The 226,747-nt window shown below is 65.1% G+C and carries 219 protein-coding genes, 2 tRNA genes and 2 pseudogenes (2 of these 223 only partly in view); 130 read left to right on the plus strand and 93 right to left on the minus strand.

All coding sequences use genetic code 11. From position 1 onward, the window contains the following. On the minus strand, positions 1-183 hold the 5' portion of the coding sequence (locus DT069_RS08000; RefSeq protein WP_119459781.1) for a flagellar basal body-associated FliL family protein. The gene continues 333 nt to the left of window position 1, outside the view; only the first 183 of its 516 coding nucleotides appear in the window; its start codon is at positions 181-183; its stop codon lies off the left edge, out of view. Positions 184-486: 303 nt separating this feature from the next. On the opposite strand from DT069_RS08000, the gene DT069_RS08005 reads away from it, so the two are divergent. Together DT069_RS08005 and DT069_RS08010 are read left to right on the plus strand one after the other, a co-directional pair. Then, the gene (locus DT069_RS08005) at positions 487-1,041 is read left to right on the plus strand and encodes a hypothetical protein (protein ID WP_119459782.1); all 555 of its coding nucleotides are present in this window, start codon (positions 487-489) and stop codon (positions 1,039-1,041) included. Between the two features lie 24 nt (positions 1,042-1,065). Beyond that, entirely contained in the window at positions 1,066-1,689 is a 624-nt protein-coding gene (locus DT069_RS08010; RefSeq protein WP_119459783.1) for a hypothetical protein, read from the plus strand. A gap of 123 nt (positions 1,690-1,812) precedes the next feature. Here DT069_RS08010 and DT069_RS08015 read toward each other — a convergent pair whose 3' ends face one another. Together DT069_RS08015 and DT069_RS08020 are read right to left on the minus strand one after the other, a co-directional pair. Beyond that, positions 1,813-2,532: a DUF1428 domain-containing protein gene (locus tag DT069_RS08015; protein ID WP_119459784.1), complete on the minus strand. Its 720-nt coding sequence runs from the start codon at positions 2,530-2,532 to the stop codon at positions 1,813-1,815. Positions 2,533-2,561: 29 nt separating this feature from the next. Then, a complete protein-coding gene (locus tag DT069_RS08020) occupies positions 2,562-3,239 on the minus strand; it encodes a glutathione S-transferase family protein (RefSeq protein ID WP_119459785.1) in 678 nt (225 codons plus the stop codon). A gap of 63 nt (positions 3,240-3,302) precedes the next feature. On the opposite strand from DT069_RS08020, the gene DT069_RS08025 reads away from it, so the two are divergent. The 5 genes from DT069_RS08025 to flgH all read left to right on the plus strand — a co-directional run bounded on the left by DT069_RS08025 (position 3,303) and on the right by flgH (position 7,268). Further along, positions 3,303-3,749 carry a MarR family winged helix-turn-helix transcriptional regulator gene (locus DT069_RS08025; protein WP_119459786.1) on the plus strand — a complete coding sequence of 149 codons (447 nt, stop codon included), beginning with the start codon at positions 3,303-3,305 and terminating at the stop codon, positions 3,747-3,749. 242 nt (positions 3,750-3,991) lie between these two features. After that, the gene (gene flgF / locus DT069_RS08030) at positions 3,992-4,711 is read left to right on the plus strand and encodes a flagellar basal-body rod protein FlgF (RefSeq protein WP_119459787.1); all 720 of its coding nucleotides are present in this window, start codon (positions 3,992-3,994) and stop codon (positions 4,709-4,711) included. 17 nt (positions 4,712-4,728) lie between these two features. Next, positions 4,729-5,514 carry a flagellar basal-body rod protein FlgG gene (gene flgG / locus DT069_RS08035; protein WP_119459788.1) on the plus strand — a complete coding sequence of 262 codons (786 nt, stop codon included), beginning with the start codon at positions 4,729-4,731 and terminating at the stop codon, positions 5,512-5,514. A 13-nt stretch (positions 5,515-5,527) separates the two neighbouring features. Then, the gene (flgA, locus tag DT069_RS08040) at positions 5,528-6,502 is read left to right on the plus strand and encodes a flagellar basal body P-ring formation chaperone FlgA (RefSeq protein ID WP_119459789.1); all 975 of its coding nucleotides are present in this window, start codon (positions 5,528-5,530) and stop codon (positions 6,500-6,502) included. A gap of 10 nt (positions 6,503-6,512) precedes the next feature. Next, entirely contained in the window at positions 6,513-7,268 is a 756-nt protein-coding gene (gene flgH, locus DT069_RS08045) for a flagellar basal body L-ring protein FlgH (RefSeq protein WP_119459790.1), read from the plus strand. A gap of 76 nt (positions 7,269-7,344) precedes the next feature. Here flgH and dksA read toward each other — a convergent pair whose 3' ends face one another. From dksA to DT069_RS08060, 3 genes are all read right to left on the minus strand, one after another. Next, entirely contained in the window at positions 7,345-7,761 is a 417-nt protein-coding gene (gene dksA / locus DT069_RS08050; protein ID WP_119459791.1) for an RNA polymerase-binding protein DksA, read from the minus strand. 132 nt (positions 7,762-7,893) lie between these two features. After that, positions 7,894-8,304 (minus strand): flagellar assembly protein FliX, encoded by a 411-nt coding sequence (locus tag DT069_RS08055; RefSeq protein WP_119459792.1) that lies wholly within the window; start codon positions 8,302-8,304, stop codon positions 7,894-7,896. 148 nt (positions 8,305-8,452) lie between these two features. Next, positions 8,453-10,552 (minus strand): methyl-accepting chemotaxis protein, encoded by a 2,100-nt coding sequence (locus tag DT069_RS08060; protein WP_119459793.1) that lies wholly within the window; start codon positions 10,550-10,552, stop codon positions 8,453-8,455. 347 nt (positions 10,553-10,899) lie between these two features. On the opposite strand from DT069_RS08060, the gene DT069_RS08065 reads away from it, so the two are divergent. The 13 genes from DT069_RS08065 (at position 10,900) to DT069_RS08125 (ending at position 22,055) form a co-directional block, all read left to right on the plus strand. Next, complete coding sequence (locus DT069_RS08065) at positions 10,900-12,048, plus strand: flagellar basal body P-ring protein FlgI (RefSeq protein ID WP_119459794.1); 1,149 nt, start codon at positions 10,900-10,902, stop codon at positions 12,046-12,048. After that, positions 12,048-12,365, plus strand: coding sequence for a rod-binding protein (locus DT069_RS08070; RefSeq protein ID WP_119459795.1), 318 nt, complete (start codon positions 12,048-12,050; stop codon positions 12,363-12,365). Before DT069_RS08065 ends, DT069_RS08070 begins: the two co-directional genes overlap by 1 nt. An 11-nt stretch (positions 12,366-12,376) precedes the next feature. After that, positions 12,377-12,835: a hypothetical protein gene (locus DT069_RS08075; RefSeq protein WP_119459796.1), complete on the plus strand. Its 459-nt coding sequence runs from the start codon at positions 12,377-12,379 to the stop codon at positions 12,833-12,835. 33 nt (positions 12,836-12,868) lie between these two features. Next, positions 12,869-14,620 carry a flagellar hook-associated protein FlgK gene (gene flgK / locus DT069_RS08080; protein ID WP_119459797.1) on the plus strand — a complete coding sequence of 584 codons (1,752 nt, stop codon included), beginning with the start codon at positions 12,869-12,871 and terminating at the stop codon, positions 14,618-14,620. Between the two features lie 9 nt (positions 14,621-14,629). Continuing rightward, the gene (locus tag DT069_RS08085; RefSeq protein WP_119459798.1) at positions 14,630-15,595 is read left to right on the plus strand and encodes a flagellin; all 966 of its coding nucleotides are present in this window, start codon (positions 14,630-14,632) and stop codon (positions 15,593-15,595) included. A gap of 50 nt (positions 15,596-15,645) precedes the next feature. After that, complete coding sequence (gene fliW / locus DT069_RS08090) at positions 15,646-16,143, plus strand: flagellar assembly protein FliW (protein WP_119459799.1); 498 nt, start codon at positions 15,646-15,648, stop codon at positions 16,141-16,143. A gap of 64 nt (positions 16,144-16,207) precedes the next feature. Next, entirely contained in the window at positions 16,208-17,104 is an 897-nt protein-coding gene (gene rfbF, locus DT069_RS08095; RefSeq protein ID WP_425450098.1) for a glucose-1-phosphate cytidylyltransferase, read from the plus strand. Further along, complete coding sequence (gene rfbG, locus DT069_RS08100; protein ID WP_119459800.1) at positions 17,068-18,171, plus strand: CDP-glucose 4,6-dehydratase; 1,104 nt, start codon at positions 17,068-17,070, stop codon at positions 18,169-18,171. The genes rfbF and rfbG overlap by 37 nt, the downstream gene beginning before the upstream one ends. Further along, on the plus strand, positions 18,161-19,459 hold the full coding sequence (locus DT069_RS08105; RefSeq protein ID WP_119459801.1) for a methyltransferase domain-containing protein: 1,299 nt from the start codon (positions 18,161-18,163) through the stop codon (positions 19,457-19,459). The genes rfbG and DT069_RS08105 overlap by 11 nt, the downstream gene beginning before the upstream one ends. Then, positions 19,456-19,998 carry a dTDP-4-dehydrorhamnose 3,5-epimerase gene (gene rfbC, locus DT069_RS08110; protein ID WP_119459802.1) on the plus strand — a complete coding sequence of 181 codons (543 nt, stop codon included), beginning with the start codon at positions 19,456-19,458 and terminating at the stop codon, positions 19,996-19,998. The genes DT069_RS08105 and rfbC overlap by 4 nt, the downstream gene beginning before the upstream one ends. After that, positions 19,992-20,480, plus strand: a complete 489-nt coding sequence (locus DT069_RS08115; protein ID WP_119459803.1) for an acyltransferase — start codon at positions 19,992-19,994, stop codon at positions 20,478-20,480. The genes rfbC and DT069_RS08115 overlap by 7 nt, the downstream gene beginning before the upstream one ends. Then, complete coding sequence (locus tag DT069_RS08120; RefSeq protein ID WP_119459804.1) at positions 20,477-21,298, plus strand: NAD-dependent epimerase/dehydratase family protein; 822 nt, start codon at positions 20,477-20,479, stop codon at positions 21,296-21,298. The genes DT069_RS08115 and DT069_RS08120 overlap by 4 nt, the downstream gene beginning before the upstream one ends. Then, entirely contained in the window at positions 21,291-22,055 is a 765-nt protein-coding gene (locus tag DT069_RS08125; RefSeq protein WP_119459805.1) for a cephalosporin hydroxylase family protein, read from the plus strand. Before DT069_RS08120 ends, DT069_RS08125 begins: the two co-directional genes overlap by 8 nt. 44 nt (positions 22,056-22,099) lie before the next feature. Here the strand turns inward: DT069_RS08125 and DT069_RS08130 are convergent, their stop codons facing one another. The 6 genes from DT069_RS08130 to DT069_RS08160 form a co-directional block, all read right to left on the minus strand. Continuing rightward, complete coding sequence (locus tag DT069_RS08130) at positions 22,100-22,546, minus strand: DUF1801 domain-containing protein (RefSeq protein ID WP_119459806.1); 447 nt, start codon at positions 22,544-22,546, stop codon at positions 22,100-22,102. A gap of 187 nt (positions 22,547-22,733) precedes the next feature. After that, positions 22,734-22,964 carry a hypothetical protein gene (locus DT069_RS08140; protein WP_162913052.1) on the minus strand — a complete coding sequence of 77 codons (231 nt, stop codon included), beginning with the start codon at positions 22,962-22,964 and terminating at the stop codon, positions 22,734-22,736. 117 nt (positions 22,965-23,081) lie between these two features. After that, a complete protein-coding gene (locus DT069_RS08145) occupies positions 23,082-23,492 on the minus strand; it encodes an SRPBCC family protein (protein ID WP_119459808.1) in 411 nt (136 codons plus the stop codon). After that, positions 23,489-23,812, minus strand: a complete 324-nt coding sequence (locus DT069_RS08150; RefSeq protein ID WP_119459809.1) for an ArsR/SmtB family transcription factor — start codon at positions 23,810-23,812, stop codon at positions 23,489-23,491. Before DT069_RS08150 ends, DT069_RS08145 begins: the two co-directional genes overlap by 4 nt. A 336-nt stretch (positions 23,813-24,148) precedes the next feature. Beyond that, positions 24,149-24,889 (minus strand): class I SAM-dependent methyltransferase, encoded by a 741-nt coding sequence (locus tag DT069_RS08155; protein WP_119459810.1) that lies wholly within the window; start codon positions 24,887-24,889, stop codon positions 24,149-24,151. A 20-nt stretch (positions 24,890-24,909) separates the two neighbouring features. Beyond that, positions 24,910-27,483 (minus strand): tetratricopeptide repeat protein, encoded by a 2,574-nt coding sequence (locus DT069_RS08160; RefSeq protein WP_162913053.1) that lies wholly within the window; start codon positions 27,481-27,483, stop codon positions 24,910-24,912. Between the two features lie 352 nt (positions 27,484-27,835). Here DT069_RS08160 and DT069_RS08165 point away from each other — a divergent pair, with 352 nt between their 5' ends. From DT069_RS08165 to DT069_RS08260, 20 genes are all read left to right on the plus strand, one after another. Further along, a complete protein-coding gene (locus tag DT069_RS08165; RefSeq protein WP_119459812.1) occupies positions 27,836-29,020 on the plus strand; it encodes a flagellin N-terminal helical domain-containing protein in 1,185 nt (394 codons plus the stop codon). A gap of 148 nt (positions 29,021-29,168) precedes the next feature. Continuing rightward, positions 29,169-29,480, plus strand: a complete 312-nt coding sequence (locus tag DT069_RS08170) for a flagellar protein FlaG (protein WP_425450134.1) — start codon at positions 29,169-29,171, stop codon at positions 29,478-29,480. A gap of 23 nt (positions 29,481-29,503) precedes the next feature. Next, positions 29,504-31,609: a flagellar filament capping protein FliD gene (gene fliD, locus DT069_RS08175; protein WP_162913055.1), complete on the plus strand. Its 2,106-nt coding sequence runs from the start codon at positions 29,504-29,506 to the stop codon at positions 31,607-31,609. A 90-nt stretch (positions 31,610-31,699) separates the two neighbouring features. Next, the gene (fliS, locus tag DT069_RS08180; RefSeq protein WP_162913056.1) at positions 31,700-32,152 is read left to right on the plus strand and encodes a flagellar export chaperone FliS; all 453 of its coding nucleotides are present in this window, start codon (positions 31,700-31,702) and stop codon (positions 32,150-32,152) included. Positions 32,153-32,540: 388 nt separating this feature from the next. Continuing rightward, positions 32,541-33,728: a flagellin N-terminal helical domain-containing protein gene (locus DT069_RS08185; RefSeq protein WP_119459816.1), complete on the plus strand. Its 1,188-nt coding sequence runs from the start codon at positions 32,541-32,543 to the stop codon at positions 33,726-33,728. 16 nt (positions 33,729-33,744) lie between these two features. Beyond that, the gene (gene fliS / locus DT069_RS08190; RefSeq protein ID WP_119459817.1) at positions 33,745-34,209 is read left to right on the plus strand and encodes a flagellar export chaperone FliS; all 465 of its coding nucleotides are present in this window, start codon (positions 33,745-33,747) and stop codon (positions 34,207-34,209) included. Positions 34,210-34,251: 42 nt separating this feature from the next. Beyond that, positions 34,252-35,703, plus strand: coding sequence for a flagellar hook-length control protein FliK (locus DT069_RS08195; RefSeq protein ID WP_119459818.1), 1,452 nt, complete (start codon positions 34,252-34,254; stop codon positions 35,701-35,703). Positions 35,704-35,715: 12 nt separating this feature from the next. Further along, entirely contained in the window at positions 35,716-36,390 is a 675-nt protein-coding gene (locus DT069_RS08200) for a flagellar hook assembly protein FlgD (protein WP_119459819.1), read from the plus strand. Positions 36,391-36,470: 80 nt separating this feature from the next. Then, positions 36,471-37,814, plus strand: coding sequence for a flagellar hook protein FlgE (gene flgE / locus DT069_RS08205; protein WP_119459820.1), 1,344 nt, complete (start codon positions 36,471-36,473; stop codon positions 37,812-37,814). A gap of 170 nt (positions 37,815-37,984) precedes the next feature. Next, the gene (gene sciP / locus DT069_RS08210) at positions 37,985-38,293 is read left to right on the plus strand and encodes a CtrA inhibitor SciP (RefSeq protein WP_119459821.1); all 309 of its coding nucleotides are present in this window, start codon (positions 37,985-37,987) and stop codon (positions 38,291-38,293) included. Between the two features lie 269 nt (positions 38,294-38,562). Continuing rightward, a complete protein-coding gene (gene fliF, locus DT069_RS08215; RefSeq protein WP_119459822.1) occupies positions 38,563-40,224 on the plus strand; it encodes a flagellar basal-body MS-ring/collar protein FliF in 1,662 nt (553 codons plus the stop codon). A 54-nt stretch (positions 40,225-40,278) separates the two neighbouring features. Then, positions 40,279-41,295, plus strand: coding sequence for a flagellar motor switch protein FliG (fliG, locus tag DT069_RS08220; protein WP_119459823.1), 1,017 nt, complete (start codon positions 40,279-40,281; stop codon positions 41,293-41,295). 18 nt (positions 41,296-41,313) lie between these two features. Beyond that, entirely contained in the window at positions 41,314-42,051 is a 738-nt protein-coding gene (locus DT069_RS08225; RefSeq protein ID WP_162913057.1) for a FliH/SctL family protein, read from the plus strand. Positions 42,052-42,060: 9 nt separating this feature from the next. Beyond that, the gene (gene fliN / locus DT069_RS08230) at positions 42,061-42,414 is read left to right on the plus strand and encodes a flagellar motor switch protein FliN (RefSeq protein ID WP_119459825.1); all 354 of its coding nucleotides are present in this window, start codon (positions 42,061-42,063) and stop codon (positions 42,412-42,414) included. A gap of 23 nt (positions 42,415-42,437) precedes the next feature. Beyond that, on the plus strand, positions 42,438-43,286 hold the full coding sequence (locus DT069_RS08235; protein WP_119459826.1) for a motility protein A: 849 nt from the start codon (positions 42,438-42,440) through the stop codon (positions 43,284-43,286). Between the two features lie 39 nt (positions 43,287-43,325). Then, positions 43,326-44,732 (plus strand): sigma-54-dependent transcriptional regulator FlbD, encoded by a 1,407-nt coding sequence (flbD, locus tag DT069_RS08240; RefSeq protein ID WP_119459827.1) that lies wholly within the window; start codon positions 43,326-43,328, stop codon positions 44,730-44,732. 132 nt (positions 44,733-44,864) lie between these two features. Next, positions 44,865-46,985 carry a flagellar biosynthesis protein FlhA gene (flhA, locus tag DT069_RS08245; RefSeq protein WP_119459828.1) on the plus strand — a complete coding sequence of 707 codons (2,121 nt, stop codon included), beginning with the start codon at positions 44,865-44,867 and terminating at the stop codon, positions 46,983-46,985. Positions 46,986-46,995: 10 nt separating this feature from the next. Then, positions 46,996-47,991, plus strand: coding sequence for a flagellar biosynthesis protein FlhF (locus tag DT069_RS08250; protein ID WP_119459829.1), 996 nt, complete (start codon positions 46,996-46,998; stop codon positions 47,989-47,991). Further along, entirely contained in the window at positions 47,988-48,779 is a 792-nt protein-coding gene (locus tag DT069_RS08255) for a MinD/ParA family protein (protein ID WP_119459830.1), read from the plus strand. The genes DT069_RS08250 and DT069_RS08255 overlap by 4 nt, the downstream gene beginning before the upstream one ends. Continuing rightward, entirely contained in the window at positions 48,739-50,319 is a 1,581-nt protein-coding gene (locus DT069_RS08260; protein ID WP_119459831.1) for a hypothetical protein, read from the plus strand. Before DT069_RS08255 ends, DT069_RS08260 begins: the two co-directional genes overlap by 41 nt. 140 nt (positions 50,320-50,459) lie before the next feature. On the opposite strand, the gene DT069_RS08265 is transcribed toward DT069_RS08260, so the two are convergent. Both DT069_RS08265 and DT069_RS08270 read right to left on the minus strand, forming a co-directional pair. Beyond that, entirely contained in the window at positions 50,460-50,939 is a 480-nt protein-coding gene (locus DT069_RS08265; protein ID WP_425450099.1) for an SRPBCC family protein, read from the minus strand. An 8-nt stretch (positions 50,940-50,947) separates the two neighbouring features. Then, positions 50,948-51,328 carry an ArsR/SmtB family transcription factor gene (locus DT069_RS08270; RefSeq protein ID WP_119459833.1) on the minus strand — a complete coding sequence of 127 codons (381 nt, stop codon included), beginning with the start codon at positions 51,326-51,328 and terminating at the stop codon, positions 50,948-50,950. A 341-nt stretch (positions 51,329-51,669) separates the two neighbouring features. Between DT069_RS08270 and DT069_RS08275 the strand changes: the two genes are divergently transcribed. Further along, the gene (locus tag DT069_RS08275; protein ID WP_119459834.1) at positions 51,670-52,668 is read left to right on the plus strand and encodes a small ribosomal subunit Rsm22 family protein; all 999 of its coding nucleotides are present in this window, start codon (positions 51,670-51,672) and stop codon (positions 52,666-52,668) included. A gap of 70 nt (positions 52,669-52,738) precedes the next feature. Here the strand turns inward: DT069_RS08275 and DT069_RS08280 are convergent, their stop codons facing one another. Continuing rightward, positions 52,739-53,131 (minus strand): VOC family protein, encoded by a 393-nt coding sequence (locus DT069_RS08280; RefSeq protein ID WP_119459835.1) that lies wholly within the window; start codon positions 53,129-53,131, stop codon positions 52,739-52,741. A 251-nt stretch (positions 53,132-53,382) separates the two neighbouring features. Between DT069_RS08280 and DT069_RS08285 the strand changes: the two genes are divergently transcribed. Beyond that, entirely contained in the window at positions 53,383-53,853 is a 471-nt protein-coding gene (locus tag DT069_RS08285) for a GNAT family N-acetyltransferase (protein WP_119459836.1), read from the plus strand. Here the strand turns inward: DT069_RS08285 and DT069_RS08290 are convergent. The 3 genes from DT069_RS08290 to DT069_RS08300 form a co-directional block, all read right to left on the minus strand. Continuing rightward, positions 53,828-55,183 (minus strand): PepSY-associated TM helix domain-containing protein, encoded by a 1,356-nt coding sequence (locus DT069_RS08290; RefSeq protein ID WP_119459837.1) that lies wholly within the window; start codon positions 55,181-55,183, stop codon positions 53,828-53,830. The two genes, DT069_RS08285 and DT069_RS08290, sit on opposite strands and share 26 nt — an antisense overlap. 72 nt (positions 55,184-55,255) lie before the next feature. Continuing rightward, the gene (locus DT069_RS08295) at positions 55,256-55,669 is read right to left on the minus strand and encodes a DUF2946 family protein (RefSeq protein ID WP_119459838.1); all 414 of its coding nucleotides are present in this window, start codon (positions 55,667-55,669) and stop codon (positions 55,256-55,258) included. A gap of 109 nt (positions 55,670-55,778) precedes the next feature. Further along, positions 55,779-56,162 carry a cupin domain-containing protein gene (locus DT069_RS08300; RefSeq protein ID WP_119459839.1) on the minus strand — a complete coding sequence of 128 codons (384 nt, stop codon included), beginning with the start codon at positions 56,160-56,162 and terminating at the stop codon, positions 55,779-55,781. A gap of 163 nt (positions 56,163-56,325) precedes the next feature. Here DT069_RS08300 and DT069_RS08305 point away from each other — a divergent pair, with 163 nt between their 5' ends. Then, entirely contained in the window at positions 56,326-57,681 is a 1,356-nt protein-coding gene (locus tag DT069_RS08305; protein ID WP_119459840.1) for an FAD-dependent oxidoreductase, read from the plus strand. A gap of 224 nt (positions 57,682-57,905) precedes the next feature. Here the strand turns inward: DT069_RS08305 and DT069_RS08310 are convergent, their stop codons facing one another. The 6 genes from DT069_RS08310 to DT069_RS08335 form a co-directional block, all read right to left on the minus strand. Further along, positions 57,906-59,339 carry a sensor histidine kinase gene (locus tag DT069_RS08310; protein ID WP_162913058.1) on the minus strand — a complete coding sequence of 478 codons (1,434 nt, stop codon included), beginning with the start codon at positions 59,337-59,339 and terminating at the stop codon, positions 57,906-57,908. A gap of 47 nt (positions 59,340-59,386) precedes the next feature. Further along, positions 59,387-60,844, minus strand: a complete 1,458-nt coding sequence (locus DT069_RS08315; RefSeq protein ID WP_119459842.1) for a sensor histidine kinase — start codon at positions 60,842-60,844, stop codon at positions 59,387-59,389. After that, positions 60,841-62,196, minus strand: coding sequence for an aminotransferase class I/II-fold pyridoxal phosphate-dependent enzyme (locus tag DT069_RS08320; RefSeq protein WP_119459843.1), 1,356 nt, complete (start codon positions 62,194-62,196; stop codon positions 60,841-60,843). Before DT069_RS08320 ends, DT069_RS08315 begins: the two co-directional genes overlap by 4 nt. A 264-nt stretch (positions 62,197-62,460) precedes the next feature. Further along, entirely contained in the window at positions 62,461-63,990 is a 1,530-nt protein-coding gene (locus DT069_RS08325) for a response regulator (RefSeq protein ID WP_119459844.1), read from the minus strand. 4 nt (positions 63,991-63,994) lie between these two features. Further along, on the minus strand, positions 63,995-64,369 hold the full coding sequence (locus tag DT069_RS08330) for a response regulator (protein ID WP_119459845.1): 375 nt from the start codon (positions 64,367-64,369) through the stop codon (positions 63,995-63,997). A 149-nt stretch (positions 64,370-64,518) separates the two neighbouring features. Further along, positions 64,519-65,907 carry an OmpP1/FadL family transporter gene (locus tag DT069_RS08335; RefSeq protein ID WP_119459846.1) on the minus strand — a complete coding sequence of 463 codons (1,389 nt, stop codon included), beginning with the start codon at positions 65,905-65,907 and terminating at the stop codon, positions 64,519-64,521. Between the two features lie 247 nt (positions 65,908-66,154). On the opposite strand from DT069_RS08335, the pseudogene DT069_RS24925 reads away from it, so the two are divergent. After that, a pseudogene (locus tag DT069_RS24925) lies at positions 66,155-66,382 on the plus strand (transposase); the annotation flags it as partial. 49 nt (positions 66,383-66,431) lie between these two features. Here the strand turns inward: DT069_RS24925 and DT069_RS08340 are convergent. The 3 genes from DT069_RS08340 to fliI all read right to left on the minus strand — a co-directional run bounded on the left by DT069_RS08340 (position 66,432) and on the right by fliI (position 69,042). Beyond that, positions 66,432-67,061, minus strand: coding sequence for an outer membrane protein (locus tag DT069_RS08340; RefSeq protein WP_162913059.1), 630 nt, complete (start codon positions 67,059-67,061; stop codon positions 66,432-66,434). 206 nt (positions 67,062-67,267) lie between these two features. Continuing rightward, complete coding sequence (locus tag DT069_RS08345; protein ID WP_119459848.1) at positions 67,268-67,681, minus strand: flagellar FliJ family protein; 414 nt, start codon at positions 67,679-67,681, stop codon at positions 67,268-67,270. Then, on the minus strand, positions 67,678-69,042 hold the full coding sequence (fliI, locus tag DT069_RS08350) for a flagellar protein export ATPase FliI (protein WP_119459849.1): 1,365 nt from the start codon (positions 69,040-69,042) through the stop codon (positions 67,678-67,680). The genes DT069_RS08345 and fliI overlap by 4 nt, the downstream gene beginning before the upstream one ends. A 195-nt stretch (positions 69,043-69,237) precedes the next feature. On the opposite strand from fliI, the gene ctrA reads away from it, so the two are divergent. Further along, positions 69,238-69,957 carry a response regulator transcription factor CtrA gene (gene ctrA, locus DT069_RS08355; protein WP_119459850.1) on the plus strand — a complete coding sequence of 240 codons (720 nt, stop codon included), beginning with the start codon at positions 69,238-69,240 and terminating at the stop codon, positions 69,955-69,957. A gap of 119 nt (positions 69,958-70,076) precedes the next feature. Here the strand turns inward: ctrA and DT069_RS08360 are convergent, their stop codons facing one another. From DT069_RS08360 to DT069_RS08385, 6 genes are all read right to left on the minus strand, one after another. Next, positions 70,077-70,928 carry a CheR family methyltransferase gene (locus tag DT069_RS08360; RefSeq protein WP_119459851.1) on the minus strand — a complete coding sequence of 284 codons (852 nt, stop codon included), beginning with the start codon at positions 70,926-70,928 and terminating at the stop codon, positions 70,077-70,079. Next, entirely contained in the window at positions 70,925-72,013 is a 1,089-nt protein-coding gene (locus DT069_RS08365; RefSeq protein WP_119460120.1) for a protein-glutamate methylesterase/protein-glutamine glutaminase, read from the minus strand. The genes DT069_RS08360 and DT069_RS08365 overlap by 4 nt, the downstream gene beginning before the upstream one ends. Positions 72,014-72,102: 89 nt before the next feature. After that, on the minus strand, positions 72,103-72,468 hold the full coding sequence (locus tag DT069_RS08370; protein WP_119459852.1) for a response regulator: 366 nt from the start codon (positions 72,466-72,468) through the stop codon (positions 72,103-72,105). A gap of 43 nt (positions 72,469-72,511) precedes the next feature. Then, on the minus strand, positions 72,512-73,009 hold the full coding sequence (locus DT069_RS08375) for a chemotaxis protein CheW (RefSeq protein WP_119459853.1): 498 nt from the start codon (positions 73,007-73,009) through the stop codon (positions 72,512-72,514). After that, positions 73,006-75,984, minus strand: coding sequence for a chemotaxis protein CheW (locus tag DT069_RS08380; protein ID WP_119459854.1), 2,979 nt, complete (start codon positions 75,982-75,984; stop codon positions 73,006-73,008). Before DT069_RS08380 ends, DT069_RS08375 begins: the two co-directional genes overlap by 4 nt. Positions 75,985-76,119: 135 nt before the next feature. Beyond that, positions 76,120-76,770, minus strand: coding sequence for a histidine phosphotransferase family protein (locus DT069_RS08385; protein ID WP_119459855.1), 651 nt, complete (start codon positions 76,768-76,770; stop codon positions 76,120-76,122). A 137-nt stretch (positions 76,771-76,907) separates the two neighbouring features. Here DT069_RS08385 and DT069_RS08390 point away from each other — a divergent pair, with 137 nt between their 5' ends. The 4 genes from DT069_RS08390 to DT069_RS08405 all read left to right on the plus strand — a co-directional run bounded on the left by DT069_RS08390 (position 76,908) and on the right by DT069_RS08405 (position 79,555). Continuing rightward, the gene (locus DT069_RS08390; protein ID WP_119459856.1) at positions 76,908-77,120 is read left to right on the plus strand and encodes a DUF3553 domain-containing protein; all 213 of its coding nucleotides are present in this window, start codon (positions 76,908-76,910) and stop codon (positions 77,118-77,120) included. 128 nt (positions 77,121-77,248) lie between these two features. Further along, positions 77,249-77,335: a small membrane protein YohP gene (locus DT069_RS25155; RefSeq protein ID WP_119459857.1), complete on the plus strand. Its 87-nt coding sequence runs from the start codon at positions 77,249-77,251 to the stop codon at positions 77,333-77,335. A 58-nt stretch (positions 77,336-77,393) separates the two neighbouring features. Further along, complete coding sequence (locus tag DT069_RS08400) at positions 77,394-78,908, plus strand: phospholipase D-like domain-containing protein (protein WP_119459858.1); 1,515 nt, start codon at positions 77,394-77,396, stop codon at positions 78,906-78,908. Between the two features lie 74 nt (positions 78,909-78,982). Continuing rightward, positions 78,983-79,555, plus strand: coding sequence for a peroxiredoxin (locus DT069_RS08405; RefSeq protein ID WP_119459859.1), 573 nt, complete (start codon positions 78,983-78,985; stop codon positions 79,553-79,555). A 21-nt stretch (positions 79,556-79,576) separates the two neighbouring features. Here the strand turns inward: DT069_RS08405 and mobA are convergent, their stop codons facing one another. Both mobA and DT069_RS08415 read right to left on the minus strand, forming a co-directional pair. Then, entirely contained in the window at positions 79,577-80,206 is a 630-nt protein-coding gene (gene mobA / locus DT069_RS08410) for a molybdenum cofactor guanylyltransferase MobA (protein WP_119459860.1), read from the minus strand. Next, positions 80,196-81,077, minus strand: coding sequence for a formate dehydrogenase accessory sulfurtransferase FdhD (locus DT069_RS08415; RefSeq protein ID WP_119459861.1), 882 nt, complete (start codon positions 81,075-81,077; stop codon positions 80,196-80,198). Before DT069_RS08415 ends, mobA begins: the two co-directional genes overlap by 11 nt. Before the next feature lie 300 nt (positions 81,078-81,377). Between DT069_RS08415 and DT069_RS08420 the strand changes: the two genes are divergently transcribed. From DT069_RS08420 to DT069_RS08430, 3 genes are read left to right on the plus strand one after another with little or no spacing between them, the layout of a single operon-like run. Next, a complete protein-coding gene (locus DT069_RS08420; RefSeq protein WP_119459862.1) occupies positions 81,378-82,082 on the plus strand; it encodes an ABC transporter permease in 705 nt (234 codons plus the stop codon). Then, positions 82,079-82,801, plus strand: coding sequence for an ATP-binding cassette domain-containing protein (locus DT069_RS08425; RefSeq protein WP_119459863.1), 723 nt, complete (start codon positions 82,079-82,081; stop codon positions 82,799-82,801). The genes DT069_RS08420 and DT069_RS08425 overlap by 4 nt, the downstream gene beginning before the upstream one ends. A 33-nt stretch (positions 82,802-82,834) precedes the next feature. Beyond that, positions 82,835-83,668: an ABC transporter substrate-binding protein gene (locus DT069_RS08430; RefSeq protein ID WP_119459864.1), complete on the plus strand. Its 834-nt coding sequence runs from the start codon at positions 82,835-82,837 to the stop codon at positions 83,666-83,668. 4 nt (positions 83,669-83,672) lie between these two features. Here DT069_RS08430 and DT069_RS08435 read toward each other — a convergent pair whose 3' ends face one another. Beyond that, positions 83,673-84,566: a substrate-binding domain-containing protein gene (locus tag DT069_RS08435; RefSeq protein WP_425450100.1), complete on the minus strand. Its 894-nt coding sequence runs from the start codon at positions 84,564-84,566 to the stop codon at positions 83,673-83,675. A 272-nt stretch (positions 84,567-84,838) separates the two neighbouring features. Between DT069_RS08435 and DT069_RS08440 the strand changes: the two genes are divergently transcribed. The 3 genes from DT069_RS08440 to DT069_RS08450 all read left to right on the plus strand — a co-directional run bounded on the left by DT069_RS08440 (position 84,839) and on the right by DT069_RS08450 (position 87,640). Next, the gene (locus DT069_RS08440) at positions 84,839-85,828 is read left to right on the plus strand and encodes an ABC transporter substrate-binding protein (RefSeq protein ID WP_119459865.1); all 990 of its coding nucleotides are present in this window, start codon (positions 84,839-84,841) and stop codon (positions 85,826-85,828) included. A 94-nt stretch (positions 85,829-85,922) separates the two neighbouring features. Further along, positions 85,923-86,849, plus strand: coding sequence for an ABC transporter permease (locus tag DT069_RS08445; RefSeq protein ID WP_119459866.1), 927 nt, complete (start codon positions 85,923-85,925; stop codon positions 86,847-86,849). Next, positions 86,846-87,640 carry an ABC transporter ATP-binding protein gene (locus DT069_RS08450; RefSeq protein WP_119459867.1) on the plus strand — a complete coding sequence of 265 codons (795 nt, stop codon included), beginning with the start codon at positions 86,846-86,848 and terminating at the stop codon, positions 87,638-87,640. Before DT069_RS08445 ends, DT069_RS08450 begins: the two co-directional genes overlap by 4 nt. 15 nt (positions 87,641-87,655) lie before the next feature. On the opposite strand, the gene DT069_RS08455 is transcribed toward DT069_RS08450, so the two are convergent. The 3 genes from DT069_RS08455 to DT069_RS08465 all read right to left on the minus strand — a co-directional run bounded on the left by DT069_RS08455 (position 87,656) and on the right by DT069_RS08465 (position 90,059). After that, positions 87,656-88,036 (minus strand): VOC family protein, encoded by a 381-nt coding sequence (locus tag DT069_RS08455; protein WP_119459868.1) that lies wholly within the window; start codon positions 88,034-88,036, stop codon positions 87,656-87,658. A 107-nt stretch (positions 88,037-88,143) separates the two neighbouring features. After that, positions 88,144-89,205, minus strand: a complete 1,062-nt coding sequence (locus DT069_RS08460; protein ID WP_425450101.1) for a zinc-binding dehydrogenase — start codon at positions 89,203-89,205, stop codon at positions 88,144-88,146. Beyond that, positions 89,202-90,059 carry an alpha/beta fold hydrolase gene (locus DT069_RS08465; RefSeq protein WP_119459869.1) on the minus strand — a complete coding sequence of 286 codons (858 nt, stop codon included), beginning with the start codon at positions 90,057-90,059 and terminating at the stop codon, positions 89,202-89,204. The genes DT069_RS08460 and DT069_RS08465 overlap by 4 nt, the downstream gene beginning before the upstream one ends. Positions 90,060-90,167: 108 nt before the next feature. Here DT069_RS08465 and DT069_RS08470 point away from each other — a divergent pair, with 108 nt between their 5' ends. Beyond that, positions 90,168-91,085, plus strand: coding sequence for a LysR substrate-binding domain-containing protein (locus tag DT069_RS08470; RefSeq protein ID WP_119459870.1), 918 nt, complete (start codon positions 90,168-90,170; stop codon positions 91,083-91,085). 302 nt (positions 91,086-91,387) lie between these two features. Here the strand turns inward: DT069_RS08470 and DT069_RS08475 are convergent, their stop codons facing one another. Then, positions 91,388-92,032 carry a flavodoxin family protein gene (locus DT069_RS08475; protein ID WP_119459871.1) on the minus strand — a complete coding sequence of 215 codons (645 nt, stop codon included), beginning with the start codon at positions 92,030-92,032 and terminating at the stop codon, positions 91,388-91,390. A gap of 49 nt (positions 92,033-92,081) precedes the next feature. Continuing rightward, positions 92,082-92,405 (minus strand): DMT family transporter, encoded by a 324-nt coding sequence (locus tag DT069_RS08480; protein ID WP_119459872.1) that lies wholly within the window; start codon positions 92,403-92,405, stop codon positions 92,082-92,084. A 114-nt stretch (positions 92,406-92,519) separates the two neighbouring features. On the opposite strand from DT069_RS08480, the gene DT069_RS08485 reads away from it, so the two are divergent. Continuing rightward, complete coding sequence (locus DT069_RS08485) at positions 92,520-93,371, plus strand: helix-turn-helix transcriptional regulator (protein ID WP_119459873.1); 852 nt, start codon at positions 92,520-92,522, stop codon at positions 93,369-93,371. Between the two features lie 348 nt (positions 93,372-93,719). Here the strand turns inward: DT069_RS08485 and DT069_RS08490 are convergent, their stop codons facing one another. The 3 genes from DT069_RS08490 to DT069_RS08500 all read right to left on the minus strand — a co-directional run bounded on the left by DT069_RS08490 (position 93,720) and on the right by DT069_RS08500 (position 98,111). Then, a complete protein-coding gene (locus DT069_RS08490; protein WP_425450102.1) occupies positions 93,720-95,855 on the minus strand; it encodes a PAS domain S-box protein in 2,136 nt (711 codons plus the stop codon). Positions 95,856-96,205: 350 nt separating this feature from the next. Next, a complete protein-coding gene (locus tag DT069_RS08495) occupies positions 96,206-96,952 on the minus strand; it encodes an FRG domain-containing protein (protein WP_162913061.1) in 747 nt (248 codons plus the stop codon). Between the two features lie 166 nt (positions 96,953-97,118). Then, positions 97,119-98,111, minus strand: a complete 993-nt coding sequence (locus DT069_RS08500) for an aldo/keto reductase (protein ID WP_119459876.1) — start codon at positions 98,109-98,111, stop codon at positions 97,119-97,121. A 116-nt stretch (positions 98,112-98,227) separates the two neighbouring features. On the opposite strand from DT069_RS08500, the gene DT069_RS08505 reads away from it, so the two are divergent. Together DT069_RS08505 and DT069_RS08510 are read left to right on the plus strand one after the other, a co-directional pair. Beyond that, entirely contained in the window at positions 98,228-99,118 is an 891-nt protein-coding gene (locus DT069_RS08505; RefSeq protein WP_119460123.1) for a LysR family transcriptional regulator, read from the plus strand. 24 nt (positions 99,119-99,142) lie between these two features. After that, complete coding sequence (locus DT069_RS08510; RefSeq protein ID WP_162913062.1) at positions 99,143-100,012, plus strand: class I SAM-dependent methyltransferase; 870 nt, start codon at positions 99,143-99,145, stop codon at positions 100,010-100,012. A gap of 18 nt (positions 100,013-100,030) precedes the next feature. Here DT069_RS08510 and DT069_RS08515 read toward each other — a convergent pair whose 3' ends face one another. Beyond that, complete coding sequence (locus DT069_RS08515) at positions 100,031-101,179, minus strand: adenylate/guanylate cyclase domain-containing protein (protein ID WP_119459878.1); 1,149 nt, start codon at positions 101,177-101,179, stop codon at positions 100,031-100,033. Between the two features lie 293 nt (positions 101,180-101,472). Here DT069_RS08515 and moaA point away from each other — a divergent pair, with 293 nt between their 5' ends. Together moaA and DT069_RS08525 are read left to right on the plus strand one after the other, a co-directional pair. Continuing rightward, positions 101,473-102,465 carry a GTP 3',8-cyclase MoaA gene (moaA, locus tag DT069_RS08520; RefSeq protein ID WP_119459879.1) on the plus strand — a complete coding sequence of 331 codons (993 nt, stop codon included), beginning with the start codon at positions 101,473-101,475 and terminating at the stop codon, positions 102,463-102,465. A gap of 32 nt (positions 102,466-102,497) precedes the next feature. Then, entirely contained in the window at positions 102,498-102,944 is a 447-nt protein-coding gene (locus DT069_RS08525; protein WP_119459880.1) for a protein tyrosine phosphatase family protein, read from the plus strand. A 56-nt stretch (positions 102,945-103,000) separates the two neighbouring features. Here the strand turns inward: DT069_RS08525 and DT069_RS08530 are convergent, their stop codons facing one another. After that, complete coding sequence (locus tag DT069_RS08530; protein ID WP_119459881.1) at positions 103,001-103,651, minus strand: glycine zipper 2TM domain-containing protein; 651 nt, start codon at positions 103,649-103,651, stop codon at positions 103,001-103,003. Positions 103,652-103,841: 190 nt separating this feature from the next. On the opposite strand from DT069_RS08530, the gene DT069_RS08535 reads away from it, so the two are divergent. Further along, positions 103,842-104,609, plus strand: a complete 768-nt coding sequence (locus tag DT069_RS08535; RefSeq protein WP_119459882.1) for an NAD kinase — start codon at positions 103,842-103,844, stop codon at positions 104,607-104,609. A 12-nt stretch (positions 104,610-104,621) separates the two neighbouring features. Here the strand turns inward: DT069_RS08535 and DT069_RS08540 are convergent, their stop codons facing one another. Both DT069_RS08540 and DT069_RS08545 read right to left on the minus strand, forming a co-directional pair. Beyond that, entirely contained in the window at positions 104,622-105,119 is a 498-nt protein-coding gene (locus DT069_RS08540) for a response regulator (RefSeq protein WP_162913063.1), read from the minus strand. Between the two features lie 227 nt (positions 105,120-105,346). Beyond that, the gene (locus DT069_RS08545) at positions 105,347-106,231 is read right to left on the minus strand and encodes an N-formylglutamate amidohydrolase (RefSeq protein ID WP_425450103.1); all 885 of its coding nucleotides are present in this window, start codon (positions 106,229-106,231) and stop codon (positions 105,347-105,349) included. 146 nt (positions 106,232-106,377) lie between these two features. On the opposite strand from DT069_RS08545, the gene argE reads away from it, so the two are divergent. From argE to DT069_RS08570, 5 genes are all read left to right on the plus strand, one after another. After that, positions 106,378-107,547 carry an acetylornithine deacetylase gene (gene argE / locus DT069_RS08550; protein WP_425450104.1) on the plus strand — a complete coding sequence of 390 codons (1,170 nt, stop codon included), beginning with the start codon at positions 106,378-106,380 and terminating at the stop codon, positions 107,545-107,547. Positions 107,548-107,556: 9 nt separating this feature from the next. Continuing rightward, entirely contained in the window at positions 107,557-108,219 is a 663-nt protein-coding gene (locus DT069_RS08555) for an HAD family hydrolase (RefSeq protein WP_119459886.1), read from the plus strand. A 26-nt stretch (positions 108,220-108,245) separates the two neighbouring features. After that, entirely contained in the window at positions 108,246-109,226 is a 981-nt protein-coding gene (locus DT069_RS08560; protein WP_119459887.1) for a M14 family metallopeptidase, read from the plus strand. Further along, positions 109,223-110,308: an AbrB family transcriptional regulator gene (locus tag DT069_RS08565; RefSeq protein ID WP_425450105.1), complete on the plus strand. Its 1,086-nt coding sequence runs from the start codon at positions 109,223-109,225 to the stop codon at positions 110,306-110,308. The genes DT069_RS08560 and DT069_RS08565 overlap by 4 nt, the downstream gene beginning before the upstream one ends. Positions 110,309-110,386: 78 nt before the next feature. Beyond that, complete coding sequence (locus DT069_RS08570) at positions 110,387-111,205, plus strand: dienelactone hydrolase family protein (RefSeq protein ID WP_119459888.1); 819 nt, start codon at positions 110,387-110,389, stop codon at positions 111,203-111,205. Here DT069_RS08570 and DT069_RS08575 read toward each other — a convergent pair. The 5 genes from DT069_RS08575 to DT069_RS08595 form a co-directional block, all read right to left on the minus strand. Next, positions 111,202-112,185 carry a phosphotransferase family protein gene (locus DT069_RS08575; RefSeq protein WP_119459889.1) on the minus strand — a complete coding sequence of 328 codons (984 nt, stop codon included), beginning with the start codon at positions 112,183-112,185 and terminating at the stop codon, positions 111,202-111,204. The genes DT069_RS08570 and DT069_RS08575 overlap by 4 nt on opposite strands. 80 nt (positions 112,186-112,265) lie before the next feature. Beyond that, positions 112,266-112,742, minus strand: a complete 477-nt coding sequence (locus tag DT069_RS08580; protein WP_119460125.1) for an RT0821/Lpp0805 family surface protein — start codon at positions 112,740-112,742, stop codon at positions 112,266-112,268. A gap of 221 nt (positions 112,743-112,963) precedes the next feature. Then, complete coding sequence (locus tag DT069_RS08585) at positions 112,964-114,316, minus strand: ATP-binding protein (RefSeq protein WP_162913064.1); 1,353 nt, start codon at positions 114,314-114,316, stop codon at positions 112,964-112,966. A gap of 154 nt (positions 114,317-114,470) precedes the next feature. Continuing rightward, on the minus strand, positions 114,471-115,142 hold the full coding sequence (locus DT069_RS08590) for a response regulator transcription factor (protein WP_119459891.1): 672 nt from the start codon (positions 115,140-115,142) through the stop codon (positions 114,471-114,473). A gap of 29 nt (positions 115,143-115,171) precedes the next feature. Next, entirely contained in the window at positions 115,172-115,477 is a 306-nt protein-coding gene (locus DT069_RS08595) for a PepSY domain-containing protein (RefSeq protein WP_162913065.1), read from the minus strand. 599 nt (positions 115,478-116,076) lie between these two features. Here DT069_RS08595 and DT069_RS08600 point away from each other — a divergent pair. The 14 genes from DT069_RS08600 to prsT all read left to right on the plus strand — a co-directional run bounded on the left by DT069_RS08600 (position 116,077) and on the right by prsT (position 136,752). Then, positions 116,077-116,715: an XrtA/PEP-CTERM system exopolysaccharide export protein gene (locus DT069_RS08600; RefSeq protein ID WP_119459893.1), complete on the plus strand. Its 639-nt coding sequence runs from the start codon at positions 116,077-116,079 to the stop codon at positions 116,713-116,715. A 23-nt stretch (positions 116,716-116,738) separates the two neighbouring features. Beyond that, entirely contained in the window at positions 116,739-118,289 is a 1,551-nt protein-coding gene (locus DT069_RS08605) for an XrtA system polysaccharide chain length determinant (protein ID WP_119459894.1), read from the plus strand. A gap of 37 nt (positions 118,290-118,326) precedes the next feature. Further along, on the plus strand, positions 118,327-119,355 hold the full coding sequence (locus tag DT069_RS08610; RefSeq protein WP_119459895.1) for a P-loop NTPase: 1,029 nt from the start codon (positions 118,327-118,329) through the stop codon (positions 119,353-119,355). A gap of 7 nt (positions 119,356-119,362) precedes the next feature. Beyond that, positions 119,363-120,826, plus strand: a complete 1,464-nt coding sequence (locus DT069_RS08615) for a TIGR03016 family PEP-CTERM system-associated outer membrane protein (protein WP_162913066.1) — start codon at positions 119,363-119,365, stop codon at positions 120,824-120,826. Positions 120,827-120,828: 2 nt separating this feature from the next. After that, positions 120,829-121,950: an XrtA/PEP-CTERM system-associated ATPase gene (locus tag DT069_RS08620; RefSeq protein ID WP_119459897.1), complete on the plus strand. Its 1,122-nt coding sequence runs from the start codon at positions 120,829-120,831 to the stop codon at positions 121,948-121,950. Continuing rightward, positions 121,934-122,887: an XrtA system polysaccharide deacetylase gene (locus DT069_RS08625; protein WP_425450106.1), complete on the plus strand. Its 954-nt coding sequence runs from the start codon at positions 121,934-121,936 to the stop codon at positions 122,885-122,887. The genes DT069_RS08620 and DT069_RS08625 overlap by 17 nt, the downstream gene beginning before the upstream one ends. Further along, positions 122,888-123,922 (plus strand): FemAB family XrtA/PEP-CTERM system-associated protein, encoded by a 1,035-nt coding sequence (locus DT069_RS08630; RefSeq protein WP_119459899.1) that lies wholly within the window; start codon positions 122,888-122,890, stop codon positions 123,920-123,922. 3 nt (positions 123,923-123,925) lie between these two features. Continuing rightward, positions 123,926-125,248, plus strand: a complete 1,323-nt coding sequence (locus DT069_RS08635) for a TIGR03087 family PEP-CTERM/XrtA system glycosyltransferase (RefSeq protein WP_119459900.1) — start codon at positions 123,926-123,928, stop codon at positions 125,246-125,248. Between the two features lie 115 nt (positions 125,249-125,363). Then, positions 125,364-126,932 carry an exosortase A gene (gene xrtA / locus DT069_RS08640; RefSeq protein ID WP_119459901.1) on the plus strand — a complete coding sequence of 523 codons (1,569 nt, stop codon included), beginning with the start codon at positions 125,364-125,366 and terminating at the stop codon, positions 126,930-126,932. A gap of 22 nt (positions 126,933-126,954) precedes the next feature. After that, positions 126,955-128,889 carry an XrtA/PEP-CTERM system amidotransferase gene (locus DT069_RS08645; RefSeq protein WP_119459902.1) on the plus strand — a complete coding sequence of 645 codons (1,935 nt, stop codon included), beginning with the start codon at positions 126,955-126,957 and terminating at the stop codon, positions 128,887-128,889. Then, positions 128,886-130,076 (plus strand): GNAT family N-acetyltransferase, encoded by a 1,191-nt coding sequence (locus tag DT069_RS08650; RefSeq protein WP_119459903.1) that lies wholly within the window; start codon positions 128,886-128,888, stop codon positions 130,074-130,076. Before DT069_RS08645 ends, DT069_RS08650 begins: the two co-directional genes overlap by 4 nt. Positions 130,077-130,271: 195 nt before the next feature. Then, positions 130,272-132,437, plus strand: coding sequence for an XrtA/PEP-CTERM system histidine kinase PrsK (gene prsK / locus DT069_RS08655; RefSeq protein ID WP_119459904.1), 2,166 nt, complete (start codon positions 130,272-130,274; stop codon positions 132,435-132,437). After that, positions 132,434-133,786, plus strand: coding sequence for a PEP-CTERM-box response regulator transcription factor (prsR, locus tag DT069_RS08660; RefSeq protein ID WP_425450107.1), 1,353 nt, complete (start codon positions 132,434-132,436; stop codon positions 133,784-133,786). The genes prsK and prsR overlap by 4 nt, the downstream gene beginning before the upstream one ends. Positions 133,787-133,896: 110 nt before the next feature. After that, on the plus strand, positions 133,897-136,752 hold the full coding sequence (gene prsT, locus DT069_RS08665) for an XrtA/PEP-CTERM system TPR-repeat protein PrsT (protein ID WP_162913067.1): 2,856 nt from the start codon (positions 133,897-133,899) through the stop codon (positions 136,750-136,752). Between the two features lie 126 nt (positions 136,753-136,878). On the opposite strand, the gene DT069_RS08670 is transcribed toward prsT, so the two are convergent. Beyond that, the gene (locus DT069_RS08670; protein ID WP_162913068.1) at positions 136,879-137,946 is read right to left on the minus strand and encodes a polysaccharide deacetylase family protein; all 1,068 of its coding nucleotides are present in this window, start codon (positions 137,944-137,946) and stop codon (positions 136,879-136,881) included. A gap of 170 nt (positions 137,947-138,116) precedes the next feature. Between DT069_RS08670 and DT069_RS08675 the strand changes: the two genes are divergently transcribed. Next, entirely contained in the window at positions 138,117-139,022 is a 906-nt protein-coding gene (locus DT069_RS08675) for a S1 family peptidase (protein ID WP_119459907.1), read from the plus strand. 18 nt (positions 139,023-139,040) lie between these two features. Here DT069_RS08675 and DT069_RS08680 read toward each other — a convergent pair whose 3' ends face one another. After that, positions 139,041-140,210 carry a glycosyltransferase family 4 protein gene (locus tag DT069_RS08680; protein WP_162913069.1) on the minus strand — a complete coding sequence of 390 codons (1,170 nt, stop codon included), beginning with the start codon at positions 140,208-140,210 and terminating at the stop codon, positions 139,041-139,043. Between the two features lie 214 nt (positions 140,211-140,424). Between DT069_RS08680 and DT069_RS24580 the strand changes: the two genes are divergently transcribed. From DT069_RS24580 to DT069_RS08710, 7 genes are all read left to right on the plus strand, one after another. Further along, complete coding sequence (locus tag DT069_RS24580; RefSeq protein ID WP_162913070.1) at positions 140,425-140,589, plus strand: hypothetical protein; 165 nt, start codon at positions 140,425-140,427, stop codon at positions 140,587-140,589. Positions 140,590-141,113: 524 nt separating this feature from the next. Beyond that, positions 141,114-142,502: a TIGR03013 family XrtA/PEP-CTERM system glycosyltransferase gene (locus DT069_RS08685; protein WP_119459909.1), complete on the plus strand. Its 1,389-nt coding sequence runs from the start codon at positions 141,114-141,116 to the stop codon at positions 142,500-142,502. 178 nt (positions 142,503-142,680) lie between these two features. Then, entirely contained in the window at positions 142,681-142,869 is a 189-nt protein-coding gene (locus DT069_RS08690; protein ID WP_119459910.1) for a PLDc N-terminal domain-containing protein, read from the plus strand. A gap of 13 nt (positions 142,870-142,882) precedes the next feature. Next, complete coding sequence (locus DT069_RS08695) at positions 142,883-143,062, plus strand: hypothetical protein (protein WP_119459911.1); 180 nt, start codon at positions 142,883-142,885, stop codon at positions 143,060-143,062. Positions 143,063-143,243: 181 nt separating this feature from the next. Further along, on the plus strand, positions 143,244-143,522 hold the full coding sequence (locus tag DT069_RS08700; protein WP_119459912.1) for a hypothetical protein: 279 nt from the start codon (positions 143,244-143,246) through the stop codon (positions 143,520-143,522). Positions 143,523-143,573: 51 nt separating this feature from the next. Continuing rightward, the gene (locus DT069_RS08705; protein ID WP_119459913.1) at positions 143,574-143,837 is read left to right on the plus strand and encodes a hypothetical protein; all 264 of its coding nucleotides are present in this window, start codon (positions 143,574-143,576) and stop codon (positions 143,835-143,837) included. A gap of 163 nt (positions 143,838-144,000) precedes the next feature. Then, entirely contained in the window at positions 144,001-145,206 is a 1,206-nt protein-coding gene (locus tag DT069_RS08710) for a PQQ-dependent sugar dehydrogenase (RefSeq protein WP_119459914.1), read from the plus strand. Between the two features lie 479 nt (positions 145,207-145,685). Here the strand turns inward: DT069_RS08710 and DT069_RS08715 are convergent, their stop codons facing one another. Then, on the minus strand, positions 145,686-146,201 hold the full coding sequence (locus DT069_RS08715) for a Ros/MucR family transcriptional regulator (protein ID WP_425450108.1): 516 nt from the start codon (positions 146,199-146,201) through the stop codon (positions 145,686-145,688). 330 nt (positions 146,202-146,531) lie between these two features. Between DT069_RS08715 and DT069_RS08720 the strand changes: the two genes are divergently transcribed. The 5 genes from DT069_RS08720 (at position 146,532) to DT069_RS08735 (ending at position 152,061) form a co-directional block, all read left to right on the plus strand. Further along, entirely contained in the window at positions 146,532-147,263 is a 732-nt protein-coding gene (locus DT069_RS08720) for an aspartyl/asparaginyl beta-hydroxylase domain-containing protein (RefSeq protein ID WP_119459915.1), read from the plus strand. Between the two features lie 755 nt (positions 147,264-148,018). Then, positions 148,019-149,338, plus strand: a complete 1,320-nt coding sequence (locus DT069_RS08725; protein WP_119459916.1) for an ammonium transporter — start codon at positions 148,019-148,021, stop codon at positions 149,336-149,338. A 19-nt stretch (positions 149,339-149,357) separates the two neighbouring features. Then, positions 149,358-149,525, plus strand: coding sequence for a hypothetical protein (locus DT069_RS24585; RefSeq protein ID WP_162913046.1), 168 nt, complete (start codon positions 149,358-149,360; stop codon positions 149,523-149,525). Positions 149,526-150,641: 1,116 nt separating this feature from the next. Next, positions 150,642-150,836 carry a hypothetical protein gene (locus DT069_RS08730; RefSeq protein WP_119459917.1) on the plus strand — a complete coding sequence of 65 codons (195 nt, stop codon included), beginning with the start codon at positions 150,642-150,644 and terminating at the stop codon, positions 150,834-150,836. Positions 150,837-151,500: 664 nt separating this feature from the next. After that, positions 151,501-152,061, plus strand: coding sequence for a PepSY domain-containing protein (locus DT069_RS08735; protein WP_162913071.1), 561 nt, complete (start codon positions 151,501-151,503; stop codon positions 152,059-152,061). Positions 152,062-152,074: 13 nt separating this feature from the next. On the opposite strand, the gene DT069_RS08740 is transcribed toward DT069_RS08735, so the two are convergent. The 5 genes from DT069_RS08740 to DT069_RS08760 all read right to left on the minus strand — a co-directional run bounded on the left by DT069_RS08740 (position 152,075) and on the right by DT069_RS08760 (position 157,224). After that, positions 152,075-152,722, minus strand: coding sequence for a tetratricopeptide repeat protein (locus tag DT069_RS08740; protein ID WP_162913072.1), 648 nt, complete (start codon positions 152,720-152,722; stop codon positions 152,075-152,077). A gap of 163 nt (positions 152,723-152,885) precedes the next feature. Further along, entirely contained in the window at positions 152,886-154,859 is a 1,974-nt protein-coding gene (locus tag DT069_RS08745) for a CHASE2 domain-containing protein (protein ID WP_119459920.1), read from the minus strand. Between the two features lie 9 nt (positions 154,860-154,868). After that, a complete protein-coding gene (locus tag DT069_RS08750) occupies positions 154,869-155,474 on the minus strand; it encodes a FecR family protein (RefSeq protein WP_162913073.1) in 606 nt (201 codons plus the stop codon). Positions 155,475-155,534: 60 nt separating this feature from the next. Then, positions 155,535-156,074, minus strand: coding sequence for a GNAT family N-acetyltransferase (locus DT069_RS08755; protein ID WP_119459922.1), 540 nt, complete (start codon positions 156,072-156,074; stop codon positions 155,535-155,537). 91 nt (positions 156,075-156,165) lie between these two features. Next, complete coding sequence (locus DT069_RS08760) at positions 156,166-157,224, minus strand: class I SAM-dependent methyltransferase (protein WP_119459923.1); 1,059 nt, start codon at positions 157,222-157,224, stop codon at positions 156,166-156,168. Between the two features lie 119 nt (positions 157,225-157,343). Here DT069_RS08760 and DT069_RS08765 point away from each other — a divergent pair, with 119 nt between their 5' ends. Continuing rightward, positions 157,344-158,075 carry a Crp/Fnr family transcriptional regulator gene (locus DT069_RS08765; RefSeq protein ID WP_162913074.1) on the plus strand — a complete coding sequence of 244 codons (732 nt, stop codon included), beginning with the start codon at positions 157,344-157,346 and terminating at the stop codon, positions 158,073-158,075. Between the two features lie 9 nt (positions 158,076-158,084). On the opposite strand, the gene DT069_RS08770 is transcribed toward DT069_RS08765, so the two are convergent. Next, positions 158,085-159,131 carry an aldo/keto reductase gene (locus DT069_RS08770; protein WP_425450109.1) on the minus strand — a complete coding sequence of 349 codons (1,047 nt, stop codon included), beginning with the start codon at positions 159,129-159,131 and terminating at the stop codon, positions 158,085-158,087. A 283-nt stretch (positions 159,132-159,414) separates the two neighbouring features. On the opposite strand from DT069_RS08770, the gene DT069_RS08775 reads away from it, so the two are divergent. Both DT069_RS08775 and DT069_RS08780 read left to right on the plus strand, forming a co-directional pair. Continuing rightward, positions 159,415-160,674 carry a PepSY domain-containing protein gene (locus tag DT069_RS08775; protein WP_162913075.1) on the plus strand — a complete coding sequence of 420 codons (1,260 nt, stop codon included), beginning with the start codon at positions 159,415-159,417 and terminating at the stop codon, positions 160,672-160,674. A 376-nt stretch (positions 160,675-161,050) separates the two neighbouring features. Next, positions 161,051-161,683 (plus strand): outer membrane beta-barrel protein, encoded by a 633-nt coding sequence (locus tag DT069_RS08780; protein ID WP_119459926.1) that lies wholly within the window; start codon positions 161,051-161,053, stop codon positions 161,681-161,683. Between the two features lie 229 nt (positions 161,684-161,912). Here the strand turns inward: DT069_RS08780 and DT069_RS08785 are convergent, their stop codons facing one another. Further along, positions 161,913-162,839 carry a hypothetical protein gene (locus DT069_RS08785; RefSeq protein WP_119459927.1) on the minus strand — a complete coding sequence of 309 codons (927 nt, stop codon included), beginning with the start codon at positions 162,837-162,839 and terminating at the stop codon, positions 161,913-161,915. A gap of 127 nt (positions 162,840-162,966) precedes the next feature. On the opposite strand from DT069_RS08785, the gene DT069_RS08790 reads away from it, so the two are divergent. Beyond that, positions 162,967-163,467, plus strand: a complete 501-nt coding sequence (locus tag DT069_RS08790) for an Lrp/AsnC family transcriptional regulator (protein WP_119459928.1) — start codon at positions 162,967-162,969, stop codon at positions 163,465-163,467. Positions 163,468-163,555: 88 nt separating this feature from the next. Here DT069_RS08790 and DT069_RS08795 read toward each other — a convergent pair. Next, positions 163,556-163,644, minus strand: a tRNA-Leu gene (locus DT069_RS08795). A 64-nt stretch (positions 163,645-163,708) separates the two neighbouring features. On the opposite strand from DT069_RS08795, the gene DT069_RS08800 reads away from it, so the two are divergent. Further along, entirely contained in the window at positions 163,709-164,947 is a 1,239-nt protein-coding gene (locus DT069_RS08800; RefSeq protein WP_119459929.1) for an alpha/beta hydrolase family protein, read from the plus strand. Here the strand turns inward: DT069_RS08800 and DT069_RS08805 are convergent. Together DT069_RS08805 and DT069_RS08810 are read right to left on the minus strand one after the other, a co-directional pair. Beyond that, positions 164,944-165,717: a competence/damage-inducible protein A gene (locus tag DT069_RS08805; protein ID WP_119459930.1), complete on the minus strand. Its 774-nt coding sequence runs from the start codon at positions 165,715-165,717 to the stop codon at positions 164,944-164,946. The genes DT069_RS08800 and DT069_RS08805 overlap by 4 nt on opposite strands. A gap of 21 nt (positions 165,718-165,738) precedes the next feature. Then, positions 165,739-166,095 (minus strand): hypothetical protein, encoded by a 357-nt coding sequence (locus DT069_RS08810; RefSeq protein WP_119459931.1) that lies wholly within the window; start codon positions 166,093-166,095, stop codon positions 165,739-165,741. Positions 166,096-166,232: 137 nt separating this feature from the next. On the opposite strand from DT069_RS08810, the gene sfsA reads away from it, so the two are divergent. From sfsA to DT069_RS08830, 4 genes are all read left to right on the plus strand, one after another. After that, the gene (gene sfsA / locus DT069_RS08815) at positions 166,233-166,931 is read left to right on the plus strand and encodes a DNA/RNA nuclease SfsA (RefSeq protein WP_119459932.1); all 699 of its coding nucleotides are present in this window, start codon (positions 166,233-166,235) and stop codon (positions 166,929-166,931) included. 134 nt (positions 166,932-167,065) lie between these two features. Further along, positions 167,066-167,914, plus strand: coding sequence for a type I methionyl aminopeptidase (map, locus tag DT069_RS08820; protein WP_119459933.1), 849 nt, complete (start codon positions 167,066-167,068; stop codon positions 167,912-167,914). A gap of 47 nt (positions 167,915-167,961) precedes the next feature. Then, the gene (gene radC / locus DT069_RS08825; RefSeq protein ID WP_425450110.1) at positions 167,962-168,654 is read left to right on the plus strand and encodes a RadC family protein; all 693 of its coding nucleotides are present in this window, start codon (positions 167,962-167,964) and stop codon (positions 168,652-168,654) included. A gap of 40 nt (positions 168,655-168,694) precedes the next feature. Next, positions 168,695-168,922: a 2OG-Fe(II) oxygenase family protein gene (locus DT069_RS08830; RefSeq protein WP_119459935.1), complete on the plus strand. Its 228-nt coding sequence runs from the start codon at positions 168,695-168,697 to the stop codon at positions 168,920-168,922. Positions 168,923-169,019: 97 nt separating this feature from the next. Here the strand turns inward: DT069_RS08830 and DT069_RS08835 are convergent, their stop codons facing one another. Then, positions 169,020-170,123 (minus strand): aminoglycoside phosphotransferase family protein, encoded by a 1,104-nt coding sequence (locus tag DT069_RS08835; RefSeq protein WP_119459936.1) that lies wholly within the window; start codon positions 170,121-170,123, stop codon positions 169,020-169,022. A gap of 59 nt (positions 170,124-170,182) precedes the next feature. Here DT069_RS08835 and DT069_RS08840 point away from each other — a divergent pair, with 59 nt between their 5' ends. Together DT069_RS08840 and DT069_RS08845 are read left to right on the plus strand one after the other, a co-directional pair. Then, positions 170,183-170,884, plus strand: a complete 702-nt coding sequence (locus DT069_RS08840) for a TIGR04283 family arsenosugar biosynthesis glycosyltransferase (RefSeq protein WP_119459937.1) — start codon at positions 170,183-170,185, stop codon at positions 170,882-170,884. Further along, positions 170,881-171,483: a TIGR04282 family arsenosugar biosynthesis glycosyltransferase gene (locus DT069_RS08845; RefSeq protein ID WP_119459938.1), complete on the plus strand. Its 603-nt coding sequence runs from the start codon at positions 170,881-170,883 to the stop codon at positions 171,481-171,483. Before DT069_RS08840 ends, DT069_RS08845 begins: the two co-directional genes overlap by 4 nt. 12 nt (positions 171,484-171,495) lie before the next feature. On the opposite strand, the gene DT069_RS08850 is transcribed toward DT069_RS08845, so the two are convergent. Then, a complete protein-coding gene (locus DT069_RS08850) occupies positions 171,496-172,710 on the minus strand; it encodes an ABC transporter substrate-binding protein (RefSeq protein WP_119459939.1) in 1,215 nt (404 codons plus the stop codon). A gap of 185 nt (positions 172,711-172,895) precedes the next feature. Here DT069_RS08850 and DT069_RS08855 point away from each other — a divergent pair, with 185 nt between their 5' ends. From DT069_RS08855 to DT069_RS08865, 3 genes are all read left to right on the plus strand, one after another. After that, a complete protein-coding gene (locus DT069_RS08855; protein ID WP_425450111.1) occupies positions 172,896-175,082 on the plus strand; it encodes a TonB-dependent receptor in 2,187 nt (728 codons plus the stop codon). A gap of 23 nt (positions 175,083-175,105) precedes the next feature. Next, positions 175,106-176,218 carry a PepSY-associated TM helix domain-containing protein gene (locus DT069_RS08860; RefSeq protein WP_119459940.1) on the plus strand — a complete coding sequence of 371 codons (1,113 nt, stop codon included), beginning with the start codon at positions 175,106-175,108 and terminating at the stop codon, positions 176,216-176,218. A 143-nt stretch (positions 176,219-176,361) separates the two neighbouring features. Further along, the gene (locus tag DT069_RS08865) at positions 176,362-177,408 is read left to right on the plus strand and encodes a DUF6929 family protein (RefSeq protein ID WP_162913076.1); all 1,047 of its coding nucleotides are present in this window, start codon (positions 176,362-176,364) and stop codon (positions 177,406-177,408) included. Positions 177,409-177,412: 4 nt separating this feature from the next. Here DT069_RS08865 and DT069_RS08870 read toward each other — a convergent pair whose 3' ends face one another. Then, positions 177,413-178,240 (minus strand): enoyl-CoA hydratase/isomerase family protein, encoded by an 828-nt coding sequence (locus tag DT069_RS08870; protein WP_119459942.1) that lies wholly within the window; start codon positions 178,238-178,240, stop codon positions 177,413-177,415. 125 nt (positions 178,241-178,365) lie between these two features. On the opposite strand from DT069_RS08870, the gene DT069_RS08875 reads away from it, so the two are divergent. Continuing rightward, positions 178,366-178,719, plus strand: a complete 354-nt coding sequence (locus DT069_RS08875) for a cupin domain-containing protein (protein WP_119459943.1) — start codon at positions 178,366-178,368, stop codon at positions 178,717-178,719. A gap of 24 nt (positions 178,720-178,743) precedes the next feature. On the opposite strand, the gene DT069_RS08880 is transcribed toward DT069_RS08875, so the two are convergent. Further along, positions 178,744-180,711 carry an oxidoreductase gene (locus DT069_RS08880; RefSeq protein ID WP_119460130.1) on the minus strand — a complete coding sequence of 656 codons (1,968 nt, stop codon included), beginning with the start codon at positions 180,709-180,711 and terminating at the stop codon, positions 178,744-178,746. Positions 180,712-180,872: 161 nt separating this feature from the next. Here DT069_RS08880 and purB point away from each other — a divergent pair, with 161 nt between their 5' ends. Then, on the plus strand, positions 180,873-182,189 hold the full coding sequence (gene purB, locus DT069_RS08885; protein WP_119459944.1) for an adenylosuccinate lyase: 1,317 nt from the start codon (positions 180,873-180,875) through the stop codon (positions 182,187-182,189). A gap of 54 nt (positions 182,190-182,243) precedes the next feature. On the opposite strand, the gene DT069_RS08890 is transcribed toward purB, so the two are convergent. Next, positions 182,244-182,570, minus strand: a complete 327-nt coding sequence (locus DT069_RS08890) for a DUF1476 domain-containing protein (protein WP_119459945.1) — start codon at positions 182,568-182,570, stop codon at positions 182,244-182,246. Between the two features lie 125 nt (positions 182,571-182,695). Here DT069_RS08890 and DT069_RS08895 point away from each other — a divergent pair, with 125 nt between their 5' ends. The 7 genes from DT069_RS08895 to grxD all read left to right on the plus strand — a co-directional run bounded on the left by DT069_RS08895 (position 182,696) and on the right by grxD (position 188,277). Continuing rightward, positions 182,696-183,463 (plus strand): NRDE family protein, encoded by a 768-nt coding sequence (locus DT069_RS08895; protein ID WP_119459946.1) that lies wholly within the window; start codon positions 182,696-182,698, stop codon positions 183,461-183,463. Positions 183,464-183,601: 138 nt separating this feature from the next. Continuing rightward, positions 183,602-184,366 carry a phosphoribosylaminoimidazolesuccinocarboxamide synthase gene (purC, locus tag DT069_RS08900; protein ID WP_119459947.1) on the plus strand — a complete coding sequence of 255 codons (765 nt, stop codon included), beginning with the start codon at positions 183,602-183,604 and terminating at the stop codon, positions 184,364-184,366. A gap of 42 nt (positions 184,367-184,408) precedes the next feature. After that, positions 184,409-184,651: a phosphoribosylformylglycinamidine synthase subunit PurS gene (gene purS, locus DT069_RS08905; RefSeq protein WP_119459948.1), complete on the plus strand. Its 243-nt coding sequence runs from the start codon at positions 184,409-184,411 to the stop codon at positions 184,649-184,651. Between the two features lie 48 nt (positions 184,652-184,699). Next, positions 184,700-185,389 (plus strand): phosphoribosylformylglycinamidine synthase subunit PurQ, encoded by a 690-nt coding sequence (purQ, locus tag DT069_RS08910; RefSeq protein WP_119459949.1) that lies wholly within the window; start codon positions 184,700-184,702, stop codon positions 185,387-185,389. Beyond that, on the plus strand, positions 185,386-187,605 hold the full coding sequence (gene purL, locus DT069_RS08915; RefSeq protein ID WP_119459950.1) for a phosphoribosylformylglycinamidine synthase subunit PurL: 2,220 nt from the start codon (positions 185,386-185,388) through the stop codon (positions 187,603-187,605). The genes purQ and purL overlap by 4 nt, the downstream gene beginning before the upstream one ends. Positions 187,606-187,630: 25 nt before the next feature. After that, on the plus strand, positions 187,631-187,870 hold the full coding sequence (locus DT069_RS08920) for a BolA/IbaG family iron-sulfur metabolism protein (protein WP_119459951.1): 240 nt from the start codon (positions 187,631-187,633) through the stop codon (positions 187,868-187,870). Positions 187,871-187,938: 68 nt separating this feature from the next. Next, positions 187,939-188,277, plus strand: coding sequence for a Grx4 family monothiol glutaredoxin (gene grxD, locus DT069_RS08925; protein WP_119460131.1), 339 nt, complete (start codon positions 187,939-187,941; stop codon positions 188,275-188,277). Positions 188,278-188,355: 78 nt separating this feature from the next. Here grxD and DT069_RS08930 read toward each other — a convergent pair whose 3' ends face one another. Next, complete coding sequence (locus DT069_RS08930) at positions 188,356-189,159, minus strand: DODA-type extradiol aromatic ring-opening family dioxygenase (protein WP_425450112.1); 804 nt, start codon at positions 189,157-189,159, stop codon at positions 188,356-188,358. 325 nt (positions 189,160-189,484) lie between these two features. Here DT069_RS08930 and DT069_RS08935 point away from each other — a divergent pair, with 325 nt between their 5' ends. Further along, on the plus strand, positions 189,485-189,916 hold the full coding sequence (locus tag DT069_RS08935; RefSeq protein ID WP_119459952.1) for a DUF2231 domain-containing protein: 432 nt from the start codon (positions 189,485-189,487) through the stop codon (positions 189,914-189,916). After that, on the plus strand, positions 189,913-191,253 hold the full coding sequence (locus DT069_RS08940; RefSeq protein WP_425450113.1) for a PQQ-dependent sugar dehydrogenase: 1,341 nt from the start codon (positions 189,913-189,915) through the stop codon (positions 191,251-191,253). Before DT069_RS08935 ends, DT069_RS08940 begins: the two co-directional genes overlap by 4 nt. Positions 191,254-191,413: 160 nt before the next feature. On the opposite strand, the gene rpsD is transcribed toward DT069_RS08940, so the two are convergent. The 3 genes from rpsD to cimA all read right to left on the minus strand — a co-directional run bounded on the left by rpsD (position 191,414) and on the right by cimA (position 194,608). Continuing rightward, the gene (gene rpsD, locus DT069_RS08945) at positions 191,414-192,034 is read right to left on the minus strand and encodes a 30S ribosomal protein S4 (protein WP_119459953.1); all 621 of its coding nucleotides are present in this window, start codon (positions 192,032-192,034) and stop codon (positions 191,414-191,416) included. Positions 192,035-192,218: 184 nt separating this feature from the next. Further along, positions 192,219-193,004: an RNA methyltransferase gene (locus DT069_RS08950; RefSeq protein ID WP_119459954.1), complete on the minus strand. Its 786-nt coding sequence runs from the start codon at positions 193,002-193,004 to the stop codon at positions 192,219-192,221. Further along, positions 193,004-194,608 carry a citramalate synthase gene (gene cimA, locus DT069_RS08955; RefSeq protein ID WP_119460134.1) on the minus strand — a complete coding sequence of 535 codons (1,605 nt, stop codon included), beginning with the start codon at positions 194,606-194,608 and terminating at the stop codon, positions 193,004-193,006. Before cimA ends, DT069_RS08950 begins: the two co-directional genes overlap by 1 nt. Positions 194,609-194,822: 214 nt before the next feature. On the opposite strand from cimA, the gene DT069_RS08960 reads away from it, so the two are divergent. The 3 genes from DT069_RS08960 to DT069_RS08970 all read left to right on the plus strand — a co-directional run bounded on the left by DT069_RS08960 (position 194,823) and on the right by DT069_RS08970 (position 197,323). Beyond that, on the plus strand, positions 194,823-195,473 hold the full coding sequence (locus DT069_RS08960) for a LysE family translocator (RefSeq protein ID WP_119459955.1): 651 nt from the start codon (positions 194,823-194,825) through the stop codon (positions 195,471-195,473). A gap of 28 nt (positions 195,474-195,501) precedes the next feature. Next, positions 195,502-196,131, plus strand: coding sequence for a pyridoxamine 5'-phosphate oxidase family protein (locus tag DT069_RS08965; protein WP_119459956.1), 630 nt, complete (start codon positions 195,502-195,504; stop codon positions 196,129-196,131). A gap of 133 nt (positions 196,132-196,264) precedes the next feature. Continuing rightward, positions 196,265-197,323, plus strand: a complete 1,059-nt coding sequence (locus DT069_RS08970) for an alpha/beta fold hydrolase (protein ID WP_162913077.1) — start codon at positions 196,265-196,267, stop codon at positions 197,321-197,323. Positions 197,324-197,463: 140 nt separating this feature from the next. Here the strand turns inward: DT069_RS08970 and cysS are convergent, their stop codons facing one another. The 3 genes from cysS to DT069_RS08985 are packed head-to-tail and all read right to left on the minus strand — an operon-like array spanning position 197,464 to position 201,888. After that, positions 197,464-198,855, minus strand: a complete 1,392-nt coding sequence (gene cysS / locus DT069_RS08975; protein WP_119459958.1) for a cysteine--tRNA ligase — start codon at positions 198,853-198,855, stop codon at positions 197,464-197,466. Between the two features lie 7 nt (positions 198,856-198,862). Then, a complete protein-coding gene (gene gltX, locus DT069_RS08980) occupies positions 198,863-200,203 on the minus strand; it encodes a glutamate--tRNA ligase (protein ID WP_119459959.1) in 1,341 nt (446 codons plus the stop codon). Then, complete coding sequence (locus DT069_RS08985) at positions 200,200-201,888, minus strand: NAD+ synthase (protein ID WP_119459960.1); 1,689 nt, start codon at positions 201,886-201,888, stop codon at positions 200,200-200,202. Before DT069_RS08985 ends, gltX begins: the two co-directional genes overlap by 4 nt. A 534-nt stretch (positions 201,889-202,422) precedes the next feature. Between DT069_RS08985 and DT069_RS08990 the strand changes: the two genes are divergently transcribed. Then, positions 202,423-203,625 (plus strand): FIST signal transduction protein, encoded by a 1,203-nt coding sequence (locus DT069_RS08990; protein WP_119459961.1) that lies wholly within the window; start codon positions 202,423-202,425, stop codon positions 203,623-203,625. A gap of 20 nt (positions 203,626-203,645) precedes the next feature. After that, positions 203,646-204,977 (plus strand): sensor histidine kinase, encoded by a 1,332-nt coding sequence (locus tag DT069_RS08995; protein WP_162913078.1) that lies wholly within the window; start codon positions 203,646-203,648, stop codon positions 204,975-204,977. Positions 204,978-205,021: 44 nt separating this feature from the next. Here DT069_RS08995 and DT069_RS09000 read toward each other — a convergent pair whose 3' ends face one another. From DT069_RS09000 to gor, 7 genes and pseudogenes are all read right to left on the minus strand, one after another. Further along, positions 205,022-206,131: a fatty acid desaturase gene (locus tag DT069_RS09000; RefSeq protein ID WP_162913079.1), complete on the minus strand. Its 1,110-nt coding sequence runs from the start codon at positions 206,129-206,131 to the stop codon at positions 205,022-205,024. Between the two features lie 449 nt (positions 206,132-206,580). Next, positions 206,581-206,805: pseudogene (locus DT069_RS25160) on the minus strand (hypothetical protein); the annotation flags it as partial. 100 nt (positions 206,806-206,905) lie between these two features. Then, positions 206,906-207,652, minus strand: coding sequence for an OmpA family protein (locus DT069_RS09010; protein ID WP_119459964.1), 747 nt, complete (start codon positions 207,650-207,652; stop codon positions 206,906-206,908). Positions 207,653-207,714: 62 nt separating this feature from the next. Then, the gene (locus DT069_RS09015; RefSeq protein ID WP_119459965.1) at positions 207,715-208,134 is read right to left on the minus strand and encodes a DUF4398 domain-containing protein; all 420 of its coding nucleotides are present in this window, start codon (positions 208,132-208,134) and stop codon (positions 207,715-207,717) included. A 289-nt stretch (positions 208,135-208,423) separates the two neighbouring features. Then, positions 208,424-209,542 (minus strand): nicotinate phosphoribosyltransferase, encoded by a 1,119-nt coding sequence (locus DT069_RS09020; protein WP_119459966.1) that lies wholly within the window; start codon positions 209,540-209,542, stop codon positions 208,424-208,426. Between the two features lie 37 nt (positions 209,543-209,579). After that, complete coding sequence (locus tag DT069_RS09025) at positions 209,580-210,989, minus strand: class II 3-deoxy-7-phosphoheptulonate synthase (protein ID WP_119459967.1); 1,410 nt, start codon at positions 210,987-210,989, stop codon at positions 209,580-209,582. A gap of 148 nt (positions 210,990-211,137) precedes the next feature. Continuing rightward, positions 211,138-212,514: a glutathione-disulfide reductase gene (gor, locus tag DT069_RS09030; protein WP_119459968.1), complete on the minus strand. Its 1,377-nt coding sequence runs from the start codon at positions 212,512-212,514 to the stop codon at positions 211,138-211,140. A gap of 152 nt (positions 212,515-212,666) precedes the next feature. On the opposite strand from gor, the gene DT069_RS09035 reads away from it, so the two are divergent. Then, on the plus strand, positions 212,667-213,254 hold the full coding sequence (locus DT069_RS09035) for a chalcone isomerase family protein (RefSeq protein ID WP_119459969.1): 588 nt from the start codon (positions 212,667-212,669) through the stop codon (positions 213,252-213,254). Positions 213,255-213,342: 88 nt separating this feature from the next. On the opposite strand, the gene gabD is transcribed toward DT069_RS09035, so the two are convergent. The 3 genes from gabD to sorT form a co-directional block, all read right to left on the minus strand. Beyond that, positions 213,343-214,827, minus strand: coding sequence for an NADP-dependent succinate-semialdehyde dehydrogenase (gene gabD / locus DT069_RS09040; protein ID WP_119459970.1), 1,485 nt, complete (start codon positions 214,825-214,827; stop codon positions 213,343-213,345). A gap of 278 nt (positions 214,828-215,105) precedes the next feature. Then, positions 215,106-215,456, minus strand: a complete 351-nt coding sequence (gene sorU, locus DT069_RS09045) for a SorU family sulfite dehydrogenase c-type cytochrome subunit (protein ID WP_425450114.1) — start codon at positions 215,454-215,456, stop codon at positions 215,106-215,108. Between the two features lie 56 nt (positions 215,457-215,512). Then, positions 215,513-216,715: a SorT family sulfite dehydrogenase catalytic subunit gene (sorT, locus tag DT069_RS09050; RefSeq protein ID WP_119460136.1), complete on the minus strand. Its 1,203-nt coding sequence runs from the start codon at positions 216,713-216,715 to the stop codon at positions 215,513-215,515. A 285-nt stretch (positions 216,716-217,000) separates the two neighbouring features. On the opposite strand from sorT, the gene DT069_RS09055 reads away from it, so the two are divergent. Beyond that, the gene (locus DT069_RS09055) at positions 217,001-218,359 is read left to right on the plus strand and encodes an alanine/glycine:cation symporter family protein (protein WP_119459971.1); all 1,359 of its coding nucleotides are present in this window, start codon (positions 217,001-217,003) and stop codon (positions 218,357-218,359) included. Between the two features lie 24 nt (positions 218,360-218,383). Here the strand turns inward: DT069_RS09055 and DT069_RS09060 are convergent, their stop codons facing one another. Then, complete coding sequence (locus DT069_RS09060; protein ID WP_119459972.1) at positions 218,384-219,022, minus strand: cation efflux transmembrane domain-containing protein; 639 nt, start codon at positions 219,020-219,022, stop codon at positions 218,384-218,386. Positions 219,023-219,038: 16 nt separating this feature from the next. Further along, complete coding sequence (locus DT069_RS09065) at positions 219,039-219,362, minus strand: ArsR/SmtB family transcription factor (protein WP_119459973.1); 324 nt, start codon at positions 219,360-219,362, stop codon at positions 219,039-219,041. 156 nt (positions 219,363-219,518) lie between these two features. On the opposite strand from DT069_RS09065, the gene DT069_RS09070 reads away from it, so the two are divergent. Next, positions 219,519-220,376, plus strand: a complete 858-nt coding sequence (locus DT069_RS09070) for an alpha/beta fold hydrolase (protein WP_119459974.1) — start codon at positions 219,519-219,521, stop codon at positions 220,374-220,376. Between the two features lie 290 nt (positions 220,377-220,666). Further along, positions 220,667-221,530: an alpha/beta fold hydrolase gene (locus tag DT069_RS09075; protein WP_119459975.1), complete on the plus strand. Its 864-nt coding sequence runs from the start codon at positions 220,667-220,669 to the stop codon at positions 221,528-221,530. Positions 221,531-221,751: 221 nt separating this feature from the next. On the opposite strand, the gene glmS is transcribed toward DT069_RS09075, so the two are convergent. Both glmS and glmU read right to left on the minus strand, forming a co-directional pair. Continuing rightward, complete coding sequence (gene glmS, locus DT069_RS09080; protein WP_119459976.1) at positions 221,752-223,572, minus strand: glutamine--fructose-6-phosphate transaminase (isomerizing); 1,821 nt, start codon at positions 223,570-223,572, stop codon at positions 221,752-221,754. A gap of 5 nt (positions 223,573-223,577) precedes the next feature. Next, positions 223,578-224,948 (minus strand): bifunctional UDP-N-acetylglucosamine diphosphorylase/glucosamine-1-phosphate N-acetyltransferase GlmU, encoded by a 1,371-nt coding sequence (gene glmU, locus DT069_RS09085; RefSeq protein WP_119460137.1) that lies wholly within the window; start codon positions 224,946-224,948, stop codon positions 223,578-223,580. Between the two features lie 377 nt (positions 224,949-225,325). Between glmU and DT069_RS09090 the strand changes: the two genes are divergently transcribed. Further along, positions 225,326-225,400, plus strand: a tRNA-Val gene (locus DT069_RS09090). Positions 225,401-225,543: 143 nt separating this feature from the next. On the opposite strand, the gene DT069_RS09095 is transcribed toward DT069_RS09090, so the two are convergent. After that, positions 225,544-225,975 (minus strand): OsmC family protein, encoded by a 432-nt coding sequence (locus DT069_RS09095; protein WP_119459977.1) that lies wholly within the window; start codon positions 225,973-225,975, stop codon positions 225,544-225,546. 215 nt (positions 225,976-226,190) lie between these two features. On the opposite strand from DT069_RS09095, the gene DT069_RS09100 reads away from it, so the two are divergent. Continuing rightward, positions 226,191-226,747, plus strand: the 5' portion of a protein-coding gene (locus DT069_RS09100) for a pyridoxal-phosphate dependent enzyme (protein ID WP_119459978.1). It continues 940 nt past the right edge of the window; 557 of the gene's 1,497 nt are visible here — the first part of the coding sequence; its start codon is at positions 226,191-226,193; the stop codon falls past the right edge of the window.

The following is a 226,747-nucleotide window of genomic DNA, read 5'->3' on the forward strand; positions in this document are numbered from 1 at the left end:
GGCGCCGCCACGCAGCAGGTCGTCGGCCAGGCCGGTAACCTGCAGAGTGACGCCCCCGCCAATCAGGAGCAACAAGGGCAGCAGGATGAAAAGCACGAGTCGCTTGCCGGACAGGCCAGAGTCACGCGGCCTTGTTTCAATCTCGACATCCTCGCCAGCAGCGTCCGTCGCCTGCGTCGACATTTCTTGCCTTTTCCATGAGTAAGGGCGGTGTCGGCCGCCCCATTCCCTGAGGGAACACCGAGCCTAGCGAGCGTTGGTTAAGATCTCATTGAAGCAGCCGACAACTGCGCCGATCCGGAACCCTCGGCGTCGCCGGCCCATGATTCGCGCCGCAGACTGCCTGTCCGTGCCCCCAGTGTCCAGCGCCTGATCCGATCACAGCGAACCGATGTGATCAGACTAACCTGCACCGAATTAACAGAAGTTTTAGATCCTCCGCCTTAGATGCGACAGGTTAGCCAGCAAGGAGCCAGGGAGGCCCCCATGATTCGACGTTGCATCTCATCCATCGCCGCAACTTTGCTGCTTCTGCTCGTCACCGCCTGCGCGTCGGTCGAGCCCGTGGACCCGAACGACCCGAACCTGTCCTTGATCTATGGCTATCTGGACATGGAAGACGCGCCGACGAGCGCCGACTGGGTCTCCATAATGCACTATGACGGCAACAGCGAAAGCTATCAGGTTCCGGCCGAGGACGGGGTCTTCTATCACGTCGGTGTCGTTCCCGGCCCCTATCAGGTGGATACCTTCGGCGGCGACCATTTCTGGAACGGCCCGCACATCTACGATTTCGGCTCGAACGGCCGCAACGAGACCGCCATCAAAGTCGGCCCCCCCGGCGTCTACTTCTTGGGGGCGCACAGATATGTCGAGGTTCCGACCGGCTGGCTGGAGCAGTCGAAGTTCACGATGGAACCGACCGACACCCCGTCGGAGCGGGAGATCCTGACCAAGCTGCTGCAGCTCCTGCGGGAGAACAACCCCGAATATACCCGCCAGATCGCGCTGGTCGAACAGCGCCTTGAGCAGATCCAGTAGGCAACTTCAGTAGGGAGAGACGACATGGGCAATTTCACCGCGAAATTGGCGCCGGCCCTCCTGCTTGCCGCCGCCACCCTTGGCGGTTGCGCCGTCACCATGCCGGAGAAGGAGATCGCGACGCTCTCGGAAGTCGAGCCCGGCTCAGTCCTGGTCGTGGGCGCCGTGGAAGTCGTTCCGCCGCTTCGGCCGGGCGAAAAGCAGCTCGACATTCCCAACGACATCTTCGGCATGGAGGAGATGATCAGCAACCGCGCCTGGCTCACGATCGGCAGCTCGCCGGCCACGCCGATCGACAAAGGCGAGGTCACGATCAATCCGGAGCTCGGCCAGACCTACTTCTTCGCCGTCCCGAAGGACGCGCCCTATATGGTCGGCGGCTATGTGATGATCGACTACCAGCATATACAGAATACCATGGTGCGTGACAGGCGAATTTCGATCCCCGGCACATTGCGGCTCGATATCCGCCCCGACGACGAGGCAATCTATGTCGGCACCATCCGCGTGAAGCGCGACGATTTCAACGAGGTGATCGACGCCGCCCTGGTCGACGACTACCAGCACGCCGCCGCCGAGTTCAAGAAACGCTTCGGCACCGAAGCCCGGCTGCGCAAGGCCATGTTCCAGACGACGGCATCCCGCTAGAGCGCGAGCCGCTCAGGTTGGATCAACCTGAGCGGTGAATCGCCCTCTACTTCAAATGATTAGAGACCGATTCAGCTTCCGAGGTTCGGCACATTGCTTGTGCCGAACTTCGGATTCTTCACGCTAGGCGTCGAGGATCGGAGCGAAGCCGCCGTAGATCATCCGGCGGCCGTCGAACGGCATATTGTCCTTGTCCGGCTGCATGCGCGGGTCGGCCATCACCTTCTTCCACCCTTCGTCGCGGACTTCCTTCGATGGCCATTCGATCCAGGAATAGACGACCTTCTCTTCGCCCGTGGCCTTCACCGCGCCCTTGAAGTCGGTGACCTTGCCGTCGGGGACGTCGTCGCCCCATGCTTCGACGACGCGCGTGGCGCCGTACTCCTTGAACACCGCCGCGGCTTTGGTCGCCATGTCCTGGTAAGCGTCCTTGTTGCCGGCCGGAACCGGCAGCAGGAAGCCATCGGCATAGCCCATCTTGCCCCCGGTGCCCTCGTCGACAATGGAGGTGAATCCGCCGAAGATCATCCGCTGGCCGTCGAAGGGCATCGTCGCGCCCATCTCCTTCATGCGCGGGTCGCTCATGATCTTCTCGTTCGCCGCGTCGCGCGCCTCCTTGGTGGGATATTCAAACCAGGAGAAGATGACGACTTCATCTTGCTTCGCCTTCACCGCGCCCCTGAAGTCGGTAACCTTGCCCTCGGGCACGTCGTCGCCCCATGTTTCGACCATACGGGTCGCGCCGAACTCCCTGAACAGCGGCGCGGCGTCGGCGGCGTGCTTGCGATAGGCTTCCTTGTTCGCGGCGGGCACCGCGGCGACGAATCCTTCGATATAGGCCATTGCTTCTCTCCTGCCTGGTTTAATGCCGGTCAGACTGTTTCGGTGAGAGGTGTTTCCTCGAAAGCGGCGAGCTGGGCCTCCAACGCCCGCTGGAAGGCGGGCCTTGCCTCGCAACGCGCCTGATATTCGGCGAGATTGGGATATTCGGCGACGAGAGCGGTGTGGCGAAGGATGCGCAGAACCGTCGTCATCATCAGATCGCCGACAGTGAAGCGGTCTTCCAGATAATCCCGCTCTCCGAGCCATGCCGAAAGCCGACCGAGGCGCTCGCGCACATTCCTTTCCGCCTCCGGGCGGCGGGCGCGCGCCCAGTCGGCGCCGGCGTTGAAGATGTCGATATTGACGAGTTCCGCGATCATTGGCTCGATGCTGTTGAGCGCCGCGACGACCCACGACATCGCCCGCGCCCGCCCGGCCGGATCGCGCGGCATCAGCACCTCCGATCGCTCAGCGATGTGAAGGACGATCGCACCGGTCTCAAACATGTGGATGTCGCCCTCGTTGTAGATCGGCACCTGGCCAAAGGGCTGTTCGCGAAGATAGGCCTCGGGGCGTTCGTTCTTCGCATCGAGCAGCCGCTCGCGATAGGCGCACCCTGCTTCCTCCAGCGCCCAGCGGACGCGCAGGTCGCGGACCTGGCCCTTGGCGAAGGAAGGCACCCAGTTGAAAGCGCTGACTTCGATCTCGGCGTTGGGATCGACGGGCATGACGGTCTCCTCTCTCGGTCGCCGGGCCTTGACGGAATATGTTGATATCAACATTTATAAGGCATGTCAAATTCCAAAACCGTTCCATTCGAAACGACGCTGCACGTCCGCGATCACTGCTTGTGCTTGGCCGCCCAGCGGGCAGCCCGCGCCCTGGCGCGCCGCTTCGATGAGGCGCTGCGTCCGATCGGCCTGACAAGCGGGCAGTTTTCGCTGCTGATGTCGCTCAACCGCCCCAAACCGCCATCGATCGGCTCGGTCGCGGCGCTCCTAGCTATGGATCGCACCACCCTGACGGCCAACCTCAAGCCCCTCGAAAGACGCGGGTTGGTGGAGACCGCGGTCGATCCGGCCGACCGGCGCGGGCGGCTGCTGACGCTGACGGAGGCCGGTCGGATGCTGCTGCGATCCGCGGTGCCGATCTGGGAGCATACGCATGAGGAAACCGAACGGCTCTTGGCGCAAACCGATGTCGAAACCTTGCGCGCCGGCTTGCGCGCCCTGGCATGATGCGGTGTCGGACAAACTGACGACGGCAGACGCGGCACCGGCAAGAAGTGCCGGGTAAAGCCTGCACGACCGGGCCGCCATAGGTCCGAAGCACCTGCCGGAATCCCGGCATGATCCAGTAAATCGGCGGATAAGCCCGCTTGGCGGGAGTTGGCACGAAGGCTGCACGGGTATGGCTGTGACGGCGCCTGCGATCGCGTCGTCCGAGTGAACCGAACGGCGAGGAATAGGCCAGCCCGAAGATGGAAAACGCAACCTACATTGCCCTGTCGCGCCAGATGGTCCTGCGTCGCGAGATGGACATCATCGCACACAACATGGCGAACACCGAGACGCCGGCCTTCAAGGGCGAGGACATGCTGTTCGTCGAGTATCTGTCGCGGACCGACGACGGCGCGCGCCTCTCCTTCGTGCAGGATTTCGGCCTTGTCCGCGACCTCTCCGAGGGTCCGATGACGGCCACCGGCAACAACCTCGATTTCGCGATCCACGGCAACGGCTACTTCGTCGTCGACACGCCGCAGGGCGAGCGCTACACGCGGGTCGGCCGGTTCCAGATCGATGCGCAGGACCAGCTCGTCACCAGCCAGGGCCACGCCGTTCTCGACACGGGCGGCGCCCCGATCTTCGCCCCCGCCGAGAATGGAGAGATCGTCGTCGCGCGCGACGGCACCATTTCCGTCAACGGCGAGCCTCTCGGCCGGATCGCCGTGGTGCAGTTCGAGGACGAGCAGGCGATGCGCAAGCTCGCCGGCGGCCTCTATACCGGCGACGATCCGCAGCCCGCGCTCGACGCGGAGATCGTTCAAGGCATGGTCGAGGACTCCAACGTCGAGCCGGTGCTGGAGCTGACCCGCATGATCACCGTGCTGCGGAGCTATCAGTCGGCCCAGCGCATGATGGAGACCGAGCACGAACGGCAGCGCCGCGGCATCAGCACCCTCGTTTCTTCGAATTCATAAGCAAGGGAGCGAAGCACATGAGATCGCTCAATATCGCGGCGACCGGAATGCTGGCCCAGCAGCTCAATGTCGAGGTCATCTCCAACAACATCGCCAATATGAACACGACCGGCTTCAAGCGCCGGCGCGCCGAGTTCGCCGATCTGCTCTACCAGAATCTGCGGCGGGTCGGCTCCACCTCCTCCGACGCCGGCACCATCGTGCCGGCCGGGGTGCAGGTCGGCGTCGGCGTCAAGCCGACCGCGGTCTACCGCATCTCCGAGCAGGGCAACATGATCATCACCGACAACCAACTCGACGTCGCCATTCAAGGGCGCGGCTATTTCGAGATCGAGATGCCGAACGGCGAGATCGGCTATACCCGGGCCGGCGCATTGCAGCGCAGCGAAGACGGGATGATCGTGACCGCCGACGGCTATCCCGTCCTGCCGGGCATCACCGTTCCGGAAGATGCGACCTCCATTACGATCAACGGCACCGGTGAAGTGCTGATCACGCTCGAAGGCGCGGTCGCACCGCAAAATGTCGGCCAGTTCGAGCTGGCTACCTTCGCCAACGAGGACGGGCTGTCGGCGATCGGCGACAACCTCCTGCTCGAGACCCCGGCCTCCGGCCCGCCGATCGTGAGCACGCCCGGATCGGAGGGCTTCGGGACCCTGCAGCAGGGCTTCCTTGAAACCTCGAACGTCAATGTGGTGTCCGAGATCACCAACCTGATCACCGCACAGCGCGCCTACGAAATGAACTCGAAGGTCATCCAGACCTCCGACGAGATGATGGGCTCGCTTTCACAGATGCGTTAGGGCGCTGATTCGCATGAGCTATTCGCTTCGACGTCTCCTCCTCGCCGCGCTTCTTGCCGGCCTCTCCGGCACGGCTTCGGCTATGGAAGACATGCCGATGCCAGCGCCGCTCGCCTTGCGGTCGTCGGTGCTGGTGGAGGATTCGGTGATCCGCCTCGGCGACCTGTTCGACGGCGCCCTGAAGAACGGCGACACGGCAGTCGCCCGCGCTCCTGCCCCGGGCGCCAGCATCGTTCTGGATGCGCGCTGGCTCTCGGCCCTGGCGCGTACCTACAGCCTGCCCTGGCAACCGGACTCCCGCTTCGCGCAGGTGGCGGTCGGCCGGGCCAGCCAGAGGGTGGGCGCGTCGGAGATCAGGCAGGCCCTGGCCGCCGCCGCCGCCGCGCACGGGATCGAGGGACCGATCGAGGTCGCGCTCGACGCCAGCGGCATCGGCTTCCACCTGCCGGTCGATGTCGTGCCGACGGTGAAGATCCAGAAGCTGGCCCTCGATCGGGCGAGCGGACGCTTCGCGGCGTCCGTCGTCGCGCCGGCGGATGGGCCGGTGGCGGCGCGGGCCACGGTTTCCGGCCGGATCTTCGCCCTGGTCGAGGTACCGGTGCCGGTTCGCCGCCTTGCACCCGGCGAGGTCATCCGCGAGGCCGACCTCGAGTGGAGCCTGGTGCGCGCCGACCGCGTCACGTCCAGCACCCTGGTCGACCCCGAACGGCTGGCAGGTAAGTCGCCGCGTCGTCCGCTGCATCCCGGCCACCCCATTCGCAAGACCGAAGTGGAGCGCGTGATCCTGGTCGAGAAGGGCAGCATCGTAACGATGGTGCTGCAGAACCCGAACCTGTCACTGACGGTAAAGGCGCGTGCCATGCAGGACGGCGCCGAGGGCGACCTGATCCGCATGATGAACACCGATAGCAACCGGATCATCCACGCCATGGTGGTGGATTCCGACACCGCCGTCGTCACCAGCGGTGTGCCGACGGGCTCAAACTAGGAGAAGACCGATGTCTCCGTTCCGCAAGACCCGCTCTTTCGCCGCCCTGCTGCTGATCGGCTCGGCGCTCGCCGGCTGCAATGCCGCTTCCCGCCTGTCCCAAGTCGGCATGCAGCCGCCGCTGACGACGATCCAGAATCCCACGGCCCTGCCGAACTACCAGCCGGTGGCGTTGCCGATGCCGGCACCGATCACCGAGGAGCGCCAGGCGAACTCCCTCTGGCGTCAGGGCAGCCGGGCGTTCTTCAAGGATCAGCGGGCGAGCCAGATCGGCGACATCCTGACGGTCGTCATCAATATCGAGGACGAGGCGAAGCTGAACAATCGCACCAGCCGAAGCCGCGATGCGGCCGAAGGCGCCAGCCTGCCCGCGTTGCTCGGCCTCGAGTCGACGCTGGAGAAGGTCCTGCCGGGCGACGCCGACGCGTCGAACCTGGTCGAGGCCGAATCCGACAGCAGCTCGAGCGGCGCCGGCGCCGTCAACCGGGAAGAGGATATCAACCTGCGTGTCGCCGCCCTGATCACCCAGGTGCTGCCGAACGGCAATCTGGTTCTATCCGGCCGTCAGGAGGTACGGGTCAATTACGAGGTCCGCGAACTCTTCGTCGCCGGCGTCATCCGCCCGGCGGACATCACCTCGACGAACACCGTTCCCTACGACAAGATCGCCGAAGCGCGAATCTCCTATGGCGGTCGCGGCCACATCTCCGATGTCCAGCAGCCGCGCTATGGCCAACAGGTGTTCGACATCATCTTCCCGTTCTGATCGCACCCGAAACGAAAAGGAGCCGACCTTCATACGAAGGTCGGCTCCCTTGGACCGTTATCAAGCCCACCGCATCTCAGTCGTCGCGGTGGGTCCGTTCCAACCGTTCGTGACGCTCCTGCGCCTCGACGCTGAGCGTCGCGATCGGCCGTGCCTCGAGACGCCGTAGGCTGATGGGCTCGCTGGTTTCCTCGCAGAAGCCGTAGGAGCCGTCCTCAAGCCGCCGCAAGGCGTCATCGATCTTGGCAATCAGTTTGCGCTCCCGATCGCGCGTCCGCAGTTCCAGTGAGCGATCCGTCTCAAGGGAAGCGCGATCGGCGATGTCCGGCTCGGCCAGGCTCTCCTCCTGCAGATGGTGAAGCGTTTCGCTCGACTCCTGCAGCAGTTCGGCCCGCCACGCCAGGAGCTTCTGTCGAAAATACTCCTGTTGCATCGGGTTCATGAAAGGCTCGTCCTCGGAAGGACGGTAGTCAGGGGGAAGCAATGGCTTCATAGGGCGCTAACCACCACGCAAATCAAACCGCCGCGGAGTATATGAAATTTCTCCTCCACCGCAAGTCCGACAAAGCGCTGAGCACGCGCAACATCTGTTTGAAACAAAAAGAAAGTAGCGGCAGTGCCTGACCTATCGCGTGAGCTTTGCAAGCTCGACGGCGGCGCGGAGCTCAATCTCATCAAGAAGTTCCTCGAGACGGGGGTCGCCCATGGTGCCGCGCGCCGATTGCAGCAGGGTCCTGAGTTGATGCAATTGGCCCAGCGGAATGGCGCCGAGCAGCAGGCCGACCCGGATCTCCTCGAGATGGTCGAGAAGAGCCTCGCCACGCCGCCGCCCCCGGCGACGGCCCTCCGTCGCGTCCGGCACCTCCTGGGCGGCCAGCATGGCGCCGAGCGCGCCCGTAGGCGCGGTGCCGCTGATGCCTCCGGAGTCGGCGGTTTCCGCCAACGCCTTCGCGAATCCGCCAGACCGCGCCGGACCGGCGGTGCCCGTCCGGCGCACCGTCGCCGGACGCTGAGGAGCGGCGGGGTCGATCTTCATGTTCTGCCTCGACCAATCACAAAAAAGGCTTAGAAGGCGCGCAGTTAAGAAGTCCTTAACAGACGCTGCATTAACGGGGCTTGACAAGGTGAACGGCCCGACTGGCAAGGCCGCAACGGACCCTATGCCAGCCGAGTTGGGTTGGCGTTCAGCTGGCGCGGACGGCGGCGAGGAAGTTGTCGACCTCGCTCTGCAGGCTGGCGGACTGCTGGGCGAGCGCGCCGGCGGCGTCGAGCACCTCGGTGGCGGCGCGGCCGGTGGTGCCGGCGGTCTCGGTCACCCCGGCGATGTTGGCGGAGACTTGGGCGGCGCCGGTGGCGACCTGCTGGACGTTGTTCGAGATCTCGTGCGTCGCCGCACCCTGCTCCTCGATCGCCGCGGCGATCGAGGTCGCGATCTCGCTCATCCGCTCGACCGTCGCGGTGATCGCCTGGATCGCGCCGACCGCCTCGCTGGTCTCGGCCTGGATCGCGGCGATCTGGCTGGCGATCTCCTCGGTCGCCTTGGCGGTCTGGCTGGCCAGGCTCTTGACCTCGCCGGCGACCACCGCGAAGCCCTTGCCGGCGTCGCCGGCGCGCGCCGCCTCGATCGTCGCGTTGAGCGCCAGCAGGTTGGTCTGCGCCGCGATCTCCGAGATCAGGCTCAGCACCGCGCCGATCTTCTGCGCCGCCTCGGCTAGGCCCTGCATCTGCCGGTTGGTCGCCTGGCCCTGGGCCACCGCCTCGCCGGCGATCGTCGTCGACTGCGCCACCTGGCGGCCGATCTCGCCGATCGAGGCGGTCAGCTCCTCGGCCGCGCTCGCCACCGTCTGGACGCTGGCCGAGGCCTGCTCGGCGGCGGCCGCGACATTGGCCGCCTGCTGGCTGGTCGCGCCCGCGGTGGTCGACATCGACTGCGCCGTCGCCTGCATCCGCCCGGCCGCGCTCGAGACCCCGTCGACGATCGCCTTGACGCTCGTCTCGAAACCGCCAGCGAGCTGCGCCAGCGTCTGCCGCTTCTCCGCCGCGGCGCGGGTCGCGGCGTCAGCCTGCTCGGCCTCGAGCCGCGCCTTCGCGACCGCGTTGTCCTTGAACACCTGGACCGCGCGGGCCATCCGGCCGATCTCGTCGGCCCGCCCGGCGTCGGGCACCTCGGCCGCCAGGTCGCCGGCCGCGACCCGACCCATTGCCGCGGTCATCCGCTGGATCGGGCCGCTGATCCCGCCGCCGAGCCACCACGCCACCGCGCCGGCCCCGGCCAGGCAGACCGCGGCGATCGCCAGCGCGGTCCGCTGCAGCGCGTCCGCCGCGGCATAGACCCGGGTCAGCGGGATCGTCACCGCGAACGACCACGGCGTCCCCGTCGCCCCCAACTCGATCGGCACCAGCACCCGCAGCGCCTCCTCACCGCCCAGCGCCACCGCGTCCAGCCGCTGAAAGCCCTCGCCTCGCGCCACCGCCTGCTTCGCCGCCGGCGAGAAGCCGAACGCGGTCATGTCCTTGTTGAGGGCGGCGGCGTCCAGATGCGCGGCGATCAGCCCGGTGTTGCTGATCAGCGTGACATAGCCCTCCTCATAGGGCCGGATCGTCGACAGCCGCGCCTGCAGGTCATCCAACGCAAGATCGATGCCGGCCACGCCGATGACTCCATATTCGTCGGTGATCGGCGCAGCGATCGAGGTCATCAATACCCTTTTACCGTCGATCTCGTAGTCATAGATGTCGTGAATCACGGTCCGGCCAGCGTCGCGCGTGACGAGGTAGTAATCGCCGATTCCAGGCTGGTCGTAACCGACCAGCGGCTCCAGCTTGATCTCTCCGGATGCACGGTTCCAGTAGGGCACGAAGCGTCCGGTCTCATCATGGCCTTCGGTGTTCACGAAGGCGCTGTCAGCCCCGTCCAGGGCGTTCGGCTCCCAAGCGGTCCAGGTCCCCAGGAGGCCAGGATTCGCCTCAAGCTCGCGGCGGAGCATGGAATTATAGGCGTTCCGGTTCAGGATGCCCGCGCCCTTCAGTGAGGTGAAGGCGTTGACGAGATGCTCCGCCGTGCTCCGTGCGGCGTTCAGCTCGGCTCCAACCACGCTTCCATAATGGGCCGACAGCGCCTCCGCCGATTCGATGGCGTTTTGTTCGGCCATGCGGCCGGCGAACACCGCCGTCAACCCGGACACGGCCGCCAGCGCGGCGGCGGTCAGGCCGATCATCGCCACGAGAATCCTTGCCTTGATCCCGATCGTCAGAAGGCTGGAAAGGCGAAAGCGCTGGACCACCTATCACTCCCCGCAGCAATGAGAATTACGCAAAATAATAAAATGATGCAGAATAATGCTTTATTTTTAGTTAAGGGCCAACTCGAAATCATTCCAAACATTCATCCACAATACTTGTGCGCCTGCTTTTTACCGCGCTTATGATAAATGTCACCGGACCTCAATTAATCGGCAATTTCTGCCGCAAAGTCGGCAGTCTTTGCCCGAGAGGGCCCGGCAAGCCTGCCTTCACTCCTCCCAGCCCGGTCCGCATTCCGCGGTTTTCCGCCAGTTTAGGCCGAACTGCGTCCTGGCATGCCCTTCGCTAGACAACTGTCGAACAGATGCGATCGTTTTGGGACATACGGATGCCTTTCGGCTTTACCTCGCGACGTTTTCAAGCGGTGACCCGCCGGTTTCTGTCGGTGGCAGGGCTGATTCTCGGCCTGTGCCAGCCGATATCCGCCGAGGCAGCGTCGCGGATCAAGGACATCGCGGATTTCGAGGGGGTCCGGGAAAACCAGCTTGTCGGCTATGGCCTCGTGGTCGGGCTGAACGGCACCGGGGACAGCCTCGACAAGGCCGTCTTCACGCGCGAAAGCCTGATCGGCATGCTCGAGCGGCTGGGCGTCAATGCACGGGACGTCGACCTCGACACGGAGAACGTGGCGGCGGTCATGGTCACCGCCGCCCTTCCCCCCTTCGCCCGCCAGGGAGGCCGGATCGACGTGCGGATCTCGGCCCTCGGCGACGCCGACAGCCTGCTTGGCGGCACCCTGCTGGTGACGCCGATGCTGGGCGCGGACGGCGAGGTCTATGCCGTCGCCCAAGGGCCGATCGCGGTGAGCGGCTTCGACGCCAAGGGCTCCGCCCAGTCCGTGACCAAGGGCGTGCCGACGAGCGGTCGGATCGCGAACGGGGCGATCGTCGAGCGCGAACTCGCTTTCGAGATGGCGAGCATGCGCAGCGTCAAGATCTCGCTGCGCAATCCGGACCTGACGACGGCCCGGCGCATCGCCGAGGCGATCAATCGGGAGATCGGCCCGGGCACGGCCCAGCCCAGCGACCCCGGAACCGTGCAGGTCGAGATTCCGCCGACCTACCCGAACAGCATGGTCGCGCTGCTGACCGACATCGAGCAGCTTCCCGTCGAACCCGACCAGGTCGCGCGCGTCATCGTCGACGAGCAGTCCGGCGTGATCGTCATGGGCGACGATGTGCGGATCAGCACGGTCGCGATCGCCCAGGGCAACCTGACCATCCGAATCACCGAGACGCCCCAGGTTTCCCAGCCCGGTCCCTTCGCCGATGCGGGGGCGACGGTGGTGGTGCCGCGCACCGACGTGGAAGTCGACGAGGATGACGAGCGCAGGCTGGCCGTCCTGCCGTCCGGAGTCAGCCTGCAGGAGCTCGTCAACGGCCTGAACGCGCTCGGCGTGGGGCCGCGGGACATGATTTCGATCCTGCAGGCGATCAAGGCGGCGGGCGCCCTGCAAGCCGATATCGAGGTGCAATAATGGATACAGCCCTGCCGTTCGACACGAGCGTGATCCGCGGCGCCACGAAGGCGCCGGAGCCGCGCACGACCAGCAACCCCGAGGAGGCGCGGGAAACTGCCGAGAAATTCGAGGCATTCTTCCTGTCGCAGGTTGTCGAGCACATGTTCGCCGGCGTGGAGCCCGACCCGCTGTTCGGCGGCGGCCAGGCCGAGGGGGTCTACCGCTCGATGCTGTTCCAGGAATACGGGGCGGCGATCGCCCGAAGCGGCGGAATCGGCATCAGCGATATGGTCCAAAAGGAAATCCTGAGACTTCAGGAGGTTCAACAGCAATGACTTCAGGATCCATGACAAAGACCGATCGGGTCGGCGAACTGCTGGCCATCACCTCGCGGCTGATCGCCTGCATGGAGCGGGAGATCGAGCTTCTGCACGCCATGCGGCCGCAGGACATCGGTGCGCTGCAGCTCGACAAGACAGCGCTGGCGGATGCCTATGAGGCGCATCTACGGGCGCTGAACGCGGCAGCCGAGGGCGACGAGGTCGTCAGCCAGGCGCTTCGCGAGGAGCTGATCCAGGCGACCGAGAGATTCCAGAACGTGCTGACGGAGAACGCCCGCGCGCTCAAGGCGGTCAAGACCGCCCACGACCGCGTGCTGCGGGCGATCGTCGACGCCGTCGAGCAGAAGCGCGGCCGGTCGGCAGGCTACACAGCGACCGGAGCGGCAACGGGCGCACCCCCCGGCAGCCATCGCTCGGCCGGTGCAGCGCCACCGGTCTGCATGACCGTTAACCAGAAGCTTTAACGGCTTCGAAATCGGCACGACGGAAGGTCCGGCATGAGCCTCAACATCGCCCTTCTCAACGCGCTGACCGGCCTGCAGACGACGCAGGCCGGAATCCAGGTGACGTCGAACAACATCACCAATGCGAACACGCCTGGTTACACCCGGAAGATCGTCAGCCAGGAGGCCATGGTCATCGGTAATGTCGGCGCCGGCGTCCGATTGACCGACATCGAGCGCATCGTCGACGACCATCTGCTGCGCGAGGTGCGCAGCACGGCCGGGACGCTGGGCGGCCTGCAAGTGCAGGACTCCTACTTCGCGCGAATGCAGGACATGTTCGGCACTCCGGAGTCGAACAGCTCCATCAGCGCCTCCATCAGCCGGTTCTCCACGGCGCTTCAGGCGCTCGCCGCCAATCCCGAAAGCATGTCGCAGCGCCTTGGCGTGGTCGATGCCGGCAAGGCCGTCGCACGGCAGCTCAACACCATGTCGAGCGACATCCAGACGCTCCGCCTCGAAGCGGACAACGAGATCGCGAACGCCGTCGCGACGGTGAACGAGCAGCTCGAGATCATCGACGAGCTCAATGAGAAGATCACCCGCAGCACGATCCTGAACGAGCCGACGGCCGAGCTCGAGGACAAGCGCGACATCGCGCTGGACAAGATCTCGGAACAGATCGACATCAGCTACTTCACCCGCGACAACGGCGAGATGGTGATCTTCACCCGCAACGGCCGCGCCCTGCTCGACCGCGACGTGCAGCCGTTGAGCCATACCCCAGCATCGTCGATGACGGCCGGCTTCACCTACCCCGGGCCGATCACCGGGATCGATCTCGGCGGCGCCGACATCACCAACGAAATCCGATCCGGACGCATCGCCGCACTGATCGACATGCGGGATTCGACGCTGCCGGACATGACCGCCCAGATCAACAATCTCTCGGTGATGCTGCGCGACGAAGTCAATCGGATTCACAACGAGGGCACCGGCCTGCCCGCGGCGACCACGCTGACCAGCAGCCGGGCCCAGGCGGGAACCGCCGCATCCTTCACCGGACCGGTACAGATCGCATTGGTCAACCCTGACGGGACGCAGGCCTTCACCGCTACCATGCCCGCACCGGGCACACTCGACGCCGCGGGGTTCGCCGCCGCGATCAACGCGGCGCTCGGCGGATCCGGCGGCTCGGCGACCGAGGCCGGCGGCATCGTCACGGTCGACGGCGCCGGCTTCGGCGTAGTGATAAGCGGCGGCACCGTCGATCCCGGCGGCGGCGCGCCGACGACGAACCTTTCGGACTTTCTGCATCTCAACGACTTCTTCGTCGGCGACGACCCGGCCGGGATCGATCTCGCCAGCGTCCTTTCGGTGCGCAGCGACATCGTCGCCAATCCGCACCTCGTCTCCCGCGGGGCGTTGCAGCAGGACACAGTGACCCTCGAATATTACGTCTCCGCCGGCGATAACACCGTCGCCCAGCGGCTTGCCGACAAGTTCTCAGAACAGCTGACGTTCGCGGCGGCGGGCGGGCTTTCGCAGACCGGCACGACGCTCGGCGGGTATGCGACATCGATTCTGTCGACCAATTCCACGAACTACGCGAACGTCACCGATCAGCTGAGCTTCCAGCAGTCGCTGCACACCGAGCTCAACTTCAAGGCGGATTCGCTGAGCGGCGTCAACATGGACGAGGAACTCTCGAACCTCATCGTGCTGCAGAACGCCTATGCGGCGTCCGCGCGGATGATCAGCACCGCCGCTGAGATGTTCGACGTTCTGACCAACATGGGCCGATAGGAGCCACTGATGACCCGGATCGCCTCCTTCGCACATTATCAATTGACGCTCGGGCAGACCCTGAACACCCAGCGCCAGGTGCTCGATCTGTCGATCCAGATCTCGAGCGGCCAGAAATCGCGCGACTATCACGGCATCGCCGCGGACGCGCAGCGCCTCGTCAACCTCGAAACCGCGCATGCCCGCGCGGCGCAGTTCACCGCCAACAACAACCAGATCGACCGGCGGCTGGAGACGATGGAGACCAACCTTGCGCAGATCTTCGACGCCACGTCGCAGTTTCGCACCCTGCTCGTGAACGCGCTCAACAGCAACAACAACGAGGACATGGCGATCGCCAACCAAGCCGCGAACTTCAAGCAGGAGATCGCCGGCCTGCTGAACGTCGAGCAGGACGGGCGGTATCTGTTCGCCGGGTCGCGAACCGACACCCAACCGGTCGAGCTCACGGGCTGGACACCCCCGGTCCTGCCCCTGACCCCGCCGCTCACTCAATATGCCGAGGAGTACTACAAGGGCGACCAGGTGAAGCTGAGCACGGAAGCCGATGAGGCCTTGACGGTTACCTATGGCATCACCGCCGACGAGGACGCCTTCGAATATATCCTGCGCGCGATGCATTACGTGGAGCTGTCGGGCACGCCGGCCGACCAAGAAACCCTTGAAACGGCGCTGGCGCTGGTCAACACCGCGCTGGGTACCGAGCAGCCGAACACCGCGCTCGGCGCCGACCCGATCACGCATGACCTCGCCGACCTTCGCACCCTGATCGGCTCCTCGCGCCGGTCGATCGAGTCGGCGAACAAGCGTCTCGAGGAGTTCACCCTCTTCACCGAGCAGACCATCGGCGACCTCGAGCTTGTCGACCCGGCTGAGGCGCTCACGCGGCTCAGCGCCAGCGAAACACAGCTGGAGGCGTCGTACATGACGCTGTCGCGGCTCAGTCAGCTCTCGCTCGCGCAGTTCCTCAGGTAACCGCCGTCCAGCCCCTCTCCCACTGGTCGGAACAACCAGGAGATCTCTTCATGAATGCTTCTGAAGCAATGATGCCCAATCCCGCGCCACGCCACGGCGTGGCCCCGCCGCAGGCCTCCGAAGAGGTCACGGTGGAAACCCGCTTCGGCCCCATTACCTGCAGCCCCCAGGCGCTGATCGAGATGCCGCAGGGTCCGCTCGGCTTCGCCGAGCATCGCAGTTTCGCGCTCCTCGACCTGCCGAACCCGCGCCTGGCGCAGTTCCGGCTGCTGCAGAGCATGGCGGACCCGGCGGTTTCCTTCGTGGTCGTGCCGACAGGCCGCGACAGCAGCCTGATCGAGCAGCCGGATATCGATGAGGCCTGCGGCGCGGCCGGTATTCCGCCGGCCGACCTTCTCGTCCTGCTGATCGTCACCGTCCGTCAGACGCCGGACGGCAGCGCCATGACCGTGAACCTCCGCGCGCCGGTCATGCTCGACGTGCGGCGGCGGATGGCACGCCAGATCGTCCTGCCCAACCCCGCCTATTCGGTCCGGCATCCGCTCTGACCGGAGGCGGCATCACGCATCATGGTTAGCGAGCTTAAACCGTTGTTAAGCGGCGGAGGGGATCATGTCGGCCATGCGACCGAGCGATGAGACCACCACGACGGCTGCGGACGGCCTTCCCGACCGCCGCGAGCCGGGAGACCGGCAGATCGTTCGGCTGCACGAGATGACGGCGGTCATCCTGTGCGGCGGCATGGGCACGCGGCTGCGCGAGGAGACCGAGTTCAAGCCGAAGCCGATGGTCGAGATCGGCGGCCGCCCGATCCTGTGGCACATCATGAAGCATTACAGCCATTTCGGCGTGCGCAACTTCGTGCTGTGCCTCGGCTATCGGGGCGACGCGATCCGCGACTACTTCCTCAACTATCAGATCCGGAGCAGCGACTTCGCCGTCGATCTGCGAACCGGCGGCATCGAGACCCTGTCCAACGGCGCCGCCGAGGACTGGCGGGTGGTGCTGGCCGAGACGGGGGCCGACACGCTGACCGGGTCGCGCCTGCGCCAGGTGCTGCCCTATCTCCGCACGAGCAGCTTCTTCGCCACCTATGGCGACGGCCTGTCGGATGTCGATCTCGACGCCCTGCTGACGCATCACCGGCGGTCCGGCCGGGCGGCGACCGTGACCGCGGTCCACCCCTCCTCCCGCTATGGCGAGCTCTCGATCCGGGGCGGCCTCGTGAAGTCGTTCAACGAGAAGCCCCAGGTCACCGAAGGCTGGATCAATGGCGGCTTCATGGTCTTCGAACGCCGCGCCTTCGACGGCCTCTCGGCCGCGGACAACATCTCCCTCGAGGTCGGCGTGCTGGAGGATCTGGCGCGGCGCGACGAGCTCGCGGTCTATCAGCATGACGGCTTCTGGCAGTCGATGGACACCTATCGCGAGATGTGCCTGCTGAACGAACTCTGGACCAGCGGCCAAGCACCATGGCGGATTTGGGAACGGCACCGGCTGTCGGCATAGACCGGGCATTCGGGGACCGGACGTTCTGGCGCGGTCGCCGTGTCTTCGTCACCGGTCACACCGGGTTCAAGGGCGGCTGGCTCAGCCTTTGGCTCGCGCGGCTGGGCGCGCAGGTCTCTGGCTATGCGTTGGAGCCGCCGTCCGCCGGCGTCTTTCAGGCGGTCGGGCTCGACCGGGAGATCGGCTCCACCATCGCCGACATCCGCGACGCCGCACGCCTGGCGGACGCGATGGCGGCGGCGCGCCCGGAGGTGGTGTTCCATCTCGCCGCCCAACCCCTGGTCCTGCAGGCCCATGCGGAACCCGTCGAAACCTTTTCGACCAACGTCATGGGAACAGTTCATCTCCTCGAGGCGGTCCGGCGGCTCGACGGCGTGCGCAGCGTCGTCGTCGTCACCTCGGATAAGGTCTATGACAATCGCGAATGGGTCTGGGGCTACCGCGAGCAGGATTGCCTCGGCGGCCATGAGCCCTACGGCGCCAGCAAGGCCTGCGCCGAGCTGGTGACCAATGCCTATCGCTGCGCCTTCTTCGAGGCCGGCCGCGCGACCGGCATCGCGACGGCGCGGGCCGGAAACGTGATCGGCGGCGGCGATTGGGCGGAAGATCGGCTCGTGCCGGACGCGGTGCGGGCCTTCGACTCCGGCCAGCCGCTCCGGCTGCGCAACCCGCGCGCCACACGGCCCTGGCAGCATGTGCTGGAGCCGGTCGCCGGCTATCTGACGCTGGCCGAACGGTTGGCGGCGGCGCCCGACGCGATGTCCGGCGCCTGGAACTTCGGGCCAGCCTCGGCCGACACGCGGTCTGTCGAATGGGTTGCAGACGAGCTGGTCCGGCTTTGGGGCGACGGCGCGCGCTGGCATCTCGACAACCGCGCGACGCCGCGCGAGGCGCGGCTGCTCGCCGTCGACTCGACGAAGGCCGTCAGCCTGCTCGGCTGGCAACCCGTCTGGACCGTCGAGCGGGCGCTCGACCGTTCGATTTCCTGGTATCGGACACAGCGCCGCAACGGCGATGTCCGCGCCCTCACCTTTCAGCAGATTGAAGAGTTCTCAGATGCAGCCTAGCTCGTCTACCGCCGCAGCGCCGGATATTGTAACCGCCAGCGCCGCGTCCCCCAGCCCCGAAAGGCCGGCCTGCCGGTTCTGCCGGGCGCCGCTGGTGGAGAGCTTCGCCGACCTCGGCATGATGCCGTTGGCCAACGCCTATCGGCGCCCGGCCGATCTGCGCCGGATGGAGCCGTTCTATCCGTTGCACGCCTATGTCTGCAGCCAATGCTTCCTGGTCCAGCTCGAGGCGCTCTGCACGCCCGAGGAGATCTTCGAGGACTATGCCTATTTCTCCTCCTTCTCCGAAAGCTGGCTGCGTCACGCCGGGCGCTTCGCGGCACAGGCAATCGAGCAGTTCGACCTCGACGGCCAGAGCCAGGTCGTCGAGATCGCCAGCAACGACGGCTATCTGCTGCAGTACTTCCAGCAGCGCGGGATCCCGGTTCTCGGAATCGAGCCGGCCGCCAACGTGGCCGCGGTCGCCTCGGCCAAGGGCATTCAGACGCTGACGCGGTTCTTCGGCGTCGAAACGGCACGGACCCTCGCGGCGAACGGGCAGCAGGCGGACCTGCTGGTCGCCAACAACGTCCTGGCGCATGTCCCCGACATAAACGATTTCGTCGCCGGCCTGGCGATCACGCTGCGCCCGTCGGGCGTGCTAAGCGTCGAGTTCCCGCATCTTCTGAACCTGATCCAACAGGGTCAGTTCGACACGATCTATCACGAGCATTTCTCCTATCTCTCGTTTGTCGCGGTCGAGCGGATCTTCGCCGCGCATGGGCTGGCGCTGTTCGATGTCGAGGAGCTTCCGACCCATGGCGGCTCGCTGCGCATCTTCGCGCGGCACCGCGACTCTTCGGGGGCGATCAGCCGCCGTGTCGGCGAGATGCGCGCGCGCGAGCGCGGCGCCGGGCTCGACCAGATCGCGACCTACGGCGCCTTCGCCGAGCGGATCAAGACAATCAAGCGCGGGCTGCTCGGCTTCCTGGTCGAAGCGAAGTTCTCCGGCAAGCGCGTCGTCGGCTATGGCGCGGCGGCAAAGGGCAATACGCTGCTGAACTATTGCGGCGTGCGCACCGACTTTCTCGACTATGTGGTCGATATCAGCCCCCACAAGCAGGGACTTCACCTGCCCGGTACGCAGATTCCGATCCACCATCCGGACCGGGTCGGCGAAACGCGGCCGGACTATCTCCTGGTCCTGCCCTGGAACCTGAAGGACGAGATCATGGAGCAGATGAGCTTCATTCGCGACTGGGGCGGACGCTTCGTCTTTCCCATCCCGGCACTGCGGGTGATGGCATGATTTTCCGGGAGACGGGACTGCGCGGCGCCTTTCTCGTGGTGCCGGAGCGGCTGGAGGACGAGCGGGGCTATTTCGCGCGCACCTGGTGCGCGCGGGAGTTCGCGGAACTCGGCCTCGACACTAATCTGAGCCAGTGCAACACCTCGTTCAATCCGCACCGCGACACGCTGCGGGGGCTTCACTACCAGACCGGCGACGGCGCCGAGGCGAAGCTGATCCGTTGCGTCCGAGGCCGCATCTTCGACGTGATCGTCGATCTGCGCCCCGCCTCCCCGACCTACCGGAGCTGGTTCGCGACCGAGCTGAACGCCGAGAACGGCGTGATGCTGTACGCGCCGGGCGGCTTCGCCCACGGCTTCCAGACGCTGGAGGACGAGTCAGAGGTCTTCTATCAGATCTCGGCGCCCTATCGCCCCGAGCTCGCTCGCGGCATCCGCTGGGACGACCCGGAACTCGCCATCGCCTGGCCGCAGGCCGACAGGCGAATTATCTCGGAGCGCGACCAGGCTCTGCCGCTGCTCGAGGCGGAGCTGTGCTGATCGTCGCGGACAGCGCGCGGATATCGCATCTGGCCGATATCGAAGACTCTGTCCGCGGCAGCAGGATCGTCCTGGAGGACGGCGTCGTCATCGACTCCTTCGTCAAGGTCAAGCCGGCCGGCGGCAGCGGCGATCTCCGCATCGGCCGTAACAGCGTGATCAATTCCGGCACGGTCATCTATCTCGGCAATGGCGTGACCATCGGCTGCGGTGTCGCCATCGCCGCCAATTGCACGCTGGCGCCGGTGAATCACGCCTATCGCGACCGCAGCCGGCCGATCCGCGAGCAGGGCTTCCTGCCGAGCCGCGGCGGCATCCTCATCGAGGACGACGTCTGGATCGGCGCCAATGCCGTACTGCTCGACGGGGCCTGCCTGCGGCACGGCTGCGTCGTCGGCGCCGGCGCGCTGGTCCGGGGCGAGCTCCCCCCCTACTCCATCAATGTCGGCAGCCCGGCACGCACGATTGGATATCGAACATGAGCTTCACTGTCTTCGGCGCCGGCGGCTTCATCGGATCGCATCTGGTCCGCCATCTCCAGGAAAACGGCGCCGAGTGCTTCGCGCCCGAGCGCGGCGACCGATCGATCTTCACGCAGCCGCTCGGCCATGTGATCTACTGCATCGGCCTGACCGCAGATTTTCGCAAGCGCCCCTTCGACACGATCGAGGCGCATGTCTGCCTACTGAAGGAGGTCCTTCGCCGGGCACGGTTCGACTCGTTCCTCTATCTCTCCTCCACGCGCGTCTATCGCGGCTTGCCGTCGGGGGATGAAGAGGCTTCGATCGCGGTCAATCCGCAGGATCCGGACGACCTCTATAATCTGTCGAAGCTCGCGGGCGAGGCGCTGTGCTTCGCCGCAGGCCGGGCCGGCACCCGCGTCGTCCGCATGTCGAACGTCTATGGCTCGGGCATGCCCGAGGACAACTTCCTCGCCGCTGTCATGCGCGAGGCGGTCGGCCGCGGCGCCGTCCGGCTCCGCACCGGGCGCGATGCAGCGAAGGATTATGTCGATATCGCCGACGTCGTGCCTGTGCTGACACGCATCGCCGAGGCCGGGCAGGAGCGCCTCTACAATCTCGCCAGCGGCGCCAATATCAGCAACGGCACGCTCATCGACCGGCTGCAGCAGCTCACAAGCTGCCAGCTGTCGGTGGCGCCCGACGCACCGGCCCCGGTCTTCCCGCCGATCCGCATCGACCGGGTTCGCCGCGAGTTCGATTTCGCCCCGGGCAGCCTGATGGAGGCACTCGACCGGCTGGTGCAGAACGTCAAAGAGGAGCTGATCGCCTGTGATTAAGATCGATCTCGAGGCCGGCACAGTCGCCGTGGCGGATGGCGACGGCGAGACCGTCGTGCCGCTTGCATCCCGCGAGGCCTTCTCGATCGTCTCGGAAGCCTGGCTGCGCTGCGGCTGGGACAACAAATATGTCTACGGCTTCTCCTGGATGGGTCGGCCGATCATCCAGCTTCCGGAGGACATGATCCGGCTGCAGGAGGTGCTGTATCGGCTGAAACCGGACGTCATCATCGAAACGGGCGTCGCCCATGGCGGGTCGCTGATCTTCTATGCCGGCCTGTGCAAGGCGATGGAGCATGGTCGCATCATCGGCATCGACATCGAGATCCGGCCGCACAACCGACAGGCGATCGAGAGCCACGAGCTGGCCGACTTCATTACGCTGATCGAGGGGAGTTCGACCGCGCCGGAAACCGTGCGCCAGGTGAAATCCCTCGTCGCGCCGGGCGAGACCGCGATCGTCATTCTGGATTCCAACCATAGCAAGCAGCATGTGCTGGACGAGCTGGAGGCCTATAGCGGCCTGGTTTCGGTTGGCTCCTACATCGTCGCCTGCGACGGCATCATGCAGCTCGTCGCCGGCGGGCCGCGGACGGAGCCGGACTGGAGTTGGAACAACCCGACCCAGGCGGCGGCCGACTTCGCCGCCCGCCGCGACGACTTCGTCATCGAGCCGCCGGCCTTCCCGTTCAACGAGGGAAACGTCACCGAGATGGTGACCTACTGGCCGGGCGCCTGGCTGAAGCGAGTCCGGTAGCCACCCAGGTCGAGGGGGGTGCGCCGGCTCCATGGATTGCCGGGTCAAGCGCTCTTTGGTCTCTTCTGAGAGCGGACGGGGCGAGCGGTAGCTCGCACCGACGTGTTCAGCGCCACGGCGGCGCGAATGAGCGCCTTCAACGCCTTTTCATCAATCTTGTCGCCCTCATGGAAATCGATGGCGCGCCTGGTGTTGCCTTCGAGGCTGGAGTTGAAGAGGCCTGAAGGGTCCTCCAACGAGGCGCCCTTGGCGAAGGTCATCTTCACGGCACTCTTGTATGTCTCACCGGTGCAGATGATTCCGGCGTGCGACCACACCGGAACCCCTCTCCACTTCCACTCCTCGACCACTTCGGAGTCGGCCTGCTTGATGAGACTTCGGATCCGAGCGAGCGTCTCGCCCCGCCAATCACTCAGCTCCTTGATTCTCGCATCTATCAGCTGAGAGGGAGAGGCTGCTCCTTCTTCTTCCTCCGCGCCGCTCTTCTTCATGGTTGTTGTCGCTTTCTTCCTGGTTGTTGTCGCTCGCCGCTCACAATCGTTCGCCGGGCAATTGGCTGGCTTGCTTCACCCAAGCGGCGAACTGCGCTTCGTCGAGCCCGTTCTCGTGGATATCGAGGTAGCGCACGTCCTTGTGCTTGGACTCCCGACTTCTCGGGCGTCTTGCCGGACATTGTGTTCACGCCTCTCCGCCGATGCGTCGCGCGCCGCGCCACCTGGTGGCATATGGCAGCGCGAACAAGTACAGACCGCTGATCGTGAGCAAGGCGAGCGGGAGCAGCGGCAGGAAATACACCCACTCTGCGGGCTCCTCCCCGACGCCCAAGGCAATGAAGATGGCCGCGACGACCGCCGTAAAGATGATCGACAGCCAGCGGTGGATCTGCCGAATCCACTTGCTCCAATTCAATTGAACCTCCTCTGAAGACAAGCCGAATTGGTCTTCATTGTATCTCCTCCGTTTTTCACCTTCGCGATATGTGCCGCTCTGTCGACGGGGCCCAGCTTTGAGTTGTGCCGGCAGGCTTCAGTCCATCCGCGCCAAGACCTGCTCCAGGGCCGTAAAGAACCGCGGCCACCCGACCTTGGCGCCCCCGTAGTACGGCTGCTGATCCGGCCGGAAGCCCGATTGCTCCATGCGCAGATGGGTCCCCGTGCTGGTAGGGGTGAGCGTCCAGGTGACGACACTCCTGAGATCCTTGGTATCCCATGTGTAAGTCAGCGTTTTGTTCTGCTCGACTGTCTGCACCTGACAGTCCACCGCGCCCCAGTCTGCGCTAAGATTGAAGCGGTGACCCTCGTCTGGCTTGAAGTCGTTCTTCATCAGCCATTCCTCGATCAGGTGCGATTGCGTGAGCGCGCGCCAGATCTTTTCCGGCGGATAGGGTATCTCTCGTTCGACAACGACGGAGAGCGTTTCGGTGGACGTTTCGTTCATTGATCCATCCTTTTCAGTAGGTCTTCGAGGTCGTCGAACCGGCTCTCCCAGAAACCCGCCATTTGGCTTGTCCAGTCGATCAGCGGGGCCAAGGCGCCGAGCTGCGCGCTATAATGCGTTTGGCGACCTTCGTGGCGGTCGCGCACCAGCCCGGCCCGCTTCAGGACCCCGAGATGCTTTGAGACGGCCGGTTGCGAGACTCCGGCCTGAGCCGTCAGGGCGCGGACCGTCTGGTCTCCGTCGCGACACAGCCGCTCGAAGATGGCCCGTCGCGTCGGATCGGCGAGCGTTCTGAAAAGGATATCGTGGGGCTGTGGCATCGCAATCGATAACTCGTCGGTTATTGATTACACCAATAACCGACGAGTTATGTGTGAGTCAAGCAGGAACGTGGAGCGGCACAGTGATCCTCGTCACGGGAGCCCCGGCGATGTGGGGCGCACCGTCAGACCGCGGTCGATGAAGGCGGTCGATGCGCGGGAGCTGTCGCGGGTGATCCGTGGACACGACGGTACAGGAGGTGGACGCCATGGCGAGCGAACTCAACGAGCGGCCGGGCAAAGTGTTGAACTGCCTGACCCCCGCGGAAGTATTCCAGCGGAATATTTTTCAATCGGCATTAAGCGTTGCGCTTCAAAGTTGACACCGCCCAGGCTTTACTTGATGACGAGGCCCTGCCCCGTCGGCAGTTCGAGCACCTGGTAGCCGCGCGCGGCGAAGAAGGCGTCCTCTCTCACCTTCTGGTCGCGGTAGAAGGCCCAACCATAATCGTCCAGAACGATCGACGCGCCGGGCGAGACGCGGTCGAACAAGGTTTCGAGCGCTCCCAGTTCCGCCGTGGCGCTGTTCATATCCACATGCAGGAAAGCGATCTTCTCGGGCGATTTCTCCACAAGGACCTCCGGAACCGATCCCTTCGTCACATGAACGTTGGGCAGGTCGACAAACCGCGCGACGACCTGTTCGTACAGTCCAGCCCCATGTTCCGGCATGGCGCCATGGTCCATGTCCGAGGAATGTTCGAACAGGTCATACAGGTAGAACGCCTTGCCGGTCGCCTGCAGGTCGAGATAGTCGGCCAGGATGCGCGCGGAAACGCCCTTGTAGCAGCCGCACTCGACGAAATCGCCGTCGATATTAACTCCACGCCTTGCAGCCCAGGCCAGAACATAGGTCCGCCAGATCACGGCCTGCTCGATGTCTGTCCGCGCACTCTTGCGAAATGCGTCCATGAAGGCGTCGTCATCGAGGAAGCTCAGATTCCGGCTGAAGGTGAACAGGTTGTCGCCGGCGAAGATGCCTGTTCCGGGCAGCTCGTTGAGCGACCGCTGTATCCCCTCGCAGAACGACAGATGGTTGCGGACGCCAAAGAAAACCGACGTAACGTAGTTCTTCATCGCCTGATCCCCAATCGTTTCTACGCCTCTCGCAACCCGTGCCGCCGGACGAGCGCCTCCATGGCGTCCTGGAAGGCGGGGACGAAACGATCCCGGCGGAACATGTCGGAGTCCAGCAAGGTCTGACGCAGCGTGCGCCGGAGCTCTCCGAGACGGTTGGGATCGCGTGCCAGCGCGACCGCCGTCTCGACATAGTCGTCGATCGTGGTGCGGCTGAGGTCGCCCAGCCCGGCGTGATTGAGGACGGCGTGGCTGATGCGCTGGTGGAATCCCTCCCCCGCCAGGCTGACGACGGGGACTCCCATCCAAAGGGCGTCGCAGGTCGTCGTCCCGCCGGTGAGCGGGAAGGTGTCCAGCGAGATGTCGATTTCGTTGTAGCACTGCAGATGCATGCCCGCCGGGTTCTGCATGAAGAACAGCCGGTCGCTCGACACGCCGTGCTTGGCGAACTCCGCCACCAGGTGATGGCACATCAGGGTCGAGCCGTCGCGCCACCGGACGAGCAGGAAACGGGACTCCGGGACCGCGTTCATCACCTTCGCCCAGGCCGCGACCGCGGCCCGCGTATATTTATACGGATTGTTCAAGGTGCCGAAGGTGACTTGGCCCGTCCTCAGGCAGGGCGGCGTCGGATCGATATCGACCTGCCCCATGTCGTTGAAGCAGATCCAGGCGCCCGGCAGCTCGAGCGGCGTCTCCACCAGAAGCTCGTCGCGCGTCGGGCGGATGAACCGGTCGGCGATCATGTAGTCGATCTGCGAAATGCCGCAGGTGAAGGGATAGCCGAGCCATCCGACCTGGACCGGCGCCGGGCGATAGGCCATTACCCCCGTGCGGCTGTGCTGGGTAATACCGTTCAGGTCGAACAGAATATCGATATCGTCGGCCCGGATCGTCGCGGCGACGCTTGGGTCCGGCTCGTTCTCGACGAATTTGAAGTCGGTAACCAGCCCCGCGATCTTCTGTTCGATCGCATCGCCGACCTTGCGCGGCGAATAGCAGCGAATCTCGAACCGCTCCCGGTCATAGGACTCGAAGAGCGGCATCATGCACTTCGCCACCGAATGGCTGTTGAGATCGGAGGAGAGGAACCCGATCCGGATTCGGCCGCCGGGCCGCTGTGCCGGCAAGTGCGGCAGCGGGGTCAGCTCCGCGCGCTCCTCGAGCATCGCGCCCCATCGACGATGAAGCCGAACCAGATGATCGTTCCGTTCCGGCGTGTCGGCCATGACCAGCATGTGGAGAAATGCCTGCGGCAGCATTCGGGGCGGAACGCTGTCGGCCGTCGCCCAGATATCGCCCAGATCGTCGATCCCGTCGAAATCGCAGCTATGCCGGAAGGCCTTCAGCGGATAGGCGAAGTTCTGCGGCTGGTAGGATTCGAGCATCACGGCCGCGTGGGCCCGGATGTTCGCCTCGTCCGGCCGCCCCATCCGCTGAAGGCACTCGCACAGAACGAGATGCGCCTCGAGATGGCGCGGGCGCAGCTCCAGGACCTTGCGCAAGGCCGCGTACGCGCCGGCCGGATCGCCGGTGGAGAAGAAGCAGCCGCTGAGGGCGTGGTAGAAGCTCGGATCGTCGGGGTCGAGCTCGATGGCCTTCAGGAAAGCCTCCTGGGCGGCCTTCATTTCGCCCGCCATCGCCAGCGCCAGCCCGAATTTGTACCACAACCCCGGCTCGGCCGATTGCGTGCCCAACTGTTCGCGCAGGATCGAGACCGCCTCATCGCCCTGTCCGAGATCGAGGCAGACACTTGCGAGGTTGGCGGCGATTTTCCACCGGTCCGGGGCCAGCGCGCAGGCCTTCCGGAACAGCGCGAGCGCCTCGTCGCGACGGTTCCGCGCCCGGCGCATCAGCGCCACGTTGTTGAGGTAATCGGGGTCCTCCGGCTCCAGTGCCAGCGCTCGGCCGTAGCAGGCTTCCGCGGCCTCCAGGTTCCCCAGCTTCTCCTCGGCATGGCCGAGATTGTTATGGGCCTTGTGCGCCTTGGGATCGTCCGCGGCCTGCGCCAGATAGGCCTGATAACTGTCCCGCGCCTCCGCGTAGAGTTGCTCGCCGAGATAGAGTTCGCCGATGGTCTCGTGGAGATGGACGGCGGTCGGGTTCAGGCGGACTGCCGCTTCGTAGCTGTCGATGGCGGCCCGCGGCTGACCCAGCCGACGCAGCGCCACCGCCAGATTGCTGTGAAAGCCGGCATTATCCGGATTGAGCCGCAGCGCGGTCCGGCATTCCTCGGCGGCCGCTTCGGCCTGCCCGTCATGCAGGAGCGCCGCCGAGAGGTTGCCGTGATAGTCGGCATTGTCGGGGGACTCCGCGATGGCCCGGCGGATCATATCGACGGCCTGGCCCGGCTGCCCGCCCTGCAATTTGGTGACACCCAGCAGATGGAGCGCGTCCGCATGTCGCGGCTCCGCCGACAGAACCTCCCGATAGGCGGCTTCCGCGGCGGCGAGATCGCCCGCCATCTGCCGGCGCAAGCCGGCCTGCAGTTGCTGTTTCACGTCGAGCTTTGCGCGAGACTTGCCGCGGCCCTGCCCTGACGCTTCGGCCTTGTTCTTTCGCTTCATCTTCCGATCGACCAAGGGTGCCGCCATTACCGCGCTCCGTAGCCCTGAGAGTGACGGCGAACCGACCAAGGCCACCGCCGCTCCCCGTCGACACTGCCAAAACATCGTTAGCAAACCATTGACGCAGGAGGGCGGCAGGTTTTGCCGGCAGAACTTGCCGGATCAGCCCGCCGGACCGGGAAGAATTTTCCCGGTCGGCAAGAATGACCCCATGGCAGGCCAAGCCTAAGACTTTGATATCGCTCATATGGCAAGGCAGGCGGGGATGGCACGCCGCTTGCGTGTCTGCGGGCGGGATCGTGCGCTTTCGATTCCCACGGGGCAGGTAGCCTCGGTTAGCAGGACGCTACATCAATCATCCAAGTAGGAGACTTTCAAAATGGCTCTCAACGTTATCTCCAACTACGCGGCGAACGTCGCCCATCGTTACCTGACGGCGTCGGACGCGCAGGCCACCGCTTCCCTGGCCAAGCTGTCCGCCGGTACCCGCGTCATCAGCGCAAAGGACGACGCCGCGTCGCTCGCGATCGGCTCGCGCCTGAATCTCGAGGTCAACGCGCTTAAGCAGGCCAGCGTGAACGCCGGCCAGGCGGTCTCGATGCTGCAGATCGCCGACGGCGCGATGGGCAAGGTGTCGGACATCCTGACCCGGATGAAGACGCTCGCCGTGCAGGCCAGTTCCGGCCAGCTCTCGGCGACCGAGCGCGGCATGCTCGATGGCGAATATCAGGCGCTGCTGGGCGAGGTCGACCGCATCGCCGAGGATACCGAGTTCAACGGCAACCAGCTCGTGAACGGTTACACCGATGTCGTCGCCAACTTCGAGGGGTCGGCCGGCGTGATCAATGTGAGCGTCAATGGCCTCGAGGTCGCCCCAGGTACAGCGGGCAATGAGGGCTCGCTGTCCTACGCTAACGGCGCCGATGGTGGCACCTTCACCCTGACCGCCACCGACGCGGCCAGTGGAAGCACGGCGACCTACACCGCCTCGCTGTCCTCCGATGCCTATGACGCCACCACCGGCCTCCTGGATACCGGCACGTCTCTCAAGCTGACCTCGGACGATACCGATAACAAAGGGGCGATGACGATCACGTTGAACGACTCGTTCGACGCGACCACCGGGTTCACCGACGACCCGCTCGACCTCACGGCGGTGAACGCGAACTCCTACAGCTTCAAGATCGGCTCGGGCACGGCGGACCACGACAATATCGTCGTCTCGCTCAACGGTACCGGCGCGACCACCTTGGGTCTCGACAACACCGACATCACCAACACTGCGAACGCCGATGCGGCGTCGCAGGCTATCTCGAACGCCGTCGACACGCTCAACACGTCGCGCGCGAATGTCGGCGCCTCTCAGAACCGTCTCGAGTTCGCCGCGGCGAACCTCTCGACGGCGACGGAGAACGCCGAAGCGGCACGGTCGAGTCTGTTGGACCTGGATATCGCCTCCGAGATGACGAAGTTCACCTCGAAGCAGATCCTGGTGCAGGCCGGCGTCTCGATGCTGGCGCAAGCCAACCAGATGCCGCAGAACCTGATGCGTCTGTTCCAATAAGGTTGGTCATCGGAACCGGAGAGGGGATTTTCCCCTCTCCGGCACTCCGGCCGGATAACCGGTTCTTAGGGGATGATGTGCCATGGACATTTCGGTCGTATCGCAGCTTCCCCCGGGCGCTTTGGCCCTGGACGCTGCGCGCGCGCCGATGGCCAGAGGCCCGCAGTCTCAGTCAAGGGCCCAGGTCGACGGCGCCGGAAATCTGGCCATGCAGAAGGCGATTGAAACTGTCGCGCGGGAAATGGTGAAAGCCGTTATGGCCCTGCAAGGCAGCGAAATGCCGCGCGACATGATGGTCCGCGCGGAACTGGGTGTCGACGAGGCGAGCCGCCGTGTCTTCGCGCGGATCTTCGACCGCGAGACGGGTGAGCTCGTGGTTCAGTTTCCAGCCGAGGAGGCACTGCGCCTCTGGGGCATATCGCGAGAGCAGTTCGGCCGAATCCTCGATGCCGATGTTTGAGGCCGACGGCGGGAGTCATCGATATGGCGGACGGCATTAACTTCAGCAATCTTACGGTCGACAGCAGCGGTCGTGTCCGGTTCTCGGGCATCGGCTCCGGCATCGACTACCAGGCCGCCATCGACGGCATCATCGCGGCGCGCCGCATTCCCGTCGACACGCTCGAAGACCGTATTACCGCGAACCAGGACAAGATCACCGCCTACAAGGACCTGCAACTGCTGCTCAGCGCCCTCAAGGATTCGCTGAACACCCTGCGCGGCGCGGTCACCTTCGGAGGCGCCGGCAATGTCTTCGAGGCGAAGCAGGCCTTCGCCTCGGTCAGCCGCAGCGACGGCACGACCCCGAGCGACGCCGCCAACCTGATCGGCGTGACCGTCACCAATGCCGCCGATACGGGCGCCCATACCATCGAGGTTTTGCGCACCGCCACCGCTCACAAGATCGGCAGCGGCGCCTTCACCAGCCAGACCGACAATATCGGGGTCGCCCGGGGCGGCGCGAGCGGCTCGATCTCCGGCAGCTTCAACATCAACGGCGTCACGATCGACGTGATGGGAACGGACTCGCTGCAGGATCTGCGCGACCGGATCAACAACGCCAACACCGGCGACAATGCGACAGGCGTCTCCGCCAGCATCGTCTCCGCCGGAACCAACCAGAACTATCTCGTCCTAACGGCCGATGAGGCGGGAACCGCCATCACCCTCGACAACGAGACCGGCGGCGTGCTGTCGGACCTCGGGATCTCGGACGACGGCGGAACCACCCTCCTCAACGAGCTTCAGGCACCGCAAACGGCCCAGTTCTATGCCGACGGCCTGCTCGACGCTTCGAAATACGCGTCCATCGGGGTCGCAAGCGACACGGCCGCGCTGAGCGGCTACACCTCCGTCGCCGGCGGCCCGCACAGCTTCGAGATTCGCGACGCGAGCGGTGCACTTCTGAAGACGGTGTCCTACAGCGACACCGACACGCTGCAGACATTGGCCGCGAACATCACCGATGCCGGCGCGGGCATCACCGCGACGGTGGTCGAGAGCGACGGTCAGTACCGCCTGAACATCGTGAAGGACGACGGCGGGGCGATCACGCTGGCGAACGACAGCAGCAGCCTGCTGTCGGACCTGGGCGTCGCCAAGCAGCCGCTGCTGATCGAGCGCTCGACAAACACCATCGACGACCTGTTCGACGGGGTCACGCTGAACCTGTTCCAAGCCGAGCCCGGCACGACGATCCGTATCGAGGTGGAGCAGGACCTGTCGGCGGTGAAGACCGCTGTCGCCAGCTTCGTCGAGGCCTATAACACGGTCAAAGCCTATATCAACGCCCAGAGCCAACCCAGCACCTCGACCGACGAGACGGACGAAGAGGCGACCAGCGTCCTGTTCGGCTCGAACGTGGTGGCGGGCGTCGAGGCCGGGCTGAGCCGGATCCTCGGCGGCGGAACCCCGGGCGTCGATCCGGACTATTCGGTGCTGGCGCAGATCGGAATCACCTTCGTCGACAACAATGCCGTCGCCGATCCGCTGCTCGCCGACACGCTCGAAATCGACGAGGCCGCGCTCGATGAGGCCCTGCTGAACGACCCCGACGCCGTACGCCAGCTATTCGGCTTCGAGATGACCTCCTCCGACTCCCGCGTGACGCTCCTCGGCTTCAGCGGCGAGACGACCTACAATAGGGATGGCTATACCCTGAACGTGACACATGACGGGACCAAGATCACCAGCGCCAACATCAACGGCGTCCCTGGATCGGTCACCATCGAGGGTAACGTCCTCAAGGCAACGGACGCCACCGGCGCCGCCGGCCTAACGCTCTTCTATTCCGGCACCGGCGACGCCTCGATCGAGCTCGACTACACCGTCGGCATCGGGGCGCGGATGTTCCATGAGATCGACAGCTTCATCGACAGCCAGACCGGTTCGGTCCAAAGCGAGATCGACGGGCTGACCGATCAGAACACGGTATCGCAGGAGCGGATCGGCGCGATGCTGGAACGGCTCGACTACCAGCGCGCGCAGCTGACCAGCCGGTTCATCGCCATGGAGACGTCGCTCGCCACGATGAACCGCATTCTCGACAGCATCAAGCAGACGGTGGATGCCTGGTACGCCGAGTCGTAAGAGTGACTAACGGAACCTGTCCACTCCCCCCGATCATCCAAGAACAAAAGTCAAAAGATTAAGAAAGGGCCGGACGCCATGAACCCATCGATGGCTTATCTGTCGCAAGAGCTGGCCAGCGCCTCTCCCGCCAAGCGGGTGCTGATGCTGTACACCCGCGCGATCGGCGCGCTTCACGACGCGATCCGAGCCATCGAGGCCGGCGACATCCAGCGCCGCTGGAGCGCCAACAGCCAGGCGGTGAAGGTCATCGAGGCGCTGTGGATCACCCTCGACATGGACCGAGGCGGCGAGATCGCCGCGAACCTCGACCGGCTTTACGGCTTCATGCTGAACCATCTGCTGGCCGTCGATATTCATAACGATCCGAAGCCGGCCAAGGACGTCATCGCCCTGCTCGAACCGCTGCGGCAATCCTGGCAGGAGCTCGCCGATCGCGAAGGCGATACGGCCGCAGCGACTTCGCCCGACTCTGCGCCTTCCGCTTCCGGGACGCCCGATAGCGCGGATGCACCCCCGACGAGGATCATCGTCTCCGCCTGACCTTCCGCTATTCTCGATCCTGAAATCGCCCGGGCCGCTTGCCCGGGCGATTTTTCTTTCGGCGACCTCGCCCCGCCATTCCTGCCGCCCCCCAGGCAGAAACTTCCGAACCTGCCAAGAAGATTTTGCCTCGACTTTTCGCGACCGGCGGTCGACGCATCGAGCTTTTCGCAATTTCTTCTGGCTTATCAAAGGCTTACGTAATCTGGCGCGAGTTGGCCCGCGGCTTGCCTAGTGCTTGGGTGATGGAGAAGACCATCCGCGATCGCCCGGTGGCGGTTGCATGAGCCGCCGATGGCTTGAACCGGTTGGTCGGAAAGAGGTTAGCAGCGCCGAATGACGGAGCGGCCGTTAGACAGGTCGACCGGCGCGAACAGGAGATGACACGATGGCTCTTAATGCGATCTCCAATTATGCGGCAAACGTCGCCCACCGCTATTTGCAGATGTCCGACACGCAGGCGACTAACTCGCTGGCCAAGCTCTCCTCGGGCACGCGGGTGCTGTCGGCCCGTGACGATGCCGCATCGCTCGCGATCGGCTCGCGCCTGAACGCCGAGGTCGCGGCGCTTCGCCAGGCCAGTGTCAACGCCGGCCAGGCGGTCTCGATGCTGCAGATCGCCGACGGCGCCATGGGCAGGGTGCAGGACATCCTGATCCGGATGAAGACGCTGGCGGTGCAGGCCGGCTCCGGCCAGCTCTCGGCGACCGAGCGCGGCATGCTCGACGGCGAATACCAGGCGCTTCTGGCCGAGGTCGACCGCATCGCCGCGGACACCGAGTTCAACGGCATTCAGCTGCTTAACAGCGAGATCCTGCTCAGCGGTCAGGACCCCGGCTTCCAAGCGGCCGATGGCGTGATCAATATGAGCGTCCACGGCGTCCTGACCGGGACGGCAGGCAATGAAGGCTCGCTGGCTTTCGACGGTGACCCTGCCGGCGGCACCTTCACCCTGACCGCCAGCGACGCCGTCAGCGGAACTACCGCGACCTACACCGCCTCGCTGTCCTCGGAAGCCTTCGACGACGTCACCGGCCTCCTAACGACCGGCACGGCCGTCAAGCTGGCCTCGGACAATACCGATGTCGGCGGCTTCATGACCATTACGCTGAATACCTCGTTCAACGCCCTCGCCGACGTTCCGGCCGACGCGCTCAACTTCGTGGCCGACGGCTTGACCAGCTACAGCTACAAGGTCGGGTCGGGCACCAGACTGCATGACCAGATCACCGTCTCCCTTGACGGCGTGAGCACGAGCTCACTTGGGTTGGTGAACACCGACATCACCGACGCCCAGAACGCCGACGCGGCGTCGGAAGCGATCTCGCTCGCGATCGACACGCTGAACACAGGCCGCGCCGACATCGGCGCCTCCCAGAACCGTCTCGAGTTCGCCGCGGCGAACATTTCCACGGCGGTCGAGAATGCCGAGGCGGCGCGATCAAGCCTAATGGACCTCGATATTGCCGCCGAGATGACGACGTTCACCTCGAAGCAGATCCTGGTGCAGGCCGGCGTCTCGATGCTCGCGCAGGCCAATCAGATGCCGCAGAACCTGCTGCGTCTATTCCAGTAAGCGAAGGAACCGATCCATGACCATCATCACCAGCTATCGTCTCGAAGACATGATGGCCGCCGCGCCGAGCCGGATCGTCGTCATGCTGTATGACGAGGCGATCGGCGCCCTGCGCACCGCGATCGAGGCCTGCAAGGCGGACGACATCGAACAGCGCTGCGGTGCCGTCACCGCGGCCACCGAGATCGTCGGGCACCTCTATATGCATCTCGACCTCGAGCGCGGCGGCGAGGTGGCCCTGGGTCTCGGGGCGATCTACGGCCAGATCATCGGTCGGCTGCCGCGGGTCAACCTCTACAACGATTTCGAAACGGCCGAGGAAGCGATCGCCATGCTCGAGCCGCTGCGCGAGTCGTGGGAGCAGCTCGACCGCATGATCGCGCAGGCCGGCAACGCCGATGGCGTCGATCCGATGATCGCCGCGAGCGCGGCAACCTCCCAGGGCGCTATGGCCGGCGGGGCCGGCGAGGCCGTCGACTGACGCCAGTCGCCAGTCAGGCCAGCCAGGAAGGCACCCCCCGCAATGGATGCGCTCGCTTTCGAACCAGCTTTCGTCGGCGGAAGAACCACGCCGCCACGCACGTCCCCGGGTACGCCGCCCAGTGGCGCGCGCCCCTTCGAGGACTTCCTTCCGCGGGACGATGTCTCGTCCCCTGCCCCGGCCGACAAGCCGCGGCGCAGCGACACGGAGCGGCCGCCCGCAACGGCCGAGCGCCCAGACACCGGTCCGCGAACTGACCGGCCGGACGACCGATCGGAAGATCGGGACGACGCGCGCTCCGCCGATGCCGCCGACGCAGCCGCGCCGGCCGTCGCCGCGCCACCGCCGGCTAAGGGACCGGCTGACTTGTCCGGCACGGCCGCGGGGAACTCCGAGGAAGCAACGACGGCGAAACCGGCTTTGCCGCACACCGGCGCAGCACCGTCCGGTCAGGCGGCAACCGCCCCGACTGCCGCAGCCCAGGCTGCCGCAACCCCGACTGCCGAGCGGGCGCCGAATCCGAACATGCCGGGCGAGACAGCGGCCGCGACGCAGGCGGCCGCGACCCTCGCCAAGCCGACACCGGGCTCCGGCAAGACAACGGCGCAGCCGCAGATCAGCCCGACCCCGGCTGACGGCGCCGACCCGACGTCGCCGGCCCTTCCGTCAGATGCGGCGGAGTCGGGCGCAGATGCGTTGGCTTCGGCATCGAACAAGACTGGTCCGGCCACCGGCGCAGCGACCCGCGTTGCGGCGCAGCAGATCGGCGATGCCACCCGATCGACCACCGGCGACTCCGGCTCCAACCTCCATGCGGGGGCGCGGAACGGTCTCTCCGCTCAGTCAGCGCAAGGCGGCGCTCAGGAACCGCCCGCTCTCGCAGGCCCAGCCGTTGCACAGGCGATGGACTCCTCCGGCGAGCCGGGCGGTTCTCCGGACGCCCTCTCCTTCGCCGCTATCGGCGACGGCGATCTCTCTTCCGCCTCGACGGGCCAGTCTCTTGCCGGCACACCCTCGACCCCGACGCAGGCCGCACATGGCGCGACGGCCGCCGCCGGCCATCGACCGGTACCGACGCCGCCGATGCTGGCGGAACAGATCGCCGTCCATATTCAGAGGGGCATCGAGCAAGGCACCGACCGCATCGACATCCGCCTGACGCCGGCGGAACTCGGGCGGATCGAGGTCCGGCTGGAGCTCGGGCATGACGGCCGGGTCCATGCCTCCATCGCGGTCGACCGGGCGGAGACGCTCGATCTGCTGCAGCGCGACTCGCGCAGCCTCGAGCGGGCATTGCAGGATGCCGGGCTGAAGACCGACAGCGGCGGCCTGACCTTCAATCTGCGCGGCGACGGGCGGCAACACTCCAATACCGGCTTCGCGGCCAATGAAGCGCTTGCCGACAGCGGGCCCGAGCGAAGCGAGCCGGACATCGTCGCCGACACCAGCGAGCGGCGGATTCACCTCGACGGCGTCGTCGATATTCGCGTGTAGGAGGATAGGACAATGGAAGTCAACGGAACCGGTCAGCCGTCGCCGACCTCGAGCGGCCAGGAGAAGACCTCGCTCTCGTCCCTGACGGAGAACTTCGACAATTTCCTGCTGCTGCTGACCCAGCAGCTCAAGCACCAGGACCCGCTCTCGCCGCTCGACACGAACCAGTTCACGGAGCAGCTCGTGCAGTTCGCCGGCGTCGAGCAGTCCATCAGCACCAACAACAAGCTCGATCAGCTGATCGCGTTCAACTCGAACAACCAGGCGATCAGCGCGCTGGCATTCCTCAACACCACGGTCGAAGTCGACAGCGACCAGATCTGGCTCGCCGAAGGAGGCGAGAGCGAGATCCTCTATGGGCTGCCTCAAGACGCGGCGGAGACGACGATCACGATCCTCGACGCCTCTGGCAAGCCGGTTCGCGTCGAGAGCGGGTCCACGACAGTGGGCGAGCACAGCTTCGTCTGGGACGGGACGGACAATGACGGCGTCGCCCTGCCCGAAGGCGTCTACAGCATTCAGATCACCGCCGTCGACAGCAAGGGCGAGAGCGTCGAGGTCGGGACAGGCACGGTTGGAACAGTGGAGGGCGTGCAGATGCGCAATGGCCAGCTGATGCTCACCATCGGCGATCTCGAAGTGCCCGCGAACAGCGTCCTCGGCGTCCGCAACAAATCGGACGCATGACCTGACGGCAAACGACAAGCGATGCGAAACGGCGGCGGGTCCCCGCCCCCATCACCGCCCAATGGCAAAGGAGTGAGACGATGAGCATTTACGGTGCAATGTTTTCGGGTGTTTCGGGCCTGGCGGCACAAAGCCAGGCGCTGGGCATGATCTCCGACAACATCGCGAACGTGAATACGGTCGGTTACAAGGGCACCGTTGCGCGCTTCCATACCCTGGTCACCCAGGCGGCGAACGAGACGCATTACTCGCCCGGCGGCGTCCGCTCCACGCCGTTCCAGAAGATCGACCGGCAAGGGCTTCTCCAGGGATCGGCCTCGGCCACCGACGTCGCCATCATCGGCAACGGCTTCTTCGTCGTGAATGAGGAGGCAAGCCCGGGGTTCGGCGACAATTATCTTTTCACGCGCGCCGGAAACTTCAACAAGGACGAGAGCGGCAATCTGGTCTCGCCCTCCGGCTATTATCTCCAAGGCTGGCGGCTCGACGCCACCGGCAATCTTCCGCCGAACACCAATCTGCTGACCAGCCTGGAGACGGTCAACATCGCCAACCTGACCGGCTCCGCACGGGCGACCTCCCTGATCGATTTCGACGCGAACCTTCCCGCTGCCACCGCCGTCGGCGATACTCATTCCAGTGCGGTCCCGCTCTTCGACAAGCAAGGATTGACGCAGAATCTGGAGGTGGTCTGGGAGAAGACCGGAACCAACACCTGGAGCCTCACGGGGGTCCTCCCCGGCACCGGCTCCTTCGCCGATGACGACACGGTGGGAAGCGCTCTCGATAACGGTCAGGTGACCCCGGTCGCGCTCGCGACGGTGACCTTCAACGCGGACGGAACGCTCCAAAGCATCACCGCCGCTTCGGCCTTCACCCAGGTCAATGCGGACAATCAGCTCGAGTTCCACGTCGACTATGACGGCAACGCCGCGACAAACTCGACCCAGGATCGTCAACTGGTCACACTCGACCTCGGCGTTCCGAACATCGCCGGTGGGCTCACCCAGTATAATGGCGAGGATGACGGTTACACACCGCTGATCGACCAGAACGGCCTGCAATACGGCGCCTTCGTCGGCGTCACGATCAGCGACCAGGGCATCGTCACCGCGGTCTTCGACAACGGACAGCAGCGCGACATCTTCAAGCTGCCGCTCGCCACCTTCCGGAACCCGAACGGCCTGGAGGCCGTGAACGGCAACGCCTACCTGCCGACGAACCGGTCCGGCGACGCCCTGCTGCTCGAAGCGAACACCGCCGGTGCCGGAGAAATCGCCCCGAACTCGCTCGAATCCTCGACCGTCGATCTCGCCGAAGAGTTCAGCAACATGATCATCACCCAGCGCGCCTACTCGGCCAACGCCAAGATCATTACCACGGCCGACGAGATGCTGGCGGAGCTGCTTCAGATCCGCCGGTAGCCGCGCCGGGCCGATAAACCGGCACCCGCCGGCTACCCGGCGGGTGCCTCTTTCAGGTCTAAATCAGAGAGGAATGGTTAACCCTCTGATTTAGGCCTTTTTTAAAGCCGTTCTACTACTCTGGCTAAAGCTAAAAGATGGTATTTTCCTATGAATCGACGGAGAGAGTAATGACGTCCGACCGTCCAGGTAGGTCAACGTCCGCGATCGGACCGGAAGGCTTTCCCATTACTTTGGAAGACCTGCCGCCGCCGGGGACAAAGCGCTGGGTCATCCGCCGGAAGGCAGAGGTTGTCGCCGGAGTGCGCGCCGGGCTGATTACGCTCGAGGAAGCCTGCGAACGCTACACTCTTTCCGTCGAGGAGTTCCTGTCCTGGCAGCGGCTGATCGATCGCCATGGACTGCGCGGGCTGCGCGTCACCCGACTGCAGGACTACCGCGGGAACGAGCACCGGCCTGAGGATTTTCAGCAGAACTGAGCGAAGGGCAACAGGATTGCGCCTATCCGCCAGACATCGATACGAGTTTCAGAAACCGGCGAATTTCCTGCCTTTCGGAGTAATGATTAAGCATTTAAACATCGTATTAAGTTTTATCAAATAACCGCTTCAGCGGCTTTCTAGGAAACTATTGCCTATCAGTAGGAAAAACTTTCCCACCGTTAACGGCTTTTTCACCGACAATTTATAGCCTGGGCTCGAGATCGCGAGCGGCAACATCGCTCCACAAGCCCAAGCAGGTTATTCCGGTGAATGCCTTTTTTCAGACCCTGCGCAACCTCGGCCCGCTGCGCCTCTCCGCCTTGGGCGGCATCGGGCTCGTCCTTGCCGCGTTCTTCATCTATCTGACGGCGCGGCTGAGCAGCCCGGACATGGCGCTGCTCTATGGGGAACTGCAAGTCGCGGACAGCAGCCAGATCGTCTCCCGCCTCGAAGCCATGGGCGTCCCCTACGAGCTCCGGCGCGAGGGCACCGAAATTCTGGTGCCGACCGAGAAGGCGCTGCGGCTGCGCATGACGATGGCCGAGGAGGGCCTGCCGAGCGGCGGCTCCGTCGGATATGAGATCTTCGATCGCGCCGATAGCCTCGGCACGACGAGCTTCGTCCAGGAGGTCAACCGCCTTCGCGCGCTCGAAGGCGAGCTGGCCCGCACCATCCGCACGATCTCCCAGGTAAAGTCGGCGCGGGTGCATCTGGTCATCCCGGAGCGCGAGCTGTTCTCGCGCGACAAGCCGGAGCCGAGCGCATCGATCATTCTGGTGCTCGACAGGCGCGCCACTCTCGAGAAGCCGCAGGTCCTCGCCATTCAGCATCTCGTCGCGGCGGCGGTGCCGGGGCTGAAGCCCGCCTCCATATCCATCGTCGACAACAACGGCACATTGCTCGCGCGCGGCACCGAGAACATGAACGGCCTGATCGCCGGCTCGACCGCCGACGAAATGCGGATCGCCTATGAGAACCGGACGACGCGGATGATCGAGGAGCTGGTGCAGCGCTCTCTCGGCTATGGCAACGTCCGCGCCGAAGTGTCCGCCGAGATGGACTTCGACCGCATCACCACCAACTCCGAGACCTATGATCCCGAAGGTCAGGTCGTTCGCTCGACCCAGTATGTCGAGGAGCAGGCATCCTCGACCGACGGCGACGGCCAGGCGCCTGTCACCGTCGGCAACAACCTTCCCGACCCCAATCTGGGCCTGCCCGGCGGCTCGCAGAGCACGAGCCAAGAGTCGCGCATCGAAGAGACGACCAACTACGAGATCTCGAAGACGGTCCAGACGCATGTGCGCGAAGCAGGGCTGGTCCGCCGTCTGTCGGTGGCCGTCCTCGTCGACGGCACCTACGAGACGACCGAGGACGGTTCCACCACCTATGTACCACGCGGCGCCGAGGAGCTGCAGAAGATCGAGACGCTTGTCCGCTCCGCCGTCGGCTATAACGCCGAGCGCGGCGACACCGTCGAGATCGTAAACATGCGCTTCTCCGAGGCGGCCGACAACCTCCTGGCGGCGGAGGATACGCTGTTCTTCGGCCTCGGACGCGACGACCTGATGCAGATGCTCGAGCTGGGCGTCGTCGGCGTGATCGCCGCGCTGTTCCTGCTGCTCGTCGTGCGGCCGATGCTCATGCGCCTGTTCGACGCCGAGGCAGAGAACCGTTCGGAGGTGCAGGGCCTGCTGACCGACGAAAGCGAGCTCCCGCCGGCGCTGGCCCCGCCAGCGGCCTCTGCGGTCCCGGCCGTCGCGGACCCGGACGAGGACCTGGCCCGCGAGATCGACCAGATGATCGACATCAACCAGATCGAGGGCCGGGTCAGAGCCTCCTCGCTGCGCAAGATCAGCGAGATCGTGGAGAAGCATCCCGAGGAGGCGGTGAACATCATGCGCGGCTGGATGTACCAGCAGAGCTGACGAAGCCGAGACGCACCACCGGCAGATCACCAGGCGCGGCACCGAGGATGATGAATGCGACTACGTGACGATTACCGCACGCTGAGCGGCGCCGAGAAGGCGGCATTGATGCTGCTGTCGGTCGGCGAGGACAACGCCGCGAAGCTCTTCGCCCTGATGGATGACGAGGAGATCCGCGAGATCTCGCAGACGATGGCGAACCTCGGCACGGTGAGCTCGTCGCTGGTCGAGCGGCTGTTCATCGAGTTCGCCGACCAGATCTCGTCGACGGGCTCCCTGGTCGGCACTTATGAGAGCACCGAGCGGCTTCTCATGAAGGTGATGGACAAGAGCCGCGTCGACGCGATCATGGAGGAGATCCGCGGACCGGCCGGGCGAACCATGTGGGACAAGCTCGGCAACGTCAACGAGCAGGTCCTCGCGAACTATTTGAAGAACGAATATCCGCAGACCGTCGCCGTCGTTCTGTCGAAGATCAAGTCGGAGCACGCCGCGCGGGTGTTGAGCTTGCTGCCGGAGGCCTTCGCCATGGAAGTCATCATGCGCATGCTGCGCATGGAGGCGGTGCAGAAGGACATTCTCGACGACGTCGAACGGACGCTGCGCAGCGAGTTCATGACCAACCTCGCCCGGACCAGCCGCCGCGACGCGCACGAGATGATGGCGGACATCTTCAACAATCTCGACCGCAGCACCGAAAGCCGGTTCATCACCGCGCTGGAGGAGCGCAACCGCGACGGCGCGGAGCGGATCAAGGCCCTGATGTTCACCTTCGAGGATCTGGGAAAGCTCGACCCGGGCGCGATCCAGACCCTGCTGCGGGTGATCGACAAGGGCAAGCTGCCGCTGGCGCTCAAAGGCGCCTCCGACGATCTCCGCGATCTGTTCTTCTCCAACCTGTCCGAGCGCGCCGGAAAGATGCTGCGCGAGGACATCGCGGCGATGGGGCCGGTTCGGCTGCGCGACGTCGACGAGGCTCAGATGGCGATGGTGGCGCTGGCCAAGGATCTGGCGGCCCGTGGGGAGATCGTGATCGCCGACAAGCGTGGCGAAGACGAGCTGGTCTATTAGCAAGGCATGATGCAGGCAATGGCACCGGTGCACAAATTCCTCTTCGACACCTCCTTCGACCAGGTACGGCCGCCGGAGCCGAAGCCCGAGGCATCCTCGGCGCCGGTGGAGCCGCCGGAACCCTCCTTCACGGAATCCGACCTGGCCGCCGCCCGCGAGGAGGGGGTCGCAGCGGGCCGGGCCGCGGCAGCCGCGGAGGCGCAGGCGACGATCGAGCGCGCCACCGCTACCGCGCTGGAGGATATCGGCCGCGGGCTCGACACGCTTATCCGCGCGCAGACGGAGGCCGGCGAGTCCTTCCTCCGCACCGCTCTGGAAACCGCGGTCGCGATCACCCGAAAGCTGCACCCGGAACTGGCCCGGCGACATGGGCTGGTGGAGGTGGAGGGCGTTCTCGGCCATTGCCTCGAGACGCTGCGCGACGAGCCCCGCCTCGTCATTCGCGTGGAGGATGGCCTACTCGATCCGCTCGGTGCGCAAATCGAGACGCTGACCCGTTCGGCCGGCTTCGAGGGCCGCGTCGTTCTCCTCGCGGACGAGACGATCGCCCCCGGCGATTGCCGCGTCGAGTGGGCCGACGGCGGGGCCGAACGGAACAGCGCCGCGCTCTGGGAGGACATCGAGACGGCCATTCGCCGCGCGCTCGCCGATCCGCCCGGCGCCGATGAGGGGCCGCAGGAAGTGCCGGCTGGAGGCGATACGCCGGCAGAAGATACGACGGACTCACCCGCAGAACGGCACATCGAACAGGCCTAGGAGAGCGCCATGAGTACGACAGAGAACCTCGAGTTCAATGAGCTGGAAGGCAACGCCGCCCAGGCCGACGGGGTGCCGCGCGAGGAGGTCGCCGAGACCCCTCGCCCGCCGAGCAATGCCAAGGAGCTCGAAGCCGTCTACGACATTCCGGTCCAGGTTTCGGCCGTTCTCGGCAAGGCGACGATGCAGGTGAGCCAGCTCTTGAAGCTGGGCCGCGGTGCGGTCGTCGAACTCGACCGCAAGGTCGGCGAGGCGATCGACATCTATGTGAACAACCGGTTGGTCGCGCGCGGCGAGGTGGTGGTGGTCGACGACCGTCTCGGCGTCACCATGACCGAGATCATCAAGATGGACCGGTCCTGAAACCGCAGACGCTGGAGCGCGACATGGTCAACCTCACCAGCAATCGAGCCCGGCGCTACCGTCCGCCGACCGCACCGGTCGCAGCCGGACCCGAGCCGCGCGGCTTCGACGTGGCGACACTGCTTGGACTCGCCGGCGCCGCCTGCCTGGTCGCGCTGGCGATCGGACTGGGGGGCACGCCGGGCGCCTTCGTCGATCTGCCCGCGATCCTGATCGTGCTCGGTGGCACCGCGGCGGTGACCTTGATGTCTTTCTCGCTCGAGGACGTCGCCCGCGCGCAGCCGATGATGATCAGGGCCCTCGTCACCAGAATCCAGGACCCGGCGACGGCGGCACGCGAGATGCTGCTCCTCGCCGAGACCGCCCGCCAGAACACACCGCTGGCGCTTCAGGCGGCATTGCCGAAGCTGCGGCACGACCCGTTCCAGCACCGGGCGGTGTCCCTGGTCGTCGACGGCGCCCCGGTCGAGGAGATCGAGCGGGTCATGACATACGAGATGCAGGCAACGATGGCGCGCCAGGCCAAGAGCGCCGGCGTCCTGCATCGCGCCGCCGAAATCGCCCCGGCGATGGGCCTGATCGGGACGCTGGTCGGCTTGGTTCAGATGCTCGGCGGCCTGGATGATCCGGCGACGATCGGGCCCAGCATGTCGGTCGCGCTGCTGACCACGCTCTACGGTGCGCTCCTCGCCAACATGGTCTTCGCCCCGCTCGCCTCGAAGCTGGAGCGGATTGCCGAGGTGGAGGCGCTGATCAACCAGATCTACGTGCTCGGCGCGCTGTCGATCGGGCGGCAGGAGAATCCGCGCCGCCTTCAGATGCTGCTGAACACCGTTCTGCCGCCGGAAAATCGCATAAGGCATTTCGACTAGTCGGGTTGTCGGCGGTCGATCGTCACCAGGAGAAGTATCATGCGACTGCTCATCGTGGGCTCCCTCAACGGGCATATCGTCACCGCCGGAAAGATCGCGCTGGCGCGCGGAGCCAAGATCGCCCACGTCGACGACATCGACGCCGCCCTCGCCGCGCTGCGCGCAGGCCAGGGCGCCGATCTTCTGATGTTCGACATCAACCTCGACATCGAGCGCATGATCCGGAGCCTGCGGTCGGAGCGGATCAATCTGCCGGTCGTCGCCTGCGGCATCGGCAGCAACGCAGAAATCGCCGTACGCGCGATCAAGGCGGGCGCCAAGGAATACATCCCGCTGCCGCCCGACGCGGAGCTGATCGCCGCCGTGCTCGCCGCCGTGGCCGAGGAAAGCTCGGCCATGATCTACCGCGATCCGGTGGTCAAGGAGCTGCTGACCCTGGCCGACCAGGTCGCCCCTTCCTCCGCCAGCGTACTGATCACCGGCGAGTCGGGCACCGGCAAGGAGGTGATGGCCCGCTATCTGCACAGCCACAGCAAGCGGGCGCAGAAGAGCTTCATCTCGGTGAACTGCGCGGCGATTCCGGAGAACCTTCTGGAATCGGAGCTGTTCGGCCATGAAAAGGGCGCCTTCACCGGCGCCGTCGCGCGGCGCATCGGCAAGTTCGAGGAAGCGAGCGGCGGCACGCTGCTGCTCGACGAGATCAGCGAGATGCATCCGCGCCTGCAGGCGAAGCTGCTTCGCGCGGTCCAGGAACGCGAGATCGACCGCGTCGGTGGCACCCAGCCGGTCAAGGTGGACTTCCGCTTGATCGCCACCTCGAATCGGGACCTCGAGGAGGAGGTTCGTCGCGGCAATTTCCGCGAGGACCTCTATTTCCGTCTCAATGTGGTGAGCCTGCATCTGCCGCCGCTGCGCGCGCGACCCCAAGACATTCCCGCCCTGGCGGAGCATTTCGTGGCGAAGTATGCCGATGCGAATGGCGTGCCGACGCCGCGCCTGTCCGACGAGGCGCTGAGGGTGCTGCGGGCGCACCACTGGCGGGGCAATGTCCGCGAGCTCGAGAACACGATGCATCGCGCCGTCCTGCTGCAGCGCGGCTCGGAGATCGGCCCGGAGGCGATCCAACTCATCGGCGGGCGCGGTTTTCAGGCGGACGCCGCGGAGGAGGCGCGGCGCCTGCCGCCGACCGTCGACGCGGACGAATCACCGGACGGCGACCCGTCGGACGGCGCGGGGAGCACGGTGCACCTCGTCGGCCGGACCGTGGCCGAGGTCGAGCGGGAGCTAATCATCGACACGCTGAATCACTGCCTCGGCAACCGCACCCACGCGGCCAACATCCTCGGCATCTCCATCCGGACGCTGCGGAACAAGCTGAAGCAATATAACGAGGAAGGCCTCGCCGTTCCCGCCAGGGCGATGGCCGATCATCAGCCGACGCTGTGAGCAAGACCACGGGGCGGTTCGAGATGATGATGGCTAAAATTTCCCCCTTCCCTTGCGGGCTTCACCCGCCGCTCTTTGAGTCTGCCGGCGAAGCCGGCGGGAGGGGGTATCTGACGGGGAGCGCGCGTAGCGATGGCTGAAGCCGCGCCGGACGCGCAGGCTCCGGCTAGTCTGGGAACGGCGGCCATGTTCGGCCGCCTGCAGGAGGTGCTGCGCCGCGGCGAGATCGCGCTGGCGCTTGGCGTCATCAGCATTCTGATCGTGCTGATCCTGCCGATGCCGCCTTGGCTGCTCGACGTCTGCCTCGCGCTCTCGATCACCCTGTCGGTCCTGGTCCTGATGACCGTTCTGTTCATCGAGCGGCCGCTGGACTTCAGCACCTTCCCGACTGTTCTGCTGATCGCGACGATGCTGCGCCTCGCGCTCAATCTCGCCTCGACACGCCTCATCCTCGCCAACGGGCATGAGGGCACCGCCGCCGCCGGCCACGTCATCGAAGCGTTCGGCAATTTCGTGATGGACGGCAATTTCGTCATCGGCATCATCGTTTTCGGCATCCTGGTCCTGGTGAACTTCGTCGTCATCACCAAGGGGTCGGGGCGCATCGCCGAGGTTTCGGCCCGCTTCAGCCTCGACGCGATGCCCGGCAAGCAGATGGCGATCGACGCCGACCTCTCCGCCGGCCTGATCGAGGAGGGCGACGCGCGGGCGAGGCGCAAGGCGCTGGAGGATGAAAGCACCTTCTTCGGCGCCATGGACGGCGCCGCGAAGTTCGTGCGCGGCGACGCGATCGCCGGCCTGATCATCACCTTCATCAACGTGATCGGCGGCATTATCATCGGCGTCGCGCAGCAGGACATGTCGTTCGGCGACGCTTCGCAGGCCTATACGCTGCTGACGGTCGGCGATGGCCTGGTCTCGCAGATTCCTGCGCTCATCATCTCGACGGGCGCCGGAATCCTGGTCTCCAAGGCCGGCGTCACCGGATCGGCGGACAAGGCGCTGTTCGCCCAGCTCGGCGGCTATCCGAGCGCGCTCGGCCTCTCGTCCTTCCTGATGATCGCGCTCGCGCTGCTGCCGGGAATTCCGATGGTGCCGTTCCTCGCGCTCGGCGGCATGACCGGCGCGGCGGCCTGGATGCTGAGCAAGCGGCAGGTCCAGGCGGACAACGCGGCCGCCGCGGTCAAGGCCGACGAAGCCGCCAAGGCGCCGGTGCTCGAGGAGCCGATCTCGACGGCGCTGCAGATCGACAATATCCGCCTCGAGCTGGGATATGGCCTGCTGCCGCTGATCAACAACGAGCGCGGCCAGCGCGTCACCGACCAGATCAAGTCGCTGCGCCGGCAGCTTGCCGCGGAGCTCGGCTTCGTCCTGCCGTCCGTGCGCATCCAGGACAATCTGCAGCTGCCGGCCAATACCTACGTCGTGCGCGTCAAGGAGATCGAGGCCGGACGCGGCGATCTGCGGCCGAACATGATCCTGGTCATGGACCCGCGCGGCGAGAAGATCGGCCTTCCGGGCGAAGAGACGACCGAGCCGACCTTCGGGCTGCCGGCCATGTGGGTCGACCAGAGCGCGCGCGAGGAGGCGCTTTTCCGCGGCTATACGGTGGTCGATCCGCCCACCATCATCACCACGCACCTGACCGAGCTGGTCAAGGACCATATGGCGGAGCTGCTGTCCCATGCGGAGACGCAGAAGCTGCTCGACGACCTGCCGAAGGATCATCAGAAGCTTATCGCCGACATGGTTCCGGCGCAGATCTCGGTCGGCGGAATCCAGCGCGTGCTGCAGAGCCTGCTGGGCGAGCGCGTCTCGATCCGCGATCTGCCGGGCATCCTCGAAGGCATCTCGGAAGCCTGCGGCTATACCCGCAACATCACCTCGATCACCGAGCATGTGCGTGCCCGCCTCGCCCGGCAGATCAGCGACTCCGTCGCCGATTCGGCCGGCGTCGTTCCGCTGATCACCCTGTCGCCCGAATGGGAACAGTCCTTCGCCGAGGCGATCCACGGCGAAGGCGAGGAGCGCCAGCTGGCGATGGCGCCCAGCCGCCTGCAGCAGTTCATTACCAGCGTGCGGCAGACCTTCGAGCGCTACGCGATGATGGGCGAGACGCCGGTCCTGCTGACCAGCCCCGCGATCCGCCCGTTCGTCCGCTCGATCGTCGAGCGGTTCCGTCCGACGACGGTGGTGATGTCGCAGAACGAGATCCACGCGCGGGCGCGGATCAAGACGCTGGGACAGATCTGAGGGGCCTGCCATGCGTCTCCGCTCCTTCTCCGCCGCCACCGTCGCCGACGCCATGCAGCTCGTCCGCGACGCGCTGGGCCCCGAGGCGATCATCCTGTCGACGCAGCGGACCGGCCGCGACGGCGTCACCGTCATGGCCGGCGTCGAGTCGGCGAACGGGACCGGCGCGCCGCTTGCCGATGGCGCGGAATCGGCGATCGACACGATCGATGCGGTCGGCGCGGCGCTCGAATTTCACGGCCTGCCGCCCACGATAGCCGATCAGCTTCTGGCCGCCGCCGCCGATCTCCTGGTCGACGACCCGGTCATGGCGCTCGCCGGGGCGCTGGACGCGCGCTTCTCCTTCATGCCCGTCGTCGAGGCGCGCACGGCCCGGCCGATCATGCTGGTCGGGCCGCCGGGCGCCGGGAAAACGGTGACCATCGCGAAGCTGGCGACGCGCGCGCGGCTGTCGGACCGCCCGGTCACGGCCGTGACCTGCGACACCCTGCGTGCCGGCGCGGTGGAGCAGCTGGCGACCTATGCGCGCCTGTTGAAGATTCCGGCCTATCGGGCCAAGGATCCGACGGTGCTCGAACGGGCTATCGCGAACGCGCCGAAGGACGGGCTGCTGCTGGTGGATACGATCGGAACGAACCCCTTCGACAAGCGCGAGATGGATGCGCTCGGCGAGTTCATCGAGGTCGCGAAACCCGACCTGCTGCTCGTCCTCCCCGCCGGGAGCGACGTCGCGGAAGCGCGGGACTATGCCGCAGCATACCGCGCGCTCGGCGCGACCCGGCTGATCGCCACCCGGGTCGACGCGGCCCGGCGACTTGGCGGTGTCGTTGCCGCGGCGGAGGCCGGTAAGCTTCATTTCGCCGAGATCGGCATGTCACCACAGATCGCGGACGGGCTGCAGCCGGTCAATCCGGTCTCCCTCGCCCGGCTGATCCTGCAGTCCGCAGGCAGCGCCGACGCAGGCGCGGCCGCCGGAGCCCATGGGGCAACGAGGAGTCATCGATGACGGAGAGACGATCGCCGACCACCGCCACGGCGAGCCGCGCCATCGCCCCGAATGCCATCGCAGTCGCGTCCGGAAAAGGCGGCGTCGGCAAGACCTGGCTGTCGATCACGCTCGCCCACGCACTGGCCAAGAACGGACGGCGTGTGCTGCTGTTCGACGGCGATCTCGGCCTCGCCAATGTCGATATTCAGCTCGGCCTGACGCCGGCGGTCGACCTTGGCGCGGTGCTCGAGCAGAACCTGCCCGTAGAGAGAGCAGTGACCCGCCACGAGACCGGCGGCTTCGACGTGATCGCCGGCCGATCGGGATCGGCCAGCCTGGTCTCGCTGACGGGCGGTCGGCTGAAGACGCTGGCCGACGACCTGTTCGCGCTCGCGGCGCGCTATGATCACCTGATCCTGGATCTCGGCGCCGGCGTCGAGCGGACGGTCCGGCATCTCGCCTCGCGCTGCGGCCTTTGCCTGGTCGTCACCACCGACGAGCCGACCGCGCTCACGGACGCCTACGCCTTCATCAAGCTTTCGGCATCGCAGGACGGGCCAACCAACGTCCGGCTCGTGGTCAATCTCGCCAACTCCGCCACGGAGGGCGAGCGCACCTACGGAACCCTGCTCAAGGCCTGCCAGTCCTTCCTGAAGATCGCGCCGCCGCTGGCCGGCATCGTCCGGCGCGACAGCCGCGTGAAGGACAGCATCCGGGCGCAGACGCCGATCCTGACGCGTTATCCCGGCGCCGCGGCGGCGGACGATGTCGCCGCGATCGCGCGGCGTCTCCTCGAAGCGCCATGAACAGCGGATGAGCGGCGTCTCGCTGCCGCCGGGCACTCCGACGCCGACGCAGGTGCCAGGCGCGCAGGGTATTGCGCCGGGCATTGCAACGGGCACGCTCGTCGATCCGTCCGCCGCGCTCCTCCGCTTGGCGACCGGCACGATCCTCGCCGGCACCGTCATCGGCCGCGATGAGGCCGGCCGGGTCGCGATCAAGACGGACCTCGGGATCCTGTCGCTGGCGATCAACGCGCATCTGCCTCCCGACAGCAAGGTGTCGCTCGAGATCCGCCTTGCGGGAAGCCGCTTGCACGCCATCCTGCTCGCCGTCGAGATCCAGCCGGAAGCGGCGAAGGCCGTTACAGGCAACGCGCCCCCGATTCGTGGTGCGCCCACGCCCCCCGTCGAAGCGACATCCGCGATCGCCGGCGGCCGTATCGTGACGGCGATCGTCATCCAGCCAGCGACCCTGCCGCAGCCGCAGATGCCAAGCCCGCCTCCGAGCAACGCCCCTGTCCCGCAACCGGCGATCCCGCCGCAGGGAACGCCGCTCATCGCCCCCCCTCCGGGAGCCGCGGGAGGGGCCCCGCCCTTTACGGTCGGCGCTGAAATCAAGTTGCGGATCGTCGAGATCGTCCCGCCGACGGCCGGTCCGAAACCGCCGCTCCTGCCCGGCCAAGTTCCCATCGCACCGGAAACAAGCCCCCCGGTGCCGATCATCGCCGGAACGGTCAAGGCGGTCACGCCGGCCGGCAATCCCGTGGTGCAGACGGCGCAAGGAGCGCTCGTGCTCGGGATCAAGACGCCGGCGCCGATCGGCAGCCGGATCATGATGGAGGTCATCGCCGGGCCACCACCGCCGGCCGGCACCGCCATCCTTTCCGTCGATGCCCTTCGCGCACTCGCCTTGTCGCAGGATTGGTCCGCGCTCGCCGAAACCGCTGCGCTGCTGACCCGGCATGAGCCCGGCCAGGCGGCTCCGTCACCGCTGTCTCTGCCGCAGGTCGGGCCGCGACTGGCCGCGGGGCTGCTGAACTTCCTCGCCGCCTTCGGCAGCGGCGACTTCGCGGCCTGGTTCGGCGCCGGGGCCCAGGAACGGCTGGAGCGCGCCGGCCATGGCGACCTCGTCGGCCGCGCACGGCAGGAGCTGGGCCAGATCGCGCAGCTCGCAACGGACCGGGCGGGCGACGAATGGCGGCTCCTGCTGCTGCCGCTGATGGACGAGGCCGGCCTGCAGAAGGTCAAGCTCTATTTGCGCCACCGCTCGCGCGGCGGGGATTCGGCGGACCGCGAAGAAGCCGGCACGCGCTTCATCCTCGAAGTCGATCTGACCCGCCTCGGCGCGCTTCAGCTCGACGGGCTGATGCAGGCGCGCCGGTTCGACCTGATGCTGCGGAGCCGGAGACCGCTGACGGCGCAGATGCGGCGCGACATCACCGACATATTCGACCAGGCACGCGCCATCGGCGGCTTCGCCGGCACGATGGCATTCGCGACCACGCCGGCCTTTCCGGTGGTCCCGCTCGACCGCGGGCGGCGCGACGGGGGCGTGCTGGTCTGACATCACCCGGGTCGTGGGACAAGCCGGAAGTGTTTCAGTACCGACGCACTGGGGTCGTCCCTCTCCCGACAGATTGCCGACATTCCCAAAGCGTACCCAATGTGGACGCTCTGGTAGCGGCTAGATTCCCCCGAAACCCGTCAGAGCCGGATGCGATCAGCCTTGATGTACTCCACCATCTGGTCGATCACCGTGCCCCAGCCGTCGTAGAATCCCATTTCCTCATGTTTCTTCCGCGCGGCATCGTCACCGTGTATGGCGATGGCCGTATATCGCGTGCCGGACCCCTTCTTGGCGAGATCCAGCACGGCGGTGAAGAAGGGGTTCGCCGACGGCCGATATCCGGCCTGGAGGGTGTCCGTGAAGATCAATCGCTCGTTCGGTGTCACTTCAAGATAACAGCCGGTATTGGGGAATTCCTGACCATCCGGCGAGCGCATGATGGTGTTGAACTTGCCGCCGGGGCGCAGGTCCAGTTCGCAGGAGGCGATTGTCCAAGGCTTCGGCACGAACCATTCGCGTAGATGCTCGGGTGTCGTCCACGCTTTCCAGACGAGTTCGACTGGAACGTCGATGTCGCGCTCGAGCACGAGATCGAGTTTTGGATCGATCTTGATCACGGATGACGTCATTCGGAATCCTCCTGCTTCATCTTCATGAGATAACTGTCGAGTTGGTCAAGGCGGCGCTCCCAAAGTCTGCGCTGCCGCCCAAGCCAGTCCTCCGCCACCTTCAGCTGCTCGGGCGCGAGCTGGTAGGTGCGTACGCGACCGACCTTGTGCGAGCGCACCAAGCCGCTTCGTTCGAGCACTTTGAGGTGCTCGACGAAGGAAGGCAGAGCCATATCGTAGGGAGCCGCGAGCTCGCTCACCGAGGCCGGACGTGAACCAAGCCGCTCCACGACATTGCGCCGCGTCGGGTCGGACAAGGCGCGAAAGATGCCGTCCACGGTCGCTGCCGTCGGAGACTGTCGGCCCTGCCGTCTGTTGCTGCCTGTCTGCGGTGTCACTGCATTTGCCTTCGGAACCGTTCCGCGCTTCCGTCCCCGCTGGGCAGTTTTATAGCGATCCAATACTTAGGTCAATGCCTAAGCATCAGAGCTTAAGCCATGTCCGTACAGCTCAGTTCAGCAGCGCAGCGTGCAATTGAATGCCTGTCCAAAACCGGCCGGCTTACGGGCTCGGAGGTCCTGGATGTCGAGTTTCGGGGAGGTCAGCTCAGGGGCGCATCTGCGTCGTAGCCTTCTCGGGCCGGAACTTCAGGAACGGGCGAGACCCGAAATTCAAACTGAGACACAACCGTGCTCTACGCTTGAAAGCGCGGGCGCAGAGTCCTACAGGAGACACCGCCATGCCCAACGATCTTCCCGACGCGCTTCGGAGCCGGGCCGAGAGTCTCCTGGAAGGGGTTTCCCGCAAGGACCTCGCGCAGCGCTCCGCCCAGCTTTCCGATCATTATCGAGCCGGCGGCGCTTCACGGGCTGTCGTGTCGAGCAAAGCGGACGTCACGGCCTATCTGGTCTCGCGCCTGCCGGCGACATTCGCCGCCGTTGCGGCGGTTTTCGACGAAGTCCGCCGCCGCAGCGAGGCTTTCGCGCCGAGGAGCGTTCTGGACGTCGGCGCCGGGCCCGGCACAGCGAGCTGGGCCGCCGTCGAGGCATGGCCCGAGATCGAGACCCTGTCCATGATGGACAGCAATCGGGAGTTTCTAGATATCGCAGCCGAGCTGGCGTCGGGCAGCGCGCATGCCGCCCTGTCGAACAGTACCCGGATATTGGGCGACCTCACGCATCCGGACACGCAACTGCCGGCCGCCGATCTGGTGATCGTCGGTTTCGCCCTGGCGGAGCTCCCTGAACAGCAGGTGGCCGCGATCGTTTCGGCGCTTTGGAATCGCTGCGGCGGCGTTCTGGTCCTGGTGGAACCCGGGACGCCGGCGGGCTTCGCGCGAATCCGATCGGCCCGGGCGGCGCTGATCGAGGCCGGGGCGACCGTCCTCGCGCCCTGCCCGCATGCCGCGGCCTGTCCGATCGAAGCGCCGGACTGGTGCCACTTCGTTCAGCGTCTGGCCCGGTCGCGCGACCATATGATCGCCAAGTCGGCGACCGTGCCGTTCGAGGACGAGAAGTTTTCCTATGTCGCCGTCGGCCGCGACGCCCTGCCCGCCTCCGCCATAGATGCGCGCATCCTGGCGCCGCCGAAGGTCACGAAGGCCGAACTCCGCTTCAAGCTCTGCACAGCGGAGGGCATCGCCGAGAAGACGATTCCGCGCCGCGACCGACAAGCCTATGCGCGCCTGCGCAAGGCGCGATGGGGAGAGTCCCTGCCAACCAAGGGAAAGCCCGACTAAGAATCAGCGTATCATCGCGCGCTGTCGCGCCGCTTTTCATAGTCTTCGACTCGTTGCTGAAAATTGGTGATCACTCTGAGACATAGCAGACCGCCTGCAGTTTGTTCCCGTCGGGATCACGCACATAAGCGGCGTAGTAGTTTGGACCGTAGTGCGGCCGCGGCCCTGGCTCTCCCTCGTTCTTGCCTCCCAATTCGAGAGCTTGTTCATGAAAGGAATGAACCTGAGCTTTGGTGTCGGCGATGAAGGCAACGTGCGTTCCATTTCCCCATGTTGCAGGACGGCCGTCCTCGGGTGTGTGAATGTAGATTGTCGGCATCTGGCCATCGCGTTCATAGGCCAAGGGCTTTTCCGGCGGCTTGGGCAACCTGGAAAAACCTATTGCTCCCAGCACAGCGTCATAGAATTTAGTTGAACGATCCCTATCGTTCGATCCCAACGTGATGTGGCTAATAATGGACACTGAAAGCCCCCTTTTTTGTATAGCTTGGCGAACTCTACATTATTGCTGCTGACAGCGGTGTGTCAGTAGCGAATGGTTTGCTCGGCCAGGATCCGCGGCAATCCGGCCCGCTTCATCGACGCTTTTGTCGACGAACTGGATCCGGCGAAAGCCGGGTTCGAGCGCGCCATGACCGACAGGCCTATGCGCGCCTGCGCAAGGCGCGATGGGGCGAGTCTCTAGCGCCCGAGCCATAAGAGGAAGCGGCGAACATGCGCGCCATCCGTGCCGAAGATCGAGACCGTATCGCCGCCTTCCTCGTGGAGCGATGGTATGACCGCGTCGTCATGCTCGACGGGCGTGCCATCGACGCCGCATCCCTGCCCGGCTTTGTGGAGCTCGGCGACGGCGGCATTCTCGGGCTCGTCACACTTCTCGACGGTGTAAGCGAGTCCGAAATTGTGACGCTCGATGCCGTCAACGCTTTCACCGGCCTCGGAACCCGGCTGGTCGAGAAGGCCGCAGAGCGCGCGGCGGATCTCCGGCTCTCCCGGCTCGTCGTACGGACGACGAACGACAATCTCGACGCCCTCCGCTTCTATCAACGTCGCGGCTTTCGGCTTCACCGACTTGTCCCGGGTGCGATCGACGAGGAGCGTCGGACCAAGCCATCGATCCCTCTCATCGGCCGCTACGGCATTCCCGTCCGGGACGAACTCACGCTCGTGCGAGACGTCGGTTAAGCAGCCAGTCCAAGACGAGCATGACGAGGAGCGATGCCCCGACGAGCGGGAAGATCACGCCGCCGATCGCCAGAATGGCGATTACGCCGCGAAATCTGCGCCGATCCGACGGCATGGGCGGCACGCCAAGCGATCCGCTCGGCCGCCGCTTCCACCACATCACCGCCGCGGATATCGACAGCGTGACGATCCCGGCACAGACGCCGAGCATCAGAAGCTGGTTCGCGAGGCCGAACTCCTGGCCCATATGGACGTTGATGCCCCATTCCAGGCTCCTGCCGAGCGGACCGTAATCGGCATAGCTCATATCGATCAGCGGCTGGCCGGAATATTGGTCGAGATGCACGACACGCTGTTGCGAAAGGTCGTCCGGATAGACGGAGCCGGTATAGACGTCGGCCGGCGTGCTCGGGATGTTGACTGCGTAGCCGGCATGAAGACCAAGGCGATCGAACACCGCCACCGCCTGATCCAGGGTGATCGGAATCGCACCCTGGGGAACCGATTCCGGCAGTCGCGCCTGCTCGAGAGACCATGGAGTCGGCGACGCGTGATGCAGATGCTCGTCCGACATCGGAACCGCGACGCGCACGCCGGCGGGATAGCCGAAATTGTTGCCGTTCGCCCATTCGTTCACCTTGGCGCCCCAGACGATCGACCAGGGCATGCCGGTGACGGCGAGAAAGGTAATGAAGAAACCGACGAAGAGTCCGGTAACAGCGTGGAGGTCGCGCCAGAACATGCGCCGCTTGGGCGTCCCCCGCACGGTCACGACGCCCCCGGTCCGCTTGCGCGGCCACCAGAGATAGATGCCGGTTCCGACGAGCAGGATCGCCCAGCCCCCGGCAATCTCGATCGCACCGTTCGCGATGGGGCCGAAATAGTCGAGACCGTGAATCCGGCGCACGATCCACATGACCGTGCCCTTGTCGGAAAGTTCGCCGAGGACCTGCCCGTCATACGGGTTCACGAAGACAGAGATTTTCTGGCCGGCATCGGCCTTGATACCGACTTCCGCCGAGGCGGCGGGAGAGGCCGGCGGCAGATATTTGAGGGCCGTTCCGGGATAGGCCGCGAGGGCGGCATCAACGATCGCCGCCGGCGGCAGCTGCTGAACGGCCTGTGCCTCGACCCGTTTCAGGTCGGCGTGAACAAGGGCGTCGATCTCGTCGCGAAAGAGATAAAGCGCCCCAGTAGCGGCCAGAACGACAAGGAAGGGCAGAACGAAAAGGCCCGCGTAGAAGTGCCAGCGCCAGACGGCACGATAGAGATCGGAAGATTCGACCGGGCGCGCCATGTTGCGCGTCGGCTCGAGGGTAGCGTCGGACATAGCAGCTCTCCGTATGCGCGTAGGTGCAACCGCTCGCGCCAGGACGCGGGACGGTGTTTGCAAGTTCAGGCGTCAGACGGAAAGAGCAGGCGGTGCGCGCGCTTCGGAGATCAGGCCGCTGTTGCGAGAATCGGCAAGACGATGATGCTCAAACGGCGGAACAGCCGCCGCCGCCCGCATGAAAGCCGACCCGGTCAGCCCATCGACCGGCAGCAGTGCGGCGACGGAGCCCCCGAACTGGCAGAACAGGATGCACGGGCAATCATGCTGCCGATCCGGCCCCGATGGACCATCGGATCGCGTATGACCGGCGCTTGCCGTTCCGGACGGCGAGCAGATGACGGATGCGGGGTCGAGCCCGGCCCCGATCGTCATGCCGCAGGCCAGGCTTCCAACGACGGCCTGAAGCAGCAGCATCAAGGCTGTCGAGGCGGCGATGATGCCGCCCGACAATCGATCCGCCAGGATGAGCCGCATGGTCTTCATGCCTTGCTCATCCCACAACTCGGAGCGTTTGTCACTGCGACAGGATATGCCGGCGCAGGCAGGGAAGGCTTTCTGGGCGTGGCGAAACGCGCAGGACCAGCCTATCGGTTCAAATCCAGACGTCGTTTCGTGCCGTTCGCTCCCCGCCCGCATGGCCGGTGTTCAGAACACCGCGCGGCTCGATCAGCAGCAGCTTGACCTCCTTTTCGGCAAACGGCTTGTGCTCGACGCCTTTGGGAACGACGAACATTTCGCCTGCCTTCAGCAGGACGGCGCCGTCCCGGAAATCGATGCGCAGCTCACCGTCGAGGACGATGAATGCTTCATCGGTTTCCGGATGATCATGCCAGACGAAGTCGCCTTCGATCCGGACGATCTTGAACTGGTAATCGTTCAACTCGGCAACGACTTTCGGAAGCCATTTTTCCGAAAACAGCTCGAACTTCTCGGCAAGGTTGATGGCGCTGTATGGCTTTGCCGTGTCTGCTTGCAAGGTCGACCTCGTGCGGCTGCAACGGACGGCATCATCGCCCGATCAGCGACCCCGGTCTTGAACGATCATGCGGGCCCTCCTGATCGCAGGTCGATTGCGACCGTGTGATATGTCAGATATATGCTAGCCTGGAAGTAGCCAGAGCAGAGGGAGGGCGTCGGCGATGACGTGGAAGGCCAGCGCGGCTTTTGGAGCGGATCACGGTCTTCCGATCGTCGCGGAGGTCGATGTCGCCGTGGTCGGCGGCGGCGCGGCCGGCGTCGCCGCGGCCGAGACGGCGGCGCGGCAAGGCCTGTCCGTGCTGCTGGTCGAGCGCTATGGCTTCTGCGGCGGAAACGCGGTCGCCGGCCTTTCGGGAACGATCTGCGGGCTCTACGCCGCCAGCGACCGGAACCGGAACCAGCCCGAGCAGCTCGTCTTCGGCTTCGCCGACCGGTTCCTTCAGGCGATGCGCTCCTGCGACGGCGTCACGGCGCCGGTGCGCTACGGCAAGACCTGGACCGTAACACATGATCCGCTGCGCTGGCGCGAAACCGCCGATGCGTTTCTCGAGGAACCAGGCGTCCGGGTTCTCTATCACTGCCTTGTCGTTGGCACGGTCATCGAAGGCGAAGACGTTCTCGGGATCGTCGTCGAATCGAAGGCCGGGCGCGGCGCGGTCAGCGCAAGGATCGTCATCGACGCCAGCGGCGATGCCGACGTGATCCATCGGGCGGGGCTGGACTTCACGATCGGCCAGGACGGGACCGTTCAGAACCCGACGATGATCTTCCGCCTTGGCAATGTCGATGTCGACCGGTTCCTCGGATACTGGGGTCCCGACACCATCTGCTCCCCGGAAGTGACGGAGATGCTGATCGCCGCGCATGCAGCCGGCGAGTACCACTTGCCGCGCGCCAAGATCTGGATCTTCACGACACCGCGGAAAGGCGAGCTCCTCGTCAACGCGACGCGGCTCGTCGGCCGCGACGGGCGGGACCTCTATCCCGGTTCGCCGGAAGACCTCACGGAGGCGGAGTTCGTCGGCCGGCGGCAGGTTCGCGATTATGCGCGGTTCCTGCGCGACCATATCCCCGGCTGCGAGGAGAGCTTTGTCAATGACACCGGCGTGCAGGCCGGCATACGCCAGAGCCGCTCCGTCGCCGGCGCCGAAACTTTGACGAACGAGGATGTCCTCGCACACCGCAAGCGTCCCGACGGCGTCGTCCGCTCACCCTGGCCGATCGAACTGCATGTCGGCGACAAGCCGAAGCTCGAATGGCTGATCGAGGACTATTACGAAGTGCCCTACGCGGCCCTTCTGCCGCGCCGCGGCGAAAACCTGATCGTCGCCGGCCGCTGCCTCAGCGCCGAGCATGAGGCCCTCGCCTCCGCCCGCGTGACCGCCCAGTGCTTCGGCTACGGCCATGCGGCGGGGCTGGCGGCGGCTGCGGCGCTTCGCTCGAAGCGCCGCCTGAGGGATGTTCCGGGGGCGGAGATCCGCGATCTGCTGAACGCCGACGGCGCTAGGCTGGATTAAGGAGTGCCTGAATGTGCGATAGTCTGCGACAAGCGTGCCGCTCTTTTCCGCTCATCGAGCGCATCTTCGGCGATGCCGACTATCAGGGACCAAAGGCCGCAAGGGTCGTCGCCGACACGGGGCGCCGGACGTTCGAGATCGTCAAGCGCACCGATGTCCGACGCGCGACGTCGAGCGCTACGCCCGCACCTCCGCAACCTTCGTGCACCCGGCCATGATTCGACTCAAGCTCCGACGTTTGACCCGACCAAGTCGTTCGGCCTGAATCCCTTCTTCTTGGATCGGCTCCCAGGCCTCACAAGCGGCTGTGGTTCCGGCTCTCTACACGGCACCACTTGCCTGTCGACATGTGAAGGAAGGCGGACTGTGAAACTGGTTCCGCCTCCAACCGTGCTGTCCACAGTCAGTGTGCCCCCAAGTAACCCGCACAGGCGGTAGCACAGGGGCAACCCGAGGCTCGGCTCACGGTATCCGCTCGTCGTTTCATCCTTGCGTATACTGAAGCTTTCGAAAAGGCCTTCCAATTCGTCGGAATGTATTCCCACGCCCGTGTCACGCACGGCAATGGTGACATCATCCGCCTGCCTTGCCGCAAAAACCGTTATAGTTCCGTTCTCGGTGAATTTTGTGGCGTTCTCCAGAAGGCGCCATAAAATTTGCCGCAGCTTGGCGCGATCGCTGACAAAGACACCAAATGCGTCTGGTCGTGTGACCTGGAGCAGAACGCCTTTTTCGCTAATCGGGCCATGCCATTGATCGACCACCTCGTCAATCAGAGCGTCCAGTTCGAATTGCTCCGCGGACAATTCCATTCTACCGGCCTCCAGCTTTGCGAGGTCCAGAAGATCGTTGATACCACGAAGAAGACTCTTTCCGGCGTCTCTTATCGCCAGCAGGTCCTGCGCCTGCTGGCCTCCTGGCGCCGTTTCCTCGATCAGAATCTCGCTATATCCGATGATAACGTTCAGCGGCGCTCTGAGTTCGTGACTCATGTTCGCGAGAAACTCCGTCTTTGCCAAGACCGCACGGTTCGCCTGCTCCGTCGCCTGTCGGAGCTGGCGTGCCGTGTCGCGATGGAGCCGCACCTCCTGTTCCAATTCACCCTGCGATGAAACGATGTTGCGATAGTAGAGCGCCATCATCGAAACATATATTCCAGCGCAAAACGTCGAAACGAAACCCATGCTGGCCAAGTCTCTGACGGACACCTCGGCCCGAAAGCCGTACCAACTGTAAATGGCGTCGAAGGCGACCAAATTCGCAACAATGATGAGCAAGACGATTATTCTCAGCCGGGGTTGCGGAAGATAGAAAAATGCCAGCAACGGCACGGTGACCATCCACGGCAAGATTGGCGAGCTTATGCCACCGTAATGATAGCACCCCCATAGAATGACGAAGATCAGGTTCTGAATGGAAACAAGGGCGAGCGGGACGTAGTGGCGGGTTACCTTGAGCAAGGCACCAAGGGGCCAGAACGCCGTGATCGAGAGAAAAAGCACCCACCATGCACCATCCGCGGTGCCCATCTCGAACACGATGTAAAAGGAAATCGTATGCCCGAGAAATGGGCCGAAGAGGTGGCTGAACACGAACATCCGAACGGCCTGCACGATGTCCAGGTCGCGCCTGAGTCTGTCCGGAATGAACGAATCCACGGCCACACTTATGCGGCCGAGAGTTTTGTTTATATGCTGCGGCATTGCTATGCTGGCTGCACACGCCCAGGCATCGCGTCGTCCTGCTCGACGCTCAGTCCTGTTTCTGAATGGCGCCAGATCGGAATCTGAACCGTAAAGGTCGACCCTCGACCGATCTCGCTTTCCATGGTGATTTGGCCCTGCATCAGCAAGCAGAGTCTCCTGCTGAGAGCGAGCCCCAATCCGGTTCCGCCATATTTGGAAGCGGTGGCCGGCTCAGCCTGATTGTAGGAGGCGAATACTTTTTCGATGTTCTCCGGCGCAATCCCGATCCCCGTGTCCCGCACCGAAATTTTAATCACATCCGACAACGGGCCAGGATGCCTCGCCACTTCAAAAAATACACTCCCATTGCTCGTGAATTTCCCTGCGTTGCTCAGTAGATTTATAATGACCTGCCGCAGGCGCGTCTGATCGCACATTGCCTGGCCGAGAGCGTTCTTCTTTTCTACTATGAATCTGTTTCCGTTTGCCTCCACCAGTCCGGAACAGGTTGAGGCGATATCATCGATGAAGGCATCCATACTGAATTCTTGATCCAGAATCTCCACTTCATCCGAAGAGACTTTCGCGAAATCCAGAACGTCGGCCACCAGAGATAGCAGGTGTCGGCCGGAAATTTTTATCTTGTTCAGTACTTCGACCTTCTCTTGCTCGTCATCTGCGTCCGCCTCCTCAAGAAGGAGTTCGCTGTATCCGATCACGGCATTGAGCGGCGTTCGAAAATGGTGGTTCATTTTGGCAAGAAAAATAGACCGGTTTTCACTGGCTCGTTCCGCCTCCTCCTTTGCCTGACGCATCCGGGCGGACGTGACGAGGTGCCGGGCTATCTCCTTGCGAAGTTCCGATTGCGCGGAAATGACGTAGGCATATGAAACCGCCATCATCGACATGTAGGCCGTTGCCGCGCAAACGGACACCACCCCGACGCCTGCAAGCATTTCAACCGGAACGATTTCAGGAAAGGAACCTCTGAACAGGTAGGCGAGGGCGAGCCCCAGCAGATTGACGATAAAGATCCCCAGGACAAGAAACGCTCGATCTCCCAAGTAGAAGAAACCGATAAGCAGCGCCGTTAGAAACCACGGCAGGAACGGGGAGCTCAGGCCGCCATAGAAGAAGGAGCCGAACACGCACAGGAACGTGAGATTGCAAAGAGAAAAGAGCGCGACCGGTGTCAATCTGCCAAAGGCCTTGATGACCACCGGCAGAGGCAGGAAAAGCGATGCCAGAAGGAACAGGCCCCAAAAGGGAAGATGAGGATCGGGGTCTGCAATATAAAGATAGTAGATAATTCCGGCCGCGAAGAACGGGCTGAGCAGATGGCTGATGACAAAGATCCGCGTCTGCCAGAATAAGCCGGTGTCGACGCGCAACTCGCCGGGAATGAACCAGTCAGCGAAACGCAGAAGCCAACTGCGCGCCGTGGCCGCCGCCGAGGGTTGCGCGTCGCCCGAGATCATGCGGTGCGGACCATCACTTGCGGATCATTGGCCGCCATGCGAAACCGATAGCGATCGTACTCCGGCCTGGCATCCCTTACCGCACGTGCAAAGCGCTCGACCGCCAGCTGAATGTGCTGGTCCGTATGGGTCGGCATCACTTGGAAGCGAAACCGTGCGTTGCCCTTCGCGACCGCCGGGAACTCCACCAGGTTGGCCACGACACCGAGACCCGGCAGGCGCCGACTGACCAAGCGTGCAAGAGCCTCGTCGCCCACGACGACCGGTACGATGGCCGAGGGGTCGCCGAGCACCTCGAGGCCGGCGTTGTCGAACGCGGCACGCAGCCGGCAGATGCGATCCATCAATTGGCGGCGGAGCGCCCCGCCGCGATCCGACCGGACAATCTCGAAGGCCTTGGTTACGGTGGCAGCCTGCACCGGAGACAACGCGTTGGAGAACGTCGCTGTAGAGCCGTAATACTTGAGATACTGCCTAACGGCCGGGGAGTTGCACGCCACGAACCCACCGTTCGAAGCGAATGTCTTCGAAAAGCTCCCCATGACGATGTCAACCTTCCCGAGCATGTTCTGCAGACCGATGAAGCCTCGACCATCCTCGCCGATGCACCCGAGGTCGTGGGCTACGTCAACCAGCAGCGTCGCTCCGAACTCGTCACACAGGTCCTGCAGCGCAGCGATGTCCGGTGTGTCGGAATCCATGGAGAACAGGCTCTCGGTGATAACGAGAATCCCGTTGTTCCTATCCCGATCCCGAATTCGTTTCAGGCGACGACGGACGGACGCGGTATTCAGATGTCCGTGAAGGTGCACGTTCGACGTGGCCGAGCCGGCGCCTTCCTGCAGGCATGCATGGGCAAGGCCATCCATGATAATGTGGTCGTCTGGCCCAACGAGAGCCTTGATCACCCCGTAGCCGGCTGCCCAGCCGGTGGGATACAGGACGGTATGGTCAAGTTGGAGGAACTCCGAAATCGTCCTCTCCAACTTCAATGAGTATTTGGTGTTTCCCGCGAGCGCCGATGAACCGGCACTGTGGACTCCGTATTCCTCGATGACCGCCTTTGCGGTTTCCTTCATCTCCGGATCGGAGGAAAGGCCGAGATAATCTTGCGACGCAAAGTTGACGCCCTGGAAGCTTACGCCAGAGTCGTCCTTTGCCACGCAAACCGCGCGAGGTGCCTCTTCGGTCGATTTCGAATAGGGCCACAGCCCGTGGCGCCGACGCACATCCTGCCATCGGTAGAATTCGTCGACACGCCCTAGAAGATCCACCCCTTTCAATTCGCGGTAATCACGCACGCTTCCAGTAAACGCTTCAAGCGGATCCATATTTTGGTTCGAAATTGCCATCCTGGCCTCCTTGTCGTTTGCTTAATACTTGTAGGCTAAACCCTATCTACGCGCGGAACTGCAAATCCGTGGAAAGGCTCGACGGCGCTCAAGCCTTCCTGGCACCGCAGCCGCCCAGTCATTCCCAAAGCTCACTGGGTTGCCCCAACCGATGCCGTGCGGCACACCGGGCTCCCCAGCTGAAACCCGCGCTTCCGTGCTCTGCAGGTCCCGACAGCGCCACGGAACAAAACCAACATCCCGAAATGCTGCCCCCTGCACATCTTAGGAAACCAAACTTCGATCTGCGTGGATGGCCCGCTCAGCGGGAAGCGTAACCGTTATGCAGGTGCCGCCGCCGGGCACACTCTCTATAGCGAAACGACCCCCATGCAGCTCGGTCAGCTTTTTGCTGATTGGCAATCCCAGGCCGGTTCCCTGATACTTGCGGCTCAACCTGCTGTCGATCTGACGAAACGGCTCAAGCGCGACGGAAACCTCCGCATTCGTCATTCCAATACCGGTGTCCCGAACCTCGAGGACGGCACAGCCGTCGACATTCCGTGCCGTGAGATCGACTTGGCCGCCCGGGTTCGTGAACTTTATGGCGTTCGACAGCAGGTTCAGGAGAACCTGCGTTATCCGGCGCTGATCTCCCATGACCAGCGGCATCGCACTGTCAACCGCCACCGACAATTGGACACCAGCATCCTGCGCCGCCCGGGATACCGTCTGCCGACAGTATTCAATCATGCTGGCAATATCGATCGTGTCTTCTATCAGTTCGAGGCGTCCCGCATCCTGCTTGGCAAGATCGAGGACATCATTGATGACCGCCAAGAGATGCCGTCCGCTATCCCCGATATCCTTCGCGTATATTTTGTAGTTCGTATAGCCGTCCCGCCCCAAGGTATCGGCCGCCATAATGTCCGCGAACCCGATGATGGCGTTCAGCGGGGTTCGCAGCTCATGGCTCATCGCAGCGAGAAACTCGCTCTTCGCCCGGTTCCCAGCCTCGGCAGCGTCCCGTGCGGCGACCAACTCACGCTCCGCGCGCCACCGCTCCGTCACGTCGAACAACGAGGTACCAATGCCGACAGAGGAGCCCGAACCGCGTATTGGAAAGCTTGTCGCGAGGAACACGCGGCGATCTTCGCCCTCCCCCACCATGATTTGGGCGTGGGTCGGCGCCTCGGCAGCGAGCGCGGCTTCGTCCAGGCGAACGACCTCTGCTGACGCGGCATCCTGAAAGAAGTCCTGAGTCCGCCCGACCGCGTCTTCCGAATCGAATCCCAAGAATGCACCGTACTGGGTGTTTACGGTCAGGAACTCACCATTCCGATTCTTCAGCGCCAAGCCGGCAGGCAATTGATCGACAAGCGATCGCAGACGCTGATCCGCCATGTCGAGTTCGCCCTCGAGCCGTGATTGATCCTGCTTGTGCGCGAGCTGGCTTTCGATCCGTGCCAATGCCACCTGAAAATCGACCGGCTTCGTCACATAGTCATTGGCACCGAGCCTGAGCGCGGCCGCCGTTTGGCTGCTCTCGCCGTGCGCCGTGACCATGATTACCGGCAGATTCAACGGTGAGTGCTTCTGACGAACTCTCTTCAGAACCTCGATCCCGTCCAAATCGGGCATCGCAATATCGAGCAGCACCAGATCGAAGTGTTCACGCCCGATCAAACTCAGAGCCGAGCGTCCACCATCCGCCTCTGCAACGTCGAAGTCAGAGCGCGCCAAGCGACGCAGGAGGATTGCTCTGTTGTCCTTGATGTCGTCAACGACAAGTATACGTGGCTTACTTGCTTGCATGGCGCTATGCTTTCACAAGAACATCGCTGATCTTCGAAAGAAGGCGGTCAAAATCCACTGGCTTCGTATCGAACGCCTCGCAACCCGCCTCGAAGCTCCTCGCGCGGTCCTCTGTCGTGGCATGGGCCGTCAGCGCGATGATGGGAATCGCCGCGGTCGCCACATCAGCCTTGATCTGCCGGGCCGCTTCCCAGCCATCCATCTCGCCCAGCCCCAGGCCTATATCCATCAGGATGACGTTTGGATGCTCTCGTTTGGCCGCTGTGATACCGGAAAGGCCGTCCGCGGCCGTACACACCTCGAAGCCGCTCCGAACCAACCGACGCCCAAGCATATCTCGGTTCATTTCGTTGTCCTCGATCAACAGCACTTTGGTCATTTTCCTTCCCCAAGTACCGTTCTTCGCGACCCCTACCCGCTGACGCAAACGAAGGCGCCGCCAAATTCGATTCGCTCGACTGACACCGTCGCCCCAACTGGCCGGCTTACCCGCATGGCGCCGGTTCCAACGAATGACCTGCCCCTCATCTAGAAGCTCCACACTCCCTTGACCGCAACGACGTCGAAACCGCCCTCGTAGGTGGCGCTGGTCGTGACCGATGTATCGAGCCCAGTGCCATCGAAGTAGGTATCGGTACGGTCGATCCTACCGTCCTTCACGAACACGTGGGCGTAGGCGAAATCGACCGAAAAGTTATCGGAAAACGCGTAGCTCGCACCGGCCGTGACGTAGTAGCGGTCCCCATCGGGTACGCGGGTGCTGCGAAACGACGGATCGGTAGTCGGCGTCTCTTCGTATTGAAAGCCGCCGCGGAGGGTCCAGCGCTGATCCAGGTCGAATTCGGCGCCCACAGCGACCGAAATGCTGTCGTCGTAATTCTGCTCACGGACCACGTCGGGCGAACCGTCATCGTAGCGGATTCGCACCTCCTCATATTCACTCCAAGTGAAATAATTGAACTGACCGAGCAGCGTCAGTCGGGACGTGAGTTCGTGGGCAACGCCGACGCCGATCACGGCAGGCAGGTCGAGATCCGCCTTCATGTCCGACCGGCCGTTTGCGCCCGCAAGGGGCCCGGTCAAGCCGGATGTCGTTGTATCGCCCTCGAGCTCGTGGCTGGTGCCGTGGCGGTAATGCACGCCGAAACGCGTGCTCGGCACCGGCGTGAAGGTGAGGCCGACATTGAATCCAAGCGCAAAGGAATCACCCTTGGCGCGGAAGTTCCCGTCTGTCGCCGCTGTCGGCCCGCCCGGATTCATCGGGTCCGGGATTCGATTCTCCAATGTCGCGTTGGCGTACTGAATATCGAGGCCGCCGCCGATAGACAGACTATCGCTTACCCGATAGGCGACCGATGGCCCGAAGTCGATGACTTGCAGGTCGGTGTACGTCGATTCGTACCGGCCGAACCAGTCATCGTCATACTCCAGCTTCATACCGAAAGGGGCCGTTACACTGAAGCCGAGCCAAAGGTCACGACCGGCAACCGGAGATACGACGTACAAATTCGGGATCGTCGTCACGCCGAACGGATTGCCACCGTCGCCTCCCGAGATGGGAGCAGGAGCACCGCTGTTGCCTGGCGTCGTCGCGGTCGAACCCTCGTTCGAGAAGTCCGCCCTCGGCATCAAAAAGGTTGTGCTTAACGCTAGCGAAGCGCCATCGAGATTGGTCATGCCGGCGGGATTGAAGAAAATAGTGCTTTCATCATCAGCCGCCGCAGCGGACCCGGCGTTCGCGCGCCCGATCCCAACTGCACCCTGCTCTTGAAAGTAAAGACCCGCCGCCTGTGCGTTGACGGTGAAAAATGTCGTCGTCGCCCAAACCACGCCGCCGACGCCAACCATTCCGCAACGCCGAAGAAACTGCAGGCGTGAACCGACGGGATTCCGAAGGATGATGTCCAGACTATGCATTGCGATCTGCCTTACACGAGAACAGGGAGCTTACGACGAACGCCAACCAAAACTTTTGCCAATTGGTCAAATGGTATTCGACTTACGCCGAAAATTGTATAACAGCTCAAATGCTATGCCAAGTATTTTTAAGACGTATGCTTCATATTTATTTAGCTATTATTCTATCTTTATTTTGTACCTTTAATGATTACATAATATTATGAACTTTCTATTAACTCTCCTGCAGAAACCATGTTCGCGCTAGGTTCGCGAGGTTCTGAACGCCATTTGCTCGGTGCTTTCGTCGGGTTGCCAATGAGAGGCGCTGCCGAAGGACCTGCCGCCGAAGAGCACGGCGCATCATCAGTTCATGCTGTGGGATTGGGACGGCAGGTTGGAGCGTATCCGCCACGCGCCCCATGTCGCGGTGCGCGAGCACGAGGGACACGTGGCAAGCCCAACGGCCGCAATCATCGGCAGCCAGAGCGCCAAGGCGTTCCTCTATGCCGCCTCCGTTATTCTCCTCGCACACTGGCTCCGAGTCAGAAGGCGAAGCGCGCCCCGACCTTGAGGATATGCGCTGTCGTGTCCTCGTAGCCTTCATAGTCCGCCGTGTTTATCCAGAGAAAGCGATAGGCGGGCACGATATCGAGCGTTTCCGTTACCGGCAGGCTGAGGCCAACCTCGCCAAAGGCGGCGAGGTCCGTCTCGGTGCCGCCGTAGAAGGTCCAGCCGGCCACGGTGAAGCCATCCACCGACAGCTGAGCGAACCCGAGGCCGCCGCCGACATAGGGCGAAACCAGGCCTTTCGTCTTGATGTCGTAGAAGAGATTGGCCGTGGTGAGCAGCGTCGATACCTCGTAGTCGCTGAGATCGTAACTGGAGGAATTGACGCCATCGCTGAGCTTTATCCGGTCGCCCTCGATGCTGGCATATCCGACCTCGAGCTCGGTCCGGAAACCGTTCCCGACGGCATAGCCGATCGCACCGGACACCATGGTGGCGCTCTGGTAGGAGAGTTCGGCACGGACGCCGCCGTCATTGGCCTCTTCATCCATAGGGGACACGAAACCAAGCGTTCCGGCAAAGTAACGCCCCTTCGACTGCGCAAGAGCCGCATCGGCATAGAACAGCGCAGCAAAATAAATAAAAATGCCGAATAACTTTTTCACGACTCTCTTTTCCGCATAAATAATCAACAGGACAATTGATTATATTCAGTGCATTACTTTGTCAATTTCCTCATTTTCACGAGAAAACAGCGGGCTTAATTTAATAATATCCGATAAATAGCAGCACAGGTTGCTAGCTTTGCCCTCATCGCTCCGGGTGCGGCGCCCTTGCCCTTCGGCGAAACACCGGAGACGGCTCGCGGCCTCTACTGCCGCCGCCGATAGATCGACAGCCCGATCTCGTCGCTGGCGATCTGCTCGCGACGGCGCAGCACGGCCTGTCGCCGCGCCTCCCTGCTGCTCAGTGCCTGCTCGTACCGCTTCATCTCCCGATAGGCTTCGGCAATCTCTTCCCGCACCTCCTCAAGCTCGCTTTCCACTTCCCGCGCTGAGGTTTCGAGCCTGGCGCAGCGGTTCCGGATCGCGCTGGCATAGCCGGGCAAGGACCGTTGAAGCTCGATGGAGCTGGCGGCCGCTTCCTGCTCCCGACGCAGTTCGGCTTTCAGCTGCTCCATGTCCCGCCGAAAGCGGTCCGCCAGCCGTTCGAGGTCCGCGCCCCTCCGGCGCTTCTCATCGAGTTTCCAGCGATGCAGCCGAATCAGCTGCTCGATGGCGCTCATTGCGCCAATGCCCCGCTAGAAGCATCCCCGGCAGCATCAAGGATCGCGGCCAGCTTGGCGTAACCGCTCAACAGGTCGTCCCGCTCCGCCTTGTCCTGGGCAAGGAACGCCTCGAGCGCGGGGTAGTGGTCGATCGCCGCGTCCACCGCCGCGTCGCTGCCGCGACGATAGGCTCCGAGGCGGATCAGCTCGGCCATGTCCTCATAGGTCGCGAGAAGGCCCCGGGCGCGGCGGATCAGGGCGTTCTCTTCGTCCGAGTTACAGCCCGGCAGGGTCCGCGAGACGCTTCGCAAGAGATTGATCGCCGGATAGCGCCCCCGTTCGGCGATCGCGCGGTCGAGCAGGATATGACCATCCAGAATCCCGCGCACCGCATCGGCGATCGGCTCATTGTGGTCGTCGCCCTCGACGAGCACGGTGAACAAGCCGGTGACGCTGCCCTTCCCGCAGCCCGGACCGGCCCGCTCCAGCAGGCGCGGCAGCTCGGCGAAGACCGACGGGGTGTAGCCTTTGCTGGCGGGCGGCTCGCCGGCGGACAGACCGATTTCCCTCAACGCCATGGCGAAGCGGGTCACGCTGTCCATCAGGCAGAGCACCTGGTCGTCCTGATCACGAAAGAATTCGGCGAGGGCGAGCGTGAGATGGGCGGCCTGTCGGCGCATCAGCGGCGATTCGTCCGACGTGGCCACGACCACGATGCTGCGGGCGAGACCCTCCGGCCCGAGCTCGTCGGCGATGAACTCCTGCACCTCGCGACCCCGCTCGCCGATCAGGCCGATGATATTGACGTCGGCGGCGGTATAGCGCGCCAGCATCGAGAGCAGCAGCGACTTGCCGACGCCCGAACCGGCGAAGATGCCCATCCGCTGTCCCCGGCAGCAGGTCAGGAAGGTATTGATCGCGCGGACGCCGACGTCGAGCTTGCCGGCGACGCGCTGGCGCGCATGGGCGGGAGGCGGCGGGTTACGAAGCCGGCAGGCGATCAGCCCGCCGGGGAGCGGCCCCTTCCCGTCGATCGGCTCGCCCAGCGCGTTGACGACCCGCCCGAGCCAGGCGCGCGAGGGGCGAACTACCGGCTCGACATCGACCGCCTCGGCCTTGCAGCCGAGCCCGACTCCTTCGAGAGCGCCATAGGGCATGGCCAGGGCCCGCCCATTGCGCAGGCCCACAACCTCACAGGGAATCCGGCGTCCACTCCTGTCGACGAGGTTGCAGCGCGCGCCGATGGACAGCGCGCGCTCCGCCCCCGCAACCTCAACCATCATGCCAAGAACGGCCGTTACACGGCCGTAGAATCGAGTCTCGGGAATTCGTTCGAGGTCGCTAAGAAGGGTCTCGACAGGTCGGATGCTGCTAATCATTGGGTTGTGTGCAGGAATAAAAAGGCTATCAGATGGTTGACTGGATCATCTCAGGCTGTATTTAAGCATCGGTAAATTCGGTTAATGAGGGCATAGCTCGGTTGGGACTGCGCCGGGTAAAGGTTTATTAACCTGCTTCCCGGAAAGTGGTTAAGGGGCTAATCTTAAGAAGTACTAGGGAATAGGGACTCACCGATGCGCGTTCTTTTGGTGGAAGACGACTCGAATACGGCGCAGAGCATCGAATTGATGCTGAAGTCCGAAAGCTTCATCGTCGACTCGACGGACCTCGGAGAGGACGGGCTGGAGATCGGGAAGCTCTACGATTACGACATCATCCTGCTCGACTTGATGCTGCCGGACATCGATGGCTATGAGGTACTGCGGCGGCTTCGGGCGGCGCGGGTAAACACGCCGATCCTGATCCTGTCGGGGCTCAACGAGTTGGACAACAAGCTCAAGGGCCTCGGCTTCGGCGCCGACGACTATCTCACGAAACCGTTCGACAAGCGCGAGCTGATCGCCCGTATTCAGGCAATCGTCCGCCGCTCGAAGGGGCATTCGGACTCGGTGATCCGGACCGGCAAGCTGGCCGTCAATCTGGACGCCCGCACGGTCGAGGTCGAGGGCCAGCCGCTGCATCTCACCGGCAAGGAGTACGGCATCCTCGAACTCCTGTCGCTGCGCAAGGGCACGACGCTGACCAAGGAGATGTTCCTCAACCATCTCTATGGCGGGATCGACGAGCCAGAGCTGAAGATCATCGACGTGTTCGTTTGCAAGCTGCGCAAGAAGCTGGGCAATGCCACCGGCGGAGACAGCTATATCGAAACCGTCTGGGGCCGCGGCTACGTTCTGCGCGACCCGGTCGAGGAGATCCCGGCGCAGCCGAAGCGCGACGCCGCCGTCGTTTGACGGCCGGCCGCGCCGACAAGGCGCAAACGCCCTGAATCACGGAAACGCCGAGGCGCGGAGATTCTCGCAAGAGCATCTCCGCGCCTCGGTGTCCCTATGGGGCGCCCCGTGATCAGTATTCAGACAGCAGCGACGATCATGGGGTTGGGCATGGCGCCCGGCGGTACGAGGCCGTAGATGCCCCGCTGCCCGTCGACGACCTGGAACCGGTCGGACACCCCAAGGACGGTTTCGGCGCCGCCAAGATAGAGAAAGCCATCGTTTGGCATCTGCTTGGCGATCCGGGCGAGCACGGTCGACTTGGTCTGCTGATCAAAATAGATCAGGACGTTGCGGCAGAAAACCACGTCGAAACTGCCGAGCGGCGTCAGATCGTTCAGCAGATTGAACGAGCGGAAGGTAACCATGTCGCGGATCTTGGCATTGATCTGCCAGCGGTCGCCAACCTGCTGGAAATACTTCACCAGCATGCTGATCGGCAGACCGCGCTGGACCTCGAACTGCGAATAGGTGCCCTCTCGCGCCCGGTCGATGATCTCGTTCGAAAGATCGGTGGCCAGGATCTCCACCCGCCAGCCGGCCAGCTTGTTCGCCTCCGCGTCCAAGATCATGGCCAACGAATAAGGCTCCTGCCCGGTCGAGCAGGCGGCGCTCCAGATCCGGATCGTCCGTTTGTGCGCGCGGGCCTCGAGGAGCCGCGGCAGCACTAGAGACTGGAACTGCTCGAACGGCTTGGCGTCACGGAAGAAGAACGACTCGTTGGTCGTCATCGCTTCGGTAATCGCGCACAGCAGTGTTTCGTCCGGCTGGCCGCGGACCAGCCTCGCAAGCTCGTCGAAGCTCGTCAGCTTCCATCGGCGGGCAACGGGCAGCAACCGGCTTTCCAGCAGGTAAGCCTTGTCCTTCGAGAGCGTCAGGCCCGACCGATCCTTCAGGATCCGACAGATGAGATCGAAGTCGTTCACGTTCATGCCGCCGACCTGAGAATCAGCTTGCGGAGATAGGGCGCGATGTCTGGCAGGGGCAGCACGGCGCTGCACAGTCCCGCGGTCGCGACCGCGCCGGGCATTCCCCAGACGACGCTGGTCGCCTCGTCCTGCGCGACTACGGCGCCACCGGCGGCGATGACCGCCTCGGCCCCGCGCAGGCCGTCATGCCCCATACCCGTTAGGATCAGGGCGAAAACGCCGCTGCCATAGGCCCGGGCGAGACTGCGCAGCATCGGATCCACGGACGGGCGGCAATAGTTCTCCGGCGGCTCCTTCGACAGCCGAACGACTTTCCGATCGCGCTCGGGGATCACCGTCATGTGAAAGTCACCCGGGGCGATGTAGATACGCCCACCCGTCACCGGCTCGCCGTCGCGCGCCTCAGCCGCCGGGGTTCGACTGGCCTGCGCGATATGCTCGGCCAGGATCGTGGTGAAGGTGGCCGGCATATGCTGGGTGACGAAGATCGGCAGGCTGACGGCGCCGGCAATGCTCGACAGCACCGTGAACAGCGCCTGGGGGCCGCCCGTCGAGCTGCCGATCGCGAGAACGGCCGGGGCGGCGATCGGAATGGTCCGAAGACGGACGGGCCGACCGGCATTGGCGTGCGGGCGCACCGGCGGGCCGGCGGCCGGGTCCCGCGGCCGCGGCATCGGGAGTCCGCTGCTCTCCCGGGCTGCGATCGCCAGTGCCTTCACCTTGGCGATCAGGTCGCGCTTGAAGTCGTCGGCGGATCCGACGTCCCGGTTCGAGCTCGGCTTCGCGATGCACTCGGCGGCACCGGCGGCAAGCGCCTGCAGGGTAATATGGGCGTTCTGCCGCGTCAGGGCCGAGGCCATGATGACCTGAAGGCCCGGCCGTGCCGCGATCAGCTTCGGCAGCGCCGTCAGCCCGTCCATGACCGGCATTTCGATGTCGAGGACCACCACCTCGATCGCCGCCGCGCGGCCCAAGGCCGCAAGCGCCATGCTGCCGTTGCCCACGGAGGCGACGACCCTGATCAACGGATCGCTTTCGAGTGTCCGGGTTAGCAGCCCGCGGACCACGGCGGAATCATCCACCACCATGACCTGGATCTGCGCGTGTTCTGAACTGTCCGACTGCGTCGTCACTTGGGTGTTCCTGGCACTTGGTCCGCGCGGGCGTCCCGGATTTTCTACAGCAGGCCCGCCTGCGCGAACTTGGACTCGATGATCTCGCTGTCGAACGGCTTCATGATGTATTCGTTGGCGCCCGCACCGATCGCCTCCTGGATATGCCGCATGTCGTTCTCCGTCGTGCAGAAAACGACGACGGGCGCCTCACCGCCGGCGGTGCGCCGCAATTCCTGGAGGAACTCGATACCGGTCATCACCGGCATGTTCCAGTCGAGCAGGATCGCGTCGGGCATCTCCTGCAGGCAGGCGCGGAGCGCGTCCTGCCCGTTCTCCGCCTCCTCGATGCGGAAATTCAACGCCTCGAGGATCTTCCGCGCGACCATGCGCACGACCTTAGAGTCGTCAACGATCAGACAGGACTTCATCGCCACGCTCCCGTGTTCCGGCCGAACCTGCAGCTAGACACTCTCACGCGGCCTCCGCGCGGCCGATCTGGAGCAGACGCGCCACATCAAGGACCACGAGAAGACTCTGCTTGAGACGGTGAATGCCCTCCGAAAAGTCGCGCCAGCGCGGATCTAGGTTCGGCGGGTTCCGCTCGAAGTCCCGCACCCGCAAGGAGAGAACCTCGCCGACGGAATCGACCAGCAGGCTGTAGAGCTCGCCGCCCTGATCGATCACCACGCTCATCGCCGTTTCCGACTCCGGCCGCGGCGGAAGACCGAGCCGCAGCCGCACGTCGATCGCCGTGACGATCCGTCCGCGCAGGTTCAGCGACCCCGCGACCTCGGGCGGCGCCAGCGGAATTCGGGTGATGCGCTGCGTCCCGAGGACGTCCTGCACCTTCAGCACCGGCACGCCGAACAGCTGACCGCCGATCGTCATCGAGACATAGTCCTGCATTTCGCCAGCGGCTTCGACCTCCGCCCCGGCGGTCGTCCTCGCCTTCGGTTCATCCGCCGTCATGCGGCACCTCGCACATCCATCAGGCTTTCGGAAAGCGTCTGCAGCAGCGCGTCGCGATCGAACTTCGCGACATAGTCGTTGAAGCCCACCGCCCGTCCGCGGTCGATGTCGCGCGGCGACGAGTGCGAGGACAGCGCGACCATCGGCGTGTTCTGCCAGCGCGTCCCCTTCTTCACCGTCTGGGCGAATTCGAAGCCGTTCATGCCTGGCATCTCGATGTCGCTGATGATGACGTCGAAATCCTCGCCGGCCTCATGGAGCATCAGCGCCTTGGCCGCGCTCTCGGCCGTCGTCACGTCATAGCCGGCGACCGACAGGAGCGGCGCCAGCAGGTTTCTGAAGAAGGGGCTGTCGTCGATCAGCAGGACGCGCTTGCCATCGCCGCCATCGCCCTCCGCCGTCCCGAACCAATCGCGGAAGGCCTGCGTCAGATAGTAGCCCGCGTCGATGATGTCGGTCGCGTGACCGGCGATGATCGCGCTGCCAATCCGCCCCGGCTCATCGGTAGACAGCTCCACCGCAAGCCGGTCCTCGACGATGTCGAGGATGGCGTCAACGGCGAGGCCCATCGATCGGTCACGGTCGGAGAAGACGAGAATCGGCTGCTTCCCGGTCTCCCCGATCTGGTGGTCGGCGCTGATCGAGATCAGCGGCATGAGCTGGCCGCGATATTGCACGACGCAGACGCCGTTGGACCGCTCGACCGTCGCTAGGTCGATCTCCTCCAGGCGGGCGACAAGCGCCAGCGGTACCGCCTTCGGCGCGCCGTCGCCGGCGCGGAACAGCAGGAGTGGCACGCGCTCCTCGCCGCGGTGGTCGCGGTGGGTGGCGACATCCGCAACGACCGCCTCGGCGAGGTTCATCTGGCCGCTCGAGATGGCGATCCCGTTCGGATCGAGGATCATGATCACGCTGCCGTCGCCGAGGATCGTGTTGCCGGAGAAGATCTCGATATGGCGCAGGATCGGCGCTACCGGCTTGACCACGATCTCCTCGGTGTCGAAGACCCTGTCGACGATCATGCCGAAGCTGTGCGTTCCGACCTGGGTCACGACGATGAAGCTGTCCTCCGCGTCGTCGCCCTCGCCGATATGCAGCATCTCGCGCAGCGACACGAGCGGCAGAAGACGATTGCGCAACCGCAGAACAGGCGTGTCCTTGATCCGCTCGACGCTGTTGTCGGAGTTGGCGGAGATGCGAACCAGCTCGACGACGCTGATCTGCGGGATCGCGAAGCGCTCGCCGGCGCATTCGACGATCAGCGCCGAGACGATGGCGAGCGTCAGCGGAATCTTGATGACGAAGGTGGAGCCGCGGCCCTCGGTCGAGCGCAGCTCGATGGTCCCGCCGATCTTCTCGATGTTCGTCTTGACGACGTCCATGCCGACGCCGCGCCCGGAGACGCTGGTAACCTTGTCGGCGGTCGAGAAGCCGGGCCTGAAGACCAGCTGCTGAACCTGCTGGACGGTGAAGTCGTCCAGCTCCGCCTGGGTGGCGATGCCGTTCTGCAGCGCCTTGGCCTTGATTTTTTCGAGCGCCAGACCCCGGCCATCGTCGGAGATCTCGATGATGATGTGACCGCCTTCGTGATAGGCGTTCAGCGTGATCTTGCCGGTATCGGGCTTCTTCCGCCTGCGTCGCTCCTCCGGCGTTTCCAGCCCGTGGTCCGCCGAGTTTCGCACCATATGCGTCAGCGGGTCCTTGATCATCTCGAGGACCTGGCGATCGAGCTCGGTATCCGCCCCGATCATCTGCAGGTCGATCTTCTTGCCCAGATCGTGGGCGAGATCCCGGACCAGGCGCGGCAGCTTCGCCCAGGCGTTCCCGATCGGCTGCATGCGCGTCTTCATCACCCCCTCCTGCAACTCGGAGGTGACGTGATTGAGCCGCTGCAATGGCGCCGCGAACTCGCTGTCCTTCTGCGTACGCAGGATCTGCAGAACCTGATTGCGGGTCAGCACCAGCTCGCTGACCATGGTCATCAGGTTCTCGAGCAGGTCGACATTGACCCGGATCGATTGGTTGGCGACGGCCGAGTCCTTCGTGCCCTCCTCCGCTTCGCCCGGCTTACCGGCGGTCGATGCCGCGGGCTTGGCCGCCTCCCGCTCGCGCTCCGGCGCTTCCCCCGGCGCTTCCGCGGTTGCCGGCATGTCGATTGTCGGGCTGGAGGTCGAAGGCGCTTCGGCCTGCACTGCCGAACCGGCTGCATCCGGGCGGGATGCGGCGATCAGCCCCATGACCGTTTCGGCCGCATCCGCCGGCACTTCGAGCGCGGCCAGGGCGGCGCGCAGATACTCGTCGACGGCCGCGACATCCTGCGGCTCCATCGCCGCCGTCACGAAGCCGCGATGGGCGCTGGCCTGTGCGGCCTCCCGTTCCGATGCCGGCCCGCCAATCAGACCGCCAAGGAAGGCACGTTGCCCCGCCTGCAGAATGTCGAGGTTGATGTCCGCGACGTAGCCCTTCAGCTGCTCGTCCGCGACCACGCTGCCGTAGAAGACCTCGACGATGGCGTCGATCGCCGCCAGACCGCCGACCCGGTCGTACAGGCTGCTGGCGGCGGGTGGCGCGGAAGTCGCGGCCGGCTCCGCCGCGCCGACACCGTCGGCCAGGGCGTTCAGCCGATTGATCAGGGCCGAATCCTCGCCGGCCGGCTCCGCTTCGGTCTGCTCCAGCGTCCCCATCAGCGAGCGGACCCGATCGAGGCATTCCAGGATCAGCGAGACGGCTTCGGGCGTTACCTCGAGCTCGCCGTCGCGGACCTTGCCGAGCACATTCTCTCCGGCATGGGCGACCGCCTCCAGCCGCGGCAGCCCGAGAAAGCCGCAGGTTCCCTTAATGGTATGGACGAGACGAAAGATATTGCCGAGCAAAGCCGGATCGTTTGGATTCTGCTCCAATTTTACGAGTTCGACGTCCAATACCGCGAGGCTCTCCGCAGTCTCGGTGAGAAATTCACTCAGCAGATCGTCCATCAGATTTCCTATGACTTGTCCCGAATATCGGGGAAGACAGGATCTACGACAGGGCTCGGAGTCCCGCCGCGAAGATGGCGATTAGAGTGTCATTGCAACCTTAAGAAGCGGTGAAAACAGTGTCTTGGCAGCCGATCACCGCGCCGCCAGGGCCAGCCGGAGACGCACCGGCCCGGGAGCCGGGGCCGAAACCTCGACATGGCCGCCGAACGCTTCCGCGAGGCGGATCAGGAAATAGCCCTGCACGGTCTTCGCCGTCAGCGCCTCGACATCCGCATCCACGGCGAGCGCCGAGCGGATCTCGTCGGCGAGCCGGGCATCCTGACCGGTCGCGGTCACGGTGGCGACGGCTCCCTGGCCCCCTCCCTCTTGAGACGCCGCCAGATCGACGGCCAGTTCGCCGCCGCGCGGCAGCGCCTCGATGGCCAGGAGCAGCATGTTCAGGATGAGCTTCGCCATGCCCTGCGGCATGCCGGCTTCCGGCAGGCTGGAGGACCAGCCGAGCGTGATCTTGCCACCTTCCAGGATTCCCGACGCGAGGGACCGCGCCTCGCCCTCCCCGACCGCGGCCGTGCTGCCCGCGGCGCCATAGGCGATCCGGTAGAACTGCAACAGGGCGGACGCCCGCCGCACACTCTTGATCGAGAGCGCGAGCGCATCGGCGGCCATCCCCGCCTCCTCCTCTTCCAGCAGCTCGAGCCCGTTGCCGACGGCGCCGACCGGACTGATCAGCTCGTGACAGAGTCGCGACGAAAGCAGTTCGGTGATGCGCAGATCGATCTTCATGGTATTTCTCTTCCCCCTCGGTCCTCTCGGTGCGCCTCGACACGGCGGAGTTGCGGTGCCTTGTATTCCTTCGCCGCACCCCTCTATTAACCGATAATCGACTCTATCGGAATCCCAAGCTTTGGAGATCGCCCGCGATGGTTGAACGTCTCCCTCCCGGCGCCCCTCTGCCCGGCTCCCCGCTGCCCGGCGCGCTCGTGCGTCATCCCGACCGCCCGGACTGGGGGATCGGTCAGGTCCAGTCGGTGATCGGCAACCGGATCACGGTGAATTTCGAGAACGCCGGCAAGCTGCTGATCAAGGGTGATGTGGTCAGCCTGGAGACGGTCGGCCCGGACGAGGACGTCTGACCGACGGCGAGACGAGTCGCGGACCAAGCCTCCCGGCGAACCAAATCGCGCTTGATGGCGTTAACACAAGACCCGGCGCAGAGCATGGACAGGTTCTGTTAGGCGCCTCAAGAAGGAGGGAGATCAACATGCTGAAGTTCCTCGGCGGCACGATTGGGATCATCTTCCTCATTGGCCTGCTGGTCGTGATCGGGATTCTGGCCCTGATCTTCTGAGCTCCCCGTCCCAACCGACCTGCCGAGACATGCCGGTAACATGAAAGGGCCGTCTTCCATGCCCGGTAGCGCTCCGGGAGAGGAGCCTCCCCCTCTCGCCGCAGGCGAGCGCGAGCGCTTGCTGCAGCCGGGGCGGAACTGCTGGCGCATCGAGCGGGCGCACCGGTTCGCGCCGATCGTCGACGCGGCCGACTATTTCGCCGTTCTCAAGGCGGCGATCCTCGAGGCGCGGCACACGGTAATGCTGATCAGCTGGGACTTTGATACGCGCATCCTGCTGGAGCCCGACGATCCGAAGTCGGGCGTCCCGAACAAGCTTGGCGCGTTCATCTCCGAGGTGGTGAAGCGCCGCCCCAAGCTCTGCGCCTATGTCCTCAAATGGGATTTCAGCATCGTCCAGTCGCTCGGGCGGGGCGCAACCCCGCTCTTTATCCTCGATTGGATCACGGATCGGCGCATCCGGTTCAAACTCGACAGCGAGCATCCCCTGGGCGCATGCCATCACCAGAAAGTCGTCGTGATCGACGACGCGCTCGCCTTCTGCGGCGGCATCGACATGACGGTCGGCCGCTGGGACACGCGCGGGCATCTGGACGATGACCGACGCCGGCGCAGCCCCTGGCATCGCTCGCTCGGCCCCTGGCACGACATCACGACGGCCGTGGACGGTGCGGCCGCCAAGGCGCTCGGCGAGCTCGCCCGCGAGCGGTGGCACCGGGCGACCGGCGAGCGCCTCGAGCCGCCGCCGCCTGAGCACGACCCTTGGCCGACACGGCTCGATCCAATGCTCCGCGACATCGATGTCGCGATCGCGCGGACGGCGCCGGCGCATGGCGGCCGCCCCGAGATCCGCGAGATCGAGGCGCTCTATCTGACCGGCATCGCCGCCGCGCGGCGGACGATCTATCTGGAAAGCCAGTATTTCGCCTCGCGCCGGATCGCCGAGGCGCTCGCCGCACGGCTGCGCGAGGTGAACGGCCCCGAGATCGTGATCGTCAACCCGGAGTCGGCCGCGGGCTGGCTCGAGGAGGAGGCGATGGGCTCCGCCCGCGCCCGCCTGATCGCGGAGCTCCGCAAGGCGGATCGGCACGATCGTTTCCGAATCTATACGCCGGTTACCGCCGGCGGGACCCCGATCTATGTGCATGCCAAGGTGATGGCGGTCGACAATCGCCTGCTGCGCGTCGGATCGTCAAATCTCAACAACCGCTCCATGGGCTTCGACACCGAGTGCGATATCGCCATCGAGGCCGTGCCCGGGACGCCCGACGAGACGCGGATCGGCACTGCCATCGCCGCCGTCCGGAATGGGCTCGTCGCCGAGCATCTCGGCGTCACGCCCGACGAAGTGGCCGCCGCCCATGCGGAGACCGGATCCTTCATCCGCGCGATCGAGACGCTGCGACGGCCCGGCCGCACTCTCGTGCCGTTCGAGGCCGAGCTGCCGAACGAGGCCGAGACCTTCATCGCCGAGCATGAGCTCCTCGACCCCGAACGGCCGCAAGGACTGTGGACGGCGCTGACCCGGCGCGTCTGGAGGGGCGGCTCGGCGCTTCGGCCCGCGACGCGGTAAGAGTACTCACCTCGTACGCGTCCGTGCTGCTAAACTGCTCCGCGAGGCACGGCAGAACGGACGGAGCGCATCGAATGTCGGACCCACTTAACCTGAACCGCCTTCCGGATGACCTGCCGCGGCCCGAGGATGACGGCGCGTGCGACCATCTGCCGGGCATGACCATCCCGCCGATCTCGCTGCCGTCGACCGCGGGCCGCGATGTGAGGCTCGCCGACTCCGATGCGCCGCGGACGGTCGTCTACGCCTATCCGATGACGGGTGTTCCGGGCCAGCCGCTCCCCGACGGATGGGACATGATACCAGGCGCCCGCGGCTGTACGCCCGAGGCTTGTTCCTTCCGCGATCACAGCCGGGAACTCGCCGAGCTCGGGGCCGGACTGTTCGGGCTGAGCACGCAGACGACCGCCTATCAGCAGGAGATGGTTCAGCGCCTCCATCTACCTTTCGAGGTGCTGAGCGATCACGAGCTGCGCCTTACCAAGGCTCTTGGGCTGCCGGTCTTGGAAGTGGCGGGTATGGTGCTGATGAAGCGGCTGACCCTGGTACTTCGGGCCGGCCGGATCGAACGGGTGTTCTATCCGGTCTTCCCGCCCGACCGGCATGCCGAGGAGGTCGTCGCCTGGCTCGGCAGCCATCCGCTCTGACACCGGAGCATCAGCGGCGCATCAGCCCAACAACCGCTCCGCCGCTTCGAGATCCTCGGGCCGGTTGGTGTTGAAGAAGGGATCGACCGGATCGGTCGGGAACTCGACGACCGCGAGCTTGTAGCGGCCGGTCCAGACATCGACCTTGCGGATGTCCTCCACGGTCATCGCGCGGCGCAGGTCCTCGCGTAGATCGACGGGCCAGAGCCCGGCCACCGGATGATGGCGCCCGCCGCTGGCGACGCAGGCCATGTCGGCGCCCTCGGCCTCCAATCCGGCCATCAGCCGCTGGACGAGATCGGCCGGCAGGAACGGCGCATCGGTCGGAACGCTCGCGACGAAGCGGCAGTCGGGCGCCTCCGCCGCCGCCCAATCGAGGCCGGTCAGCACGCCGGCGAGTGGGCCGGCATAGCCCGCCACGCTGTCGGCCGCGACCGGCAACCCGAAATCGCGGAAGCGTGCAGGATCGCCGTTGGCGTTCAGCAGCAGGTGGCGCACCTGGGGGCCGACGCGATCGACAATATGAGACAGGATCGGCCTGCCGCCCAGCGGCCGCAGGCATTTGTCGCCGCCGCCCATGCGACGCGACTGGCCGCCGGCCAGCAGCAGCCCAAGGACGGGCGGCCGGACGTCTGCTCGTTCAGGCGACATCGTTCTCGAGGCTCGCCTTGCGCTGATGGCGCGGGCTCTCCTCGCCGACCGAGGCGGGATCGCCGTCGAAGCGGATGCGGTTCTCGCCGGACAGCGCGACGAACCGCTTTCCCTTGGCGCGGCCGATCAATGTCAGCCCGGCCCGGCGGGCCAGCTCGACGCCCCAGGCGGTGAAGCCCGAGCGCGAGATCAGGATCGGGATCCGCATCTGCACCGTCTTGATCACCATCTCGCTGGTGAGCCGCCCGGTGGTGTAGAAGATCTTGCCCTCGGGGCCGATGCCCTTCAGATGCATGTAGCCGGCGATCTTATCGATCGCGTTGTGCCGGCCGACATCCTCCATATAGATCAGCGGCCGGTCCTCCTCGCAGAGCACGCAGCCATGGATCGCCCCGGCGGCGAGATAGAGGCTGGGGCTGGTGTTGATCTTCTTGCTGAGCGCATAGAGCCACGAGGTCCGCAACTCGGCCTCAGGGTCCAGCACGACCTCGTCGAACCTCTCCATCAGATCGCCGAACACCGTGCCCTGGGCGCAGCCCGAGGTCAGCGTCTTCTTCTGCAGCTTCTGCTCGAAATCGGTATGGCGCTCGGTGCGGACGACGACGACCTCGAGCTCGTCGTCATACTCGATATCCGTCACCCGATCATCGGGGCGCAGCATGTTCTGGTTCAGGAGATAGCCGACGGCGAGGTAGTCGGGAAAATCGCCGATCGTCATCATCGTGACGATCTCCTGCCCGTTGAGGAACAGGGTCAGCGGCCGCTCGACGACGACGGCCGTGTCGATCCGCTTGCCCTCCTGGTCGATGCCAGTGACGTGGCGGGTCAGGCGCGGATCGTCAGGGTTCGGACGCAACAGGAATTCGCTCATGGTTGGAAATATGCGGTCTGCTCCCCGTCTGCACAAGCGATGGACGCTCCACGCTCCAAGTAAGGCCGGCAACGATCCGGTTCAGTTGTGGGACAAGCACGATCAGTGCGAGCACCACTGCGCTTGTCATTGCCGGACCCTGTCCTCGGACTTGATCCGGCAATGACAATGAGAGGTGTTTGGTCTGATTTTTTCTTGCATGAAATCACCATCTCGGCGGTAATATGGAGCGAATGCACAATTTTGCGCAATTTTGCATGATTCCTTCGAGACAGACTCGAGGCGAAAGGATCGTCACGGATGTTCGAGTTCGCCGCAGCCTTCGAGCGTGCCGCGGCACTGATCCTGACCTGGGACGCGGATCTCGCCGAGATCGTCGCGCTGTCGCTGCAGGTCAGCCTCACGGCGGTCGCCATTGCGGCGCTGCTGGGGCTGCCGCTCGGCGCGGCCGTCGCCCTGGTCCGCTTTCCCGGCCGCCGCGCGGCCGCCGTCCTGCTGAGCGCCCTGATGGGACTGCCGCCGGTCGTCGTCGGGCTCGTGGTCTATCTGATGCTGTCGCGGGCGGGGCCGCTCGGCGTCCTGGGCCTTCTCTTCACGCCGACCGCCATGGTGATCGCGCAGGTCGTGCTGGTGACGCCGATCATCGCCGCGATCGCCCGGCAGGTGGTCGAGGACCTGTGGGCCGAATATGAGGAGCAGCTCCGCTCGCTCGGCACCACGCCCGCCCGCGCGATCGGGACCCTGCTGTGGGACGGCCGGTTCAGCCTGGTGACGGCGATTCTCGCCGGCTTCGGCCGGGCGAGCGCCGAGGTCGGCGCCGTGATGATCGTCGGCGGCAACATCGATCACGTCACCCGGGTAATGACGACGACGATCGCGCTGGAGACCAGCAAGGGCGACCTGCCGCTCGCCCTCGGCCTCGGGATCATTCTGATCGCCCTGTCCCTGACCATCAATGCCGCGGCCTTCCTGGCGCAGGATCTGGCGCGGCGGAGTCAGCAATGAAGGGCGCCACCATCCTGCCGCTCCGGCTCGACAGCGTCTGCTATGACGCGGCGGGGAAGCGCCTGCTCGATTCGATTTCGACGGCCCTGACCGCCGGACCGCGCACGCTGATTCTCGGCCCGAACGGCGCCGGGAAGAGCCTGCTTCTGCGGATCTGCCATGGCCTGCTGCAGCCGAGCGCCGGCCGGGTCGAGTGGCAAGGCCCCGCCGCGACGGCAGCGCGCCGCCGGCAGGCGATGGTGTTCCAGCGGCCGGTCATGCTGCGGCGCTCGGCGGCGGCGAACATCGACTATGCGCTCAAGCTCCGGCGGCTGCCGCGCGGCGACCGCGCGGAGCGGGTCGCGCAGGCCTTGGAGAGGACCGGTCTCACGGCCCTCGCCCACCAGCCGGCGCGCGCGCTCTCCGGCGGCGAGCAGCAGCGGCTGGCGCTCGCCCGCGCCTGGGCGACACGGCCCGAGGTCCTGTTCCTCGACGAGCCGACCGCCAGCCTCGACCCGGCGGCGACCCGCGCGGTGGAAGAGATCGTCGACGCCATCCATCGGGCGGGGACCAAGATCGTCATGACGACCCACGATCTGGGGCAGGCCCGGCGTCTGGGCGACGAGGTCCTGTTCCTGCATCAAGGCCGCCTGATCGAGCAGGACTCCGCCAAGCGGTTCTTCGCCGGGCCACGCAGCGAGCCGGCCGCCGCCTTCGTCGAAGGCCGGCTGCTGTGGTGAACGACAAGGAAAGCGTCAGCTAAGGAGAAGGGAATGCTCAAAGGACCCCTGAGAACACTGGCCGGGCTCACAGTCGCCGCAATGCTCGCGGCGCCGCCGGTGCTGGCGGCCGATGAGTTCATCACCGTCGCCTCGACCACCTCGACCGAGAACTCGGGATTGTTCGACAACCTCCTGCCGAAGTTCGAGGAGGAGACCGGCGTCGACGTCCGGGTGGTCGCGGTCGGCACCGGGCAGGCGATCGACCTGGCCAAGCGCGGCGACGCCGACGTCCTGTTCGTTCACCACAAGCCCTCGGAAGAGAAGTTCGTCGCCGAGGGCTTCGGCGTCGAGCGGTACGACGTCATGTACAATGATTTCGTGATCGTCGGGCCACGGAGCGATCCGGCCCGAATCGCCGGAATGAGCGATGCCGTCGCAGCGCTGGACAAGATCGCCGAATCGCGAGCACCCTTCGCCTCGCGCGGCGACGACAGCGGTACGCACAAGAAGGAACTGGGCCTGTGGAAGCAGGCCGGCACCGATGTCGCAGCCGCCAGCGGAAGCTGGTATCGGGAGACCGGCTCCGGCATGGGGGCCACGCTCAACACCGCCGCCGGGATGGAGGCCTACGCCCTCACCGATCGCGCCACCTGGATCAGCTTCGAGAACAAGGGCGACCTCGAAATCCTCGTCGAGGGCGACAAGCGCTTGTTCAACCCCTACGGCGTGATTCTCGTCAATCCGGAGAAGCATCCGCATGTGAAGGCCGAGGCAGGACAGAAATTCATCGACTGGATCATTTCGCCGGAGGGCCAGGAGGCGATCGCCGACTATAAGCTCAACGGCCAGCAGCTCTTCTTCCCGGATTATCGGGCAGGATCGTAGTCGTTCACGGCCCGTTGAACCGGACGCGGCCAAGTTCCGAGACGTCGTAGCCGCCCATCGCCGCGGCCCGCGCTTCGAAGGCGGCGCCGCGGCAGAAGGCAAGCAGCGTCTGGAACGGCGGCTCGAAGAAGTCGCGCCGGTGCAGCAGCAGGTCGAACCGCTCCGTGATCAGGGGCAGGAAATCGAGCTTGAGCTGGCGCGCCACCGCGCGCAGCCCAAGCCCCACCGCAGCCCGGCCCTCGAGGATCGCGAGGCCCAATTCGTTGCCCGTATGGGCAACCTCGTCGATGAAGGCGAGGTCATCAGGGCCGAGACCCGCCTTGGCGACGAAATGGTCGAGCAAGAGCTGGGCTCCCGCCGTCGGCTGCCGGCGAATCACCGGCAGCCGATGCATCGCCAGATCCTCGACGCCGCGCACGCCGTGCGGGTTCCCGGCGGCCAGGATCAGCCCCTGGTCGCGCCGTGCCCATTCGATCAGAACGATGTCGCGGGCAGGAACGCCCCCAGGCACACCATCACGCACCGCCCGCAGGTTGAAGTCGCCGCTCTCCGGGTCATAGACGTGCAGCCCGGCGACGAGCGCGTCGCCGGCGACGAACCGCGTGAGACCATCCAGGCTGCCGCCGGCGATCAGCGCCAGGCCGCACCCGGATTCCCGCGCTGCCCAATCGAGCAGCGGATCGCGGCTGCCGGCGATGACGGGCGGCGCCTTGGCGGGACTCTCGCCCGGAACGTCGGAGTTCTCCGCCACCCAGGTATCGATCAGCGCCTTCGGGAACAGCCATTTCCCGGTCAGCCGGGTACAGGGAATCTGCCGGGTCCGCACCAGTTCATAGATCGTCCGTTCCTTGATGCGGAGGTAATCGGCCACCTCCCGGGTCGTCATCAGCTCGGTCAAGCGAACCTGCTCCTCTCCCTGTCCGAGCGGTAGTATAACGGAGACGGCGGCGGCAAACGAAGAGCCGCGAGCCGGCTTGACCGGACGACGGCCCATCGGCATGGTGGCGCCCCTTAGAGCCTGATCCGATCACATCCAACCGATGTGATCGGTGAATCAGTCTCTAATCATTTGAAGCAGAGGGCGATTCATCGATCAGGTTGGGTCAACCTGATCGGATCGCACTCTAGAAAAACACAGCTTTGCTGGCGATGAACGCCGGGGAGGATCGAATGACCATTTCAGTGAAGGCCGCGCTGGCCGGTGTCGCAATCGCGGCCGGCGCACTGATTACCGGCGTCGCCCCGGGCGTAACCCCCGCCGCAGCCGCCGACGCCTTCGTGGCCGTGACCGCGATCGTCGAGCATCCCGCGCTCGACGCCGCCCGCGACGGCGTTCGCGACGAGCTTGCCGCCAACGGCTACAAGCCCGGCGAGAACCTGCGCTTCGAGTATGAGAGCGCGCAGGGCAACCCGACCACCGCGGCGCAGATCGCCCGCAAGTTCGTCGGCGAGAGCCCGGACGTGATCGTCCCGATCGCCACGCCCTCGGCGCAGGCGGTCGTGGCGACGACCAAGGACATCCCGGTCGTCTTCACCGCGGTGACCGACCCGGTCGGCGCCAAGCTGGTCGAAGATGCCGAGCATCCCGGCGGCAACGTCACTGGGGTGACGGACCTGTCGCCGATCGGCAAGCATCTCGACCTGATCCGGGAGATCACGCCGGATGCGACGCGAATCGGCGTGCCCTACAACCCCGGCGAGGCGAACTCGATCACCTTGCTGGAGCTCCTGAAGTCCGAGGCCGCCGAGCGGGACATGGAAATCGTCGAGGCGGCGGCGACGCGCTCGTCGGACGTCCTCGCCGCGGCGCAGAGTCTGGTCGGCAATGTGGACGCCATCTATGTGCCGACCGACAACACGATCGTGTCGGCGCTGGAGGCCGTGGTCCGCATCGGCGTTCAGAACCAGATCCCGATTTATGCCGGCGATACCGCCTCGGTTCCGCGGGGCGCGATGGCCGCGCTGGGCTTCGACTATTACGACGTCGGCCGGCAGACCGGGAAGATCGTGCTGCGCGTCCTGAACGGCGAGGATCCGGGCGAGATCCCGGTGGAGGGCATCGCGACCACCGAGCTCCACGTCAATCCGGAAATGGCCGAGAAGATGGGCGTGACAATTCCCGAGAGCGTGATGGAACGCGCGAAGGAAGTCGTCGAATAACTAGGGAAAGCAAGCCGGCCCTCATGCCTCGGCAAGCTCGGCATGAGGGCCTCACCCTGAGCTTGTCGAAGGGTGAGGTTAAAACGGAGCAATCATGAGTCTCGTCGCCTTCCTCGGCGCGATCGAGATCGGGCTGGTATTCGGGCTGGTCGGGCTCGGCGTGTTCCTGTCGTTCCGAGTGCTGGACTTTCCGGACCTGACGGTCGACGGCAGCTTCCCGCTGGGCGCCGCGGTCTGCGCGACGCTGATCGTCGGCGGCGTCGACCCGTTCCTCGCGACGGCCGCCGCCGTCCTCGCCGGCGGGCTGGCCGGGCTGGTGACCGCCTTCCTCAATATCCGCTTCAACATCCTGCATCTGCTGGCCAGCATCCTCACGATGATCGCGCTCTATTCGATCAATCTGCGGATCATGGGACGGCCCAACGTCGCGATCATCACCGAGCCGACGGTGCTGACGGCGTTCGAGGGGCTGAGCCTGCCCTATCTCTATCTGAAGCCCGTGATCGCGGCGGTCGTGGTGATCGCGGCGGTCCTGCTGGTTGCGCGGTTTCTCGCCTCGGACTACGGGCTGGCGATGCGGGCGACGGGCGCCAACCCGCGCATGGCCCGCGCGCAGGGCGTCGAGACCAAGCAGACGACCTATGTCGGCATGGCGATCAGCAATGCGCTGGTCGGGCTGGCCGGCGCGCTGTTCGCCCAGATGAACGGCTTCGCCGACGTGACGCTGGGCACCGGCACCATCGTCGTCGGGCTGGCTGCGGTGATCGTCGGCGAGGCGGTCTTCGGCGCGCGGACCGTGCTCGGCTGGTGCCTGGCCTGCGTCGCCGGATCGATCCTCTACCGCCTGGCCGTGGCCTTCGCCCTCAATGCCGACTTCCTCGGCCTGCAGGCCTCCGACCTCAATCTGGTGACGGCGGTGCTGGTAACGATCGCGCTGGTGCTGCCGGGCGCGCGCAATCCGTTCAAGAACCTCCTCACGGGACGCGCCAACCGGCGTAGCCCGGGAGGCGCACAGCAATGATCCGGGTTCGCGATCTGACCGTCACCTTTCACCGCGGCACGCCGATGGAGACGCCGGCGCTGCGCGGGCTCGATCTCGACATGCCGGCGGGCCAGTTCCTCACGGTGATCGGCTCCAACGGCGCCGGCAAGTCGACGCTGCTGAACGCGGTCGCCGGAGATGTCGTACCGCTCGCGGGCAACATCGTGATCGACGACGCCGACGTCACCCGCTGGCCGGCACCGCGGCGCAGCGGCCTCGTCGCCCGCGTCTTCCAGGACCCGATGGTCGGCACCTGCGAGACGCTGACGATCGAGGAGAACCTGGCGCTGGCGGCGGCGCGCGGCCGGTCGCGGGGGCTACGGCGCGCGCTCGACCGCGAGCTCCGCGAGGAGTTCCGGGCGCGGCTGCGGGAACTCGGGCTCGGGCTGGAGAACCGGCTCGGTGACCGGCTGGGGCTGCTCTCCGGCGGACAGCGGCAGGCGGTCAGCCTGCTGATGGCGACGCTGCGGCCGATGAAGGTGCTGCTGCTCGACGAGCATACGGCGGCGCTCGACCCGAAGACGGCGGACTTCGTGCTGGAGCTGACGAACCGGATCGTCGCCGAGCATCGGCTGACGACGCTGATGGTCACCCACTCGATGCGTCAGGCGCTCGATTTCGGCGAGCGCACGGTGATGCTGCATGAGGGCCGGGTCGTGTTCGACGTCGCCGGCAATGAACGCCTCGGCCTCGACGTCCCCGACCTGCTGGCCGAGTTCGCCCGCCTGCGCGGCCAAGCCCTCACCGACGACGCCCTGCTGCTGGGCTGACGCACCGGCGTCCGATCACTCCCAGCGGTTGGCCTCGGCCGCGAAGTTCACGGTCTGAACCGTCACGACGCAGAAGCGATGTCCGGTGGGCGCCTCCATCACCCACCAGTCGCGGATCTGCGCCACGCGCTTCGCGCCGAGCGCCTCCAGCCGGCGAACCTCCGCGTCTATATCGTCCGTTTCGATGTCGATGTGCACGCGGCTGGGGTGATCCACCTTCTGCAGCTCGACATCGAGATCGTTCGGCGCCGTTTCGAAGCGCACATAATTCACATCCTCGGGGCTGTCCGACGGCCGGGTCGGAAGCCCGAGAGCCCGGCTCCAGAACGCCGCCGCGCCCTCGAGATCCTCTGTCTGGCAATCGATGATCACCCCGCCGAGCCGGCTTCGGTGCATGGCTTCCTCCGTTTTGAAACCTGGTCGTCGGCAGCTCTTCGTCCGCCCTTCCAGGCGCGCACATCCTATCACCTTCCCTGCCGTCCGGAACCCCGCCGGTCCAACCGTCAAGGCGTGACGACGATGTTGCCGAAGTGCCGTTTCTCGAGGAACGCCGCCTGTGCCTCTGCAAGCCGTTCCAGAGGGTACGTCACGGCGCGCAGCGGTGCCAGGCCGCCCGCCTCGATGTGCGCAACTAACTCCGTAAATTCGGACATCGTGCCGTAGGAGGAGCCGATAATCTCCAGATGCTTCAGGTAGACGGTGCGCAGATCGAGCGGGACGACCGGACCGGCGATGGCCCCGCAGGTGACGTACCGCCCGCCGGGCCGCAATGCGGCGAGAAGCTTGCCGAACGCCGGACCGCCCGCCACATCGGCAACAACGTCCACCGCGCCGCCTGCGGCCGCGCGGAGCGCCGCATCAAGGTCGTCGGCGTCCCGAACGACGGCTGCCGCCGCACCGAGCTCCAGCGCCGGCCGCTCCTTGCCCGGCCCGACGACCGCGACGGCTTTCGCGCCGCGCAGCCGCGCAAGTTGAAGCATCGCCGAGCCGACGCCACCGGAGGCGCCGGTGACCACGAGACGCTCGCCAGCCGCAAGGCGCGCCCGGTTCAGCATATGCAGCGCGGTCAGATAGGCGATCGGAAATGTCGCCAAATCCTCGAAGGACAACCCGCTTGCGACGGTGACGGCACTGCCGGCAGGCACGGCGCAGTATTCGGCATAGCCGCCATCCCGTTCCGAGCCGAGATAATCCACCGCAGTCGGATCTTCCGGGTCGTTCAGATAGAGGGTGGGATTGACCAGGACGCGGTGTCCGATCCGCGCCTCGTCTATACCCGACCCGACGGCAACGATAATGCCGGCAATGTCGGAGCCCTGGATTCGCGGGAAGCTTGGCGCCTCTCGCTTCCAGCCGGTCGAAGCGTCGGGATCGTCTTCCCGGCCATAGCCACCGATCCGCAGCATGACATCCGAGTTGTTCAACCCACAGGCGCCGACCTTGACGAGAACCTCACCGGGGCCGGGATGAGGCACGGGGACCTCGACGACCTGAAGCTGATCCAATCCGCCGACACCCTTCAGAATGACCGCGCGCATGGTCTTCGGCAAGCGCTGCGGACTCATGGCTTCACCGTCTGCAGGAACGTCACGAGATGCTCGACAACGGCGTCCGGTGCGTCTTCCATGAGGAAATGCCCCGCCTCGGGCACGATATCGAGGCGCGCGCCGGGAATATCCTTCGCCAGCCGTTTCGCCCAGTGCAGCGGCTGCCAACGGTCCTCTGCGCCCCAGATGATCTGAACGGGGCATGCGATCTCGGCCAGCCTGTGGCTGATCTCCTCCGTATAGCGGCTGTCATAATGCCGAACTTGGTGATGGAAGAAGCTGAGTCGCCCGACCGGGCCGCTGATCGGCGCGAGATAGGCCTCCAGAACCTCACCCTCCATCCGGCTCTCATCATGCACCGTCATTCGCAGTTGGCGCGTGAGCAGGTCGCGGAACGCCGCCGCAGGCATCGAGGCATAGCTGTCCATATGGCTGGCGATGATCGACTTCCAGGTTTCGGACGGCCAGGAATCGTAGCTGCAGATATCGATTACCGTCAGGCTCGCGAGTGGGTCAGGCTCAAGAATCGCATGGCGCAAGCCGATAGCCCCGCCAATGTCGTGCGCGATGATGTGGGGGCGGTCGAGACCCCAATGGCGAAGCATGGCCGACAGGATCGGCCCTTGCGCGGCAACCGACGTGTCCGCCCCCACCGGCCGTTCCGAGCGCCCGAAGCCGAGGAGGTCATAGAGATACAGGTTGAAACCGGATGCGACGAGCCGAGGGGCAATCTCGCGCCAGATGAAGGAATGCGAGGGCGTTCCGTGGAGCAGCACGAGATCCGCTTTCGCACCCCCTTCCGCCGGATGCCGTCCTGCCGCAATCCGGTGCCCGTCGATGATGACGCGCTCCGTCAACAACTCCCGTTCCACAACCCCACCTCCTCGCTTGATGATCGGACCCAGACTGTGCGACTACTCCATTAATGACGCAAATGACATTGTTTGCGCCAATGCATCAAGTTTTGTCATGGAGATATCATGCGGCTCGAGATAGAAGCTCTGCGCACCTTCGTCACGATCGTGGATGCCGGGAGCCATACGAGGGCCGGAGAGCGCCTCAACCTCAGCCAGTCGGCCGTCAGTTGGAAGCTCAAGCGCCTTGAAGACCGCATCGGACGTCCCCTGCTCGCAAAGGACGGACGGACCCTCCGCCTGACCGACGAGGGCGATGTTCTGCTCGGCCATGCGCGGGAGGTCCTTGCGGCGCACGATTCGGCCATTGCCGCGCTGGCCGCCAGGGACCTGCGCGGGGAGATCCGGCTCGGCGTCACCGAGGAACTGGTCACACGCGGTCTTGCCCGACTGGCAGGCGGCTTCGCCCGGTCTTATCCCAAGGTCCGCCTATCGCTGCGTGTCGATCAGAGCCGCGTGCTCGATGCGGCCCTGAATGCCGGTGAGATCGACCTCGCCATCCTGCAGACCTGTGCCGATGACGTCTTGGACGAGGACGTGGTGCTGAACCGCGAACCGCTCGCCTGGGTCGCGGCCCGGCCGGCCGTTGCCGCGCAGGATCCGCTGCCCCTGGTGGTCTTCGGCCCCGACTGCTTCTATCGGCCCATCGCCCTCACCGCCCTCGCGGGTGTCGGACGTAACACGCATATCGCCGTAAGCGCGCCAACGCTCGCCGGCGTTCGCGCCGCTATCGAGGCCGGCCTGGGAATCGGCATCCTCGTTCGCACCGCCGTGCCGCATGCGCATTGGATCACCGCCATGGGAGCCGATTTTCCCGCCCTGCCCGATGTTGCTCATGTTCTTCGCGGCGACCGCTGCCGCTCATCCGCGATCCGAGGATTGGTCGACGCCATTCTGAAGGAACCGCTCACCGGACCTCATGCGCACGGGGCCACCGCCCGAATGGAGGGCGGCGAGCCAGTTTTGACATATGCCCTGACATGACCGGAGGACGGCATTGCTAAGCGCCACACCGACTGGCGGCTAGAGTCTGCTTTCAAAGCCAAAGCCTGATCGAGGCGAGCTGGACGAAGGCGAGCTAGCTGGCCGTCAGCTTGCCGTGGCGGCCATCGAATCCGCCGCGACTACGGCCCAGGGCTTGGCTGTACTGACCGTTGATGGCATCTGCGGCACGTGGTGAGCGCGGATGTTGGTGCGATCGACCATATGTACGTCCCAGAAGTGCTGCACGCCTTCGTGCAGACCGGCACTATTCCCTGAAAACAGACCCTAAAGGCCAAACGGAGTCACGGCGTGCTCGCGTCTTCCCAAACCCGGCTGGGCCGCGGGGTGTCGATCTGATAGTCGGTGTAGCAGGTGGTGAAGAAGTCGCGTCCGAACTGCCGGGCCTGCGCGATCGGATCGCGCGGGTCACGCTCGACCTCACCCCTGGCGTTGCCCTGTCCGTGGACGACGCCGACGAAGGTCGAATGAGTATAGCGGCTATACTCCTGGAGCTGGTGCACGATCCCCGTGAATAGGGTCGGATAGGTTTCTTCCGAACTGAGCAGGAGGCCGATCCGCTTGCCCTGCATCCGGCGTTTGACCTCCTCCGACTGCGGGTAGGATGCCGCGACATAGCAGAACATCCTGTCGAAGAACGCCTTGAGCTGGGCGGCCATTCCGTACCAGTAGACCGGGGTTGCCGCGACGATTCCATCCGCGGCCAGGAACCGGTCGAGGAACAGGGACCGGTAGCCGTCATCGATCGAGCAGGTACCGTCCTCCCTGCGGCATTGTCGGCAGTCCTTGAGGAAGGCGCCGACGACATCGGTTAGATAGACCGTCTCGGCCTCATGGCCGTTCGCGGTGAGACCGATGGCGACAGCGTTGGCCAGGCGCGCCGAATTCCCGTCGCGTCTGGGGCTGGAACTCAGGACAAGAGCCTTCATGATGGATCCTCGCTGAAAATAGTCGGAGAGAGAATTGGGCGGGCGCCCGTCAATGTTCGCCGCCGAGTTCCAGGGACAGCACCCCGGCAATGACCAGAACGACGCCGGCTACCTGAATCCCGCTGAGCTTATCGCCGAGGAAAACCGCCCCGATAACCGCCACCAAAGCGACCCCGAGGGCAGCCCAGATCCCGTAGGCAACCCCGATGCCTATGCCGCGGGCCAGAACTAGCGACAGGAGGTAATAGGCGCCAACGACGCCGACGACCGCGATCACCGTTGGAACAGGCCTGGTGAAACCCGCCGAAAATCGTGTCGCGATCGCTCCGACGACCTCGGACAGGATCGCGCCGAACAGAAACAGATACGCCACGCTCTTTCCTCTCGTGCTGCGGACCGGAAGGGCCGATACCCGAGAGGTATTTATGGCCTCTGTTTATGGTGATACAATTTGACTTGTTATGCTGTTGCTAGAGGTAATAGTCTCGTGCCACCGCGCAGTCTCGATCGAAGCCGCCGCGAGCTTTCCGACTTCGTTCGCCATCGGCGCGAACGGCTCACGCCCGCCGATGTCGGCCTGCCGTCAGGGGGGCGGCGCAGGACGAAGGGGCTGCGGCGCGAGGAGGTCGCAGCGCTCGCCGGTGTCGGCATCACCTGGTACACATGGTTCGAACAGGGCCGCGAGATCAGCGTTTCGGCCAGCTTCCTCGACAGTATCGCCCGCGTCCTCAAGTTCGACGCCGCGGACCGCTGTCACCTCTTCCTGCTGGCGCATCAACGGCCGCCGGCCCCAAATGGCGGCCAATGGTGCACGATCTCTCCGCTGACGCAGAAGATCATCGACGACCTCGTCTTGCGGCCGGCCTATGTCATCAACCTGCGCTGGGATGTCATCGCCTGGAATCGCGCCGCGGATCTCTTGTTCGGGTTCAGCGCCAAAGCCGAGCCGAACCTGCTCTGGATGATCTTCGCCGATCCGGAGTTCAGACGATGCGCCATCGACTGGACAAGGGACGCGCCGCGGCTGCTGGCAAGCTTCCGACGGGATTTTGCCGTCGCACCCAATGACGAGGCGCTGGGCGATTTCATTCTCGGGCTGGAGCGTCTTTCGCCGGACTTTCGGGCATGCTGGCGCAGTCAGGACGTCGACGGGTGCGCGCAGGGCCTGGGACGGCTGAATGTCGCCGGCGCCGGGCCCGTCAGTTTCGAGCATGAGACGCTGACGGTCGACGAGGACCGGCATCTCCGCCTCGTCGTCTATGCGGCGCTGCCGGCGGATCCCAACACCCCGGCATTCGAGGCGATGGTGGGAAACGGCGAAACGTCCATCGCTTCCTGAACGGCCGGGGTTGACAGGGGGCCATCAAGCTAATCTGCGGAGACGGCGTGAGGACAGCCTGTCAGCCCCTTCCATGGATGAAGGCACAGCCTTGATGATCTCATCAAAGCGAACGCCGCGCCGGCTCGCAGATGCCGTTAAGCGCATTTCTGCCGCAATTTAGCGCGCCCGAACGAAGGCGTTCCGCCCGCAACGCTGGATGCGAGCATGGCGTCGCTACGTCTGTTTTCCACCTGACAGAAGATGCCGACCCGATCGCGTCGTGGCTGCTTCCGCTTCGTGCTATAAGCAGACCTCCGTCGCATCCGGGTGCCGCTCCGCAGGGCGGTCATGTCACGCTTGCACGTGCTACTCTGCGGCCGTCCTGGCCGAATGCGCGATCGCATTCGCCGGAAGCTCGATCTCGCATATCAGCCCTTCTGTGCGCCAGGCGAACTGCACTGCGCCCTCCAACTGGTCGCGGACCATGCGCTCGATCACGTCCATACCAAAGCCGCGACGAGACGGCTTTTGAACCGGCGGACCACCCGTCTCGGTCCAGCGTAAGACCAATCGCCCATCTGCGCGCCGGGACCACTGGATGGAGACATGGCCGCCGGGAGAAGTGAAGGCGCCATACTTGACCGCGTTCGTCGCAAGCTCGTGAAGCGCCATCGCGATCGACTGTGCGGCCACCGGCACGAGCGTCAGGTTCGGACCATCAACGCGCACGCGCGGATCCTCCGGGCGGCAATAGGGCGCCAGCTCTTCCTCGGCCAAGGACGTCAGGTCCGCTCCCTCCCAGTGACTCTGCGACAGCAGCGAATGTGCGTGGGCCAACGCCCCGATGCGACCGTTGATTGCGCTCACGAAATCGGCGATCGTGCCGGCACGGGTCAAGTGCACCATCGATTGGATCACGGCCAGCATGTTCTTCGCCCGATGATCGACCTCGCGCGCGAGCAGCTGAAGACGCTCCTCAGCCCGCTTGCGCTCGGTGATGTCGCGGGCGATTTTTGATGCGCCGGTAACCCGGCCGTCGGTACCCCTGACGGGCGACACGGTCAGCGAGATCTCGATCAAACTGCCGTCCTTGCGTCGGCGAACGGTCTCGTAATGATCGAGGCGCTCACCGCGCCGGATACGGTTGAGAATTTCGGGTTCCTCGTCATGGCGGTCAGGTGGAATCAGGATCGTGATCGGCTTGCCGATGACTTCGTCCGCCGTATAGCCGAAGAGTCGCTCGGCGCCCGCGTTCCAAGTGGCGATGATCCCGTTGAGATCTTTGCTTATGATCGCGTCATCGGAGGACTCGACGATCGCTGCAAGCTGTTGCGCAGATTGCTCGGCCCGCTTGCGCTCGGTGATATCCACCAGCATGTTGACCGCGCCCACGAGCTTGCCTGCAGTATCGTGCAGTGGCATCGGATATGCGGCGAAGGGCACATGGCTGCCATCGGGCCTTTCGGCCACGGCCTCCGCACCATAGATCGGCCGATCCTCCTTCAGCGCAATAGCCATAGGGCATTGGTCGTGCGGCATCGGCGTGCCGTCGGGCCAATACAGGCGCCAGGATCCACACCACTTGCCGCTGCCCAATTCCGGCCGATGTCCCCAGAGGTGGACGGCCCCTTCGTTGTAGTCGGTGATGCGTCCGGCCTTATCTGTGGTGTAGATGGCCGCCGGGAGTGCTTCGATCAGCATCCTCAGCCGCGCCTCGCTTTCACGCAGCGCCGCCTCGGCTTGCCGGCGCTCGGTCACGTCCACAGTGAAGCAGCGGGTATTCACGAACTGGCCATTCTGAAATCGCACGTTCGAGCTGATTAGGACGTGCCGGATCGACCCATCCTTCGCCCGTAGGCGCGCTGGATACTTGTCGAGCCTCTCGCCGCGGGACAGCCGCGCCAGGATGTCATCGATGGTGGCGCGGTCGGCGTGAACCTCCGCGATGGGGAGGCCGATATATTCGTCCAGGGTATAGCCGAGCAGATCGAGCTCGGCCTGGTTCGCGCGCAGGATGGTTCCGTCGGAGCCCACCCAATGCAGCGCGACTGTTCCGTTCTCGAAGAAGTCTTCGAGATCCTGCCGACTGCGCCGCAGATCGTCTTCGGTCCGCTTGCGCTCGGTGATGTCCTGGAAGCAATTTACGGCGCCAACGATGTCGCCCTGCGCGTCGCGCAGCGGTGTGATGTTCACCAGCGCCAGAAAGCGGCTGCCGTCGGGCCGCTCGAACACGACCTCGCCATCCTTCGTCACTGTGCCGGATACGAGTGCATCCCGCATCGGCGTCTGGTCGTGCGGCAGAGGCCGGCCATCGGGCCAGTAGAGCCGGTGCGACCCGCAGAAGCGCAGCGCGGGGTCACCGAGTTTCGGGCGTCGGCCCCAGAGTTCGGCGGCCCGATCGTTGTAACCGACGATGAAACCCTCGGCGTCGCAGACGTAGACTGCGGCGGGAAGCACCTTCAGGAGCTGGGCGGCATACTCCTGTGCGTCGAGGTGCCACATGACAGCGCCCGCGGCGTCTGAACGGTTATCCAACATAGTCACGGGCCTCCTATCGGCGTTCCCGATGCTTCCGCAGAAGAGAGAGCACACATGGGCGACCGGCTCCGCCGGAACCTGGGTTAATGTTGCATTGTGAGCATGATATACGCAATGGCCGGCGGAAGCGGCTCGTATTGGTGAGCTACATCTAGTTGCGGAGTATCCTGGCGGCAAGTTCGCGTAATATGGCTCCCTGGACGGCTTGCGCAGGAACACGTCGTAACCATCGCCGCTCCCGGACCACCGGCTAAGGCGACAAGGCGAACATGCGGTGATGACGGGACTGCTGCGCCAAACAAGCCGGCCGCGGATTAGTTCCCGGAGAACCGCGGGATGTAGGTCTCCAGCAGCCAGCGCTGGCTCTCCGCGAGCCCCTGCAGATCGCGGAACAGCGAGGCCGCGTTGACGCCGAGGCGGTAGAGGTCGGCCCGGATATCGTCGCGCTCGCAGGATTCGATCGCGTGCCAGGTCAGACGGGCGCCGGCGACCTCGTGGATGTCGCGAAGCGGATTGCCCTGGATCGTGAAGACACCTTCCTGCGCCGCCATGCGCGACGTGATCACCGGCAAAGCGACGCGCGCGATTTCGGCCTCGAATGCCAGGGGTGGTTGGCCGTCTTGTGCTGCCGAATCGAGAAACAAGCCGGTTTCCGTGCCGAGCGGCCCCCCGTCATAGGCATAGATCCGCACCGCGCCCTCACGTCTCCCGGACACGGCAAAGTACAGGGCCACAAGCGGACTCCGCGACCAATCGAGCAGTCGCGTCGGAAGGCCGTAATGCTGCGCCAGGCCCAACCACTGCCAGTCGTCGCGCGGAACGGCCTCGGTCAACAGCACGGCTTCACGCTTGAAGCCTTCGAACATCCGGGCCTCGTAGCCGCGGAACGCGGTGAGCGTCTCTGGGTCGGCAGTGCCGATCGGCCGCCCCTGCGAACGGAAGAACGAGCGGACCGCCGCCGGCCACATCTGGTGCGGCACGCTGACGCCGCGGAACAGAGCGCTGCGGCCTTTGAACCCGACCGTCCAGTCAAGGAAGCGTTGAAACGGCGTTTCGGCCATGGCAGATGAGTTCGCGCGGAGTGACCGTGCTAGCGGGCGGCAACCGTCGGACAAGGAAAACGTCCGGTTCGGGCGGCGCGTTCCATCGCCGCCGGTGCGAATGTCGGGCGCCAGACAAGGGCCAACGACAAACCGTCGGCATCGGCAGCCTGCGGGCGGTTCAAACCTACCGCTCGCTGTCGAGCATCGCCATCTGCGCCGGCGCGTAGCGCTCGCCCGCGACGGCGTCATGCGGGGCGGCGCGCTCGATGGCGGCCAGATCGTCCGGGCCGAGGTCCAGCGCGAGCGCGCCCAACGCCTCTTCCAGCCTGTCGCGTCGGCGGGCGCCGATCACGGGAACGATGTCCCGGCCTTGCGCCAGGACCCAAGCGATCGCGAGCTGTGCCGCGGTGACGCCGCGGGACTCGGCGACGGCGCGCAGGGCGTCGACGAGTGCGAGGTTCTGCTCCACGTTACCGGGCTGGAAACGCGGGCTGTGGCTGCGGAAATCGCCGGGACCGCTCGTGCCCGTCCTCCAGTGGCCGCTGATCAGGCCGCGGGACAGCACGCCATAGGCCGTGATGCCGATGCCGAGTTCCCGACAGGTCGCGAGAATCCCGTCCTCGATCCCGCGCGAGATCAGGGAATACTCGATCTGGAGGTCCACGATCGGATGGACGGCGTGGGCGCGCCGGATCGTCTCCGCGCCGACTTCGGAAAGGCCGATATGGCGGACATAGCCGGCCTGGACCAGCTCGGCGATCGCGCCCACCGTCTCCTCGATCGGCACCGCCGGATCGAGGCGGGACAGCCGGTAGATGTCGATATGGTCGACGCCCAGCCGCTTGAGGCTGTAGGCGGCCGACGCCTTCACCGCCTGTGGGCGGGCGTCAAAGCCCAGCCAGTCTCCGGCGGGCCCGCGCTGGGCGCCGAACTTGACGCTGAGGATGACCGCGTCGCGGGCTCGGCCCTTCAGCGCCTCGCCGATCAGCATCTCGTTGTGGCCCATCCCATAGAAGTCGCCGGTGTCCAGCAGCGTTATCCCCGCCTCCATCGCAGCGTGGAGGGTGGCCAAGCTCTCGGACCGGTCGGCGGGCCCGTAGAGGTCGGACATCCCCATGCAGCCGAGACCCAGCGCGGAAACCTCGGGGCCGGTGCGGCCGAGCGAACGGGTGATCATGGCGTGGCTCCTTTGCGTTGATTGCTGATGCGTTGATTACTGAACGCAAAGCTATGAAACGGGCCGCCATGCGATAAGATGGATAATTCCGCATGGGCTGTTCGGAATTTCGCACAATGCCGGTCATTGATCTTGGGGATCTGGACGCGTTCGCCGCCGTTGCGCGGCATCGCAGTTTCCGGCGGGCAGCCGCGGCACGCGGGGTTTCGCCCTCGACCCTCAGCCAGACCATCAGGGATCTGGAAGCGCATCTCGGGGTTCGTCTCCTGAATCGCACGACGCGCAGCGTCGCGCCGACGGAGGCCGGGGCGAAGCTGCTGGAACGGCTGTCCCCGTCCCTGGCCGACATCGCGGCAGCGGTCGGCGAAATTCAGGGAGAGGACGGCGCCCCGGCGGGAGCGGTAAGGATCAACGCCCCGGCGCCGGCGGTCGAGCTGGTCCTCGCGCCGATCGTCGCCGATTTCCTGAAGGCATATCCGAAGGTGCGACTCGAGATCGTCGCCGAAACGAGCCTTATCGACATCGTCAAGGAAGGCTATGACGCGGGCGTGCGATGGGGCGAGCATCTCGCCCAAGACATGATCGCCGTCCCGCTGGGCCCGCCGCAGCGCTTCGTCGTGACGGCCGCCCCGGAGCTGCTGGCCGCCCATGGCGTGCCCGCCACGCCCCATGACCTGATGCGCTATCCCTGCATCCGCCAACGCTTCCCGAGCGGAGTCACCCCGGCCTGGGAGTTCGAGCGCGGCGATGAAATCGTCCGGCTCGACCCTCCCGCGCGGTTGACATCCACCAACATCGTCCTCCAGAAGCGCGCCGTCATCGCCGGTGTCGGCGTCTGGGCGACATTCGAAGACTATGTGGCCGACGAACTCGCGGATGGACGGCTATGTAGACTGCTCGGCGAGTGGTGCCCGAGCTTCCCGGGACCGTTCCTCTACCATCCGAGCCGTCGCCACGTCCCCGCCGCCCTGCGCGCCTTCATCGATTTCACCCGTAAGAGCGTCTAACGACACCTGACCATGAGCCGAGACATGATCGAAAGGCGCCGTAGGTTGCGCACTGACGTCGTCTCCGTCAAAATCCGGAACCATCGGACGGAGCAGCACATGCAGCGCGACGACTATACGGCCGCAAACCGACAGGCTTGGGACGAGGCGGCGCCGATTCACCGGGAACGCAAATTCGCCGAGCTCATCGCACAATTCAGCGAGCCCGGCCATTCCTGCCTCGACCCGATCGAGACGGCGATCCTTCGGCGCATCGGCATCGACGGCAAGGATGTCGCGCAGCTCTGCTGCAACAATGGCCGCGAGCTCTTGTCGGTGAAGAACCTTGGCGCCGGCCGCTGCGTCGGCTTCGACATCTCCGAGGGGTTCATCGAGCAGGCGCGCGAACTGGCGGCGGCGGGCGGCATCGATTGCAGCTTCGTCGCCACCGACATCTACGCGATCCCGCACGACTATGACGAAAGCTTCGATCTCGTCACCATCACCATCGGCGCGCTCGGCTGGATGCCGGACCTGACGGAGTTCCTCGCCGTCGCCGCGCATCTGCTGAAGCCCGGCGGATGGCTCTTCATCTATGAGCAGCACCCCATTCTCGATATGTTCGAGCCGGGCGACACGGCCGATCCGCTGGCGCTCCGCTACTCCTATTTCCAGACGGAGCCGTTTCGGAACGAGTACGGCCTGGATTACTGGGGCAAGGCGCGCTACCCGTCGAAGCCGATGTACTGGTTCCACCATAAGCTGTCGGACGTGATCGCCGGCTGTCTGGCGAATGGCTTGGCGCTGGAGGCCTTCGAGGAATATCCGCACGACATCTCGGTCTTCACGCCGATCGCCGAGTCCCCCATTCGGCCGCCGATGAGCTACAGCTTGGTGGCGTGGAAGGAAGGCTGAAACAAGTCCGCCCCACTGTTATGGGCGCGAATCGTGCAGTTCGGCCACGCTGTAGGTTTCGACCGGGTTGCCGACGCCCTTCAGTGAGCGTGCGCCGCACGCTCTCGCCTCAATCTGGCCCTCAACGTCGAGATAAGCGTGCTGGTCGATCAAGGTCTCGCCGTCCTTGGCCTGATCGCAGAGCCGGGACGCAATATTGACGACATTTCCGATGGCCGTGTAATCGGCACGGCCCTGATTGCCGACCAATCCGAGCGTCGCGTATCCGCTCGCGATGCCGATGCCGATGCCGATCGAATGTCCCAGACGCCGCCAGTGCTCGCGCAGGTCCTGCAAAACCTCCTGGATCTCAAGTGCGAGTTCGACAGCATCGAGGACCGGTTGTTCGCAGGGGATGGGATCGTTGAAGAAGACCATCAACCCATCACCGGCTCGGTAGCCGATGGTACCGTGCCGTTTGGAAACCAGGCTGCCTATCCGCTCGTGGTAGGCCCGCAGCAGAAGAATGATCTCCTCCGGCTCGACATTTTCCGAGAGTGACGTGAAGTTGCGAATGTCACAAAACAGGCAGGCGATGTACCGGCGGTGGCTGTCAAGGAGCGCCTCCTTGCCCTCGGCGATGACCAGCTCCGCGACCTGCGGCGCCAGAAAACCCTTCAGTCGGCCGAGGCGTTCGATCTCGCGGACCTGGCGCTGGACCTTGTCCTCCAGGTTCTGATTGAAGTCGCGGATCTGCAGCGCCTGCCGCTGAACCGTGCGGTAGAGCGAGCCCACCATGGCGTTCTGGTTCAACAGCGCGGAGCCGACGAGCAGGACGTACGCCAGGGCCTCGAGATCGAAGTCGTAATGCACATACATTGCGAAGATCAGGACCGCCACGCCGGTCGCGCCGACTGCCAGGGGCAGAAGCCGTTCATGTTCCTTGCGGTCGCGCCACAGGGCATAGACGGCGAACAGACCGAGGCCGCACATGACGGCCGCCTGAAGGTGGGGATTGACCGTGAACGACTGAGGGCCCGATAACGTTTCGGCGAGGAGAACGCCGTAACAGGCCACAAGCGAGCCGAGTGCACCGATGAAGGCAAGCGCGCCGAACGGGAGGACGAGTTTGAAGCCGCGATCCTCGCTCGTCTCGGCCGGCAGCCGTGCGGTGTCCCGTTCGGTCATGAAATGGCCTCTCGGCCAAGCGATCCAAGCCGATATTTCTCAGATGGCAGTTTGTTACATCTGATCAACCCTTCCGTCTCGAACCGGCCCATCCGACTCGCGGATGCGGCGCCACGGACATGGCGGATGAGATGAATGGTAGCGGTTCGCCCGGCTTGATATTCAGGACGGACCGGCCGAAAAAATCCCTATTCCCAATAGGGAAGAAATTTTCCTTCAAGCCCCGTATAGTAAGCCCTACCTAAAGAACGGGGCCGGAGGCCTCGACGGCGAAAAGACGAGGACGGGGAGCGATGATCGATCCATTCGGCCGAACAATCAGTTATCTGCGGGTGTCGGTGACGGACCGGTGCGATTTCCGGTGCGTCTATTGCATGGCCGAGGACATGACCTTCCTGCCGAAGGCGGAGCTCTTGACCCTGGAGGAGCTCGACCGGGTCTGCAGCGCCTTCGTTCGCCTGGGCGTCAAGAAGCTGAGGCTGACCGGCGGCGAGCCGCTGGTGCGCCGCAATGTGATGAGCCTTGTCCGTGGCCTGTCGCGGCATCTCGACAGCGGCGCGCTCGAGGAGCTGACGCTGACCACCAACGGCAGCCAACTCGCCAAGCACGCGGCCGAGCTGGCCGAATGCGGAGTGCGGCGACTGAACGTCTCGATCGACACGCTCGACCCGCATAAGTTCGCGGCGATCACCCGCTGGGGCAAGCTGGACAAGGTGCTCGACGGGCTGGCGGCGGCGAAGGCGGCCGGGCTGCAGATCAAAATCAACACGGTCGCGCTCAAGGGCGTCAATGATGACGAGTTCGACCATCTCATCACCTGGTGCGGCGAGCAGGGCTTCGATCTCACCGTCATCGAGGTGATGCCGATGGGCGACATCGGCGGCGAGACGCGCGTCGATCAGTATCTGCCTCTTTCGGTGCTACGCGGCCGGTTGGCCCAGAAATGGACGCTCGACGAGATCGACTACCGCACGGGCGGCCCGGCGCGTTACGTCCGCATCAAGGAAACCGGCGGACGGCTCGGCTTCATCACGCCACTGACCCACAATTTCTGCGAGAGCTGCAACCGGGTGCGGCTGACCTGCACCGGCACGCTCTATATGTGCCTCGGCCAGGAGGACGCCGCCGACCTGCGTGCGCCCTTGCGCCAAAGCGAGAGCGACGAATTGCTGGAGACAGCGATTCACGAGGCGATCGCGCGCAAGCCGAAGGGCCATGATTTCATCATCGACCGCCGACACAACCGTCCCGCCGTCGGCCGCCATATGAGCGTCACCGGCGGGTAAGCTTCGCCCCTTCGAGTCGGAGGACCTGCATCATGAAACCGCCCACGGACGTCGCGCCGGGCTTCGCGGTGACCGCCCAACTTGACAAGACCGACGTCGCCGCCCTGGCGCAACGCGGATATCGGACGATCGTAAACAACCGGCCGGACGACGAAGAACCCGGCCAGCCGACCGCGGCCGAGATCCGCGCCGATGCGGAGCGACTCGGCCTGACCTACATTTATATTCCGGTGACGACCGGCACGATCACGGCGCAGGACGTGGCGGCCGTCACGCGGGCCGTGCGGGAAAGCCCGCAGCCGGTCGTCGCGCATTGCCGAAGCGGCACCCGCTCCTACCTGCTCTGGGCCGCCGGACGGGCGCTCGACGGCGACGCCGATCCGTCGGCGCTGGTCGCCGAAGCGGCGAAACGCGGCTATGACCTGCAATCTCTGCCGGACTTGGTCGCCCGGCTGCGGCGGGAGCGGGCCGGAGGATAGAGACGCCTACAGCGCGCGCTTCCCCTTGCGGGAGGGAGATTTTCAACAAGCTCTGCTTAGCTCACCAGTTCCCAGGCGCCGTCGGGTTGGCGGCAGGCGGTGCCGTAGATCCGCTCGGTGCGGCCGCCGATCGTGGCTGTGGTGGTGTATTCGCGGCAATAGCGGCCGAAGCGGTTCTCGTAGGTTCCGTGGGGGACCACCTGATACTGAACGCCGCCGGGATTGCGCCAGATCACCGGCCGACTGTCGGGCGCGTGCTCCAGCGTCTGGCCGAGACAGCCGAAATCGACCCGGTCCATGGACCGGCCGATGCCGCCGCCGATCAGGGCGCCGATGATCGTGCCGCCGATCATCGCGGCCGTGCGGCCCGAACCCTTGCCGATCTGCGATCCTACGACTCCGCCCGCCGCGCCGCCGAGAACGCTGCCCAGCAGTTCGCGGTTGCAAAGGCCGAGATCGATGCCAAAGGGCAGACGGTCATGGTTCGAATAGCGGTCGTGATCATAATGATAATGATGGTGGCGGTGGTGCTCGTATTCGTGCCGGTGCCGATGCTTATGCTTATGCTTGTGCTTGTGCTTCGCCCGATAGCCGTGCGCGGACGCCCAGGGCGGCGGATCGGCAAGGGCTGACCCGGAGTCGGCCGCGGTCGCGACCAGCGTCGCCGCGACCAGCAGTGCGATGAAGCGGTATCCTGCGATCTTCATGATGTCGCCCTGTCCCCTGGAAGGTCCGCACGAATTCCGATCGATCCTGGCAAGGCCCAGCTGAATCCAAGCTGAGCGATCCGTTCATCCGCCGTTCATCGGAGATGTCGCCTTGCGCTGGCATGCCGCTGCCGCTGCGCTATACTCCGGCCGCATCTCGGGGCAGCAACTACCAGGGGAGCGGACGAGGGTGACGACCCAGAACATCGCGTTCGTCGCCGCCGATACGGAGGAGGCGCAGGCCGCGCGACAGCGGCTCGCGGCGCGCTATCCGTCGACGGACCCGGAGAACGCCGACGTGATCGTCGCGCTGGGCGGCGACGGATTCATGATCGAGACCCTGCACCGCTCCATCAAGCGGGGCGTGCCGATCTATGGGATGAACTGCGGCACCGTCGGCTTCCTGATGAACCAGTATGACGAATCGGATTTGCCGGCGCGTCTCGCCGTCGCGCAGGTCGCGCGGCTGCACCCGCTGGCGATGACGGCGCGCACCATCGAGGGCAAAACGGTCCGGGCACTCGCCCTCAACGAGGTGTCGCTGCTGCGCGAGACCCGTCAGGCGGCGAAGATCGGCATCCGGATCGATGGGGTGGTGCGAATGCCGGAACTGGTCTGCGACGGCGTACTGGTCGCGACCCCGGCCGGCAGCTCGGCTTATAATCTGTCGGCGCACGGGCCGATTTTGCCGATCGGCTCGAACGTGCTGGCACTGACCCCGATCAGCGCCTTCCGACCGCGGCGGTGGCGTGGCGCCCTGCTGCCGCACAGCGCGGAGATCACCTTCGTGATCCACGAATCGGCCAAGCGGCCGGTCAGCGCCGTCGCCGACTATACCGAGGTGCGGAACATCGCCGAGGTCCGGGTTCGTGAGGACCGGGGCACGGTGCTGAACCTGCTGTTCGACCCGGCGCACAATCTCGAAGAACGAATCCTGATGGAGCAGTTCCAGGCATAGCCGCTCGCCGGGCTAGCAGTTCGCCTCGACCCGATTCGCCCCCTGAACCGTCAGCGCCGCCGCTACGGCCTGTTCGAGCTGCTGGCCGTAGAAGGGCTTGCGCAGATAGCCGGCCGGCCCGGTCGCCTGCGCCCGGTCCATGATGGCACCTTCGGAATAAGCCGTGACATAGAGGATCGGCACCGTCGCGATCGCCCGGAGCGCCTGCGCCGTCTCGATACCGTCCATCGGCCCGCGCAGGGTGATGTCCATCAATATGAGGTCGGGCACCTGCTTCGCCACGGCCTCCAGCGCGGCCCTGCCCGAAGCGACCGTGCCGAGAACCTCATAGCCGGCGGCGGTGAGCATCTCGGCCATCGAGAGGGCGACCAGCGCCTCGTCCTCGACGATCAGAAGACTCGCCCGCTCCCGCCCTTCCGAACGCACAAGGGACCGGAGGTCGCCGGACTGCTCGGCTGTCAGCCGGTCGACGGCGTCACGCGTTACGATTGGTGCCGATTGGAAAGCCATGAGAGTTCCAGATTTCGCTCGGGCTGTTTTCATCGGGACGTAACATTTGTTTCTAGTAACGTGACAAAGCTGACAAAGTTCCAGGCCGACCACAGGAAAATTGGTCGCTCGCGACGACTCGTTGAGCGATCGAGCTACAGCGCTGCATGAACTTTAAGATTTTTTTGCGGAGAACGATAGGAGAGCCGGCTAACCTGCTATCAGCGTTTGCTTTTCCGTGATTCCGCTCAGCGGCATCCGGTCTCGTCCCGCGCATAATCGACGATGGCGGCGACGAGCCGATCGATGTCGGCCTTGAGCGCGTCGAAGCCTGCCGTCTTCTCGACCCGCGCCTCGTCCATATAGAGGCGACGATTCACCTCGATCTGCAGGCTGTGGCGGCTCGCCGCCGGATCGCCGTGCCGCGTGACCAGCTCGGCGCCCTTGAACGGATGGTTCACGGCGACGCTGTAGCCGAGCTCCATCAGCGTTTCGCGGACCATTTCCGTGAAGCGCGCGCTGCAGGTCGTGCCGTCCCGGTCGCCGAGCACGAAATCGTCCCGCGCCTTGCCCTTCAACGCCGCCTTGCCCCGTCCGGTCCGCTTTCCGAGCGCGCGCATCGAGTGGCAGTTGACGTGCCAGACCGCGCCGAACGATTCGTGGGCACGGTCGAGCATGGCTTGAAGCTCGGCATGATAGGGCCGATGAAAGCGGGCGATCCGTGCCTCGACCTCGGCGACGGTGAGCCGGCGGTCATAGACCGGCGTCCTCGCCCGGATCAGCCGCCGGACCAGTCCCAACCCGCGCTCGCAGCGTTCGCTCGGCAGCACGGGATAGGGCCAGGGCTCGTCGAACAGATTGAGGTCGATCTCCGCCTCATGGCGGTTGGGATCGATATAGCTGCGCGGGAACAGAGCCGTGAGCAGCGAGGCGCCGCGGCGCGGCGCGTCGGCGAACAACTCGTCGACGAACGCGTCCTCGGCCCGCCGCAGAATATCGAACGGGGCGGCGAAGGCGAAGTCCGCCGGATAGACCGTCCCGCTATGCGGCGAGTCGAAGACGACCGGCGCGGCCGGGCATTCGGGCGGCGGGTCATGACGCGCCAGCACCTCGGGAATCATGTAGCAGGACAATGATCTGCACCTCTCCTCTCGGCGGTGGCCCGACGTCTCGTGATCCCCGACTTCTGATGATGCAGGGCTGGCGCGACCGCCGAGGCTCGGCCATAATTGCGACCTTCGAAAATAGGCTATCAATGCCAACGATCGGAAGAGTCCAAGTGCCCCAACTCGTCACGAGTCTCGACATGATCCGACGGCTGGTGTCGTTCGACACTACCAGCCGCAACTCCAATCTCGAATTGATCGAGTTCGTCCGCGGCTATCTCGGCGAGCTCGGGATCGAGTGCCGCCTCGTCTTCGACGAAGGAGGCGGCAAGGCGAATCTCTATGCGACGCTGGGCCCGACCGACCGGCCGGGCATTGCGCTCTCCGGCCATACCGACGTGGTGCCGGTCGACGGGCAGGAGTGGCACACCGATCCCTGGCAGGTCGCGGAGAAGGACGGGCGACTTTACGGCCGCGGCACGAGCGACATGAAGAGCTTCCTCGCCGTCGCCCTGGCGATGGCGCCGGACTTCCTGAAGCGGGACCTGAAGACGCCGCTCCATCTCGTCATGTCCTATGACGAGGAGGTCGGCTGCGTCGGCATCCGCCGGCTGCTGGAGGTGCTGCGCGACATGCCGATCCGGCCGGCGGCCTGCATCGTCGGCGAACCGACGGATATGAAGGTGATCGTCGCCCACAAGGGAAAGAAGAGCGTGCGCTGTCGGGTGCGAGGCTTCGAGTGCCATTCGTCGCTGGCCCCGCGCGGCGTCAATGCAGTGGAGTTCGCCGCCGAGGTGATCGCCTATCTGCGGCGCATGGGACACCGGATCGCGACCGAAGGCGCCAGGGACAAGGAGTTCGATATTCCCCACACGACGGTCCATACCGGGCTGGTCCATGGCGGCACGGCCCTGAACATCGTGCCCAAGGACTGCAGCTTCGATTTCGAGTTCCGCTACCTGCCCGGCGACGATCCAGAGGCAATGCTGGCCGAGGTGCAGCGCTTCGCCGAGCAGGAGCTGCTGCCGGCGATGCACGCGGTCGCGGTGGACACCGGCTTCAGCTGGGAGGAGATCTCCGCCTTCCCCGGCCTCGACACGCCGGAAGAGGCGGAGGTCGTCGCGCTAGCCAAGGCGCTGAGCGGCGGCAACGACGTCGGCAAGGTTGCCTTCGGCACCGAGGGCGGGCTGTTCCAGAATATCGGCATCCCGACGATCATCTGCGGTCCGGGCAGCATCGACCAGGCGCACAAGCCCGACGAGTTCGTCAGCCTCGAGCAGATCGCGCTCTGCGAGCGGTTCATGCATCGGCTGATGGACCGCGTTTGCGAACCGGCGGCCTGAGCGTCCCGCATGGCATCAAACATTCGCGCGGCGGTGTTCGACCTCGGCGGCGTGCTGATCGACTGGAATCCCCGCTATCTCTATCGAAAGCTGTTCGACGGCGACGAGGCCGGCATGGAGGCGTTCCTCACCGAAGTCTGCACCCCGGCCTGGAACGAGGAGCAGGATGGCGGACGCCCCTTCGCCGACGCCGTCGCCCTCCTCGTCGCCCAGCATCCGACCCATGCCGCGCTGATCGAGGCCTATGATGCACGGTGGGAGGAGATGCTGGCCGGGCCGATCGCCGGATCGGTCGAGATCCTGGCGGCGCTCAAGGCGCAGCGGATGCCGCTCTATGCGCTCACCAACTGGTCGGCGGAGAAATTCCCGATCGCCCGCCGCCGCTTCGACTTCCTGCAATGGTTCGACGGCATCGTCGTCTCCGGCGAGATCCGCCTGAAGAAGCCGGATCCGGAGATCTTCCGGCACCTGCTCGACGGCTTCGGCCTGACCGCCGGCGAGACGCTGTTCATCGACGATTCCGAGCCGAACGTGGCGGCGGCACAGGCCGCGGGCATGACGGCCCTCCGCTTCCGCTCGCCGCAGGCGCTGCGCCGGGACTTGACGGCGCTCGGGCTGCTCGACGGCCCGGAGCGACCATTGGAGGCTCAGGGCATCCCGACGAATCCGTGAAGGCTGTCGATTTGGTTTTGCGTTCCATGATCTCTCCCGGGATCTCTCCTGACCCGACCATCGAACCCTGCCCGATCGAGCTGCAGGCGCCGGACATCTCGCCTTACCGCGACGGCAACACTGGCGTGCCGTTCGTGACGCGCTTGGACAGCGGCCGGCCCGGCCCGCATGCGCTGGTGACGGCGCTGGTCCACGGCAACGAGCTTTGCGGCGCGGTCGCTCTCGATTTTCTGTTGCGGAACGAGATCCGCCCGATTGCCGGCACACTCACCCTCGCCTTCGCCAATACCGATGCCTTCGCCCGGTTCGACCCCGGCAGGCCGACCCAGTCGCGCTATGTCGACGAGGACTTCAACCGCCTCTGGTCGCCGGCCGTGCTGGACGGCCGACGCCACAGCAGCGAGCTGCGCCGCGCGCGGAGCCTGCGACCGGTCGTCGACCAAGCCGATTTCCTGCTGGATCTTCACTCGATGCAGCATAAGACGGAGCCGCTGGCTCTGGCGGGTCCGCTGGAGAAGGGCCGGCGCCTGGCCCGGGCGATCGGCTTCCCGGCCGTCGTGGTCTGCGACCCGGGCCATGCGTCGGGCCGACGGCTGCGCGACTATGGCGCGTTCGCCGACCCCGCCAGCCCGCGCAACGCCCTGCTGGTCGAATGCGGCCAGCATTGGGAGCGTAGCAGCGCCGGCGTCGCGATCGACATGGCGCTGCGCTTCCTCCTGCATCTCGGCACGATCGATCCCGCGATCGCCGCGCGCCATCTGAGCGGGACCGTCCCGGCGCAACAACGAATCGTCGAGGTGACCGAGGCGGTCATCGCCCGATCCGACCGGTTCCGCTTCGCCGCGCCCTATCGCGGCCTCGAAGTGATCGCGGAAGCCGGCACGGTGATCGCCGAGGATGACGGCCGCCCGGTCGTCACGCCCTACGACTCCTGTGTGCTGGTGATGCCGACGCGCTGCCTCGTCCGCGGGCAGACCGCCGTTCGCCTGGGGCGATTCATCGCGTGAGACTGCAGGAGTCCCTCTCCGCGGCGGCTAATCGCCGCCGTCTGCCCGCAATCCTGCTGGCGCTCTCGATCGGCACCGCCGGCGGAGCGCTCTTCCAGTGGCTGGGCCTGCCGCTGGCCTGGATGCTGGGGGCAATGACGGCCACGACGATCGCGGCGGTGAGCGGCCTGCCGATCGCGCTGCCGATGCGGCTGCGCAACCTGATGGTGGTCGTGCTCGGGGTCATGCTTGGCAGCGCCTTCACCCCCGACCTGCTGGAGCGGCTGCCGCAATGGACCGGCAGCCTGGCGGCGCTGTTCCTCTATGTCGCCGTGGCGACGGCGTTGTGCCAAGTCTATTACCGGCGGTTCGGCGGCTATGATCGCACCACCGCCTATTTCGCGGCAGCGCCCGGCGGCATCACCGAAATGATCCTGGCCGGCAGCGCCTTGGGCGGGGACGAGCGCGCGATCTCGCTCAGCCACGCCGCGCGCATCCTGCTGATCGTGCTCGTCCTGCCCATCGGATTCCAGCTCTTCGGCGGCTACGAGCCGGCCGACCGGCCGCCGCTCGGCGACGCCGCGTCGACGATTCCGCTGCAGGACGTGGCGATCCTGCTTCTGTGCGGTGTCGTCGGCTTCTTCGCGGCGCGCCGCGCCCGCCTGCCGGCCGGCGCCCTGGTGGGGCCGATGGTGCTGAGCGCTGCCGTTCATCTCAGCGGCCTTACGGACTCGCGGCCTCCGGGAGGGCTAGTCGCCGCCGCCCAGCTGGTGGTCGGGGCGAGCATCGGCACCCGCTTCGTCGGCATCCTGCTTGCCACGATCCTGCGAGCGCTGGCGCTGGCCGTCGGTGCGACGGTCCTGCTTCTGGTCATCACCGCCGCCTTCGGCCTGGCCTTGCATGCCCTGACGGGTCTGCCGACCCAGGCGGTGCTGCTGGCCTTCGCGCCGGGCGGCGTCGCCGAGATGAGCCTGATCGCCCTCGCGCTCGGGATCGACGCGGCCTACGTCGCGACCCATCACGTCATCCGGATCTTCATCATCGTCGTGGCGGCGCCGTTCACCTTCCGGCTGCTGCGGTGGCACCGACCGAGACGCGAATAGGACAGCGGCCTTCCGAGGCCGCGACCGAATCCTTAAACTGCCTCCACCGGCGTTCGCGCATGACGGAGCGATCATCCGATGAGTTGCCTATGGGTCTTCGGCCTGCTTGCCCTTGCCCTCCTCGCCGCTCCGGCGCGCGCCGCCTCGCCCGCCGGCGATGTCCCACGGACCTGGGATGGCGCGTCGGCGTTCGTGCGGATCGAGGACGAGGATTATCGCTGGGTCGTGATCGGCGGGCTGGCCCGGGCGGCCTATATGGGTCGCATTCTCAAGTCGCTGACCGCCGCGGAGCCGCGCGGCGTGATCATCCACCTGCATGACTGCGGCGATCCGGGCCGCCAGCTCGACCTGCGAAGCCAAGCGCGGTTCATGGCGTCGCTGGGCTATGTCGTCTTCGTGCCCGACAGCCAGAGGCGCAAGAATCGGCCGATCACCTGCGACCTGGAACGCCGGCTGCGGTTCGCCGACGCACCGGTCCGGGCGGTGCAGGAGATGCGTGAGCAGGAGCTTGAATACGCTCTCGCGCGCGTGCTGGCCTTTCCGTGGGTCGATCCGGAGCAAATCTTCATCTCGGGATATGGCGAGGGCGGCGACGCGGTCCTCGATTACGCGCCGGACACGACGCGTCCGGCGATCCGCGGCCGCATCGCCATCGGCGCGACCTGCCGGCTGGGCGTCAGCCTGCGGGACACCACCCCGACCCTGATCCTGATCTCGCGAAACGACCGGTGGCACCGCCACAGCGGATGGCCGACGGCCGGCGGCCTCTGCCGCCACCGAAGCGGCGGCAGCCGCTATGTCGAGATCTTCGAGCCGGACGGCACCCTGCACGACGCCCTGATCTATGGCGAATCACGTGTCGCCCTCTGGAACTTCCTCGTGCGGGCGAGTTTCTAATCCCGCTCTCGAAGACTCCCGATTGCCGCACGGGCGCTCTCGATCAGCGGCGCCGTCGTTTCCGGTCGGTTGAGGAAATCCGCCCAGGCGAAGAGGTCGGCAATCCGGGCGATGCGCCGCCATTCCTGCGGAAGCACGCCTCCCGCCCGGCAATAGCCCTCCGTCACCTCCGCGAAGAACGTCTCGACTTCCTGGAGCGGCGGCCGCAGGAGATTGCCGAAATCGAACGCCGGCGATCCGCTGAACGCAAACTCCCAGTCGAGCACCGCTGCCACCTCCCAATCGTCCGACTCCGCGCTTTGCCGGATCAGGATGTTCGAGCCGTTGAAGTCCGCGTGGACAAGGCACGGCTGGTGCAGCCACTCGTCGAGCAGGTGCCCTTCGCGTTCCGCGACGGCGAAGGCATCGGCGGTGAGCTCCGGGCCGAGCCGCCGGCCACCACGCCCCTCGATCAGGCAGTGCCGGAGATAGGTGAGCAGGCCGCCCGCATCGATGTCGATCCGTTCGGGCACGCGCAGATCGGCATCGAAGAAGCCCGGCTTGTCGAAGGTGAAACTGTGGATGGCCGCCAGCGTGCGGCCGACGGACGCGCCGAGCGTCGTCAGGGCGCTGTCGTCGAGCGTCGGCACGACCGTTTCGAGATGCTTGCCGTCGATCCACTCCATAAGAGCGTAGGGGCGCCCGGTGACGGGATTGTCATGGGCAAAATGGATGAACCGCGCGACCGGCACCCGCGAGGCGATCTCCCGGCCGAGCCGCATCTCCTTGAGGGCCAGTGCCGGGTCGCGCTGGTAAAGCCGGAGCAGAACCGGTTCGGCGCGGCCGGAAAGCTCGACCCGGATGTTGGTATTCATGAGGCCGCCCTTGGTGCGCTCGATCCCGGCAACCTCTGCATCCGGGAAGACCGGTCGGAGCAACAGGCCCACCGCGGCATGATCAAGCCGCAGCTCCGGCGTGCTCCGTGTCCAGCGCTCCCTCACAGGCCCACTCTAAAGCCAATGCCTCGCACGCATCCATAAGATTGGAGACTGTCGGTGCCGTCCGGGGGCCTTGCGGCAATTCAGCTCTCGACCTGCCAGCTTCCGTCCGGCTGCCGGCAGGCGGTGCCGTACCCGGTCTCGGTGCGGCCGCCGACGACGATCGACGTCTGGTATTCCCGGCAGTAGCGTCCCGGAGCGGCTTCATAGGTGCGCGTCGGCACGACATAACCGGAATTGCCGCTGTTCGGGTTCTGCCAGCGAACGGAGCGTCCGTCCGGATAACTCTCGAACGCCGTCGACGCGGCCTGAGTCGCATAGATCCGGTCAGCGCGGTCGAGCGACCGGCCGACCTCGTTGCCGATGAAGGCGCCGAGCAGCGTGCCGACGCCCGTCGCGATCAGCTTTCCCCGGCCGCCGCCGATCTGCGAGCCGGCAAGCCCGCCGGCCACCGCGCCGAGAAGCGTCCCGCCGGATTCCTTCGATCCGTAGTGGGAGGTGGAACAGCCGCCGAGGGCAATCACCAGAACGGCAACGAGCGCGGAATGGATCAGTCTCATGAGGGAGTCCTTTGCGTCGAAAGGTTGCAAACGCGCGCAAAGTGACATCGGCGGACTGAACCGGACATGAGCGGCCCGTTCATCCACCATTCATGTTCGGAGAAAAGTTAAAACGCCGCTAGAGTACGATCCGATCAGGTTGGCCCAACCTGATCGATGAATCGTCCTCTAATTCAAATAATTAGAGCCTGATCCGATCACATCGATCCGATGTGATCGGATCAGGCTCTAGCGGCGGGCGCGGATTCCGCCGGGGGAAGAACGAGAAGCGCGCAGAGCCCGCCCATCGGCGCTCGCTCGAGCGCAACCTCGCCGTTATAGAGTTCCGCGATCTCGCGGACGATCGCGAGACCCAGGCCGTTTCCGGGAACCGTCTCGTCCAATCGCTTGCCGCGGCGGAACACGGCGGCGCGCTGATCATCGGCGAGGCCAGGTCCATCGTCCTCGATCTTGAAGACGAGATAGCCGCTCTTGAGAAAGACGGTGAGCCGCACCTGTGATTTAGCCCATTTGCAGGCATTATCGAGCAGATTGCCGAGCATCTCCTCCAGATCCTGCCGCTCGCCCCGGAACTGCAAGGCGCGCCTTTCCGACAGATCGACCTGGATGTTGCGCCCAGGATACATCCGCCCCAGCGTCCGGCAGAGATCGTTGACCACCGGCGGCACCGCCGTCCGGGCACCGAGCAGTTCGCTCGTCGCCGCGGTGCGCGCCCGAGCGAGATAATGATCCACCTGCCGGCGCATCACCCCGACCTGGCGCTGCACCGTATCGGCGAACGGCCCCGTCGCCCTATCGGCGTCGTTCGTCAGGATTGAAAGCGGCGTCTTGAGCGCATGGGCGAGATTGCTGACATGGGCACGAGCGCGTTCGACCACAGCGGCGTTATGCTCAAGCAAAACATTAATTTCATCAGACAGGGGGTTTATTTCGCTTGGGAAACTTCCTTCGAGCCGGGTCGCCTGGCCAGAGCGTATCGCAGCGATCCCGGCGCCGACGCGGCGCAACGGCCGCAGGCCGTACCGCACCTGAATGAAGACGGCCGCAAGCAACCCGAAGCCGAGCGCGCTCAGGGACCATGTCAGCGCCTCGTTAAAGGCCCGCATCTCGTCGCCGATCTCGCGATCGTCCGCAGCGACCTGGTAGCGGAACCGATCGGCCGACCCCGGCAGGCTGATCGTGCGCGCGACGGCCCGGAGCGACAGACCCTCGGGCCCACGGATATCGGACCGGCTGACCGGGCCATCGAACTCCCCGTCGGGGGACAAGCCTCGGGGCAGCGTCTGGTCCCAGAGCGAGCGAGATTGAAGCAGAATCTCGTTTCCAGCCGATATCTGCCAGTACCAGCCCGAATAAACTTGATCGAACCGCGGCTCGCCGATCGGGCGGGTCAGGACCAGCCTGCCCTCCTCGTCGATCTCGGTCACCGCGATCAGACTTTCGAGCAGGACGGTCAGATGCGCGTCGAAGCTGCGCACGACATAGTCCCGGAAAAGCGCCGACAGCAGGAGCCCGCCGACCACGAGCGCCGCCGCGATCCATAGGCCGGCCCCGGCAATGAGTCGCAGGGCCAAGGAACCGGCCGGATGCCAGGGCGGTCGCCAAGATCGCTGCTGGGAGCGCCCCTGGGACCGCCCCTGGGAGCGCTGCTGGGATTGCCGAACGGATGGCTTCATTCGGCGGCCCCGGCGATCGGGAGGGCCGCAGCCCGAAAGATCGAGGTTCCGGTCATGACTCGGCGCCCGGCGACGTCATCCGATAGCCGAGGCCGCGGGCAGTACTGATCAGGTTGACGCCAAGCTTCTTCCGCAGGCGACCGACAAAGACCTCGATGGTATTGGAATCCCGGTCGAAATCCTGATCGTAGATATGCTCGGTCAGCTCGGTGCGGGAGACGATCCGGCCCTGGTGGTGCATCAGGTAGGACAGCAGCCGATATTCCTGGGCCGTCAATCTGATCGCGGCACCATCGACGGTTACCCGCGCGCTGCGCGTGTCGATGGCGAGCGGCCCGCAGACGAGCTCGGCCGAGGCATGTCCAGCGGCGCGGCGAATCAGCGCCCGAACCCTGGCCAGAACTTCCTCCATTCGGAACGGCTTGGCCACGTAGTCGTCGGCCCCGGCGTCGAATCCGGCCACCTTCTCGCTCCAGCGGTCGCGGGCAGTCAGGACCAGGACGGGCATGGCGCGGCCGGCCCGCCGCCATCGGTCGAGGACGGTGAGGCCATCGATGACCGGCAGGCCAAGATCGAGGACGACGGCATCATAGGGCTCCGTCTCCCCGAGAAAGAGCCCCTCCTCCCCATCCGACGCCAGATCGACCGCATAGCCGGCCTCCTGCAGGGCGCGCATCAGCTGGCCCGCGAGGCTGGAATCATCCTCTACGACGAGCAAACGCATATCCTTCTCCGCAGAGTCTAATCCCCCGTCTAATTCCGCCGGCCCTTCACCCGCAGGACCTCCGCCGTCCGCGCATCCACCGCCAGGGCCAGAACCTCGCCGTCGCCGGTCAGGATCTTGATCTGGTAAACCCAGCGGTCGCGACCGGATTCATCGAGCTCGGCATCGAGAACGCGGCCGTCGAATTGGCGCCGCACCCGCTCAAGGATGTCCTGCAAGGGCCGGATCTCCCCCGCCTTGACCGCCGCCCGCGCCCGCTCCTGCGCACTTTCGGCGCAGGCCGGCGCGGCCGTCAAGCCGACCAACAATGCCAAAAGCAAGCTAAGACTACGCATAGGGAGAGCCTTACGGCTGCGTCGCTGAACAGCGGGTGAACAAAGCGCGGGCACATCCGGCGACTGTAGCAGCTTGTACCCCCACGCCCCAACCTGTGGCATAATTGTCACAGAAGCAGGCCGCGATAACGTGATAGGTGGATCGCCTTGAACCAATTCTGCCGTTACGCGTTCACTCCACCTTGAGATGAGCGTTAATCATCATGTTCTTCCCTATTGGCCAAAATTCGGATCGGCGCGACCGGCACGAATCCGGCGATCGCCGTCTTGTCGTCAGCCGGGGCTGTTGTTCGGTGGGCGACGAGTCTATACTCCGGCTTCGACCGTATCCGGTTTAAACGCCGCCTGGGGCAATGTGGTTTTCGCGTTTTTCTTGCAAGCTTTTATGGATTACTATGAACAGGTAAGTTTATCGAATCGGTTGAATGTAAGTCCAAGTTTAACCGGTTTGATCGAAAATCCGCCCCTCCGGTCAGTCAACACACATGCGAGGAAGGCGGTGCCGCAGGTAGAGGCAGATCAGGTGCCGGAACGGCCCCACATGATTCCGGCCAAGATAGCGGCAGTGCAACAAACCTGGTTTGCGGAGGTACAATAAGGTGTCCGGAGAATCCTTCAGAGCTATCGCGAAGTTCCTATGGGTTGGTATCGCTGCAGTCGTCCTCGCGGCATGCAGCGCGAGCACGGGCCTACCGCCGGCGCCGGAGACGATTCAGTCGTCCGCCACCGGGGCCGCCGACTATCGCGTCGGCCCGCTCGATACCGTGCAGGTCTTTGTCTGGAACGCACCGGAATTCTCGGTCACGGTGCCGGTACGACCCGACGGCAAGATCTCGACGCCGCTGATCCAGGATCTGCAGGCGGCCGGCAAGACGCCGTCCCAGCTCGGCGACGAGATCGAGCAGCGGCTCCGCCAATATATGCAGGACCCGGTCGTGACGGTGATCGTCAGCAACTTCTCCGGGCCGTTCGATCAGCAGATTCGCGTGGTCGGTGAGGCGACGGAGCCGCGCGCCATCCCCTATCGCGCCAATATGACGCTCCTTGACGTCATGATCGAGGTCGGCGGCCTGACCGACTTCGCGGCGGGCAACCGCGCCGTTATCGTCCGCCGCGCGGGCGAGCAGCAGCAGACCTATAACGCCCGCCTCGACGATCTGCTGAAGGAGGGCGACATCTCCGCCAACGTCCCGGTCATGCCCGGCGACGTGGTGATCATTCCACAAAGCTGGTTCTAGCAACGCGCTAGGGTGCCGAGGCGATGCTGCCAGATACGATCAACCCGAAAGTTCTGATCCAGTACTATCTGTCCGAGCTGTGGGCGCGCCGATGGCTGGTCGTCGGCGTCGCCTGGCTGGTCAGCATCATCGGCTGGACCATCGTGGCGATGATGCCGGATCGCTACACGGCGACCGCGCGCATCTATGTCGACACGCAGAGTCTGCTCAACCCGCTGATGAAAGGCCTGGCCGTCAGCCCGAACATCTCGGAGCAGATCGAGATCATGCGGCGTACGCTCCTGACGCGGCCGAACCTGGAAGAGCTGCTTCGCATGACCGATCAGGATCTCGGCATCGACAGCCCGGAGGCGGCGGAGGCCAAGATCCGGGCGCTGCAAATTCAGCTGCAGCTGATTCCGCAGCGGGACCAGCTTTTCGAGGTGATTTATGAGAACAACGATCCGGAGCTGGCGCAGCGGGTCGTCCAATCGCTGCTGACGATCTTCGTCGAGCAGAACCTCGGCACCAGTCGCCAGGACATGGCGAGGGCCCGCCGCTTCATCGACGCCCAGATCGCCGAATATGAAGGTCGGCTCCGCGAGGCCGAGGCCAGCGTCGCGGAGTTCAAGCGGGACAACGCCAGCGAACTGAACTATCAGGAGCGATATAGCGGGCGGCTGCAGCAGGGCGAGTTCGAGATCCAGCGGCTGGAAACGGCGTTGCAGTCGGCGATCTGGCAGCGCGACGAGCTGCGGGCCGAACTTGCGCGGACGCCGGAGACGGTCGCCAGCACGGCGACCGCGACATCGCCCGCGCAGCAACGCCTGGAAGAGCTGCAGCAGCAGATGACGGACCTGCGCCTCCGTTATACGGCGGAGCATCCGACCGTGATCAACCTGCAGCGCATGATCGATTCGACCGAGCAGCAGGTTGCCAACGAGCGCTCCGGCGCGCTCCAGTTGCCCAATCCGGCCTATCTGCAACTCGAGGGGGAAATCGACCGGATGGAGCGCGAGATTCGGCTCACCGAACGTCGCCTGGAGACACAGAGGGCCGAGGTGCAGATGCTGCGCCAGCGCATCCAAGAGGTCCCGCCGGTCGCCCTCCAGTTGGCTCAGATGACGCGCGATTACGACGTTCTGCGGCAAAACTACGACCGGCTCATCGAGCGCCGTGAATCCGCACGACTGGCACAGAATCTCGATGATCAGACGACGAACGTGGAGTTCCGGATCGTTGAGCCGCCGGTCGTTCCGCTACGGCCGAGCGGACCGAACCGCCCGCTGTTCTTCACGGGTGTCCTGTTCGCCGGGCTCGCCGCGGGCGTCGGCATCGCGCTGGTCCAGATTCAGCTCAAGGACTCGTTCTCCACCATCGCGCAGTTGCGCGACGCCTTCAGCGTCCCGGTGCTCGGCAGCCTGTCGCTGGTGCAGAGCACGGTTCGTGACCGGCTATACCTCGTAGACGTCTCGGCGCTCGCCTTGAGTCTGGTGGCGCTCGTCGGCGTCTTCGGCGCCCTTGTGCTCCTCTTCCCCGATCTGGTTGGTCTGTCGAATAGCGTCTACGGTCAACTCCAGACGCTGTGGTCATAGCCACGCGCCCGCAGCAGGAAAGGGAGCTGAAACCAACATGAGTCTGATCGACAAGGCCGCGCAGCGCATGGGTCGATCCCGGACGGACTCCCTGCTCGAGCGTGCCGCGGCCCGGGGCTTTGCCTCGGGACAATCCGCCCGCGAGCAGCAGGAACCGCAACCCTCGCCTCAATCGCCGCCGCCCCAGGGTGCTCCCCAAGGTGCTCCCCAGGGCACTCCCCGGGTTTTCCCGGAAGCCCCCGAAGCCCCGATCGGTGCTCCGGCACAGCGCCGGAGCACCGAGATCAAGATCGATCTGGCCCGGCTGAAGGCGCGAGGCTTCATCTCACCGGACGGCCGGCGGTCCCGGCTTTCCGAGGAGGTCCGCCTGATCAAGCGACGCCTGATGCAGCGCATGACGCTGTTCGCGCGCGAGAAGGTGGGCGACGCCGACGAAACGCTCGGCCACGTCATCATGGTGACGAGCGCCCGCCCCGAGGAGGGGAAGAGCTTCCTCTCGCTCAACCTGGCGCTCAGCTTCATCGTCGATGAAGGCTACAACGTGCTGCTGATCGACGCCGACATCCTGCGGCCGACGGTCTTGAGCACCCTCGGCCTCAAAGCGAACAAGGGACTGGTTGACGTCCTGCGGGACCCGACGCTCGAGATGGCCGACGTCCTGTTGCGCGACCACTCGCTGCGGTTGACCTTGCTGCCGTCCGGCGAGCCCGTCGCCTCGGCGACTGAACTGTTCGGCGGCCCCCAGATGCGGGAGTTCGTGGAGAAGATCGCGCGACGCTATCCCGACCGTGTCATCATCTTCGATGCGCCACCCGTGTTGGCGAGCACCGAGCCGCTTGCCATTGCCCAGCATGTCGGGCAAGTGCTGTTCGTCGTGGAAGCGAACCAGACGTCACAGCGCGCCGTGCAATCCGCCCTCGAACTGCTGGAGCCTTGCGATAATGTCAGCTTCGTCCTTAACAAGGCTACCACCCCAGGTAGCGCCGAAGAGTTCGGAACCTACTATGACGCCTATCAGGAGAAGAAGGTTGACACTACCGAACCGAACTCGACGCCTTCGACCTGACCTCGGGATGGCGAGCGGATTCGATCGCGTGCCGACGCGGATCGCATTCCTGAGCGCCTGCGCCTCGGCGGTCGTCGTTTGGATGACAGCGCCTGCAGCCTGGTCGGCCGAGGTCACGGTGTCGAACTCGGCGTCGACCTCGGTGACCTATACCGACAACGTCGACCTCGATCCCGATGACGAGGCCGACGAAGCGATCATCTGGACCAACACGGGCGCGACGAGCATTCGCGCGCTTGGCGCGCGCTCCGACGTCGCCGTGGATGCCGGCCTCAGCCTCGACACGATTTTCGAGGACGACACCGATGTCGAACTGCGCCCCGACATCCGCGCCCTCGGCACGTTCGAGTTGCTGGAGGAGCGTTTCTTCGTCGATGCGCGCGGATCGGCCAGCACCGAACTCGAGAACCCGTTCAGCGCGATATCCGCATCGCCGGGATCCGGGCGTGAAAACGAGACCACCGTCTACACGGTCGGCATCAGCCCCTATCTGGTTCAGCGGTTCGGCAACTGGGCCACTTCAGAGCTGCGTTATCGCCACGACCGCGTCTATATCGAAGAAGACGACCTCGACAACACGATCACTAATGCCGCCAGCCTGCGGACCGAGACCGGCAGCCGCTTCAACCGCCTGCTTCTGACCAACGACCTCGAATATGAGGACGTCAATGCCGACGACGAAGAGGACGACCTGACGCGCGAGACGGCGCTCCTGTCCGGCCAGTACCTGCTGGTCCGGGAGTTTTCGCTCCTCGGCACCGTCGGCTATGAGAAGATCGAGTCTGACGATCTGCGCGACGACATCGACGGCATCGTCTGGAACGCCGGCTTTCTCGCCCGCCCCGGCCCACGGACCGAGTTCCAGTTCACCTATGGCCGTCGCTATGATCAAACGGACATTGCCGCGTCGGCGCTTTATCTGATCACACCGCGCCTGACCTTTCGGGCGAACTACGCGGAAAGCCTGGTCATCGGCGCAACCAGTGTCGGGACGGACGATTTCGGCTTCATCGTCGACGAGAACGGTGTGATCATCGACCCGCGCACCGGCTTGCCGGCCAACCTTTCCGAAGATCTGGGCCTCGAGGACGACACCTATCTGGCCGAGCGCCTGCAGGCCTCCCTCGCCGGCGTGTACGGGCGCAGCGACTGGGTCCTGCTGGCGACGCACGAAAGCCGCAAGTTCGACTTCCAGTCGGACGAGACGCTGATCACCACGTCGGCCCAGTGGAACTATGCCCTCACGGAGAGCACCCGCGTCGGCACCTACTTGGCCTATCGCCTTGCCGAGGTGGATTCCCCGGCCTCGAACGACACCGATACGGCCTTGGCGCGGATCCAGCTTTCGCACGATCTGGCCGATAATATCGCCACATTCGCCGCGTACAGCCGATCCCAACGTTGGGCCGATAACGAGAGCAGCGAATACACCGAAAATGCCGTGACCTTGGGGCTACGGGTGGCGTTCTAAGCATGTATGAAGAGTTTTACCGCCTGTCCGGACCGCCGTTCAAGCTGAGCCCGGACCACCGCTTCTTCTATCGAAGCCACAGCCACAGGAAGGCGATGTCCTACCTGAAGTTCGGGCTTCACCAGGGCGAAGGCTTCATCGTCATCACGGGCGCTGTCGGAACCGGGAAATCGACGCTGGCGAGCCAGCTGTTTTCGGAACTCGATTCGACCGAGGTGATCGCCGCACAGATCGTCACCACCCAGATCGAGGCAGACGATGCGGTGCGGATGATCCTGTCGGCCTTCGAGATTCCGGCTTCGACCCCCGACAAGGCGGCGCTGCTGCGCGCTCTCGAGTCCTTTCTGGTGCAGCAGCACAAGCTCAACCGGCGCGTGCTGCTGGTGGTCGACGAGGCGCAGAACCTGCCGATGCGGACGATCGAGGAGCTGCGCATGCTCTCCAACTTCAGCGTCGGCGGTCAGTCGCTGTTTCAAAGCTTCCTCCTCGGCCAGCCGCAGTTCAATGCGCTGCTGGCAAATCCGAACCTCGAACAGTTGCGTCAGCGGGTGATCGCCTCCTACCACCTGGAGCCGATGACGACCGAGGAGACACGCGAATACATCAGGCATCGCCTGACGATGGTGGGCTGGCAGGACGACCCGGCGATCACCGACGGCGCGTTCGAGCGGATCTTCACCGAGACCGAGGGCATCCCACGCCGGATCAACACGCTGTGCAACCGCCTCCTGCTGTTCGGCGCGCTGGAGGAGACGCATCTGCTCGACGAGCATGCGGTCGAGGAGGTGATCGACGATCTGCGCAAGGAAGTCGCGGAGGGTGTGGTCCGACGCCCGCAGAAAACGAGCGAACCGATCGCGGAGCCGGTTGCCGAGCCGATTCGGCCGAGCCGCCCCTTCACCCGCACGAACGGCCATGCCGGCGAGATCGGGAGCGGCGCGATATCCGGTGGCGAGATTCCGCCCGAGCTGAACGCGCGCCTCGATCGGCTGGAGCATATCGTGTCCCGCCACGAGCAAGTCATGCGAGAGGTCCTGGAGACCGCCGTCAGTTTTCTTTCCATGCCGTTCCTGCCGGGCCGCCGGCCCGGCCAACCCCCGGACGACGATGATCAGATCGACTGAGCAGTATGCTGCACCGGTGGTGGACCGCCCTGCCGCGGGGGGCCGGTCCGTCAGTGCCCGGCCCGCGAATGCCCGACTTGTCAACGCGATGTCGGTCGACGTCGAGGATTATTACCAGGTCTCGGCGTTCGCCGGCACGATCGGGCGGGCGGATTGGCCGAGCTATCCGTCGCGCGTCGAGCAGAACACGCGGCGCATTCTCGACCTTTTCGCTGAAACGAACGTACGCGCCACCTTCTTCATGCTCGGCTGCCTCGCCGAGCGCCATCCGCACCTCGTCCGGGAAATCGTCGAGCAGGGTCACGAGCTGGCGAGCCACGGCTATTCGCATTATCGGGTGTTCGAGCAGACCCCGGCCCAGTTCCGCGACGACGTGTCGACGACGAAGAAGATCCTCGAGGACACCGGCGGTGTCGCCGTGAACGGCTATCGCGCCGCCAGCTTCTCGATCAATCGCGATACTTGGTGGGCCTTCGAGGTGCTGGCGGAGGCCGGCCACACCTACAGCTCGAGCGTCAATCCGATCCAGCACGACCATTACGGCGTCCCCGACGCCGATCGCTTTTCCTTCCGCCCCAACGGCTCGGCCTTCACCGAGATTCCGATCACGACCGTAGAGGTGCTCGGGCGACGCCTTCCTTGCGGCGGGGGTGGCTATTTCCGCCTGTTCCCCTACCAGTGCTGGCGCTGGGGCCTGCGTCAGGTCAACGGGTCCGATGGACGCGCCGCGGTCTTCTATTTCCACCCCTGGGAGATCGACCCCGAGCAGCCGCGCATCGCCGGCGCCTCGCGCCGGTCGCAACTGCGCCATTACACAAATCTCAAGATCATGGAAGCCAAGTTGCGCCGGGCGCTGACGGATTTCTCCTGGTCCCGAATCGATGAGGTCTTCCTCGGCGACGGCAGGGGCGACGGCAGGATCGGCGCCGTCAGCTGAATGTCGGTCACCATTCATGAGCTGAGCGACGCGGAGGAGACGCTCTGGGAGGCATTCGTGCAAGCCTGTCCCGGAACGACCTTCTTCCATCGCGCCGGCTGGCGTCGCGTCGTGGCGCAGAGCTACGGCTACCGGAGCTATTTCCGCTTTGCCCGGCGTGACGGCGCTATCGTCGGCATTCTGCCGCTGGTCCATGTCAAGACGCCGTTGTTCGGCAATGCGCTGATCTCGACGGGGTTCGGGACCTATGGCGGCATTGCCGCGCTGGACGAAGCCGCGTCCGTGGCGCTCGCGACCGATGCGGCCGATCTGGGCCAGACGCTAGGCGTCGATTATGTCGAGCTTCGGCACCACGCACCGGTCTCGGCGCTCGACTGGCCAGTCAAGGCCGACGTCTACGCCACCTTTCGCCGGGAGATCCTCGAGGATGAAGCCGCCGGCCTCAAAGCGGTGCCCTCCAAGCGGCGTTACGACCTCAGAAAGAGCCTCAAGAACGGGCTGTCCGTCGAGGTCGACGCCCCGATCGACAGCTTTTACCGCATCTATGCGGAGAGCCTACGCAATCTCGGCACGCCGGTCTTCCCGAAGCGGTTCTTCGTCAATCTGAAGCGAGAGTTCGGGGATGCGACCGAGGTAGCCGTGGTGCACGGCCCGGACGGACCCGTCGCCGCGGCGACCAGCCTGTTCTTCAAGAACGAGGTCACACCCTATTACTCCAGCGCGCGACCGGCCGCGCGCCGGCTGCACGCCTATGACTTCATGTACTGGAGCCTGATGCGCCGGGCCGTCGCGCGGGGCGCGTCGGTCTTCGATTTCGGCCGCAGCAAGTTCGGTACCGGATCGTTCGACTACAAGGTGTTCTGGGGCTTCAAGCCGGAGCCGCTGCACTACCAGTACCGCCTGATCCGGAGCGGGGACATCCCGAACGTCAACCCGCTCAACCCGAAATACCGCCTCTTCGTATCGGCGTGGCAGCGGCTGCCGCTGCCGGTCGCGAATCTCGTCGGCCCGCATATCGCGCGACAGCTCGGGTGAGCAATGCGAAACCTCCTGTTTCTCGCGCACCGCATTCCCTATCCGCCGAACAAGGGCGACAAGATCCGCTCGTGGCATCTGCTCCGCCATCTCGCGGACTCGTTCGCCGTTCATCTCGGCTGCTTCGTCGACGACGAGGACGATTGGCGGCATGTCGGATTCCTCGAAGAGATCTGCGCGAGCTGCCGGTTCGCCCGGCTCGATCCGCGCTGGGCCCGCCTGCGAAGCCTGCGCGGCCTTGCGACCGGCGCGCCGCTGACCTTCCCCTATTTCTGGGACGCCGGGCTCGCCGGCTGGGTAGAGGCGCTACATCGCAGCCACGATATCGCCGTGGAATTCGTGTTCTCCTCGTCGATGGCACCCTATCTCGAGCGCCGCGGCCGCTCGGCGGCAAGGCGTATCGTCGACTTCATCGATGTCGATTCGGAGAAATGGGCGCAGTATGCGGAATCGCAGGCTTGGCCGATGCGCTTCATTTACGGGCGCGAAGGGCGATTGTTGGCCGATGCCGAGCGACGGATCGCCGCCGATGCCGATGCCAGCTTCTTCGTCTCCGAGGCGGAGGCCGCGCTGTTCCGGCGGCGGCCCGGCGTCCCGTCCGAGCGCGTCCATGCGCTGGGCAATGGCGTCGACCTCGCCTTCTTCGCCCCGCACCGCGATCTGCCCTCCCCTTACCCGGCCGGCGGTCCGGTTCTGGTCTTCACGGGCGCCATGGACTATCGGGCCAATGTCGATGCGGTCTGCTGGTTCGCCCGCGAGGCGTTCCCGCTGATCCGGGAGATGGACGCGACGGCGCGCTTCTTCATCGTGGGCGCGCGGCCCGCGCCGGAGGTTCAGCGGCTTGCCGGCGATCCGTCGATCACCGTGACGGGACGGGTCGAGGATGTTCGGCCCTATGTCACCCACGCCGCCGTCGCCGTGGCGCCGCTGCGCATCGCGCGCGGCATTCAGAACAAGGTCCTCGAAGCGATGGCGATGGCCGTCCCGGTGGTAGCGACCCCGCAGGCCTTCGAGGGGATCGATGCCGATCCGCAGGCCGACCTGGTGGTCGCCGGAGAAGCGCCGGCCTTCGCCCGGGCGGCCGGCGAGTTGCTCGCCGATCCGGCCCGACGCCGCCGGATCGGCGAGCAGGCGCGTCGGCGAGTCGAGGAAAACTACGGCTGGGATCGCGCGCTAGCGACGTTGGACGGGGTTTTGCGCTATAGTCGCGCCGACACACCCTCCCGCCCGGCGCCGGCAGCAGCTCCCGGAGGGACGGCGGACCTGCGGCTCGGAACGGGCCGGCTAGAGCCTGATCCGATCACATCGGTTCGACGTGATCGGTGAATCAGTCTCTAATTATTTGAATTAGAGGGCGATTGACCGAACAGGTTGGATCAACCTGATCGCATCGCACTCTAGGATAACGAAGAGGGGGCATGGCGCTTCTCATGAGTGCGGCATGATCGACCACGCGGACTCGCAAGCGGAATCCCGCCTGCCCGAGCGGATGCGTATCCAGGCCTGGACGCGCGCCATCGGCTGGTTCGGCGTTCTGGTCGCGCTGCTGCTCGCCCTTCTCACCGACGTCGTCCTCGCCATGGCGACGACCTGGTGGAACACGACGACCTACAATCACGGCTTCCTGATCCTTCCCATCAGCCTGTTCCTGATCTGGCTCCGCCGCGCGGAACTGAGGACGATGATTCCGGAGCAAGAACCGTTGGCGCTCCTGCTCGTGCTCGGAGCCGGCCTCGTATGGCTGGTCGGCCGGGCGGCCGACGTCATGCTGGTCCAGTATTTCGGCCTGATCGGCATGATCGTCTCGCTGTTCCTCTTCGCCTTCGGCCGATGGATCTCGTTGAAGCTGGCTTTTCCGCTCCTCTTCCTGTTCTTCATGGTGCCGATCGGCAACGCCCTGATTCCGCCGCTGCAGCAATTCACGGCGGCATTCTCGGTTGGCCTGCTCCGGATTGTCGGGATTCCGGTCTTTCAGGACGGCATCTTCATCCAGATCCCGAACGGACTCTTCGAGGTGGCCGAGGCCTGCGCCGGCGTGCGCTTCCTCATCGCCAACATCGTGGTGGTGACGCTGTTCGCCTATCTGGCCTACACCAAATGGTGGAAGTGGGTCGTCTTCCTCGCGCTCGGATTCGTCGTACCGATCATCGCCAACGGCCTTCGCGCCTTCGGAATCATCATCGTCGCTCATCTCACCGACAACAGCGTGGCGGCCGGCGTCGACCACATCATCTATGGCTGGGGCTTCTTCGCCGCGGTCATGCTCGTGCTTCTGCTGATCGGCAATCTCTTCGCCGACCGGCCGGTCGGCCAGTTCGTCGCTTCGTCGTCGGGCCGGACCCGCGCAGCGGGGCGGCAGACCCGCCACTGGCGAACCGGCACGGCCATCGTCGCCCTGCTGGTCACGCTGGCGGCGCCGGTCTATGCCTTGACGATGATGCGGCCGCCGGCAACCACGACAATCGCCGGCGGCACGCCGCTGGCGATCAACCCAAGCTGGACGCGGCTGGAAACTCAAGCCCCGGTCTGGCTGCCTCAGTTCGACGGCGCCGACCGCCTCGTGCTCGAAAGCTACCGTTCGGACGACGCGACCATCGACTTCTTCGTTGCCTATTACATCTATCAGCGCCAAGGCGCCGAGGCCGTGTACTATGCCAACAGCTTCCACGACGGCGAGGTCTGGCGGCGCGCCGAGACCGGATCGGCCCGCCTGCAACATCCCTCCCTTCCGGACGAGGTCAACCGTGACCGGATCGTTTCCGGAAGCACGCAGCGGCTGGTGCTCTCCTGGTATTGGGTCGGTGGCGAGTTTACCGCGGATCCGATCACGGCCAAGCTCCTTCAGGTGCGCGCGCGCCTCCTGGGCTCTGACCCGTCGGCCGCGGTGATTGCGGTCGCCGCGGACTTCCACCAGAATCCGCAAGACGCGAAGGCGGCAATCGAAAGCTTCCTCTCGGGCATGGCACCGCTTGCTCCCTATCTGGAGAGTCTGGGTGCGACCGAGAAATAGCGGCGAGAGGTAGAAGAGCGGTATGTGCGGCATCAGCGGCATCGTCGACCTGGAGGGCAGGCGCCCGATTGATCGCGAGCGCCTGTCGCGGATGAACGGGCTGCTGGCGCATCGCGGCCCCGACGGCGACGGCTTCTTCGAGGCGCCGGGCGTCGGCCTCGGCCACCGGAGGCTCGCGATCATCGATGTCGGCGGCGGCCGGCAACCGCTGTTCAACGAAACCGGCAGCGTCGTCATCGTCTATAATGGCGAGATCTACAATTTCGCGGAGTTGGCCGAGGAGTTGACGCGGCGCGGCCACCGGTTCCGCACGCGGTGCGACACTGAGGTGGTGGTCCATGCCTGGGAAGAATGGGGTGAGGCCTGCCTCGAACGGTTCCGCGGCCTCTATGCCTTCGCCCTGTGGGACAGCGACCGGCAGACGCTCTTCCTGGCCCGCGATCGTTTGGGCAAGAAGCCGCTTTATTATTCGATGAGCAACGGCCGGCTCGTCTTCGCCTCCGAGCTTCAGGCCGTCGTCGCCGGCCTGCCGGAAGTTCCATCGGTCGATCCGCAGGCGGTCGAGGACTATTTCGCCTTCGGCTATGTCCCCGATCCGAAGACCATCTTCCAGGGCGTGTTCAAGTTGCCGCCGGCGCATTCCCTCCTCCTCACCCGCGGCGAAGGCGCCAAGAGGCCGAAACCCTACTGGGACGTCCAGTTTTCCGAAGCCGAGTCCCGGCCGGAGGCGGAACTCGCCGAGGAGTTGGCGGATCGCCTGCGCGACAGCGTCCAGATGCGGCTCGTCTCCGACGTGCCGCTCGGCGCGTTCCTGTCCGGCGGCGTCGATTCGAGCGCCATCGTCGCGTTCATGGCAAAGGCGTCGGCGCAGCCAATCCAGACCTGCTCGATCGGATTCACCGATCCGCGCCACGACGAATCGCGTTATGCGGCGATGATCGCGGAGCGCTATGGAACCGACCATTTCACCCGGCGGGTCGATGTCGACGCCTATAGCCTCATAGACCGGCTGGCGGTCGCCTATTGCGAGCCGTTCGCCGACAGCTCGGCCCTGCCGACATTCCTACTGAGCGCGCTGGCCCGCGAGAAGGTCACGGTCGCGCTCTCCGGCGACGGCGGCGACGAGGTGTTCGCCGGCTACCGTCGCTATGCCTTTCACCGGCGCGAGGAGCAGGCCAAGCGGCTGCTGCCGGCGGGCCTGCGCCGACCGCTGTTCGGCGCCCTCGCCGCCGGCTATCCGAAGCTGGACTGGGCGCCCCGGTTCCTACGCGGCAAGGCTACCTTCGAGGCGCTGTCGCAGGACGCGATCGGCGGCTATTTCCGGGCGGTCACTCTGCTTCCGACGCCGCTCCGGCAACGGCTCTACAGCGGCGACTTCCGCCGCCAGCTCGACGGCTACAGCGCCATCGAGGTTCTGCGCGAGCATGGCGCGCGCGTGGAGACCCGCGACCCCGTGTCCCGCGCGCAATATATCGACCTCAAGACCTGGCTGCCCGGCGGCATGCTGACGAAAGTCGACCGGGCGAGCATGGCCAACTCGCTGGAAGTGCGCACGCCGCTGCTCGATCACCCCCTGGTCGAGTGGGCGGCGCGGCTGCGGCCCGAGATGAAGATCCGTGGCATGGAAGGGAAATATATCCTGAAGAAGGCGGTCGAGCCGCTGCTGCCGCATGACCTGCTCTACCGCCCGAAACAGGGATTCTCTCTCCCTCTGAAGTCCTGGCTTCGAACCGACCTCGCCGGTCATGTCGAAGATCTCGTCACCGACTCGACGCTGACCGACAGCGGCCTGTTCGACGGCGCCTTCCTGCGCCGCCTGGCCACGGAGCATCGGAGCGGCCGGTCCGACCACAGCCGCGCCCTTTGGTCCCTCATCATGTTCGATGCCTTTCTGCGGCGCCCGTGGCTGGATCAGCCCGCCGCGGGAGATCGCCCGGCCACGGAAGCCGCGGAATGACCATGCCGGACCGGCGGTCCGGCATCCCGCAGCGCGGCGCACTTCCTGTGGGGCCCGTGATCACCGCACCTGCTGTCGCGCACAGCAGGATCGAAGCGCTCTCGCGCGAAGGACAATCCGCGGCGGCGATCGAGGAGGCGGACAGCTATTACAGCTCGCTGCCCTGGTACGCGAATTTCGCCGCGACTTGCCTCGATCCTGGCGAGCGGCTCCGCCTCTATGAGCTTTCCAGCGGAACCGACCAGCCGATCGTGCTTTTCCTGCGCGAGCGAGCCGACCGCTTCGGCCCCCTTCCGGCGCGGACCCTTGCCAGCCTGACGAATTACTATAGCTGCGGCTTCTCGATCACCGGGCTCGATAGCGCGGCAGATGGCTCGACCGACGGCGCAGGGCGCATCGCGAACTGGGCTCGGGAGCTGCGTCGCGGCAAGAACCGGCCAGACCGGATCGCGTTCGATGCCCTGGATGCTCCGTCGCCGTCGTTCGATGCCCTCGTCGCGGGGCTGCGGGACGCCGGGTATTTGGTCGAAACCTATCCCCAGTTCGGCAACTGGTACCTGACGGTCCACGCCCCGGACTTCGACGCCTACTGGGCGGGCCGAGACGCGCGCCTGCGCAACACCGTGGAACGGAAGGAGCGAAAGCTGCGCCGCGAACATCAGATGACGATGGAGATCGTGGACGCGCCGAACGACGCCGAACGCGCCATCGCCGCCTATGAGGAGGTCTATGCCCAAAGCTGGAAGACGCCGGAGCCCTATGGCACCTTCATTCCCGGCCTGATCCGGACCGGCTTCGCGACCGCGGTCGCCACGGTCGGCCTGCTGCGGCTCGAGGATCGCCCGGTGGCGGCGCAGCTTTGGATCCGCCACCGCCACCGGCAACAGCATCGGGCGACGATCTTCAAGCTGGCCCACACCGAGTCGGCGAAGCAGTTCTCCGTCGGCTCGATCCTCACCCGGCACATGATGCGTCACGCGTTCGAGAACGGACGGGGAACCAGCCTCCGGGAAATCGATTTCGGCCGCGGCGACGACCCTTACAAGCGGCTTTGGCTGCCCGAACGGCGACAGCGCTGGGGCGTGATCGCCTATGAGCCGGCAACGCTGGCGGGCCTCGCCTATGCGGTGCGCAATCTCGGGCCGAAGGCGGTGCGCCGCCTCGCCCGCCGCCTGCTCCGCCGGTGAAGGATGTGGCCTGAAGTATGTGGCCCCGGGCGGACAGGACTGGTACTAATTGGTCGTTGGCGGGGGCAATTCAGATTGGCTCAACGGCTCATCGACATTCCTGAAATTCAAGCAAGTAGTTTCCATGATTTCAGGCCATTATATGTTGCTCCGGTGATTTGACATGATCGGGATTCGCGGCTGTTGGACAGTGGGATGACAAGCATTATCACCCACGGCATAGCGGCCGGCGCCTATCTTCTCCTAACGGTCTTTCTCTTGACCGGATGGCGCCGCCGGGGCATCGGGCTCGCCCTGATCGCCACCACGGCCCTGACGGCGCTGTGGGCCGGCATCGTGGCCATCGGCGGAGTCTACCCTCTTCCCACAGCCCTCGGTCCGCTGAGCGAACTGGCGCGGACCGGCGCCTGGATCGTCTTCCTTCTGCTGATTCGCGGTCTCCTCGCCCGAGGCGATGCCGCCGCCCATATCTGGCGCGATCCGCTGGCGGCGGTCGGCCTCGCGCTGATCTGCGTCGAGCTGATCGATGTGACCGCCGGGGCCGTGGCGAGTGGCTGGAGTCCACCCGTCGATGTCGGCCTGTTCACGCGGCTTGGTCTCGCCGTGCTGGGGCTGCTGCTGGTCGAGAATCTTTTCATGCAGACCCGGGAAGGCGCGCGCTGGGCCTTCAAGCACCTGCTGATCGGCGTCGGCGCGCTGTTCGCCTTCGACCTGTTCCTCTATTCGCAGGCCCTGCTCTTCAAGAAGGCCGATCCGGTCATCGTCGATGCCCGTCCCCTGGTGAATACGGCGATCGTTCCGTTCATCCTCGTCGCGGCGGTGCGCATCCGCAATCTGGCGTTTAATGTCGCGGTGTCGCGGACCGCCGTGCTGCAGACCACGGCCCTGATCGGCAGCGGCCTTTACCTTCTAGCCGTCGCGGGGATCGGCTTCCTGATGCGCGAAATGAACCTGACCTGGGGGCCCGTTCTTCAGATCCTGTTCTTCTCCGGCGCCGCCATGGTTCTGGTCGTGCTGCTCCTGTCCGGGGAGCTCCGCGCCCGCGTGAAGATGTTCATCGCGCAGAATTTCTTCACCTTCGCCTACGATTATCGTCAGGAATGGCTACGCTTCATCCGCACCATGTCGTCGGACGACATCCGCATCACGTCATCGTCGGACGACGGCGGAACGCTCTACAACCGCGCGATCCAGGCTGTCGCCGACGTCTTCGAGTGCAGCGCCGGCGCCTTGTACTTGCGCGGCCGCGGTGACATCTATGCGCTGGCGGGCCGTCGCGACTGGGGCAGCGCAGCGTCCTGCGTCGCCTTGCCGACGGCACTCGCCGAGCAGATGGAGCGCCGTGACGCGGTGCTCGATCTCCGCGGCGGCGTCGCCGTTGAGAGCGACGACGCGAAGGCCGACGCGGTGATGGCCTGGGTGCGCGCACTCGAGGACCCCTGGCTGCTGATCCCCTTGCGGGCGCGCGGCCAGATCGTCGGCGCAATCGTGCTGGGCCAGCCCCGCGCGCCGCGGAAGCTCAATTGGGAGGACGAGGATCTTCTCGACATCCTCGCCGTCCAGATCGGCAGCTATATCGCCGAGGAGCAAGCCATCCGGGCGCTGATCGAGGCGCAACGCTTCGAGCGGCTGAGCAAGAGGTTCAGCTTCGTCGCGCACGACCTGAAGAACCTGGTGAGCCAATTGTCACTGGTCCTCCACCACGCCGAGCGCCACGGCAATAACCCGGAGTTCCAGCAGGACGTGTTGGAGACGGTTCGCGGCTCGGTGGCAAAGATGCAGACGATGCTGACCCGGCTGCGCGAAGGCGCCGACAGCGAGCCGACCGGGGAAACGGTGGAGATCGGCGCCCTGCTGAGCGAGCTGTTGGAGCGCAAGAAGGTCCTTCGCGACGTGGCATGGGGCGGCACGATCGAGGACGGCGCTCGGGTCACGGCCGATCGGATGGCGCTGTCCGGCGTGCTGGACAATCTGATCCAAAACGCGATCGAGGCCGTAGGAACCGGCGGGCGCGTCGAAATCGACTGCCGCGCCCGGCGGGGGGACGCGGTGATCGAGATCCGCGATAACGGGCCCGGCATGACCCAGGCTTTCATCGAGCAGAACCTTTTCACCCCCTTCACCTCGACCAAGAGCAGCGGATTTGGTATCGGCATGTACCAGACGCGCGAACTGGCCGAAAGCTGGGGCGGCCGAGTCGAGATCGAGAGTCAGGTGGGTGTCGGCACGACGATCCGGCTTATCCTGCCGCTGGCGGCCGCTCACCCCATATCGGTATCAGTCGAGACGGACACCCAACGGGAGAGGACCCAGCGGGAGAAGGCCCCGCGGGAGAAAGCATTGGGCAGGACGGAGCAGTGAACACGCACAACCTTCTGCTAGTCGACGACGATCCGGCGATTCTGCGCATGCTGCGCTGGTCGTTCGAGAATTATCAGGTCCATACGGCGTCCAACAGGGCCGAGGCGCTTCGGCAGGTTGCCGAAACCCAGCCGCCCGTCGTAACCCTCGATCTCGGGCTTCCGCCGATGCCGGACGACGCGATCGAAGGGTTGGCGACGCTCGAGCAGATCCTGTCGACGGCGCCCGACACGAAGGTGATCGTCGTCACCGGCAACGAGGACCGCACCAACGCCGTCAAGGCGATCGGCCTCGGCGCCTACGATTTCTACCAGAAGCCGATCGACGCCGAGATTCTCTCGCTGATCGTCGATCGCGCCTTCAAGCTGTGGGAGCTCGAGGCCGAGAACCGTCGTTTGAAGGGGACCGGCGACGAGGCCTTCTTTGGAATTACGACGGCCAGCGAGCCGATGCAGCGTGTCTGCCGGAGCATCGAAAAGGTGGCGCCGACGGATGCGAGCGTACTGCTGCTCGGGGAAAGCGGGACCGGGAAGGAACTCCTCGCCCACGCGCTGCATAATCTGAGCGATCGCAAGAACGCCCCGTTCATCGCGATCAATTGCGGCGCCATCCCGGAGGCCCTCCTGGAAAGCGAATTGTTCGGCCACGAGAAGGGCGCCTTCACGGGGGCCATCCGGCAGGTCAAGGGCAAGATCGAGCTTGCGCAGCGGGGCACGCTGTTCCTCGACGAGATCGGCGATATGCCGATGTCTCTGCAGGTCAAGCTGCTGCGTTTCCTGCAGGAGCGGGTGATCGAGCGCATCGGCGGACGGGACCAGATCCCGGTCGACGTTCGAATCGTCTGCGCCACCAACCGCAACCTCCACGAACGGATCGCCGGGGGGCAGTTTCGCGAGGACCTGTTCTACCGCATCAGCGAGATTTCGATCGATATCCCGCCCCTGCGTGCCCGCGGCGACGACAGCGTGGTGCTGGCCTGCCATTTCATCGAGAAGTACGGCCGCAACGACAGCAAGCGGAAGCTGAAGCTCTCAGCCGAGGCGCTGGCCGCACTTCGCGAATATCACTGGCCGGGCAATGTGCGCGAGTTGGAGAACCGCGTCAAACGGGCGGTCATCCTCGCCGAGACCAGCATCATCGGCGCTGCCGACCTTGATCTCCGGTCGACGGAAGCGGCGAACACGATGCCCACTCTTCGCGAGGCGCGCGAGAAGGCGGAGCGCTCCATCCTGCTCGATGCGTTGAACAGCGCCGAAGGCAACCTCTCGGTCGCCGCCAAGATGCTAGGGGTGAGCCGGCCGACGATCTACAGCCTACTGAAGCAGCTTAACATTAAATGGCCGCCCTGACGACGGACTGCCGCCCGCGGAAGCATCTTCGCGTGCCGGCAGAAAGCCTTTATCATGGGGGCGTGACACCGCGTCCCGCAAACTCACAGTCTGTGGACAGAAGGAGCATCATGCGCGAACGACGACTCTTCCGCCCCCTTCTGATCGGTTCGGCCCTGACGGCGCTCCTTGCCCTGACGGCCCCGTTCGACGCATCGGCGGTGACGGTCGACCAGGAGCGGTCGGCGTCCTACTACCAGGATGCGCTGCAACAGCTCGAGGACGGCGATGCCGCGGCCGCGATCATTCAGCTGCGCAACGCCCTGCAACAGGATCCGGGCAACGTCGAGGCCCGCCAGCTGCTCGGCCGGCTCTATCTCAGCGCAGGGGACGGCCCGTCCGCGGAGAAGGAACTGGGGCGGGCCCTGGAGGCGCAACCGAGCGACGAGACCGAAATCCTGCTCGGCAACGCGCTGCTGATGCAGCAGAAATACGAGGAAGTCCTTTCGACGGTGTCGCGTGAGGCTTCGACGCCGGAGCAGCGCCAGGAAAAGCTGCTGATCCTCGGAAACGCGCATTTCGGTCTCGACGAGGTGGAAGAAGCTGAAGCGATCTATCGCGAGATCCTGTCGAGCGCTCCGGCCTCCGTCGGCGCGAACTTCGCGCTCGCCCGCCTGAAGGGGGCCGTCGGCGATCTGGACGCCGCGAGCGACTACCTGTCGACGGCGCTCGAAACCGATCCGGAATTTTTCGAAGGCTGGCTTCTCAAGGCGGAGATCGCCCTTCGCCACCAGCAGTACGACGCCGCCTTCGAAGCGCTCGACAAGGCCGATCGAATCCGGCCGGGCAATACCGGCGCCATGCTGGCGCGCGCGCAGGCGCTGCTGCAGACGGGAAAGGTCGACGAAGGCGAAGAGCAGGTCAAGGCCATCCTCGAGCGCCAGCCCAACCAGACCTTCGCGAAGTATCTGCAGGCCGGCATCTATTTCGCGCGCGGCGATTACGAGGAGGCCGACCGGGTCTTCTTCACGATTCAGGATGAATTGCGCAACTTCACGCCGGCGCTGCTGCTGGGTGGCCTGATCAAGTTCGGCACCGAGCAATATGCCCAGGCGGAGCAGTTCCTGTCGCGCTATGTCGCCGCGCAACCGCAGAATGTCGCCGCCAAGCGCGTGCTGGCGCTCGTCAATTTGCGGCTGGGGAATCCCCATGCCACGGTCCGGATTCTCGAATCGGTGGTCGCCGCGAATCCCGACGATCTGGCGGCAATGCAGCTCTTGGCCAGCGGCTATATGCGGACCGAGAATTACGACCAAGCGGCGGAGGCCTTCGAGAAGGTTGCGCGATCGGACAATCCGGCCTTCGCCCAGCAGGCCCGCACGTCGCTCGCCTTGCTCGGCACGTCGCTCGGCATCAGCGGCGCGCCGGTAGCCGACGCCGAGGAGCAAGCGGCAGCCCAGCCGAGTGGCGAGCCAGGCGCCGAGCCGGCCCCTGCCGGAACGTTGATGCCGGCCGACGAGCTGTCGCGGGGCATCGTCCTGGTGTTGGATTATCTCAAGACCCGCGACTTCGAGGCCGCGCTTGACGAAGTCGAGTCCCTGAAGTCAACCCATCCGGACAATCCCGTCGTCCTCAATATCGAAGGCGGAATCCATCTCGCCCGTGGCGACGAGGAGTCGGCCCGGGAGAGCTTCGAGAAGGCGCTGGAGCTCAATCCGGACTTCATATCCGCGCTCAACAATCTCGACCGCCTCGACCTGCGCGCCGGCAATCCGGAGGCGGTGGAGGGCAGGATGCGCGACCGCCTGGAGCGGGACCCGACGGACGAGCAGATGCTCCTGCGTCTGGCCCAGTTCCTGACGAGCCAGGAACGTCCGGACGAGGCTCAGGCGCTTCTGGACTCCGCCCGCGGGTCAATGCCGGAAAGCATCGCCGTTCGCGAAGCCCTTGTCGTCTCCTACCTCACCGAAGGCACGCCCGAGCGGGCCGTGCCGATCGCCAAGGAGATGGCCGACATCGCGCCCGAGAACCCGGCCGTGCTGACCTTCGCCGGGCGCACGCTGCTCCAGGCAGAGATGCCGGCTGAGGCTGTCGGCATGTTCGAGAGGCTGAGGGTGGTGCAGCCGGACTCCCCCGCCGCTCAGCTTCTGCTCGCCGACGCGCTGTTCGCGGCCGAGAGGAAAGACGAGGCCCGCGCGATGCTCGTCGATCTGCGCGAGCGGAATCCGGAGAACGTTCCGGCCGCCGCCGGTCTCATCAATTTCGCCCTTTCGGACGATCAGGCCGAGGAAGCGTTGCGGATCGCGACCGACCTGGCGGCGCAGGATGCGGTCGCGTCCGCGCAGCTTCAGGCCGACGTGCTGCGACGGACGGGTCGCGCCGATAAGGCCGTTGCGGTGCTTTCCGACGCGTTCCAGGAGAACCCGGTGTCGCCGCTTGCGCTCGATCTGTTTCTCGCTCAGCGGTCGGTCGGACAGGTCGAGGAGGGAATCAAGGGTCTGACCGCGTGGGTGGAGGCGCACCCGGACGATCGGCCGGCACGGCTGGCGCTGGCCTCGGCGCTGATCGAGACCGGTGATTACGAGACCGCGTCGGCTCAGTACGAGACGCTGGTGACGTCCGATCCGAACGACGCTGCGGCGCTGAATAATCTGGCCTGGCTCAAGAACGAGTTGGGCGAGCCGAACGCGCTGGACTATGCGCGACGGGCCCATGACCTCGCCCCCGAATCCCCCGAGATCGCCGATACGCTAGGCTGGATGCTGGTCCAATCGGAGGACACGGCCGAGGAGGGATTGGCGCTGCTTCGCGAGGCCGCCACCGCGGCGCCGGCCAATGCGGATATCCAGTATCATCTGGCCTATGCGCTTCGCGCGAGCGGCGATCAGGATGAGGCGCAGGCGATCCTGGAGAAGCTGCTGGCGACCGATCAGCCCTTCACGGAACGTGACGCGGCGCAGTCCCTCCTTACGGAACTGCGTGGTTAGAGCCTGATCCGATCAGGTTGGGTCAACCTGATCGGATCGTGCTCTCATGTGATGGCCCCGAAGTTCGGCACATTATTTGTGCCGATTCACGCGAAATTCGAATGATCGAACTTCGCGATCAGGACATTAGAGGCCGGCGGCTCCGGCGATGGGAGGCTTGACGGGTTTCCGTGCGCTGTTCAACAGCATCTCCCGAACCGTCAGCGGGTCGCTGGGCACGCCGCCGAACTCGCCCGTGAAGATGGCGCAGAACTGTTCGACCGACTCGATAAAGCGCCGGAGGTCCGCATCGGATCGCACATAGGGGGTGTTGCCCGGGACGAGCGACGGGCTGTGATAGGTCAGGCTAAAGATCCGGACGCCCTGTCGCAGCAGCGCGCGCAGCAGGCGCACATGCTGCCGATGGGACTCCCCTTCCGGGCTCAGGGTGATCCGCTCGAGGAGATGCAGCTGCGCGAGAATTCCCCCGAGATGCAGCCCGCGACCGAATCGCGAGTACAGAAAAGGGTCGAGCTGCGGCCCGGCCGGCGCGAAAAGACCGGTGTACCCCCGCGTCATCGGAATCTCGAGAATCTCCCCCACGCCGCCGACCCAATAGGGTACCGGCCGCACGCGACGAAAATCAGGCCCGAACTTCCAGCGGAAGTCGACGCCCGGCACGGCACTCAGATCGATCGTGTAGCCGGCCTCCGCCAGGGTCCGGAAGGTGCTCGGGCCGAGCCCATATCGGCCGGCCTTGTAGATTTGAGGCACGAGGCCGAGCACATCCTCGATCTTGCGGGACAATGTCTCGAGCTTGCGCCGCTCCAGATCGGGCGGAAGATTTCCGGGATAGGAGTTCCGGTCCGAAATCTGTTCCTGGAAGGGCGGATTGACCCAGGGCTGAAGATGCGTGCCGATGATGCAGGCGTCGGCATCCAACAGCTCGCGCAGCGGCGCCGCGCCCTCAGCTTGGCTGATGACCGGGTAGTCGATGACGTAGGTCGGCTTGATGCCGAACTTCTCGAAGATGCGGTGCATCTGGTACTGCGCCGCCATCGAGCGGACATTCACCTCGGTCCGCGAGAACGGCTTCGCCCAGTCGAATTCCTCTTCGGTATCGACGATGACCAGCAACATCGGGCGGGCGTCCCTGGACAGCTCTATGAGCTGCCAGTCGTCCTTGAACAGGACTCCGGAATGACTTGTTATCACATCACTGCGCGTTCTTCGCTCGACACATTCTTACACGTCATGGAGCTGCAAAAAGCTTCCGAACCATCAATTGCCTTAAACCAGCGACTATGAAGGCTGCGTAAAGACCCTATCATGGGGCTCGGAACAAGAGCAACAAACCCGCCCCAACGGCGGCCCAGGGAAGAGATATGACGGTGTCCAGGCAATTCCTGCCCCTCGGACTGCTCGCCTCCCTTCTAGCGGCCGGCTGCGCGCTGCCGCCGACGGTCGGAAACGGTCCATCGGCCCCGGATTCGGTCGTCGCCTGCTACGATACCGCTCGCGAGCTCGTCATCCGCACCCCGGCCGCACTCTGCCAGGGCGAAATCGTCGACGCGCGGAAGGCGGCGAAGATCGAGGCGGCACGAAGCCGGCGAACGCAGACGGCGGCCCGCAAGCTGCGCCCGGAGACGGTGCCCGCCGACCGCCGGCTGGCCGGAAACGGCACCGGGCTGCTGGTCGGAGACGGCGAGATTCTGACCAATTTCCATGTCGTTCAGAATTGCCCGATCGTGACCGTGACATCGGTGGATGGTACGAATGCCCCCTCCACCGTTCGGACGGCGGACGCCGCCAAGGATCTCGCAATCCTCTCGAGCGATCTGGAGACCTCCGGGGTCGCCGTCTTCAATTCCGACCCCGCATCGGCCAGCCCTTACCGCCTCGCTGTCGTCGGCTATCCGAAACAGGGGCAGACGACCGTCGCTTCAAGCCTAACCCCCGCAATCGCCCGCCCCCAGGACCTGAGCGCGCAAGACCCGATGTTCCTCGTCGGCGGATCGGTTTGGCCGGGTCACAGCGGCAGCCCGCTCGTCGATCAGAGCGGGAACGTCGTCGGAGTCGTACGGGCAAAGCTCGATGCCGTCAAACTGTACCAGAAAACGGGGGAGCTGGCCGACAATGTCGGCCTGGCAATTTCCAACGCCGTCATCCTCGAGTTCCTCGAGTCCAGCGGCGTCGCCGTCCGCCTGAGCCCGTCCACCGCGACGCTGACTGACGAGGAGATTCTCGCGAAATCCCAAGGTTTCGTGGTGCGCGTCAACTGCTGGCGCTGAGTTAGGCGCTCTTATGCCTCACGCCGCCGATCGCAGGGCAGCCGATGGCCCGGCGCCGATCATGCCGGAGAAAAGCTCGTCATAGGTCGCGATCATCGCCTTCTGATCAAAGGTCGAGCGCGCACGCTGCCGGTTCGCCGTGCCGATCTGACGGCGCAGATCGGGATTAAGCAGCAGATCCTCAAGCGCTTGGACGTACTGCTCCTCGTCATCCCGGCGAACGATCAGCGGCTGGTTCTCCGCGGCGACCATCGACTTGATGTCGCCAACATCGGTGGCGACGATCGGCAAGCCGGCGGCCATTGCCTCAAGGACCGTGTAGGGCATCTGCTCGGTGTCGGACGACAGCGCAAACAAGTCGAACAGGCCGATGACGCCCTCCGGCCGGTCGATCGGCCCGGCGAAGAGAACCCGGTCGGCGATCGCGCAGTCGCGCGCCACCGCCTCCAACGCCTGCCGCTCCGGGCCGCCGCCGACCATGACGAGCCGGATCCGGTGCCTCGACGACAGCGCCGCGACGGCGCGGATCAGCCGGCCGAAATTCTTCTCCGGCCGGAGTGCGCCAATCGTGCCGATAACGAATTCGTCGGCCTGCAGATCCAGGCGCGCGGCGGCGGCCGAATCTGGCAGCCGCGCGAAACGGTCGCAATCGATCCCGTTCGGGATGTAGCTGACCCGGGACGGAGCCAGCCGCCAGACATCGAGCGCGATCCGGCGCAATGTCTGCGACGGCACGACAACACGCGTGGGCCCGGTCAGCGCCAGACGCCGGAACAGGACTCGCCGGCGGAGCTGCCGCCCGTTCGCCTCGTCCGGCCCGAAGCCGTCCTCGAAATGGAGATGCGGACAAAGCGGCCGCCAGCGGTTCGCCAATCCCCACTCGACCGTCCCCCAATTGTAGGTCACCAGAAGGTCCGGGTGCAGCCGCGCCAGCATCCGGCGGAACCGCAGAAGGTTATCGAGGCTTAGGCCGCGCGTCTTCGGTGCGTTCAGCGGGACGGACCGGCAATCGACCGCTGGATCCAACAAGTCGCGGCAGGCGAGATTGCGGTCCATCGCCAACACGGTATGGCGATAGGCATCGGCCCGCGCATTCGCCAGCGTCACGAAGCGAATCTGCTGCCCGCCGACCGAGAAGCTGGGAAAAACATGGACGAGGTGAGGAATGGATCCGCGATCTGAAGGCATGAAACGCACCGGCGAGAATGTTCCCTTTCTTAGAACCCCTAACATCACCTGTCCATGGTCTGCGGCGTCCCTCCGGCGGGCCATCGGACGGAACGCGATGCAGGCGCATCGCACAGACCGGCCGTGGGGCCGGCCATGGTTAACCATTCTTTAAAAAATTTGCGATGAATTGGTGACAGTTATTGGACCATATTGGTGAATCCTGGAGAATAGAATGGCGGACATTCTTGCTGTTGCCTCCGAACGAACCGATCGGCCAGTCGACCGCCGCGGCAGCGGGAAATGGTCACGTCAGTTATGCACCCTCACGATTATCGGCCTCAGCCTTCTCGGCTGGGCCATCCTCGGCAGCGTATGGCAACAACTGCCTATATTCTGACAAGCGGCCGGCCGCAGGTCGTCTATGCAGCCTCGGCGCCATGACATAGCCGCACGGCATGCTCCGGGTCTGTCGCGCGGCACATCTCGACCCTACCCGATCGACACGAGCGCCATGTCCCTTTTCGGCCGAGGCCCCTGTTTCCCAAGGGCCGAACAGCCGGATTCGGAGGAACTACTCTGCAGCATCAGCGTTAGTTGTTCCTCGAATCCTTCTATTTCCTGAGCCAGAAATTCGATCAACAAGGCCGCCAGCGGGATGGTGTTCATGCTGCAAGTCGATGATTGCCCGGTTACCCGCCGATCGATCATTAATCGGCCCCCTGGCCGATCCCCTGGCGTGGCGAAGATCTGTCATTTATCAAAGTTTTCTCAGACTTCTCCTAAAGATAATGCAATCTTAAATTCACTCACTTATATTCTCGCCGGTCAGACGTCGAAATGATCCGCAGTGCGAAATTATTGGCCTCGTAAATCGCCCCGTAGCAGAGAAACGGGAATGAAAGACCGCATACATCTCCAGCCATGATTCGCATTTTTAACATATATGTTCCAGGAGCCTTCTTCGTCCTCGGTATTGTCGACATAATACTTCTTTTTGCGTCAATATCCATTGGATTTGTTTTAAGTTATGCAGGAATTCAAACGGTATTAGAGGAATCTCCGGAGTCTTTTATACAGAAGGCTAATTTTGTTTTCGTGTCGGTAATATGCCTTTTCACAATGGGGCTTTATCATCGGCAGTTTATCTTCGATATAAAAGAAGCTGCGCTGCGGGTTATCGTCAGTTTTGTATTCAGCTTTATCGTTCTGTCGATATTGTTTTATATTTTTCAGCCGACGCGAATTTGGGTCAGCGCTCTTCTTCCAGGCATTTTCATCGCGATCTGCTCCATTTTCGCAGCCCGGCTGATTTTTCTTCGCGTCGCCGACCTAAACGCTTTCAAGCGCCGCGTGCTGGTCATGGGGGCCGGACCGCAGGCCCAGCGTGTCGAGGACGTCGAGCGGAAATTCAGGCCGGCGCGGTTCGCCTGCGTCGGCTTTGTCCAGACCGACCTTTGCGCCGTTTGCGTGGATGAAAAGAAAGTTTTCAAGAAGATCAATGATCTTGCCGCGCTCTGCGAACGGCTGAGCGTCGAGGAAATCGTCCTGGCGCTGGAGGAGCGACGCGGCAATTTGCCGATGGACACGCTGCTCGCCTGTCGGCTCAAAGGCATACGGGTTCTCAATCTGTCGACCTTTTGCGAGCGCGAGCTCGGCCAAGTGGAACTGGAGGCGCTCTATCCGAGCTGGTTGATCTTCTCGGACGGTGGCATGCGAGGACGGATCGAACGCGGCGCGAAGCGTCTGTTCGACATTATCGTCAGCCTCAGCCTGCTGCTGTTCACCCTTCCGGTGACGGCGCTGGCGATCCTCGCCATACTGATCGAGGACGGCCGCCCTATCTTCTATCGGCAGGAGCGGGTCGGCCTGAATGGCCAGGGCTTCTTCGCGTTGAAATTCCGGAGCATGCGGGTCGACGCGGAAAAGGACGGGATCCCGCGCTGGGCGGCGATCAACGACTCACGTGTGACAAGGGTCGGCGCAATCATCCGCAAGATGCGGGTCGATGAGATTCCCCAGATCTACAACGTGCTGCGGGGCGAGATGAGCTTTGTGGGCCCGCGCCCGGAACGCCCGTCGATCGTCGCCGACCTGACGCGGGAGATTCCGTTTTATCAGTATCGTCATGTCGTGAAGCCGGGCATCACAGGCTGGGCCCAAATCAATTATCCTTACGGCGCATCGATCAAGGACGCCCAGGAAAAGCTGAAGTTCGATCTTTATTACGTCAAGAACTACAGCCTCGTCATCGACCTGCTGATCCTAATCCAGACGATTCGCGTCATTCTATGGCCACAGGGCGCTCGCTGACGGACTCGCGGCGCGGAACTTTCCTCTCGACGGTATCGTTGGTGACCGGTAGATGGCGTTGGCGAACTCGCCACGCCGGGTTCTTCCGTTCTGGAATATCCGCGGTCGCGTCTTCAGGAAGGAGATGTCGAACCCGCTCCCGCCGGGATGATATCGGTGGCATGGAGAGGTGCAAGGCATGGATTTCGAAGTCGGCGGCCTCTTCGGCCTTCTAATCCTGATCGCGGACATCTGGGCAATTGTAAACATCGTGAGGAGCAGCGCCTCGACCGGATCGAAGATCCTGTGGACGATCATCATCCTGATCCTGCCGGTTCTCGGCCTGATCATCTGGTTCTTCGCCGGACCGCGCTCGGCGCCGGCCTGAGAAGCCGGCTGGCATGGGTTTCTTCGGCGGCGGACTTTATGGCCTGATCGGCCTTGTCACCTTCGTAGTCCTTGTCCTCCGCGACTGGAATGTCTGCGTCGGCATCGGCGGCTGCGCCCTCGCCCTGGTGCTCGATTGGCTCGCCGGCGTCTTTTGGCCGTTCTATTGGGTCTATGTCCTCTTGGCGGGCTAGGGCCTGATCCGATTTGCTTAAATGAGACGACGATTCACCGATCAGGTTGGCCCAATTTGATCGGATCGTGCTCTAGCCATGCGGACGTGACTACTGGCCGACCGGTCACCATATAGGAGCCGTGCCGTCAGTCGGCTTTGCAGAGTCTTTCCCGGTTCGTCAGATGTATAGACGCTTGATAATGCTTCTGCCCGCCCTCCTCGGTCTCGCCTGCGCCGGATCCGCGCTCGCCGACACGGCAGATTTCCGCAACGGTCTCGCACCCTATCGCTTCAACCCGCCGCCGGAGACACTGTCACCCGCCGAGGAAGGAGCGGCGCAGGCTTATCAGTCGCGTCTGGAGAGCCGGCTGAACCGGCTTGAACGCCAGCAGTTCGGCGCCGACGCTCTCGAACGGGAGCAGTTGCGCGACACGCGTCGCGAACTCGGACGCGTGGAGCGCCTGCTGAATCAGCGTTAGCTTATCTTCAAGGTTAAGCGTTTCTTAAGTCTCGGCGGTCACCTTCGGCCCATGCGCAGCCCGCCCCGCCCTTCGACGATCGCGACCGCTCACCAGCGGACGGCCGCCCGCTATTGGGAACTGGCGGAGATCGCCGAGAAGACGGGGCATATCGCCCGCGCCCGGGAGTTCGTTGCGCTTGCGCTGAAGTTCGATCAACGAGCCGCCGCTGTTGCCGGCCGCCTGTCGGACGATCATTCGGGCCTTCGCCGGCCGCTCAAAGCGGCGCGGACGCCGCTGGTCGAGCCAACGGCCGACATCGGGAAGCCTCTGTAGAGGGTCGACTCCGCAACCTCACCCCAGCTCCTGAAGAAAGAAGGGGCCGGGTTGCCCCGTCGCGCCCGCCCCCTATCTTGACGCACAGGGCCTGATCCGATCACATCGGCTCGATGTGATCGGATCGTGCTCTAGGGGCGACAGAAGACGAGGAGAACAGCGAATGCGGACAGCCCTCCCCGCCTTGGCCACCACGGCTCTGACAACTGCCGCTCTGGCGACCACCGCTCTGATCGGCATTGATGAGGCCCGCGCCGTGGATAAGACCTTCGAGACCGACAAGGCGACAATTCGTGTCCAGACCTTCGCCAAAGGCCTAAGCCATCCGTGGGGCCTCGCCTTCCTGCCGGACGGAGGAATGCTGGTGACGGAGCGCGGGGGCAATCTGCGCATCGTTTCGCCGGAAGGCGAGCTCTCCGATCCGCTCGACGGGGTGCCCGAAGTCGACGCGCGAAACCAGGGCGGACTGCTCGACGTCGCGCTCGATCCGAACTTCGAGGAGAACCGGCTGGTCTATCTGAGCTACGCGGAGCCCGGCGAGGGCGGCAACAGCACGGCCGTCGCCCGCGGCGAGCTCGCCGAGGGTGACCCCTCGCGTCTTGCCAATGTCGAAGTCATCTTTTCCCAGGAACCGAAGCTCCCAAGCACGGCGCATTTCGGCTCGTGCCTCGTCTTCGATAATGACGGCCATCTCTTCGTCACGCTCGGCGAGCGTTACGACGAGGAATTCCGGACCCAGGCGCAGGACCTCGACTCCCATCTCGGCAAGGTGGTCCGCATCCATCCGGACGGATCGGTGCCGGACGACAATCCCTTCGTCGGGCAGGAGGGCGCACTTCCCGAGATCTGGTCCTATGGCCACCGCAACTCGCAAGGCGCCGCCCTCCATCCCGAGACCGGCGTCTTCTGGATGCATGAGCATGGCCCGAAGGGCGGCGACGAGATCAACATTCCCGAGGCCGGAAAGAACTATGGCTGGCCGGTGGTCTCCTATGGAGTCAATTATGACGGCACGCCGGTCGGCACCGGCGAGCAGACGGCCCAGGGCATGGAGGAGCCGATCTATTACTGGACGCCCTCGATCGGCCCGTCGGGCATGGCCTTCTACACAGCCGACGCGATTCCCGGCTGGCAGGGCGATCTCTTCATCGGCGGCCTGGCGATCCCGAAGCTCGTCCGGCTCGAGATCGACGGTCAGCGAGTGACGGCAGAGGAGGACCTGATTGCCGCCCTGGGTCTCCGCATCCGCGATGTCGTCCAGGGTCCCGACGGCGCCCTGTATCTTTTGACGGACGAGCCGGATGGCGAGATCCTGCGCATCACGTCCGCCGTCGAGGAGCCGGCGACCGCGACGGGGCAGACAGACTAGAGCCAGATTCTAGGGTCCTGTCTCGCGGTCCGAATCGCCGTGGCGCCGCCTGATACAGGTGAGACCGCTTATGTTCACCCTGCCTGTTGACAGCGACGCCGAGGGCGAGTAGATCGTCGCGGCTCCCCACACTCAAGCCCGAGATGCCGGCGCGATCCGCCGGCTTGACATCAAAAGGCCGATCATGAACAGCGCCCGAATTCGGGGTAGGACGGCTTCAAGACGACCCACGGCAGGCTTGGCCACGGCAGGCTTGGCCACGACGGACCCAGACCAGCCGTCGGATGCCGTCGTGCCACTACCGGATTGGCAGTGGAAGCCCAGCTTCTGGACCATCGGATTCGAAGACTTGACGGGCAGTCTCCACCAACCGGGTTGACCACGCAAAGATCCGCCCGAGCGGTCCATCCGAGGGAACCCGCCCGAGGAAAATTAACCGAGGGAACGGCCCGTTGCGCCTGCCCGACTCCAGAGCCGGTCTACGCGGCCTTCGTCACGTTCGTCGGCGTCTTTCGCCCCGCAGATCCTCCGGCTTTCGTCCGGCCGGCGGAGGCTTCGGACCGCGATGACGGCGCATTGCCCTTGCGCCCAAGCCCGTATTCATGCGCGAGCTGGGACCGCCGCTTGGCATATTCCGGCGCAACCAGCGGATAATCGCTTCGCAGATTGAACATCTCGCGATATTCGCGCGGCGTCACATGATGCGTCGTCGTCAGGTGCCGCTTGAGCATCTTGTGCTTCTCGCCACACAGCAGGCAGATGACATGGTTCCGGCTCACCGACTTCTGGATCGGCACGGCCGGCGTCACGGGTGACGTCGCCGCCTCGGCCCGGCCCTCGGCGGCGCGAAGCCCGCTCGCGACAGAGCTGATCACCTGCGGAAGCTCGCCCGCCGAGACGGCATTGTGTGCGAGATAGGAGGTGACGATCCGCGTCGTCATTTCCGCGATCCGGATATCTTCGCTCCCAATCTTCTCGTGGTCTTGTTCTGTCATGTCTATTCGACTCATCTGTTAGGGTGTTTGATCCCTAAGATAAGAACCCGGTTGCTGGATTCTAACCCTCCCGGGCCAGGAGACTGCAGAAACACCAATAAAGACCACGAAGAACCCGCTTCCCTTACCGGCCACGGTGTCGCGCAAATGGAAGATGTCACTCGCGGTCCGATCGCAACGCTTGAATACCAAGCATTGGAACCATCGCACTGGACCTAGAGATAGCGTTGTCATCAAGACGACCGGATCGAACCAAGTGTCACAACGACATCTGGTCGAGCCCCTGAATCTGTCATGAACGAGCCGACCGTGAGACCGACAGCAGGATCGATGGCGCAGGGACGCGGACGGGCCGCCATCATCTGGCTCGGGTTCCATCTTCACCCTTGGATCGACAGATTGCTCTCACGCTACTCGCGCGTCGGCGATCCGCCGGTCTTCGACACGGCGTTGTTTCCATGGGCGGCGACGCTGGAGGCTAATTGGGAGGTCATTCGCGCCGAGGCCGACCGCATTCTGCAGGCCAGAGGGGCCGCGCCGCCGCTGCGCCGAATCTCGCCGGATCACCACCGCATCACCACGGACGACAATTGGCGCGCTTTCTTCCTGTGGGGATATGGCGTGCGATCCGCCAACAACTGCCGGCGCTGCCCGGAAACGGCCCGCCTGGTGGAGGCGATCCCCGGCCTGCAGACCGCCCTGTTCTCGATCCTGCTACCCGGCACGCACATTCCCCGGCACACAGGCGTGACGAAGGCGATCCTGACTTGCCATCTCGGCCTGCGCATTCCGAAGAACCGCGAACGCTGTCGCATCCGGGTGGCGGAGCGCGACTATAACTGGCGCGAAGGAGAGCTGTTCGTCTTCGACGATATCTACGATCACGAGGTCTGGAACGATACCGAGGAGGAGCGGGTCGTTCTGATCATTCATGTCAAGCGCCCGCTGCGCTTTCCGGGATCGCTGGTCCGCGACGGCCTCCTGACCGCAATTCGGAAGAGCCCGTTCATTCAGGACGCGCGCCGGGCGATCGAGCAGTGGGAGAGCAAGCCGGCCGAATGAGAGGCGCATCGGTCAGGAGCAAGCGTCACCTGTCTGGCGACTCTCGACTCCAACCAATGCGAACAGGTCGGCGACAGCTCAAATCTCGGAAATGTTCCAGTGTTGCCCGATGTCTATCGCGTCGGTGATGCCAGCACTTCGATTGTAAGTCTGCGATGTCATCGTAACCGAGGGCAAGCGCGCATAGGGCGACACCGCGAGCTGTGTGAGCACCGTGGGACCTGCTTATCACGGCAAAAAGGAGGCCACGTCGCCCGCAGGCGTCGTGGCCCAGGTCTGGGAACGAAACGTTAGCGGCGGCCAAGCGGTGGCGCAGCATGGCCTGGACCGCCGTTAACGGATTACATCATGACATGCTGCGTTGCAATAAAACAAACTCTTTCAAGACTGCCGCTTCTTCTCACTACTCTTCCTCTGTATCTTGAAATGCACAAGAGTTGGGCGCTTTGCCTAAATAAGAGAACTAGGCATAGGATCAGGCCCGAGCGTTTCGTTGACGCTGCAGCGCACAAATCCTGCGCACCCACGCGGTGATCGCCTAGCTGTCGTCGACGCCAGTTCGTGAAAGCGCCCGGCGGCAGATGGCTGGCACGCCGCTTGCGTCGGACCTCCTGCACCCGGAACAATTTCGGCAGAGGAGGAGAACATGCACATCGGAAGGACTCCTGAAGAAGCGCCCCGGCGTTGTATCACCCGACTCATCGCAGTCACGGGGCGCTGGGCTGGCGGCAGTCTCAACCGGGGAGGTCCTCATCATGGATAATGAGACTCTCGCTGCGGTCGAGGAGTTGCGACGGCTCGTCGCGATGTCCGGCACCATCAATATGGAAATCTTCTATTGGTGGTGCACGGCGTTGATGGTGATCATCCACGCCGGCTTCCTTGCCTACGAAATGGGCGCCTCGCGCGTGAAGAACGCGCTGGCCTCCGGCGTCAAGAATATCCTGGCCTTCGCCTTCGTCGTCCCGACCTTCTTTCTCTTTGGCTGGTGGATCTATGTGGCCTTCCCCAGCGGGATCGTTCCCAGCGCAGCGGGCAACAGCGCGCTGCCCTGGAGCAACACGATGGGCCCCAACCTGGCCGATAACGCCACCGGCGTCTTCTGGGCGGCGTTCACCCTCTTTGCCGCCACGACGGCCTCGATCTTCTCCGGCGCGGTGATCGAGCGGATTCGACTGAGCGCCTTCTGCCTGCTGGCGATCCTGCTGGGATCCGTGCTGTGGATCCTCGGCGCCTCCTGGGGATGGCATCCCGAAGGCTGGCTGCATACGGCGTTCGGCTATCACGACGTCGGCGCGGCCGGCGTCGTGCACATGGTCGCCGGCTTCTTCGCTCTCGGCGTTCTCATCAACCTCGGTCCCCGCATCGGACGGTTCGCCGCCAATGGCCGGCCGCAGGAGCTCTTCGGGCATTCCGTGCCGATGACGATCATCGGACTGATGATGATTATCGTCGGGTTCTTCGGCTTCCTGGGCGGCTGCATCATCTATATGACCGGCGAGCAGTGGATAAACATCTACGGACAGCCAGCAACCCTTTCCGCCTTTGCATTCAACACGCTCATGAGCTTTGCCGGCGGCATAATCGGCAGCTTTCTCATGACCCGGGATCCCTTCTGGATGATGTCGGGCGCGCTTGCCGGGATCATCTCAGCCGCCGCCGGACTGGACGTGTACCACCCGGCGCTCGCCTTTCTGATCGGCTTCGTCGGCGGTTGCCTCATTCCGAAGGTCCAGGATCTTCTGATCAAGCTGAAGATCGACGATGCCGTAGGAGCCTTTCCTGTACATGGCGCGACGGGCCTGTGGAGCCTGATCGCCTGCGGGCTTTTCGCGAGCGGCTATCCCAGTCCCAACGGGCCGGAATCGACCCTCTCCGGGCAGCTCGTCGGCGCGGTCACGATGGCGGCGCTCGGGCTCCTGCCCGGCTATCTGGGATCGCTGCTGCTCAAGGCCTTCGGCCTGCTACGCATCACTCCAGGAGCGGAGAAGGCCGGCCTCGACCTCGTCGAGATTCCGATCCGACCCTATCCCGAAGGACATACACCCACCAGCCATCCGGTTGCCGCCGAGTAGAACGAGGAGAACCACAGCTATGAATGGAAGCCCACTCTCCGCCTGGGACGGCGTGGAAGCCTACTTCACCTTCGCGGACTCGCCCGTGCTCGTCTCACTGTTTCTTCTGCTGACCCTCTTGGTGATCGGCGGCGTAATCGCCCACTCCGTCAAGCACGAGAACGAAGCTTTCAAACGCTTCTCCTAGGAAAGATAGCCGTCTTACTCCCGGACGCCGCCTCGCTTAGGGTGGAGCGGCGGCGTCCGGGTGACCAAATCGCGAGCCCTCGCTAAGTTCACTGGCAAGGGCTCTCATCATTTGAAGTAGAGGGCGATTCACCGCTCAGGTTGGATCAACCTGAGCGGTGAATCGCCCTCTAGGGTGCCTAATAGAGCTTGGTGACGAAAGAATCTGCGGTCGGATGCCGCCTTGCGCGCTATCGGCGGTGCGAAGGTTGCATGCGCAGGATTAGTCCGAATATCTGACAGCCGCTGCAGCGGCGCGGCGATGCCAGCCGCCCTTGACTCCGGGCGCTTCTCCGGGCGCCTCGAATAACACCGGACTTGGTCGGACCGGGCGGCAGCACGACATAAACCCGTCTGTCGCCCGGCCCGTAGTGGCCTGCAGCGCGTTACCTCACACCGCAGGACTCTCCTTCTGCCAGCTTTTTTGTCTGGCCATGGCTTGCGTCCCTGTCAACTTGCCTGAGGACGCCTTATCACCAGCCAACGCATGCGGGCTTCCGCGCGTCCTCGTCATCTCCCTTTTCAAGATGCGTGCCAATGTTGATCCGGCGCAAAGCGCCTAGCAAGGCGCGGAAAATCAGTCACATGAGGCGAATAGCATACTGCGGCGCGGCAAGATAAATCAGTCGCCTGCCCAGGAAATAAGCAGCAGCTTAGACATTCCGTCTGTTCTTTCGGCAGTCCGCGCCGACAAGAAGACGCAATCGAGAATGAGATAATATCCTTGGAGAACTTCTTGCACTGCGGTGCAACAGCATAAGAGATCGCTTTCCGCTAGCGGCACCGGCGGCGGCCCGGCTCACCGAACTCTGGATGGAAAGGTGGTTTCTAGGAACATCTAGGCGCCAGCAATGCATCTCCAAGACCACCATGTCAGTTTCTTGTGCAGTGCACTATTTTTTAGCCATGCGATCTCGACCGTTCTCGAGGGCAAACGGCAACAAGTTATATTTTTCAAATAACTAAAAATCTTCGCCTGATGGCACGCGCCTTGCAAGCCATGCGTGCAATGCACAATCGCGGCGCCATCGAATGAACTGCGATTGTGCTGGCTTCGCTTATCAAACGAGGACTCGTCATGTTCAAACCCATGTTCCCAACCGATGTCGATATCTGGAAGCTGGCAAGCTTTGAGGAGACCTGTTCACCGCGCGCCACCCAGCTCGGTGAACGGTGGGGCGCCATTCTCAAGCGGGTGCTTCGATCATACGCAACCGCGACACAGGAGCAGCCGCCTCTAGGCTCCGAACTCGACGGGGTGCCGTCCGTCTAGAGCACGATCGGATGATCAGCTCCAGCAGTCGCATCGTACGGCGCATGCGCCGTACGGATTTCAGAGTAAGACGACGGCACATTCGGAAAATCTGACAAATGGTTCACGCGTTACATCTTGCAGGCGCGCAGAGCCTGAGACCGGGGAGGAAGATTGTTGTCACAACGGAGGTCTTCCATGTTGCCCTATACGGAAGAAGAAGGTCTTTGGCTCGCCTCGAAGAAGCGTGAGCGGTCTCTTCCAGTCCCGGCGGAGGTTACGCCGGAGATCGTCGCGTATTACAGGCGTCGCGGGGAGCAGCTACGCTCGGAGTTTTTGCGCCAGTTGCTACGGCACATGATGACGGCACTATGCCGACCATTCGGACGCCATCCGAAAACATCCTGGCACTGGGCGCCAGCGGCCAGCGGAGACCGCTGACAGCATTCTCGCTCGGCGGAGCCAGACCAGGCTGATTTAGGCGACAGTCCCGGGGGGCGTCCCCCGGGGCGTCGTTGACAGGTCCCCCAAGGGAAACTACCTACAAGGAACGCCGTCCCAGGTAGCGGGGCAGTGAGGTTGAGCTTGTGCTTGTACTGTGCCCGCTTCAGAGATAGGGATATTCGGGCCGATGATCTGTTGCCTTCGAATGACAGGAACTCCATTCAGAAACGCAAGTTTGTTGATGGGGTTGTTCTTGCTCCTCGCGGTCATGGCGGGCAGCGTCGAACGGCTCGCGATGGATAATACGGTAATGGGCCATGTTGTCTCTCAGGCACGGGCCCAGGCTGTCGGCCAGGATATGGAGGAGAACCCCGCACGCGCCTTCGAGTCGCCCGTTCTTCCGATGCCCGAGACCGTCGAGCCGCCAACGGCAGAAACCAATCCGGATCTCAGCCCGATGAGCGAAGTCGGATTAAAGGCCCTTCTAGAGGTCCAGGGCTATGCGAACCTGCGGAACCTGACCCTTCAGGACGAGAAAAAGAAGGTCTATGAGGCGGAGGCCGAGCAATATGGCGAAACGATCGCCCTGCGCATCGATGCCGTCAGCGGAGAGGTTCTGGAGCCGCGGGAACTGACGGAAGCCCAGATCCGGAATAAGCTTACAAGTGAAGGGTATGACGCAGTGGACGACTTCCGCCGCGAGGGGAATGTCTATCGGGCGACCGCTCGGCAGAGCGGCCAGGACATCGCTCTGAAGGTCAACCCCCAGACCGGGGACGTATTGCCGGAACGCGGCGAGTAGAGAATGACCGGCGTCAGCCGGCCGGCTCCGGAGATTGGGCCGGCTGCTCGACCATCCCCTTCGGGTCGACCGGCCCCCGCTTCGGCGTCCAATCGCGCACCAGGGCCTCGGCCTTCTGGATCTGTTCCGGCGTCATTCGCGCCGCCAGCTCGCGCAACTTGGACTCGGCGAGGAATCCGTCGACGTTATTGCCTCGCCTCGCCGCAATAGCGAGCCACTTGTGAGCCGTCACCAAGTCCGGCTTGACGCCTTCGCCGGACGCATATCGCTCGCCGAGGCTGCGCATCGCCTCGACCTTGCCGCGCGCTGCGGCGGCGGCAAACCATCGCACAGCCTGCGCAATGTCCTGTCGCTCCACGCCGCGGCCAGTCTCATACATCTTGGCGAGCCAGAACTGCGCCTCGGGATGCCCCTGCTCCGCGGCGCCATGATACCAGCGGACCGCCTCGGCCGCGTCGCGCCGGACGCCGCGGCCCTGCCGATACATGTCGCCGAGGCGGAACTGCGCGGCAGGATCGCCCTGCTCGGCAAGCGGACGCCACTCCTCGAGCGCGGCAGCGTAGTCGTAACGCTCGAAAGCAACCATCCCCTCCTCGAAGCCCGCCCAAGCCGGACCGGACATTCCGACCATGATGAGAGCGGCGACAAATCGGCAGATCATCGGATACTTCTCCATAAGCAGCCAAGGCTGCTCGCCAAGCACCTCGGGACGTATTGTCGACGATCACATGAGAGTAGGGATTGCCGCGGCAATGGTCCACTCCGTTATCGGCGCTGCCGCCATTCCTGGGGATGGGCGGGGAATGCAGGGGCGCATACGCCCCTCAAACGGAAGAGCCGGCCATTGCGTGGGCTTGGGCGACCCAGACCGGGATCCTCTCCTCCCGCCCTCGGATCGGCTGGGCGGGCAGTTCGGTAAAGCCGGCGAGCAGGTCCTCGCGGCCGGCAGACCGGACGGCGGCGGCGGCGGCGGCCGAGAGGGCAATGGCCGCATCATGGTGGCGGGTCAGCGCCTCCAGCCGGCTCGCCACATTCACCGTGTCGCCGGCGGCGGTGAGCTGCCGCTGCGTATCGCCACCCAGGCGCGCAATGACGACCGGCCCGTAATGGACGCCGATGCCGATCCGCAGCGGCGCCCGCCCCGCCCTCGTCAGCTCCTCGGTCCATCGCCGCACCGTGCCGACGAGATGGCGCGCGCAAGCGAGTGCCGCGACCGCATCCTGGTCGCTTGGTGTGGGCACGCCGAAGATCACCATCGCCCCGTCGCCCATGAACTGCTCGACCACGCCGCCATGGGCGAGAACCGCGCGTTCGATTAGGCGGTGGAAATCGCGCAGGAAATGCACGGTCTCGGCGGGCGCCATCTGTTCGCTGCGGCCGGTGAAGCCGGCGATGTCGACGAACAGGATGGCGGCATGCTGCTCGCGCTGATCGAAGCTCAGCGTCTCGCTCTCGGCCAGCAGGTCGGCGATCATCGGCGAGTGGTAGCGTGAGAGATTGCGGCGCTGACGCTCGGCGTCGCGACGCAGGCGACGCTCCGCGACCGTGCGGCTGACCGCGACGAAGCCGCCGTTCAGAAGGATGACCGTGGTGGGAAAGGTCATGTCGAGCCACAGCTGGCTCTGCTGGAAAGCGAGCTGGGCGACCGACGCCCAACCGGCAAGCACCGCCAGCGTCGCTACCACGGCCAGGACCGGCGACGGCAGGTGCGCGCAAGCGAAAGCGGCCAAGCCGAGGAAGAGAATGGCGGCGAGATCCCAGCCCATGCTCGTCGCGGTGCGGGCAAGCGCCTGACCGTCGACGAGATTGCCGACGACCGTAGCGAGCGCCTCCACGCCGGGCAGCGTGCGGCTGAACGGAGTGACGAAACTGTCGCCCGCGCCCAATGCCGTCGCACCGATCAGCACGGCGCGACCGGCAAGGCTCTCCGCCGGAACGCGGCCGTCCAGCAGATCGATCATGGCATAGGTTCGCACCGTTCCGGCCGCGCCATAGTAGTTGATCGCCAGCCGCAGAAGCGGATCGGCGGCGATCTCGCGCTGCCCGAGACGCAAGCCGCGACCCACCATCAGAACCGTTTCGTCCCGGCCGAGGCCGAGGAACCGGCGCGCGATCTCCACCGAGAACGCGGGAACGTAGCGATCGGCGAAGGGAACCGCGAGAAACAGGTGGCGCAGCGCGCCGTCCTGATCCGCCAGAACATTGACATGCCCGAGGCCAGCGGCGTCGCGGAACGGCGCGATCGGAATCAGCGCCCCAGTGGCCTGCCGATCGGGCGCCAGCGCAATCCCGCCGTCACGGTGGACGACACGAAACGCCGCTTCGCGCACGGCGGACAAGACCTCCTCGTCCGCCGGTCCTGCGGGACCAAAAGTAAAGGCCAGCCCGAGAACTGCCTGATCGGTGGCCTGCAAGGCTTCGCGAAGGTGGCGGTCGCCGGGTGCCAGGGCAATGCCATCGGACGCCTGCTCGCGGTCCAGCAGCAGAAGGTCCAGCCCGATCACCGCGGCGCCGGCGGCATCGAGCGTTGCGACCGCCTCGGCAAGGGCGCCCCGCGGCAGCGGCCAGCGCTGCAGCCCGTCGACCGTCCGGTCGTCGATAGCGATGACCACGATTTCGGGCGGTGGCGTCAGCGGCCCGCGTAGTTGAAACCGCCAGTTCACGGTCTGGCCCTCGATCGCCTCGACGAGCGGCGCGTCCCAGAACGCGGCATAGGCAGCCGCGGTCCCGAGGGTTATCACCGCAGCCACCGCCGCGCGCCACCGTGGAAACCTCGCCCGGCTAGCCTGGCGGGTCATCACGTCCTGCTATGGCAGGCTTGTGCGGGAGAGGGCGGAATCGACGCGCGGCTGTCCCCATCGCTTAGGTTCCGTCGGCGCCGCACCGCGCGGCACGTCGGTCCCGAAGCCGGGTTGGAGCAGAACCTGTCCCGCGACGGCGCGGCTTCGGACGGCCACCGTACCGTCGATCACGAAGACGGCGGTGTTATCGGCGGCCGTCTCGGTTATCCATTCGGTCGAGCGGACGGCGGCGATCGCCGTCGGCGTCTTCACCTCGAAACGCTCCCGGCGGCTTTCCGGCGAGAGCGCGAGCCGCAAGATTCCCTCCAGGAGATCGAGCACGACGTTTCCACCGGTCTGCTCGGCCAGGGCGGCAAAGGTCGACAGCGACAGGTTGCTGCTTTCGCCGATCACGAGAGTCGAACCGTCGAGGCAGGCGATCCCAAGACGGGCGTTCCTGCCCGTCACCACCTGATCGTCGTCGTGCAGCGGCGTTCCCGGCGCCAGCGGCAGGCTCGCTCCATCGCGCAGCAGAATCGCCGAGCCGACGAGATGCGTCACTTGGCAAGCCGCCGCTTGCTGGGCCGCCGCCGGGTGCCCGCTTTCCGTCGCGCAGAGGAGAAGCAAGGCCAAGGCGCCCGACCCCACACCCGGCGGTCTTCTTGTGAAGAAACAGCGCATCTTCGACAATCTCTATACGGTATTGGCGCAATCTAAAGACCGATCCGGCTCGCCACAACCCCGGACTAGGCGCTTCCACATCTTGCGACAGCCTATCCATACCCCTTTTTCGACCTCGATACTTACCGTTTTCGCCGCCTCATAGCCGAGCTTCTCGTAGAATCCGATGGAGGTCAGGGCGGCCGACACGAGGATGTCGGAGAATCCGGCGGTCACGGCGGCGTCCTCGGCGCTGTGGACCAGGCGGCGGCCCAGACCGCACGCGCCATGGTCCGGATGGACGAAGACGGCGCGAATCATCGCCGCGTCAGGCAATCCCGTGCAGGGCGACCAGCCGGCGCCGGCGACCGGACGCCCGTCCGACTCGGCAACGAAATAGCGCCCTCCGGCGAGGATCTCGTCGAACCCGACTGCCGGCGTCCGCCACCACGCCTCCTTCGTCGGTTGGGCATAGATATCGTCGGGGATTCTTGAAATCGCCGCGCGCTGGAACGACAGGATGGCCGCGCCGTCGCGCGGCGCCGCGGGGCGGATGAGACAAGGCTGAGTCATGGAGATCTCCGTTTCGATACGAAGAGCCCTCCTTCCGTCGCCATCGGCGGACCGATGGCGACGGAAGCGCGGGCGGATGCGAGAATTCGGATCAGGGGCGTGCCTCGAGCACCAGATTGAACGGTGTCTCGGTCGCACGGCGGCAGCGGGTGAATCCGGCTTCCTCTATGATCTCGCGAAGTCGCGCCTCGCCGGCCTGGGCGCCGAGGCCGAGGCCGACCTCCTGGGACAAAGAGTTCGGCGTGCAGACCGCGGTGGAGGCGGCGTAGAACATCCGCCCGACCACATTCAGATTGTCCTCGACGGCATCGCCGGCGAACGGCTCGACCATCATCACCGCGCCATCCGCGGCCAGCGCCTGGCGCGCATGCTTCGCGGCGCCCAGCGGATCGCCTAGATCATGGAAGCAGTCCATGAAGCAGACAAGGTCGTAGCCAGTGCCGGAAAAGTCCTTCGCGCTCGCCACTTCGAACCGGATGCGGTCCGCGACGCCGGCCTCCTCGGCGCGCTGCCGGGCGGTTTCGATCGACTCCCCATGATAGTCCGAGGCCACGAAGGTCGTGTTCGGATAGGCCTGGGCCATGACGATGGTCGAGGCGCCGTGCCCACAACCGACATCGGCGACCTTGCCGCCGACCTTGAGCTTCGCCTCGATGCCATCCAGGGCGGGAATCCAGGAATCGACCAGGTTGGCGCGATAGCCGGGTCGGAAGAAGGCCTCGGTGCCGCAGAACAGCCGGTGGTGATGCTCGTGCCAGCCGATCCCCTTGCCGGTCCGCAGCGCGTCGGCGACCTTGTCCTCGTCGAGCCAGAGGCTGGACACCGTGTCGAAGCCCGGCGCCATGAAGACGGGGCTGCCGGCGTTCGCCAGGACCATCGCATGCTCCTCGGGGAGCCGATAGGTCCGGGCCTTCGGGTCATACTCGACATAGCCCCCGGCCGCCTGGTTGTTCAGCCATTCCAGCACATATCGCTCATGCGTGTTCGTCTTGCGGGCCAGCTCCGCCGGCGTCATCGGCCCGGCGCCGGCCATCGCCCTGTAGAGACCGAGCTTGTGCCCCAGGTTCGCCATCACACCGGACATACCGGCCGACATGTCGGCGACGACCTGTCCCATAAAGGCCTCGATCTTTGCAGCATCAACAGGCATCTTGTTCGTCCTTCCGTTTCCGTATCTCGTTTCCGTGGCCGCCGATCTAGCCGCCGCCGCAAAGGCACGCTATGAATGAGATCACAAGGGGGCGTCGGAAGACGATGTTGGAGGGAGCGATGCAGCGGACTGCTGGATCGGGCATCACTATTGGCGGCGCGGACAAGGAGCGGCTGATCCGGAGCAGCTTTCTGTTCCATGACGCCGATCCGGATTTGCTGCAGCGGCTCGTCCGCCTCAGCCGCGTCCAGCAGATCGGCAAGGGTGCCCTGCTGTTTCAGCAAGGCGACGAGGGCAACGCCCTGTTCGGCGTGATCACGGGCCTGATCCGGATCTGGGTCGCCGGCCGAGGCGGCAAGGAACTCACCCTCGGCCTGATGGAGCCGGGCGACGTGTTCGGCGAGATCGCGCTACTCGACGGCCTGCCTCGAACCGCGACGGCCGAGGCCGCGGAGAACAGCGCGCTTCTGGTGGTCGATCGCGCGCTGTTCCTCGAACTCCTCGATCAGGAAGGCCGGTTCGCCCGGCATATCATCGAGCTGCTCTGCGAGCGGCTGCGGCTGAACACCGACCGCCTGAGCGAGAACGCCTTCCTCAATCTGCGCGCGCGCCTGGCCAAGCGGCTGCAGGCCCTGGCGATCGCGCATGGCCGGCACGGCGCCGACGGGCTGCGCATAGACCACAAATTCACCCAGACCGAGCTCGCCCAGATGATCGGCGTGACGCGGGAGGCGATCAACAAGCAGCTCAGGGCCTGGTGCGAGGAAGGCGTCCTGCGGTTCGACCGTGGCATCATCACCGTGGTCGACCAGGCCCGGCTCTCCGCCCCGAACGAACTCGACCCGGACTGACGGCGAACTCTATCCCAGGGCCGGCATGCTCGGTCCGCTGCCGGCCCCTGTCTCGTCGATCGCCTCGGCGATCCGGCGCATATCCGCATCGGTGAGTTCCAGCGTGGCCGCATCGAGCCAGCCATCGACCTGCGCCGGATTGCGGGCGCCGACGATGGCACCCGTCACGGCGGGCCAGGCGAGCGTCCAGGCCACGGCGACAGCCGCCACGCTGGTGCCATGGCGGGCCGCGACCGGCTCCAGCGCTTCCGCGAGCTTCAGGTTGCGGATGAGCTTGTCGCCCGCATATTCGGCACTGCGCGAGCGCCAGTCATCCTCGGGGAGCGTCTTAGCGCGCTCCAGGCTGAAGCGGCCGGTGAGCAGGCCGGACTGCATGGGGCTGTAGACGATGACGCCGGTCTCGTGGGCCTGGCACCAGGGCAGCTCGGCCGCCGCCACCTCGCGGCGGATCGCCGAGAACGGCGGCTGCAGCGTATCGACGTGACCGAGGCGCTCGGCGGCCTCGAGTTCCGCGGCATCATGGTTCGACAGCCCCACGGCGCGGACCTTGCCTTCCGTGCTCAGGTCCAGGAGCGTCTGCCAGTAGTCCTCCAGCGGCGTGCCGTCGCCGGCCGGCCAGTGCATCTGGTAGAGATCGATGCGCTCGACCCCGAGACGGCGCAGCGACTCCTCCACTTCGCGGCGGATGCTGGCCGAGGCGCCGACCCGGCGGGGAGCGGCCTTGCGGTCGGCTTCATCCCAGACAAGGCCGCATTTGGTGAACACATAAGGACGCCGATCAGCCGGAATCGCCTCGAGGGCTTGCCGCACGATCTCCTCGGAATGGCCGAGCCCGTAAATCGCCGCCGTGTCGATCCAGTTGATGCCCCGATCGACGGCATGCCGGATGGCGGCGACGGATTCGGAATCGTCCTGCGCGCCCCAGCCCACCGCCCAGTCCGGGCCGCCAATCGCCCAGGCGCCGAATCCGACGCGGGTAATGGACATATCGGTGCGGCCGAGACGGCGGGTCGGAAGCTCGGCGATCTTGGATTGGGATTGGGTGCGTGTAGCCATGTGACGTCTCCTTCTGCTGCGTTGCCAAAATGGGAGACGGAAACCGATCTTTCCAATGGAATGTCGCGAGGAAAGAACCGGAGACCTGCTGGGAGCTCGTCTGAAACAATTCCGTGTCCTGGCTGTTAACCCGGCATGGACAGCGCTCGCTGCTTGCTTCGACGAGAAGAAGAGCTCCAACGTCGATCTCTGCCGCAAGCGGGCCGCGCGCTTATGCCTGAAGCTCTCTGGCGATCCCTTTGTCGGGCCTGTGCATGAGGGCGAACCATCAAGGAGGCATTTCATGGCAACGGTCAAACGGTCCGCACTGACTTCTCTGCTTCTCGCCGGCGTCGCCGTCATCGCCCTCGCCCCAGACGGTGCAAGCGCGCAGCAGTGGTCGGGTCAGGATCAGCAGTATCGCCAGGATGGCGGGTTCCAGCAGTTTGGGCAGGGCTATCCGTACCAGCAGCAATACGGCCAGTATGGGCAGGGCGATCCGCAGCAGTTCGGCCAGCAGAACCAGCCGTCCGGCATGAACTCGTATGAACAACCGACGGCATCGGCATTCGGCGAGGCCGATCGCGGCCGGCAGTACGGCTCGGACGCGGAGATCCGCATGATTCAGGAGGCCGACCGCAACCGCGACGGCGCGGTCGACACGCGGGAGTACATCCAATACAGGTGGGACGTGCTGCGACAGGCGAACCGCGGCGATTACGCATCCTATTACGACGATGCGTTCCATGCCTATCCCCGCTTCCAGGGCAGCCTGCGGGACGACCAATTCTCGATGGCGCTGCAGGAGGGTCAGGCCGGACGGCCGCCGAGCTACGACCCGAGCGCCGGCGGCGGCTATGGCCAGGATCAGGGGCGGATGGAGCCGTTCGCTCATCGAGACCTGAACAACGATGGCGAGGTCGACGCGGAGGACTACCTTCGCTGGCACCGGCAGGCGATGCGGCAGGGCTACCGCGAATACCGGCAGGATCTCCGTGCCCAGCCCAAGATGGGCCTCCCCTACGCGATGTACGGAGACGATCAGGGCAACCGGTCCCCCATCCCGCAGGACATGACCGCCGAAGCCCGCCAGAGAGCCTATCTCTGGAGCGGCGAGGACCGGATGCAGGGCCAATATAGCAACAGGCCCGGCTATGGGCAGAGCTACGGCCAGGGGAACTACGGCCAGGGGAACTACGGCCAGGGTGAATTCGACCGCTTCGGACGGGACTATCCGCAGGGCGGTCCGCCGCCCTACCCGCAATTCGGCCAAGCCGAGGGTCCGGGGCAGTATGGCTCAAGCAATTACGGTCAACCGCAATATGGCGCGAATGGCCGGAGCGCCTCGCAGTTCGGCCAAGATAACCAAGGCTTTGGCAACCCCATGGATCGGTTGAGCGAGCGTGAGCTCCGTCAAAGTCTCCGCGCCCAAGGCTATTCCGAGATCAGCGACGTAACGGACAAGGGGTACACCTATGCCGTCGAGGCGAACCGCGACGGCCAGAACCTGTCCCTGGAAGTCGATGCCCGAACGGGATATGTGCTGAACGCCTGGCGCGGGTGAACTTGCGCAAGGGGGAGGCTAGCGAGTCGCCTTCCTCTTTCCAACCGACCAAGCCCAGGCCGCCGTTCGTTCGATTCATAACGATCGGCTTTGCCTGTCCGTTCGCCTGATTACCAGTCGAGAATCGATCCGCCTCGCCGGTTACATGGGTCGCGCGGCAACATCGCGGTACGCAAGGCCGGGCGATCCCAACTTTATTCGCGCGGGCGAATATGGCCATCCGCGGGCGAGCGCGGCGCCCGTTTCCAGCGCTCCACAGCCCACGCCCGTAGTCTGAGCGCCATAAAATATATTTTTGGAAATCCCCCGTTGAATTAACTATAACGCCTCAATAACAAGTAAGCCTTCTACATGAATTCTGAGTATTGGAGTAATTATGAAGGCGAAGTTTTGGTGGGTGGCTGCGGCGCTTGCTGTTGGCTTTGGGGCAACTTCAACACTGGCGGCAGAGCAAGGCCTATACCTCGCGGGCAACCTGGGCTTGTTCCAGCACATGGACAAGGAAACGTCCATTTACGATCCTTGGTATGACGAAATCTATGACATCGACCTGTCGTTCAAGCCGGGCCTGTTCCTGTCCGGCGCGGTCGGCGTTGACTTCGGCAACGGCGCACGCGGCGAACTCGAAATCGGAGGCGCATCGGCGAACGCCGACGAAGTGACGGCCAGCGACCAATACGGTAACTCGGCTTCGGTTGACGCGAGCGATGTGGAAATCTCGGCAACCATCATCACGCTCGGTGGCTACTATGACTTCACGACGGCCGGCAAGGTTGCGCCCTATGTCGGCGGCGGGCTTGGCTTCGCAATGTGGGAAGCTGACGACGGCTATGAAACCGTCGAGGAAACGGACCTTGCCGGCTTCGGTGAAGTTGGTCTTGGCATTGCCTTGAATGAGACGGTGACGTTCGCGCCGTCCTATCGCCTGTTGTGGATCAACAACGGCAGCAGCTACGTCAACGACAGCACGGCTCACGTCTTCAAAATCGGAGCCCGCTTCGCCCTCTGACACGCGAAGCCCCCACGACACGGGCGGGGAGCGATCCCCGCCTTTTTTTGCGCCTGTTTAAGCAACGCGTCTTCTGGATCGTCGGTGCAGGACTGGTTTCATACTTCACCTTCCTGCACGCGGAACAACGCAGCTTTGGAGGGGGCGACTTTGACGATTTCATCAAAAGAGCGCTCCGGTCCCCGGACACGGATGCGGCCCAGCCCTGCGGCGACAAGCGCGGCATCTATCAGCTCAGCCGCGCCGCATGCGCGCTTCCTATCGCGGCAGTCAGGGCTCCGATGAAGTAGATCCCGAGACCGAACAGCGTCGCTTGCGCGTACTCCACGCGGCCCTCCATTATCTGGAAACCGAACACGAACAACGGCCCAAGAGCGGTGACCGCGCCGATCGTGAGCGATGAGACCAGCGTAACGGCCATTTGCATCGCGTAGATCGGAAAGGCCATGACGAGCAGGCCGAAAACGACGGCAAACGCAATCTCGCGGATCGGCGCCTCTCCCTTGGTGTCGAGACCAAGCGCCACTCCGCCCAGCGAAAGCGCGATGTAGACGAGGAAGCGCAGCCCCAATTGGGCAACGGGACCGACACCGGCGCGATCCAGCCTGCGACAGTAGAACAGCATCCACGTAATGAGTGCGCCGGAGAGCGTGGCCAGCGCAATCCCGGTCGCCGCCACCGGAACACCGCCGCGGACAAAACCTGACTGCCCTGCGAGAGTGATTGCGATGAGCACGACCAGGCCGAATGCAAGCACGACATTGCCGAGCATCTCGAGCCGATTGCGCACGGAAGATGCCTCCGGCACCCCAAAACGCGCGGCGAGAAGCGCGGTAAGTGGCACCGTTCCGGAGAAAATCGTGAACGCGACGGCGGGCTCGATGAGTTGGATCGCGACGAGGTAGGCTATCCAGCCACCTGCCGCACTCATGTTGATACCGATCAATGCGTCCCGGTTCGCGAACGCCTGCACGATTTGCTTTGGATCGCGCAAGTACGTCCAGGTAGCCGCTCCGGCCGCCGTCAAACCGAAGACCATCGAGCCGATCAAGAAGGAATCCATGCGCTGGAACAGGCCGCCGAAGAAGACGGCCTGGGCAGCCTCCAAAATGACGAAGGTGAAGCACCACACCAATCCCCACGCACCCGCGCTCAACTCAACCTCCACGACCTGCCCGCCCGATCGGTGCAGGTTAGCCGGACGCGCTTGACGAGGGTGGTCGAATTCTCCGAGTCTGTGGAGTTATTCGTCATGTCCGGCAGTTTGCCCGAGGATTTTCGCCATGGACCGCCTCGACATCAGAATCCTGGATGCCCTGCAGCAAGAAGGCGACCTTACTCAGGCACAGTTGGCCGAGCGGGTCGGCTCTTCACCCTCGACCTGTCTGCGTCGTGTTCAGCGGCTGAAGGACAGCGGCCATTTGCGGCGCTGCGTTTACCTCGTCGACCCGGGAAAGCTGGAGCGCGGCCTGAGGGCGATCATAACCGTGGTGACGACCGGCCATGGACGGGAACTGCGGGAAGCGTTCGCGGAGAAGATCCGGCACGAGGCCGCAATCGGCTTGGCCTATGGCGTGACCGGCGAGGTGGATGCGGTTCTCTACGGGAACTTCGCCGACATGGAAGAGTACCAGGAGGTCTGCGACCGCCTCTTCGATCACGATCCGCACGTCGTGCGGTACACCACCTTCTTCGCGGTCGAACGCTACAAGGAAGAAACGGCGATCCCGAGCGACGCGCTGGCCGCGAAGCTGGGAGAGATGACAGCCGATAAGAGGAGTTAACAAGCTCCGCCCGGCCTGCATCCACAAACTAGCTTAATGGCCCCAGGAGCCCCTGCCCTTTTCGTGCCGGTCTATCCGTCCGCCAATTTGGTGCCCGCTGCCGGACTCGAACCGGCACAGCCCTTTCGGGCCGAGGGATTTTAAGTCCCTTGTGTCTACCAATTCCACCAAGCGGGCGATGGAACGAGGTGCTTGCGCACAAGCTATCCGCAAGCCGTCGGCCGGCGCAACAGATGTGGGCATGGCCCTACCATGGCGCGCGACCCTGGCGCCGGAGGCCCGCGATCGTCATATCGTCATTATGAGCCCGACCGGAAACGGCGTGCGGACGCGGCGCATGAGTCTCGCGGCTGTTCTGCCTGTCCTGCTCCTCGTCGCCGGCTGCTCGCCGACGCGCTTCGCCGAAGCCGGCCGAGTGCTGGCGGACATGGCGGCGGGCGACGCGCCCAGCGCCCTGAAGGAGGCAACGCCGGCGCCGCAGCGGCGCGGCCTGTCCTATGAAGTCGACGGGCGCCGCTATCGTGCCGACCTCCATCTGCCGGCGGATGCCCCGCCCGCGGCGACGCTGCTGCTGGTGCCGGGCCTGGCGCCCGCCGGCAAGGACGATCCGCGGCTCGTCGCCTTCGCGACGACGCTGGCGCGGGCCCGCTTCGCCGTTCTGGTTCCCGATCTCGCCAGCCTGCGGGCGCTGCGGGTGAGCGCCGCCAACCGGCGGGAGATCGCCGATGCGATCGCCTTTCTGCAGAACTCCCAAGCCGGCATCGCTCCCGAGCCGATCGGGGTGGCGGCCATCTCCTATGCCGTCGGTCCTGCCCTGCTGGCGACCCTGGATACTGCTCCGGGCGAACCTGTCGACTTCTTCGTGGGGATCGGCGGCTACTATCATATCGAGGCGGCGATTACCTTCTTCACGACCGGCTATTATCGCGAGTCGCCCGGCGGCCCGTGGCGCTATCGCCGGCCGAACGCCTATGGCAAATGGGTGTTCGTCGGCAGCAATGCCGCCCGGCTCGACAGTCCGCGCGACCGCAGACTCCTGACGGCCATGGCCCGGCGGCGCCAAGCCGATCTGGACTCCGACATCGCCGATCTCGCAGCCCGGCTGGGGCCCGAGGGCCGAGCGGTCTATCGCCTGATCACCAATCGGGATCCGGACAGGGTCCCCGCGCTGATCGCCGCTTTGCCCGCCGGGCTTCGCGCCGATCTGGAGGCACTGGATCTGTCGGGTCGCGCGCTGTCGGATGGTCCGCGGCGGCTGATCCTGTTGCATGGCCGCGACGACCGGATCATCCCGGCCAGCGAAAGCGCCGCGCTCGCCGACGCATTCCCGCAGGACCGGGCGGAGCTTTACCTCGTCGACAATCTGGCCCATGCGGAGCTGGGGCCCGGCGACTGGCTGGACGGCGTCACGCTGCTGCGGGCGGTCTATGCGCTGCTGGAGCTGCGCGACGCGGAGGCGACAGCCGAACTATCCTCTTAGGCCGGCTCCGTCTCCAGCGGCTCGGCGTCGAGGCTTCGGATGAGGGCGCGCAGCTCGTCGGCGGCGGCCGCGAGGGTTGCCGACTCGGTGCCGCGGAGCACTAGGCTGGTGCCGAACTTCCCTTGCCGGAAGAAAGGGTAGCTGCCGATCTCCAGGCCCGGATAACGATCCTGCAACGCGCCCAGCCCCTTGGCGATGGCGCCTTCGGGAAGGAAGGCGGCGACGGTCCGGGACAGCACCGGCGCGCCGCCCGCCAGACGGTGCTTCAGCCCCTCGAACATGGCCTGCATGATCGAAGGGACACCGGCCAGGACGAAGACATTGCCGATCTGGAACCCGGGCGCGATGCTGACCGGGTTGTCGATCAGGGTGGCGCCCTCCGGCGTATGCGCCATCCGGAGCCGTGCCTCGTTCAGCGTGCCCGGCTCGTAATGCGCCTCCAGCCGCGCCACCGCCTCCGGATTGAGGACCAGTGGCAGGCCGAACGCCTTGGCTACCGACGCGGCGGTGATGTCGTCGTGAGTCGGGCCGATTCCGCCGGTGGTGAAGACATAGTCGTAGCGGGCGCGACACTGGTCGACGGCGTCGACGATCTCCTGCTCGACATCGGGAACGACCCGAGCCTCGCGCAGCCGAACGCCGATCTCGTTCAGCTGCACGGCCAGATAGGGCAGATTCACGTCGCGGGTGCGGCCGGACAGAATCTCATTGCCGATCACCAGGACGGCGGCGGTAATAATAGACCCATCCGTGGCGGGATGCTCCGTCATAGCCATGATCTTCGACAGCGATTATTCGGCTGGCGTTTCGGCCGATGGCGTACCATAGCCGCGCTGGCGCATGCAGTCGGCGACGATCCGGTCGAAGCGCTGGGTGGTCTCGAACTCGTCCATATTGCGCATCAGCGCGAGGTCGGCGTCATCATCCCGGATCATCCCGGAGGCCCCGATATCCCGGTCGATCAGGGCATCGCGCTGGATCATGGCGCGCGCCTGCTGCTTGCAGCTCTCGAGCTCGGCCACCGCCTGCTCGTCGTCCGCGGCAATACCGTTCCATTGCGATGACGGGGGAGACTCGGGCTGACCGAACCAGGAGTAATCGGCGCAACCGGCGAGAAGAAAGGCCGATAGCAGGACAGCCTGTTTCATGGGACGCACTTTTCCTCTGCGAGCGGAGTTTCAGATTGCCCCCGCCGCCAAGGATTTGCAACCGGCGAGTGAGAGGTTAAGGAAGGCGCTCCGCAGACGTTGAACGCGACCCCGGAAATGCCTACCCTGCCCCCGCGATGATTTTCCCCACGCCGCTGATCGAAGGCCGTCTCGTCCGCCGCTATAAGCGGTTCCTCAGTGACGTCGAACTCGCGGACGGCAGCGTCGTCACCGCGCATTGCGCCAATCCCGGATCGATGCTCGGCCTGACGACACCGGGATCGGAGGTCTGGCTGTCGCCGGCCGCCAATCCGGCGCGGCGGCTGCGCTATAGCTGGGAGCTGATCCGGGTCGGCGATCATCTCGTCGGAATCAATACCGGCCATCCCAACCGGCTGGTCGCCGAGGCGATCGCCGCCGGCGCGATCGCGCCGCTGTCCGGCTATCGGACGCTGCGCCGAGAGGTGAAGTATGGGCGCAACTCGCGGATCGACATGCTGCTCGAGGACGAGGGCCGGCCACCCTGCTATGTCGAGGTCAAGAACGTCCATCTTCGCCGAACGGACGCGGCCGAATTCCCGGACTCGGTGACTGCGCGTGGCACCAAGCATCTCGCGGAGATGGCGGAGATGGTCGCCACCGGCGCCCGCGCCGTGATGGTCTATCTCGTGCAGCGGGGCGATTGCGAGAGCTTCAGGATCGCCGACGACATCGATCCGACCTATGCCGCGGCGCTGATGCGGGCGCGGGCCGCCGGGGTCGAAACCCTATGCTATCGCTGTGAGATCCGGCATGATGGAATCGACGTCGCCGGCCCGCTGGCGCTGGCATTGTAGCCGGTTCTTCGACATCGGGGCGGTAGTCCCATCCCACTTGCATTATCGGTCCCGAAACCATTTATTGAACGTCAAACGCACAGAATTGGAGGTGGCGTCAGGGGCCGCCGCGCAGGATAAGGACCGTTTCACCGATGAAGAGTACCGAACCGGCCCGGGACCTGAACCAGGACCAGGCCTATGACTGGAGCGCCGAAGACCGCCGCATCAAGACCCATGACGCGGCGGCGTTCGAGGCCATGCGCCGGGCGGGCCGGCTGGCGGCCGAGACACTGGATTTCATCACCCCGCATGTCCGCCCGGGCGTCACGACAGGCGATCTCGACCGGATGTGCCACGGCTTCATCGTCGGCCACGGGGCCGTGCCCGCGCCGCTGAACTATCGCGGCTTTCCCAAGTCGATCTGCACCTCGATCAACCATGTCGTCTGCCACGGCATTCCCGGCGACAAGAAGCTGCAGGACGGCGATGTCATGAACATCGACGTGACGGTGATCCTCGACGGCTGGCACGGCGACACCAGCCGCATGTTCTTCGTCGGCAAGCCCGGGGTGAAGGCGCAGCGCCTGATCGACGTCACCTACCAGGCGATGATGCGCGGCATCGAGGCGGTGCGGCCCGGCGCCACGGTGGGCGATATCGGCCATGCGATTCAGAGCTTCGCCGAGGGCCACCGCTTCTCGGTGGTGCGCGACTTCTGCGGCCATGGTATCGGCCGCGTGTTCCATGACGCGCCGAGCATCCTGCATTACGGCCGCCCCGGCACCGGACCGGTCCTGCGCGAAGGCATGTTCTTCACGGTCGAGCCGATGATCAATGCCGGGCGATACGACGTGAAGATCCTCGACGACGGCTGGACGGCGGTGACGCGCGACCGGTCGCTGTCGGCGCAGTTCGAGCATACGGTCGGCGTGACCGCCGACGGCTATGAGATCTTCACCCGCTCTCCGACCGGACTGGATCGACCGCCCTATCCGGTCTGAAGCGTTCGAACTTATGCGAGCCAAGTATGCGAGATGGGGGGCCTCGCTTGACCGACACGCCAGGCGAGAAGCCTCACTATCTCGGTCACAGGCAGCGGCTGCGTGACCGCTTCCTGAGCGGCGGGCCTGCGGCGCTGGCGGATTATGAGCTGCTGGAGCTTCTGCTCTACCAGGCACAGCCGCGCGGCGACGTGAAGCCGCTCGCGAAGACCCTGATCAAGCGCTTCGGCAGCTTCGGCGGGGTGCTGGCGGCCGCACCCGGGGAACTCCGCGAGGTCAAGGGCGTCAAGGATGCCAGCGTCGTCGCCCTCAAGGCGGTGGAAGCCGCCGCGCTGCTGATGGCGCGGCAGGAGCTGATCGACCGGCCGGTCATCGGCTCGTGGAAGAAGCTGCTCGACTACTGCCACGCGGCGATGGCGCATCAGAAGGTGGAGCAGTTTCGCCTGCTGTTCCTCGACGGCAAGAACGCGCTGATCGCCGACGAGGTACAGCAGCGGGGCACCGTCAACCACACGCCCGTCTATCCGCGCGAAGTCGTGAAGCGTGCGCTGGAGCTGGGCGCCTCGGCGATCATCATGTGCCACAATCACCCGTCCGGCGACCCGACACCGTCGGAAGAGGATATCGCCATGACGCGGGAGATCGCGGAGGCGGCCGAGCGGCTCGGCATCACGCTGCATGACCATGTCGTCGTCGGCCGGAAGGGCCATCGCAGCTTCCGCAGCATGGGGCTGTTATAGCCGCCGTGCGCGCGAGGCGGAGGCGTGGCCTCGAACAATCATGGCGGTTGTGATCGGCACCGCTCCGAACGCGGCGCGCCTTCAGCGCATTGCCGATGCGCGAGAAGGCGGAGACGCTGCAGCTCGCCTATCGCGCGTCCAGCTGGGCCAACTCGAACTGCGCGATCCCCGTGCCGCCGCCAGTTATGGCCGGCTCCCCGGTTTCATGTTCGGCCGCGCCATGACGATCACGCCGAAGCCGGGCCTGATGGTCGTCTTCCCGGCCTAGCTCAAGCATTGGGTGCATCCGTTCTATGGAACGGGCGAGCAGATCTCGATCGCCGTCAATATCGAGGTCACGAAATACGAGGTCGCGCGCGCAGGCGCTACGCCGGCCGGGTAGGGCCTGGACCTTCCAACAGCCTTTCGAGCGGTCGCGACTCGGACCATTCGGCGCGGATGCGCTCGATGGTCTGCGGCCGGAGATATTCCGAGACGCGATCGGCGACATGCGCCACCAGCGCCGCATCCGAGTTTTCCGCCGACCAGTCCTCGGTGCTGGCGCGCCGGTGCTTGTCGGCGATTCTGCTGTGCTTGTGCAGAACGTCCCATTTGACGCACCAGGTGATCGCGCGCAGAAAGGTGATGCGCCGCATCGGCACGAGCCAGGGGGCCAGATGCCGGCCCAGCGCCGGCGTTACGGTGTGGAGATAGCGCCGATAGAACGCCGCGATCTCGTCGATGGACGGCGCCGCTCGGCTGGCGACGTCCCAGGTGGTCGAGGTGTAGAGCGTGGCATGCGCGAGATCAGTAGCCGGCGAACCGTAGAGCGCCTTCTCGAGGTCGACGATCACGGCCTTGTCGCCGGCGTCGACGAGAAAATTTCCCGGATGGGTATCGGTCAGCACCAGGGCGATCGGCTGGCCCCCGACCTCCTGACCAAAGCGGCGCGCCCAGGCAAGCTCGTCACGGATCTGGGCACGCGCCGCGGGGCGGAGACTGGCGTCGTCGAGGAAAGCCGCCTGCCGCTCGATCTCGGCCAAGGCTCCCCCGACCGGGTCCCGGTGATCAGCCAGCGGCGCCCGGGCCTCCGGCGAGGGCAGCGGCAGGGCGTGAATCCGCGCCATGCAGTCGGCCAATGCGAAGAGATCTTCCGGCAGCCGCGGCGGTCGCCCGTCGATCTGCTCGACCACGAGCGCGCCCATCGGAATCGCGGCCGAGGGCGGAATCACCCCATGGAGGGCGGGCGCATGGCCGCTTCGGCTGACCCGCTCGAAGCAGGCCGCCTGATAGGCCAGATTGGTCGCGGCATCCAGGCCGAACTGGCTCTGTTTCGGGACCCGCAGCAGGATCCCGCGGCCGCGGATAGAGACATGGTCATGCGCCAGTCCCGTCACCCGCATCGGCTCGAGATCGGCAGGCGCGACATCGGCGAACCGCGGAAGGCGGTGCAGCGCGTCGAGCAAAGCGTCGAAGTTCACCCTTTCCATACCCTGCGCTACTGTTGTCGCTATCGAGACCACCTGTCCGATCCTGGTTCGTGTCCGCCATGAGTGAACCGACAGCCCGTCCGACGCTGAGCATCGTCATTCCAGCGCTCGACGCAGTCCCGAGCATCGCTGCCGTGCTCGATGCATTGCAAGCGCCTCGTGAGGCGTTCTCCCGCGAGATCGTCGTCGTGGACGGCGGGTCCAAGGATGCGACGGCGTCGCTCGCTCGCGAGCGCGGCGCCCGGGTGATTTGCGGGCCGCGTGGCCGTGGCTCGCAATTGCGGGCCGGCGCGCAGGCGGCGGCCGGCGCCTGGTTTCTCTTTCTCCATGCCGACACCATTCCCGATCCCGGCTGGGCGGCCATCCTGGAGGCGTTCATCGCCGCGCCGGAGAACCGTTGCCGAGCGGCGGCGTTTCGCCTCGCCTTCGACGATGCCGCGCCGCAGGCCCGACGCGTCGCTCGCCTGGCGAACTGGCGCAGCGAGACCCTGAAGCTGCCCTATGGGGATCAGGGCCTGTTGATGTCGCGGGAATTCTACGAGGCGGTCGGCGGATACGAGCCGATGCCGTTGATGGAGGACGTCGATCTCGTCCGACGGATCGGCCGGGACCGGATCGTCATTCTTCCCGTCGACGCCCGGACCTCGTCGGCGCGCTATCGGCGCGACGGCTGGATATGGCGGCCGATTCGCAATCTTTCGCTGCTCCTTCTCTTCTTTCTCGGCGTGCCGCCGACGATGCTGCAGAGGCTCTATCGATGACGACAAGGCGTCACCTGATCGTCTTCACCCGGACCCCGCGCCTGGGCGGGACGAAGCGACGGCTGGCCCGCGAGATCGGCGACCTGCCGGCCTGGCGCTTCAGCCGGCTCACTCTCCGGACATTGCTCCACAGGCTGGCGCGCGATCCGCGATGGACGGTCTGGCTGGCGCTCACCCCGGACGCCGCCGCCCGCGGAAGGCGCGGATTCTGGCCGGCCGGCTGCCGCCGCCTGCCGCAAGGCTCCGGCGATCTCGGCGCCCGGATGACCCGCGTGCTGCGCTGCCTTCCGAGCGGGCCGGCCGTGATCGTCGGTTCCGACGTGCCCGGAATCGAGGCGCATCATATCGCCGCTGCATTTCGCCGACTCGAAGTCCATGACGCCGTGTTCGGGCCGGCGCCGGATGGCGGCTACTGGCTCGCCGGCCTACGCCGCCGGCCGCTGCCGCCGGGCCTGTTCCGCGACGTGCGCTGGTCCAGCCCGCACGCCCTCGCCGACACGGCCGCGACCATCCCTTCTTCGCGCCGGATCAGCCTGATCGACGAACTGGAGGACGTCGATGACGCCGCCTCCTATCACCGCTGGCGATCGTCGTTATAGATGCAACGGCCTTCAGTGGCCGTAGCGACGGCGCCACTCGGCTTCGAGCCGCGTCATCCAGGAGGGGTGCGGCTCCAACAGAACGGGGCCGAGTTCCGCAGGCGCCAGCGTCGCAATGCCGCGCGGCAACTCCTCGAACCGTTTCCGGTCGGCCGGATCGAGCTTGTCCATCGCGAGCACCGTCTGGTCGCCCCAGACCTCCGGATCCTGCTTGTGAAGCTGCGCCTCCGGCGACATCAGGAAGTTCGCGACGACCATCGCGCCCTCCTTGGCGCTGGCGTTGAACGGGATGGCGACGAAATGCGTGTTGCCGATCGTGCCGCCGTCGAGCACGTAGGTCCGCACGGTGTCCGGCAGCAGCCCCTTGGCAATCGCCGAGGAGGCGTCCGAGGGGTAGAAGGACAGCGATAGCTCGATCACGCCGTCGTCGAGCATCTGCCGCTGCACTTCGGCGTTCTGAGGGAAAGTCTGCCCGTCGCGCCAGAGATGGGGGTGCAGGGCATCCAGCCAGTTCCACAGCGGCGCCGTGACCGTCGCGAAGCTCTCTGCCGTCGCAGGCTCCTGCAGTACGCCGCGATCGGTCGCAAGCTCGTAGAGAGCCTGCTTCAAGAAGGTGCTGCCCGTGAAATCCGGCGGTTGGGGATAGGTGAATCGCCCTGGATGCGCGCGCGCCCAGTCGAGGAAGGCCGGCATGCTCCTCGGCGGGTCCTCGACATAGGCGGTGTCGTAGAGAAACACGATCTGCGCCATGCCCCAAGGGGCCTCCAGCCCGTCGACGGGAATTGTGAAGTCGAACAGCGTCGTCGGCTTTCCCTTGGTGTCGACCAATGCGTAGTTCGGCGTCACCTGCGTGAACGGTCCGAACAGGAGGTCTTGCGCCTTCATGGCCGCGAAATTCTCGCCGTTTATCCAGATGAGATCGACCGATCCGCCCTCGGTCCGGCCGCTGACCTTTTCCGCGAGGACGCGCGACACCGCCTCGGCGGTGTCCGCCAGCTTGATGTGCTGAAGCGTGACGCCATAGTCCTCCGCGACCCGCTCCTTCACCCAGGCGATGTAATCGTTGGTCCGGTCGCTGCCGCCCCAGGCATTCCAGTAAACGGTTTGGCCGCGGGCCTCGGCGACGATCTCGTCCCAGTCGGGCAGTGGATCGGCCGCGGCGGCCGGTGGACTGGCGCCGGCAAGGGCGACGATGGTCAGAATCACTACAAGCGCAAGACGCTTCATCAACTGCTCTCCCCGGAAAAGCCCGCCACTGAGTCCTAGCCTGCCTTCCCCGGATTCGCCAATCGCCGATCGGCGACCTCACGCAAGCGTGATTCGCAGCATCACCGAAGGCGTCTCTTGACAAATTGATAATGATAATGATTCTCAGTAGCGTCTTTTTATCAGCGAAACAGGGGGAATCGAGAGTGGGATGGAAGGGCCTCGCCGGCCGTAGCGCCGCGCGGACAGAGACGAATCGCCAAGCATGGACCACACTTCTGCCGGGGCTCGCCGCGGCCACCCTGACTTGGGGAGCGGCTGCGCAGCCGGCATTCGCCGAGGAGGATACCGACCGGCAGGGCCGGTCGCTCAAAGGCCCGATGACCCTTGCGCAGGCCCCGTCGGACGGTGAGGCAGGCGAAACCATCACGCTCGACCCCGTCGTCGTTTCGGCTACCCGCACGGAGACACCGGCTTCCGAACTCACCCGCTCCGTCACCGTGGTGACGCGCGAGGAGATCGAGGAGCAGTCGCAGATCGACCGCAATCTCAGCAGCATCCTCGGCAAGACGGTTCCCGGGCTCAGCCCGAGCACGCAGTCCCTGTCGACCTTCGGCCAGACCCTGCGCGGGCGCGAGTTTCTCACGCTGATCGACGGCGTACCGCAATCGACGCCCCTGCGATCCGCCAGCCGCGATCTCAACACCATCGATCCCTCGGCGATCGAGCGCATCGAGGTCGTTCGCGGCGGAACCGCGGCCTATGGTTTCGGAGCCACCGGCGGGCTGATCAACATCGTCACCCGCCGGCCGGAGGATGGGGCGGTCAACGTCTTTTCGGAGGCCGGGCTTCGACTTTCCACCGAGCATCCCGGCGACTCCCTGGAATGGAACACCACCCACAGCCTCTCCGGACGGCAAGGCCAGATCGACTATCTGATCAGCGGCGCCTTCGTCGACCGCCAGAGCTTCTTCGACGCGGACGGTGACCGCATTCCGCCGGATCCGCTCGGCGTCCAAGGCGGGCTTGCCGACACGGAGGAATGGAACCTGCTCGGGAAGCTCGGCGCCGAGTCCGATGACGGGCAGCAGCGTGTGGAACTCACGGCCAACCATTTCCGCATCCTGCAGGACACGGACTACACCTTCGGGACGGGCGATCCCGACAACGGCGTGAAGACACCGGCCGTGAAGGGCAGCTTCAACGCGGAAGATCCGGGAACGAAGAACACCCTCGTCAATCTCACCTACGACAACGCGGATGTATGGGACAGCGCGGTTCAGCTTCAAGCCTATTACGGCGACCTCACGGCGCGGTTCGCCAAGTTTCCAGGCTTCGCCCAGACCGAGATCCTGTCGGAGAAGATCGGCTCGCGAGCGACCGTCGACACGCCGTTGGAACTCGGCTCCGTCCCGCTGACGCTGACCTGGGGCCTCGACTACCTGCATGACGAAACCGTGCAGGAAGGGATCGACGGACCGACGGTCGTGCCCGAGATGGAGCAGGACGCCTTCGCCGGCTTCCTCGAGGTCGAGGTCCCGGTCGGCGATTGGGCAGCGTTGCGCAGCGGCGTCCGGCGCGAGCACATCCGGCTCGATGTCGCCGATGTCGTCAACCGTAACGGCATCGCCGTCGAAGGCGGGGATCTCAGATTCAACGAAACCCTGTTCAACGCCAGCGCCATCGTCTTCCTGACCGATCAGGTCGAACTGTTCGGCGGCTTCTCACAAGGCTTTTCGGTCGCGGATATCGGGCGGGCCATTCGCGACGGGACGGCTACGCGGGCCGAGGATCTGGAGTCGGACGCGCAGAAGGTCGACAATTACGAAATCGGCGTCCGCGGCAACTTCAGCGGCGTGAGCGCCTCGCTCGCCGGTTTCTACAGCGAGTCGGAAAACGGCACCACGTTCGACCCCGACCTCAACATCGTCAAGCAGCCCGAACGTATCTGGGGCGTCGAGGCAACCCTGGAGGCGGCACCCCATGACCAATGGCTGGTCGGCAGCACCGCCACTTGGCTGGAGGGCGAGATCGACCTCGACGACGACGGCAGCTTCGAAGAGGACCTGCCAAGCACGCGCGTTCCGCCGATCAAACTGACCGGCTATGTCGAATACAGCCCGTTCGACTGGTGGACCAACCGCCTTCAGGCCCTGTACTCCGGCAGTCGCAATCCGGACAGCACGCAGTTCGGCGGCCGGGATGTGGATGGCTATGTCCTGTTCGATTTCTACAGCAGCATCGACGCGGGACCGGGGGATCTGATCATCGGGGTCGAGAACCTCTTCAATGAGGATTATTTCCCGATTGTGAGCCAAGCGGCGGCCGCGTCCTACAGCTTCACGAAGGGCCCCGGCCGCACGGTCAGCCTCACCTACTCGATCAAGTGGTAAGTCAGCACCGCAGGGGCGGCAGAATGCGCCCGGCCATTCGCCGGGTTCATCTGCTGCTCGCTTTGACCGTCGGGCTGTTCGCGGCGCTGTCGGGACTGACCGGTAGCGTTCTCGTGTTCCATCCGGAGCTGGATCGTATTCTCAATGCCGAATTGCGGTCCATCGAACCGCGCGACGAGCGACCGCAACTGGATGCTGCGATCGCGGCGGTTCGCAGCCGCTTTCCGGACGAGCCGATCCAATTCGCGCGATTGGCCCGCGCGCCGGGCGACACCTACGAGTTCTGGATTGGCACGGAGCTCCGCCGCGTCTATGTCGATCCCTATACGGCCCGCATTCTCGGCTGGCGGAGCGAGCATCCCGGCGTCATCGGGTTCATCGAGAACCTGCATGAGCATCTGCTGGCCGGCCTGACGGGACAGACGATCCTCGGCGTCATCGGGCTCGTTCTGCTGGTCGTGTTGGGCACCGGCCTCTATCTCTGGTGGCCAGGCTTACGGAAGCTGGCCGGCGCGTTCCGCCTGCGACGGGGCGCCCCCTGGATCAAGGTGAATTACGATCTCCATCGCCTGATCGGAATCGTCTCGTTCCTTCTGCTGTTCCTGAGCGCCTTGACGGGCGCCGCCCTCATCTTCCACCGGGTGTCCGCCGGACTCCTGATCGCCACCCTTGGCGGCACACCGCCGCCGGCGCCGCCGGTCATCGAGAGCGCGCCTCCGGGGCCGATGCTCTCCGCGGCGGTGCTGGTCGAGCGCGCCCATGCCGCTCTGCCGAATGCCACGCCGACCTGGATCCAGCCGCCTGCGTCACCCAAGGCGCCGTTCCTCGTGCGTCTCCGCTTCGACAGCAACCCGCATCCGAACGGCACCACCTACGTCGCGGTCCATCCGCACACCGGCGAGATCCTCGCCCTGCACAGCCATCGTGCCGCAGGGGTCGGGCAGAAGGCGGCCGATCTGCGCTATCCGCTCCATACCGGCGAGGCCCTTGGTCTTGCCGGCCGCATCGCGATGGCGGCAACCGGCCTCGCACCGACCGCCCTCCTCGTCACGGGCCTGTCGTTCTGGCTCATCCGGCGCCGCCCGGCCCGCGCCACCAAGCGGGTCAGGCGGGAGTCCGAGAGCTCCTTGGCTTAGAGCGTCCAACAGAGCTCGCCCGTAACGGATATTCTCGGAGGGGGTTTAAGCAGACGCATCAGGAACCATTATGAGAAATCACGAGCTTAAGGTCGCGTTCGCGCCATAAGTGCTTACAACCTGGCTTAAGGAGACTGCGCAAGATGTCCCGATGTCGTACGGCGCGCCGCGATCCTGAACTCAAAGCCCATGTGACCCGCCGCGTCGCCATGATCTATGACGACGGCCCCTCCGACGCGGACGACCGGCCGCCGCATGTGCGTGCGGCCTCGGGCCTGAGCGCCTTCAAGGAGTACCTCGCCGTCATCCAGGATGACGCCAACTGGCTGGCACTGATCGATGCCGCCGACCGCATTCACGCCCTCCCGCTCCCGCCCGGGCCGAGCGGTGCCCGGGTCTTCAGCAAGGGGCGCGGCAACAAGCACGAGAAGTTCGACCTCGAGGCCTGCATCACCTTGCCGGGCGAGGACGGCCACGAACTGATCGGCTTCGGCTCGGGCTCCCACCCAGGCCGTGAATGGATTCTCCGGGTCCATGAAGGCACGTCCTTCGGAGCGGTCCTCACGGAAACCGCGATGCACGAGGGGGCCGGGATCGAGGTCACTGCGGAGTTCCTCGACGCCACCCGATTCTACGAGAACCTGCGCGCGAACAAGACGTTCTCCGGTGCCGGGCTTAATATTGAGGGCGCCGTGGCGATCGACGCCGACCGCATCATGCTCTTCCAGCGCGGCAACGCCCCGGTGGGAGATGGTCTCGACGCGGTGGACGCGACGGCCGATGTCTCGTGGCGCGCCCTCGCCGCCCATCTGGCCGACCCGGACAATGTCCCACCACCCACACTCGATGACGTGACGCATTACGACCTCGGGACGCTCGACAGCGTGCGCCTCACCTTCTCGGACGCCGACCGCGTCGGCGACGGGCGTATCCTCTACTCCGCCTCCGCCGAAGACCCGGAAACCGGCCGGATCGCCGGTTCCGTGCTGGGCATCATCGAGCCTGACGGCTCGGCGCGCTGGACGGAGTTGACGGACCAGGACGGCGGCCCTTTCCACGGCAAGATCGAGGGCCTGTCACGCGACCTCCGCGACCCGCGGAAAGTCCATTTCGTGATCGATGACGACGACGAAAGCGTGCCCTCGGAGATCTTCGAGGCAGCCCTCAGCGACGGGTTCTTCTCCGCCTGAGGCGCTATCCCTTCTCCGGACCGCCGCCGAAGCGGGCGTCGCGCCAGGCGATCGCCGCCTTGAGGCCATCCCGTCGCGAGATCTCGGCGAACATTTTGCCTTCGGGCGTCTCCATGCTCTCGATTTGGACATCCACGTCCAGCGCCATGTTGAGCGCCTCGCGCATTCCCATCGCGTCGTAGGTCCGGTTGATCGCCTGCTTGGTCATGGCGACCGCGGCGCGGTCCATCACCGCAATGTCCCGCGCCATTGCCAGCGAGGCGTCCAGCTCCTGCCCCGCCGGCACGACCCGGTTGATCATGCCCATTTCGAGCGCCTCCTCCGCCGTCACCTTGTCGTTACCGGTGAGCAGCAGCTCCTTCGCCTTCTTCGGACCGCTGAGCCAGGGAAGAAGGAGCGCGACGATGCCGCTGCCGAAGCGCAGCTCCGGCTCGCCGAAGCGGGTGCCCTCGGCGGCGATCGTGATGTCGCAGGCCATCGCCAGTTCACAGCCGCCGGCAAGACAGTAGCCCTGGACCGCGGCGATCGTCGGCCGGCTCAGATGCCAGAAGCGCATGATGATGTCGAAGTCGCGCTGCAGAACGGGGCGCCAGTCCGCGACGCCCTGCTTCGGCGTGTCCGCACCGTCCTTGAGGTCGAAGCCCGAGCAGAAGGCGCGCCCGGCGCCAGCGACGACGAGGACGCGAACCGCTTCGTCCTTCTCTACGGCATCCAGCAGATCGTTGAGTTCGTCGATCATCTGCTGACTGATGGCGTTGAGCCGCTCAGGACGGTTCAGCGTGAGGAGGCCGATCGCGCCGCGCAGTTCGTAGGTGATCGTCTCGTAGGTCATGGCCTTCCCTTCTTCCGGTCGAAGAGGGGAAGATACCTCATGACAAGCTTGTCGTACCATCAGGTGGAAAACTGATGTCAGCTTCTTGGAACCAACGTTCGAATGCGAAAAATGGGAGGTGAGTCATGTCGGAGGTGAAGCTGTTCAAACGATCGGAGATGTCCTTCGAGCCCTATGGCGGGCCGCCAGGTCGAGCGACCATCGCCCGCCTCGTGGGGCCGGAGATCAGCAAGACGATGGGCGCCGGCCTCGCCACCTTCGACGATTGCTCGATCGAGTGGACGGTGCTGTATGACGAACTGATCGTCGTTCTCGAAGGCCGATTCCGCCTGCGGGTCGGGGCGGAAGTGTTCGAAGGCGGCCCCGGCGACGTGCTGTGGATTCCCGAGAACACGCCGCTCCGGTATGAGGGCGAGAAGGCCGTGGTATTCTATGCCCTGCATCCGGCGGATTGGCGACAGCGGCACGGCCTCGGTTGAGATGGGCGGCCCTGCGTGGCCGCCCTATAATGCCGACCCGACCTTCAGTCCTTCCAGAACCGCCTCCTCGGCGGTCCGGGGGCTGAGGCAATCGCCGACGAGGCGGACCTCGCCATCATAGTCCGAGAGCTCTTCCTCGAGGCCGGCGACCCGCTCCTGTCCCTGGGCGAGGACGAGGGTGTCGATGCCGTCCAGGATCACCGGTTCGCCGCTTGTCATGTGCTGCAGATAGACCGTCTCGGAATCCGCGCCGAACAGCCGGACATAGGGAATGATCTCCACGCCCAGCTTGTGCAGCGTGCCGACCCAACCGTCGCGGACATATTGCTGGATCGTCTGGCCCGGCATGTAGCCATTGATGCAGAGCCGGACATGACAGCCGTCGCGGGCCAGCTTCTCGGCAATCCCGAGGCCGACCCAGTCGCAGCGCCAGTCGGCGATCACGACGGAACTGCCGACATTGGCCTCGCCCTTCAGCACCTGCCAGGCATCGACGACATGCTGATCGTCGCCGCCCTCGATCGCCGGGCGTCGCGGCCGCGCGCCGGTCGCGACGACGACCGCGTCCGGCGCCTCGCGCGCGACGAGGCCTGCGTCGACGGGCGTGTTCTTCACCACCGTCACGCCGGCAAGCTCCATCTCGTGGGCGAGATTGGTGATGATGCCGCCGAATTCCATGCGGCCGGGGAGAAGCTGCGCGAGCAGCGCCTGGCCGCCAAGCTGGCCCGCCGCCTCGTAGAGCGTCACTTCATGGCCGCGCCGGGCGGCGACCGCCGCCGCCTTCATGCCGCCCGGCCCGCCGCCGGCGACAAGAATCCTGCGCCGGATTGCCGCGGGCTTCGGCGTGCCATAGGTCAGCTCACGGCCGCTCTCCGGATACTGGATGCAGGAGATCGGATAGCCCAGGTGGAAATGGCCGATGCAGGCCTGGTTGCAGCCGATGCAGGCACGGATGTCGTCGAGCCGGCCGGCCTCGGCCTTGCCCGGCATCGCCGGGTCGCAAATCATCGCCCGCGTCATGCCGCAGAGGTCGGCCTGGTTGGAAGCGAGCACTTTCTCCGCCTCCTGCGGCTGGTTGATCCGGCCGGCGACGAAGACGGGCTTCGAGACGACCGTCTTCACGGCCGCGGCGAAGGGCGCGACATAGGCGTTCTCGATCACCATCGGCGGCACGATATGGACGGCCCCGGCGAGCGAGGCCGAGGAACCGGCGATCACGTTGTAGTAGTCGAGGCCGCCCGCATCGCCGTCGAGGGTGCGGCAGGCCGTCAGCACCTCCTCCGCCGTCAGCCCATCATGGTCCTTCTCGTCGCCGGAGATACGCATGCCGACGACGAAATCCGGCCCGACCTTGGCGCGGATATCGGCGACGATCTCGCGCAGGAAGCGCAGCCGGTTCTCGTCGCTGCCGCCATATTCGTCCTCGCGCAGATTGACCCGCGGATTGAGGAACTGGGCCGGGAGGTAGCCATGGCTGGCGACGATCTCGACACCATCGAGCCCCCCCTCCTTCATGCGCCGCGCCGCATCGCCATAGCCGGCGATCACCTCGCGGACGATCCGCTTCGACATCGGGCAAGGCATCACGTGAAAGCGCTCGTTCGGCACCGCGGACGGGGCATAGGCGACCGGCGCGCTGCCGTCCTGGGACTCCATGATCTCGCGGCCCGGATGGAACGCCTGGCCGAAGACCTTGCAGCCGACTTCGTGGCAGGTCTCGGCGACGCGGCGATAGCCGGGGATGCAGTCGTCGCTGGTCGCCATCAGCACATGCGAACTGTAGCGTGCCGATTCATGCACGCCGGCGACCTGCACGACGATCAGCCCCGCCCCGCCCTCGGCGCGGGCGCGGTGATAGGCCACCAGCCGATCGTTGATCAGCCCGTCCGTCGGCATGGTCGTGTCGTGGCCGGTCGAGAAGATCCGGTTCTTCAGCGTGACGGACCCGACCTGCAGTGGCGAGAACAGATGGGGGAATTGCGAGGAAGTCATGGGGAGCATTCTGTTTTCAATGGGTTGCAGGCACTCACTCTAACCACCGCGCGGGACCCCTGGCTAGCCCCGCCACGGAGTATCGAGCCGGAAGACGGTTGACAGGACCGCCCGTCTCGGCTCCGTTTGCGCGCAATAGTTCCTTGCCGCATGAGACCACCATGATTCCACGCTACAGCCGTCCCGAGATGACGTCGATCTGGGAACCGGAGAACCGGTTCCGCATCTGGTTCGAGATCGAGGCCCATGCCTGCGATGCGATGGCGCAGCTCGGCGTCATTCCGCCCGAAGCCGCCAAGGCGGTATGGGAGCGCGGCAGGTTCGAGGTCGAGCGGATCGATGCGATCGAGCGGGAGACGCGGCACGACGTGATCGCCTTCCTGACCAACCTGGCCGAGCATGTCGGCGAGCCGGCCCGCTTCGTCCATCAGGGCATGACCTCGTCCGACGTGCTCGATACCTGCCTCGCGGTTCAGCTCAAGCAGGCAGCCGACCTGCTCCTCGCCGATCTCGACGGGCTGCTCGCCGTGCTGCAGCGGCGCGCCTTCGAGCACAAGGCCACGGTCTGCGTCGGCCGCAGCCACGGCATCCATGCCGAGCCGACGACCTTCGGCCTGAAGCTGGCCGGGCACTACGCCGCCTTCGACCGCGCACGCGACCGGCTGCGCGCCGCGCGGACCGAGATCGCAACCTGCGCCATCTCCGGCGCGGTCGGCACCTTCGCCAACATCGACCCGCGGGTCGAGGAGCATGTTGCGGCGAAGATGGGCCTGGCAGTGGAGCCGGTCTCGACCCAGGTGATTCCGCGCGACCGGCATGCGATGTTCTTCTCGGTGCTCGGCGTGATCGCCAGCTCGATCGAGAATCTGGCGATCGAGATCCGGCATTTGCAACGGACCGAGGTGCGCGAGGCGGAGGAGTATTTCGCGCCGGGCCAGAAGGGCTCGTCGGCGATGCCGCACAAGCGCAACCCGGTGCTGTCGGAGAATCTGACCGGTCTCGCCCGCATCGTCCGCGCCGCCGTGACGCCGGCGCTGGAGAACGTCGCGTTGTGGCACGAGCGCGACATCTCGCATTCCTCGGTCGAGCGGGTGTTCGCGCCGGACGCGACCATCGCCCTCGATTTCGCGCTGGCGCGGCTCACCGGGCTGATGGACAAGCTGCTGGTCTATCCCGAGGCGATGCAGCGCAACCTCGACCGGCTGGGCGGCCTCGTCCATTCACAGCGGGTGCTCCTGGCGCTCACCCAGGCCGGCATGAGCCGCGAGGACGCCTATCAGGCGGTGCAGCGCAATGCCATGCGCGTCTGGCAGGAGAATGCGGACTTCCTAGACCTGCTGAAGCAGGATACGGATGTCGCCCGTCATCTGTCGGCGGACGAGCTCACCGCGCTGTTCGACCTCGGCTATCACACGAAGCAGGTCGATACGATCTTTCAGCGGGCGTTCGGCCCTCATGGTTCGACAGGCTCACCATGAGGACTTCTCTTCCCTCATCCTGAGCCTGTCGAAGGATGAGGCCGGCAAAGCCGCCTACTGCAGCTCGCTCATCACCTGCTGCTTGGCCGTGGCAAGCAATTCGTCCATATGCTTGCGCAGACGGTGCTCAGTCATCTCGACGCCTTTGGCCTTGAGGTCCTCGAGGACCTTGTCCACGACGTCGCTGTCGCCAGGTTTCTCGAAGTCGGCCATCACGACCGATTTAGCGTATGCCTCCTTCTCGTCGCCGGACAAGCCGATCTGGTCGGCGACCCACAGGCCGAGAAGCTTGTTGCGGCGGGCGTTCACCTTGAACTCGAGCTCCCTATCGTGCTTGTACTTCTGCTCGAAGTTCTTCTGACGATCATCGAAAGTTGCCATGCCGCATCGACTCCCTATCTCTGTCTCGGTCCCTGACCTTGGCGGGATCGTATTCCCGGCCAAGCATATAGTCGTTCGGCAGCGGAAATTGAACAGAAAGCTGCGAGGCACTGCCTGTTCGGCCGATGTGTAGCGTCGTAATCCTTTTCCGGCCCGGGCATCGCTGGCCGATTCTGCTGGGGGCGAATCGGGACGAGATGATCGACCGCCCCTGGGCCCCGCCGGCGCGGCACTGGCCGGACCGCAGCCATGTGGTGGCCGGCCTCGACAAGCTGGCCGGCGGGAGCTGGCTGGGCGTCAATGACGACGGGATGGTCGCCGCCGTCCTCAACCGGATGAACACGCTGGGGCCGCAGCCGGGCCGGCGCAGCCGCGGCGAGCTGGTGCTGGAAGCGCTGGACCATTCCGACGCGGCCGATGCCGCGGCGGCCCTGTCGGATATCGACCCCGGCGCCTATCGCCCCTTCAACATGGTCCTGGCCGACAACAGCAAGGCCTATTGGCTGCGGAATCTCGGCTATGAGGCCGGCTGGATCGAGGCGATGGAGCTGCCGTCGGGCCTGTCGATGGTCACGGCCCGCGACCGCAACGATCCGGCAAGCCCCCGGATCCGCACCTATCTCCCCCTCTTCGAGGCGGCGGAGACGCCCGACCCCGACGCGGAGGCCGGACACGGAACCTGGTCCGACTGGGAGCGACTGCTCGCCAGCCGACAGTTCGAGGCCGGCGGCGATTCGACCGGCGCGATGGCGGTCGTCACCGAGACCGGGTTCGGCACCACCTCGAGCTCGCTGATCGCCCTGCCCGGCCCGGATGCCGGTCCGCAACGGCCTATCTGGCGGTTTTGCGCCGGTTTGCCGGGCGAGCAGCCTTTCGAACTCGTGCCGCTTTGAGCAGCCGGCAAGGTCTGGGCGACGTCCCGCCCCGGCATCGTTGTTTTACCCGAACGCACCTGCTATAGGATCACCGTTCCTGAGCATATCCGTTGCCATTTTGTTCTCTTTCACCCGTTGAACTCGGGGGAGCCTGTCATGTCCCGACGCCGCCGCATATACGAAGGTAAGGCCAAGGTCCTGTTCGAGGGCCCGGAACCGGGCACCCTGGTTCAGTACTTCAAGGACGATGCCACCGCCTTCAACAATCAGAAGCGCGGCATCATCACCGGCAAGGGGGTCCTGAACAACCGGATCTCCGAATATCTGATGACCAAGCTGAACGAGGCGGGCATTCCGACGCATTTCGTGCGCCGTCTCAACATGCGCGAGCAGCTTGTCCGCGAGGTGGAGATCATTCCGCTCGAGGTCGTGGTCCGCAACGTAGCCGCGGGATCGCTGGCCAAGCGGTTCGGCCTCGCCGAGGGAACCGCCCTGCCCCGGTCGATCGTCGAATATTGCTACAAGTCGGACGAACTCGGCGACCCGATGGTGTCTGAGGAGCATATCACGGCCTTCGGCTGGGCGACGCCGCAGGACCTCGACGACATCATGGCGCTGGCGCTGCGGATCAACGACTTCCTGTCGGGCCTGTTCCTGGGTGTCGGCCTGAAGCTGGTGGATTTCAAGCTGGAGTTCGGCCGGCTCTATGAGGGCGAGGAGATGCGGATCGTGCTCGCCGACGAGATCAGCCCGGACAGCTGCCGCCTGTGGGACATCAAGACCAACGAGAAGCTGGACAAGGATCGGTTCCGCCGGGATCTCGGCAATGTCGAGGAGGCCTATCAGGAGGTCGCCCGACGGCTCGGCATCCTGCCGGAAGGGGGGCCGCGCGATATGAAGGGCCCCAGCACGATGCAATGAGCATGGTGCATTGAAGAAGCGTTTCGCCCAGGGAGTTCCGAATTGAAGGCACGCGTTCACATCACCCTCAAATCGGGCGTTCTCGATCCGCAGGGCCGCGCCATCGCGCATGCGCTGGAGGCGTTGGGCTTCGACGGGGTGCAGGACGTCCGCCAGGGGAAATATATCGAGCTCGACATCGCCGAGACCGACCCCGAGCGGGCCCGGGCGACCGTGGAGGCAATGTGCGACAAGCTGCTCGCCAACACGGTGATCGAGAACTATGCGGTCGATCTCGCCGACTGAGCAGACGGCCCCTCTCCATCGCGAGGAAGTGAGTAGTCCACCCGTCCCATGAAATCCGCCGTCATCGTTTTTCCCGGATCGAATCGCGACAATGATGTGAGGCTCGCCCTCGCCGACGCGACGGGGCGCGATCCCACCATGGTCTGGCACCGCGACGCGACCCTGCCAGAGGTCGATCTGATCGTCGTGCCGGGCGGCTTCTCCTATGGCGACTATCTGCGCTGCGGCGCGATCGCCGCGCACTCGCCGGTGCTGCGCGAGGTCGCGGAGCGGGCCAGGCGCGGCGTGGCGGTGCTCGGCATCTGCAACGGCTTTCAGATCCTGACCGAGGCGGGATTGCTGCCCGGCGTCCTGCTGCGCAACGCAAACCTCAAATTCGTCTGCCGGGAGGTGGGCCTTCGCGTGGAAACCAGCCAGAGCCTGTTCACCGCCGGCTATGCGACAGGACAAGTGCTGCGCATCCCCGTGGCCCATCATGACGGTAATTATTTCGCCGACGACGATACGCTCGACCGCCTGGAGGAGCGCGGCCAGATCGCCTTCCGCTATTGCAATGCCGACGGCGTCTTCGGGTCGGAGGCCAACCCGAACGGGTCGGCGCGCAACATCGCCGGCGTGTTCAACGAGACGAAGACGGTGCTGGGCCTGATGCCGCATCCAGAGAACGCGGTCGACGGGCTGCTCGGCTCGACCGATGGTCGGGGGCTGTTCGCCGGGATGGTCGAGGCCCTCTCATGACCGAATCCATGAACCCCGAACCAGCGATCACGCCGGCAATCGTCGCCGAGCATGGGCTGACGCCCGAGGAATATGATCGGCTCCTCGCCTTCCTGGGCCGAGCGCCAAATTTGACCGAGCTCGGCATCGTTTCCGTGATGTGGAGCGAGCACTGCTCCTACAAGTCCTCGCGGCGGTGGCTGAAGACGCTGCCGACGCAAGGGCGGCAGGTCATCCAGGGGCCGGGCGAGAATGCCGGCGTCATCGATATCGGCGACGGTCAGGCGGCGGTCTTCAAGATGGAGAGCCACAACCACCCGTCCTTCATCGAGCCCTATCAGGGCGCGGCGACCGGGGTGGGCGGCATCATGCGCGACGTCTTCACGATGGGCGCGCGGCCGATCGCCAATCTGAACGCTCTGCGCTTTGGCAGCCCGGAGGATGCGAAGACGCGTCATCTCCTGGCCGGCGTCGTCGCCGGCATCGGCGGCTATGGCAACTGCATGGGCGTGCCGACGGTCGGCGGTGAGGTGAACTTCGACCCCTCCTATAACGGCAACATACTGGTCAATGCGATGACCGTCGGGCTGGCCGACCGCGACCGGATCTTCTATTCGGCGGCGGCCGGCGTCGGCAATCCGGTGATCTATGTCGGCGCCAAGACCGGGCGCGACGGGATCCACGGCGCGACCATGGCGTCGGCCGCCTTCACCGACGACGCCGAGGAGAAGCGGCCGACCGTGCAGGTCGGCGACCCCTTCACGGAGAAGCTGCTGCTGGAGGCCTGCCTGGAGCTGATGGCCACCGACGCGATCGTCGCGATCCAGGATATGGGTGCCGCCGGCCTCACCTCCTCCTCCGTCGAGATGAGCTCGAAGGGCGATCTCGGCATCGAGCTCGCGCTCGACCGGGTGCCGGTGCGCGAGACCGGCATGACCCCCTACGAGATCATGCTGTCGGAGAGCCAGGAGCGGATGCTCATGGTGCTGAAGCCCGAGGCGATGGAAACGGCGCGCGCGATCTTCGTGAAATGGGAGTTGGACTTCGCCGAGATCGGGCGGCTGACCGACAGCGGCCGGCTGGTCCTGACGATGAACGGTGGGACGGTGGCGGACCTGCCGGTGCAGCCACTCGTCGACGAGGCGCCGAACTACGACCGGCCGTGGCAGCCGACTCCGGCACGCGCGCCGCTCGACGCGGCTTCCATACCGGCGCCTGCCGATCCGCTCGCCACGCTCGCGCGCCTGATCGGCTGCCCCGACCTCGTCAGCCGGCGCTGGATCTGGGAGCAGTACGACCATCTCGTCATGGCCAACACGGTGCAGCGCCCGGGCGGCGATGCGGCCGTGGTGCGCATCGAGGGGACGCGCAAGGGCCTTGCGCTGACGACCGACTGCACGCCGCGCTACTGCGCCGCCGACCCGAAGCGGGGCGGCGCCCAGGCGGTCGCCGAGGCCTGGCGGAACCTGACGGCCGTCGGCGCACGGCCGCTCGCCCTCACCGACAACATGAATTTCGGCAACCCGGAACGGCCGGAGATCATGGGCCAGTTCGTCGGCTGCATCGAGGGCATGCGCGAGGCCTGTCTGGCGCTCGAGTTCCCGGTCGTCTCGGGAAACGTCTCGCTCTACAACGAAACCAACGGCACGGGCATCCTGCCGACGCCGGTGATCGGGGGCGTCGGCCTGCTGGCCGACGTCTCCAAGATGGCGTCGCTGGCGTTCAAGACCGCGGGACAGGCGATTCTGCTGATCGGCGCGGGAGACGGCCATCTCGGCTGCTCGCTCTATCTGCGCGAGATCGAGGGCCGTGAGGACGGGCCGCCGCCGGCCGTCGACCTGGCGGCGGAGCGACGGAACGGCGACTTCGTCCGGCGGCTAATCGAGGGCGGCCACGTCACCACCTGCCACGACTTGTCCGACGGCGGCCTTCTAGTCGCGCTGGCCGAGATGGCGATGGCCGGCGGCATCGGGGCCGAGATCGCCCTGCCGGAGGAAGCGGCCGCGGCGCCGCATGGCTGGCTGTTCGGCGAGGATCAGGCGCGCTATCTGGTCACGGCCGAGGCGGACGCGGCGGCCGAGATCCTGCGGATGGCGAAGGCCGCCAGGGTGCCGGCCTCGACCATCGGCAGCACCGGAGGGGGCACGTTGACACTGTCGACGGGCCATACCATATCCGTGGCTACACTAAAGAAAACCCATGAAGAGTGGCTTCCCGCATATATGCGGGAAGCCTGAACAAGCGCGGGAGAGAGGCAAGACCATGGCGATGGATGCGGCGGAGATCGAGCGTCTGATCAAGGAGAGTATCCCGGACGCCACCGTTGTCATCGAGGATTTGCGCGGCGACGGCGACCATTACGCGGCTTATGTCACCGCGGCCGCTTTCGCCGGGAAGTCGCGAATCCAGCAGCATCAGATGGTCTATCAGGCGCTTCGGGGCAAGATGGGCGACGAGCTCCATGCCCTGGCCCTGCAGACGGCGGTGCCCCAAGAGAGCTAAACCCCTGGGGGAAGTTAAGCCCGATAGTTAGCCCCCTTGGGGACGGAATTGATAAAGGAATGAACCCGATGATCAGCAACCCGGTTTTCGATCAAATCAAGCAGGACATCTCGAGCAACGACGTCGTGCTCTATATGAAAGGCACCCCGGTCTTCCCGCAGTGCGGGTTTTCCGCCGCGGTCGTCCAAGTGCTGAGCCATATGGGGGTGAAGTTCAAAGGCATCGACGTGCTGACCGACCCCAGCCTGCGCCAGGGGATCAAGGACTTCAGCCAGTGGCCGACCATTCCGCAGCTCTATGTCAAGGGCGAGTTCGTCGGCGGCTGCGACATCATCCGCGAGATGTTCGAATCGGGCGAGTTGCGCCAAGTCCTGCAGAGCCACGGAATTCAGACCGAGGCGGCCTGACCGCCCTTCTGCCTTCCGATTCACCACAGAGACACAGAGAAGTGATTTTCCTCTGTGCCTCTGCGGTTCACTCCTCCTTCACCCCCACGCATAGGCGGCCATGCTGAGGCTGCCATGGGCGAAGCTGCGATGCAGCTCGCGGGCGGGCGCGCCGCCGCCGGCGCCGAGCGCCACGAACAGCGGCAAGAGGTGCTCGTCGGTCGGATGGGCCTCGGCCGCTCCCGCCTGCATGCGGCGATAGTTTACCAGGCGCGCCTCGTCGCCCGCTGAGATCCGCTCACCGAGCCAGTCGTCGAAGGCGATCGCCCAGTCGGCCGGGTTCATGCGGTCGACGCGGAACTGGGCAAGATTGTGGACCGCCCCGCCGCTTCCCATCACGAGAACGCCTTCCTGGCGCAGGGGCGCCAGCGCGCGGCCGAGAGCGAGATGATGGTCGGGCCCGAGCGGCGGCTGGATCGAAAGCTGCGTAACCGGGACATCCGCCTTCGGGAACATCAGCATCAGAGGGTTCCAGGCGCCGTGATCGAGGCCGCGCACCGGATCGATCGAGGCCTCCAGGCCGGCCGCCTCCCCCAGCAGATCGACGACGCGTGCGGCCAGATCCGGCGCACCTGGCGCCGGATAGCGCAGGCGATAGAGTGCCTCCGGAAAGCCGTAGAAATCATGGATGGTTTCGGGCGCCGCCGCGCCGCCGACCATGGGCGCCGCCGTCTCCCAATGGGCCGAGATGCAGAGAACGGCGCGCGGCCGGCCGAACTCCTGCCCGAGCTGCGCCAGGAAGTCGCGGGCCGGAATGTCCTCGAAGACGAGCATCGGCGATCCGTGCGAAACGAAAATCGCCGGCATCACGTCCACCGAGCTGCCGCTGTCCTGTGTCATCATTCGTTCTCCCGCTCCATCGATATGACATTAGATGGGAGGCGAAGATGCCGCATAAAGTAGATACGTCCGCGTAACCACCCCAAGACGGGAAAGGCCGGCCCAAGAAGCGAGCCATTCACTTAAAATGTGGAGCGGTGCCGATCGACGCTGACCCGTGGCAATCATTACCGGACCAAGACAGCAAGGGCCGTGAACAAGGACATCGTCAAGAATCTCGTCAACCGCGGCGCCTTTCCGAAACTTACCGACCGCTGATGCGTTGACCTATCGACGTCTTTGCCGGACGCGGATCACGCGGCCGGGTCCAGGAACGAGAGGAGACGCTGTGGGTGCCATATCCGTTCCAGGCCCTTTGAGGCCGCTCCATCCCCTGCACGCAATCCTTCTCGCCTTTCCGTTTCCTCTGTTCCTGGGCGCACTGCTCAGCGATCTCGCCTACCGGTCGAGTTTCCATGTGCAGTGGGCCAATTTCTCGTCGTGGCTCATCGCCGGCGGACTGTTTGTCGGCGCTTTCGCCTTGCTTTGGGCGCTGGTCAATCTGTTTCGCAGGGGAACGGCACGCAAAAGGCGGCCGGCTCTCTATTTTGTCGTGCTGCTCGCAATGTGGGTGCTCGGCTTCGTCAACGCCCTCGTCCACGCGAAGGATGCATGGGCGACCATGCCGGAGGGCCTCTATCTATCGGCTGTCGTGGCGCTCCTGGCGCTCGTTGCATCCTGGATCGGTTATTCCGGGTTTCGTGCCGGAGAGGTGGAATGATGCGCTCGTCCCTATTGATCGGCGCCCTCGTGCTCGCCCTGTCCGCCTGCGACAGCGGCCCCGACCCGGTACAATATGGCTCCAACCCGGATCTGCCCGAACCGCAGCGTGGCCTGTTGCCCGCCATGACGGTCCCCAGGCCGGCAAATTGGGGCGACGATCGCCCGACGGTGCCGCAGGGCTACACGATCGAACCTATCGCCACGGATCTCAGGATCCCGCGTCAGACCCTGGTCCTTCCCAATGGCGACATTCTGGTTGCGGAGGGATCGGGCGGCAACGCGCCTTCGCTCCGCCCCAAGGACTTCATCGCGAACTTTATCAAGAGTCTCGGCAAGAGTTCGGTAGAGGGCGGTGATCGGCTGACGCTGTTGCGCGACGGCGATGGCGACGGCATCTACGAAGCACAAGGCATCTTCGCCGACAATCTCAACGCGCCCTATGGGCTCGCGCTGGCCAACGGCGCCATTTACGTCGCCAACCAGGATTCGCTGGTGCGCTTCGACTATCGTGACGGCCAGACCGAGGCGAGCGGGCCGCCGACGACGGTCACGGAGCTGCCGTCGGTGATCAATCATCACTGGACGAAGGCGATGACCGCCAGCCCAGATGGCCGCTTTCTCTATGTCGGCATCGGATCCAACAGCAACATCACCGAGCGCGGGATGGACGTTGAGGAAGACCGGGCAATGGTGTGGCAGATCGACGCACAGACGGGGGCGCACAAGCGTTACGCAACCGGTCTTCGCAACCCCACTGCTCTCGCCATTCAGCCGGGAACGGGCCAGCTCTGGGCGGCCGTGAACGAACGGGACGAAATTGGCCCCAACCTTGTTCCGGATTACCTGACTGCAGTGCGTGAGGGCGGCTTCTACGGGTGGCCCTACAGCTATTGGGGTCAGAACGTCGACCCACGCGCGCAACCGCAGGATCCGCAGAAGGTCGCCTCGGCAATCCGCCCGGACTATAGCCTGGGATCGCATGTGGCAGCGCTTGGCCTGGCCTTCTCGATTCCGGCAATGGGCGCGGATTTCGCCGAGGGGGTGTTTGTCGGCGAGCATGGCAGCTGGAACCGCAGCGTCCCAGTCGGCTACAAGGTGGTCTTCGTGCCGTTCCGCAACGGCCGTCCCGCCGGCGACCCGATCGATTTCGTTTCCGGCTTCCTGAATGACGACGGCAACACGCGCGGACGACCGGTCGGGGTGACGGTGGATCCGCGCGGCGCCTTGATCGTCGCCGATGACTTGTCGAACACAGTCTGGAGAATTACGAGAAACCAACCCAAACAGGCCGCAGCATCGGTATCCGTCGAAGGCCAGCCCGATCGAATTCGCTGACGCCGCAAGGCAGGCGGCGGCCGTACGCGGCCATGCGGCTGCGCATCAACGCTTGACACCCGGATAATCACTCGCCCAGCGCGGCAAAACGCTTGAGGGGCTGACGGCCGCCGAACGAGGTCCGCCGGCCGTCAAATTCCACATTTCAGGCGAAGAGGCCTTAGCTCATCTTGGAGTAGTACTCGATGACGAGGCTGGGCTCCATCTGCACCGGGAACGGCACGTCGGCGAGTGCCGGCGCGCGCAGGAAGATCGCCTTCATCGCCTTCTGATCGACGTCGATATAGTCCGGAATATCGCGCTCCGCAGAGGCGGCCGCTTCCAGCACGATCGCCAGATCGCGGGACTTCTCTTTGATTTCGATCACATCGCCATCCTTCACCTGGAAGGAGGGGATGTTGACCCGCCGGCCATTGACCCGGATATGGCCGTGATTGATGAACTGACGCGCGGCGAACGGGGTCGTCGCGAACTTCGAGCGGTAGACTACCGCGTCGAGGCGACGCTCCAGGAGGCCGACCAGGTTCTCGCCGGTATCGCCGCGCCGGCGCACCGCCTCCTCATACAGGCGGCGGAACTGGCGCTCGCCGATATTTCCGTAATAGCCCTTCAGCTTCTGCTTGGCCTTGAGCTGCAGGCCGAAATCCGAGGGCTTCTTGCGGCGCTGGCCATGCTGGCCGGGGCCATATTCGCGGCGGTTGATGGGGCTCTTCGGCCGGCCCCAGAGGTTCACGCCCAGGCGGCGATTGATCTTGTACTTCGATTCCAGTCTTTTCGACATGCCTGATCCCGTTTTCGGTTGCTGTCTTGTCCCGATAGGTCCGGGCTTTTCTCAAGCACGGACGGGACCGCGGCGCTCATTCGCCCGCGACCCGCATTTTCGGGAAGGAAAGCGCGGTTTCTACCGCCGCCGGCCCGCTACGTCAAGGGTAAGGCTTGGTTAACACCAGGTCGGGCGCGCACCGCTATGACTGCCCGCGCCGCACGCGCATCGTCGAGAGCTCCTTCACGATGCCGTGGAGGGTCTGGATTTCCTGTTCGGTCAGGTCGGCCCGCTGGAACAGGTTGCGGATATTGCGGACCATGCTCGGCCGCTTCTCGATATTGCGCAGGAAGCCGCAGGCGTCAAGCTCGCGCTCCAGATGGGCGAAGAAGTTGAGGAGCTCGTCCTTGGTCGCCGGCCGCGTCGCGTTGGTGACGAGCTGGCGCGCCGGCGCGTCCGTTCCCGCCTGGTACCATTCATAGCCGACCACGAGGACGGCCTGCCCCAGATTGAGCGAGGAGAAGCCCGGGTTCAGCGGCACGGAGAGGACGGTGTCGGCGAGCGCAATATCGTCGTTGAAGAGGCCCGTCCGCTCCGGCCCGAACAGCACGCCGATCGCCTCGTCCCGGCCGATCGCCGCGCGCATCTCCTGCACCGCTTGGCGCGGCGTTACCACCGGCTTGATCATCTCGCGCGGGCGGGCGGTCGTGGCATAGACGCGGTTGAGATCGGAGATCGCCGCCTCGGTGCTGTCGTAAAGCCGCGCCCGCCCGATCACCTCGACCGCGCCGGAGGCCGACGCGACCGCCTTCTCGTTCGGCCAGCCGTCGCGCGGCCGCACCAGCCGCAGATCGGTGAGGCCGCAATTCAGCATCGCCCGCGCCGCGGCGCCGATATTCTCGCCGAGCTGCGGCTCGACCAGAACGATCGCCGGGCCGGTCCTCGGGGCCGCTTCGGAACCGGTCTTGGTCCGGTCGGTGCCGGCCATCAATCCCCCGCCCTGACTTCGGCGCCCGCGCGGAACAGCTTCCAGGTGATGCCGTCATGCAGCGCGCTGTAGGAGGCGTCGATGATGTTGGGCGAGACGCCGACCGTGCTCCACCGTTCGCCCTCGCTGTCGGCGCTCTCGATCATGACGCGGGTGACCGCCCCGGTGCCCGCGCTTGGCGTCAGGATGCGGACCTTGTAATCGACGAGCCGCATGTCCTCGAGCGCCGGATAGACCGGCAGGAGCGCCTTGCGCAGCGCCGAATCGAGCGCGTTCACCGGCCCGTTCCCGGTCGCCACCGTCATCGATTGCCGGCCGCCGACCTCGAGGGTGATCGTCGCCTCGGACTCGGTGACCAGCTCGCCGCGGGCGTTCCAGCGGCGGTCGTCCATAACCCGGAACCGGTTCAGCCGGAAATAGTCCGGCACATGGCCCAGGGCGCGGCGGGCGAGCAGCTCGAAGCTCGCCTCCGCGCCGTCATAGGCATAGCCGTCATATTCCCGCGCCTTCACCGCCTCGACCAGCGTGGCGATCTTCGGGTCGTCGGGATCGACCTCCAGCCCGATATCGCGGAAGCGGGCCAGGATGTTGGCACGGCCTGACTGGTCGGAGACGACGATGTGGCGGCGGTTGCCGACCAGCGTGGGCTCGATATGCTCGTAGGTGCGCGGGTCCTTCTCGACCGCCGAGACATGCAGCCCGCCCTTATGCGCGAAGGCCGATTCGCCGACATAAGGAGCGCTGCGCGACGGCGCCCGGTTCAGCCGCTCGTCCAGCAGCCGGGAGAGCTGGGTCAGATGCGCCAGGTCGCTCCTGTCCAGGCCGATCTCGAAATCGGTCTTCAGCAGCAGGCTGGGGATCAGCGAGATCAGGTTCGCGTTGCCGCAGCGCTCGCCCAGGCCGTTCAGCGTGCCCTGGATCTGCCGCGCGCCGGCGCGGACCGCAGCCAAGCTGTTGGCGACGGCGTTCTCGGTGTCGTTGTGGCAGTGGATGCCGAGGCGGTCACCGGGGATATACTCCGTTACCTCGCCGACGATGCGCTCGACCTCGTGCGGCAGGGTGCCGCCATTAGTGTCGCAGAGCACGATCCAGCGCGCGCCCGCCTCATAGGCCGCGCGGACGCAGTCGAGCGCATAGCCTGGATTGGCCTTGTAGCCATCGAAGAAATGCTCGGCGTCGAACATCACCTCGCGCATGCGCGTCATCGCCAGCGCGACGCTCTCGCCGATCATCGCGACGTTCTCCGACCGCTCGATGCCGAGCGCCAGGTCGACATGGAAATCCCAGCTCTTGCCGACCATGCAGACCGAGTCGGCCTTGGTCGACAGGAGCGCCGCCAGGCCGGGATCGTTGGCGGCGCTGCGGCCCGGCCGACGGGTCATACCGAAGGCGCTGAGCCGCGCACGCTTCAGCGCGGGCGGCGCCGCGAAGAAGGCGTCATCGGTCGGGTTGGCGCCGGGCCAGCCGCCCTCGATATAGTCGATGCCGATCCTGTCGAGCGCCTGGGCGATCGCGACCTTATCGCCGACGCCGAAATCGACGCCCTGCGTCTGCGCGCCATCGCGCAGCGTGCTGTCATACAGATAGACGCGCTTATCGGTCATCGGCTTCCCGCATTCCGGCGCTCGCGAGTCGGCCCTCATGGTTCGATAGGCTCACCATGAGGCCCTCATCCTGAGCCTATCGAAGGATGAGGAGGCGCGCGGCCCCGGAAACCCTTGATCTCGTTGTTTTCCGGCGTCTTTCTGCACCGGTTGAGGGCCGCCGTCAACCGCGGGCCTGTCCCATCGGGCGGTTTGGCGCTATGCTCGCCGCGCCATGCCATCGCTCTCCCTGCTTCTGCCCGATCTGGCGACTCTTGCCCCATTCCTGCTCGCCAGCCTGGCGCTGAACCTGACGCCGGGCGCCGACATGGCCTATGTGGCGACGCGGAGCGTGAGCCAGGGCGCGGGCGCCGGCGTGGTGTCGGCGTTGGGCGTTTCCACGGGCGGGATGATCCACACGGCCGCCGCGGCTGTGGGGCTGTCCGCCGTGCTCCTGCATTCGGAGCTGGCCTTCACGGTGATCAAATATGCCGGCGCCGGCTATCTGATCTATCTCGCCTGGCGGATGCTGCAGGCGGGCGGTTCGGCGGAGGGTGCGGTGGCGCGGCCGCCGATCGGCCTCATGCGCGTCTATGCCGAGGGCGCGCTGACCAACCTGCTGAACCCGAAAGTCGCGCTGTTCGTCCTGGCCTTCCTGCCGCAGTTCATCGACCCGGCGAAGGGCGCGGTGGCGTGGCAGATTCTGTTCCTTGGCCTACTCTTCAATTTCGGTGGAACGCTGGTCAACACCGTCGTGGCCGTGTCAAGCAGCGCCGCCGGACGGCGGCTCAAGGGCTCTCCCCGGTTCGGCCGGGTAATGCGACGGCTCGCCGCCCTCGTCTTCATCGGCCTCGCCGTCAGGCTCGCAACGAGCGGGCGGAACTAGAATCTTCAAGCGCAGCAAGGCGGAAACAATGCATATCGACGACGAACACACGATCGCTTCGGTGGAGGCGCTGGCGCAGCTCTACGACCCGCCGAGCGAGCGTGTGCGACTGAAAGAAATCGATCACCTGGATGGGATCTGCCGGGCGTTCATCGCCGCGTCGCCATTCCTTCTGCTGGCGACATGCGGCAAGAGCGGCGCCATGGACTGCTCCCCGCGCGGCGACCAGCCCGGCTTCGTCGAAGTGGCGGACGATAAGACGCTGCTGATCCCGGACCGCAGGGGGAACAACCGGATCGACAGCCTGCGGAACATCGTCGAGAACCCGGCCGTCGGCCTTCTCTTCCTCGTCCCCGGCGTCAACGAGACCTTCCGCGTGAATGGCCGGGCGAGAATCAGCACCGATCCTGCCCTGCTCGCGCGCTTCGCCGTTGTGGGCAAGGCGCCGAAATCCGTCCTCGTCGTGACCGTGGCGGAGGTGTTCGTTCAGTGCGCCCGCGCCCTCGTGCGCTCGGAGCTGTGGAACCCGGAGAGGCACATCCGACGCGCCGACCTGCCCAGCATCGGCACCATCCTCGCCGCGCATACCGGCGGCAAGGTGGACGCGACCGCATATGACGCCGAAGCGGCGCCGAAGACGGCACAGACGCTGTACTGACAGGTACCGATCTCGCAATTCGAGCACCGGCCAGGAACTGGGCCGGAACCAGCCCGGCCTCGGCGTGTTCCCCTCAAGCATCGATCGGGATTCCGTTTGCCCCGACGGTTGCGCTCTCCGCGCGGGAGGTACCATGGCCGCCTTGCCCCTTCCAAAGCCTCAATCGCGCAACGCGCATCTCCTGCTCGGCGCCACGGCAGCCGCGCTAGCGCTCACGCTGCCGCGACGGAGCAACTGGCGCCTGCCACTCGCCGCGCTCGGCGCCGCGGAGGTCGGCTGGGCCCTGCTGCGGGCTCCGTCCCCGGCGGTCCCCGAGAGGGCTCGGGAGGCGGCGCCCGAACTCGTCCGCAGCGCAATGGTCGAGGGCATCCTCATGCGATGGGAAGAGCATGGCGAGCGGAGCGGGAGCCTGCCGGTCGTCATGGTGCATGGTTTGCCGACGCACCCGCGTGCTTGGCGGTACGTCATTCCACAGGTGGTGCGCGATGGCGTGTGCTGTCTCGCCTGGGAGCAGGTCGGGTTCGGCTGGTCCTTGGCGGAGGGCCTGGGCCGGGATCTTTCGATCCCAGCCCAGGCCGCATACCTGCGCGCTTGGCTGCGCCATCTCGGCATCGATCGAGCCCTGTTCGTGGCTCACGATTACGGTGGGGGAGTCGTCCAGCACCTTGCGGCGGCCCGCCCCGACCTCTTCATGGGCCTGGTGCTGACGGATTGCGTCGCCTATGACAACTGGCCGGTCACGGCGGTCCGCACGGCCCGAGCGCTGAGTGGCGTCATCGAGCGCCTGCCCCCAGCGATGGTTAAGCCTTTGTTCCTGGCGGCGCTGGCCAATCTCGGCCACGACGATGCAGCGCGCGGCGCCGAGTCCGCGGCATTGCACTGGCAGCCCTACGCTCGTCCTATCGGGCCCATCGCCTTCGCCCACCAGCTCCGCCACTTCAGCGCCCGAGACACGCTGGCCGTCGCACCGGCGCTGCCGCACCTCGATCTACCGGTTCGCATCGTCTGGGGCGAGAAGGACCCGTTGGGACTGTGGTCGGCCGAGCGTCTGGCCGCCGATCTGCGGGCGCCGCTGCAGGTCATCCCCGGCGGGCGCCACTTTACCCTGGAGGACCATCCGGACATCATCGCTGATGCCGTGCATGCCATCCTTTCGGAGGTCAAGTCGGGGAGCAAACGCGTAGCGGGTTAGCGAGGGCACCTGTACCGGGTCCGACAGGCTAAAGGCTTCGCGGTGGTGACTCGTTCGCCTGAACAACTGTCGCGGCGCGCGGATTTCCCGGAAAACTGGGACAGCCGGCGAACGAGTACGCTATCGCAAGTCGTGTATGGTCAGCCGGCGCGGCGCCAGGTCGTGCCCGTCGGGCTGTCTTCGAGGATAACGCCATCGCCGGCAAGCTCATCCCGGATGCGGTCCGCCTCGGCGAAGTTGCGGGCCTTCCGCGCGGCCATGCGGGCGGCGATTCTCTCTTCGATCTGGTCGGCCGTCGGGCCGGCCTCCGCGGTCGCCCCCCGCAACCAGGCCTCCGGGGCCTGCTGCAAGATCCCGAGGAGCCCGCCGGAAGCGAGCAAAGCGCTTTTGAGATGCGCCTTCTCCCCGTCCCCGGCCGCCTTGTTCAGCCTAGTCACCAGCTCGTGCAGATGCGAGAGCGCCAGCGGCGTGTTGAGGTCGTCCTCCAGCGCGGCCATGACCTCGCCCGACGGCGCCGCCTCGCCGTCGAGCGGCAGGTCGGCGGCCTTGTCGAGGGCGGTGTAGAAGCGGTCGAGTTCCGTCTTCGCCTCCTTCAGCCCCTCGCGGCTGATGTCGAGCGGCTGGCGATAATGGGCCGAGAGCAGCGCGAGGCGGATCGCCTCGCCGCGATGGCCCTCTTCCAGGAGCTGGCGGACAGTGAAGAAGTTGCCGAGGGACTTCGACATCTTCTCGCCTTCCACCTGAACAAATCCGTTATGCATCCAGATGCGGGCCAAGGGCGCGCCGCCATGGGCGCAGCGGCTCTGGGCGATCTCGTTCTCATGATGCGGAAAAATCAGATCCTGGCCGCCGCCATGGATGTCGAAGGTCTCGCCCAGCAGCCCCTCGGCCATAGCCGAGCACTCGATATGCCAGCCGGGGCGGCCGCGGCCCCAGGGACTGTCCCAGCCGGGCTGGTCGGGCGTGCTCGGCTTCCACAGCACGAAGTCGGCCGGGTGCTTCTTATAGGGCGCCACCTCGACCCGGGCGCCAGCGATCATGTCGTCGAGCGAGCGCTTCGAGAGCTGGCCATAGTCCGCCATCGCCGGGACGTGGAACAGCGCATGCCCCTCCGCCGCATAGGCGAAGCCGCCGGCAATCAGCCGCTCGGTCATCGCGATCATCTGCGAGATATGCTCCGTCGCGCGGGGCTCGTGCGTCGGCGGAAGCGCGTTCAGCGCCGCCATGTCGTCGCGATAGGCGGCCGCGGTACGCTCGGTAAGGGCGCGGATCGCCTCGCCGCTCTCCGCCGCCGCGGCGATGATCTTGTCGTCGACATCGGTGATGTTGCGGACATAGGTGACGGGGTCGGCGCCATAGGCCTGGCGCAGCAACCGGAACAGCGTATCGAAGACGACCACCGGCCGGGCGTTGCCGATATGGGCGAAGTCGTAGACGGTCGGACCGCAGACATAGAGCCGCACCCGCTTCGGGTCGAGCGGTTGAAACGGCTCCTTGCGGCGCGTCAGCGTGTTGTAGAGATGGATCGGCACCGGCTTCCTAACCCGTTTGTCCCGACAGGCGGGCGACGGCCCGCGCGCGGCCGATGAGGGGTAACAAATTCTTCAGTTCCGGTCCATGCTCGCGGCCGGTGAGCGCCAGGCGGAGCGGAAGAAACAGGGCCTTGCCCTTGCGCCCGGTCGCCTCGCGCACCCGGGCGGTCCAGGCGCCCCAGACCTCCTGGTCCCAGGGCTCCGACGGCAGCAGGTCGGCCGCCGTCGCGGCGAAGGCCGGATCCTCGATCACCGGCGTCACCGGGCCGTGGCAGACCTGCGCCCAGTCGGCAATCTCAGCCAGGGTGGCGATATTGCCGCGCACCGCCTGCCACAGCTCCTCGTCGACCTGCGCCAGCCCCATCGCCTCCAGCCGCGCACGCACGGCCGCGAACGGCGTCTCATGCAGCAGCCGCGCGTTGAGATGCGCAAGCTCCGCCGGGTCGAAGCGCGGCGCGGCGCGGCCGAAGCGGGAGATGTCGAAGCCCTGGACCAGATCATCGAGGCCGAGCTTCGGCTCCACCGAGTCGGCGGTGCCGATCCGCGCGAGATAGCTGTTGATCGCCATCGCCTCGGTGCCCTGCTCGCGCAGCGCGTCGATCGACAGACTGCCCAGCCGCTTCGACAGCCCCTCGCCCGCCGCATCGCTCAACAGCGGCAGATGGGCGAAGGCCGGCGGCTCTGCGCCCAGCGCCCGGAAGAGCTGGATCTGAGCGCCGGTGTTGGTGATGTGGTCGCTGCCGCGGATCACATGACTGACGCCGAACGCGATGTCGTCGACGACCGACGGCAGCGTGTAGAGATAGCTGCCATCCTCGCGGACCAGAACGGGATCGCTCTGGCTCGCCTCGTCGATCTGCTGCTCCCCGCGCACCAGATCGGTCCAGGCGACGCTTTCGCGCGCTAGAAGAAAGCGCCAATGGGGCCGGCGCCCTTCGGCTTCCAGCCGCTGCCGGTCGGCATCGGTCAGCGCCCGCGCGGCACGGTCATAGACGGGTGGCCGGCCGCGCTGGAGCTGGCTTTTGCGCTTCAGGGCAAGCTCCTCAGGCGTCTCGTAGCAGGGATAAAGGCGGTCGGCCGCCTTCAGCGTCGCCACGGCCGTATCATACCGCTCCATCCCCTCCGACTGGCGGGCGAAGCGATTCCACGCGAGGCCCAACCAGCGCAGATCCGCCTCGATGCCCTCGGCGAACGCGGCGGTCGAGCGCTCACGGTCGGTGTCGTCGAGGCGCAGCAGGAACTCGCCGCCGCGGGAGCGCGCGAATAGCCAGTTCGCCAGCGCGATATAGATGTTGCCGACATGAAGGCGCCCCGTCGGGCTCGGCGCGAAGCGGACGAGGACGGTCATGACATCTCCGGCCCGGCAGAGCGGATGAAGGCGTTGGTAATCGGGTAGCGGCGGTCGCGGCCGAAGGCGCGGCGGGTGATCTTGACGCCGGGAGGCGCCTGGCGGCGCTTGTACTCGGCGCGGTCGAGCATTCGCCAGACGGCGTTAACTGTCGCGCGGTCATGGCCGCGGGCGACGATCTCGTCGATGGCCATATCCGCCTCCACCAGGCACTGCAGGATCGCGTCGAGCCGGTCATAGGGCGGCAGCGTATCCTGGTCCGTCTGGTTCGGCTTCAGCTCGGCCGTCGGGGGCTTCGTGATGATCCGCTCCGGCATCACGCGCCCCTCGGGCCCGCGCGCGCCCTCCGGCCGCTGCTGGTTGCGCCACCGGGCGAGCGCGAAGACGGTCGTCTTGTAGACGTCCTTCAGTACCGAGAAGCCGCCGCACATGTCGCCATAGAGCGTGGCATAGCCGACCGACATCTCGGACTTGTTGCCGGTCGACAGCACCATGGGGCCGAACTTGTTCGACAGCGCCATCAGGGTCATGCCGCGCGCGCGGCTCTGGATGTTCTCCTCCGTGATGTTCGGCGCAGAGTTCGCGAAGCTCGGCGCCAGCATCTCGTCGAAGGCCTGCATCGCCGGCGCGATCGAGACGCTGTCGAGGCGGACGCCGAGCAGGCTCGCGCAGGCAGCCGCATCCTCGAGGCTGTCGGGACTCGTGTAGGGCGACGGCATCATCACCGTCCAGACTCGCTCGGCCCCCAGCGCATCGACGGCGACGGCCGCCGAGAGGGCCGAGTCGATTCCGCCGGAGAGGCCAAGCAGAACGCCCGGAAAACGATTCTTCTCGACATAGTCCCGCAGCCCCAGGACCATCGCGTGATAGATCTGCGCCAATCCGTTGTAATCGTCCGCGGGCGGCAGCTTGATCTCGGCCGGCTCGCAGCGCCAGCCCTCGCCCTCGCGGCGCCAGCGGGTAAGCGCGAGATGCTCGCGCCAGGAGGGAAATTGCGCGCGCAGGCTGCAATCGGCATCGAGCACGAAGGAGGCGCCGTCGAACACCAGCTCGTCCTGGCCGCCGACCTGGTTCACATAGACGAGCGGCAGCCCGGATTCGGTGATTCGCGCCACGGCGAGGTTCAGGCGCTTATCCTGCTTGTCATGCTCGTAGGGGCTGCCGTTCGGCACCAGGAGGATCTCGGCGCCGGACTCGGCCAGGCACTCGACGATGTCCGGCGACCACATGTCCTCGCAGACCAGCACACCGAGCCGCACGCCGCGGAAGTTCACCGGCCCCTGCGGGGGGGCGGCAGCGAAGACCCGCTTCTCGTCGAACACGCCATAGTTAGGCAGGTCGGATTTGAACCGTGTCGCCGTGATCTGACCATCGGCCAGCAGCAGGGCGGCGTTGTAGAGCTTGCCATCCTCGCGCCAGGGCGTACCCACCAGCATCGCCGGCCCGCCATCGGCCGTCTCCGCCGCCAAGCCGCGTACTGCGGCGACACAGGCTTCCTGCAGGGTCGGGTTCAGCACCAAGTCCTCTGGCGGATAGCCGCAGACCACCAGCTCGGTGGTCAGCATCAGGTCCGCACCCAGCTCGGCTGCCTGCCGCCTGGCCGCGCGCAGCTTGGCAATATTGCCGGCGATGTCGCCAACAGTGGGGTTGAGCTGCGCAAGGGCGATGGCGAGGCGGTCGGTCATGTCGTCCGGCGATTTTGTCAGGAGTCGTGACAGGACAGATATAACATGCGCGCGATCCGCACCAGGGGCGGCATGGGCCGGCAACGAGAAGGGTTGCCCTCCTCACTCGGCAAGTAAATAATGCTCAGCTCAGAACACTTCGCGACTGCAGTCAAAGCACCTTGGAAAGCCCCAGTTAGGTCGTTTTAGCGTTAATGCGCGTTCAGCCGTTTGAAAGATTTTTACGATATTATTGGAATTATGCACATCCGAGTGCAAATTTCCTGATCACCGGGCCGAGCAAGAGACCCGGACCAGGGAGGGTCATCTTCGCGCCGACCGCGATCATTACGAGAATTGACCGGCGAATTCTTGGGCTCGTCGGAAGCTATTCGGTCTTCAGGTGAGGCGTTGAAGGCAGAATTCTGTAGAATGACATTAACCGGGCGGGATCCCTAGGGGGTCGCGGCGATCGGATCGATCGGCTGCGGGCCCACCGCATAGGCTCGCCAGCCACCGCGCAGCGTTGGACGCCGTTGGAGGTGGAGGAGCAAGATGGCGGTTCGAGTTGGATTTAGCCGCAGCTTCGAGGCCGGCGCGGCTGCCAAGGCGTGCGCCGGACCGATCCGGGCGCTGGGGCAAGCCTCGTGGGGCATCGCATTCTGCGGCGGTAAGCACAATCCCGAAGCCTTCTTGAAGGCGCTAAAGGCGGAGCTGGGAGACATACCGATCGTCGGCGGGTCTGCGGCGGGCGCAATAACGCGCGCCGGCATCGGCTATGGCGGGTTGGAAACCGCCGTCGCCGGCTTCTTCGACATGGAAGAGCCGCCCTTCATCACCGTGACAAAGCGGCTTGGAGAGGGCGAACAGATGGCCGGCCGCGAGCTTGGCGAAGCTGTCAGATCGCAGGCACCGGACGGGCGCGTCGTCCTCCTCTTCTACAGTAGCGTCGCCGCGACCGCACCACTTCGCCTTCATCCGGGAAGCCCGCTGGTCACCGGCTTCTATGAAGGACTCGGCAACGCAAAGGTGACGCTGATCGGCGCCGGGACGCTGACCGACATGAATCTCAGCAACAGCTGGATCTTCGACGGGACAGGAATGACGACCCATAGTGCGGTCGCGGTCGTGCTCCCGGCCGACCTGTGCGCGGAAACCGCGATCCTGCATGGCTGCGTCCCGGTCAGCAGCTTCATGCAGATTACCAAGGTCCACGGCGCGGAGGTGTATGAGCTCGACGGGCGCCCGGCAGTCCAGGTTCTCGAAGGGATGCTCGGCATCGACTTGGGATCCTGCGGCGCGCAGGAACTGTCCCTCATCGCGACCTTGGGCGAAAAGCATGGCGACCGGTTCGCGCCATATGACGAGAACGCCTATGTCAATCGACTGATCCTGAACGCGAATCCGAGCACGGGGTCGATCACGCTCTTCGAGCCTGATTTCAGCAACGGGGCAATCGTCCAGGTCATGTCGCGCGACAACGCCCTGATGATCGAGTCGGTGCGAAAGGGCACCGAGGAGATCCTGCGCCGGACCGCCGGCCGGGACGGACAGGTGGCGCTTTATATCGACTGTGCCGGACGGGCGAGCGCACGCAGCGGCGCACCGGTCGAAGAGGCTGACGTCATGCTGCAGAGCTTCAAGTCGGATATGCCGCTGATCGGACTCTACTCAGGCGTCGAGATCGCCCCCGTGAACGCTCAGAGTCGTCCGCTCGATTGGACAGCGGTTCTCACCGTCCTCTATCGTGGCGGATGATGATTCCGGCGGATACCCCGATGTCGCATGACCGGCTCGTCCAGGAGCTGGATTACTATCGTCGTGAATGCAATGATCTCGGCGCGCGCGTGCTGCGCCTGCAAGAGGAGCAGAGCCGGGCCTTTCGGGAGGCGCGGCGCAGCCGGACGGTGGCCAGGCTGATCCGAGAGGCCTACAAGCTCGTCGATCGAACCAACGAGATCGACGAGATCGGCGCCTTGATGCTCGATATCATCGTCAACAATACGATTTGCGACCGTGCCGCCTTCCTCCAGCGCAAGGGGCGCGACGAATTCGCGGTCACCCACCTCGTCGGCTTCGAGGACGAAAGGACACCGACGACGCTCGTCCTCCCCTCCGCGCCCCTCTTCTTCTACACGACCTCGCAGACGCCGATGGAGTCGCCCGCCAGCGAGCTGACGCGGCTTCTCCGGCTGCCCTATGTCCTCTGGGCCTTCGACGCCGGCAGCGCCTTCGCCCTGATCCTGGGGAACCGCTCCGAAGGCAATGTGAGCCGCCCCTTCGAACCGGGGGACCAGGAGCTGATCGAGGGCGCGCTCAGCGTCTATGCCGATATCGTCTATCGGAAGCGGACGGAGGGCGATCTCCGAGCGGCGAAACGCGAGGCCGATACGGCGCGCGCGGCGCAGGCATCCTTCCTTGCGAGCCTAAGTCACGAGCTCCGGACGCCGCTCAACGCCATTATCGGCTTTTCCGAGGTGATTCGAGATCAGATCCTCGGCCCGAACGGCAAGCTGAAGCATCAGGAATATGCCGCGCACATCCACGACAGCGGCACGCATCTTCTCTCGCTGATCAACGACATCCTCGACCTTTCCAAGCTGGAGAAGGAAGGGGAAATTCCGCTCAATGAGGAGGGCTTCGACGTTACGGGCGTCGTGGACCGGGCGGTCAGGGACGCGTTGCCGATTGCGCAGGAGAAGGGCCTCTCGGTCGAAACATCAATCCCCGCGCAACTGCCACAGCTCTTCGCCGATCCCCGGCGCATCAGACAGATTCTCACCAACCTCCTGAGCAACGCAGTCAAGTTCACGCCCAGCGGCGGCAAGATCGTGCTCAGCACCCGAATCGAGGATCGTCAAGGCTTGTTGATCGAGATCGCGGACACCGGCATCGGGATGACCGCGCAGGAGATTCCGCGGGCGCTCGCGCCCTTCGGCCAAATCCAGAATGTCTACAGCCGCGAGCACAAGGGCACCGGTCTGGGACTGCCGATCTGCAAGGCGCTTGTCGAACTCCATGGCGGCAGCTTCGAAGTCGCCAGCGTACCGGGACAGGGAACCACCGTGACGATTCGGCTGCCGCCCGACCGCCTCGTCCCCTCCCCTTGAGATCAGCCCGCTCGTTGAGATCAGCCTGCTCGATCAGATCGAGATCAGACCCCTTTGTCCTGAATGGCCGGGGGCTCAAAGACGGATAGCGTTTCCAGGGTTCCGTCGATCGCGGTGAAGAGCCCCCAATACTCGAAGTAATTGATCGGGAATCCGGCGCAGCCCTGATCCTGATCCTTCTGCCGTTCGTGAATGTAGCTCGCCCATCGCTTGGATGCCGGCCGGCGGTGATGATAGTCGTGGCAGGGCGCATCGCCGACGAGCACGAACACCCTCACGAAGAGATGCACCGTCAACATCTCCGCCCACCATCCGCCCCAGGCCAGGACGCCGGCCAAAGAGGCCGGCCGACAAGCGGGCAGGGCGGCTCCCGGAAAGACGCCCGCCGTCGCGTTTGAGATGAACTCCTTGTTCCGGGCTTCGACCAGCTGCCGGTGCGGAAAGCGGTGCTCGCACAGGATTCTCAGTGCGGTCGCGATCTGGAAGAGCACCGTGAAGGGAATCAACCAGACGACGGCGAATTCCAGGAAGACTCCGGCGCCCCAGGCCGTTGCGATCACGGCGGCCCAGAACGCCGCGCCGGCCCAGTTCTGAACGCGGTCATGGGTGAGAAGGCAGCTCTGCACGCGCAGGACGAAAAGGCGGAAGTGGGACATCGGCGATAGAAGGGAACTGATGACGCGGTGGTACAGCTCCTCCTTCGCGAGGCCCGGCTTCAATCCGCAAGATCCGAAAAGGAATTGGGCGAACTCGTCCTCCTCGGTCAGCAGCCGCTTCGCGCTGTGATGCAGCATATGCTCCTTCTGGTAGACGTCGAAATGCTTGATCAGAAGAAAGACGGAGAGGACCGATCCTAAGCGGCGATTCCGCTCGCGCGTTCCGAGCACCGTTCCGTGCGCGCAGTGGTGGTAGATGGTGACCTGCAGCTTGCCGAGCCCCGCCGTCGTGACAATCAGGGCAACCGGCAGGAAGACCATCAGAAAGAGTGGTCCGAGAAGAATCGCGACGCTCAGCGCAACCCCGGCGAGCAGGCAGACGATCGCCGTCACGAAATGATAGATCGCCGTATGCGCGCGGTACGCCTCGCCGGGCGCGGGCTTCGCCGTGAGCCAGGTCAAGAAGGGTTGAACCGCAGCTGGCAGTCGACGCGCCATCTCCAGACGTGGATCCGATCGCGCCGCGTCAACAACGCCGGACGTATCCCGTGTTGCTGTGCTCCAGGCATCTGCCGCGATGCTCATCGGAGCCCCCCATGCCCAAGAAGATCGTTATAATTTAGCTAAAATGTACCTCATTATGGGAAAGAATTTTAGCTTAATTTTGCCCTTATTCTTGACAAATGAGAAAGTCCCTTGAGAATCAATGGCGTTCCATTAATGTTCTCCACTGCATTTCATAATTGCCGCCGCAGCCGAGACGAAGGCGACTGGCTCCCCAGCTGCGGCACCGATGACATGAAGGCAGGACGGCTGCAAATCGACACACGCGCGACGCGCTGGGCGCGCCTTCACCATCGCCCCGATGATCGATGTCGACCTGCAACCTGGGATTGATAAATGACACGTTGGCGATAGCAGGCCGACGCCCTCAAACGCCTACCGCATCACCTGGCCAAACGGGTCCATGAATTGTTGCCGCGGAACCGGACCGCACCGACGGAGATCATGCCGGCCGTGTGAAGAGAGCTCAGAAGAGGTCTTTCGCCCGACGCAGCCCCTCTTCGGTCAGGATCACCGATTTCGACCTGCTTCACCGGATCCGCAATCATCCCCTTCCGGCGCAAGCAATCCAACATATTCCAGCCGAAGCCATTCCAAGCGCGATGTTCGTCGTGAAGGGTCGGTCATAAAGGCGCAAGAGCCGCATCGTCGATCGTCTCCGTATCGATCTCCATGCGACAACCCCATCACCCGACGCCGGGCCGTACCCTACCCGGCATTCAAGATCACGACTTCGACGCGGCGGTTCATCTGCCGCCCCTGGCTGGTGCTGTTGACGGCGACCGGGGATATTTCGCCGAGCCCTTGCGTCTCGATGCGGCTGGGATCGACGCCGTGGATAACGAGAGCGGTGCGAACGGCTTCGGCCCGCTGCTCCGACAAAGCGAGGTTGTAGGCATCGCTGCCGGTGCTGTCCGTATAACCCTCGATCCGCACCTTCTGCTCGGGGTGATCGTTCAGGAAAGTCGCGAGCTGGTCGATCGTGGACTGAGCGCCCGGGGCCAGCTCCGCACTATCGGTGCGAAAGAGGAAATTGCTGAGCGTGACCACGAGCCCGCGGGATGTCTGTTCCGCCCGCAGGGCCGCAAGCTCCTGCTCCAACTGCTGCGTGCGTGCGGTCTGATCGGCGGTGAGGATGGCCTCCCGGGTCTGGCTGAAGGCCGCCGTCTCCTCTGCGACAGCGACCTGTTGGGAGGCCAGATAGGCGCGGTGGGCCGCCTCGTCTTCCTCGCCCTCCTCCTGGGCGGCTTCCGCGCGGCTCAGGAGAGCTCTGGCCTGATCCAGCTCGCTCGTTGCGTGCTCGACGACGGCCGGGTCCTGCGTCGCGGCGTTGTAGCTGCTTTGCGCCCGCTGCACTGCAGGATTTGGCCCCGAGGTGGCGCAAGCGCTCAGCGCAATCATCGCAATAAGCGGCACCGCTCGTGCGAGTGGGCCGAGGCTATCGGACAACAGCATTGCCAATCTCCCATCTCCCAAAAACCTGCGGAGTCGCCCTGACTGGGCTATTCATGGTCTGGTCAGGGCAAACCTGCTTCGGGCGTTTCATAGAGATCCGGCTGCTCGCGCTGGATCTCCTCGAGCGTCGTATCGCCCTCCTGAACAAGCGTCAGCACGGCTTCGGCCGCCGCCGTGCGCGACATTGCGGAGGCGAGGCGAGCATCGATTTCGGCCTGCTCCGCCAAGCGGCGGGCATCGGTATAGTGCTCGTCGCGGTTCGCCGCCTCGGCCTGGGCGAGCTTCTCTCGAGCGAGAATGAACTGCTGCGGCGCGCGTTCGGCGGCGCCGTCGCGCGTCGCCTCGTCCATGGCCGAGCGCGCGAGCGCCAGCTCCGTCTCGGGCGGCGTTCCCCCGGCGCAGCCGGCGAGCAGCGCCGCGCCGGCGACCGTCACGAAGATACGGCCGCATGCCTGCATTCTGCCGAACAGAACCGTCTTCATGATGCGCACCTCGCCCTCTGCATTGGCCCGTAACAAGAAAACTCGAACAGCCGAAATATCGAACCTGCACGCGGCGCCGTCGTCTTGCCGAATCGGCACGGCTGCACGATCGATCTCTAAAAGACTCTAGTAAGTCTTTCCGCAAGCGCGACCCGCACCGACACTCGATTTGGCGATAAAAATCGTGGCAGGCGTCGGTAGAGAAGCCATGCCGGCGCGTACTCTCGATGAGCGGGGGATCTCTTCGCGTTCTGCCGGCTGAGCCAAGGAAACGCGGCCCCGCCCGTCCCTACTTCCGCAGCAGGAACTCGCGGCCGGCCTTCACCAGGGATTTGCCGTCATATTCGATGATGTCGGCGGTGGCATAGGTTTCGGTCCAGCGCTGCGGCAGGTAGGAGCCGGTACCGATCACGTCGATCGGCGCGCCGGCCTCCGCCATCACCTTGCATTTGGCCGGGTCGAAGCCCGAAGAAACGACGATCTTGACCTTGGCGTAGCCGTTCTTGTCCAGCACCTCGCGCAGATGGTGAATCGCCGCGGCGGAGACGCCGGCGCCGACCAGATAGCGAAGCTCGGCTTCGTTGCGGTAGCCGCGGATCGCCCGCGGTGCATGATGCTCGAGCACGGCGTAGGAGGCGGAAGGGTCGAGGCCCTCGATGAAGCGGCTGCCCGGCGTATCGAGCCGCATCGACACGCGGCCCTGCGCCACCAGCTCTGGAAAGCGGCGGCACACCTCCAGCGAATCCGTCACCTCGCGGCCGAAGAAATCGACCAGCACGGTGAGATCGTCGTCGGGGAAGGCTTCGTGGAACATCTCGGCGGCGCGCAATGTCGAGCCGGCATAGCCGATGAAGGCGTGCGGCATCGTACCCTTGGCGCCCGTCTGGCCGAAATAATGTGCCGTGGCGGCGGTCGCGTTGGCGGTGAAGCCACGGGCGTCCACCTTGCGTTTGGCCCGCGCCGAACCGACGCTGGCCGCATAGGCCATGATCTCCGCCATCTCCAGCCCGGCGCAATGGCGCGCATCCATCGCCAGGAAGGCGACCTTCGGCAGGTCGGCGCACATGGTGTAGGCGTTGAAGGCGGCGACGCAGGCGGGCCCCAGCTTCTGCAGCAGGATGGTTTCGAGGTCGACCAGATGATAGAGCGAACCCGTGATGTAGAGGATCGGCTCGCCGGCGCCGACCCACTTGCCCTCTGGATAGTTGAGCTCGATCTTGAATTCGGTGCCGCGTGCCGCGGCGACCTCGTTCAGCCAGTCGACGGCAAGCCGCGGCGCCGAGATCACCGGCCGGCGCATGAAAACCGCATAGGTGACCGTCTTGTCGCCGAAGCGCCCGACCGCCTCCCTGGTGCGCAGGAAGTAGTGATCGGTCCAGGCGGGTATCTCGCTGAGGTCGGGCTGCATGGCCACCCTTTCGGGCCCCGCCTTGTCCCTTACGAGGTTACGAAGCGTGGGCGATCGACCGCATGGCCGATTGCCCCTGGACGGACTGACCATGGGTCGCCCGCTCCTGCTTCAGCCCCTCGGCGATGAGGAAGGCCAATTCGAGCGCCTGGCTGGCGTTGAGCCGCGGGTCGCAATGGGTGTGGTAGCGGTCGGCGAGCGCCTGCTCGCTGATCGCCTGGGCGCCGCCGATACACTCGGTCACGTCCTGCCCGGTCATCTCGAAATGAACGCCGCCGGCATGCGTGCCTTCGGCCCGGTGGACGGCGAAGAAGCCCTTCACCTCGGCGAGAATCCGGTCGAACGGCCGCGTCTTGTAACCGGTCGAGGATTTGATCGTGTTGCCGTGCATCGGATCGCAGGACCAGATGACCTTGGCCCCGGCGCGCTGCGTCGCGCGGATCAGCGCCGGCAGCTTTGCCTCGACCTGTTCGTGGCCCATGCGGGCGATCAGGGTGAGGCGCCCCGCCTCGTTCGCCGGGTTCAGCACGTCGATCAGCCGCAACAGCTCGTCCGACGTCATGGACGGGCCGCATTTGAGGCCGATCGGGTTGCCGACGCCGCGCAGATACTCGACATGCGCCCCGTCGATCTGTCGGGTGCGGTCGCCGATCCACAGGAAGTGGGCCGAGCAGCCGTACCACCGGCCGGTCAGGCTGTCGATGCGGGTCAGGGCTTGCTCATAGGGCAGCAGCAGCGCCTCATGGCTGGTGAAGAATTCCGTTTCACGGATCTGCGGCGTCTTCTCGGCCGTCAGGCCGCAAGCGGCCATGAAGTCGAGCGTTTCGCTCAGCCGATCAGCGAGCGCGGCATAGCGGTGACCCTGAGGGCTGTCGGCGACAAAATCGAGGGTCCAGCGATGCACCTTGTGCAGGTCGGCGAAGCCGCCCTGGGCGAAGGCGCGCAGCAGGTTCAGCGTCGCCGCCGCCTGATTATAGCTCTGGACCAGCCGTTCCGGATCGGGAGTCCGCGCGGTCGCCTCGAACTCGATCCCGTTCACGATGTCGCCGCGATAGCTCGGCAGCTCGACGCCGTCGACCGTCTCGGTCGCGGCGGAGCGCGGCTTCGCGAACTGACCCGCCATGCGGCCGACCTTGACCACCGGACAGGCGGCGCCGAAGGTCAGCACCACCGCCATCTGCAGCAGCACGCGGAAGGTATCGCGGATATTGTCGGCCCGGAACTCGGCGAAGCTTTCGGCGCAATCGCCGCCTTGCAGCAGGAAGGCGCGGCCCTCCGCCACGTCGCCAAGCGCCTCGGTAAGCCGTCGCGCCTCGCCGGCAAAGACCAGCGGCGGAAAGGATTTGAGGCGCCTCTCGACGTCGTCCAGCCGGGCTTGATCCGGATAATCCGGAGCCTGGCTGATCGGCTTGGTCCGCCAGCTGTCGGCGCTCCATTTCGCGGTCATGTCCGGCCTTTCGGTTCCTGTTCTGTAACGCGGATCAAACGGGTATACGCTGGAATAGTAGGCTTTTCAACAAAGCCAAGGCAGCGGTTTTTTTGCCGTCGCTGCATTTACCATGATGGGGATCGGGCGGACACGAAGGGTCGGCCCCCTACTCCGCCGCCTCCGCCACCGGGTCGGGCTGCTTGGTGCGCATCAGCACGAACTCCTCGGCGGCGCTCGGGTGAATCGCGACGGTCTGGTCGAACTGGGCCTTGGTCGCGCCCATCTTCACGGCGATCGCGATGCCTTGGATGATCTCCGGCGCGTCGGCGCCGACCATGTGGGCGCCCAGCACCCGCTGGCTCTCGCGGTCGACGACCAGCTTCATCATTGCCTTCTCCTCGCTGCCGGTCAGCGTGTGCCGCAACGGCCGGAAGGTGGATTTGTAAATGTCGACCGCGCCGAAGCGGCGGCGCGCCTCGGCCTCGCTCAGGCCGACAGTGCCGACCGGCGGTTGGCTGAACACGGCCGAGGCGATGCAGTCGTGGTCCATCGCCCAGGGCCGCTCGCCATAGAGCGTATCGGCGAAGGCGGCGCCCTCCTTGATCGCGACCGGCGTCAGGTTCACCCGGTTGGTGCAGTCGCCGATCGCGTAGATGCTGGGGACCGAGCTGCCGGAGAACTTGTTGACGATTACGGCACCCTCGCCGTCCAGCTTCACGCCGGCCTCCTCCAGACCCAGGCCCGCCGTCTTCGGCTTGCGGCCAATCGCGTAGAGGATGCAGTCCGCCTCCAGGACCGAGCCGTCGCTGAGCGTGGCGCGGTAGGTGTCACACACCTTCTCCGTCTCGAGAATGATCGTGTGCAGGCGGATATCGACGCCCTTCTTGCCCATCTCCGCGGCCACGCTGGTGCGGATGTCGTCATCGAAGCCGCGCAGGATCTGCTCGCCGCGATAGAGTTGCACGACTTCCGCGCCCAGGCCGTTGAAGATGCCGGCGAACTCGACCGCGATATAGCCGCCGCCGGCGACGATAACGCGGCGGGGGAACTCGGGCAGGTGGAACACCTCGTTCGAGGTGATGCCGTATTCTGCGCCCGGTTCGCGCGGCATGGTCGGCCAGCCGCCGACGGCGACCAGGATCGTCTCCGCCGTGATCCGCCGGCCGCAGACCTCCACGCTGTGCGGATCGACAACGGTCGCGCGCTCCTCGATCAGGGTGACGCTGGCATCGGCCAGAAGCTTCTTATAGATGTCGTTCAGCCGGTCGATCTCGCGGTCCTTGTTGGCGATCAGGGTCGGCCAGTCGAAGGTCGGCTCCGGTACCGCCCAGCCATAGCCTGCGGCATCGACGAAATCCTCGTGGAAATGAGAGGCATAGACCAGCAGCTTCTTCGGAATGCAGCCGCGGATCACGCAGGTCCCGCCGACGCGCGATTCCTCGGCGATGGCAACCCGGGCGCCGTAGGCCGACGCCATGCGCGCTGCCCGCACCCCACCCGAACCGGCGCCGATCACGAAGAGGTCGTAGTCGTATTTGCTCATCGGCTCCTCACGCTTGGCTGCGGCTCACTATAAGGGTCCGACCCTGGGGTCGTCCAACAGTTGGGATCGGAAAAGCCCCGCTCATAGCCCCTCTGCGGAACCGGATCCCTGGCCCGGGGTTGTCGCTTTCGTGGCAGATTGAGGAGGGAGCCATGCGGCGCAAACTCGGCACCCGTCTTCTTCTGGCGATCCTGTCGCTGGCGCTCCCACTCTGCGCATCCGCCGATGCGGCACGGATTTCCGGGGCGACGCTGCCGCCCGAACTGACGGTTTCCGGCCGGACGCTCGAACTCGCCGGGTGCGGAACCCGTGAGCTGATGTTGATGGATCTCTATGCCATCGGCCTCTATGTCCCGCGCCCGCCGTTGCAGCGCCCGCAGATTCTGGATCCGCAGACGACCAAAGCCGTAAGGCTCCAGGTCGTCTATGACGGCACGGTGCCCGACGATATACCTGACGAGTGGCGCGCGCGGCTCACGGACATGGTCCGGCAGGACCTCATACGGACCCTTCAAGGATTCTACCGGGAGATCCGAAGTGGCGACCAGGTGACGATCACCTACACGCCGGATAGCGGGACCACGATTCGGATCAACGGCGAATCCGTTGTCGCCAAGCCGGGCCACGATTTGATTCACGCCATGCTGACACTGTGGATCGGCGACAACGCCATCTCGGGAAATCTGCGCCAGCTTCTGCTGCAAGGGTCCTGCAAGTCGGAAGAAGAGGGGTGGTTCTGAGTGAAGTCTGACAGGCTTCGACCAGGCTCAGCATGGAGGGGCCCATACTGAGCCTGTCGAAGAATGACGCCTCGAAAGACGGGCGGACTCAGATCCCGCCCATGCAGAGATACTTGATCTCAAGGAAGTCATCGATGCCGTATTTAGAGCCCTCGCGGCCGATGCCGGACTCCTTGACGCCGCCGAAGGGCGCGACCTCGGTCGAGATGATGCCGGTGTTGATGCCGACGATGCCGTATTCGAGCGCATCTGCGACGCGCCAGACCCGGCCAATGTCGCGGCCATAGAAATAGGCGGCGAGGCCGAACTCGGTATTGTTCGCCATGGCGATCGCCTCCTCCTCCGTCTTGAAGCGGAACAGCGGCGCGACGGGCCCGAAGGTCTCTTCGCGGGCGACGGCCATAGCCGGCGTCACGTCGGCAAGGATGGTCGGCTCGAAGAAGCTGCCGCCAAGCGCGTGGCGCTTGCCGCCGAGGACCACCCGGGCGCCCTTGCCGACGGCGTCGGAGATATGCTCCTCCACCTTCTCGACCGCCTTCATGTCGATCAGCGGCCCCTGCTGCGTCTCGCCCTTCAGGCCGTCGCCGATCTTCAGCTTTTTCACCGCCGCGGCCAGCTTCTCGGCGAAGGCGTCATAGACGCCATCCTGGACCAGCAGGCGGTTGGCGCAGACGCAGGTCTGGCCGGTGTTGCGGTATTTCGAGGCGATCGCTCCCTCGACCGCCGCGTCGAGATCGGCATCGTCGAAGACGACGAAGGGCGCGTTGCCGCCGAGCTCGAGCGAAACCTTCTTCACCGTGTCGGCGCATTGCTTCATCAGCAGCTTGCCGATCTCGGTCGAGCCGGTGAAGGACAGTTTGCGGACGATCGGGTTCGAGGTCATCTCGCCGCCGATCTCTCTGGCCGAGCCAGTGACGATGTTGAAGATGCCCTTCGGCAGGCCGGCCCGCTCGGCCAACTCCGCCAGTGCCAGCGCCGAATAGGGCGTCTGGGTCGCCGGCTTGACCACCACGGGGCAGCCGGCCGCCAGCGCCGGCGCGCATTTCCGGGTGATCATCGCGTTCGGGAAGTTCCAGGGCGTGATCGCGGCGACGACGCCGATCGGCTCCTTCATCACGACGATGCGCTTGTCCGCCTGATGCGGCGGGATGGTGTCGCCATAGACGCGCTTGGCCTCCTCGGCGAACCATTCGACGAAGGAGGCGCCATAGGCGATCTCGCCCTTCGCCTCGGCGAGCGGTTTGCCCTGCTCCGCCGTCATCAGCACGGCCAGGTCCTCCTGGTTCGCCATCATCAGGTCGAACCATTTGCGCAGGATGTTGGCGCGCTCCTTGGCGGTCTTCTTGCGCCAGGCGCCCCAGGCGGCGTTCGCCGCCTCGATCGCGCGGCGCGTCTCGCCGGCGCCCATGTTCGGGATGGTGCCGAGGGTTTCACCGGTCGCCGGATTGGTGACCTCGACGGTCTTGCCGGAGTCGGCATCCACCCAGGCACCGTCGATGTAGCACTGTTGACGGAATAGACTCGGGTCCCTGAGCGACAGGGATGATTCGGACTTCTTGACAGCCTGCTGCATGACGGCTCCTCACGGGAAATCGGGCCAGATTCAATGGGAATGGGTCCACTATATAGCGACGCCGTGCGACAGGGCAAACGGCGCTCGCGCGTGGATAGCGTCTCGGTTTAGATTTCGGTTCCGGGTGGAAAGCCGTTATTGGCCCGCGGAGGCTTGAAGTGCGCCGCGCCGGCGGTCGCTTCTGCCACAGGCCGTTCCGCCTCTTGATGAGCCGACACCGGTTCGAGACGCATTGCTTGAAGGCCGGACCCGAGGGCCTCGCGCGATAGGCCTCACGACTACTTCGCCTGCCCGGCGACAGTCGCCACATATTCAGCAACGGCGGCGATCTGCTCCTCGCTCAACGTTCCCCCATAGGCGGGCATGACGCCGACCCCGCCGCTCACCGCAGCCCGTACCTGTCCTTCCGTAGGCTTCAGCTCGTCGAGGTTCGGGCCGATGTTTCCAGTGGCACCCGCATCGGCAAGCGTGTGGCAGAGCGAGCATGGCGGCTCGGCGGTCGTAAACACCTGCTTCCCGCGTTCCTCGCCCGCAGCATCTTGCGCATGCGCGGCAAGAGGCGAGAGCGCAAGCATGGCGGAGAGGAGAAAGCGGGCGCAACGCGTTCGCATCCGCGCAGGTTGCGGCATGGAATCTTCCTTTCGGACGGGGCCATCTCGTCTCGGCACAGGCCCGCAGATCGATCTTAGCCCACCGTGACATCCACCGCGAGCGCGCGCCAGCCGCTGTAGTCGTAGCCCCGGTGGTTCGGCTCGGTCACCTCTTCCTGGACCCTGCCTTCCGAATCGGTCGCCCGGCTGGTGATCACATAGGTTCCGGGCTGCAGATCCGCGGGGAGTACGAACGGGCGCCAAGCGAAGCGGCCGAGATCCGGCCCCAGGAAGCGCGCCTCTTGCCAAGTCTGCCCGCCGTCGGTCGAGACTTCTACGCTCTTCACCGCATTGATGCCGCCGAACGCGACGCCATGGATCTGGACCCGGCCCGTCTCGACGTCCATCAGAGGATGGGTCACCCAGGACTTTACCTTCATCTCCCACATGGACGGCTGATCGGGCGCACCCTCCACGCCGACCGGACGGACGCGGTAGCCTGTCCGCTGGATCGCGGCGTCGCTCTCGGTCTCAGTGAAGGCGACCTTCTTCACGTACTTGACGTGGTTGATGCCGTAATAGCCTGGGACGACCACGCGCAGCGGACCGCCATGCGCGCGCGGGACCGGCTCGCCGTTCATTTCCCAGGCGAGAATAGCGTTCTCCATCGCCGCCTCAACGGGAATGGAGCGCTCGACCACGATCGTCTTGGGATCGACGCCCTGAGGGACCGTCTCGCCGCCCGTGCTGGTCATGAACACGCGGCCGTCTTCGATTCCGCCGAGTTCCTCGACGATAGTCCGAACCGGGACACCGCTCCAAAGGAGGTTGCCGGCCGCGCCGACCATCCATTGCGTGCCGCTCGCCTCGTGATCGAAGTAGCCGCGGCCGTTCCCGGAGCATTGCAGCACGGTGGCGACCGTCTCGATGCCCAGTCCCTTGAGTTCGCCGACCGTGATGCTGCGCGGATTGCGGACGCCCTCGATCGAAACCTCCCAGGCGTCACGATTGGCGACGACCTCCTCGCCCGGTGGCGGAAGATTGTTACGGAGGTAGAGCTGGTCGCTCGACGTAATGCCGCTCGTGCCTATCGCTCCCCGTTCCGTCTCCACCGTGTTCTCGGTATGCACGATGACCGCATCCGGGTCCTTCCAGCTCACGACGTCCGGCAACGGCGTGGCATCTTGTGCGAAAGCCGGGAAACTGATCCCCGTTGCTCCGACCGTCGCAACCGCGCCTGCCGTTCCGGCGGCACCTACGAGAAAGTGTCGGCGGTGAATGCGTTGCGTCTGCATCATCAGGTTGCCTCCCATGTTCTTCGTCGCGCTCCCGACCCGGCACGTTCACGCCGGCACCGGTCCGTGCGCACCGCCGCCTGATGTCGGGAATAAAGAAAGAACCAGCCACAAAGCCGATTTGTTCCTCGACATGAAGGAACATTCGCCGTCAGGACCGCAATGTTGCCGCGACTTCAGGCAACGCGCGTGATGCCGGCAACACCCTTATCCACAGTCGGGATCGGAATGGGCGGCTGCGACGTTGCTCTTGCAGGCGTGATAGCGACCCCTCCGGAGAGGCCCCTCATGGAAACCAGCTTTGCCGAAAGCTTGAGCGCGATCAGCAGCTTTGTATGGGGGCCGGCGATGCTCGTTCTCCTGCTGGGAACAGGCATCTATCTAACTATCGGTCTCGGCCTGCTGCCGCAGCGCCGGCTAGGCTATGGCCTTCGCCTGCTGTTCGCACCCGCCGACAAGACTGCGACCGGCGAGATTCCGCCCTATCAGGCGCTGATGACCGCGCTCGCGGCGACGATCGGAACCGGGAATATCGCCGGCGTCGCCACGGCGATCCATCTCGGCGGACCAGGCGCGGTCTTCTGGATGTGGGTGACGGCGCTGGTCGGCATGGCCACGAAATATGCCGAGGCCGTACTCGCCGTCCGGTTCCGCGAGCAGGACGACCGGGGCGCCTATGTCGGCGGCCCCATGTACTACATCAAGAACGGCCTGAGTCGCCGCTGGAGATGGCTTGGCGCCGTCTTCGCCCTGTTCGCGGCGATCGCCGGGTTCGGCATCGGAAACACCGTTCAAGCCAACTCGGTCGCCGAGAGCCTGCAAAGCTCGTTCGGAATTCCGCACATGGCTTCCGGCCTGGTGCTGGCCGTGCTGGTCTTCCTCGTCATCATCGGCGGCATCAAGCGAATCGGCGAGGTCGCGGGGCGCCTCGTGCCCTTCATGGCGGTCGTCTATACGCTGGGCGCGCTCGTCATCGTCGTTCTCCAGATCGACGAGGTGCCCGCAGTCCTGGGCATGATCGTCAGGGACGCCTTCACCGGCACGGCCGCTGCCGGCGGCTTTGCGGGCGCGGGCTTTCTCATGGCGCTGCGGTTCGGCGTCGCCCGCGGCGTCTTCTCGAACGAAGCGGGGCTGGGAAGCGCGCCGATCGCCCATGCCGCGGCCCGGACGAACGATCCGGTCCGGCAGGGCGTCATCGCGATGCTGAGCCCCTTCTTCGATACGCTCATCGTCTGCACCATGACCGCGCTGGTGATACTCACGACCGGGGCCTGGACCAGCGGCGAGACCGGCGCCGACCTATCGGGCCTGGCCTTCGCCACGGGGCTGCCCGGGCCGGGAAACCTGATCGTGACCTTCGGGCTCGTCCTCTTCGCCTTCACGACCATTCTCGGCTGGAGCTATTACGGCGAGCGCAGCGCGGAATACCTCCTCGGCACGCGCGTGATCCTACCGTTCCGTCTGGTGTGGGTTGCTGCCGTGTTCGTCGGCGCGGTCGCCAATCTGGGCGTCGTCTGGCTGGTCGCCGACATCATGAATGCACTGATGGCGGTGCCGAACCTTGTCGCCCTTCTGCTGCTCAGCCCCGTGGTGTTTCAGCTGAGCCGCGCCCACTTCCAGCAGCGGGATTTGCATAATCGCCGATGACGCACGGGTGTCGGGGGCAGCCTCTCACTCGGCCGGAACCGCCCCGGCTCGCGGCCGAATCTCCCGTAGCGACTGGCGGACCACCTGGACGGAGGCGGAGAGCGCGAGCCCGGCCATGATTCCGGCCACCATCAGGTCCGGCCAGCCGGTGCCGGTGGCGAAGACTCCGGTCGCGGCCAGCAGGACCGCGAGATTGCCGATGGCGTCGTTGCGGCTGCACAGCCAAACCGACCGCCTGTTGCTGTCTCCGTCGCGGAAGGCGAACAGCATCGCCGCGACCGCAATGTTGGCGACCAGCGCCGCAAAGCCGACAACGCCCATTATCTCGGCCTCCGGGACCGTCGGAACGAAGGCTTGGTAGACTGCATTCCCCAGCACCCACAGTCCGAACAGGCCCATCGAGGCGCCCTTGAGCAGGGCCGCGGAGGCCCGCCAGCTGAGCGCCATGCCGAGGACGAAGAGACTGATGCCGTAATTGGCCGCGTCGCCGAGGAAGTCGAGCGCGTCGGCCTGGAGCGACAGGGAACCGGCGGCGAGTCCGGCGACGATCTCGACCAGGAACATGGCCGCATTGATGCCGAGCGCCGCCCAGAGGACCCGGCGATACCGCAGGTCCCGGACCGGGGATTGATCGGTCTTTGCGTGGCAGCAGCTTGCACTCATAGCTTAATCCTTGGTGCTAATCCTCGGACGGATGATCCGCCGGCTCGCCGACATGCGCCGCCATATCCTTGAGCACCCGGCGGATATGCTCGTCGGCCGCCTCATAGAACACGTGCCGCCCCTGCCGTTCGGCACGAAGGACGCGCGCGGCGCGCAGGAGCCGCAGATGATGGCTGACCAGCGACGGGGAGAGCTCCAGCGACCGGGCGATGTCGCCGACGGCGACCGGCTCATCCAAGCAGGCATAGATGATCCGGAGCCGGCTGGGGTCACCCATCAGCCGGAACATGTCCGCAAGCTGCGTCGCGTGGTCGTCGGATATGATTGAATCTAAAATCATATGAACAGGTATTCATATATGATGGATGACTCCGGTGGTCAAGAGGCAATGGCGCGCCCACAGCCTTTGGGCCCACAGCCTTTGGTATGAGGCCTTGTTCCGCTCGCGGCGGAACGCGAAAGTGTCAGGCTTGATTGGCGATAGGGAGCGTGGCCGATGTTCGAGGGGTTCGAGCTGTCGATGATCGACACCGGCGAAGCGGTGATCCGGACACGGCATGGCGGCAGCGGGCCACCGCTCCTGCTGCTCCACGGAAATCCCCAGACCCATGTGATCTGGCACAAGATCGCCCCGCGCCTGGCGCAGGACTTCACCGTGGTCGCGACGGATCTCCGGGGCTATGGCGACAGCAGCAAGCCGCCGACGACGCCGGACCATATGCCCTATTCGAAGCGGGCCATGGCGCGGGACCAAATCGAGGTCATGCGGCAGCTCGGGCATGAGCGCTTCTTCGTGGCCGGCCACGACCGCGGCGGCCGCTGCGCCTATCGCATGGCGCTCGATCACCCCGAACGCGTGCTCAAGCTCGCCGTGCTCGACATCGTGCCGACTGGCGAGACGTTCCGCCGCGCCGACATGGCCTTTGGGCTAGGCTATTGGCATTGGTTCTTCCTGGCGCAGCCTTTCGACCTGCCGGAACGGCTGATCGGGGCCGACCCGGACTACTACTGCCTGCGTGGCCGGCGCCACCTCTTCGACCCGGAGGCGCTGGAGGACTATCTCCGCTGCTTCCGCAATCCAGAAACGATCCACGCCATCTGCGAGGATTACCGGGCCGCGGCCACGGTCGATTTCGCGCTCGATGAGGCCGACCGCGGGGCGCGGCGCATCGCCTGCCCCGTGCTCGCCCTATGGGGCCGAGGCAACGAGCTCGACAGATGGTACGACGTGCCGGCGATCTGGCGCGACTGGGCGGACGACGTGCGCGGGCGCGCCCTCGACTGCGGCCATTACCTGCCCGAGGAGGCGCCCGACGAGACCTATGCGGAGTTCCATGCCTTCTTCACCTCCTGAGGAAGGCGTAAAAGGCGCGGGCCATTAAGCTGCGGGCAATTGAACTTAGGCTAATCTGTAGAGGGGGCCGGTAGCCTGGATCTTTTCGCCGCCGCCGACGCCCGCTCTCGTCCGCTTGTCGAGTAGCCCCGGTGCACCTAAAGGCTCTTCATCTGCCGCGATCGCTACGGCGTCGCACCCTCAATGACATCGACAAAATTTCAGTCCGACCATGTCGGATTGCGGAAGGTTCATTCGTCATATTGTCATCATTGACGAAAACGCACGATATATAGAGAGGAGAAATACCCGTGTTTCGCTCCGCCCTCATTGCCGCAGCCCTGCTTATCTCAGGCCCCGTGCTCGCCGAGTCCAAACCGGCCGGCGACCGCGTCGAGGTCAACCGCATGCAGATGTATTACGAGACGTCGGGTGAGGGCGATCCGCTGATCGTACTGCACGGTGCCTATATGAATATCCCGTCCATGGGCGCGATCATCCCCATGCTCGCGAAGACCCACAAAGTCTATGCGCTCGAACTGCAGGGCCACGGGCGCACCACCGATATCGACCGGCCGATCACCTATCCGAACCTGGCGGACGACGTCGCGGCCTTCATGGACACGGTCGGTCTCGAGAAGGCCGACGTGTTCGGCTACTCGATGGGCGCGGCCGCGGGGCTGCAACTCGCCATTCGCCACCCGGAGAAGGTGAACAAGCTCGTCGCTGCTTCGGTCTCCTACGATGCCAGCGGCTGGCAACCGGAGTTCCAGGCGTTCATTCCACAGATGACGGTGGAGATGTTCGTCAACATGCCGTTCGCCGAGGACTACCGCAAGCTCGCCGCCGATCCGGACGGTTTTCCCGCGCTGGTCGAGAAGCTGATCGCGCTCGAGCACGAGCCGATGGCGTGGGAAGATGACGTCAAGGCGCTGAAGACCCCGGTGCTGATCATCACTGGCGATGCCGACGTGACAACGCTCGAACATTCGGTTGCGATGTTCCGACTGCTCGGCGGCGGCGTCATGGGAGACATGGGCAAGCCGCTGCCGGCCTCGCGCCTGGCTGTCATGCCGGCGACCTCGCATACGGCGATCATCAAACAGCCCGACCTGCTGCATGCCTTCATCGAGCCTTTCTTGAAGGGCGAGACGCCGAAGGGGATGTTCGAGTAGGGCGCATATTGCGGCCGGCGTAGTCTCCCCCTTTGAGGGGGAGATGCACGGCAGAGCAAAGGGGTGTGAAGGACGCCTGCCTGTCCACCTGGCTCAGCACAACTCAAAGCACAATACGAGGGCGCGTGTTGCCTGGCAGGTCAGCGTAGTACGCAGCTAACGAGCCGTAGCTCGGCAGCTGCGTCCGCACATTGGCCTAATGGTCTGGTAGAAGGCGCCCCCTACTCCACCGTCACGCTCTTCGCCAGATTGCGGGGCTGGTCGACGTCGGTGCCCTTCGCAACGGCGGTGTGATAGGCCAGGAGCTGCACCGGGATCGCATAGAGGATCGGCGCGACGAAGGGATCGACCTTCGGCAGCTCGATGGCCGCAAAGGTCTTATCGCCGAGCTTCCTGAGCCCGTCCGCGTCCGACAGGAAGATCACGCGGCCGCCGCGGGCGATGACCTCCTGCAGATTGGAGGCGGTCTTGTCGAACAGCTCGTCGGACGGAGCCGCGACGATCACCGGCACGGCCTCGTCGATCAGCGCGATCGGCCCGTGCTTCATCTCGCCGGCGGCATAGCCTTCCGCATGGATGTAGGAGATCTCCTTCAGCTTCAGCGCGCCTTCGAGCGCGATCGGATAGCTGGTGCCGCGGCCAAGGAACAGCACATCGCGCGCCTCGGCCACCTGCAGGGCGATGTCGCGAATCGTCGCATCGTGGTTCAGCACTTCGGCCACCCGTGCCGGCACCTCGAGCAGCGCCGTCGACAGCTCTGCCTCGCGGGCATGATCGATCGCACCGCGCGCCCGGGCCGCGGCGACGACGACGCAGGCGAGCACGGTCAGTTGCGTGGTGAAGGCCTTGGTCGAGGCGACGCCGATCTCGGGGCCGGCCATTGTCGGCAGCACCACGTCTGATTCGCGCGCCATGGTGCTTTCCGGGGCGTTCAGCACCGAGACGATATGCTGCCCCTGCTCGCGCGCATAGCGCAGCGCAGCGAGCGTGTCCGCCGTCTCGCCCGACTGCGAGATCACGACGGTCACGCCGCCCTCCAGCATCGGTGCGGCGCGGTAGCGGAACTCGGAGGCGACGTCGATCTCGACCGGCAGGCGGGCGACCTGCTCGAACCAGTATTTCGCCACCATGCCCGCCAGATAGGCCGTGCCGCAGCCGAGGATGGTCACCTTCGGCACGGCGGCGAAGTCGAACGGGAGGTTCGGCAGCTCGAAGGTGCGGGCGAGCGGGTTCAGGAAGACCTGCAGCGTGTCGCCGATCACCGCCGGCTGCTCGCAGATCTCCTTCATCATGAAATGGCGGTGGTTGCCCTTGCCGATCAGCGCGCCGGACAGCGCCGTCTGCTTGATCTCGCGGGTCACCGCCTGACCGTTATTGTAGATCGCCGCGCCGTCGGCCGTAATAACCGCCCAGTCGTCCTCCTGCAGATAGCAGATCCGCTTCGTCAGCGGCGCGAGCGCGAGCGCGTCGGAGCCCAGATACATCTCGCCGTCGCCATAGCCGATGGCGAGCGGGCTGCCGCGCCGCGCGCCGATCATCAGCCCGTCGCGGCCGGCGAAGATGATCGCGAGCGAGAAGGCGCCGTGCAGCCGCGGGAGCGCGGCGGCAACCGCCTCCTCCGGCGTTTTCTGCTCGTCGAGATAGCGGGTCAGCAGATGCGCGACGATCTCGGTGTCGGTCTCGGTCTCGAATTTATGACCGAGCCCCTCCAGCTCCTCGCGCAGCTCCTGGAAGTTCTCGATGATACCGTTATGGACGACGGCGACGCGCGATGTCGCATGCGGATGGGCGTTCCGCTCCGTCGGCCGGCCATGAGTCGCCCAGCGGGTATGGCCGATTCCGGTGTTGCCGGACAGCGGGTCACGTTGCAGCAGCGTGTCGAGATTGGCGAGCTTCCCCTCCGCCCGCCGCCGGTCGATATGACCGTTGACCAGGGTCGCGATGCCCGCGGAGTCATAGCCGCGATATTCGAGCCGTTTCAGCCCGTCGAGCAGCAGCGGCGCAGCCGCCGCCTTCCCCAGAATGCCTATGATGCCGCACATCGCCGTCAGCCCTTCTTTCCGGTTGCGCCAGAACTCCGCTTCATCTCTTGCTTGTATTCACGAAACTTGCCAGCCCAGCCGGGCTTGTCGGTCTGCCGCCCGCGCGCGACCGCGAGCGCGTCGGCCGGCACGTCGCGGGTAATCACGCTGCCCGCGGCGACGAAGGCGCCGTCGCCGATCTGCAACGGCGAGACCAGCGTGCTGTTCGAGCCGATGAAGCTGCCGGCGCCGATTTCCGTTCGCGTCTTGTCGAATCCGTCATAGTTGCAGACGATCGTGCCAGCGCCGACATTCGAGGCGGCGCCGACCGACGCGTCGCCGATATAGGCCAAGTGATTGGCCTTCGCGCCCGCGCCCAGCCGTCCGTTCTTCACTTCGACAAAATTGCCGATATGCACCCGCGGGCCGAGCTCGGTTCCGGGGCGCAGCCGGGCGAAGGGGCCGATGATCGCACCGTCTTCGATCCGCGCGCCTTCAATGTGGCAGAAGGCGCGGATCTCGACCTCGTCGCCGATGGTGACGCCGGGGCCGAAGACCACGCTCGGCCCGATCACCACGTCGCGACCCAACCGGGTGTCGTGGCTGAAATAGACGGTGCGCGGGTCGATCAGCGTCGCGCCCTCAGCCATCGCCCGGGCGCGCATGCGGTCCTGAAACAGGGCCTCGGCCACGGCGAGCTCGACCCGGCTGTTGATGCCCATCAGCTCCTCGGCCGGCGCCTCAACCACGGCGCAGACGAGGCCGCGGGCCCGCGCGATCGCGATGATGTCGGTCAGGTAGTACTCACCCTTCGCGTTCGCGTTACCGACCTGATCGAGCAGGTCGAAGAGACGCCGGCCGTCGATCGCCATTACGCCGGAGTTGCAGAGATCGATCGCGCGCTGCGCCGGGTCGGCGTCGCGGAACTCGACGATCGCATCGAGCGTGCCGTCCCCGGCCAGGACGAGGCGGCCATATTCCGCAGGATCGTCGGGCCGCATGCCCAGTACGACCACCGCCGGATCGTCGGCGGCGCGGCGGCGATCCAGCAGGCGCTGCAGCGTCTCGGTCGAGATGAAGGGCGAGTCGCCATAGAGGACGAGGACATCGCCGGCGAACCCCGCAAGGGCGTTGCGCGCCGCCAGCACCGCATGAGCCGTGCCGAGCTGCTCGGCCTGAATTGCCGTCGGCGCGGGCGCCACCGCCCGGGCGACGCGATCCATTCCCGGCGCCACCACCACCACGGCCGGATCGCAGCCGAGCGGCGCCAGGCTGGCCAGCACATGGCCGATCATCGGCCGCCCGGCGATGGCATGCATCACCTTGGGCAGGCTCGATTTCATCCGGGTTCCCTTCCCGGCGGCAAGAATGACGGCGGCCGCGTTCGAATTGGTCATGGGGGATTCGGTCATGGATCGGTCTTCACTCACCTAAGAACGCTGCGGAAAGGACAATGTTGCAAAAACGCCGTCCCGCCAAGGGCCGCGCGGGGCAGCGAGGACTCGAAAGCGGCGGCTTCGACGGTAACGGGATGATAATTGCTCGAAAAGTGTTGATATTCGATTTGAATCAAATATGGACCGACCTCTCGCATTCAGCCGGATCGCGGTCATAGCCTCGAAAGATGGCCGAATTTGGCCCGATCCGCCGCGCGACCCACCGCCGGCCAGCGGCCATCCGGCAGCCGGCCGGAGCAGCAGTTGACAGCGGCAAGGCGCTGGCTATATGAGTGCCGTTCCCTGGTTCGGCCGTTCCCCCTCATGGGCGGCCCGGCGGGCGCGTAGCTCAGCGGGAGAGCACTCCCTTCACACGGGAGGGGTCACAAGTTCAATCCTTGTCGCGCCCACCATTCAAAGCCGCAGAAAACCTCGATTGGAGCATGATGCTCTTGAGTTGACCCGCACCCTGCGGCCTTGAAGGAGTTTGCGCGCTTCTGAGGTGTGAAGGTGTCGAGGATCTGGCCGACCAGCCAGCACGTCGAAGCAGACGCTGCTACGACTTCGCCGTGCCGCTGTCGACCACTTCGACCTCGTGGGTGATCTCCGCCGTCTTGGCGATCATCGCCGAAGCCGAGCAGTACTTGTCGGCCGAGAGCTGCACCGCGCGTTCCACCTTGGCGCGGTCGAGGCCGCGGCCGGTGACGCGGTAACGCATGCGCACGTGGGTGAAGACCTTGGGCTCGGTTTCGGCGCGGTCGGCCTCCAGCTCGACCACGCAATCCTCGACGGGTTCGCGCCCCTTCTCGAGAATATGGACCACGTCATAGGCGCTGCAGCCGCCAAGGCCGATAAGCACGAGCTCCATGGGCGAGGGAGCGATGCTGCCAGCCGCGGCACCGCCGCCCGAACCGAGCACGATGCTGTGGCCGGTGCCGGACTCACCCATGAAGATCCGGTTCTCAATCCATTTGATGCGCGCTTTCATGTCGCTGCTCCTCCAGTGTGCTGGGGCACGCCAGCGGTGCGCCAAAGCCACGGCGCAGCCGGTCGGCACGATAGCCAGCCATGAGGGCGGCGTCGAGCGGGCGGTTCAGTGCCCGTCCGCTCGAGCAGGCCGTCACAGGCTTGCACCGTCCACGAAGCGTGTATATGGTATGGACAATAGAATGATAAACAGATAGCGCGATAGAGGGGGCTCGATTGACCCTAACGCCGGAGGTTGTCGACAAGGCGGTTTTCGAAAGGGCAGTGGAGCATCTGCGCAAGGCGCAGGTGGCGCTCCCGACCTTCCGGGAGCTTGCGGAGCCGTCGCTGATTCCCGATTCGATCGCCACGTCGCTCGACCCGATAGATCCGGACGAGCCCCGGGCCGCCAATCTCTTCCGGGTGCATTGGTACAATGGCGCGCGCGGAAACACGCGCGGCCGGGCGGCCGTGCCCAGCCATATCGAGCTGCCTGCGTCGCTGACTGGGGTCAACGCGCGCATCGTCGTCGCGCTCGGCCGCTACTTCCCGATGATCGGCGCGCACAAGGTCCTTGCCGCCTATGGCTGCCTGACACCGCGCATCGTCACCGGCCGGTTCGACCCGGTCGCCCACCGCGCCGTCTGGCCGTCGACCGGAAACTATTGCCGCGGCGGCGTCGCGATCTCGCGCATCCTCGGCTGCCACGGCGTCGCCGTCCTGCCCGCCGGCATGAGCCGCGAGCGGTTCGACTGGCTGCAGCGTTGGGCCGCCTCCCCCGACGATATCGTCCG

This window comes from Virgifigura deserti, from assembly GCA_003576685.1.
GTDB classification, from domain to species: Bacteria; Pseudomonadota; Alphaproteobacteria; order Dongiales; family Dongiaceae; genus Virgifigura; species Virgifigura deserti.

Excerpts from the sequence above, each read along its gene's own strand:
- DT069_RS08005 (WP_119459782.1), top strand. The coding sequence starts at position 487 with ATGATTCGACGTTGCATCTCATCCATCGCCGCAACTTTGCTGCTTCTG.
- DT069_RS08010 (WP_119459783.1), top strand. The coding sequence starts at position 1,066 with ATGGGCAATTTCACCGCGAAATTGGCGCCGGCCCTCCTGCTTGCCGCC.
- DT069_RS08015 (WP_119459784.1), bottom strand. The coding sequence starts at position 2,532 with ATGGCCTATATCGAAGGATTCGTCGCCGCGGTGCCCGCCGCGAACAAG.
- DT069_RS08020 (WP_119459785.1), bottom strand. The coding sequence starts at position 3,239 with ATGCCCGTCGATCCCAACGCCGAGATCGAAGTCAGCGCTTTCAACTGG.
- DT069_RS08025 (WP_119459786.1), top strand. The coding sequence starts at position 3,303 with ATGTCAAATTCCAAAACCGTTCCATTCGAAACGACGCTGCACGTCCGC.
- flgF (WP_119459787.1), top strand. The coding sequence starts at position 3,992 with ATGGAAAACGCAACCTACATTGCCCTGTCGCGCCAGATGGTCCTGCGT.
- flgG (WP_119459788.1), top strand. The coding sequence starts at position 4,729 with ATGAGATCGCTCAATATCGCGGCGACCGGAATGCTGGCCCAGCAGCTC.
- flgA (WP_119459789.1), top strand. The coding sequence starts at position 5,528 with ATGAGCTATTCGCTTCGACGTCTCCTCCTCGCCGCGCTTCTTGCCGGC.
- flgH (WP_119459790.1), top strand. The coding sequence starts at position 6,513 with ATGTCTCCGTTCCGCAAGACCCGCTCTTTCGCCGCCCTGCTGCTGATC.
- dksA (WP_119459791.1), bottom strand. The coding sequence starts at position 7,761 with ATGAAGCCATTGCTTCCCCCTGACTACCGTCCTTCCGAGGACGAGCCT.
- DT069_RS08055 (WP_119459792.1), bottom strand. The coding sequence starts at position 8,304 with ATGAAGATCGACCCCGCCGCTCCTCAGCGTCCGGCGACGGTGCGCCGG.
- DT069_RS08065 (WP_119459794.1), top strand. The coding sequence starts at position 10,900 with ATGCCTTTCGGCTTTACCTCGCGACGTTTTCAAGCGGTGACCCGCCGG.
- DT069_RS08070 (WP_119459795.1), top strand. The coding sequence starts at position 12,048 with ATGGATACAGCCCTGCCGTTCGACACGAGCGTGATCCGCGGCGCCACG.
- DT069_RS08075 (WP_119459796.1), top strand. The coding sequence starts at position 12,377 with ATGACAAAGACCGATCGGGTCGGCGAACTGCTGGCCATCACCTCGCGG.
- flgK (WP_119459797.1), top strand. The coding sequence starts at position 12,869 with ATGAGCCTCAACATCGCCCTTCTCAACGCGCTGACCGGCCTGCAGACG.
- DT069_RS08085 (WP_119459798.1), top strand. The coding sequence starts at position 14,630 with ATGACCCGGATCGCCTCCTTCGCACATTATCAATTGACGCTCGGGCAG.
- fliW (WP_119459799.1), top strand. The coding sequence starts at position 15,646 with ATGAATGCTTCTGAAGCAATGATGCCCAATCCCGCGCCACGCCACGGC.
- rfbF (WP_425450098.1), top strand. The coding sequence starts at position 16,208 with ATGTCGGCCATGCGACCGAGCGATGAGACCACCACGACGGCTGCGGAC.
- rfbG (WP_119459800.1), top strand. The coding sequence starts at position 17,068 with ATGGCGGATTTGGGAACGGCACCGGCTGTCGGCATAGACCGGGCATTC.
- DT069_RS08105 (WP_119459801.1), top strand. The coding sequence starts at position 18,161 with ATGCAGCCTAGCTCGTCTACCGCCGCAGCGCCGGATATTGTAACCGCC.
- rfbC (WP_119459802.1), top strand. The coding sequence starts at position 19,456 with ATGATTTTCCGGGAGACGGGACTGCGCGGCGCCTTTCTCGTGGTGCCG.
- DT069_RS08120 (WP_119459804.1), top strand. The coding sequence starts at position 20,477 with ATGAGCTTCACTGTCTTCGGCGCCGGCGGCTTCATCGGATCGCATCTG.
- DT069_RS08130 (WP_119459806.1), bottom strand. The coding sequence starts at position 22,546 with ATGAAGAAGAGCGGCGCGGAGGAAGAAGAAGGAGCAGCCTCTCCCTCT.
- DT069_RS08145 (WP_119459808.1), bottom strand. The coding sequence starts at position 23,492 with ATGAACGAAACGTCCACCGAAACGCTCTCCGTCGTTGTCGAACGAGAG.
- DT069_RS08150 (WP_119459809.1), bottom strand. The coding sequence starts at position 23,812 with ATGCCACAGCCCCACGATATCCTTTTCAGAACGCTCGCCGATCCGACG.
- DT069_RS08155 (WP_119459810.1), bottom strand. The coding sequence starts at position 24,889 with ATGAAGAACTACGTTACGTCGGTTTTCTTTGGCGTCCGCAACCATCTG.
- DT069_RS08160 (WP_162913053.1), bottom strand. The coding sequence starts at position 27,483 with ATGGCGGCACCCTTGGTCGATCGGAAGATGAAGCGAAAGAACAAGGCC.
- DT069_RS08165 (WP_119459812.1), top strand. The coding sequence starts at position 27,836 with ATGGCTCTCAACGTTATCTCCAACTACGCGGCGAACGTCGCCCATCGT.
- DT069_RS08170 (WP_425450134.1), top strand. The coding sequence starts at position 29,169 with ATGGCCAGAGGCCCGCAGTCTCAGTCAAGGGCCCAGGTCGACGGCGCC.
- fliD (WP_162913055.1), top strand. The coding sequence starts at position 29,504 with ATGGCGGACGGCATTAACTTCAGCAATCTTACGGTCGACAGCAGCGGT.
- fliS (WP_162913056.1), top strand. The coding sequence starts at position 31,700 with ATGGCTTATCTGTCGCAAGAGCTGGCCAGCGCCTCTCCCGCCAAGCGG.
- DT069_RS08185 (WP_119459816.1), top strand. The coding sequence starts at position 32,541 with ATGGCTCTTAATGCGATCTCCAATTATGCGGCAAACGTCGCCCACCGC.
- fliS (WP_119459817.1), top strand. The coding sequence starts at position 33,745 with ATGACCATCATCACCAGCTATCGTCTCGAAGACATGATGGCCGCCGCG.
- DT069_RS08195 (WP_119459818.1), top strand. The coding sequence starts at position 34,252 with ATGGATGCGCTCGCTTTCGAACCAGCTTTCGTCGGCGGAAGAACCACG.
- DT069_RS08200 (WP_119459819.1), top strand. The coding sequence starts at position 35,716 with ATGGAAGTCAACGGAACCGGTCAGCCGTCGCCGACCTCGAGCGGCCAG.
- flgE (WP_119459820.1), top strand. The coding sequence starts at position 36,471 with ATGAGCATTTACGGTGCAATGTTTTCGGGTGTTTCGGGCCTGGCGGCA.
- sciP (WP_119459821.1), top strand. The coding sequence starts at position 37,985 with ATGACGTCCGACCGTCCAGGTAGGTCAACGTCCGCGATCGGACCGGAA.
- fliG (WP_119459823.1), top strand. The coding sequence starts at position 40,279 with ATGCGACTACGTGACGATTACCGCACGCTGAGCGGCGCCGAGAAGGCG.
- DT069_RS08225 (WP_162913057.1), top strand. The coding sequence starts at position 41,314 with ATGGCACCGGTGCACAAATTCCTCTTCGACACCTCCTTCGACCAGGTA.
- fliN (WP_119459825.1), top strand. The coding sequence starts at position 42,061 with ATGAGTACGACAGAGAACCTCGAGTTCAATGAGCTGGAAGGCAACGCC.
- DT069_RS08235 (WP_119459826.1), top strand. The coding sequence starts at position 42,438 with ATGGTCAACCTCACCAGCAATCGAGCCCGGCGCTACCGTCCGCCGACC.
- flbD (WP_119459827.1), top strand. The coding sequence starts at position 43,326 with ATGCGACTGCTCATCGTGGGCTCCCTCAACGGGCATATCGTCACCGCC.
- flhA (WP_119459828.1), top strand. The coding sequence starts at position 44,865 with ATGGCTGAAGCCGCGCCGGACGCGCAGGCTCCGGCTAGTCTGGGAACG.
- DT069_RS08250 (WP_119459829.1), top strand. The coding sequence starts at position 46,996 with ATGCGTCTCCGCTCCTTCTCCGCCGCCACCGTCGCCGACGCCATGCAG.
- DT069_RS08255 (WP_119459830.1), top strand. The coding sequence starts at position 47,988 with ATGACGGAGAGACGATCGCCGACCACCGCCACGGCGAGCCGCGCCATC.
- DT069_RS08260 (WP_119459831.1), top strand. The coding sequence starts at position 48,739 with ATGTCGCCGCGATCGCGCGGCGTCTCCTCGAAGCGCCATGAACAGCGG.
- DT069_RS08275 (WP_119459834.1), top strand. The coding sequence starts at position 51,670 with ATGCCCAACGATCTTCCCGACGCGCTTCGGAGCCGGGCCGAGAGTCTC.
- DT069_RS08285 (WP_119459836.1), top strand. The coding sequence starts at position 53,383 with ATGCGCGCCATCCGTGCCGAAGATCGAGACCGTATCGCCGCCTTCCTC.
- DT069_RS08290 (WP_119459837.1), bottom strand. The coding sequence starts at position 55,183 with ATGTCCGACGCTACCCTCGAGCCGACGCGCAACATGGCGCGCCCGGTC.
- DT069_RS08295 (WP_119459838.1), bottom strand. The coding sequence starts at position 55,669 with ATGAAGACCATGCGGCTCATCCTGGCGGATCGATTGTCGGGCGGCATC.
- DT069_RS08305 (WP_119459840.1), top strand. The coding sequence starts at position 56,326 with ATGACGTGGAAGGCCAGCGCGGCTTTTGGAGCGGATCACGGTCTTCCG.
- DT069_RS08315 (WP_119459842.1), bottom strand. The coding sequence starts at position 60,844 with ATGATCTCGGGCGACGCGCAACCCTCGGCGGCGGCCACGGCGCGCAGT.
- DT069_RS08320 (WP_119459843.1), bottom strand. The coding sequence starts at position 62,196 with ATGGCAATTTCGAACCAAAATATGGATCCGCTTGAAGCGTTTACTGGA.
- DT069_RS08325 (WP_119459844.1), bottom strand. The coding sequence starts at position 63,990 with ATGCAAGCAAGTAAGCCACGTATACTTGTCGTTGACGACATCAAGGAC.
- DT069_RS08330 (WP_119459845.1), bottom strand. The coding sequence starts at position 64,369 with ATGACCAAAGTGCTGTTGATCGAGGACAACGAAATGAACCGAGATATG.
- DT069_RS08335 (WP_119459846.1), bottom strand. The coding sequence starts at position 65,907 with ATGCATAGTCTGGACATCATCCTTCGGAATCCCGTCGGTTCACGCCTG.
- DT069_RS08345 (WP_119459848.1), bottom strand. The coding sequence starts at position 67,681 with ATGAGCGCCATCGAGCAGCTGATTCGGCTGCATCGCTGGAAACTCGAT.
- fliI (WP_119459849.1), bottom strand. The coding sequence starts at position 69,042 with ATGATTAGCAGCATCCGACCTGTCGAGACCCTTCTTAGCGACCTCGAA.
- ctrA (WP_119459850.1), top strand. The coding sequence starts at position 69,238 with ATGCGCGTTCTTTTGGTGGAAGACGACTCGAATACGGCGCAGAGCATC.
- DT069_RS08360 (WP_119459851.1), bottom strand. The coding sequence starts at position 70,928 with ATGAACGTGAACGACTTCGATCTCATCTGTCGGATCCTGAAGGATCGG.
- DT069_RS08365 (WP_119460120.1), bottom strand. The coding sequence starts at position 72,013 with ATGGTGGTGGATGATTCCGCCGTGGTCCGCGGGCTGCTAACCCGGACA.
- DT069_RS08370 (WP_119459852.1), bottom strand. The coding sequence starts at position 72,468 with ATGAAGTCCTGTCTGATCGTTGACGACTCTAAGGTCGTGCGCATGGTC.
- DT069_RS08375 (WP_119459853.1), bottom strand. The coding sequence starts at position 73,009 with ATGACGGCGGATGAACCGAAGGCGAGGACGACCGCCGGGGCGGAGGTC.
- DT069_RS08380 (WP_119459854.1), bottom strand. The coding sequence starts at position 75,984 with ATGGACGATCTGCTGAGTGAATTTCTCACCGAGACTGCGGAGAGCCTC.
- DT069_RS08385 (WP_119459855.1), bottom strand. The coding sequence starts at position 76,770 with ATGAAGATCGATCTGCGCATCACCGAACTGCTTTCGTCGCGACTCTGT.
- DT069_RS08390 (WP_119459856.1), top strand. The coding sequence starts at position 76,908 with ATGGTTGAACGTCTCCCTCCCGGCGCCCCTCTGCCCGGCTCCCCGCTG.
- DT069_RS25155 (WP_119459857.1), top strand. The coding sequence starts at position 77,249 with ATGCTGAAGTTCCTCGGCGGCACGATTGGGATCATCTTCCTCATTGGC.
- DT069_RS08400 (WP_119459858.1), top strand. The coding sequence starts at position 77,394 with ATGCCCGGTAGCGCTCCGGGAGAGGAGCCTCCCCCTCTCGCCGCAGGC.
- DT069_RS08405 (WP_119459859.1), top strand. The coding sequence starts at position 78,983 with ATGTCGGACCCACTTAACCTGAACCGCCTTCCGGATGACCTGCCGCGG.
- mobA (WP_119459860.1), bottom strand. The coding sequence starts at position 80,206 with ATGTCGCCTGAACGAGCAGACGTCCGGCCGCCCGTCCTTGGGCTGCTG.
- DT069_RS08415 (WP_119459861.1), bottom strand. The coding sequence starts at position 81,077 with ATGAGCGAATTCCTGTTGCGTCCGAACCCTGACGATCCGCGCCTGACC.
- DT069_RS08420 (WP_119459862.1), top strand. The coding sequence starts at position 81,378 with ATGTTCGAGTTCGCCGCAGCCTTCGAGCGTGCCGCGGCACTGATCCTG.
- DT069_RS08425 (WP_119459863.1), top strand. The coding sequence starts at position 82,079 with ATGAAGGGCGCCACCATCCTGCCGCTCCGGCTCGACAGCGTCTGCTAT.
- DT069_RS08430 (WP_119459864.1), top strand. The coding sequence starts at position 82,835 with ATGCTCAAAGGACCCCTGAGAACACTGGCCGGGCTCACAGTCGCCGCA.
- DT069_RS08440 (WP_119459865.1), top strand. The coding sequence starts at position 84,839 with ATGACCATTTCAGTGAAGGCCGCGCTGGCCGGTGTCGCAATCGCGGCC.
- DT069_RS08445 (WP_119459866.1), top strand. The coding sequence starts at position 85,923 with ATGAGTCTCGTCGCCTTCCTCGGCGCGATCGAGATCGGGCTGGTATTC.
- DT069_RS08450 (WP_119459867.1), top strand. The coding sequence starts at position 86,846 with ATGATCCGGGTTCGCGATCTGACCGTCACCTTTCACCGCGGCACGCCG.
- DT069_RS08455 (WP_119459868.1), bottom strand. The coding sequence starts at position 88,036 with ATGCACCGAAGCCGGCTCGGCGGGGTGATCATCGATTGCCAGACAGAG.
- DT069_RS08460 (WP_425450101.1), bottom strand. The coding sequence starts at position 89,205 with ATGAGTCCGCAGCGCTTGCCGAAGACCATGCGCGCGGTCATTCTGAAG.
- DT069_RS08470 (WP_119459870.1), top strand. The coding sequence starts at position 90,168 with ATGCGGCTCGAGATAGAAGCTCTGCGCACCTTCGTCACGATCGTGGAT.
- DT069_RS08475 (WP_119459871.1), bottom strand. The coding sequence starts at position 92,032 with ATGAAGGCTCTTGTCCTGAGTTCCAGCCCCAGACGCGACGGGAATTCG.
- DT069_RS08490 (WP_425450102.1), bottom strand. The coding sequence starts at position 95,855 with ATGTGGCACCTCGACGCACAGGAGTATGCCGCCCAGCTCCTGAAGGTG.
- DT069_RS08495 (WP_162913061.1), bottom strand. The coding sequence starts at position 96,952 with ATGGCCGAAACGCCGTTTCAACGCTTCCTTGACTGGACGGTCGGGTTC.
- DT069_RS08500 (WP_119459876.1), bottom strand. The coding sequence starts at position 98,111 with ATGATCACCCGTTCGCTCGGCCGCACCGGCCCCGAGGTTTCCGCGCTG.
- DT069_RS08505 (WP_119460123.1), top strand. The coding sequence starts at position 98,228 with ATGCCGGTCATTGATCTTGGGGATCTGGACGCGTTCGCCGCCGTTGCG.
- DT069_RS08510 (WP_162913062.1), top strand. The coding sequence starts at position 99,143 with ATGATCGAAAGGCGCCGTAGGTTGCGCACTGACGTCGTCTCCGTCAAA.
- DT069_RS08515 (WP_119459878.1), bottom strand. The coding sequence starts at position 101,179 with ATGACCGAACGGGACACCGCACGGCTGCCGGCCGAGACGAGCGAGGAT.
- moaA (WP_119459879.1), top strand. The coding sequence starts at position 101,473 with ATGATCGATCCATTCGGCCGAACAATCAGTTATCTGCGGGTGTCGGTG.
- DT069_RS08525 (WP_119459880.1), top strand. The coding sequence starts at position 102,498 with ATGAAACCGCCCACGGACGTCGCGCCGGGCTTCGCGGTGACCGCCCAA.
- DT069_RS08530 (WP_119459881.1), bottom strand. The coding sequence starts at position 103,651 with ATGAAGATCGCAGGATACCGCTTCATCGCACTGCTGGTCGCGGCGACG.
- DT069_RS08540 (WP_162913063.1), bottom strand. The coding sequence starts at position 105,119 with ATGGCTTTCCAATCGGCACCAATCGTAACGCGTGACGCCGTCGACCGG.
- DT069_RS08555 (WP_119459886.1), top strand. The coding sequence starts at position 107,557 with ATGGCATCAAACATTCGCGCGGCGGTGTTCGACCTCGGCGGCGTGCTG.
- DT069_RS08560 (WP_119459887.1), top strand. The coding sequence starts at position 108,246 with ATGATCTCTCCCGGGATCTCTCCTGACCCGACCATCGAACCCTGCCCG.
- DT069_RS08570 (WP_119459888.1), top strand. The coding sequence starts at position 110,387 with ATGAGTTGCCTATGGGTCTTCGGCCTGCTTGCCCTTGCCCTCCTCGCC.
- DT069_RS08580 (WP_119460125.1), bottom strand. The coding sequence starts at position 112,742 with ATGAGACTGATCCATTCCGCGCTCGTTGCCGTTCTGGTGATTGCCCTC.
- DT069_RS08590 (WP_119459891.1), bottom strand. The coding sequence starts at position 115,142 with ATGCGTTTGCTCGTCGTAGAGGATGATTCCAGCCTCGCGGGCCAGCTG.
- DT069_RS08595 (WP_162913065.1), bottom strand. The coding sequence starts at position 115,477 with ATGCGTAGTCTTAGCTTGCTTTTGGCATTGTTGGTCGGCTTGACGGCC.
- DT069_RS08605 (WP_119459894.1), top strand. The coding sequence starts at position 116,739 with ATGCTGCCAGATACGATCAACCCGAAAGTTCTGATCCAGTACTATCTG.
- DT069_RS08610 (WP_119459895.1), top strand. The coding sequence starts at position 118,327 with ATGAGTCTGATCGACAAGGCCGCGCAGCGCATGGGTCGATCCCGGACG.
- DT069_RS08615 (WP_162913066.1), top strand. The coding sequence starts at position 119,363 with ATGGCGAGCGGATTCGATCGCGTGCCGACGCGGATCGCATTCCTGAGC.
- DT069_RS08620 (WP_119459897.1), top strand. The coding sequence starts at position 120,829 with ATGTATGAAGAGTTTTACCGCCTGTCCGGACCGCCGTTCAAGCTGAGC.
- DT069_RS08625 (WP_425450106.1), top strand. The coding sequence starts at position 121,934 with ATGATCAGATCGACTGAGCAGTATGCTGCACCGGTGGTGGACCGCCCT.
- DT069_RS08630 (WP_119459899.1), top strand. The coding sequence starts at position 122,888 with ATGTCGGTCACCATTCATGAGCTGAGCGACGCGGAGGAGACGCTCTGG.
- DT069_RS08635 (WP_119459900.1), top strand. The coding sequence starts at position 123,926 with ATGCGAAACCTCCTGTTTCTCGCGCACCGCATTCCCTATCCGCCGAAC.
- xrtA (WP_119459901.1), top strand. The coding sequence starts at position 125,364 with ATGATCGACCACGCGGACTCGCAAGCGGAATCCCGCCTGCCCGAGCGG.
- DT069_RS08645 (WP_119459902.1), top strand. The coding sequence starts at position 126,955 with ATGTGCGGCATCAGCGGCATCGTCGACCTGGAGGGCAGGCGCCCGATT.
- DT069_RS08650 (WP_119459903.1), top strand. The coding sequence starts at position 128,886 with ATGACCATGCCGGACCGGCGGTCCGGCATCCCGCAGCGCGGCGCACTT.
- prsK (WP_119459904.1), top strand. The coding sequence starts at position 130,272 with ATGACAAGCATTATCACCCACGGCATAGCGGCCGGCGCCTATCTTCTC.
- prsT (WP_162913067.1), top strand. The coding sequence starts at position 133,897 with ATGCGCGAACGACGACTCTTCCGCCCCCTTCTGATCGGTTCGGCCCTG.
- DT069_RS08675 (WP_119459907.1), top strand. The coding sequence starts at position 138,117 with ATGACGGTGTCCAGGCAATTCCTGCCCCTCGGACTGCTCGCCTCCCTT.
- DT069_RS08680 (WP_162913069.1), bottom strand. The coding sequence starts at position 140,210 with ATGCCTTCAGATCGCGGATCCATTCCTCACCTCGTCCATGTTTTTCCC.
- DT069_RS24580 (WP_162913070.1), top strand. The coding sequence starts at position 140,425 with ATGGCGGACATTCTTGCTGTTGCCTCCGAACGAACCGATCGGCCAGTC.
- DT069_RS08685 (WP_119459909.1), top strand. The coding sequence starts at position 141,114 with ATGATTCGCATTTTTAACATATATGTTCCAGGAGCCTTCTTCGTCCTC.
- DT069_RS08690 (WP_119459910.1), top strand. The coding sequence starts at position 142,681 with ATGGATTTCGAAGTCGGCGGCCTCTTCGGCCTTCTAATCCTGATCGCG.
- DT069_RS08695 (WP_119459911.1), top strand. The coding sequence starts at position 142,883 with ATGGGTTTCTTCGGCGGCGGACTTTATGGCCTGATCGGCCTTGTCACC.
- DT069_RS08700 (WP_119459912.1), top strand. The coding sequence starts at position 143,244 with ATGCTTCTGCCCGCCCTCCTCGGTCTCGCCTGCGCCGGATCCGCGCTC.
- DT069_RS08705 (WP_119459913.1), top strand. The coding sequence starts at position 143,574 with ATGCGCAGCCCGCCCCGCCCTTCGACGATCGCGACCGCTCACCAGCGG.
- DT069_RS08710 (WP_119459914.1), top strand. The coding sequence starts at position 144,001 with ATGCGGACAGCCCTCCCCGCCTTGGCCACCACGGCTCTGACAACTGCC.
- DT069_RS08715 (WP_425450108.1), bottom strand. The coding sequence starts at position 146,201 with ATGACAGAACAAGACCACGAGAAGATTGGGAGCGAAGATATCCGGATC.
- DT069_RS08720 (WP_119459915.1), top strand. The coding sequence starts at position 146,532 with ATGGCGCAGGGACGCGGACGGGCCGCCATCATCTGGCTCGGGTTCCAT.
- DT069_RS08725 (WP_119459916.1), top strand. The coding sequence starts at position 148,019 with ATGGATAATGAGACTCTCGCTGCGGTCGAGGAGTTGCGACGGCTCGTC.
- DT069_RS24585 (WP_162913046.1), top strand. The coding sequence starts at position 149,358 with ATGAATGGAAGCCCACTCTCCGCCTGGGACGGCGTGGAAGCCTACTTC.
- DT069_RS08730 (WP_119459917.1), top strand. The coding sequence starts at position 150,642 with ATGTTCAAACCCATGTTCCCAACCGATGTCGATATCTGGAAGCTGGCA.
- DT069_RS08735 (WP_162913071.1), top strand. The coding sequence starts at position 151,501 with ATGGGGTTGTTCTTGCTCCTCGCGGTCATGGCGGGCAGCGTCGAACGG.
- DT069_RS08740 (WP_162913072.1), bottom strand. The coding sequence starts at position 152,722 with ATGATCTGCCGATTTGTCGCCGCTCTCATCATGGTCGGAATGTCCGGT.
- DT069_RS08745 (WP_119459920.1), bottom strand. The coding sequence starts at position 154,859 with ATGACCCGCCAGGCTAGCCGGGCGAGGTTTCCACGGTGGCGCGCGGCG.
- DT069_RS08755 (WP_119459922.1), bottom strand. The coding sequence starts at position 156,074 with ATGACTCAGCCTTGTCTCATCCGCCCCGCGGCGCCGCGCGACGGCGCG.
- DT069_RS08760 (WP_119459923.1), bottom strand. The coding sequence starts at position 157,224 with ATGCCTGTTGATGCTGCAAAGATCGAGGCCTTTATGGGACAGGTCGTC.
- DT069_RS08765 (WP_162913074.1), top strand. The coding sequence starts at position 157,344 with ATGCAGCGGACTGCTGGATCGGGCATCACTATTGGCGGCGCGGACAAG.
- DT069_RS08770 (WP_425450109.1), bottom strand. The coding sequence starts at position 159,131 with ATGGCTACACGCACCCAATCCCAATCCAAGATCGCCGAGCTTCCGACC.
- DT069_RS08775 (WP_162913075.1), top strand. The coding sequence starts at position 159,415 with ATGGCAACGGTCAAACGGTCCGCACTGACTTCTCTGCTTCTCGCCGGC.
- DT069_RS08780 (WP_119459926.1), top strand. The coding sequence starts at position 161,051 with ATGAAGGCGAAGTTTTGGTGGGTGGCTGCGGCGCTTGCTGTTGGCTTT.
- DT069_RS08790 (WP_119459928.1), top strand. The coding sequence starts at position 162,967 with ATGGACCGCCTCGACATCAGAATCCTGGATGCCCTGCAGCAAGAAGGC.
- DT069_RS08800 (WP_119459929.1), top strand. The coding sequence starts at position 163,709 with ATGGCCCTACCATGGCGCGCGACCCTGGCGCCGGAGGCCCGCGATCGT.
- DT069_RS08805 (WP_119459930.1), bottom strand. The coding sequence starts at position 165,717 with ATGACGGAGCATCCCGCCACGGATGGGTCTATTATTACCGCCGCCGTC.
- DT069_RS08810 (WP_119459931.1), bottom strand. The coding sequence starts at position 166,095 with ATGAAACAGGCTGTCCTGCTATCGGCCTTTCTTCTCGCCGGTTGCGCC.
- sfsA (WP_119459932.1), top strand. The coding sequence starts at position 166,233 with ATGATTTTCCCCACGCCGCTGATCGAAGGCCGTCTCGTCCGCCGCTAT.
- map (WP_119459933.1), top strand. The coding sequence starts at position 167,066 with ATGAAGAGTACCGAACCGGCCCGGGACCTGAACCAGGACCAGGCCTAT.
- DT069_RS08830 (WP_119459935.1), top strand. The coding sequence starts at position 168,695 with ATGGCGGTTGTGATCGGCACCGCTCCGAACGCGGCGCGCCTTCAGCGC.
- DT069_RS08835 (WP_119459936.1), bottom strand. The coding sequence starts at position 170,123 with ATGGAAAGGGTGAACTTCGACGCTTTGCTCGACGCGCTGCACCGCCTT.
- DT069_RS08840 (WP_119459937.1), top strand. The coding sequence starts at position 170,183 with ATGAGTGAACCGACAGCCCGTCCGACGCTGAGCATCGTCATTCCAGCG.
- DT069_RS08845 (WP_119459938.1), top strand. The coding sequence starts at position 170,881 with ATGACGACAAGGCGTCACCTGATCGTCTTCACCCGGACCCCGCGCCTG.
- DT069_RS08850 (WP_119459939.1), bottom strand. The coding sequence starts at position 172,710 with ATGAAGCGTCTTGCGCTTGTAGTGATTCTGACCATCGTCGCCCTTGCC.
- DT069_RS08860 (WP_119459940.1), top strand. The coding sequence starts at position 175,106 with ATGCGCCCGGCCATTCGCCGGGTTCATCTGCTGCTCGCTTTGACCGTC.
- DT069_RS08865 (WP_162913076.1), top strand. The coding sequence starts at position 176,362 with ATGTCCCGATGTCGTACGGCGCGCCGCGATCCTGAACTCAAAGCCCAT.
- DT069_RS08870 (WP_119459942.1), bottom strand. The coding sequence starts at position 178,240 with ATGACCTACGAGACGATCACCTACGAACTGCGCGGCGCGATCGGCCTC.
- DT069_RS08875 (WP_119459943.1), top strand. The coding sequence starts at position 178,366 with ATGTCGGAGGTGAAGCTGTTCAAACGATCGGAGATGTCCTTCGAGCCC.
- DT069_RS08880 (WP_119460130.1), bottom strand. The coding sequence starts at position 180,711 with ATGACTTCCTCGCAATTCCCCCATCTGTTCTCGCCACTGCAGGTCGGG.
- purB (WP_119459944.1), top strand. The coding sequence starts at position 180,873 with ATGATTCCACGCTACAGCCGTCCCGAGATGACGTCGATCTGGGAACCG.
- DT069_RS08890 (WP_119459945.1), bottom strand. The coding sequence starts at position 182,570 with ATGGCAACTTTCGATGATCGTCAGAAGAACTTCGAGCAGAAGTACAAG.
- DT069_RS08895 (WP_119459946.1), top strand. The coding sequence starts at position 182,696 with ATGTGTAGCGTCGTAATCCTTTTCCGGCCCGGGCATCGCTGGCCGATT.
- purC (WP_119459947.1), top strand. The coding sequence starts at position 183,602 with ATGTCCCGACGCCGCCGCATATACGAAGGTAAGGCCAAGGTCCTGTTC.
- purQ (WP_119459949.1), top strand. The coding sequence starts at position 184,700 with ATGAAATCCGCCGTCATCGTTTTTCCCGGATCGAATCGCGACAATGAT.
- purL (WP_119459950.1), top strand. The coding sequence starts at position 185,386 with ATGACCGAATCCATGAACCCCGAACCAGCGATCACGCCGGCAATCGTC.
- DT069_RS08920 (WP_119459951.1), top strand. The coding sequence starts at position 187,631 with ATGGCGATGGATGCGGCGGAGATCGAGCGTCTGATCAAGGAGAGTATC.
- grxD (WP_119460131.1), top strand. The coding sequence starts at position 187,939 with ATGATCAGCAACCCGGTTTTCGATCAAATCAAGCAGGACATCTCGAGC.
- DT069_RS08930 (WP_425450112.1), bottom strand. The coding sequence starts at position 189,159 with ATGATGACACAGGACAGCGGCAGCTCGGTGGACGTGATGCCGGCGATT.
- DT069_RS08940 (WP_425450113.1), top strand. The coding sequence starts at position 189,913 with ATGATGCGCTCGTCCCTATTGATCGGCGCCCTCGTGCTCGCCCTGTCC.
- rpsD (WP_119459953.1), bottom strand. The coding sequence starts at position 192,034 with ATGTCGAAAAGACTGGAATCGAAGTACAAGATCAATCGCCGCCTGGGC.
- DT069_RS08950 (WP_119459954.1), bottom strand. The coding sequence starts at position 193,004 with ATGGCCGGCACCGACCGGACCAAGACCGGTTCCGAAGCGGCCCCGAGG.
- cimA (WP_119460134.1), bottom strand. The coding sequence starts at position 194,608 with ATGACCGATAAGCGCGTCTATCTGTATGACAGCACGCTGCGCGATGGC.
- DT069_RS08960 (WP_119459955.1), top strand. The coding sequence starts at position 194,823 with ATGCCATCGCTCTCCCTGCTTCTGCCCGATCTGGCGACTCTTGCCCCA.
- DT069_RS08965 (WP_119459956.1), top strand. The coding sequence starts at position 195,502 with ATGCATATCGACGACGAACACACGATCGCTTCGGTGGAGGCGCTGGCG.
- DT069_RS08970 (WP_162913077.1), top strand. The coding sequence starts at position 196,265 with ATGGCCGCCTTGCCCCTTCCAAAGCCTCAATCGCGCAACGCGCATCTC.
- gltX (WP_119459959.1), bottom strand. The coding sequence starts at position 200,203 with ATGACCGTCCTCGTCCGCTTCGCGCCGAGCCCGACGGGGCGCCTTCAT.
- DT069_RS08985 (WP_119459960.1), bottom strand. The coding sequence starts at position 201,888 with ATGACCGACCGCCTCGCCATCGCCCTTGCGCAGCTCAACCCCACTGTT.
- DT069_RS08990 (WP_119459961.1), top strand. The coding sequence starts at position 202,423 with ATGGCGGTTCGAGTTGGATTTAGCCGCAGCTTCGAGGCCGGCGCGGCT.
- DT069_RS08995 (WP_162913078.1), top strand. The coding sequence starts at position 203,646 with ATGTCGCATGACCGGCTCGTCCAGGAGCTGGATTACTATCGTCGTGAA.
- DT069_RS09000 (WP_162913079.1), bottom strand. The coding sequence starts at position 206,131 with ATGGCGCGTCGACTGCCAGCTGCGGTTCAACCCTTCTTGACCTGGCTC.
- DT069_RS09010 (WP_119459964.1), bottom strand. The coding sequence starts at position 207,652 with ATGCTGTTGTCCGATAGCCTCGGCCCACTCGCACGAGCGGTGCCGCTT.
- DT069_RS09015 (WP_119459965.1), bottom strand. The coding sequence starts at position 208,134 with ATGAAGACGGTTCTGTTCGGCAGAATGCAGGCATGCGGCCGTATCTTC.
- DT069_RS09020 (WP_119459966.1), bottom strand. The coding sequence starts at position 209,542 with ATGCAGCCCGACCTCAGCGAGATACCCGCCTGGACCGATCACTACTTC.
- DT069_RS09025 (WP_119459967.1), bottom strand. The coding sequence starts at position 210,989 with ATGACCGCGAAATGGAGCGCCGACAGCTGGCGGACCAAGCCGATCAGC.
- gor (WP_119459968.1), bottom strand. The coding sequence starts at position 212,514 with ATGAGCAAATACGACTACGACCTCTTCGTGATCGGCGCCGGTTCGGGT.
- DT069_RS09035 (WP_119459969.1), top strand. The coding sequence starts at position 212,667 with ATGCGGCGCAAACTCGGCACCCGTCTTCTTCTGGCGATCCTGTCGCTG.
- gabD (WP_119459970.1), bottom strand. The coding sequence starts at position 214,827 with ATGCAGCAGGCTGTCAAGAAGTCCGAATCATCCCTGTCGCTCAGGGAC.
- sorU (WP_425450114.1), bottom strand. The coding sequence starts at position 215,456 with ATGCCGCAACCTGCGCGGATGCGAACGCGTTGCGCCCGCTTTCTCCTC.
- sorT (WP_119460136.1), bottom strand. The coding sequence starts at position 216,715 with ATGATGCAGACGCAACGCATTCACCGCCGACACTTTCTCGTAGGTGCC.
- DT069_RS09055 (WP_119459971.1), top strand. The coding sequence starts at position 217,001 with ATGGAAACCAGCTTTGCCGAAAGCTTGAGCGCGATCAGCAGCTTTGTA.
- DT069_RS09060 (WP_119459972.1), bottom strand. The coding sequence starts at position 219,022 with ATGAGTGCAAGCTGCTGCCACGCAAAGACCGATCAATCCCCGGTCCGG.
- DT069_RS09065 (WP_119459973.1), bottom strand. The coding sequence starts at position 219,362 with ATGATTTTAGATTCAATCATATCCGACGACCACGCGACGCAGCTTGCG.
- DT069_RS09070 (WP_119459974.1), top strand. The coding sequence starts at position 219,519 with ATGTTCGAGGGGTTCGAGCTGTCGATGATCGACACCGGCGAAGCGGTG.
- glmS (WP_119459976.1), bottom strand. The coding sequence starts at position 223,572 with ATGTGCGGCATCATAGGCATTCTGGGGAAGGCGGCGGCTGCGCCGCTG.
- glmU (WP_119460137.1), bottom strand. The coding sequence starts at position 224,948 with ATGACCAATTCGAACGCGGCCGCCGTCATTCTTGCCGCCGGGAAGGGA.
- DT069_RS09095 (WP_119459977.1), bottom strand. The coding sequence starts at position 225,975 with ATGAAAGCGCGCATCAAATGGATTGAGAACCGGATCTTCATGGGTGAG.